We start from the raw sequence: 227,960 nt of genomic DNA on the forward strand, positions 1-227,960 counted from the left end.
GCTGCACGAGTTCCCACTCGGCATCGGACAGTTCATGGCGGCGTATCACCACCCCATGATCCACAACCCAAGATCACTTTGACGACAGGGCCTAGGCGCCCCTGGGCGCGAAGAACTGCGGGTGTGTCTTCGCACGTCGAGACAGGTTCGGTTCCCAGTGGTGTCGGCAGATCCGGGCACTCTCCCCACGAAAGACGGTTCGGCACGCCCGCCCGCAACGCCCCGCGCACCGCAACGCGCACCCCAGGCCGACACCCGCCCCACCGCACTCACGGCCACCGACATTCAGACCCACTACACACTTCGCCTGCTCCTCGCGCTGCACCTGCCCGAGACCGAACTCGTCTACGACATCGACGACGCCACCGGCACCACGAGCATCCAACTCCAGCGCGGCGACGGCGCATGGGCCCGCGTCCCCTTCAGCACTGACCAAAGCGTCACCTACGGCGGCGACGCCGACCTGTGGGCACCCGCGGCCTTGTTCGCTCGGGTGCGGGGGTTTCAGCCCGTCCGGCGATTGAGGACAAGCGCGCAGCGCGACAGATTCAGCCCGTCCGGCGTTTGAGGACGAGGCGCGGAGCGCCGATTTAGGGGGTGCGCCCCGCAGGGCGTCGCGCGGGGGTGCGCCGGGCCAGGAGCAGGGTCGCCAGGGCGACCACAGTCACCGCCACCAGGTGTTCGCGGCCCGCCAGGTTCGGCTTGAGGAAGGAGCCGACGACCGTCGGTACGACCATGGCCAGGCACAGGACCGGCGCCCGCAGCCGCACCGCGAGGTAGGTGAACAGGCCCACGACCGCCGCGGAGGCCCCCGTGTCGACGGCGCTCGCGTACGAGGCGGGCACCCCCGCCCAGTGGCCGGGGCCGATCGCCACCATCACCCGCGCGGCGAGCGTGCCCGCGAGGGTGGCGCCGTACGCGACGAGGAGGGTCCGCCGCCACCCGATCAGGAGCTGCGCGAGGCCGAAGGCCAGCACGAGGCGGGGGACGCCGCCCCACGGCGGCTGCTCCCGGGTCGGGATGAACACCGAGAGCGGGGTGCGCAGCAGCGACTGCCACAGCGGCTGGTCGGCGCGGACCTCGCCGAGGAAGCGCACGACCGCGTCGCTCGCGGGGATCTGCTCCAGGCCGTGCAGCACCAGCATCGCGGCGGTGCCGGAAAGGGCGAGGAAGACGCCCCCCGCGCCCCGGGCCCGCAGCTCGCGCCAGGCGGCGACGGGCACGCGCCGCCACTCCCCGCGCAGCGCGCCCCGGACCCGGGCCAGCGGGCGTCTTCGCCCGGGGTCGTGCTCATCGGCTCGCCGCGGCATCGGCCGTCCGTCCTCTTCCCACCGCGTCGCGCCGCCGGCACTTCGCACCACTAGTGACTGTATGTACTGTCCTGTGGCCAAGGCTAACGGGCGCGGGCGCGGAGGGCCCGGGGGATCAGACCGGGCCCCCGGGGATCAGACCGTGCTCAGCGCCACCGTGGGGGAGAGCCGGGCGGCGCGCGCCGCCGGGTAGAGACCGGCGAGGACGCCGACCACGAGCGTCGCGGCGATGCCGCCCGCGAGCGCCCACGGCGGCACGACCGGCGTCCACCCCTGGGCGCGCGCGAAGCCGTACGTGGCGAGGGCGCCGAGAACCGCGCCCGCGACGCCGCCGAGCGCGGAGAGCAGCAGCGACTCGGTGAGGAACTGCGCCCGGATCGCGCCCCGGGTGGCGCCGATGGCGCGGCGAAGGCCGATCTCCTGGCGGCGCTCAAGGACCGAGATCACCATGGTGTTGGCGACGCCGACGCCGCCGACGAGCAGCGCCACCGCGCCGAGCCCCAGCATCAGGGCGGTGAGCCCCTCGTCGGTCGCGGCCTTCGCGGCGAGCGCGTCGGACGGGCGCGAGACCCGCACCGTGCCCTCGTTGCCCGGGTTCACGGCCCGCGCGAGCACCGCGCGCACGTCCGCCACCGCCGCGTCCCTGGACCGCTCGAAGACGGTCGTGGGGCGGCCGTCGAAGCCGAAGTACCGCTCGGCGGCCGGGAACCCGACCAGGGCGACCCGGTCCAGGGTCGGCACCAGCTCCACCGGCGCGAGGATGCCGACGACCACGACGTACCGGTCCCCCATCATGATCTTCTCGCCGGGCGCGGTGACCCCGAGCCGCGCCGCCGCCACCCGCCCGAGCACCGTCACCGGCAGCCGCTCGCGCGCCCGGTCAAGCCACACCCCCCGCTCCACCCGGGTGCCGAGCGTGGCCAGCAGGTCGGTCCGCGCCGCCTGCGCGGTCACGCCGGGGGCGCGCTCCTCGGGGACGGCGGCACTGCGCCGCACGCGCGCGTCGACGTCGCCCGTGGCCGTGGCGCCGAGGACCGGGCCCACGCGCTCCACCATCGCGACGGCGTTCTCCGGCAGCGGCACCCGGTTCCGGTCCGCGTCCTCGCCCGCCTCCGCGGTCAGCAGGTTCGTGCCGAGCCGGTCCAGGCGCTGCATCAGGTCGGCGCGGCTGGACGTGGACAGGCCGACGACGGCCACCATCGTGGCGATGCCGATCGCGATGCCGAGCGAGGACAGGACGACGCGGGCCCGCCGGGCGCGCAGGCCGACGGCGCCCACGCGCAGGACGTCCGCCGGGGAAAGCCGCGCGGGCCGCAGCCGCCGGGCGCTCACGCCGTACCCCCAGGGCGCCCGCCGGTGTCGGCGATGATCCGTCCGTCGCGGAAGCGGACGCGGCGCGGCAGCGCGGCGGCGATGTCGTGGTCGTGGGTGATGACGCAGACGGTCGTGCCGGACGCGTTGAGCTCCCGGAGGAGGTTCATCACGACTTCGCCGGACGCGGAGTCCAGGGCGCCGGTCGGCTCGTCGGCGAGCAGCAGCGAGGGCGCGCCGACGACGGCGCGGGCGAGGGCGACGCGCTGCTTCTCGCCGCCGGACAGCTCGCCGGGCCGGTGGTCGAGCCGGTGCCCGAGCCCCACCCGCTCCAGGGCCGCGCGGGCGGCCTCGCGGCGCCGCCGGGCGGGGACGCCCGCGTACAGCAGCCCGTCGGCGACGTTGTCGACGGCGCCGCGCCCCGCGGCGAGGTGGAAGTGCTGGAACACGAACCCGATGTGCCGGGCCCTGAGCGCGGCGACCCGCGCGTCGGACAGCGCCCCGACGTCGTGCCCCGCCACCCGCACGGTGCCCGCGCTGGGCCGGTCCAGGGTGCCGATGAGGTGCAGGGCGGTGGACTTCCCCGAGCCCGAGGGCCCCACGATCGCGAGCAGTTCCCCGGCGCGCACGGTGAGGTCGACGTCCCGCAGGGCGGTGACGCCGCCGGGGTAGCTCTTGCCCACCCCGCGCAGCTCGACGACGGCGGCCGCGGCTGTGGCTGTGGTGCTGGTCGGCTCGGTCACTGGGCCGCCACCCCCACCCGCTGGCCCGCGCGCAGCCCCGCCCCGCTGACCTCGATGTTCCCGTCGGCGGTCAGGCCGGTCTCGACGCGCACCAGGCGGGTGCGTCCGCCCTCCACCAGCTGCAGCCCGTATCCGCCGCGCTCGCCGCGCAGCGCGACGACCGCCTCGACGGGCACCGCGAGGACGCCCCGGCGGCGCTCGCTGACGAAGGTCACGCTGGCCGTCGCCCGCGCCGCCTTCCCCGACAGCGCGGACGCGCCGCCCCGCAGTGCGATCTCCACGGTGATGCCGTCACCCCCGGAGGCGGCACCTTCGCCGTCTGACTCCGGCCGTACCGTCCCCGTCACCCGCCCCCGCACCTTCTTCCCGTCGCCGAGCGTCACCTCGACCCGGGTGCCCGTCGCCGCCAGCGGGCCGTCCCGCTGGTCCAGGTCGGCGCGCACCACCGGCTGGGGCGACGCGGCGGTGAGGACCACGGTGTCGGGTCCTACCTGGTCGGCGAGGGCGGCGTCGGCCGCGGTCACCTTGACGGGGCCGCGCTGGAACACGACGTGCCCCTTGCCGACGCGGCCCGTCGGCGTCCGGTTGAGGGACTTCTGCCAGCGCTTGACGGCCGCTGCGGTCGCGGCGTCGTACCGCACGTCCACGTAGAGCCCGGCACCGAACCCCAAGGCCTGGAGCGAGCGTTCTAGTTGGAGCACGTCGGTACCCCGGTCGCCGACGCGCATCTCGCGGAACATCGGCACCGGCCCGTAGAGCAGCGTCACGGGCTTGTCGTCCAGCTCGTACAGCGCCTGCCCCTGCCGGACCGTCGCGCCCTCGCGGGCGGCGACGGTGACCGTGCCCTCGACGGCCGCCTTCACGGACCTGCGCCCGGCGAAGTCCACCGTCCCGTCGGTGGTCTTGCTGCGCACCAGGTCGGTGCGGACGATCTCGGCGGTCGCGGGCGGAGCCGCCCCCTCGTCCCTGGCCCCGGACCGCTCGCCGCCGCCGAACGCGAGGGTGCCCGCGCCCACGGCCCCGGCGGCGGCCACCGCCGCGGCCACCGCCCATCCCGTACGACGCCTCACTGCATGCCGTCCAGGCCGTCCAGGAGCTTGTCCGCGCAGGCGTCCCGGGCGCCGCGGTAGGCGGGGGACTCGGGGTCGTACTTCGGGCTCACGGGGTTCGGGTCGCCGCCGGGCTGCACATTGCCGTCGGACAGGGTCGGGTTGCGGAACTCGGACAGGCCGTTGTCGCGCATGCACTTGGCGTGCGCGAGCATCGACTCGTAGTCCTTCTGCACGTCCCGCTTGGGCGCCTTGTTCATCGCGGCCTCCATCTCGGGGAAGCACACGCCGTCCTTGCCGCCCTTGTACTTGAACCCGGTGTCGCCGGGCTCCTTCACCTTCTCGATCTCGCTCTGGTCCAGGTGGCCGCTGAGCTTGGGATCGGGGAAGTCCTTGAGCCCGGCCTTGGTGCGCATGCAGCGCACGTACTCCATCTGCGCGTCGTAGAAGGCGCTCTTGCCGCTCTTGTCGCCCCCTCCCTCTTTCTCTTCCTTCTTCTTCTCCGTGCCCGCGTCCTTCTCCCCGGGCACGGAGGCGACCTGCTCGTCCTCGCCCCCGCCGTCGTCGCCCGAGCCGCAGCCGACGGCCAGGGCGAGCAGGGGCGCGGCGACGAGCGCGGTGAGGCGGAGGCGGGCGGCGGCGGGAGTCAGCGATGCGATGCTCATGCGGCTCACCGTCGGGCGGCCGCGTGATGGTCAGTCCATGGCCACATGATGAGCGCGTAACAATCGCGGCCAGGACCCCACCAAACCCCTCTGACCAGCCCGTACGGCGCGATCCCTGGCACATAATCGAGCGCATGCCGCATGTGCTCCTCATTGAGGACGACGCCTCCGTGCGCGACGGGATGGAGCTGGTGCTGCGCCGTCACGGCTACGAGGTGTCCGTCGCCGGAACCGGCGAGAGCGCCCTCGCCCTGCTCGACGCCCCCGAGGGCCAGGCCGTCGAGCTCGCCGTGCTCGACCTGATGCTGCCGGGCCTCGACGGCTTCGAGGTGTGCCGCCGCATCCGCGCCCGCGCCGCCCACTCCACCCTGCCCGTCATCATGCTGACCGCGCGCGGCGACGACCAGGACGTCGTCACCGGGCTTGAGGCGGGCGCCGACGACTACGTGGTCAAACCCGTCACCGCCCCCGTCCTGGAGGCCCGCATCCGCGCCGCCCTGCGCCGGGCGACCCCCGTGGCGGCCCGCGACAGCCACGCGGGCCTCGACATCGACCGCGCGGGCCTGACCGTCACCAAGAACGGCACCCCCGTCGCCCTGCCGCCCACCGAACTCCGCCTGCTCCTGGAGCTGTCCGCGTCCCCCGGCCAGGTCTTCAGCCGCGAACAGCTCCTGCGCACGGTCTGGGACCACGACTTCCTGGGCGACTCCCGCATCGTGGACGCGGCCGTAGGAAGACTCCGAGCGAAGATCGAGGACGTGGCGTCCCGCCCGCGCTACATCCAGACGGTCCGGGGCTTCGGCTACAGATTCGGCCCGCTGTGATGCGGAGGCGCGGTGATTCAGCCCGTCCGGCGTTTGAGGACGAGGCGCGAAGCGCCAATGCGGTTAAGCGGGGGGACGGGGGCGGCAGCCCCCGGTTCGGGAAGGGGCGGGCCTGGGGCGCCCCGCGAGGCCTGCGCACCCGCCTGATCACCACCTTCGCCCTGGTCGCCCTCACCGCCACAGCCACAGCCACCGCCCTCGCCTACCGCGAAGCCCGCACGGCAGTGCTGACCCGCACCCAGGAAGCCGTCCAGCAGGACCTCCGCACCCGCCTGGACACCCTCGCCCCCGACTTCGACGTCCCGCCCGACCAGCGCGGCCTGTCCGCGTTCGCGGGCTCGGTGTCCAAGGGCCTGACCGGGGCGCCCCTGGTGGTGGTCCGGTACGAGAAGCTGGTGGCGGCCTCCGAAGGGCCGCCCGACGACCCCCGGATCACCCGCGAGCTGCGCGTCGCCGTCGGCGCCTCCGGCCGCATGCGCCTCCAGCGGGTCACCCACGACGGCGACCCGTACCTGGTCGTGGGCACGCCCGTCACGTACGAGGGCGGGCGCGCGTCCCGCCTTGAGGTGTTCACCGTCACCTCGCTGCGGGCCGAACAGCGCGACACCGAGGCCCTGTTGACGTCCGTACGGGACGGCCTGCTGCCCGTGCTCGTCCTGACCGCGCTGCTCGCGCTCCTCGCGGCCCGCACGGTCCTTCGCCCGGTGCGCGACCTCGGCCGCGCCACCCGCCGCCTCGCCGATGGCGACCTCACGACCCGCGTCGAACCCCGGGGCCGCGACGAACTCGCCGACCTGGCCAGGGACTTCAACACCACCGCCGACGCACTCCAAGAGACGGTGGCCGAGCTGCGCGGCCAGGAGGAGAAGGCGCGCCGCTTCGTCGCCGACGTGTCGCACGAGCTGCGCACCCCGCTCGCGGCGATGACGATGGTGGCGACCGTCCTGGACGAGGACGCCGACCGTTTTCCGCCCGACGCCGCCCGCGCGGCCCGCACCGTCAGCGCCGAGACGGCCCGCCTGACCCGCCTGGTCGACGACCTGATGGAGATGTCCCGCTTCGACGCGGGCGTCGCCCGGCTGCACCTGACCGAGGCCGACCTCGCCGCCACCGTCCGCTCCAGCCTCGACCTGCGCGGCCTGACCGACCGCGTCGAGCTGCGGCTGCCCGCCGCCGCCCCCGCCCTCATCGACGTGCGCCGCGTCGACGTGATCGTCGCCAACCTCGTCGGCAACGCGCTGCGCCACGGCGCCCCGCCCGTGACCGTGACCCTCACCACCGCAAGCGGCGTCGCCGAGCTCACCGTCGCCGACCGGGGCCCCGGCCTGCCGCCGGACGCCCTGACCCGTGTCTTCGACCGCTTCTACAAGGCCGACGCGGCCCGCGCCCGCTCCGAGGGCAGCGGCCTCGGCACCGCCATCGCCTGGGAGAACGCCCGCCTGCACGGCGGTTCCATCGTGGCCGCGAACCGCCCCGAGGGACCCGGCGCGCACTTCACCCTGCGCCTGCCGCTGCGGACCTCCGCACCCCGCACCCCGGAGGACGACACCCCATGACCCTCGCGCGCCCGCGCGCGGCGGCCCTCGCCCTGGCCGCCGCCTTCGCCCTCACCGGCTGCGGCGTCCGCCCCACGGACGTGATGTCCGGCGGGGACCCGGCGACCGGCCTCACCCGGGGCATGCGCCTGTACTTCGCGCAAGGCGGCGGACTCCAGGGCGTCTCGCGCGCCGACGACGGCAGGATCCGGGTGGTCGAGGCGGCCGTCAAGCTGCTGTCCCAGGGCCCGACCCGCGCCGAGCAGGAGCGGGGCCTGAGCAACCTCGTGGAGCTGAACGCGTACTGGGCGACCGCCAAGGGCACCCGTGTCACCTTCCACTCCCCGGACGCCCCCTTCGACCCCGACACCGACCGCCTCGCCAACGGCCAGCTGGTCTGCACCCTCGCCCGCGCCCAGGCCTTCCTGTCGGCCAAGGACGAGGACCGCCGCATCCGCCCCGACGACGTCCAGGTCACCCTCGTCAACTCCGAGCGCCGCCTCGGCCCGTACCGCTGCTCGCAGTTCCTCAACGGCTGAAGTCCCAGGCTGTCACGTCCTGTTGCGGACGAAGGAGTACATCATGTACTGCTTCAGGCCCTTCGTCTTGGGCTTCGCGAGGAGCTCGGTGCTGAGGAACAGGCGGCCGTTGCGGAAGTGCAGCTCGGCGTCGATGGGGACCATGCCGGCGGGCCGGTCCCGGGAGGTGAGCAGCTTCGTCTCCTTCATCGTCCGGCCGTCGAGGGACACCACCTCCACGCCCCCGAGGTCGCGGTAGGCGAGGACGGCGCCGCCGTCCATGCGGATCGGGAACATCGGCACGCCCTCGCCCGCGTTGCCGCGCGGCCCGGTCATCTTCCCGGTGCCCAGCGCGAAGGCGACGAGGTCGTTCGTCGAGTTGTAGCCCTTGGAGCCGTCGCGGCGCGCGGTCGGCACGTACAGCCGGTCGTTGCCGACGACGATGCCCGCGCAGTCGTTGACCACGGAGGTCTCCCCGCAGTCGTGCATGAACCGGCGCTCGGCCAGCGCGATCCTGGAGCGCAGCTTGCCGCGCCCGTCGAGGGCGAACACGTCGGTCGCGCCGGACGCGCTGATCTCGCCGGAGTCGACGCCGACGACGACCGGGTCGGTGGAGATGACGTTGACGTTGCGGACGCCCTGGGGCAGCTTGTGACTCCAGCGGGGCTTGCCCGAGGCGGGGTCCAGGTCCTGCACGGAGAACCTCTCCGCGCCGATCTCGCCGCAGCCGCGCACCGCGACGAGCCGCTCGCCCCCGGCGTAGCCGACGTCCCTGCACCGCTCGCCCGCCTTGGGCTTCCAGCGCGTCGCGCCGGTGCGCAGGTCGAAGGCGGCGCCGCCGTAGAGCCCGCCGACGCCGACCGTGTTCCCGCTGATGGCGACCTGGTTGAACGCCGTCTTCTGCTTCTGGTAGCCGACGGTGAGGGTCTTCGTCCACAGCTTGTCGCCGGTGGCGACCTTGAACGCGGTGACCTGGGTGCAGGGCGCGCGGTAGCCGTTCTCGTCGTGCGCGGCCCCGGCCGTGAGGACCACGGCGATGCCGCCCGCGCCGACCTCCGGCGAACCCCCGCAGGCCTGGCCCGGCTTGGCCAGGGTCCACAGGACCCGGCCGTTGGCGGCGTCTATCCCGCTGATCTTCTTCACGGACGCCTTCACATAGACGTCGTCCGTGAGCCAGGACCCCTTGACCGGCCAGTACGTCTCCCCCTTGGGGAGCCGCGGCACCGGCGCCGCGCCCTGGAAGGTGGTCTTCGGGTCGCTGGGCACGGTCTCCTGGGGCTTGGCGTACGCGGGCTTGCGCGCGCCGTCCTCGCGCCCGCCGCGTCCGCCGCGCCCGGCGTCGGAGTCGTCGCCGGTGCTCGACGCGTACCAGGCGGCGCCCCCGGCGACGAGGGCCAGGGCGGCGCCGGAGGCGATCACGACGAGGGCGCGGCGGCGCCTCGGCGGGCTCGGCGGCGCGGGCGGCGCCGGTGGGGGTCCGAAGCCGCCCGGCGGCGGGGGCACGGGCGGGCCGAAGCCGGGCGGCGGCACGGCGGGCGGCGGTCCGAAGACGCCGGGCGCCGGGTGCTCGGGCGAGGGCCCGGGCCCGGGCACCGGGGGCGGCTGCGTCATGGCGAATCTCCCTGGTGTGGTGCTGCCTTGAGGTTCCTGCGCGCGCGGCGAACCCACCCGTCCGCGCTGGCCCGCCGGTGGGGCCGTCAGTGCCCGTACGACACGAGCCGCCCCTGCTCCTTCTTGCCGAGGAGGCTCTTGGGGTTGAGGCGGGAGGGCGCCACGAAGAGGCGGCCGCCGCTGTAGAGCGTCTCCCCGGCGAGCATGTCGGCCTCCCACTGCCGCGCGGGCGTCGGATGCCGCAGCAGTGTCCTGGGCGCCCCGCCCGTGGCGGCGAAGCGCACGGTCCGCCCCGGCACGCGGGTGTCGGGGCGCACGTACACGACGACACCCGAGCGCCCGGCTCCCGTCTGCCGCACGGGCCTGAGCTGCCGCCCCTTCACGGAGGCCGACCACGCCCTGCGGCCCGTCGCGAGGTCGAAGGCGACGACGCGGTTGGGGCCGAGGAGTCCGTCGGCGGGCGCGGTGGGGAGGTAGATCCGGTCGTCGCCGACGGCGCCGCCAGGACAGTTCTGCACCCCTTCACCGGAGTCCCCCGCGCCGTCGCACATCTCGAACTCCTCCCGGCCCCGGCCGGGATCGATCCGGGCGCGCTGCCGCCCGGAGCCGTCGACCGACACGAGGGCCCAGTCCTCGTACGTCTTGGTGGCGCGCACGGCGAGCACGAGGGGATCGGCGGAATAGATCTTGTCGACCTTCCAGCCGGTCTCCGTCCGGTACCGCCAGAGCACCTCGCCGGTGTCCGGGTCGATCCGCTTGACCTGGCCGTGCGCCCGGGGCGCGCCCGGGGCGCAGGTGTCGACGAGCAGCAGCCGCTCGCCCCCGGCGACGTCCTGGAGCGAACAGGGCCCGGACGGCTTCGGCTTGACGGTGAAGAGGCGCTTGCCGTCGCGCACGCGGTACCCGTGCGCGACGTCGCCCTGCCCGACGGCGAGGGTGGAGCCGCTGATGGCGAGGCGCACGATGCTCGTGGAGTCCTCGAGGCCGTGCGCGGTGAGCGTGCGGCGCCAGCCCAGGCCGCCGGTGCGCAGGTCGAGCTGCTGGAGCCGGTCGCACGCGCGGCCCTGGGTCTTGTTGCCGTTGGTGAGGGCGAGGACGACCTTGCCGCCCGGAGAGGCGTGCACGGGCGAGTCGCACACCGGCGCGGGAAGCCGCACCGTCCACGCCTTCTCGCCGCCGCGCACGCGGTACGCGGTGACCTGGTCGTACTCGGCCTGCACGACGAGGTCGTCGACCGTCCACAGGTCGTTCAGGAGGGCCCCCTTGCCGGGCAGCCGCACGTCGTTCAGGGCGAGCCAGCCCCTGGCCTCGCCCGGCCTGCGCCCGGCGTTGACGTCGACCCGGCGCACGGGTGCGGCGTCCGGCCCGTCCGCCCGCTCCCCCGAGCCGGACGGACGGGCCGGTTCCCGCGTCTCGCGCGCCGCGGGCTCCCGGAAACCGTCACCACCGCTGTCGTCGTCCCCACGGGTGACGGCGTACAGGCCCCCGCCCGCCCCGGCGAGCACCAGCACGGCCGCCGTGACCCACACCGCGACGGCGGACCGCCGCCGTCGGGGAGCGGGCTCCGGCTGGGCGTACGGATTGCCCGGTACGGGCTCATGTCGCCGCTGGGGCGGGGGACTCGCCATGCGAAGAGTGTGGACCAGAGGAGCCCGGAGATGGAGATAGTTTCTAGAAAATCCCTCTAGATTCTGGCCATGTTCCGGGCCGTTCGCGGAGGTTCGCGAGGGCGGAATCTGCTCTACGCTTGACGCCATGGCGGCGGAGAAGGTCACACGGCGGGCGGGCACCCGCGCCGATGCCCCGAGCGGGCCGGGGCGGCCGCGTGTCCCCTAAGCAGCAGCGCGGCGAGGCCACCGTGGACCTGCTCCTGGACACGGCCCTGCGGGTGTACGCGGACGCGGGCCAGCAGGGCTTCACGGTGAACGCGGTCACGGCGGCGAGCGGCGTCAGCTTCGGCAGCCTCTACCACCACTTCGGCAGCTTCGACGGCCTGGCGGCCGCGCTCTATCTGCGCTGCGTCGACCAGCTCTGCGACCCGGTGGTCGCCGCCGTCACCCGCTGCCGCACGGCGCGCACGGGGGTGCGGGCCTTCGTGCACGCGTATCTGGACTTCACCCGCGCCCACCGCGACGTGGCCCTGTTCCTGCACGGCTCGGCCTACTCCGGCTATCTGACGGCCCACGCCACGGAGGTGATGGCCGCCAAGGACGCCAAGTTCGCGCCCATCGGCGACTGGCTGCGGCCCCGGGTGAGCGCCGGTGAAGTGGCCCCGCTGCCCGCCCACTTGATCGAGATCCTGGTCCTCGGCCCGGTCGCGGAGACGGCCCACCGCTGGCTGTCGTCGACGTACGCGGTGGACCTGGACGAGGCGGCGCGCGTCCTGCCCGACCGGATCTGGCGGTCCCTGCGGGCGGACTGAAAGGGGGCCGGGGCCTTCGGGCCGAGCCGGTCAGCGGTGCTCGGGGGTGCCGCTCGCCGCGGGCTGCGGCCGGCGGCGCGGCGGCGGGCACGAGGCCGCGCCCGTCCGCGCGGTGCGCGACACCGACAGGACGAGGTCCCGCAGCCGCTCCACGTACAGCCCCATGTTCTTGTGCGCGGCCCCCGTGTCGGGCAGGCGGCAGGCGAACTGGAGGCCCTCGTGGAGCCGGGTGACCCAGGCGCACACCTGGTCGCCGTACGAGACCCGGACCAGGCCGTACGCCTTCTGTTCCCGCCACCGCTCCGAGCCCGGGAGGGAGCGGGCGTCGACGAACGAGACGATCGAGTACAGGTCCGGGGACGTGGGCCGGAAGTCGGAGCCGAGCAGCCCAAGCACCCGGGAGAGGGGCATCCGCGACAGCGGCCGCCCCTCCCGCAGCGCGGCCCTGACCAGCGTCAGGGCCGCGTCGAAGTCCGCCGCCCCGGCCACCGGCACCTCGATGGGCGCGCCGCCCACGTACCAGCCCACCGACTCCGTCCACCGCGAGGTGACCCGCGTGTGGAACGGCACGACGGTGCGGTAGACCTCCAGGCCGCTGAGGTCGCGGACGATGAGGGCGGTGGCGGCGAGCAGCCCGACGAGGCTGCCGCCGTAGGGCCTGCAGTACGTCTCGAACCCGGCCGCGTCCTCCGCGCCGACCAGCGTCTCGCACAGCAACTTCTGCGTGGGCAGCGGTCCTTGGGGGTCGAGCCCGAGGTCCACGGGGAAGTTCGGCAGCTTCCCGTCGCACCGCCCGATGAACTCCCGCCACCGGGCGACGATCGCGTGGTCCTCGTCGATCCGGTCGGCGTCGTCGCGCTCGCTCGCGCAGAAGTCGACGTAACTGGCGACGGGCGGCGCCGCCACGGCCTTCCCCTGGCGCCGGGCCGCGTACAGCGCGTGGATCTCGTCGGGAATCCGCTGGATCGAGTACGAGTCGACGTTGCTGTGGTCGAACGCCATGTAGACGCTGGTCGATTCGGGCCTGACGACGGCGGCGAAGATGAAGTTGGGCCAGGACAACGCGTCCGCGGCGACGTCGAACCGGTCCTGGAGGTAGCGCGTGAGCGCGTCCGCGTCCCCGAACGCGCCCCTGTCCTCGCGGCGCAGGGCGACGGCGTCCGCGGCCAGCGTGAACCGCCGCATGTCGTCGCCGACCCAGCGGAAGCCGCTGCGCAGCGTCTCGTGCCGCAGCGTCCAGTCCCGCAGCGCGCCCTCCAGGGCGTCGAGGTCGACCGTCCCGGGGACGTCGAAGGCCGTCCCGAGCCAGGTCGGCACGTAGAGCCCGCCCTGCCGCACGGTCCGCGCGGTGCGCACGTGCGACTCCTGTACGTACGCGGGGGGCCGCGCGTCCTCGGGCAGTCCCGCCGCGGCGGCCACCGTCTCGGGGTGCACGGTCCACTCCACCAGCCGCCCGGGCCGGATCTCGCACCGCTGGATGTCGGTCACTCGCACGGGAATCTCCGATCGCGTGTCCGGGGGAGGGCACCACCGGTCGCCAGTGTGTCGCTTCACGCCCCGCGCCTCCAGGGCCCCACCCACCGCCCTCCGGGATCAACGTGGGGACCAACGACCGGAAACCGACGGAGCAACGCGGCGCCCCTCCTGGCCCGGCACCTGGCCCCACGGCCCTGAGCTGGCCCGGCACGCCTCCGGGCGGCGGCGCCGGGGGGCGCGCGGGGGAGCGGAGGGCGGCCTTCAGCCAAAACGATGTCGTTGCCGCGGCCGCGGGACGGGCCCTGGCGAGCACAGCCGCGAGTATCACCCCCTTGATAGGTGACGGGAGACCGTGGGACAGTCAGATATCGCACAGGCCGGTCACACGTGCACACACGGGGAGATGGTCATGATCGACAGGCGCACGCCCACCCAGGACACCCCTTCCACTCCTACGCCGGAGAACGCCGCCGTGGTGCGGCGGGCGCGGTTCGGGGAACTCCCCGGGCGCATCCGTCCCGAGGACATGGTCCAGGAGGAGCCCGCCACCCCGGACGACCCGGCGCGGCGCAACTACAACCCCGAGGGCTCGTGGCGGTTCTACTCCTGCCTGGCCGCCGACCTGGGCCTGTGACCGGCGGGTGGGGCCGGCGGGCGGCGATTCTTGCCGCGTTCTCCGGTCACCTGCCAAACTGGTGACGTGAACCTCGGCAACCCCGGCAACCCCGACCACGTCTTCGTCTGCGGCAACCCGGCGCTCGACTTCGCGGCCACGCTCCGAGCGCGCCGTACGGCGCGCTTCGAGATGTTCACGACACCGGACCGCCTGAACGCCTGGTACGTGGAGTCGGGCCTGGTCGACGCGGTCTCCCCCGGCCAGGACGCCGACGTGGAGCGGGCGAAGTCCGTCCGGGAGGCCGTCTACCGGCTCCTCACCGCCCGGCGCCTCGGCGAGGAGTACGACGGCACGGCGCTGACCGTGCTGAACAACGCGGCCCGCACGCCCCCCGCGGTCCCCCAGCTCACCCCCGCGGGCCGCTGGACCCAGGCGACACCGGACGAAGCCCTCTCCCTGGTGGCGCGCCACGCGGTGGAACTCCTCAGCGGCCCGGACGTGCCCCTGCTCAAGGAGTGCGGCAACCCGGAGTGCACCCGCACCTACATCGACCGCTCACGGGGCGCGCGCCGCCAGTGGTGCGGCATGGAGTCCTGCGGCAACAAGATCAAGGCAGCGGCGTACCGGGCCCGCAGGAAGACCGCCCCCGCGACGTCCCCCTGAGGACGACGGCCGCGCGGGCGCCGCGATCACCGCCAGCGGCGCCGGTGTCTGATCTTCAGGCGGCCGTAGTTCATCGATCCCGAGATCCGGATGTGGGGGCCGCCCGGGGTGTCGGACCGGGCGGGTTTGTAGACCGGCTGCTTCCATCCCGCGCTGAGTTCCTCGTACTCGACCGTCGCGTTGCGCGGCAGGATGATGTGGGCCCAGCCGTGCCGCAGCTGCAACTCGATGTCGATGACCGGGTAGTCGATGATCGCCTCGGACAAGTCGAGTTCGACCTTGGCGAATTCGGAGTCGACGGTGAAGAAGCGGGGCACCCGCCAGCTGGCTTTGCGCTTGACCCGCCCGCCCATGGCCTTGACGGCGACGGTCGTCCCGGTGTCCTCTTCTTCCTTCTTCTCCGGCAATGAGGCGGTGACCGGCACCAAGTCGCCCTGCGTCTCGGCGGTGAGCGCGAGTTGGAGGCGCTCGTCCATTTCCGCCCGGGTGACGATTCCCTCGGCGAATGCCTCCTGAAGACGCTCGATTGCTGTGTCGCGATCTTTGTCGGAAATCCGTGACGACATGTCTTGGGTCATGGAGACGTCATCCCACTCTCATCGCAGTGACAGCAGCAGTACGGCACTGACCTGTGACGATAGTCGTACGTCGCTGCCGGTGTCTGCCGCCGCCCACAGCTGCGCTGGCCAGAGCGCGTGGCGGCGACACCGACTCGACGGGAGCGCCAACTGACCCTGGTGGCATGGGCCGGAGTCCTCTCAAACGTCTCTATCGTCTCGATCGTCTCTATCGTCCGGGCGTCGAGGGCACGGCGGCGCCACCGTCAGCGCCTCCGCCCCCCATCACCTTCAACGCTTTCGTCGCCGTACAGTTCCCCGCGCCGGGCGGCGAACCGCGTCACGCCACGGCGGTGCCCTCCAGCTCGACCATCAGGCCGGGGAGCGCGAGGCGGGTCACGCCGAGCATCGTGGTGGGCGGTGCCACCCCGGCGGCGCCGAGGCGGGCCGCGAGGACGCCGTAGTGCTCGAAGAGCCGGTCGACGTCGGTGGTGTAGACGGTGAGCCGGACGAGGTGCGCCAAGGACATGTCGGCCTCGGCGAGCACGGCCTGCAGGTTGTCGAGGCTGAGCGCCAACTGCGCCGCCATGTCACCGGCGTGCCGGGGCTCGCCGTCGCCGCTCATCGCGGTCTGCCCGGCGCAGTACAGGGTCCGGGTCTGGCCGGAGACGAGCTCCCCCTGGTGATAGCCCATCGGCACCGACCACGCCCACGGATTGACGGCCGTTCGCTGCGCTGCCACATCAGTTCCCTTCGTTGGCTGGAGATGGTGTACGGGGGCGTGGCGCACGCAGGGCCACCGGCTCGGTGACCAACGCCCTTTCCCCTGCTGAGCAGCCTCGCAGCGCATACACGACACCCTGTGTCACGTATTTCCGTAGACCCCGCTTCCGTGGACCCCGCTTCCGTAGACTCCGCGGATGCGCGCCGACCGGTTGGTTTCGCTGGTGTTGCTGCTGCGGCGGCACGGTCGGCTTTCGGCGACCGCGCTGGCCCGCGAGCTAGAGGTGTCCACCCGGACCGTGCTGCGCGACGTCGAGGCGCTGTCCGCGGCCGGCGTCCCGGTCTACGCCGAGCGCGGGCGCAACGGCGGCTTCGCGCTGCTGCCCGGCTTCCGCACCGAGCTCACCGGCCTGAGCCACGACGAGGCCCTCGCCCTGCTGGTCGCCGGAGTGCGGCGCGGCGCCCAGGCGTTCGGCCTCGGCTCCGCGCTCGCCTCGGCAATGCTCAAGGTGGTGGACGCGCTGCCCGAGAGCTACCGGGACACCGCGGCTGGCGCGGCCCAGCGGCTGCTCGTCGACCCGGAGACCGACCTCCTGTCGCGCCGCCTCACCGAGGAGGAGACCCCCGACGCCATCGCGGCCGAGGTGCTGCGCGCGGTGTTCACCGGGCACAGGCTGCGCCTCCACTACGCGGCCGCCGACCAGGCCCCGAAGTGGCGCACGGTGGACCCCATCGGCCTGGTCACCGTGCGGGACCGGAGCTACCTGCTGCCCACCAGGTCCGGCGCGGACCGCACGTACCGCATGTCCCGCATCGTGGCCGCCGAGGAACTCCCCGAACCCGCACAGCGGCCCGACCGGGTCGATCTGGACCGGGCCTGGCAGGAGCGCGGCACGCGGTTCCGGACCGGCGGCGGCGACCAGGTCACCGTCCAGGTGAGCGTGGACCCGGCGCGCAGGGAGGAACTGGTGGGCACCGCCCTGGCCGTCCGCGCCGAAGAGCCCGGACCGGACGGCTGGCTGCGCCTTGAGGTGACCTTCCAGGACCGCAGGCACGCCGAGTGGGCGCTGTGGCAGCTCGCCACGGGCGCGGAGGCGCTGTCCCCGCCGTGGCTGCGCGACGCCCTGCACGCGCGCGCCACCGCGCTCGCCGACCGCTACGGGCCGCCGCCGCGCGAGGGCGGGCCTCAGCGCACCGGGTAACCGAAGGCGTAGCCCTGCTCCTTGAGCCAGGGCAGGATCCGGCGGAGGGCCTCGACGGTCTGGGTGCGGTCGCCGCCCGCGTCGTGGAAGAGGAGCGTCGGCCCGTTGGCGAGCTCCCGCTGGACGGTCCTGACGACGGCGTCCGTGCCCGGCCGCTCAAAGTCCTTGGTGTCCACGTTCCAGCCGAGGGGGCGCATGCCCCGGGAGGCGGCGAGCTTGCGGCTGTACGGGGTGAAGGCGCCGCCGGGCGCGCGGTAGTACATCGGCCGCACGCCCCCCGATGCCTTGGTGATCATGCGTTCGGCGTCGAGTATCTGCCGCGACTGGTAGGCCTGGGAGTCCTTGTCCATGGCGGTGTTGTGCGACACGGAGTGGTCGCACAGCCGGTGCCCGGCCGCGACGACCTTCTTCACCAGGTCCGGGTGCGCCCGCGCCTGCGTCCCCACCATGCAGAACGTGGCCTTCACCTCGTACTCCCGCAGCAGGTCGAGGACTTGAGGCGTCCACTTGGGGTCGGGGCCGTCGTCGATGGTGATGTTGACGCCGCGCTCGCCCGCGTCCGAGGCGTGCGCGATGGCCGCCGAGACCGGCTTGACGGCGCCGCCGGGACCGGTGGGCGCGGTCGCCTTCGGTGGCGCGTCGTCCACGTCACCGGCCTGCGCGGTCCACACCGAGGCACCGGTGGCGAGCAGCATCACCCCGAGTGCCGCCCCCACGACCTTGCCGTACCAGCCACGCCCGCCGCCGTGCCGCGCCATGTCCACCCCTCTCACGCCGTCCCCACCGATGCCGGTCGCTCCCCGACCACACGGCAGGACGAGAGACGGTGGACAAGGGCTGCCTCTGTTACCGATCACGGACAATTCCGGGTGCGTACGCGGACAACGCGGGGCGGACGGAGCGCGGATCGCCTCCCGCCGGGCCCTCGGCGGGCCACGCGCGGCGGGCAGAATTCGGAATGTATTCCTCCGGTCCTTCGGCGGACATCGCGTGGCAGACGGAAACCGGAGTAAGGAACTCCGGTGCCTGACTGGTCATCACGCGGCGAATTGAATGCGGAATTACTCCCTCCATCGTCTCCGTCATTCAGCCCCTCAGATTCCTTTACCCCCCTCGGATCCCTCAGATCCCAAGGCGCAAAGGCCAATTGACCTAAGACCAGCAGGTCCCGAGCCCCTCTCGCCTCTCAGACCCCTTGTGGCTCGAAGAACACATATGGCAGGATCCAATCCAAGATCGACGGCTTTCGCCGCTCTGCGCCGAATAACACAACTCATCGGCGAATAGCGGGGCTTGAGTTCCGTCGATCCCACCCCACTGCCCATCGCAAGGAATTACCTGTGCACATATCAGCGCGCCGCTCCGTCCGTACGTCGGCGATCTCGACCATCGCCGCCCTCACCGCCAGCGCGATCTTCGCGACCATGGCGCCCGCCCACGCCGCGGGCGGCTCCGCCAAGGACGCCGCCGAGAAGGCCATGGAGGCCGCCGCCCGTGCGCAGGCCGCCGCGCGCACGGCCTCGGCCGTCCACAAGGCCATGGACGCGGCGAAGGCCGCGCGGCTCGCGGCTCCCCGGGCCGGCGCCAACGGAGGCCTGACGGCGGAGGCGGCGGGCACCCGCGTGGAGCTGCCCGCCACCAGCGCCGGGAAGATGACGGTCACGGACCCCACCGGCGCGCGGATCAAGATCGGCCTGCCCGGCTCGGACACCGCGAAGGCGCACGCGTCCTCCGAAGGCACCGTGGTCTACCCGCAGCTCAAGGGCGGGGCCGCGGACGTCGCCGCGCAGGTCACCACGGACGGCAGCGCGAGCGCCCTGATCACGCTGCGGAACGCGTCCGCCCCCACCGAGTACCGCTTCCCGCTCGAGCTGCCCAAGGACTCCGTCCCCGTCATCAACGAGGACGGCAGCCTGGTCATCATCGACGGCACGACCGAGGCCAACGCCGAGGGCGAGGGCGACATCATCGGGGCCTTCGAGGCGCCCTGGGCCAAGGACGCCAACGGCAAGGCGATCCCCACGACGTACGAGGTCGACGGCACCGAACTCGTCCAGAAGATCCAGACCGACGCGTCCACCGCCTACCCGGTCGTGGCCGACCCCAAGTGGTGGGACAAGACCAAGAGCTGGGCCAAGAAGGCCGGTAAGACGGCCTGGAAGTACGGCAAGAAGTACGGCGTCCGGTGCGCCAAGGGTGCCTGGCACGGCGCCAAGAACCCGGGCGCGATGACGCCGCAGCAGAAGGCCGCGTTCGCCGCCCTGGGCTGCGCCTTCTTCGCCATCAAGAAGTAGCGTCCGATCGGGGGGCCGCTCACGTCAAAGGCCAGCTGACCGTCAAGGGCCAGCTGACCGTCAAGCGTCGGCTCCCGGTCAAGGAGCGGCTCCCGACCAGGGAGCCGCTCCCGCTCGTTCCCTCCCTCACCCCCCACAGCACGCGGGAACACGCGTTGCGAGAAAGGCAGGCAGGCTGACATGACTAGCAGCCTTGAAGAGGCCGAGGCCACTCTGCTCAGCGACCGGAAGACAGAGTTCGCCGGCGCGCTCCTGGACCTCCACAGGGTCGGCGGCCCCCGGGCGGACGCCGCCGTCATGGGCTTCGTCACGCGCCTGTCCGCGCTCGACCACCTGGACGACCTGTACGAGCCCGACCTGCACGGACTCGCGATCCGGGTCGCCGCGGAACTCGACCCGGACCGGGACGTGGAGCCCTTCCGCGACCTGCTCGAACCCCGCCCCCCGAAGAACCGCCTGGTCCGGAAGGTGATGAGCTGGGGCGCCCTGGCGTACCCCGACACCTTCCCGCGGTCGGCGTGGGGCTACACCCGGCTCAGGCGCCTCAGCCCGCCGCCCGTCGAGCGGTACACCCAGCGCCTCGCGGCGGACAGCGCCACCGTCCGCGTCTCCGCGGCCATGGCCCTGGGCGACACGGCCGACCCGGCCGCCCTCGCCCCCCTGGCCGAGATTCTGGACGACCCGTCGACCGACGTACGCCTCCACGCGATCCAGTCGGTACGGAGGCTGCACCACGCCGCGCCGCCCTCGGCCCTTGACGGCCACCCCGCCGAGACCGGCCTGGTCATGGCGCTGGGCGACCAGCGCCCCCAGATCCGGGACGCGGCCGTGCGGGCCCTGGCGCTGTGGCAGCGCGAGGAGTTGGTGCGCCAGACGGCCGCCACCGCCGCCCCCGCCCACGCCGAAGCCCTGCGCCAGGCGCTGACCGCACCGGCCGAACCCCTCCCGCAGACCTGGCCGGGGGACACCACGACCCTCTGATCCGGGCCGCCCACGGCGGTTCAGCGACAGCGGTCCCAGCCCTGGCACGCGGGTGCCGGGGCTGGGACGGCCGTGTCCGGATCACCTCTGCCGCTCCCGCGCATATGCGCCTACTGTTCGTGACCATGGGAAAAGCGGTGCGTCTGTACTGGGGATACCTAGCGGTCGCGGGTCTCATCGTCGCGTGGAGCCAGCAGTGGTCGCTGCCGACCGTCGTCGCGCTCTCGGTCGCGGTCACGGCCTACGCCTCCTTCCAAGTGCCGGTCTGGTGCGGGGCGGTCAACCGGGACGGGAAGACCTACTGCCGCAACAACGCCTACGGCGTCCTGATGGGGTGCCGGAACCGCCAGCACCGCTGGCAGAAGCTGAAGCTGATCGTCCTGCGCAGCAAGGCCGGGGACTTCGGCCGGGCCGTCTTCCCCACGGCGAAGGAGAAGTTCAACGCCGCCCTCGCGGTGGGCGGCCTGCTCTCCGCGATCGCGGCAGTGATCGTTCCGGCCGTGACGGGAGGGTGACACTCCAGCCCCACCGTCACACCGAGTCCGCCCCGGCCTTCCTCACATGCAGCACATGGCCGTCCAGGGGCAGCGGCGTCAGGTCCACCAGAGCGAGGCCGACGTCGGCGAACAGCCTGCCGTAGTGGTCGGCGCGCCGTTCGCGCCCACCAACATTGCACATCATGTGGACATCCCAGGCGGATGCCAGCGACACCGAGCCGTCGCTGGGCAGTACGCGCTCGATGACGAGCAGATCGGCGTGCTCGGGCATCGCGCGGGCGCAGTGGCGCAGGATCTCGCGGCAGCGCTCGTCGTCCCAGTCGTGCAGGACCCGGGAAAGGACGTACACGTCACCGCCCGCGGGTACGTCCGCGAAGTCCCCGGCCACGAAGGAGCAGCGCGCGCCATGACCCGCTTCGCCGAGTCGGCGGCGGGCGGAGTCGACGGCGTGCGGCCGCTCCAGAAGCACCCCCCGCACGCGGGGGTGCGCGTCGAGGACGCGGCCGAGCAGTTCCCCGTTGCCACCGGCGACATCCACCACCGTGGCCCCGCCGGGCGCCTCGGCCGCGGCGGTGAGCGCCGGATGCGCGGGCACCGGGTCGAACATGGCGGACCCGGCGGCCATGGACTGGTCGAAGAGCTCCGCGAGGTGCGGGTCGCGGGCGAAGTGGTCGAAGTGGTTCTCGCCGAAGAGGTGCTCGAAGGCGACCTGCCCCGTGCGCACGGTGTGCCCGAGCCCGGCGAAGGACTGGTAGAACGGGCCGCCGTACATCAGCGCGAGGGCCCGCATCGACCCCGGGGCGCCCGCGCGGAGCAGCGCGCCGAGCTCGGTGAGCCGGAAGCCGTCGCGGCCCTCCGCCACCGCGCCCAGCGTCGCCAGATAGCGCAGCAGCGTCGCCAGCTGCCGCGGCCGCGCGCCGACGTCCCGCGCGAGGACCTCGACGTCGGCCTCGCGCTCGCCGTCCATGGCGTCGGGCACCCCCAGCTGAGCGAACGCGGCGAGGGCCTGGGTCATCCACGCTCCGGTCAGCAGCCGCAGGAGCGTTTCGGCGGGCTGCCGGGCGCGGTACGCGTGGAGGTGGTCGGCGAGGACGTCACGGTGGTCGCCGGGCACGTACAGCTCCACGCGCCGGTACCCGGCCTTCGCCCCTTCGGCCGCCCCGAAGTAGAAGACCGTGCCGTTCTCGTGCGGGTTGTAGCCGCCGCCGTCCGGGGTGGCCCCGTAGCGCGCGAAGGTCGCGCACAGGCCGCGCAGCACCAGCGGCGTCGGCGCGGGGACGTCGAACGCGACGTGCGTCTCGTGCTGCCGCTCCCGCTCGCTGGCGGCGATCGCGTCCAGGCCCGACCCCGGCGGCACGGTCAGCGCGAACACCTCGACCGCGCGGCCCGCGCCGTCCGCGCCGACCACCGCCGGGCGCAGGATGCCGACGTCCAGCTCGGCCGCCCGGCGCCGATGCCGTACGGCCAGTCGCTCCCGTACGACGACACTCGGCCGCGGCGGCGCGACCGCGGCGAGCCCGCAGTCGCTGAGCAAGGCGCGCAACTGCGCCTCGTCGGCGGGGAAGACGAGCAGCGCGGCATGGGAGAAGCGGCAGTGCTCCACGAGAGTCCCCAGCTCAGGACCGTCGAGCCCGGGGAAGAGAAGCGGAAGCAGGGTGGCGGTGTCCTGCTCCTTGACGAAGTCGACCGTCGCGAGCAGGCGCGACGTGTCGCCCGACAACGTCGTGATCATTGCGGGAGTCCTCATTCGTTCTGGGATGACGCGGAACGGGGGAACGGCGGAACGGCGGAACGGCGAGACGCTCAGCCGGAGGGCCAGCGGGGAACGGGCCGCCTCACACACCCACGTAGTGCTCGGCGAACCAGTCCTGATGGCTACGGGACGTACGCAGCGACGAGAGGCGGGAGCGCCGCAGGGAGTTGTGGAACGAGGACGGCCCATCCGCCCCGGACGGCCCATCCGCCCCGGACGGGCCGTGCAGCAGCCGGATCATCCAGTGCGAGAACTCCTGCGCGCGCCAGATGTACGCGAGACAGCGCGCGGAGTAACTGTCGAGCCCCGCACTGTCTCCCTCCACGAGGTCATCGACCAGCGCGGCGGCGAGGATCTCCGCCTCCAGTACGGCGAGGTTGGCGCCCTTCGCCGCGGACGGGCTGAGGAGGCTGGCGGCGTCGCCCACGAGGAACAGCGAACCGTGCCGCAGCGGTTCGATGACGTCGGACTCCAGGTCGATGAGGGCGCGCTGGACGACGGGGCCGCGGCGCAGCGGCCCGTACTCCGTCGCCCGCATCCGCAGATCCAGTTCGTCCCAGATGCGGTCCTCGGACCAGGCGTCGGCCCGGGTGCCGGGCTCGCACTGCACGTAGTACCGGGTGACGTCGCTGGTACGCGCCATGTGCCCCGCGAAGCCCCGCTCGTGCACCGCGTACCCGACGGCGTCCAGGCTGGGCGGCGCCTCGGCGAGCAGGCCGAGCCAGGTGATGCCGTGGTCGCAGTGGTGGCGCCGCACCGAGCCGGGCGGCAGCGACCGCCGTGCCGCCCCGTGCCGCCCGTCACACCCGGCCACGTACCGCGCCCGCCACCGGCCGGGCCGCCCGTCCGCGTCGCGCACGGTCACCGAGGGCCGACCGGTGTCGACATCGACCACGGCCAGGGCCTCGACACCGAACTCAACCCGCCCACCCCTACCCAAAAACTGCGCCAACAGATCAGCGACCAACTCCTGCTGCGGATAGACGGTATGGCTCTCCCCGTCCCCCAACCCGCTGTAGTCCAGCCGGAACCTGCCGTCCTCCGTGCGGAACTCACACGTGCTGTGCACGCGCCCCCGCAGCCGCAGTCCTTCGTCAAGCCCGTGCCGCTCCAGGATCCGCACGGTGTGGGCCGCGAGGAACCCGGCGCGCGCCCGAGCCTGAACATGAGCCCGCTCGGCCCGCTCCAAGACGACACAGTCGACCCCGCTGCCCTGGAGGAGATTCCCGAGCACGAGCCCGGCGGGCCCGGCACCGAGGATGACCACGTCGGCGGCGTTCTGATTCTTCCCATCCATCACGAGACGGGATATTAGGTCCCGTGAATTCGCCCCCTGTCCGGAGATCACCTGAACGAGAGGAGCCGTAGCAGCGAGCCGGGGCGTGAGCCCCGAGAAGCGCGCTGACCCGCAGAAACGCACGCGGCCACCGAACGACTACCGAGAAGCCGCCCCGCGTCAGCCAGTGGCGGGGGCGGCCAGCGCCGGATCCTGCCCGGAGCGGCGCAGCGCCTCGCCGACGAACCCGGAAGCCAGCAGCTCGCCCACGAGCCCACTCAGAAACCGCACGGCCTCCGGAGACCGCTCCTTCGGAACCCCCATGGCCTGCCTGATGGTCATGAACGCGGGCTCCAGCAACCGCAGTTCGTCCCGCTGCGCGACGTGCGAGCTCATCGGCTGCCGAATACCGGCCGCCACCTCCAGCCCCTCGGCGTGAAACACATCGACCCCCTCGTCACCGCGCACCACGGTGGCGTGCCGCAAGCTCCGACTCAGATGCAGGTCATACGCGGACCCCTTCTTGACCCCAACACGCACCCCGACCCGATCCACGTCATCGGCGGACCCGAACGCCGCCCCCACGGGCACCGCATACACCCCCTCGATATGCACATACGGCCGACTAAAGGCAACCTCTTCCTCCCGATCCGGATCCACAGCCAGGAAACACAGATCGGCGCGCCCCTCGACCATCGCGCCATACGACTTGCGGGCCGCATCAAAACAAACGAACCGCACCGGCACCCCCAACCGCGCACCCACCTCCCGGGCCAGCGCGACGGCAACTCCCCCCGGCTCACCCGGACTCCCCTGCGCCAGCACGGGATTCCCAAGATTAATGGAGGCCCGCAACACCCCACCGGGAGCCAACTCACGCACGACCTCTACACCCTCTATATCCACCATGCCCCGACCCTAGGCGCCCCCTCGGTCGGCCGCGCGGCCAGGCGCGCTCCCATGGCCGACTGGCCCCACCTGTCTCTCTCGCCTGGAACGAACGTTCTATTTATTGTCGCACCCGCACTCCGTATGCCTCCGGGCTGCCGCGCACCCCGACCACCGACCCGGAGCGCCCGAGCAACAAAGAACCCCCGGGCCTACGACCTGGGGGTTTCACATAGAGCGGGTGACGAGAACCGAACTCGCGCTCTCAGCTTGGGCAGCTCGGGTGCTCTAGAGGGAAGCGGGCGGCTGACCTGGGCGGGAGTGGCCTGATGGCCCTCAACAGGGAAGAAGCGCAGAGGGGTGGGGCACGGTTACCGGTTGAGTCCCGAGCTGGCTGCCGGGGACCCTAATTCCCATGAAGCCGGTTGCTGGGTTTAGGTGCGGAGATGCATACGTAGGAGCTTCCGCTCACTAGCATTACCCGCGTGGGCCACGAAGCAAGTGACATGAAGGCAGGGCTGTCGGCCGAGGCTGGCGTAAAGGCGACAACTGGTGTGATCGTGGCGACAGTCGGGGTGTTCAACCCAGTAGGTGGTATAGCACTGGGGGCCCTGAAAGAGTACGTCGATACCCCCATCCTGCAACTCATCGAGAGGGAGCGCGCTCGTCGCGAAGAGCGAGCGGAACGATCCCTCCAAGCAGGCTCCGAGGAGGCCCAGCGGTCTCTAGACCGCCTTGTTCAGACAATCGAGACTAGCCCAGATCTCCTGGCCTTGATGTCGGAGACCGTCCAGGCCGCCATGGATACCCCCCTTGCAGAGAAGGTCGTTGCGCTCGGCAGGTGTCTAGGCCGAGGAGTGCGTGACGAGGCTTCAGTCGACGCGGAGCGCCTCCGAGTGCGTGGTCTCGCAGGAATTGAGGCACCCGAGGTCAAGCTTCTCGAAGTACTTACCAAGGAGACGCATCCGACCCCAGAAGGCTGGTACCAAGAGCGTTTTCCTGGGTGGAGGCGGCCGGAGCTTCTCGCTGAACTTCCCGGGTTCGCCCAGGTGCTGGACGCCTCGATCGCTCGTCTCGCCGGGGAGGGAATCATCAAAGATGACGGCATAGTCAGAGTCGCCTTCAGCGATGACGATCCAACCGAAATGTGGATCCTTACGGACTTCGGAAGAGATTGCCTTTCCCTGCTCCGAGCGGTTTCCCCGGGAGAGTAGTGCGTCGGAGCGGAGCGAGCCGCCTTGAAGTTGTGTACACCCGCTGGGAGTTCAAGGACCTTGTGGCTGTCTGCGAGTGGGAGGAAGAGCATCGGGTGCACCGTCCGCGTGATGCGTGTGCTGGAGTAGGTCACCGACACCGTACAGGGCTCCGAGTTCCGTACCACCACCCGGTGAGCCAGGGCGCTGACCACGCCCAGGTGGAAGCTGCCCGCGGGCCGGCCGGGGCCGTGTGCGGGATCGCGTTCGCGCTCAGCTCGCTCGTGGCCGACTGATCCCACATGTTCCTCTCGGCTGGAACGAACGTTCTATTCATTGCCGAGTCTGTACTTCCTCATGCCTCCGGAATCCAGAAGGGGAAGCTGTATGCGCGCCCAACTGGCCCGTGTGGACGCGGTCCCGGCCTTCCCGCACAAGGAGGTGAAGCGGCACCTCGCCTGGTGTGCGGCGGAGGAGAAGAAGTGGCCTGGCGGGCTGGTCTGCGTGAGGGAGGAGGGGGCGCCGTTCCGGTGGACCTGCTTCGGTTGGGAGTGGTGTCGGGGCCCGCGCTCTACGACCTCCGGCGTGCCGGGCACGCCCTGTCGGCCTGCTCGGGCGCCAACCGCCAGGACGCGATGATCCGGGCGGGCCGGTCCTCGGAGTAGGTCGCGCTCGTGTGCCAGGCGCGACGTGGCCGCTGGGCGCCTTTGTGGTGCGCGTCTCGCCCGCTGGTCCAGATAGCAAAGAACCCCCGGGCTCGCGGCCTGGGGGTTTTGTGTGGAGCGGGTGACGAGAATCGAACTCGCGCTCTCAGCTTGGGAAGCCAAGGGCATCTGAGGCTTTCCTCAGGGCTGACCTGCATCGGAGGGGCGTTGGCGCCCGAAAAGTGATCGAGTGGATCTCCGTTGTTCCCCGTGGTTCCCCGCAGGATCTGGCACGCGTCTGGCACGTCCACGTCGGTGGTCATGGCCGGGACGTCGCTCTCAAGAGCATCCAGGAGGCGTGGCCAGGACTACGATCTCGCTGCTCCGGGAGCCGATCCTGTCGTTTCGGACACACAAGGCACACACCTGCCCTAACTTGGACACATGGACAGGGTAACCGTAGAGACGCATCAGGTAATCGTCTTGGCTGACGGCGAAACGCAAGCGGCCGTGAGCAACAAGAAGGGGCACCTGTTCGAGGTGTTCATTGTAAAACTGTTGCATCAATATGGTTACGCCGAACCAGAACAGGCCAAGCGGAATGTCACGGCCGATGGCATTGAATTGGACATTGTCACTCGTAGCAAATTGACGAACGATCCGGTCATCGTTGAGTGCAAGGCCTACACGTCGAACGTAAAAGCTCAGGCATGCACATCATTCCTGGGCAAGCTGCAACTCGCCAAGTACGATGATCCCAAGACTAAGGGGTACCTATTCGTTCTTCCTCGCCTAGTCGCGGAAGGGGAGGAGGTGGCCAAGAAGGCAACCGAGAATGACTCCAATTTTCACTACCTCAGCACAATGAACATCGTGGAGCTACTTCGGGAGAGGAAGATCATTAGGGAAGTCCCGGGTGAAATAAATGCACAACTCCTCAGCGACCCTGCCGTGCTCGTTTCAGAGTATGGAGTATTCTCTTGCATTAAGTCGCTAGACGCGCAGACACACCGCTCCGAGAAAGTGTACGTCTGGGGTAAGGACGTCAACCATGAGATCCCGAATCCACTACTAGAGCAACTGTCGGCCGATTCCTATGCAGCCGGGCTGCCCGTTGCGATTGCCGGCAAAGCCCCCTCGATCACCCCTTCCCCGAAAGAAGCGGAAGACACTAGCCCCCCAGTTATTGTGTCAGTTCGAGGGAGTTCGTCAGACTTCGAGTATCAATTCCCCGCTTCGCCGAAATTCTTCGTTGGAAGAAAGGAAGTCCTCGCTGAGCTTGGTGACCTACTCAACACGCAAAAGGGTGCGATTGTCCTCAACGCACAGTCAGGCTGGGGGAAAAGCTCACTTGCTTTGCAGACCAAGCAAATGGTTGAATCATCAGGCGGATATTCGATTGTAGTAGACAGCCGAACCGCTTCCAATCCACGATTCGTATCTGAAGTGCTGCGTGAAGCCGGGGTGCAAGCGGCGGCCGCTACATTGATCGACCTTCCTGGGGACAGCTCTTGGGCTAGCCTCGGCAGTGCAATTGCAACCTTTGAGCGCTCCAAGTGGAACAAAGACGCCCCTATCCTAATCTTCTTCGATCAATTTGAGAACGTTTTTCAGGATGAGTCAACGACGCGAGAATTTAGAAATCTTGCGCTTAGGGTAGGCGACACTACCGCCCGCATTGTCGTAGGCTTCGCTTGGAAAACTGACCTGGTCGGTTGGACCGAATCTCATCCCTATCGGCTGCGTGATGAAATTCGCGCATCAAGTAGGTGTGTAAATGTCGGCCCCATGGGGGCCCGTGAAATCGAGACCCTGTTGCGACGGCTGGAAAAACGGATTGGCGACAAACTTGCAGCGGACCTCAGGCAACGACTGAGGGAGTACTCGCAGGGTCTTCCGTGGCTCTTTAAGAAGCTTGCAGGCCACGTGATCAAGGAGTTGGAACAGCACGGAAAGAGTCAGGAGGTGTTGGTAAGCGAAGGTTTGAATGTGCAGAGTCTTTTCGCCTCCGACCTTTCAGGTCTTTCACCTCTGGAAAATGAAGCGGTTCGACATGTTGCGCGTTTCGCCCCAGTCACCGCTACCGAGGTAACTGAGAAATATGATGGTGCAGTAGTTCAGTCACTTCTCGACTCGCGACTAGTTGTCGCGGTGGGAGACAAGCTCGACACGTATTGGGATATCTTTCGGGATTATCTGAATACAGGACGGGTTCCGATTGAAGATTCCTACACGGTGCGCCAGAACCCTGGTGCAGTTGCTCGCCTTCTCGTGGCTGTTATTAACGCGGGCGGAGATATCAGTGTCTCCGACCTGTGCACTAGGCTGAATGCCAGTGCTGGAATTGTGTACAACCTGTCGCGCGAACTTCGACTCTTTGGGCTGACTGCCTACGAACCTAACCGAGTGCGGCTTCTCGACGATGTGATGGCGGCCGGGGATCGAGAGCAGGAAATTAGGCGACGAGTTGGTCAGGCACTTCGCCGGCATCGCGCATACTCTCTATTCACAAAGTTGGCGGAGCGATATGGTGACCGTGTCGCCATTCCCGTTTACGCCCGAGAGCTCCCGGAGGCCTTCCCTGCGGTAGAGGCTCAGCCCAATACTTGGAATGTGTACGCACGCGCTTTCTCGCTATGGTTTGAATACGCCGGGCTCTCCCTCATGGATGGTAACTACATGTGTGTGCCTCAAGAGGATTATCCCGGTAAAGGTAGCCTGCTTGATCAGGGGAATAAATATAAAAGCCGGTCAGGGTTTTCGCTTCATTGCACTCCGGGCCCCTGCCTGTCGCTCCTTAAGTCCCTCTTCGTTAACCCGAGATCTATGGCGGATATGAGTAAGGGTGATAAGCGTTTCGCTGTAGCTCTGATGTTCTTGGGGCTTATCCAGAAGGGGGATGATGGTGTCCTCACATGTTCTGAGGGTGCCCTCTCGGGCGGGGAGCCTTCACAAGAATTCCTCCTACAGAGACTGCGTACTGTGCCCGGGGCGGACGAAGCGCTCGCCAAAATTGCAAATGATCCGCGCATCGAAAATATTCACATTGGTGAGGCCATACGCTCTAAGGTCGGTGCCAGCTGGGAGGAGTCGACAACTGACAGTGTCGGTGGCGACTTCAGAAGCTGGGCGAAAGCTGCTGGCGTGGAAGTCATGACTGCGCGTCGCAGGAGGCGTCGGAGTCCGATTGAGCCGGAAGGTAGCAATCCAGAGCGAAACACCGATGGGCAATTGGAGATTGTGGTTTCGGGCGAAGACTAGATCCAGACGTTGAGTGACAGAGAATCAGGTCGGTGGAGCGGCTTTGGGCTGGAGTTGCTTTGGCGCGAGTGATCATGGCCCCGTAAGCTTCCGGCGCGTCGGGCAGTCTGTTGACCTGCCCGGTAAAGCACGACGTTGGGGCCATGATCTTCGAGGCTCGCGCCAAAGTGGCTGCCTAAAGCCGTGGAGCCGACCGCCCCAGCCACGACGTACCCCTTCTCGAACCCCAAGCGGCTGATCGCCTAGCGCGCGGCACGGGCGCCGGCCGGGCTGGAGCGGGGCGGAGACAGGAGCGCAGGCCCGGCCGGGGGCCGTGCCGCGCGCGGGGAGCGGAGCGAGCCGCCTTGAACCAGTAGAGAAAGTTGTAACTCAGTCGGGTGCGCGGGGCTTCGCGTCTGGGTTGAAGTCGTTTGTGTGCGGCCGGATTTCAGGTGCCTCGTGGTCGTCCGCGAGTGGCAGGAAGAGCACCGGGTGCACCGTCCACGTGATGCGTGTGCTGGCGTAGGTGACCGACACCGTGCAGGGTTCCGAGCGCAGGAGGGCACGGCGGGTGTCGATGCGGCTCTCGTAGAGCCAGTCCCAAGTCTCCTTGGGCGCTGCGGGGTTCAGCTCCGCTGTGATGGCTCGTAGGGCTGTGGGGAGCCAGCCGTCTGCCTGGGTCGCGGAGTACGCGCCGAAGGATGTCGTCACCGTCGGTCGGCCCGACCCCGCGAGGTCTTCCGCCCAGCACTCGCACCAGAACCCGCGGGTTAGGCCGTCGTCGCTCAACATGGATGCTCACCCAGCCCCGGCCCCGGCCCCGGCCGCGGTGAGGTGAACAGCTCCGCCGTCACCGTGTGCGCGCCGTCGCTGTTGAGCACCACCACCCGGTGGGCCAGCGCGCTGACCATCCCCAGGCCTCTACCGTGCACCGCCTTTTCGTCGGGGTGCTCGACCTTCGGTGCGGTCCCGCCCGCGGCCCCGCCATCCGTGACTGACAAGGCGATGACCTGGGACGACACCGCCAGAGCCAGGTGAAAGCTGCCCGTGGGCCGGCCGCTGGCCGTGTGCAGGATCGCGTTCGCGCTCAGCTCGCTGGCGATCAGTTCGGCGTCCTCCGCGAGGGGTGAGGAGCCCAGGATGTCGCGGGTCCAGCGGCGGGCTCGGCTGACCTCTTCCGGCAGACCTGGGCAAGTGAGTCCCCAGACCCGGGCGGTGCTCGTATACTCGTGCATACAAGTTCCTTTGTGCTGCTAGGCCGCCATGTGCAGCGGGTTCGGCTAGACGAGTTTCACGCCGTCGTGGGCGCGGATGGCCGGTGGGGTCGTCGCGTCGAGCGCGTCCAGGACGCGGATCGCGTAGGCCTCGTCGGCGAGTTGGGTGACCTCTTCGCGGGTGGCCCAGCGCAGGGCGCGGGTCTCCTCGCCGGTGGTGGGCGTGCCGTCGGCGGCCTCGCAACGGAAGACCAGGGAGACGATCAGGCCCGTCATGTTCTTGTAGACGCCGGTCAAGGTCGCGGGAAGCGCGATCTTTACGCCGGTCTCTTCGAGAACCTCGCGCTGGAGGGCCTCGGGGATGGTTTCCTCACGTTCGAGGACACCGCCCGGTGGCTCCCACTGGCCGTTGTCGCGGCGCTGGATCAGCAGGGCCCGCCCCTGGTCGTCGACTATGACTCCGGCGACGCTCACGGAATGGGGGCGGTCAGTGCTCACGTTCCTCGGCCCTCTCGGCTGGCTAGGCTCTCCACCGTAGCAACAGCACTCGCCCACTCGTCTAGATATCTAAAGGAGTACACACGTGACCTCACTCCCTACCGGCTTGCTCGGCGAGGTCGACCCCACGAGCGATCGTGCGGTCTTCCGGCAGATCGCCGATCAGCTGCGCGAGGCCATCGACCGTGGGCGGTTCCGGGAGGGCGAGAAGCTGCCCTCCGAAGCTGAGCTTGTCGACCACTACGGGGTGTCCCGGATGACGGTCCGCAACTCCTTCTCCATCCTCCAGGGGGAGGGACTCGTACACGCCGAGCACGGCAAGGGTGTCTTCGTCCGCCCGCGGCCTCCGGTGCGGCGTCTCGCCTCGGACAGGTTCGCCCGTCGCCACCGCGATCAGGGGAAGTCCGCGTTCATCGTCGAGGCCGACGCGGCCGGTAGCCACCCCCAGGTGGACAGCCTGGAGGTGAAGGAGGAGAAGGCCACGCAGGACATCTCCACCCGGCTCGGCTCGGCCCGCAAGGTGCTCGCCCGCAGGCGCCGCTACCTCCTCGACGGCCGCCCCGTCGAGTTCGCGACCTCCTACCTCCCGCTCGACATCGCCCGCGGTACGCAGATCGCCGAACCCAACCCCGGCCCCGGCGGCATCTACGCCCGCCTCGAAGAACTCGGCCACCGCCTCGACCACTTCGAGGAGGACATCCGCGCCCGCATGCCCTCGCCCACCGAGGTCAAGACGCTGCGGCTCGCGTCCGGCGTGCCCGTGATCCATCTGATCCGGACCGCGTACGACACGGAGGGGCGAGCCGTGGAGGTCTGCGACACCGTGATGGCCGCGGACGCGTACGTCCTGTCCTACCAACTGCCCGCCACCTGACGGGTGATGGGGCGCGAGGCCATCTTCCGGACTCGTACATCCCGACAGGCGTACTCGTATAGACGAGTGGGCGAGGTGTGTGCCAAGGTGGGTCGCGTTCCCGAGGGGTCGGGTTTGTCCTACGGCTTGGCCTTGGATCCGGTGCCCCCTCGCCGGTGGCTCATACGTCCCACGACGATCGACCTCCGGTCGTCCCCGGCCAGGAACCTGCCGATGCCGCCGTCTCTGCCGAACGGCCGCGTCACGCCTGGGGAGTTCACGCCGTGCCCGCCGCGTGTGCCATCGCGCCCGAGCTGCTTGGCCTGGGCGTCGCCGTTGGCCCGTTCGGAGGTTGGTCCCGCGTTCGTGCGCCGTACTCGTCCCTTGGTGAGGCTGTCGAGGTCTGTCGGGAGTCGGCGCGGCTGGTGCCTGGTCTGCCCATGCTCAAGCCGTTCCGGTCCGTGGCGGCCGTGCGGTCTGTTGAGTCATTGGCGTCAGCAGTTGTCCGGCCGTGTCCCGGGGGCGGCTGGTCCCATCTACTCCTCCCGGCTAGGACGAACGTTCTATTCATCGCCGCATCTGCACTCCCCCCTCAGGCCTCCGGAATCCGGAATGAGTCACCGCGTGCGTGCCAACCGGCCCGTGTGGAGGGGGTGCTCGTGCAAGCGGTCATCGCCATCGCGCTGGCTGGGCTGCGCCGCCGGGGGTGGGCCTCGGGAGAGACGAGGAGCCCGCCGGGAGCTAGCCGGACCCTTGCGGCGCGGTAGTGGTGCGCGGCCCGCCCGCTGGCCCGGAGTGTGCGGGCAACAAAGAACCCCCGGGTCCGCGACCTGGGGGTTTCATATGGAGCGGGTGACGAGAATCGAACTCGCGCTCTCAGCTTGGGAAGCTGATGTTCTACCATTAAACTACACCCGCGTAGAGCACCGGTTGAACCGGTTTCTCATGCTCGCACACTCTACCTCATGCCGGGCCCCGGACATCGTCGCCCCGGGGCCCGGCTGCGTTGTGTGGGGTGGACGTGACTGCGGGCGAGGGGAGTTGAGGCGTACCGTGGGGGGCTTCGCGGGGAGGTGCCTGGGGTTCGGGGAGGGTGCCCGGAGGTCCGGAGTGCCGCCTGGAGTGGCGTCCCTTTCATCCCGTAATGTGGCTTTCGTCGTCCGCCAGTTACGGTTTTGGGGAAGGGACTCAAGGATTTGATGGAGCGCACCGTCGTCCGCTGTGCCGAGGGGCACGTGTTCAGCACCGCTTCGTTCCCGATGCAGCAGGCCGACCGGCTCGGGCCGGGACGCCTCCTCCGTTGTCCCCGGTGCGCGCGGCTTCGCCACGCGGTGCCGGTGGCGCTCGAGAAGCGATAGCGGAGCACAGAGGCGCGCGGGGCGTCGCATTGCGCGAATTGCGGCGTTCCCGCGCGCTCTGCGTATCCTCGGTGCGTGCTTCTCTCTGACAAGGACATCCGGGCCGAGATCGACGCCGGACGGGTGCGGATCGATCCGTACGACGAATCAATGGTGCAGCCGTCGAGCATCGACGTGCGCCTCGACCGCTATTTCCGGGTGTTCGAGAATCACCGGTACCCGCACATCGACCCGTCCGTCGAGCAGGCGGATCTGACCAGGCTCGTCGAGCCCGAGGGCGACGAGCCGTTCATCCTCCACCCGGGGGAGTTCGTGCTCGCCTCGACGTACGAGGTCATCACGCTGCCCGACGACCTCGCCAGCAGGCTCGAGGGGAAGTCCAGCCTGGGGCGGCTCGGGCTCGTGACGCACTCCACCGCCGGGTTCATCGACCCCGGTTTCTCCGGGCACGTGACGCTGGAGCTGTCGAACCTCGCCACGCTGCCGATCAAGCTCTGGCCGGGCATGAAGATCGGCCAGCTGTGCATGTTCCGGCTGACCTCGCCCTCCGAGTCCCCGTACGGGTCCGAGCGCTACGGGTCGCGCTACCAGGGACAGCGCGGTCCCACGGCCTCCCGTTCCTTCCTCAACTTCCATCGGACCCAGGTGTGACATCCCCCATGAGCGACGTGCGCGAAAACCTGACCTACGAGAAGTTCGGCGCTGCGGTACGCGAGCTCGCGCAGACCATCGCCGACGATGGGTACGAACCTGACGTCATCCTCAGCATCGCCCGCGGCGGGGTGTTCGTCGCTGGAGGTCTGGCATATGCGCTGGACTGCAAGAACATTCACCTTGTGAACGTCGAGTTTTACACCGGCGTGGGTGAGACTCTCGAAATGCCTGTGATGTTGGCACCTGTCCCGAATGCGATCGACTTCTCGAACAAGAAGGTGCTCATCGCGGACGACGTCGCCGACACCGGCAAGACGCTGAAGCTCGTGCACGACTTCTGCCTCGACCACGTCGCCGAGGTGCGCTCCGCCGTCATCTATGAGAAGTCCCACTCGCTCGTGAAGTGCGAGTACGTGTGGAAGCGCACCGACGAGTGGATCAACTTCCCGTGGAGCGTCGAGCCGCCCGTCGTGAAGCGGCACGGGCAGGTGCTCGACGCCTGACGGGCGGCCGGGTTGAACGGTGCAGTGATCGGGGCGCGGTGGCCCCGCCCGAGCGGGCGGGGCCACCGCGTCTTCGTCATGCGTGGGCCGGGGCGGGGACGGTGTGGCGGCGGGTGCGCCACAGGAGGCGGGCGCCGAGGCCGGGCAGGAGCACGTTCAGGAGCAGGAGAAGGAGCAGTTCCGTCGGGCCGATGCGGTCCGCGCCCGCGACGGTGCCGAGGAGGAGCAGGGCCGGGAGCGACAGCGTCAGCGCGCCGCCTGTGAGCTTCTGCCGTGCGGTCCACCGGGTGGAGGTGGCGAGGAGATAAGCGCCCGCCATGGCGGCGAGCACCATCGCCAGCGGGCCGGCCAAGAGCATCAGCGGGCCGGAGGCCGCCAGGACGAGGATCGTGAGACGGGTGCGGAGACGGTCCGGCTCGGGGGAAGGGGAGGAGGGCGCGGCCGGTGCCGGCGCCTCCGCCAGGGCCGATGCCGCTATCGCCGTCGGGTCGCCCAGCTGGCGCAGGACCTCGCGGACCGTCGCCTCGTCCCGCGTGCCCGCCTCGGCGAGGCTGACCTCGATGTGCTCGCGCAGGTCGGCGAGGAGTTCCGCGCGGCGGGCCGGTTCCAGGGCGGCGCTCGCCCGCTCCACGTCGGCCAGATAGGCGAGGGCGAGGGCGTGCTCAGGTGCTTTCATGCGGGGTCTCCGTGTCGTGCGGTGTGCCGGGCGCGGTCAGGAAGTGGTCGACCGCGTCCCGGAAGAGGGGCCAGCTCGCGGTGAAGTCGGCGAGCGCGGTGTGGCCCTCGGGGGTGAGCGTGTAGTAGCGGCGGGGCGGGCCGCTGGGGGATTCGCGCAGTTCGGTGTCTACGAGGCGGTCGCGGCGCAGCCGGGACAGGAGCGGGTAGATGGTGCCCTGGCTCGTCGTCATCACCGCCACGGCCGACAGCTCCTCGACCAGCTCCACGCCGTAGCGCGGGCCTTCGCGCATCAGGGCCAGTACGCAGTACTCCAGTACGCCCTTGCGGAGCTGGCTCGCGGCCTTCGTCAGCGGGTCCGCCATTCCCTCCGCCCCCCTCCGTTCCTCTTCAGTTCCTCTTCAGTTCCTTGCTTTGCCTGGAACATTGCATTGCAAGGTACGTGACGGGGGCGCGCATGGGCAAGGGCATGGGCAAGGGCATGGGCAAGGGCATGGGCAAGAGCAAGGGCCCCGGCGGTCGTCCCGCCGGGGCCCTGCTGTCGTGCCGTGCGCGGCCGCGTCAGAACGTACCGAGCTTGATGATCGAGAGGATCGCGAGCAGCTGGATGGCGCTGGCGCCGAGGGCCCGCGGCCAGGGCAGGTCGTGCGACTTGCTCACCATCAGCGTGAGCAGCGCGCCCGCCGCGAGCCAGGTGGCCCAGCCGAGCAGCTGGACGAAGCTGTTGCCGCCGCCGAGGAACAGGGCGACGATGACGCGCGGCGCGTCCGTGATCGCCATGACCAGCATGGACAGGCCGACCGTGGGCTGCCAAGCGCCGTCGCCGCCGAACTGGCGGGCCAGGCTGTGCGTGACGACGCCGAGGATGAGCGCGCTGATGGAGATCGCGACGCCGGTCGTCAGGACGTACGGGACCGCCGTGGACAGCGTCGCGTTGAGGACGTCCTCGCGGGCCTCGTCGAAGCCGAAGACGGCGAGCAGGCCGTAGAGGAACGTGACGATGACGGCCGGGGCCCACATCGCGTAGTCGCGCATCTGCAGGAAGGTCGGCACGGGGCGCAGCACGATGCCGCGCAGCAGGTCCTTCCAGGGCAGCTTGGGGCCGATCGGGCCCGCCGGGGCCTGGCCCGCGCGGTAGGTGTCGCCGTCGTTGTACGGGTCCTCGCCCAGGGAGAAGGCCTGGGTGTGCCCGGGGTTGTTGGCGGCGTACGGGTCGGGGGCGGCGGGACCACCGTGGCCCCCGTGCCCGCCCTGGCCGCCGAAGTACTCGGGCTCGCCGTGGCCGCCGGGCGGCTGGGGCCACTGCTGCGGGCCGCCCTGGTGACCGCCGTGGTGGGGGCCTTGGGGGCCGCCCTGGTGGGGGCCGCCGTACTGCCCGGGGCCGGGGCCCGGGCCCGGGCCGTGGCCGCCGCCGTAGGGCGGCTGGCCGCCGTACTGGGGGGCCGAGGGCGCGGGCGGGTAGCCGTACGGCGCCTGGCCGCCGCCTTGGTGCGGGGGCCGCTGTCCGTACGGAGCCTGCCCGGGGGCCTGTCCCGGGGTCTGCCCGGGGCCCTGTCGGCGTCCCGATTGCTGTGCGCGGTTGTCCCGGCCGCCGCGTCCGATCCTGAATCCAGCCACGGAATCGAACGTACCTGGTCCGGAGGCGAGGGCGCGTCCCTCCTGTGGAGGAGGGCCCGTTTGCGGCTGACCTGTAACAACCCTTAGGGGGACCCTGAGGGGTTGTCCTCAGGGCCCCCGTGGCGCCAGTGACCCGCTGTGGTTCCCGGGGCTACGGGGGACCAGCAAGGCGCTGGCGGGGAGCAGCGGGCGCCGGCGGCCGGGCCTAGCGGCCGAGGACCGCGCCGTACGTCAGCGCGCTCGAAGACGCGGGCAGCTTCAGCGACTTGGGGGAGAGGGCGGTGGTGCCCGCCGGGAGGGCGCCGGGCACGTTCCAGACGCCGCCGGACGACGCGTTCTCGCCGGGCGCGGAGACCGCCAGGTCGGGCGTGCCGTCCTTGTCGTAGTCGCCGGTGGCGAGGGCCGCGCCGAAGCGGTCGCCGGTCTCGGCGGCGCCGGGGAAGTGGTTGGTGTCCTGCTGGAAGGCGTAGCCGCTGGCCTTGCCGTCGCCGAGCACGTCGTCGGCGTCGAGGATGCCCTTCCGGGAGCCGAACAGGACGGTGGCGCTGCCCGCGTTCTTCTTGGCCCCGATGGCCTCGCCGGGGGCGCCGATGACCAGGTCGGCGTAGCCGTCGCCGTTGACGTCGCGGGCGGTCACGGACTCGCCGAAGCCATCGCCCTTCTCGGCGACGCCGGGGACGCCCGGGGTGTCCTGGTTGAGGGTCTGGGTGCGGTAGCCGAGGCTGCCGTTGACGTTGCCGTACTTGATGTGGACGCCGCCGCCCTTGGTGAGCTCCTCGGGGCCGCACGGGTCGTCGATGTTCTCGTCGGCGATCTCGCGGCAGTTGCCGAGCGCGAGGTCGTCGAGGCCGTCGCCGTTGAAGTCGCCGGTGGCGAAGGCGGAGGTGGCGCCGTTGCTGCCGGACCACATGAGCAGGAGGCGGCGCTCCTGCTTGTCGTAGCGGTAGATCATGACGTGGGACTGGGTGTACGGCTGCTGCTTGGTGTAGTACGCCACGGCCAGGTCGGTGAGGCCGTCGTCGTCGAAGTCGCCGGTGGACAGGACGGGGGCGCGGCCGCCCATGCGGTCGCCCATGCCCGGGACGGTCGTCGCGGTGCGCGGGTCGTAGTTCATGACGACCTTGTCGGCGCCGCCGATGGCCAGGTCGGCCTGCCGGTCGCCGTTGAAGTCGGCGGCGGCCAGGGCGTTGCCGTAGCTGTCCTTGGCCTTCGCGCCGCGGCCCGCGCTGTTGGACGTGCCGAAGCCGTCCTTCGCGCCGTACACGACGGTGACGTTGCCCACGTCGGCCTTGCCGTCGAAGTCCTCGCCGGGGGCGCCGACCGCGAGGTCCGCGAGCCCGTCGCCGTTGACGTCCGCCACGGTGACGGCGGCGCCGAAGCGGTCACCGGCCTCCGGAGTGCCGAGGACGTTCGCCGTGGCCTGGCTGATCCGTACGTTGTCCTCGGCCCGCAGCCCCTTGGGCCCGCCCCAGACCACGCTCACGTACCCGGCCTTGGCCTTTCCGCCGACGCTCGCGGACGGGACGCCGACGGCGAGGTCCTCGTAGCCGTCGCCGTTGAAGTCGGCCTTGGTGGGCGGGGTGGAGGCGGACGCCGTCATGGCGAGCGGCAGGGTGAGGCCGGTCGCCGCGAGTGCCGTGGCGGCGGCCAGGGCGAGGGTGCGTGTGCGCACGGGTGCTCCAACTCTTCGGGTGAGGCTTGGTCTTCACCTGTGGGACATGCGGGATTGGGTAAAGGTTGTGGTGACGGGGGGTGGGGGTGGGGGCGGGGTGGGTCCTGCCGGGAGCTCCCCCACCCCGCCCCTTCCCGAAACCAGGGGCTCTGCCCCTGGACCCCCCATCGCCGCTTCGCGGTTCGTCCTCAAACGCCGGACGGGCTGAGTCCTACTGGAGGAAGCCTTCGACGATCCCGTACGGCACGTGGGACACCCCGCTGTTCTTGATCCCGGAGGCGGAGCCGGGCAGGCGGACCGGGCCGGACGTGCCGTCCACGTACAGGTCCGCGTGGCCGTCGCGGTCGGTGTCCCGCAGGCGTACGGTGCTGCCGAAGGAGTCGTCCATGGCGAGCTCGCCCGGAACGCCGGGGGTGTTGCGGGCGAACCACTGCGAGCGGGTGCCCTTCAGACCGCCCCGGCCGCCGCGCACGACGTGGACGCCGCCCGCGTACCCCGTGCCGTTGATGGTCTCTCCGTAGGCGCCGATCGCCAGGTCCTGGTAGCCGTCGCCGTCGGTGTCGCCCGCCGAGACGGAGTAGCCGAACGCGTCCTCCGCCTCCGGCGTCCCGGCGATTCCCGCACTGGCCTGGGTGAGGCGGACGGAGGTGCCGGGGCCGGTGGGGCCGCCGCGCCAGACGGTCACGGCGCCCTTGCGGCGCGAATCCTCGGAGTTCCCGATGGCGATGTCGCCGTAGCCGTCCCTGTCGAAGTCGGCGATCACGCCGTCCCCGCCTTCGGTGGCGGACTTGTTGACGCGCAGCGTCCTGCCGGGCTTGAGGGTCTTGCCACCCTTGAGGAACCAAGCGTCGGCGACCTGCTTCCCCGGCCGGACGACCGAGCCGATGACGACGAGGTCGGTCGCCCTGTCCTTGGTGACCTTGCCCGCGATCAGCGACGCGGCGTCGAATCCGGCGCCGTCCCGGTCGAAGCGCTTGACCGGGCCGCGTGCCCCGGACGGGGAGAGCGGGCCGAAGTAGAGGTAGGTGTCGCCGCTGTTCACTGCGGCGAGGTCCGGCTTGCCGTCGCCGTTGAAGTCGCCGGTGGCGAGGTCACTGCCGAAGCCGCCGAAGGAACCGGGCTCCTTGTTGGGGATCGCCGTACCGCCGGACAGGCCCTTCTTCGAGCCCCAGAGGATCGTCACCGAGCCCTGCCGCTCGTTCCGGCCGACCTTCTCGTTCACGGCGGCCACCGCGAGGTCCCCGTATCCGTCCCGGTTGAAGTCCGCCGCGACCCTGGTGCCTTCGCCCCACATGTCGTCGGTCTCGTCCGCGCCCGGCACGCCCTGGCTCTTCTGCGTGATGACCTGGGTCCTGGTGCCGGGTCCGGACGGCGTGCCGAAGGTGACGCGGACGGCGCCGCCCTTGGTGCCCAGGGTCCACGTGTCGGCGGCGTAGTCCCGGTACCCGTCCCCATCGAAGTCATCGGCGTACTTCGCCGGGGCCGTCGCGGCCGACGCGGGCAGGGCGGCGGGGAGCAGCGCGGCGGCGGTCAGGGTGGTGGTGAGCAGGGCGGTGGTGCGGAGGCGCAAGGGGAGATCCTGAGGTCGGGGCCGGGCCCGTGCGGGGCCCGGCCATGAGGACATAGAGGTATCAGTCGGCGAAGTTCGCGCCGAGGCGGGGTATGCCCGTGCCGGGGACGCCCGCCGTGCCGGGGTAGATGCCCGCGCCGCCCTTGAGGGAGCCGTCGGCGCCGGAGAGCAGGGGGTAGACGGCGCCGTTGCCGCCGTTCTCGCCGTGGGAGCCGATGACGACGTCCGCGCGGCCGTCGCCGTTCAGGTCGTCGGCGTGCACGTCCGTGCCGAGGAAGTCGCGCTTCTCGTTGGTGTTCGGCACGCCGGGCGTGTTCTGGGTGAGGAGCCGCGCGCCGCGCCCGCTGATGCCGGAGCCGTTCGCGCGGCCGTACAGGACGGTCACCGCGCCCGCGTCCTTGACGCCGTCGACGGTCTCGCCGGGGGCGCCGACGACCAGGTCCAGGTTGCCGTCGCCGTTGACGTCGCCGAGGTCCAGCTCGTTGCCGAACGCGTCGCCCTTCTCGCTGCTGCCGGGGACGCCGGAGGTGTTCTGCGTGAACTTGTCGCGGTCGCCGTGCGCCGGGCCCCGCTTCCCGCCGTGCACGACGTGCACCGCGCCGCCCTTGGCCGCGCCCGGGATGCCGCTGTCCCACTCGGTGCCGACGACGACGTCGTCGTAGCCGTCCTTGTCGGTGTCGCCCAGGTCCGTGATGATCCCGGCGGGCAGCTTCTGCGCGGAGGAGACCTTCAGGCCCGAACGGGAGCCCGGCAGCCACCAGTTGGCGTTGAGGCCGCGCTGGTTTCTCTCGTAGCCGTTGACGATCAGGTCGTCCTTGCCGTCGCCGTTGGCGTCCCCGGAGTGCAGGTTCTTCACGCCGACCTCGCCGTTGCCCTGGATGCGGGGGGTCACGGTGTAGTGCCCGCCGGTCCTGCCGCTCCGCGTGAAGCCGCCGCGGTAGACGTCGACGACCGCCGTCGTCACCGTGCCCATGGCGATGTCGTCCTTGCCGTCGCCGTTGAAGTCCCCGGCCTGGAGGATGCTGCCGAAGTAGTCGTGCTTGGCGGGGCGCGGGTCCTTCAGGGTCGTGCCGTCCCTGAGGCCGATCGCCGAACCCCACAGGATCTGGAGGCTGCCGCCGTCCTTGTCGCGGCCGACGTCCTCGCCCGCGACGCTCGCGAGCAGGTCGTCGTAGCCGTCGTCGTCGAAGTCCCCGTACGCCAGCTCGTTGCCGAACAGATCCCGCTTCTCGGCGGCCCCGGGGACGCCCGGGCTGTTCTGCGTGTACTTCACGGAGCGGCCGACGCCGCTCGCCTTCCCGTACGTGACGACGACGGCGCCCGCCGCCTCCTTGCCGTTCACATGGGCGAAGGGGGCGGAGGCGGCGACGTCCGCGTAGCCATCGCCGTCGAAGTCGGCGTCGCTGGCGGGGAGTGCGGCGCGGGGGGCCGCCGTCGCCGTCGGCACGGCGCTCACGAGGAGCCCGCCGGTGAGCGCCACGGCCGTGGTGGCGGCGGCCAGGCGGAGACGGCGGCCGGGTCTGTGGGAGCGGGTGTCGCGGGAGGCGGTGCGCTTGCGCTGGGCCATGCGGTGATCTCTCCTGCGGGTCGGTTGAGGTGTTTGCCAGGGATTGGCCGCATGTTTGCGTATGCGTTGGCCTGGACCTTGGCCTAGGAGAGACCGCTGACGGGGTGTGAGGGTTGTGTGCGGCTGGGGTGAAGTTACCTTGTCGTGATGGGGAGTTGGCGCCGCCGCCGCCAGTACGCGTACGTCAGCGCGAGGACCATCGGACCCCACAGCACGAACAGGCCGCTGACGACCGACGCGAGCAGCTGCCAGCCCGCGTGCGTGTACGCGACGTCCGAGAAGCCCCCGACGCGGAACGCGCAGAGCACCCACTGCACCAGGAGCGCCGTGAACAGCAGGCCGCTCAGCGCCGCGGGCACGATCACCAGCAGGAGCGGTATCCGCCGCCCGCCGAGCCTCGGCACCCAGGCGGGCACGGTCTCGCCCCACGGCCGCACCAGACCCCGGCACAGCAAGGCGAACGCCTCGGACAGCAGGCTGAGCGACGCGACGTAGGCCACCATCTGCCAGCGCGGCCAGGTCTCGGGCGCCACGTCCATCCCCATCTGGTGGCCGAAGCCGATGGGCAGCCGCCACAGGCACACGGGCAGGGCCACGAGGGGGAGCAGCCGGGCAACACGCTCCGCCCAGGGAGGAACGGGCCGCGCGGTCGTCCTGACACCGTGGGCCGCGCCCACCGCGTTCGCCGAGCTGTCCACCGGATTCGCTTCGCTGATCGCCATGGACACCACTGTTGTTGACCACCGGCGCCCCGGAATCGGGCTGCCGCGCGATGTCCGCCTCCCCCGCGCGGCGGAGCCGCCGACACAGGTGTCCGCCTCAGGGCGCCGAGTTGGACCTCGGCCCGGGAAGCTGTGTATGATCAAGGCACAACTTCGGCGCACAACACCGGAGTCGCGCGTCTGTGGTCCAAGGAAAGACGCCCATCATCCGATGGGAAATGTAGGTGCAAGGCCTGCCGGGCGCTCCACGAAGCCGATGGCCCCTCGCTGAGCAAGTGAGGGGCCATCGGCCTTTTCGCATGCGTGCGCATGCGTGCGTATGCGTTCGCATGTATTCGCCTGGATGTATTCGCCTGTACGTATTCGCATGTATGGGTCGCGGTACGTCCGCCGCCGGGGCCGCGCGGTGAACGCGCGGCCCCGGCCGTCTGAGCGTGGGACCTACCGGCCCAGGACCGCGCCGTACTTCTGCGCTCCCGCGAGGCCGAGCTTGCCCGGAGTGAGCGAGACCAGGGGCGGGTTGGGGCCGTCCTTCGGGGTCCGGGCGTACCAGACGCCGCCCTTCGAGGCGTCCTCGCCGGGCGCGCCGACCGCCGTGTCGGGGTAGCCGTCGCCGTTGAAGTCACCGGTGGCGACGGCCGCGCCGAAGCGGTCGCCCGCCTCGGCCGTGCCGGGGACGCCCGCCGAGTTCTGGCTGAGGGAGGGGCCCGCGAAGGGCTTGCCCGTGCCCGTGGAGGCCAGCGACCAGTAGCTGCCCGCCTTCTTCGCGGTGCCCACCGTCTCCGTACCGGCGCCCGCGATCAGCTCGTCGATGCCGTCCCGGTCGAGGTTGGCGACGGCCAGGCGCGAGCCGAAGTCGTCCTCGATCTCCGCGGTGCCGCCGACCTCCGGGGAGTCCTGCGTGGTGCAGGAGACCGGGCCGCCGAGCGTGGCGTCCTTCTTGCCGTACACCGTGGCGATCGCGCCGCCCAGGTAGTCCTGGCACAGCTTGTCGCCCGGCTCCTCCGCCTCTGGGTTGGGCCGCGCCTCGCCGAGGGCCAGGTCCGTCGTGCCGTCGCCGTCGAAGTCGCCAGCGGCCAGGGCGCTGGCCCCTTCGCCGGTGTGCCACTGGGTCTTCCACCCGGCGGCGGAGTGGCTGAGCACCTTGGTGCCCAGGATCTCCATGCCGCCGTACGCGACCGCCAGGTCGTCGCGGCCGTCGTTGTCGAAGTCGCCGGTGGTGACCACGCGCGGGCCGCCGAAGTGCCAGCTGTCGACGTGCGACAGCTTCGCCGGGGAACCCGCCTTGAACGGGCCGGGGCGCAGCATCAGCGCGGTGCTTTCGTCGGAGTGGTCGCTCAGGACGATGTCCTGGCGGCCGTCGCCGTCGAAGTCGCCGGTGGTGAGGACGGCGCCCACGTTGTTGTCGGAGTACGTGCCGCTGACGGCCGTGAAGCCGCCCTTGATGCCGGACTTCGAGCCCCACAGGACGGTGACGGTACCCGCGCTGAGCCGCGTGCCGTTGTCCTCGTCGGGGGTGCCGACGACGATGTCCGTGATGCCGTCGCCGTTCATGTCGGCGGGCGCCACCGCGTAGCCGAAGCCGTCGCCCTTCTCGGAGTTGCCGGGGACCCCGGCCGTGTTCTGGCTGACGGTCGACGAACCGTGCTTGCCGAGGCCGTTCTTGCCGCCCCAGACCACGTTCACGTAACCCGCCTTGGCCTTGCCGCCGACGGTCGCGGCGGGCACGCCGACCGCGAGGTCAGCGAAGCCGTCGCCGTTGAAGTCGGCCTTCGGCCGGGGCGCGGAACCGGCCGCCGCGGCGGACGTGACGGACAGGCCGGAGAGGCCGATCACGGTCGCGGCGCACAGCACCGCCGCCGAGAGAGTCTTCCTGCGCAAGGTGTCTCCAACTGAGCTGAGAGAGGTGAGGAGGTGAGGGAGGTGAGGTGGGGGTCAGCGGAGCGTTTCGCCGAAGGCCTGGCCGGGGCCGCCCGCGCCCAAGGGCAGGCGTACGCCGAAGTCGGAGCCGTTGAACGACGTCACGCGCGGAATCGTGACGCCCGCCGACGAGCCGCGCAGGACCCACACGGCGCCCGCGTCCCGCCGCGCGCCCTGGCCCGCGCCGATGTCCTCGCCGCCCGCGCCGATGGCCAGTTCCGCCTTGCCGTCCTTGGTGACGTCCTTCAGGCGGACGCTGGAGCCGAACGCGTCGCCGTCCTCGCCGACGCCCGGCACCTTGGGCGTGTCCTGGTGGAAGCCGCGGCCGTTGCCGAGTCCGCTCGCACCGCCCTTGAGCACGACGACGCTGCCCGCGCCGCGCACGGCCGGAGCGCCGACCGTCTCGCCGGGGGCGCCGACGGCGACGTCCGCGCGGCCGTCGCCGGTCACGTCGCCGGCGGCCACCGAGGCGCCGAACCGGTCGCCGTCCTCGTCGTTCCCGGGCACGCCCGCGCTGTCCTGGGTGTACGTCACGGGCGCGCCCAGCTTGGCGTCGGCGCCGTAGCGGACGCTGACCGCGCCGCCCTTGCCCGCGCGCGGGTTGCCGGTGACCAGGTCGTCGTAGCCGTCGCCGTTGACGTCGCCCACGGCGAGCGGGTCGCGCGAGGCGCTCGGGTCCTCGCCCTCGGCGAGGACGCCGGACCAGTAGCCGTAGTCGCCCGCGCCGCCCTTCATGTACGCGGTGTAGGCACCGCCGTCGGCGCGCTCGCCGGTGAAGACGTACGTGTACCCGCCCTGGGACGTGAAGTGGCCCGCGGTCATGTTGTCCAGGCGGACGCCCTTGGGCAGGAAGTCGGTCTCCAGGCCGATCGCACGGCCGTCCTCCGGCACGCCGTCGGGGTAGAACCACCAGTGGTTGCCGCTGATCACGGCGAGGTTCGCGGCCTCGTCGCCGTCGATGTCGACGAAGACGGCGGCCTCGCCGAAGCGGCGCTCGCTGGTGGCGGGCGCGGTGAGCGTCTTGCCGCCCTTCTTGAAGCCGTTCTCGCCGCCCCAGACGATCGTGACCGTGCCGTCGGGCTTGTTCGGCGTCTTCTCGCCGGGGGCGCCGATGACCAGGTCCGCGTAGCCGTCGCTGTTCACGTCCCCGCTGGTGACGCTCTCCCCGAACTCGTCGCCCTGCTCGGTGACTCCGGGCACCCCGGCCGTGCTCTGCGTGACGGTCGTGGCCCGGGACGTGCCGACGCCCGCAGCCGAACCAAACGTGACCGTCACGGCGTTGGCCCCCGGCGTGCCGATCGCCAGGTCGCGGTAGCCGTCGCCGTTGAAGTCGTCCTTGAGGGCGGCGGGGGCGGCGGCGGCCGTGCCCGCGAGCGGGACGATGGCGCCGGTCGCGGCGAGGGCGGCCAGGGTCGCCGTGAGGGCCAGGGTTCTTACGCGCACGGAGGCTCTCCGAGGGGTGGGTGGGTGTTCTGGGGTGTTCGGCGGGTGTGACTGCTGGGGTGTACGAAAGGTTGTGCGAGGTTGGCCGGGGGGTGAAGGGGGGGGTGTGTGTCCTCGCGGTGCGCCCCAGGCCCGCCCCTTCCCGAAACCGGGGGCTGCCGCCCCCGTCCCCCCGCCCCACTGCGTTGGCGCTTCGCGCCTCGTCCTCAAACGCCGGACGGGCTCAAGCCGTGAACATGGCAGTGGAGAAGGTCAGGGTTGGCCTTCGGGTGATCAACTCGCCGTTTCGTAGGCCCCGGTAGATCTCTACTCGGTCTGTGCCCCGGCCCGTTGTCGTGCGGACGGCTATGTCCGCTCGGTGGTCGCCGTCGAAGTCGGCGACCTTCAGGAGCTGGGGGGTGCCCTGCGTGGCGGGGGTCAGGGTGGCCGTGGGGTTCGCGGGCAGGCCCGGGGTGCGGCCGCGGTAGAGCCGGACCTCGCCGGGGCCGCCGCCGGTGGTGACGAGGTCGCTCAGGCCGTCGCCGTCGACGTCGCCCGCCGCCACGGCCGCGCCGCGCGGCTCCAGCGTCGCGCGGGCGGTGCCCGGCACGTCGTAGCGCAGGGCGATCCCGCGCGGCCCCGGCAGCGCCGCGTCCACGCCCCGGCCCCTGCCGAACGCGCCGAAGGCCACGCCCGTGCTGACCGGGAAGCGGGCGCCGGTGCGGGTGGGGCCCTCGGGGCCGCCGAGGACCAGGCCGCCGGGGGACGCGCCGCCCTCCTCGCGGACCACCAGGTCGTCGTAGCCGTCCCGGTTCACGTCCCGCGCGGGGGCGCCGGTGACAAGCTCGTTGCCCGGGGCGGGGAGGGGGGCGCCCGCGGCGCGGGGCGCGCCCGCGCGGGTGAAGGGGCCGCGCAGGAAGGTCAGATGGGCGCCGCTCGCGTGCAGGGCGAGGTCCAGGGCGCCGTCCCCGTCGAAGTCGCCGCACACCGGCTGGTCCGGCCAGTCGTTGCCGAGCCGCGCCCGCGCGGGCACCCGCAGCGCGACGGCCTTGCCGGTCAGGCCCTTCGGGGAGCCGAAGAGGAGTTGCAGCGGCACCGGCGGGCGGCCCTGTCCGTCGTAGGGCGGGTCCGTGGACACCAGCAGGTCCGTGAAGCCGTCGCCGTCGAGGTCGCAGGCCGCCTCCGACTCGAAGGCGGCGGGCAGCTCCCCCTTCGTACGGGCGCCGTTGGCGTGCGCGCTCAGGAGCTGCCGGGCGCCCGGCACGAGGCCGCGCCCGCCGCCGTAGACGACGCCGATGCCGGGGTCGTCGCCGTGGCCCCGGTGCGCCAGGTCGTCCAGGACGAGGTCACGGGCGCCGTCGCCGTTGAAGTCGTCGGGCACCTCGCTGCCCTTGCCGAGCGGGACCGGCCGCTGCGGGGCGCTCTTGGCCGCGAGGCCGCCGGGCTTGGGGCGCGCGGGGGACTCGTCCCCGCCGCCGCAGCCCGCGAGGACCAGGGCGCCGCCGACGGCGGCGGCCAGCAGCCGCACACCGGATCTCCTCAAGCCACCCACCGCTAGCCACCCACCCCTGAAGCCGACACAGTCGTCATGAGCACCACAGGTTTACACGAGGGTTCACGAACGGCGAAGGGCCGGTCCCGCCCACTGGCGGAACCGGCCCGAAACACCCGTCTCGTACGGCTTACTTCACCGGCTCGGGCTCCGGCTCGTCCGCGGGCTCGGCCTCGCCCGCCGGGTCGACCGGCGTCTTCACGGAGTCGAGCAGCAACTGGGCGACGTCGACGACCTGGAGGCTCTCCTTCGCCTGCCCGTCGTTCTTCTTGCCGTTGACCGAGTCGGTCAGCATGACGAGGCAGAACGGGCAGGCGGTGGAGACGATGTCCGGGTTGAGGCTGAGGGCCTCGTCCACGCGCTCGGTGTTGATGCGCTTGCCGATGCGCTCTTCCATCCACATCCGCGCGCCGCCCGCGCCGCAGCAGAAGCCGCGCTCCTTGTGGCGGTGCATCTCCTGCTGGCGCAGGCCCGGGACCTTGTCCATGATCTCGCGCGGGGGCGTGTAGATCTTGTTGTGACGGCCCAGGTAGCACGGGTCGTGGTAGGTGATCAGGCCCTCGACCGGGGTCACCGGGACCAGCTTGCCCTCGTCGATGAGGTGCTGGAGCAGCTGGGTGTGGTGGATGACCTCGTAGTCGCCGCCGAGCTGCGGGTACTCGTTGCCGAGGGTGTTGAGGCAGTGCGGGCAGGTGGCGACGATCTTCTTCGCGGACTGCGGCTTCTTCGTCGACTCGTCCTCGTCATCCTCGCCGAACGCCATGTTCAGTGAGGCGACGTTCTCGGCTCCCAGCTGCTGGAACAGCGGCTCGTTGCCGAGGCGGCGGGCGGAGTCACCGGTGCACTTCTCGTCGCCGCCCATGATCGCGAACTTGACGCCCGCCATGTGCAGCAGCTCGGCGAAGGCCTTCGTGGTCTTCTTGGCCCGGTCCTCCAGGGCACCGGCGCAGCCGACCCAGTACAGGTACTCGACCTCGGTCAGGTCCTCGATGTCCTTGCCGACGACCGGGACCTCGAAGTCGACTTCCTTGGTCCACTCGAGCCGCTGCTTCTTGGCGAGGCCCCACGGGTTGCCCTTCTTCTCCAGGTTCTTGAGCATCGTGCCCGCCTCGGACGGGAACGCGGACTCGATCATCACCTGGTAGCGGCGCATGTCGACGATGTGGTCGATGTGCTCGATGTCGACCGGGCACTGCTCGACGCAGGCGCCGCAGGTGGTGCAGGACCACAGGACGTCGGGGTCGATGACCCCGTTCTCCTCCAGGGTGCCGATGAGCGGGCGCTCGGCCTCCGCGAGGGCGGCGGCGGGCACGTCCTTCAGCTGCTCCTCCGTCGCCTTCTCCTCGCCCTCCATGGACTTGCCGCCACCGGCGAGCAGGTACGGGGCCTTGGCGTGCGCGTGGTCGCGCAGCGACATGATCAGGAGCTTCGGGGACAGCGGCTTGCCGGTGTTCCAGGCGGGGCACTGCGACTGGCAGCGGCCGCACTCGGTGCAGGTGGAGAAGTCGAGGATGCCCTTCCAGGAGAACTGCTCGACCTGGCTGACGCCGAAGACGGTGTCCTCGTCCGGGTCCTCCCAGTCGATCTCCTTGCCGCCGGAGGTCATGGGCAGGAGCGCGCCGAGCGCGGTGCCGCCGTCGGCGTTCCGCTTGAACCAGATGTTCGGGAAGGCCAGGAAGCGGTGCCAGGCGACGCCCATGTCGGTCTTGAGGGCGACCGTGATCATCCAGATGAACGACGTCGCGATCTTCAGCCCCGCGAAGAAGTACGTGAGGTTCTGGAGCGTGGAGACGTCCAGGTCCCGCAGCGCCGACACCAGCGGGTACGAGAGGAAGAACGCGGCCTCGTAGCCGTCGACGTGGTGCTGGGCGCCCTCCAGGGCGTGCAGCGTGAAGATGCAGACGCCGACGATCAGGATGACGGCCTCGACGAAGTACGCCTGACCGGTGTTGGACCCGGCGAAGCGTGACTTGCGGCCCGGCCGGTCGGGACGGCTGAGCTGCCGTACGACGATCAGCGTCAGGATGCCCAGCACGGTCATCGTGCCGAGGAACTCGACGAAGACGTTGTACGGCGCCCAGTCGCCGATGACCGGCAGCATCCAGTCGGCCTTGAACAGCTGGCCGATGGCGTTCACGATCGTCAGGAGCAGCGAGAAGAAGCCCACCGCGACGAACCAGTGGGCGACGCCGACGACGCCCCAGCGGTTCATCCGCGTGTGGCCGAGGAACTCCCGGGCCACCGTGAGGGTGCGCAGCACGGGGTCATTGGTCCTGGCGCCGGCCGGTACCGGCTGGCCGAGCATCATGAAGCGGAAGATCTGCAGGATGGCACGGCCGAACAGGGCGACGCCGACTGCGATGAGGACCAGCGACACGATGATCGCGGCGAGTTGCATTTCGGGGCTCCTCAGGCCTGCGGGTGGGCAATCCGGCTATTACTAGGCGGTAACTTATGCGGTCCGTCTGAGGCTACCCACATAGTCCTCGGCAGCGTAGCCAGCCAGGCGGTGATCTGCGTCGCTCAGGCTCCCCTTGCCGGACCCCTGATGTCGCCGGTTCCAGCCCGTCCGGCGTTTGAGGACGAGGCGCGGAGCGCCGTTGGCTTTGAGCGGGGGAACGGGGGCGGCAGCACCCGGAGCGGGGAGGGGTGGGCCTGGGGCGTGCCGCGAGGCCCCCGGCGGGTTGCGCGTAAGGGCGGGATAAGAGTTGAGCGGAGTCGGCTCAAGTCTGTTGACTCGGGGGAACCCGTGAGGCATCCTTGAGCCAGTTCCACTCAAGAATGTATCTGGAGGCATTGAAATGGCACGTGCGGTCGGCATCGACCTGGGCACGACTAACTCCGTCGTCAGCGTTCTGGAGGGCGGCGAGCCCACCGTCATCACCAACGCCGAAGGCGCCAGGACCACGCCGTCCGTCGTCGCCTTCGCCAAGAACGGCGAGGTGCTGGTCGGCGAGGTGGCCAAGCGCCAGGCCGTGACCAACGTCGACAGGACCATCCGCTCCGTGAAGCGCCACATGGGCACGGGCTGGAAGGTCGACATCGACGACAAGAACTTCAACCCCCAGCAGATCAGCGCCTTCATCCTGCAGAAGCTGAAGCGCGACGCTGAGTCGTACCTGGGCGAGAAGGTCACGGACGCGGTCATCACCGTCCCGGCGTACTTCAACGACTCCGAGCGCCAGGCCACCAAGGAGGCCGGCGAGATCGCGGGCCTGAACGTCCTGCGCATCGTCAACGAGCCGACCGCCGCCGCCCTGGCCTACGGCCTGGACAAGGACGACCAGACGATCCTCGTCTTCGACCTCGGTGGCGGCACCTTCGACGTGTCCCTCCTGGAGATCGGCGACGGCGTCGTCGAGGTGAAGGCCACCAACGGCGACAACCACCTCGGTGGCGACGACTGGGACCAGCGCGTCGTCGACTACCTGGTGAAGCAGTTCGCCAACGGCCACGGCGTGGACCTGTCCAAGGACAAGATGGCGCTCCAGCGCCTGCGCGAGGCAGCCGAGAAGGCGAAGATCGAGCTGTCGTCCTCCACCGAGACGACGATCAACCTGCCGTACATCACGGCGTCCGCCGAGGGCCCGCTGCACCTGGACGAGAAGCTCACCCGCGCCCAGTTCCAGCAGCTCACGTCCGACCTGCTGGAGCGCTGCAAGACGCCGTTCCACAACGTCATCAAGGACGCGGGCATCGCCCTGTCCGAGATCGACCACGTCGTCCTCGTCGGCGGCTCCACCCGCATGCCCGCCGTCGCCGAGCTCGTCAAGGAGCTCACCGGCGGCAACGAGGCCAACAAGGGCGTGAACCCGGACGAGGTCGTCGCCATCGGCGCCGCCCTGCAGGCCGGTGTCCTCAAGGGTGAGGTCAAGGACGTCCTGCTCCTCGACGTGACCCCGCTGTCGCTTGGCATCGAGACCAAGGGCGGCATCATGACGAAGCTCATCGAGCGGAACACGACGATCCCGACGAAGCGTTCGGAGATCTTCACCACCGCCGAGGACAACCAGCCCTCCGTGCAGATCCAGGTCTACCAGGGCGAGCGCGAGATCGCGGCGTACAACAAGAAGCTCGGCATGTTCGAGCTGACCGGTCTGCCCCCGGCGCCCCGCGGCGTCCCGCAGATCGAGGTGTCCTTCGACATCGACGCCAACGGCATCATGCACGTGACCGCGAAGGACCTCGGCACGGGCAAGGAGCAGAAGATGACCGTCACCGGTGGCTCCTCGCTGCCGAAGGACGAGGTCAACCGGATGCGCGAAGAGGCCGAGAAGTACGCGGACGAGGACCACGCCCGCCGCGAGGCCGCCGAGACCCGCAACCAGGGCGAGCAGCTCGTCTACCAGACGGAGAAGTTCCTCAAGGACAACGAGGACAAGGTCCCGGGCGAGGTCAAGACCGAGGTCGAGACCGCCGTCGCCGAGCTGAAGGAGAAGCTCAAGGGCGAGGACTCCGCCGAGATCCGCACCGCCACGGAGAAGGTCGCGGCCGTCTCCCAGAAGCTGGGCCAGGCCATGTACGCCGACGCCCAGGCGGCGCAGGGCGCGGCCGGTGCCGAGGGTGCCGCTCCGGGCGCCGAGGCCCCGAACATGTCCAAGGAAGACGACGTCGTGGACGCCGAGATCGTCGACGACGAGAAGCCCGGTGACGCGAAGGGCGGCGCTGTCTGATGACGGAGGAGACCCCGGGTTTCGGCGACGGCGCCGAGCAGCCCGACGTCCCCTCCGGCGCCACCCCTGACGAAGCGGCGCCGCAGGCCGCCGAGTCCTCCGCTCAGGAGGGCACGGCGGCCCCGGCCGGGGACGCAATGCGAGAAGCGGGCCTGACGGCCCAGCTGGACCAGGCCCAGAAGGCGCTCAGCGAGCGCACGGCGGACCTCCAGCGCCTGCAGGCCGAGTACCAGAACTACCGCCGCCGGGTGGAGCGGGACAAGGTGACGGTGAAGGAGATCGCCTCGGCGAACCTCCTCTCCGAGCTGCTCCCGACGCTCGACGACGTCGGCCGCGCGCGGGAGCACGGCGAGCTGGTCGGCGGCTTCAAGTCGGTGGCCGAGTCGCTGGAGACCGTCGTCGCCAAGATGGGCCTCCAGCAGTTCGGCAAGGAGGGCGAGCCCTTCGACCCGACGATCCACGAGGCCCTGATGCACAGCTACGCACCGGACGTCACGGAGACGACGTGCGTCGCGATTCTCCAGCCGGGGTATCGCATCGGCGAGCGCGTCATCCGACCCGCGCGCGTGGCGGTGGCCGAGCCGCAGCCCGGCGCGCAGACGGTGAAGTCCGAGACGGACGGGGACGAGGGCGAGGAGCCCACGGCCCCGGAGGCCACGGACGAGGCCAAGGGCAAGGACAAGGAGAACGGTGGCCCGGACGAGGGCTGACGTTGACACGGACGGCGGCGTCGACTTCGACCGGGACCGTGGAATCCGCCAGGATTCCCCGGTCGGCGTCGGGGTCGGCGTCGGCGTCGACCTGACGACGAGGAAGGAGGGACGTCGGGGATGAGCACCAAGGACTTCATCGAGAAGGACTACTACAAGGTCCTCGGCGTCCCCAAGGACGCCACCGAAGCCGAGATCAAGAAGGCGTACCGGAAGCTCGCCCGCGAGAACCACCCGGACGCCAACAAGGGCAACGCGAAGGCCGAGGAGCGCTTCAAGGAGATCTCCGAGGCGAACGACGTCCTCGGCGACCCGAAGAAGCGCAAGGAGTACGACGAGGCTCGCGCGCTCTTCGGCAACGGCGGATTCCGGTCGGGCCCCGGAGCGGGCGGCGGCACGTTCAACTTCGACCTGGGCGACCTCTTCGGAGGCGGCGCCCAGGGCGGCGGGGGAGCGGGCGCCGGCGGCTTCGGGGGCGGCCTCGGTGACGTCTTCGGGGGCCTGTTCAACCGCGGCGGCCCGGGCCCTGGCCCGCGCACCCAGCCGCGCCGGGGCCAGGACATCGAGTCCGAGGTCACGCTGAGCTTCACGGAGGCGGTGGAGGGCGCGACGGTTCCGCTGCGCATGTCCTCCCAGGCCCCCTGCAAGGCGTGCTCGGGCACCGGCGACAAGAACGGCACGCCACGGGTCTGCCCCACCTGCGTGGGCACCGGCCAGGTCTCCCGGGGCGGCGGTGGCGGGTTCTCCCTCACCGACCCCTGCGTGGACTGCAAGGGCCGCGGCCTGATCGCCGAAACGCCCTGCGAGGTGTGTCACGGCAGCGGCCGCGCGAAGTCGTCGCGGACGATGCAGGTGCGCATCCCCGCGGGCGTCAGCGACGGCCAGCGGATCCGGCTGCGCGGCAAGGGCGGGCCCGGCGAACGCGGCGGCCCGGCGGGCGATCTGTATGTGGTGGTGCATGTGGACACGCATCCGGTCTTCGGCCGCAAGGGCGACAACCTGACGGTGACGGTCCCGGTGACCCTCGCCGAGGCCGCCCTCGGCGGTGAGGTGCGGGTGCCCACGCTCGGCGGCACCCCCGTCACCCTCAAGCTGCCGCCCGGCACGCCGAACGGCCGCACCATGCGGGTCCGCGGCAAGGGCCCGGCCCGCAAGGACGGCACCCCCGCGGACCTGCTCGTCACGGTGGAGGTGTCCGTTCCGGCGACACTGTCCCCCGCGGCGCAGGAGGCCCTGGAGGCGTACCGGAAGGCGACTGCGGATCTCGATCCGCGGGCAGAACTGTTCAAGGCCGCGAAGGGAGCGTGACCTCATGGAGCGGGACGGCCGCCGACGCAACCCGTATCAACTGACGGACGAGACCCCGGTGTACGTCATCTCGGTGGCGGCCCAGCTCTCCGGTCTCCACCCGCAGACGCTGCGGCAGTACGACCGCCTCGGCCTGGTCTCCCCGGACCGCACCGCGGGCCGGGGCCGCCGGTATTCGGCCCGGGACATCGAACTGCTGCGCACGGTCCAGCAGCTCTCCCAGGAGGAGGGCATCAACCTCGCGGGCATCAAGCGCATCATCGAGCTGGAGAACCAGGTCGCCGCGCTGCAGTCCCGGGTCGCCGAGCTGTCGTCGGCGGTCGAGGGCGCCGCGGCCGCGATGCGCCAGCGCGAGGCCCAGGTGCACGCCTCCTACCGCCGCGACCTGGTGCCGTACCAGGACGTGCAGCAGGCGAGCGCGCTCGTGGTGTGGCGGCCCAAGAGGTCGCCGGAGCAGTAACGCGCCGAGGCCCTCACCAGCCTCACCAGTCTCATGGGCCGGTCTGGCGCGCACGAACTCGTGCGCGCCGGGCCGGCCTTCGGCGTGTCCGGGCCGCCGTGCGCCGGGCGCGTGCGCGGCGGCGGCGACGCGGCCTTCCGGCACGGGAGACGGAGCCTTCCGGGACGGGAACGGGAGGCGGCGCGGCGCGCTCCTATAGTTGGCAGGCTGGCGTGTCGTCTTCACGGGAAAGCTGGATTCTCCAATGGCCATGGTGGGGTTGTTCTGGATCGCCGAGGGCGACGTCTACGTGGGCTCGAAGCCGTCCGGCCTCGCCCCCGGTGTGCGCCTGACGCCCGAGGGCGTCGTCGGTCTCGGGCACCAGCAGACGGGCCTGTGGCCGTGGGACGACGTGCGGGCGCTCACCGTCGAGGACGTCCCCGTGAAGTCCCTGCGGCGCCAGGTCGGCATGGTCGTGGACATGGCCCTCACGGTGGGTCTCGGCGGCGGCGACGAGGCCCCCTCGATGACGGTGTGTGTGGAGACGCCCGCCGACGAGGTCGAGCTGACGGCGTACGTCTCGGCGGCGTCCGGCTACTCGCAGCGGGAGTACGACCTGTCGCGCGCGCTGCTCGCCCGCCTCACCGAGGGCGCCGCCACGCTGCTGACCACGCTGTCGGCGATGGCCGCCTGGGGCCGCGCGCACGAGGGCGGGACGCCCCGGCGCGAGGAGCGCGAGCGGCTGCTGCGGGAGTGGACCGGGGACGCCGCCGCGGACGTCTGACCGCGCGCGCCTGAACGCCCCGGCCCGGCCACGGGGAGCGACCAGACCAGGGCGACCTAGGGAAGCGCGACCCTGCGGGGGGAGACCACGACAGAGCCACGGGCGCCGCTGGCAGCGGGTCCGGTTCCAGTGCCCGAACGGGACTGGCCCCCTCCCTGCGACGGTCACCACGATGCAGTGCCCCGCCCGCCCGCCGCTACCGTCATCTTGTTGCGGTGCAACGGGCGGAGGCGGGGGCAAGTGGGCCCAATTCCGGACTTTCGTGAATCAGTTGGGTCCGTGGGGGCCGAGGATGCGTGACTGCCCGATGAGGTAGCCGAGCTGGGTGCGGCTGGTGCTGCCGAGGAGCCTGGACAGCTTGGCGATGTGGACGCGTACGGTACGGACGTTCATGCCGAGGCGCTCGGCGACCTCGGCGTCGGTGAGGCCCTCGGTGAGGAGTTCGGCGATGGCGCGCTGGCGGGTGGTGAGGCCGCCGCGCGCGGGCTGCGGCGCCGGGTGCGGGAACATCGGCGTGGCCAGCCGCCACAGCTGGTCGAACAGGGCGGCCAGATAGTCGACGACGGCGGGCGCCCGGACCTCCAGGGCCCGGGTGAAGTCCCGGTCGGCGGGCAGGAAGGCGACCGTCCGGTCGAAGACGACCAGCTGCTCGGGGACCTCGCTCAGCGTGCGCACCTCGACGTCCCCGTCCAGCTGCTCGAAGTGGGCGATCACGGGCGGGGCGTGCCGGGTCGTGTGCTGGTACAGGGTGCGGGTGCGGCAGCCACGGGAGAGCAGGGCCTGTTCGCGCGGCGGCGCGAAGCCCAGGTCCGCGATGGTGCGGAAGCCGCCGGGCTGGACGGTCAGGACCTCGTCGGCGCAGTCGCCCACGGCCCGGTCGATGGCCTCCGCGATCCGCGGCAGGCCCCTGAGCACGGTGATCGCGGCCGACGGCGGCGCCCCGCCGGGCGCCAGGACGTACGAGGGGCCGCGCGCGGCCTCGCGGGCCAGGGCGATGAGCGGCGCGAAGTCCGCGCTCAGGCCGGCCTCGCGGCGGCGCTCGTGGGCCACGTCCTCCTCGATGCCGCGCAGCAGCCGAAGGAGCGCGCCGGAGGGGGAGCTCGGCCGGAGCCAGCGCATGTCGTCGATGTCCGGGTGCAGCAGGCCGAAGTCGACCAGGCAGGGCGCCCGTTCGGCGTCCTCGGCCCGGAGGCGGCCCTCGCGCAGGGCGCGGGCGTAGAGCGCGGGACCGGCGGCACAGGGGTCGTCGGCCCGGTGGGGGCGGTGCGGTTCCGGGGGCGTCTCGGGTTTCCGGGGTCTCTCGGGTCTCTTGCGGTGCGGTCCGCGTCCTTGGGCCATGCTGGTGCTGCCTCCCCGCTGACACCGCCCGGGATTTCCGGTTCAGGAATGGCGTTCGAGTATTCCGGACTGACTGATGAGAAAGCCGAGTTGGGTCCGGCTCGCGCTGCCGAGAACGGCGGCCACCCTGGCGATGTGGACCCGTACGGTACGGACGTTGAGATCGAGGCGGCCCGCGATTTCCATGTCGGTGAGGCCTTCGGTGAGAAGGCGGGCTATCTCCAGCTGTACGGGTGAGATCGCCTTGTCCGGCGGTCGTGGGGCGGCCGCGCGGCGCAGTGGCGTGGCGAGCCGCCAGAGAATGTCGAAGGCCGTGGCGACGTAGGAGATCAGCGCGGGCGAGCGCACTTCGAAAGCGATCTCGACGTTTTCGAAGGACGGAATGAAGGCCACGTTCCTGTCGAACACCAGCAGGCACGAAGGAAGTTCGTCCAGGACGCGCACCTCGCCCTCGGCGGCGGGCCCGGCGTGGCGCGCGGGCGGTGGCGGCGCGGGGGCGTCGCCCGGCGGCCTGGCGAGCGTGCGCAGCTGACCGCCGCGCGCGGCGAACTCCGCCATGAGCCAGGGCTCGTCGTGCGGAAGCAGCCGGGGGCGGGCGCCGCTCGGCCGGATCGTGAGGATCTCCCGGCAGGCGTCGGCGGTGGCCTGGCGCACCGCCCTCCTGATCCTGGGGGTGCCCTGGAGCACCGTCACCTGGGCCGCCGCCGTCTCGAGGGCCCGCGCGGGGCCCTCGCGGATGAACGGCTCGAAGGCGGCGGCGAGTCGGGCCGCCCGGTCGCGGTGCAGGGCGACGCGGCGTTCGATGCCGTCGAGCATCCGGGGCAGGGCCACGACCGGGGCGGTGGGGAGCAGCCAGGCGCCGTCCGCCGCGTCGGGGTAAAGGAGCCCGGTGGCGAGCGCGCAGGCGGCGTCGGCGGCCTCGGCGGCGGGGACGCGGCCCGCGTGGAGGGCGCGGGCGTACAGGGCGCGGCCCGCTTCGCAGAGCTCCTCGCGCGGGTGGGGGTGCGGCTGCCGTGCGCGCGGCTCGTGGGGCTCGTGGGGCTCGTGCGGGGGGCGCCCGCCCGCCGCGTCCGGGTCTTCGCCCCGGGGGCCCGGCTCCCGCGTCGCTCCGTCCGGCACGGCGCTCCCTCTGCTCCTCCCGCCCGGTGCGTGGTGTGCCTGCGCATGACGGTGCTGCACCTGAGCTTCCATTGTTGTCAACGCGTCATCTGGCTTCAATGGCAGGGCTATTCCTAGCAATCGGGGACCAATTATTCAGCGTTCAACGTACGTGTCCCGGGTACGGCCGCCCGCGGTCCCCCCGCCCCCGCCGTGGTCCCGGAGGCGGGACGCATGTCGTACATGGATGCCATGACCAGCTACTGCTCCTTTGTCGGGAAGCCGAGCCGCCGGGCCGGGGTCCGGCGGCCGCCGCCGGGAATCCGGTGCCGGGCCCGCCCGACGCGCGGGCGGGTCCATTGGTCGGCGTCGCCCTTGGCCTTATGGTGCAGACAACGCGCTCGCGGAACCGCGGTCCCGGGGGCGCGCCGAAGGGGGGCAGGGGTGGACGAGAGCGGACTGCGGGGAATACTGCGAAGGCTGCGCGCCCGCATCAGGCCCGAGGAAGTCGGGTTGAATCCCAAACCAACCCGGCGGCCAGGCCCGCGCGTTACCGGGCTCTCGCAGCCCGATATGGACATTCTCACCAACAGGGCCGTGGGCACCTACCACCGATTCGAGAGCGGCCGGATTTCACCGCGCGACGACTATCTGCGCGACGTCGGCCGCATTCTCCGCATGACCGAGGACGAGTTCACCCAGGTCTACCTGCTCGCGCTCGGCCAGTGCCCGCCGCGCTCGCTGTCGCCCGACGACGGCATCGCCGAGGCGTCCGTCGCCGCCTGGCAGCGGGCCGTCGCCGGGCAGCGCGAGATGGCGTACGTCCTGAACTCCCAGTGGGACCTCGTCGCGTACAACGAGCGGTTCGCGGAGCTGTTCGCGGACGGGGCGGTGCCCGCGAACGCCCTGCGCTGGATCGCGCTGGCCCCCGAGGCCAGGGAGAGCGTCCTCATGGAGTGGGGGACGCGGTGGGCGCCGTCCGTGCTGAACCAGCTGCGGCTCGCCCGGATCAAGGACCCGGGCAACGCCGCGCTCACCCAGCTGCACCACGACGTGCTCGGGGACGGGGCCGCCGGGCCCATCTACCGGCGCAGCACCGAGCTCTCCGTACGGTCGAGGGACGAGGTGCTGCCGCTGCGGCACCCCAGACGGGGCCCGGGGACGGTGACGGTGCTGATGTCGGAGCCCGCCTGTGCGCGGGGGGCGCGCCATGTGGTCCTGCTCTTCGACCCCGAACGTCCGGGGGCGCCCCTGACCGGCCCCGACCGGCCGTGACGGCGCGGGCGGTGAGCGAGGTGAGCGCGATGGAGGCAGCCGGGGTGCGCGATGCCCCCGGGCCCGGCGGGGACGCGGCGGCGCCGCCCGGCAAGGTCCGCACGCCCGGCCGCCACGCGGCCGCCGTGCGGGTGATCGCCGACGACCTCAACGGCCGCGGCTACCCCGTGACCTGGGTCGTCGACCGCCCTCTCGTCTCCGGCGGCTTCCCGTTGCAGGTGGTGGCGAAGGTCTCCGTGGTGCGGGTCCTGAACATCTCCCTCGACCCCGGGGACGACGAGGGCACGGACGCGTCGCTGGTGTGGCGGGTGACCATGGGGCGTCCTTCGTCGGTGCGCTGGGAGCAGTCGGCGGCCCTGCGCCTGGGCGCGGACAGCCTCGACGGGGAGCACGTGGTCCGCGAGGCCCTGCGGGCCCTGGGGCTGCCGCTGCAGCGGGTGTACCACTACTAGGGGGCACTTCTGGGGGCACTACGGGGGGCGGGCGGCTGCGGCCGGGGTCACCGGCGGTGGTCCAGGATGCCCGACTGGCCGATGAGATAGCCGAGTTGGGCCCGGCTGGTGCTGCCGAGGACGGTGGCGAGCCGCGCGATGTGCTCGCGCGTGGTGCGGACGTTCATGCCGAGGCGCTCGGCGATCCCGGCGTCGGTGAGGCCCTCGGTGAGGAGGGCGGCGATCGCCTGCTGGCGGGGGGTGACGCCGTGGTGGGACGCCAGCTCGGCGGCGCGCGGATACATCGGCGTCGCGAACCGCCACAGCAGCTCGAACAGCGCCGCGAGATAGCTGACCACCGGGGCGCGGCGCAGCTCCAGGGCCGCGGCCGGACTGCGGGACACATGCAGGAACGCCACGGTCCGGTCGAAGACGATGAGCCGCTCGGGCAGTTCGTCCATGCTGCGGACCTCCACGTCCCCGTCCAGCTGCTCGTAGTGGGCGAGGGCGGGCATGGAGTGGCGGGTGGTGTGCTGGTAGAGCGTGCGGATGCGGCCGCCCAGGTCGAGGATGCCCTGCTCGAAGGGGAGGGCGTCCGGAAGCCGCGCGGGCGGGCGCTGGCCGCCGGGCTGGATGGTGAGGATCTCGTTCCTGGCGTCGCCCGCCGCCCGGAACACGGCCTCCTGGATCGCCGGCAGGCCCTCCCGGACGGTGACGCCGCTGCCGGGCCGCGCCTGGGGGCCGCGCGGCAGCTCCAGGAGGGACTCGAAGGAGGCGGCGAGCCGCACCTGGCGCCCGCGCTGCTCGGCGACGGCGTCCCCCGCGTCCTGGAGCAGCCGGGCCAGGGCCGTGGCCGGGGCGGCGGGGCGCAGCCACCCGTCGTCGTGCGGGCCGGGCCGCAGCAGCCCGAGCCCGATGGCGCAGGGCGCCGCGAGCTCGGCCTCGTCGCGCCGGACGCGGCCCTCGTCAAGGGCGCGCACGTACCACGCGTGCCCCGCCTCGCACAGCTCCTGGTCGCTGTGCGCGTCATGCTCCCCAACCACGCCCTCACGCCTCCCCGCGTCGCCCGGAGCGTGGCCCTGGGCGGTCGTGCCCTAACGATTCTGGTCGAGGATGCCTGACTGTCCAATCAGATATCCGAGCTGCGCCCGGCTGCTGCTGCCGAGGATCGCGGAGAGCTTGGCGATGTGGACGCGCGCGGTGCGGACGTTCATGCCGAGGCGGGCGGCGATCTCGGTGTCGGTGAGGCCTTCGACGAGGAGGTCGGCGATGGCGTGCTGGCGGGGGGTGATGCCGTGCCGGGAGGGCCGCGGTGCGGTTTCGGGCCACATCGGCGTCGCCAGCTGCCACAGGAGGCTGAAGGTGGCGGCCAGGTGGGAGATGACGGCGGGGCTGCGGAGCTCCAGCTGCGCGTCGGGGCGGCCCGGGCCCGCGGGGATGAAGGCGACGCTGCGGTCGAACACCAGGAGCCGCTTGGGCAGTTCGTCCAGGGTGCGGACCTCGACGTCGCCGTCCAGGCGCGCGTAGTCGGCGAGGGCGGGCGCGCGGTGGCGGGCCGTGTCCTGGTGGAGGGTGCGCATGCGGCCGCCCCGGTCGAGGATCCGCTGGGCCTGGCGCAGCGCGCGCGGAGGCGGCGGCGAGGTGGGCCTGCCGCCGCCCGGCTGGATGACGAGGAGTTCCTTGGAGGTCTCCGCCACGGCGCGGTCGAGGGCCTCGTCGACGCGTGCGGCGCCCTCTAAGAGGACGCCCCAGCAGGTCTCTTCGTGGGGCCGCCAGACGTGCGGCGCGGTGAGCCGCTCGAGCGCGGTGCTCAGCCGGGCCGCGCGGGCCCGCTGCTGGGAGATGCCGGACTCGACGGTGTGCAGCAGCCGCGGCAGGGCGGCGGCGGGGGCGACGGGGCGCACCCAGATCGCGTCCGGTGTGTCTGATGCGTCGGGCGCGTCGGGGGCGTCACGGGCGCCAGCGGGGTCAGGGACATCGGGCGCGTCGGGGGCCACCAGGCCAAGGTCCAGGAGGCAGGGCGTTCGCCGGGCCTCCGCCACGGGCAGGCGCCCCTCTTCGAGAGCGCGGACGTAGGCGTCCTGACCCGCCTCGCACAGCTCGCCCGCCCCGTGCGGTATGTGCTCGTGCTCCGTCGTCATGCTGCTGCCCCTCCCGCCCTCACTTGAGGGCACGGCTCACGCCCGGCAGCTAGTGATTCTGGTTCAGCAGCCCCGACTGGCCAATGAGGAAGCCGAGTTGGGCCCGGCTGTTGCTGCCGAGGATCGCGGCGAGTTTGGCGATGTGCTCGCGTGCGGTGCGGACGTTCATGCCGAGCCGCGTTGCGATCTCGGTGTCGGTCAGGCCCTCGATGAGGAGTTCCGCTATGGCCCGCTGGCGAGTGGTGACGCCGTTCTCGGCGGGCAGCTGTGCCGCGTGGGGGTACATCGGTGTGGCGAGCCGCCACAGGCGTTCGAAGGTGGTGATGAGGTAGTCGACGATCGCGGGCTGGCGTATCTCCAGGGCTACGGTGCGGTCCTTGCTCGCGGGGATGAAGGCCACCGCGTGGTCCATGACGACCATGCGTTCGGTTACTTCGTTGAGCGTGCGGACCTCTACGTCCCCGTCCAGTTGCTCGTAGTGGGCGAGGGCGGGCAGGGAGTGCCGTGTCGTGTGCTGGTACAGGGTGCGCATGCGGCAGCCGCGGGACAGGAACTCCTGCTCGCGCGGCAGCGCGTCGGCCAGGATCTCCGGGGAGCGGGCGCCGCCGGGCTGCACGGTGCGCAGCTCCTCGCGGGCGTCGGCCGTGGCCCTGGTGATGGCGGCGTTGATCCGCTCGAAGCCCTCCAGGACGGTGATGTCGGGGTTCTCGGTGCCCGTGGTGTGGTGCGCGTCCAGGGCCAGGAGCGGCTCGAACATCGCCGTCAGGCGCTCCTCGCGGCGGCGCTGCTGGGCGATGCGGTCCTCGATGCCGCGAAGCAGCTGCGGCAGGGCGACGGCCGGCGATGTGGGGCGCAGCCAGCGCATGTCCTCGATGTCCGGGTGCAGCAGGCCGAAGTCGATGAGGCAGGGCGTCGCGTCGGCGTCCTGGTGCGGTACGCGGCCCTCGCGCAGGGCCCGGGCGTAGAGGGCCGAGCCCGCCTCGCACAGCTCGTCGGGTCCGTGGGTGTGCGGGTGGCGCCGGGGCTCGGTGGTCATTTCGGCTTGTCCTGCTCGAGCAGGCCGGACTGGGCGATGAGGTAGCCGAGCTGGGCGCGGCTCCCGCTGCCGAGGGCGGCCGCGATCTTGGCTATGTGGGCGCGGCAGGTGCGTACGTTCATGCCGAGGCGGCGGGCGATCGCCTCGTCGACGTGGCCCTCGATGAGCAGCCGGGCGATGGAGCGCTGGACGCCCGTGATGCCGTTGGTGGACGGCGGGTAGGGCACCTCGTCGTGCAGCGGGGTGGCCTGCTGCCACTGCTGCTCGAAGACCTTGGCGAGGTACTCGATCAGCGCGGGCTGCCGGACCTCCAGGGCGTCCTGGCGGTCGGCGCGCGCGGGCAGGATGGCGACGGTACGGTCGAAGATCATGAGTCGGTCGATCAGCTCTTCCAGCGTCCGTATCCTCACGTTGCCCTTGGACATGGCCGCGGCGTAGGCGAGTGTCCCCTGGCTGTGCCTGACGGTGTGTTGGTAGAGGGTGCGCATGGTGATACCGCGATCGAGGATCGTCTGTCCACGCTTCAGGGCGTCATTCAGGACGTGTTCGCTGCGCCCGCCGCCGGGCTGCACGGTGAGGACCTCGTAGCGGCACTCCTCGGTGGCGCGCTCGATGGCCTCGTTGATGCGCACTTCGCCCTCGAGCACGGTGATGGCGTTCGTCGCCGGTTCGACGCGTGTGGTCAGGGCCATGAATGGCTCGAAGACGTCGGTCAGCTCGACCGCCATCCGGCGCCGCTCCTGGATTTCACGCTCCAGGGGGTGGAGGCGCTGTGCCAGTGCCGTGGTCGGCGGCACCGGCAGGAGCCAGTCCGGGTCGTCGGGGTCCGGGTGCAGAAGTGCGGACTCCAGAAGGCAAGGTGCCTTCTCGGCCTCCGCCCGCGCGAGCCGCCCATGGCTCAACGCGTGGGCGTACAACCTCGCACCCTCACCGCAAAGTGGGGTTGTGGGGTGAGGATGTGTCGGTTTCGCATCTGTTGTGAGCAATTCTCCACCCCCCAGGGTCCTGAACGTGCAGGAACATGATGCATCCACCCTGTGGCTTTGACGTGCTCGATTGAGACATCGTCTTGTTGTGCCGGGGGAGAGGAACCTATCAAGTGAGGACGAAGCCGACCATGTATAAGCGCATGCTTCGCTCGGTGCTTGTCACCACCCTCTCGGCAGGGCTGGTCCTGGGGGCGGTGGGCACTCTCGACCTCGGCTGGCACCAGCCGAAGGTCCAGGACTCCGCGGAATCCGCGGCCGCCGAGCCGCCGGACCTCGGCTGGATCGTGGCGCCGAAGGGTGGCGAGGCATGACCACGCCGCCCGATGACCGCACCTTCCGCCGGGAAATGGCCACGGCCTACCGATCCGGCTGGCACTTCATCGACCTCGTCACCGCGATCCCCCACGCCGGTGACTCGCTGATGGTGACCCTGGTCGGAGAGCCCGTCATCATCGTCCGCGACGACGACGAGGACATCCGCGCCTACCGCTGCCTGCGCCGCCCCCGCGGCGCGCCCCAGCCCGTGCGGTGCGCCGTGCGCTACGGCATGGTCTTCGTCAACCTCGACCAGCGTGACCACCAGCTGATCGGCAAGCGCAAGCAGCAGGACGCCCTCGAGCGCGCCACTGCCCACGACCCCCTCACAGCCACCCCCCGCAGCGCCTGACGCGATTCCCCCGTCGTTGTAAATCGCGCAGGTGCTTCCCCCAGCAGCGGCGCCACCGTGGACCTGAACACGGTGGCGCCGCTGTGGTGTGCGCGGGTGCGGCCAAGGAGCGCGCCGGGAGGCCGGTGCGCTCAGGCCGCCGGAGGCGCCTTCACGTTGCCGAGCGCGCGGTCCACCGCGATCTCGATCACCACCCGCTCGGGGTTCACCCGCGGCGGGTGCCCGTAGCGCTCCGCGTAGCGCCGCTCGCCCTCGGCCACCCGCTCCGGCTCCCTGGTGGCCGTCGCCCAGCCCTCCAGGGTCGCCCAGCGCCGTCCGTCGACCTGGCAGACCGCGACCCGCGCGCCGGGCCCGCCCGCCGCCGCCGCGCGCAGGACGTTGACCGCCTTGCGGCTCGTCCCGCTGGCGAGCACGCGGGCCACCCGCGTCTCGGGGTCGTAGGTCACGCCGACCGGGACCACGTGCGGGGTGCCGTCGGGGCGCAGCGTCGTCAGGGTGCAGAGATGGCGTTCCCGCCAGAAGCTGAGGTAGGGCGCGGGCGGGGCGCCGAGGTCGATGGCCATGAGCGGGAAGGTAGCCGGTCGGGCTTCCGGCCCTCGCCTTGAGTGGAATAGACTCAACTTTATGTACGTTGGCTGAGTCAGTATGAGGGAGTCCCCGGAGGGCACCCGCACAGCACCCGTACGCACGAGTACGTCGAGCGCCAAGCCGCAAGGAGGAGACGCCCCAAGTGGACGCCGAGCTGACGAACAGGAGCCGGGACGCGATCAACGCGGCGACGAGCCGGGCCGTGTCCGCAGGCCATCCGGACCTGACCCCCGCGCATCTGCTCCTGGCGCTCCTGGAGGGCCAGGACAACGAGAACATCACCGACCTGCTGGCCGCCGTCGGGGCCGACCAGGCGGCGGTGCGCGCGGGCGCCGAGCGCGTGCTCGCCGCGCAGCCCAGCGTCACCGGGTCGACGGTCGCGCCGCCCCAGCCCAACCGCGAGCTGCTCGCGGTGATCGCCGACGCCGCCCGGCACGCGAAGGACCTGGGCGACGACTATCTGTCCACCGAGCACCTGCTGATCGGGCTCGCCGCCAAGGGCGGCGCCGCCGGTGAGGTGCTCGCCGCGAGCGGCGCCACCGAGAAGAAGCTGCTCAGCGCGTTCCAGCAGAGCCGTGGAGGCCGCCGCGTGACCACCGCCGACCCCGAGGGTCAGTACAAGGCCCTGGAGAAGTTCGGCACCGACTTCACCGCCGCCGCCCGCGAGGGCAAGCTCGACCCGGTGATCGGCCGCGACCAGGAGATCCGGCGGGTCGTGCAGGTGCTCAGCCGCCGTACGAAGAACAACCCGGTGCTCATCGGCGAGCCCGGCGTCGGCAAGACCGCCGTCGTCGAGGGCCTCGCCCAGCGCATCGTCAAGGGCGACGTGCCGGAGTCCCTGAAGGACAAGCGGCTCGTCTCGCTCGACCTCGGCGCCATGGTCGCCGGGGCCAAGTACCGGGGCGAGTTCGAGGAGCGCCTCAAGACCGTCCTCTCCGAGATCAAGGAGAGCGACGGGCAGATCATCACGTTCATCGACGAGCTGCACACCGTGGTCGGCGCCGGGGCCGGGGGCGACTCCGCGATGGACGCCGGGAACATGCTCAAGCCCATGCTCGCCCGCGGCGAGCTGCGCATGGTCGGCGCGACGACCCTGGACGAGTACCGCGAGCGGATCGAGAAGGACCCGGCCCTGGAGCGCCGCTTCCAGCAGGTCCTGGTCGCCGAGCCGTCCGTCGAGGACTCCATCGCCATCCTGCGCGGGCTCAAGGGGCGCTACGAGGCCCACCACAAGGTGCAGATCGCGGACAGCGCCCTGGTCGCGGCCGCGACCCTCTCCGACCGGTACATCACGTCCCGCTTCCTGCCGGACAAGGCCATCGACCTCGTCGACGAGGCGGCCTCGCGCCTGCGCATGGAGATCGACTCGTCGCCGGTGGAGATCGACGAGCTCCAGCGGGCCGTCGACCGCCTGCGCATGGAGGAGCTCGCCCTCAGCAAGGAGACCGACCCGGCATCGCGGCAGCGCCTGGAGAAGCTGCGCCGCGACCTCGCCGACAAGGAGGAGGAGCTGCGCGGGCTCACCGCCCGCTGGGAGAAGGAGAAGCAGTCCCTCAACCGCGTCGGCGAGCTCAAGGAGAAGCTCGACGAACTGCGCGGCCAGGCCGAGCGCGCCCAGCGCGACGGCGACTTCGACACCGCGAGCAAGCTCCTGTACGGGGAGATCCCGGACCTGGAGCGGGACCTGGAGGCCGCCTCCGAGGCCGAGGAGGAGGCCGCCAAGGCGGGCACGAAGGCCGACACCATGGTCAAGGAGGAGGTCGGGCCCGACGACATCGCGGACGTGGTGGCCGCCTGGACCGGCATCCCCGCCGGGCGCCTCCTGGAGGGCGAGACGCAGAAATTGCTGCGCATGGAGGACGAGCTGGGCAGGCGCCTCATCGGCCAGGGCGAGGCGGTGCGGGCGGTCTCCGACGCCGTGCGGCGCACCCGCGCCGGGATCGCCGACCCGGACCGGCCCACCGGCTCCTTCCTCTTCCTCGGCCCCACCGGCGTCGGCAAGACCGAGCTGGCCAAGGCCCTCGCCGACTTCCTCTTCGACGACGAGCGGGCCATGGTCCGCATCGACATGAGCGAGTACGGCGAGAAGCACAGCGTGGCGCGGCTCGTCGGCGCCCCGCCCGGCTACGTCGGGTACGAGGAGGGCGGCCAGCTCACCGAGGCGGTGCGGCGGCGCCCGTACTCCGTCGTCCTGCTCGACGAGGTCGAGAAGGCGCACCCGGAGGTCTTCGACGTCCTGCTCCAGGTGCTCGACGACGGGCGGCTCACCGACGGCCAGGGCCGGACCGTGGACTTCCGCAACACCATCCTCATCCTGACGTCGAACCTGGGGAGCCAGTTCCTGGTCGAGCCCCTGACCAGCGAACACGAGAAGAAGGAGCAGGTTCTGGAGGTCGTGCGGGCCTCGTTCAAGCCGGAGTTCCTGAACCGGCTCGACGACCTGGTGGTGTTCTCCGCCCTGGACAAGGACGAGCTGGCGCGGATCGCGCGGCTCCAGATCGACCGGCTCGCCAGGCGCCTCGCCGACCGGCGGCTCGCGCTCGACGTCACGCCCGAGGCGCTCGCCTGGCTCGCGGACAAGGGCAACGACCCGGCGTACGGCGCCCGGCCGCTGCGCCGTCTGATCCAGACCTCGATCGGCGACCGGCTCGCCAAGGAGATCCTCGCGGGCGAGGTCAAGGACGGGGACACGGTGCGCGTGGACGTCTTCGGGGACGACCTCATCGTGGGGCCCGCCGCGGCCGAGGCGTCCGGAAAGTCCCTGTAGCGAGCGCGGGCGGGGCGTTGTAACCGGTCACATCCGGGGGCGGGGGTTGCGAGCCCCCGCCCCGGATGGGAGAGGATGGCTCAATCCGTACGAAGGGAAATACACGGTGAGCATCGACCCGTCCTCGATTCCGAATTTCGGGGGCCAGCCTGAGCCCGGGCCCAGTGAAGGACCGGCGGGCCCCGTCATCCCTGACCAGGACCTCGTCAAGCAGCTCCTGGAACAGATGGAGCTCAAGTACGTCGTCGACGACGAGGGTGACCTCGCGGCGCCGTGGGAGGAGTTCCGCACCTACTTCATGTTCCGCGGCGAGGACGACCAGCAGGTCTTCTCGGTGCGGACGTTCTACGACCGGCCGCACGGCATCGAGGACAAGCCGCAGATCCTGGAGTCGATCGACGACTGGAACCGCCGCACCCTCTGGCCGAAGGTCTACACGCACACCCACGACGACGGCGCCGTCCGCCTCATCGGCGAGGCGCAGATGCTGATCGGCACGGGTGTCTCCCTGGAGCACTTCGTGTCGTCGACGGTCAGCTGGGTGCGCGCCGCGATCGAGTTCGACCGCTGGCTCGTGGAGCAGCTGGGCCTGGAGAAGGACGTCGACGCGGCGTCCGACGACGAGCCCGGCGACGAGCAGGCCTGACGCCTGTCGCACCGCGCGCGTCTCTAGCGTCACAAGGGCATACGGGCGGTCGTCACCAGATACGTCCCGTACGCCAGCGAGAGCCCGGCCAGGGCGCCGATCACCACGACGGCGTGCCTCGGCCGGGCTCTCGCCGTTCTGACCAGGGCACACGCCAGCGGAAGCAGCAGCGGGAACGCGGGCAGCAGGAAGCGCGGCTTCGACTCGAAGAAGCCGGAGCCGCCGACCGTGATCAGCAGCAGGCCGCCGGTGTAGACGAGCAGCGGCAGCGGGGCCCGGTCGCAGATCAGCAGCGCGTACAGCAGGAGCGCCGCGGCGACGATCACCAGGGTCATGGTGAACACCAGCTTGTCGCCGTCGAGCAGCAGATGCCGGGTGAAGGCGAGCGAGCCCCGGCCGAAGTCGAAGCGGGAGCCCCAGCCGCGCTGCACCGCGAAGTAGCCGCCGAGCGGATCGCCCCTGCGGGCGCCGACCCACAGCACGTACGCGCCCCAGCCGACGGGGGCGAGCAGCGCGCCCGTCCACAGCCTGTGGGTGACGCGGCCGCGCCGCCGCACGATCTCGCACCCGGCCGTGACGGCGACGGCGGCCGCGACCGCGAAGCCGTTCGGGCGGGCCAGGCCCGCGAGGGCCGCGAGCGTGCCCGCCCAGATCCAGCGGCCGGTGAGCAGCGCGTACAGGGAGCCCGCGGCGAGCGCCGTCAGGACCGGCTCGGTGTACGCCATCGTCAGGATCACGGAGTGGGGCATGAGGCCCCAGAGCAGCACGAGCAGCAGGGCCGTGCGGTGGTCGTGCAGACGGGCGGCGATCTTGTAGATGCCGACCGCGGCGGCGGCCGCGCCGAGCCACGACACGAGCAGGCCCGCGGCGCCGTAGCTGAGCGGCGTGACGGTCTCGGCCGCGCGGATCAGGCCCGGGTACAGCGGGAAGAACGCCAGGTCGCTCTGGACCACGCCCGGTTCGAAGTACAGGGTGCGGCCGTAGCCGTGGGCGGCGATGCCGGTGTACCAGCGGGAGTCCCAGGAGCGGCCCAGGAGGCGGAAGGTGTCCTGGTGGCTGGTGTGGGCCGCGACCGCGAGGGCGAGCAGGCCGGTCAGGCGGGCGGCGGCGAACGCGGCCAGGGCCTGGGCGGCGTTCGCCGCCGTGCGGCTGCTCGGCCGCGGCTGCTCGTACCCCCTGCGGGGGGCGCGTGTGACGGGGGCCGGGACGGTGGGGCTGGGGTGGGTCACACCCGGAACCTTGCGGGCCCTTGGGGGCGGGCGCGAGTTAGGCGGGGCCGTGTGGGTGGGGGTTTTACATCGGGTGCCGCGCCGTCGTGGGCTGTGCCCGCCCGTTCCGCCCTCTGGGCGGACCAGCCGCCCACAGCGGGGGAGCCCCAGGGAACTACAAGGACTTCAGGCGGCTGACCGCCTCCTCCAACACCGGGGTCTGCTTGCAGAAGGCGAAGCGGACGAAGGGGGCGCCCGCGTCGCGGTGGTCGTAGAAGACCGCGTTCGGGATGGCGACGACGCCCGCGCGCTCCGGCAGGGCGCGGCAGAAGGCGAAGCCGTCGCTCTCGCCGAGGGGCCGGATGTCGGTGGTGATGAAGTAGGTGCCCGCCGGGCGGTAGACGTCGAAGCCCGCCGCGGTGAGGCCGGAGGCCAGCAGGTCGCGCTTGGCGCGCATGTCGTTGAGGAACGAGGTGAAGTACGTGTCGGGCAGCGCCAGGGCCTCCGCGACCGCGTACTGGAACGGGCCCGAGGCCACGTACGTGAGGAACTGCTTCGCCGAGCGCACCGCCGTGACCAGCTCCGGCGCGGCCGTGACCCAGCCGACCTTCCAGCCCGTGAACGAGAACGTCTTGCCCGCGGAGCCGATGGTCACCGTGCGCTCGCGCATGCCGGGGAAGGAGACGAGGGGGGTGTGGCCGCCCTCGTCGAAGACCAGGTGCTCGTACACCTCGTCCGTGACGACGAGCAGATCGCGCTCCACGGCGAGCTTCGCGATCTCGGCCAGCTCCTCGCGGGTGAGGACGGTGCCGGTCGGGTTGTGCGGGGTGTTGAGGAGGAGCAGGCGGGTGCGCGGCGTGATGGCCGCGCGCAGCTCGTCCAGGTCGAGGACGAAGCGCCGCTCGGCGCCCTCGCCGCTCGGACGCAGCGTCACCGGGACGCGGGTGCCGCCCGCGAGGGCGATCGAGGCGGCGTACGAGTCGTAGTACGGCTCCAGGGCGATGACCTCGTCGCCCGGCTCGACCAGGGCGAGCAGGGACGCGGCGATGGCCTCGGTGGCGCCCGCGGTGACCAGGACCTCGCGGTCGGGGTCGAAGGCGAGGCCGTAGCGGCGCTCCTGGTGGGCGGCGATCGCGGCGCGCAGCTCGGGGACGCCGGGGCCCGGCGGGTACTGGTTGCCACGCCCGTCGCGCAGGGCCCGCACCGCCGCCTCCCGCACCTGTTCCGGGCCGTCCGTGTCCGGGAAGCCCTGGCCGAGGTTGATCGCGCCGGTCCGCACGGCGAGCGCGGACATCTCGGCGAAGATCGTCGTGCCGAACTCGGCCAGACGGCGGTTGAGGAGCGGGCGGCCGTGGCGGGTGGACCCCGAGGAAGTGCTCATGGCCGCCATCCTGCGCCGAACCTCTGGACTTCCTCAACTCTGCTTTGGCCGCGGTTGGCTGGGGGCATGCCCTTGTCACGCAACGACTGTCACGCGACGACGCGGACGGCATCCATACGGCGGCGACCGGTTCGGGGGAACGTCCGGGAGCCGTCAGGGAGTCTCACCGAGGCTCACGGGGGAAAGAAAGGAAGGTGGGGAGGATGGTCCTGATCTTCTTCTTCATCGGTCTGCTGGTGTTCATGGTGGTACTGGGTTCGGTCCTCGCCAAGCGCACCCGGCACGGCGCCCACCGGGGCGCCCGGTCCGGCGGCGCCAGCTGGTGGGCGGGGTCGACCAGCCACAGCTCGTCGAGCAGCAGCGCGGCGTCGTGTGGTTCCGGGTCGTCGTGCGGCGGCGGATCGTCGTGCGGCTCAGGGTCGTCCTCCTGTGGTGGCGGGGGCGGCGGGGGAGGTTGCGGCGGCGGAGGCAGCTGACACGGGGCAGCTGGTCCACTGGGCCAAGCGTCCGGCGGGAGGCAACTCCCGCCGGGCGCTTCGTCGTTGACGGACCGATCGGCGCCCATAGGATGCCATTTCCGGACCGGCTGCTTTCCGTGAAACGTGAACAGATGAACTGTTCGGCCCTCTAGGGGATGGAAACCCTACGAACTTGGGTAAAAGCGCTGTGGCAGTGTCGCAGTTCATGATTCCCTCTTAACCGTCACTACCGCCCTCGGACGTTTCCAGCCCGGCAGGCACCGGGACGTCTCCGTGGGCACGCGCCGGCAGTGCGAACGCCTGGTGTCCGACCGGGCGCGCCGGCCCCACCTCCATTGCGTGTTTAGCGGAGCCGACCCATGCTCACGACCCTGAAGACTGTCTACACCGACACGCGCGCCGGGGACCTGGCCTGGGCCCTCGGCCGCGAGCCACTGCCCGCGCTCGCCATCCTCGACCTCGAACTATCGGGCGCGGCCGTGCAGTTGAGACTTCTCGGGGCCTCCCATCAAGTCCTCCTCGAAGAGGAGGACCGCAGCTGCTCCGAGACGGTCGCCTGCATCCAGGGCAGCAGCACCCCGCTGCCGCTCGGCGTCTCCAAGCGTCTCGGCGAGTGGGAGTACGAGTTCGCGGCCCGCGTGGAGACCCTGTCGCGGGGTCAGTTCACCGGCCGCGCCCAGGAGTTGCTCGCCCTCGTCGCCGAGCATCCGCACGGACTCGCCGGGGTCTTCCCGGGTGTGCCGCACGCGTTCACCGCGATGCTCGCGCAGCGCCACGAGGGCTCGGTGATGTGGCGCACCTGGCACGCGTATCCGCAGGACGGACAGCTGGTGGCGACGCGCACGCGGGTCGGCGTGCGGATGCCCGCGGCGCTCTGAGGGCGCCGGTGCCGCGGGCGGGCGGACCGGCCGCGCCCGCGGCGGACGGTTCGGCCACGGCGCACCCGCCTCACGACGATTCACACATCATCGCCGTCACCTCCACTCTTGTGGGGGACTTGGTGTGAGGGTGCGGTGACGTAGCGTTCCCAGCGTGATCGAGCCGCCCGAGCGTCTGCCCGTCACGCCCCGCACAGGCCGGTTCCTCGTCCTGGCCGGCGTGTTCATCTGCGCGGCGTGCGGCCTGGTGTACGAACTCGAACTCGTCGCCCTCGCCTCGTACTTGATCGGGGACTCCGTCACCCAGGCGTCCGTCGTCCTGTCCGTCATGGTCTTCGCCATGGGCATCGGCTCGCTGCTCGCCAAGCGCCTGCGCTGCCGGGCCGCCGCCGGGTTCGGGCTCGTCGAGGCGGCGCTCGCCCTCGTCGGCGGGTGCAGCGCCATGGTCCTGTACGCGGCGTTCGCCTGGACCGGCGACCAGGGCGAGGTGTGGGCGGGCGGATCGCGCTATCTGTTCGTGGCGTTCTCGCTGGCCATCGGCGTGCTCATCGGCGCCGAAGTGCCGCTGCTCATGGTGCTGATCCAGCGCGTGCGCCGCCAGGACGCGGGCGGCGCCGTCGCCGACCTGTTCGCCGCCGACTACGTGGGCGCCCTCGTCGGCGGCCTCGCCTTCCCCTTCCTGCTTCTTCCCTGGTTCGGGCAGCTCACCGGGGCGCTGCTCACCGGCGCGGTCAACGTCCTCGCGGGCGGGGCGCTCGTCCTCGGCCTGTTCGGGCGGGACCTCAGCCCGCGCGGACGCTGGCTGCTGCTCGTCGCCAACGCCGTCGTCCTCGCCGTCCTCGCCTCCGCCGCCGTGCTCGTCGACGACTTCGAGCGGGCCGCACGGCGCGCCGTGTACGGCTCCGAGATCCGCGTCGCCGTCAAGACCGGCGTCCAGGAAGTCGTCCTCACCGGCGGCGACCGCGAGTCGCTCCAGCTGTTCCTCGACGGCCGCCTGCGCGTCAGCGGCCGCGACGAGCGGCGCTACCACCAGGGGCTCGTCCAGCCCGCCCTGCGCGGCGGCCGCCACGAGCGGGTCCTGGTCCTCGGCGGCGGCGACGGGCTCGCCGCCGCGGAGGTCCTGCGCCACTCGGGGGTGCGGCGCGTCGACGTCGTCGAGCTCGACGGGGCCGTCGTCGACCTCGCCCGCGACGACCCCGCGCTCAGCGAACTCAACGGCCAGGCGTTCCGCGATCCGCGCGTGCGCGTCATCCAGGCCGACGCCTTCCGCTGGCTGCGCGGCCGCACCGGAGCGGCGTACGACGTCGTCCTCGCTGACCTGCCCGACCCCGGCATCACCGCGAGCACCAAGATGTACTCACAGGAGTTCTACGGCCTCGTCGGCCGCGTCCTCACCCCCGGCGGGCGCATCGCCGTGCACGCCGGGCCCGCCGCGACCCGGCCCGAAACCTACTGGACCGTCGACGCCACGCTGCGCGCCGCCGGGTACGCGACCGCGCCCTACCGCCTCACCGGCCGCCACGGCCTGCGCGCCGCCGGGCCCGACCGCAGCTCCGCCCCCGGCGAGGCCCCCCGCGACTGGGGCTTCGTCCTCGCGTCGCGCGCCCCCGACGCGCTCGGGGCGGCCCGCGGGTCCGCCGTCCTGCGGGCCGGGACCCGGTCCGCCGAGCGGGTCCGGCCCGCCGGCTGGCGGGCCATCTCGCCGTCCACGCTGGTGCACCCGCGCTACGCCCGCTGACGGGCCGGGGGCCCGACGTGCGGGCCGAAGTGGCGTACATCACGGCGTGGGCGTCGGTACGCTCAACTGTCATGGAGCATGAGGTGTTCGTACCGGTTCCGGAAGAGCCGCTCCGCGAGGCACTGGCCGACCCCGAGCGGGTCGGCCGTGCGGTGCCCGGGCTGCAGCCCGAAGCCGAGCCCGATCCCGGACCCGGGGCGCCGCCCGTCGCCGGGCGGCTCAAGGTGCGTGTCGGCGGGCACACGATCACCTACCGCGGCGGGCTGCGGGTCGCCGCGCGCGGCGACGGGGCGTACGCGGTCACGGGGGACGCGGCGGAGGTGCGCGGCAGTGGCGCCGTAACGTTCTCCCTCGTCCTGCGCCTGGCCGCCGCCGAGGGCGGTACGACGGTCTCCTTCAGCGGGACCGGGACCGCGGACGGGCGCATCGCCGAGGCCGTGGAAAGTTCTCCACAGGCTGTGGAGGGGGCGCTGCGGAGGCTGCTCGGGCGGTTCGCGGAGCGGCTCGCCGAGCCCGCGCCGGACGCGCCGAGCGCGCCGGACGCCGCGGAGAGCCGGGTCTTCCAGGCGGAGGTGCCGCCGCCGGGGCTCGATCCCGAAGGGTTCCGGGAGGAAGGCGTGCCCGCGGAGGCCGCGCACGCGCGGCGGACGATGATCGGGCGCAGCGCGGAGGAGGTCGACCACGCGCCGCCGCGGGGGCGGTACGCGCCCGTGCCCGCGCCGGAGGCGCTCGCCAGTGGGGCCACCCTTCGGTGGGCCGCGCCGGCCGCGGCGCTCGCGGTGGCTTCGGTGATCGTGGTGGGGCGGGCGCTCCGCCGCCGCCGCTAGCCCTGGCGGGCGGCGGACCAGGCTGCCGGGCGCGCCTTTTCCCCCACCCACCCGCCCTTCATCGCGCTTGCGCGCTCGTCCTCAAACGCCGGACGGGCTGGATCTTCGCGCTCCGCGCTCGTCCTCAAACGCCGGACGGGCTTGAACTGTCCCACCCAGCCGCGAGCCGCTAGGTCGGGGGGTGCGGTTGCAGCCGCAGGTGTAAGGGCGGGCGGGTGGGAGATGAAGCCCGTCCGGCGCTTGAGGACACGGGGGGTTTTAGGGTCGGGGGGTGACTAGTGACGAGATCTTGTTGGCCGCGGGGTCCGCGGAGCTGACGGTGGCGCCGGGCAACGGCGGGCGCCTGACCAGCCTCAAGGCGCACGGCATGGAGCTGCTGCGGCAGGGGGAGCGGTACGGCTGCTTCCCGATGGTGCCGTGGTGCGGCCGGGTCAGGGACGGCCGCTTCCGCAGCGGCGGCACCCCGCGGCAGCTGCCGCTGAACTCCCCGCCGCACGCCATCCACGGCACCGGCCGCGACGTCGCCTGGAAGACGGCCAGGGTGAGCGCCACGGAGGCCGTGCTCACGTACGACCTGACGGACCCGTGGCCCTACCCCGGCCGCGTCACGCAGGTGGTGGAGCTGTCGGACGACGCGCTGACGCTGCGGATGTCCGTGGAGACGTACGACGACTCCTTCCCGGCGCAGGCGGGCTGGCACCCCTGGTTCAACCGGCGTCTCACCACCGGGGGCGAGGGCGAGGGCGAAGGCGTTCGCATCGCCTTCGACGCCGCCTGGCAGGAGCTGCGGGGCGAGGACCACCTGCCCACCGGCGAGCGCGTCGCGCCCGCCCCGGGCCCCTGGGACGACTGCTTCGGGATGCCCGGCGGCGTCGACGTCACCCTCACCTGGCCGGGGCGGCTGGAGCTGACGGTGGCGAGCCGCGAGGAGTGGGTCGTCGTCTACGACGAGCAGGAGGCCGCCGTGTGCGTGGAGCCGCAGAGCGGGCCGCCCAACGGTCTGAACACCCTGCCGCGCCTGGTCACACCGCTTGAGCCGCTGGAGACGTCGACCACCTGGACCTGGCGGCGGCCGTAGGACTCCCCGGTGCTCCGGCGCCCTTAAGCTCGTAGCCATGACGAACGACGTACGCGGCGACCTGCTGCGGCAGATCAAGGACAAGGCCGTCGTGCACGGCAAGGTGACCCTCTCCTCGGGCCTGGAGGCCGACTACTACGTCGACCTGCGCCGCATCACCCTGGACGGGGAGGCCGCCCCGCTCGTCGGGCAGGTGCTTCTCGACCTCACGAGCGAGCTGGAGTTCGACGCCGTGGGCGGCCTGACGATGGGGGCCGACCCGGTCGCCGGGGCGATGCTGCACGCGGCCGCCGCGCGCGGCCGCCGCCTGGACGCCTTCGTGGTGCGCAAGGCCGCCAAGGCGCACGGCCTGCAGCGCCGGGTCGAGGGCCCCGACATCAAGGGCCGCCGGGTCCTCGTCGTCGAGGACACCTCCACCACCGGCGGCTCTCCGCTGACCGCCGTGGAGGCCGTCCGCGAGGCCGGCGCCGAGGTCGTGGCCGTCGCCACGATCGTGGACCGGGCCACCGGCGCGGGCGACAAGATCACCGAAGGCGCGGGGGTGCCGTACCTGTACGCGTACACGAAGGACGAACTGGGACTCGACTGAGGTAACCCGGCGAGTCTGGAAAGATGGGGGCGACGACGGCGTCGCCCCCAGGCCCCCTGGACACCTCTCCGGGGTCCCCTGGACATCTCTCAGGTCAGGGCCAAGCAGCACAGCAGCACTCACCCCGCGGATCACAAGGAGCGGACACATGCCCATCGCAACCCCCGACGTCTACAACGAGATGCTCGACCGGGCGAAGGCAGGCAAGTTCGCCTACCCGGCCATCAACGTGACCTCGTCGCAGACCCTGCACGCCGCCCTGCGTGGCTTCGCGGAGGCGGAGAGCGACGGCATCATCCAGATCTCCACCGGTGGCGCGGAGTTCCTGGGCGGGCAGTACAGCAAGGACATGGTCACCGGCGCCGTCGCCCTGGCGGAGTTCGCGCACATCGTCGCCGCGAAGTACGACATCACCGTCGCGCTGCACACCGACCACTGCCCCAAGGACAAGCTGGACGGGTACGTGCGCCCGCTGCTCGACGTCTCCGCCGCGCGCGTCGCCAAGGGCCAGGACCCGCTGTTCCAGTCCCACATGTGGGACGGCTCCGCCGAGACCCTCGCGGACAACCTGGCCATCGGCCAGGAGCTGCTTGAGAAGGCCCGCGCCGCCAAGATCATCCTCGAGGTCGAGATCACCCCGACCGGCGGCGAGGAGGACGGCGTCACCCACGAGATCAACGACGAGCTGTACACCACCGTCGACGACGCGCTGCGCACCGCCGAGGCCCTCGGCCTGGGCGAGAAGGGCCGCTACCTGCTCGCCGCCTCCTTCGGCAACGTCCACGGCGTCTACAAGCCGGGCAACGTCGTGCTCCGCCCCGAGCTGCTCAAGGACCTCCAGGAGGGCGTCGGCTCGAAGTACGGCAAGCAGTCGCCGTTCGACTTCGTGTTCCACGGCGGCTCCGGCTCCACCGCCGAGGAGATCGCCACCGCCCTGGAGAACGGCGTCGTGAAGATGAACCTCGACACCGACACCCAGTACGCCTTCACGCGTCCCGTCGCGGACCACATGTTCAAGAACTACGACGGCGTCCTGAAGGTCGACGGCGAGGTCGGCAACAAGAAGACCTACGACCCGCGCACCTGGGGCAAGCTCGCCGAGGCCTCCATGGCCCAGCGCGTGACCGAGGCGTGTGCCGCGCTGCGCTCCACCGGCACGAAGCTGAAGTAGGCGACGTTCGCTTGTCCGACGGGCCCGGCACTCCGCGTGAGTGCCGGGCCCGTCGGCGTTCCCGGAGGGATCCGCAGTGAGCCATGACGCAGTGAGCTATGACGCGGTGCGCTACGACTTCGATACGCCCGTTGACCGGTACGGCACCTGGTGCGTCCAGTGGGACGGCGTCGCCGACCGGTTTCCCGTCCCCGACCTCCTGCCCTTCACCATCTCCGACATGGACTTCCGCAGCGCGCCCGAGATACTCGACGCGCTGCGCCAGCGCGTCGAGCACGGCGTGTTCGGCTACACGGACTGGCGCAACGACGACTTCCGGGGCGCGATACGGGACTGGTTCAAGCACCGCCACGACACGGACGTCGACACCGACCGGCTCGTGTACGCCCCGTCCGTCCTCAACCAGATCTCCCAGCTGCTGCGGATGTGGACCGGGCCCGGGGACGGGGTCGTCGTCCACACCCCGACGTACGACGGCTTCCGCAAGGCCGTGACCGGGCTCGGCCGCGAGCTGCGGGGCGTGCCGCTGGACGACCCCGGATTCGCCCTCCTGGGCGCCGCGTTGGCGCGCCCCGACAGCCGGGTGCTGCTGCTCTGCTCCCCGCACAACCCCACCGGGCGGGTGTGGACCGACGCCGAGCTCGACGCGGTGGCCGGGCTGTGCGAGCGCCACGGGGTCGCTGTCATCAGCGACGAGATCCACGCCGACCTCACCCACGACGGGTTCGTCCACCGGCCCTGGACGCGGTACGGGCGGGGGCGGTGGGCCCTGGTCACCTCCGCCACGAAGGCCTTCAACTTCCCTTCTCTGAGCGGGAGTTACGGATTCATCGGTGATGCTGACGATCATGCGGAGTTCGTGCGGCGGATGGACACCGGGGAGGGCCTCGCCTCGCCCGCCGTCCTGTCGCTGACCGCGCACGTGGCCGCGTACCGGGAGGGGCGGGCGTGGCTCGACGCCGTGCGGGCGTACGCGTACGGGAACCTCCGCCTGGTCGCCGACGCGCTGGAGTCGGCGTTCCCCGGCCTGGTCTTGCGGCCTCCCCAGGCGGGGTACCTGGCGTGGATCGATCTGCGGCCGCTGCTGGGGGAAGGGCGGGACGAGGTGCTGCAGCGGGTGCTCGTGGAGGGGGAGCGGGTGGCTGTGATGCCCGGGGCCGTGTACGGGGCGCCGGGGTTCGTGCGGATGAACGTGGGGTGCCCTCGGGGGAAGGTGGAGCGGGGGGTGGGGGCGTTGGTGCGGGCTGTGCGTGTCGCTGGGGGGTAGCCCTCGGGGCCCGCTCGAAGCCAACGGCGCGGGGTAGCCCCCGGGGCCCGCACGCAGGCATCGGCGCTTGCGCGCCTCGTCCTCAAGCGCCGGACAGGCTTTTTTCCCCACCCACCCGCCCTTCCTCGCGCTTGCGCGCTCGTCCTCAAACGCCGGACAGGCTCAATCAATCGGCGCTCCGCGCCTCGTCCTCAAGCGCCGGACGGGCTGGATCGTCGCCTGCTCGGGCTGTTTTCCCACCCACCCAGCCGCGAGCCGCTAGGTCGGGGGGTGCGGTTGCAGCCGCAGGTGTAAGGGTGGGCGGGTGGGGGATAGCCCGTCCGGCGATTGAGGACACGGGGCGGAGCGCCGGGGGGTCAGAAGGCCAGCTGGGCGATCTCCTCGGCGGCTACCGCGCACGCGTCCGCCGCCGGGTCGATCAGGGGAAAGTGACCGACGCCCTCCAGCAGGGTGAGGCCCACGACCTCGCCCGCCTTGGCCGCCGCGTCGGCGTACGCCTCGGCCACCGGCTGGGGGACGACGATGTCGGTGCGCCCCTGGACGATGGTGGTGGCGATGCCGGTGGGCAGGAGCGCGGCCGGGTCGGCATGGGCGAGGCGCTCCTCGAAGCGGGCCCGCAGCTGAGGCGTCCCCGTCTCCTCGGCGTCCAGGAGCTGGCGTACCGCCCCGGAGCACACCCCGAGCTCGGCGGCGACCCGCAGGTCCGCGATCGGGGCGAGCGCGACGACGCCCCGCAGCGGCGCGGGCCCCCGCCTGCGCCACGGGGAGCCCTCCGGCAGGACGTGCCGGGCGGCCGCCCACAGCGCGAGGTGGCCGCCCGCCGAGTGCCCCGTCACCACGGTGCGGCGCGGGTCGGCCGACGGCAGGAACCGGCGGACGAGGCCGGGCAGCGCGTCCAGGGCGGCGGCCACGTCGGCGAAGGTCTCCGGCCAGCGCCCGGCCACGGGCCCGGCGGCTGCGCCCTGCGCGGGGATCGGCCCCGACGGCGAACGCCCCCTGCGGTACTCGACGTTGGCCACGGCGAAGCCGCGCCGGGCCAGGAAGTCCGCGAACGGCGTGATGTGCGCCCGGTCGTAGGGGGCCCGCCAGGCCCCGCCGTGCAACACGACGACCAGCGGCGCCGGTCCCTCGGTGCCGCGCGGCGCGTAGAAGTCCACGACCTGGTCGGCGCCCGCGCCGTACGCGGCGGTGGCGTCCGGCTCCACCGGCGGGTGCGCGAAGGCGGACCGCGCCTCGGCGGCGTCACGGGCCACGGCGGCCTCGTCCGGCATGCGGCAACCTCCAAGCTCTGCGGAGTGCGGGCCCGCCGGTCACCGGCGCAACTGTCCGGCGACCGGCGGGCGTTCGTACCCGTGTCCGGACCACGAGGTCATGATCCAGATTCGGCGGACGCTATCAGGTATCCCGGCAGGACCCGCGCTCCGCGTCCCCGGAACCCGCGACGGTCCTGGCGAGGACCCGGGCCGCGCGCTCCGCGTCCGCGAACGACACGTACAGCGGGGTAAAACCGAAGCGCAGCACGTCCGGCTCCCGGAAGTCGCCGACCACGCCCTGTTCGACCAGGCGCGGCATCACGTGCCGGGCGTCCGCGCAGCGCAGCGCGATCTGGCTGCCGCGCTCGGCGTGCGCGGCCGGGGTGAGGGACTCGACGCGGCCCGCGGGCACGTACGCCTCGACGCACTCCAGGAAGAAGTCCGTCAGGGCGAGCGACTTGGCGCGCACGTCGTCGAGGCGGACGCCGTCCCAGACGTCGAGCGCCGTCTCCAGGGCGAGCAGCGACAGGATGTCCGGGGTGCCGACGCGGCCGCGCACCGCGCCGGGCGCGGGCTCGTACGCGCTCCGCATCCCGAAGGGGTCCGCGTGCCCGTTCCAGCCCGGCAGCGGCGAGTCGAAGCGGGCCTGGAGGTCCTGGCGCACGTAGAGGTACGCGGGCGAGCCGGGCCCGCCGTTCAGGTACTTGTACGTACAGCCCACCGCCAGGTCCACGCCGTGCTCGTCGACGCCGACCGGCAGCGCGCCCGCCGTGTGGCACAGGTCCCACACCACGAGCGCGCCCGCCGCGTGCACCGCCGCCGTCAGGGCGGGCAGGTCGTGCAGGCGGCCCGTCTGGTAGTCGGCGTGGTTGAGCAGTACGGCCGCCGTGCGGGGGCCGAGCAGTCCGGGCACCTCGGCCGGGGCGGCCGGGAGCAGCCGGCAGCGGGTGAGGCGGGCCGCGGACGCGGCGATGTACCCGTCGGTGGGGAACGTCGTGGCGTCCACGACGATCTCGTCGCGCTCCGCCCCGCTCTCCTGGGCGATGCGCACCGCCGCCACCAGCGCCTTGAAGACGTTCACGCTGGTGGAGTCGGAGACGACGACCTGTCCGGGGGCCGCGCCGATGAGCGGGGCGACGCGCTCGCCGACCCGCTCGGGCGCCGTCCACCAGCCGCTCTCCTCCCAGGAGCGGATGCGCAGCTGCCCCCACTCGCGCCGGACCACGTCGGTCAGGCGTGCCTCGACGTTCGCGGGCAGGGCGCCAAGGGAGTTCCCGTCCAGGTAGACGGTGTCATCGAGGGTGAACTCCGCGCGCTTGGCGGCGAGCCGGTCGGCGGCGTCCAGGGCCGAGGCCCGGTCCCGCAGGGTGGCTTCCGTGGTCTTGGAGATGGCTGCGGTCTCAGACATGGCTGCGCGCCGTCCACAGTTCGGGGAACACGTTCTTCGCGGCGCGTTTCTCCAGCCAGGCCACCCCGGCGGAGCCGCCGGTGCCGGTCTTGGAGCCCATCGCGCGGCGCGTGGCCACCAGGTGGTCGTTGCGCCAGCGCCACACCAGCTCGGCGACGTCGGTCAACGCCTCGCCCAGGCGGGCGAGTTCGTCGTCCTCGGCGCCGGAGTAGAGCGCGGTCCAGGCGGCCTCGACGCGCGGCGACGGCTCGTACCTGGCGGCCGTGTCCCGCTCCAGGACCTCGGCCGGGATGTCGTGCCCGCGCCGCGCGAGCAGGCCGAGCACCTCGTCGTACAGGCTCGGCTCCTGCAGCGCCTTCTCCAGCTCCGCGTGGACGCGCGGGGCGCCCCGGTGCGGGACCAGCATGGACGCGGACTTCTCGCCGAGCAGGAACTCCATGCGCCGGTACATCGCCGACTGGAAGCCGGAGCCCTCGCCGAGCGCCCCCCGGTAGGAGTTGAACTGCGCGGGGGTGAGCTGGCCGAGCGGCTTCCACGAGTGGTTCAGCGCCTCCAGCTCCCGCACGGACCGCTTCAGGGCGGCCACCGCGGTGGGCACGTCGTCCTCGCGGAGCGCGCGCGACGCGGTCTCCCACTCGTGGACGATGACGGTGAACCACAGCTCCATGACCTGGGTCGTCACCAGGAAGACCATCTCGCCCGGGTCGTCCGAGCGCAGGTGCTGCAGGTGGGTGAGGACGTCCGCCTGGACGTAGTCCTCGTACGGGGTGGTGCCCGCGAAGTCGAGGTTCGGGCTGTCAGGACTCTCGTCGAGCGTCTCGAGCGTCTCGTGCGTCTTGACCGTCTCGTGAGTCGATTGCGCCGCGTGCGCCTCGTGGGACATCGCTGTCTCCTTGAGCGTACTCCGGGTAGCGGTCCGCCCCTGCCGGTACCGGCACGGGGGCCCCGGTCCCCACCCGCATCCTCCGTAACATCCCCGGAAACGGCAAGACCTGCCAGGTCACAGCGGGTGGCCTGGCAGGTCGTGGGGTGCGTTATCCGAGGGTGTCCGCCGCCGTCGCCGAGGAGTCCCGCAGGAACGTCGCGCAGCGCTCGTACTCCTCCTGCTCGCCGATCGCCTGCGCGGCCCGGGCGAGGGCGTGCAGGGCCCGCAGGAAGCCGCGGTTCGGCTCGTGCTCCCACGGCACCGGGCCGTGGCCCTTCCAGCCGGAGCGGCGCAGGGCGTCCAGGCCGCGGTGGTAGCCGGTGCGGGCGTAGGCGTACGACTCGACGACGCGGCCCGCCTCGAAGGCCTCGTCGGCGAGGCGGGCCCAGGCGAGGGAGGACTTCGGGTACTTGGCGGCGACGTCGGCGGCCGGGGTGCCGCCCGCGAGGAGTTCGCGGGGTTCCGGGTCGTCGGGGAGGTGGGTCGGGGGCGGTCCCCCGAGGAGGTTCTCGTGAATGGCCATGGGTGCCAGTCTGCTCCATCCCCGCCCTCGCGGTGCGCCCCAGGCCCGCCCCTCCCCGCTCCGGGTGCTGCCGCCCCCGTCCCCCCGCTCAAAGCCAACGGCGCTCCGCGCCTCGTCCTCAAACGCCGGACGGGCTGAAACACCGCGCTTGCGCGGGTTGTTTTCCCACCCACCCACCCAGCCGCGAGCCGCTAGGTCGGGGGGTGCGGGGGCAGCAGGGGCTGTAAGGGCGGGTGGGTGGGAGAACAGCCCGTCCGGCGTGTGAGGACGAGGCGCGAAGCGCCGATGCGTTGACCGGAGCCGCGTAGTACCTGGGATGGACGCCGGGGGACCCGTCTCCGTGGGGACGCCCCGCGGCTCAAGCCCCCGTACCGTCGTAGCCGTGACAGACAAGACCCGCAGTCCCGAGTTCCACCTGGCGCAGAACGCCCTGCACGGCCTGCGTGCGGACCTGTTCGAGAACGTCTTCGTGTACCGGCCGCTGCCCCCGCTGCGCCGCGAGGGCCGGTACGCGGTCTGGGCGCCCCACGCCGTCGTCGTGTGCCTGGCGCTGCTCGCCCTGTTCGTCGCGTACGCGGGCGGCTTCGGCGGCTGGGACGCGAGCGGCGAGTTCGCCTGGGCCCTGACCGGGTTCCTGCCCGCGGGCGCGGTGCTCCTGACGCTGGTGCGCCCGGTGCTTGCCTGGTGGTGCTCGCTGGGGATGACCCCGGTGATGCTGGTCCTGAGCGGCGGGGGCTGGGCCCCGTGGCCGCCCGGGTCGCTGGTGGGGCACACGGCGGTGATGGCGGTGGTCGCGGCGCGCACCCGGCCGCGCACGGCGGCCTGGATGTGGGCGCTCACGGCGCTGTACTCGCTGTTCGCCGAGGCGAGCGTCGGCTGGGAGTCGAACACGGTGGAGATGCTGACGTTCAGCGGCGTCGTGCTGGCCCTGGTGGCCCTCGCGACGGCGAACCGGGACGCCCGCCGCGAGGTCGTCGCCGAGCGCACCGTGACCGCCGTGGAGCGGGACAAGCGCACGCTCCTGGAGGAGCGCACCACCATCGCCCGCGAGCTGCACGACGTCGTGGCCCACCACATGTCGGTCGTCGCCATCCAGGCGGAGGCGGCGCCGTACCGGGTGCAGGACCCGCCGCCGGAGCTGACGCAGGCCTTCGCGACGATCCGTGAGAACGCGGTGATCGCGCTGACCGAGCTGCGCCGCGTCCTCGGCGTCGTACGGGCGGAGGACTACGAGGCGCCGGACGCCCCGCAGCCCGTACTCGCCGACCTGGACCGCCTCCTCGACAACGTGCGGGACACGGGCCTCGACGTGGAGAAGGTCGTCACGGGCGGGGTGCGCGAGCTGCCGCAGGGCGTGGAGCTGTCGGCGTACCGGATCGTGCAGGAGGCCCTCAGCAACAGCCTGCGGCACGCGCCGGGGGCGGCGGCCCGGGTGGAGATCGGGTACGTCCTCGGCGGGCTCGGCCTGCGCGTCGTGAACGGGCCCGCGACGGGCCTGGTGAAGCCCTCGCCGGGCGCCGGGCACGGCATCACGGGGATGCGCGAGCGCGTCGGCATGCTGGACGGCGAGATGACGGCCGAGCCGACCGCCGACGGCGGGTACGAGGTGACGGTGTTCCTGCCGGTCCAGGCGGGCGCCCCGGCCGCGGAGACCGCCACGGGCACGGAGGGCGCGGCGTGAGCGAGACCATCCGCGTCCTGATCGCCGACGACCAGATGATGGTCCGCGAGGGCTTCTCCGTGCTGCTCAACGCGATGCCCGACATCGAGGTCGTCGGCGAGGCGGTGAACGGCCGCGAGGCCGTGGAGCGGGTGCGCGCGCTCGCCCCGGACATCGTCCTCATGGACATCCGCATGCCGGAGCTGAACGGCATCGAGGCCACCCGGGAGATCGTCGCCGCCGACGGCGCCACCACCAAGGTGCTCGTCCTGACCACCTTCGACCTCGACGAATACGTCTACCAGGCGCTGCGCGCGGGCGCGTCCGGCTTTCTGCTCAAGGACGCCTCCGCGCGCCAGCTCGCGGACGGCGTACGGGTCGTCGCCGCCGGTGAGGCGCTGCTGGCGCCGAGCGTCACGCGCCGTCTGATCACCGAGTTCTCGAAGCTGTCGGACCGGCCCGGGCTCGCCGGGACCGCGCGGGCGCAGGCCCAGTACGGGGAGCTGACCGAGCGCGAGACGGAGGTGCTCGTGCTGATCGCGCAGGGCCTGTCCAACGCGGAGATCGCCGCGCGCCTCGTCGTCGCCGAGTCCACCATCAAGACGCACGTCAGCCGCATCCTGGTGAAGCTCGGGCTGCGCGACCGGACCCAGGCCGCCGTGTTCGCGTACGAGGCGAGGCTGGTCACGCCCGGGTGAGCGGGGCTAGCGTCCCCGCATGGCCGAACCAGCTCACACAGACGGTGACTTCGGGGGCTTCGCGCCCTCCTCGGAGGCCTTCGTCGCGGACCCCTACCCCGCGTACGCCCGGCTGCGCGCCCGGGGGCGGGTGCACTACTACGGGCCGAGCGACCAGTATCTGATCCCGCGCCACGCGGACGTCTCCGCGCTCCTGCGCGACCGGCGGCTCGGCCGCACCTATCTGCACCGCTACACCCACGAGGAGTTCGGGCGCCAGGCGCCGCCGCCCGCGCACGAGCCGTTCCACGTCCTCAACGACCACGGCATGCTCGACCTGGAGGCGCCCGCCCACACCCGCGTCCGCCGCCTGGTCGCCAAGGCGTTCACGCCGAGGACCGTGGAGCGCCTTCGCCCGTACGTGGCGGGGCTCGCCGACGAACTGGTGCGCGGGCTCGTCGCGGACGGGGGCGGCGACCTCCTCGCCCAGGTCGCGGAGCCGCTGCCCGTCGCCGTGATCGCCGAGCTGCTCGGCATCCCCGAGGGCGACCGCGCGCCCCTGCGGCCGTGGTCGGCGGACATCTGCGGGATGTACGAGCTGAACCCGCCCGAGGCCGTCGCCGCCCGTGCCGTGCGTGCGTCCCTTGAGTTCTCCGCGTATCTGCGCGAGCTGATCGCGCGGCGCCGGGAGCGGCCCGGCGACGACCTGCTCACGGACCTCATCGCGGCCCACGAGGAGGACGACCGGCTGAGCGAGCAGGAGCTCGTCTCGACCTGCGTGCTGCTTCTGAACGCCGGGCACGAGGCGACCGTCAACGCCACCGTCAACGGCTGGTACGCCCTGTTCCGCCACCCCGGGCAGCTGGCCGCCCTGCGCGCCGGGCCCGAGCGGCTGCTGCCGACGGCCGTGCCGGAACTGCTGCGCTACGACACCCCGTTGCAGCTCTTCGAGCGGTGGGTGCTCGACGACATCGAGGTCGGCGGGACCGTCATCCCCCGGGGCAGCGAGGTGGCGCTGCTCTTCGGCTCGGCCAACCGCGACGGGGCCGCGTTCGCCGACCCCGACGCGCTCGACCTGGCGCGCGCCGACAACCCGCACCTCTCCTTCGGCGCGGGCGTCCACTACTGCGTCGGGGCGGCCCTTGCGCGGATCGAACTCGAAGCGTCCCTGCGGGCGTTGCTGCGCCACGCCCCGGGCCTGCGGCTCGCCGCCGAACCCCTGCGGAAGCCGGGCTTCGTGATCCGGGGGCTTGAGGGGCTGCTGGTGGAGGTCTGAGGGGGCGCTCACGGGCCCCAGTGGTCGGTCAGCCGGGGGTGAGGTCCCGGCGGCGCAGGCCCGCGAGGCCCGCCGCCGTCAGGGCCGCCGCGAGGCCCGTGAGCAGCAGCACCGGCGTCCAGGTCAGCTCGCCGCCGGGCAGCTTCGGCAGGTGCGAGAACGGGGAGAGGTTCATGACCGCCCGCGGTACGTCGAGGGCGGGGCCGATCCAGCCGATGACGAGGGCCGCGCCCGCCGCGCCCCAGGAGGCCGGGGCCAGGCGCGGCGAGACGCCCTGGAGCAGCACGGCGACCGCGCCGAGCAGCCAGATCGCGGGCAGCTGCGCCAGGCAGGCGCCGAGGATCGGCCCGGCGTCCTGGCCGTAGCCGAGCGCGAGGCCGCAGGCGGCGAGCAGCATGAGCAGGGCGGCGCCGCCGAACGCGACGACCAGGTGCCCGGCCGCCCACCGCAGCCTGCCGACGGCGTGGGCGAGGACGGGATCGGCGCGGCCCGAGGTCTCCTCGCCGTGCAGCCGCAGGACGGAGGCGACGGCGTAGAGCGCGCCGACCATCGCGATGACGCCGACCATCGCGGACAGGAAGGCGTCGGTGAGCCCGGCGTGGCCGCCCATGCGCTGGAAGATCTCGCGGGTGCTCTCGTTGTCGCCGACCAGGTCGGCGGCGCCGTCCGTCAGGCCGCCGAAGACCACGCCCGCGGCGAGGAAGCCGAGGCTCCAGCCGAGCACCGCGCCGCGCTGCAGCCGCCAGGCGAGCGCGCCCGCCGTGCCGAGGCGCCCGCGCGCGGGCCCCGGCCGCGACGGCAGGAAGCTCATGCCGACGTCGCGGCGCCCGGCCAGCTCGTACGCGGCGGCGCCCGCCACGGCGATGGCGCCCGCGAAGAGCAGGAACACCCACCAGCGTTCGGCGCCGAAGGCGCGGGTGTGCTCCAGCCAGCCCACCGGCGAGCACCAGGTGAGCGGCGATGAGCCGTCCGCCGTGGCCGAGTCGCCCGCCGCGCGCAGCGCGAACGCCGCGCCGAGCAGCGCCGCCGTGAGGCCCTTGGCGAGCCGGGCGCTCTCCGTGAGCTGCGCGAGCACCGCGGCGACGGCGGCGAACACCATGCCGACGCAGCCGGTGCCGAGGCCGAGCGCGAGGGCACCGGCGCCGCCCTCGCCCGCGAGGCCGACGGTGAGCAGCAGTGCGAGGAGGGCGTTGGCGAGGAGCGCCGCGAGCAGCGCGGAGGTCAGCGGCGCCCGGCGGCCGACCACGGCCGACGAGAGCATCTCCTGGCGTCCGGTCTCCTCTTCCTCGCGGGTGTGCCGGACGACGATGACTAGGCTCATCACGGCGGCGAGCACCCCGGCGAAGGTGCCGGCGCGCCAGGCGGTGAGGCCGCCCAGGGACTGGTCGAACACCGGGCCGTAGACGGCGCGCAGGGAGGCGTTCGTGGTGAGCGACGCGACCAGGTCGGCGCGCTCGGCCGGGGTGCCGTACACCTCCTTGAGGGCCCTCGGCATGCTCGTGACCATCAGCGTGATGACCGCGAGCCACACCGGGACGACGACGCGGTCGCGCCGCAGGGCGAGGCGGAGCAGGGGGCGGGTGCCCGCGAGCTGCCGGTGCCCGCCGGTCATCGCGGCACCGCCTCAGGGTTGCGGTCGGCCCTGTCGTCCCGGTCATCGGCCCGGTCGTTCTGGTAGTGCCGCAGGAACAGCTCCTCCAGGGTGGGCGGCGTGCTCGTCAGGGAGCGCACGCCCGACGCGGTGAAGGAGCGCAGGACGGCGTCAAGGCGGTCGGTGTCGACCTGGAGCCGGACGTGGTGGCCGTCGACTTCGAGGTCGTGGACGCCGGGAAGCCGGTCCAGGCCGCTCGGCGGCCCGGCGAGTTCGGCGTGCACGCTGGTGCGGGTGAGGTGGCGCAGCTCGGCCAGCGAACCGGTCTCCACGGTGCGGCCCTTGCGGATGATGGAGACCCGGTCGCAGAGGCTCTCCACCTCGCTGAGGAGGTGCGAGGACAGCAGGACGGTCCGCCCGCGCCGCCGGGCCTCGGTGACGCACTCCTGGAAGACCTCCTCCATCAGCGGGTCGAGCCCGGACGTCGGCTCGTCCAGGACAAGCAGCTCCGCGTCGGAGGCGAAGGCGGCGACGAGCGCGACCTTCTGGCGGTTGCCCTTGGAGTACGCGCGCCCCTTCTTGGTGGGGTCGAGCTCGAACCGCTCCACGAGCTCGGCCCGCCGCGCCGCGTCGAGCCCGCCCCGCAGCCCGCCGTACAGGTCGATGACCTCGCCCCCGGACAGGTTCCGCCACAGGGTGACGTCGCCGGGCACGTACGCGAGGTGCCGGTGCAGCTCCACGGCGTCGTGCCACGGGTGGCGGCCGAGCACCCGCGCCTCTCCCGCGTCGGCCCGCAGCAGGCCGAGCAGCACGCGGATGGTGGTCGACTTGCCCGATCCGTTCGGCCCGAGGAAGCCGTGGACCTCGCCGGGCTCCACGACGAGGTCGAGGCCGTCGAGCGCGTGCGTCGTACCGAAGGACTTGTGCAGTCCGGACACCTCTAGGGCGGGGCGTTCCGCTGGGGCGGGGCGTTCCTTCGTCATGTTTTTGAACGTACGCTGATTTCACAAATTTGTGAAGTTAAGGAACTGCATAAACTCAGGGGTGGCGGGGGTGGGCCGGGAGCAGGGCGCGGGGGATGATCGGCAGATGACCAGGCATGAGGAGACGGGCCCGGACGCGGCGTCGGGGGCGGGGCCGGGCGCGGGGCGCGCCGAGGGTGCTGCGGGCGTTGAGGGCGCTGCGGGCGTTGAGGGTGGCGAGGGCGGCGAGGACCTCGCCGCCGCGTCGCGGTTCACCGAGCAGTTCGCCGCGCAGCTGGTGTGGGCGGGGATGCCGCGCATGCCCGCCCGGGTGTTCGCGGCGCTGCTCGCTTCCGAGTCCGGGACGCTCACCGCGGCGGAGCTCGGCGAGCGGCTGCACGTGAGCCCGGCGGCGGTGTCCGGGGCGGTGCGCTATCTGACGCAGCAGTTCATGGTCTCGCGCGAGCGCGTGCCCGGGTCGCGGCGCGATGTCTTCAGGGTGCACAGCGACCAGTGGTACGAGGCGCTGACGAACCGGGACGCCGTCCTGCGGCGCTGGGAGGGCGCGCTGCGGGACGGGATCGCGAACCTCGGCGCCCAGTCGCCCGCGGGGCTTCGCCTGGCGGAGACGCTGGCGTTCTTCGAGTTCGTCCAGGTGGAGCTGACCGGCATGATGGCCCGCTGGCGAACCCACCGGGAAGAGCTCTTCGGCCCGCCGAGGTGACCCGCCCGCCCGCACCGGTCAGCTCGTCCGCACCGGTCGGCCCGGTCAGCCCGGTCAGCGCGGCAGGGTGAGGACCCAGGCCTTGGGGTGGGCCGTCCAGGTGCGGGTGCGGACGGGACCCGCCGTGTCCCCGTCCGCCCCGTAGCGGAAGTCGGGGCCCGACACCGTCACCGAGCGGGCCCGTGCCCGCAGGGCCGCGCCCTCGCCCCCGGCGGCGCACGTGCGCACCTCCACCCGGGCGAGCCCGCCGCCCCCGGGCGCCACGGACACCCGCTCGACGGGCTGGTCCAGGTCGACCAGCGTCACCCCGTCGGCCTCGACGCGCAGCCGTGCGGGCCCCGCGGCCGCGCGGGCCGCGGGGCGCGTCCCCAGCGTCCGTACCAGCGACTGGCAGGTCCGCAGCCAGGTGTGCCGCTCCCCGGCCGCGCCCTCGCCCGCCTTGGCCCCGGCCTTGGCCGTCGCGCTCCCGGAGGGGATGCGCACATCGCCGAGCACCACCTCGTCCCGGTCGTCGACGAGCAGGTCGAGCCGCCGGGGCACCCCGTCGAGGACGGCCCGCGCCGCCGCGACCGCCCCCGCGGGCACCCCGAGGGCCCGCGCGAGCCGCATCCCGGCGGCGCCACCGGCGACGGGCACGACCGCGAGGTCCGTCGCCTCCAGGGCCCGCTCCCGGTGCAGGACCCCGACGGCCCGCCGCAGGGCCGCGTCGTCGCCGACCACCACGGGCCGCCGCGCACCCCGTCTGACCAGGGCACGGGCGAATTCCTCCGGCCCTTCGGGCAGGCAGAGCTTGAGCGCCGCGCCCGCGCCGAGCACGTCCTTGGCGATGCGCACGGACTCTCCGTCCGCGCTCCGGGCGACCGAGTCGATGATCACGATGAGGTCATCGCGCTGGTCGTGAACCGACACGTGCGCCCTTTCTTTAGTCCTCGGGTAGCATCTTTGTGCAAGAGCCCCTTGCGCTATTGCGCCAGGGGCTTCGTCTATTCCGGGGCGACCAAGGCACACCCACACCGGCGGCGACGGCATCTGGCCGTGGCCCCTGACCTTGGACATGCCCCGCCCGGAAGGGGTGTACGCCTGTGCCCGCACTCGTGCTGCTCGGTGCTCAGTGGGGTGACGAAGGCAAGGGAAAGGCCACCGACCTGCTCGGTGGATCCGTGGACTATGTAGTGCGCTACCAGGGCGGCAACAACGCCGGCCACACGGTCGTCGTAGGCGACCAGAAGTACGCGCTGCACCTCCTCCCTTCCGGGATCCTCTCGCCGGACTGCGTACCGGTCATCGGTAACGGCGTCGTCGTCGACCCGTCGGTCCTGCTCTCCGAGCTGAGCGGTCTGAACGAGCGCGGCGTCGACACGTCGAAGCTGCTGATCAGCGGCAACGCGCACATCATCACGCCGTACAACGTGACGGTGGACAAGGTCGGCGAGCGCTTCCTCGGCAAGCGGAAGATCGGCACGACCGGGCGCGGCATCGGCCCGACGTACGCCGACAAGATCAACCGCACCGGCATCCGCGTCCAGGACCTCTACGACGAGTCGATCCTGAAGCAGAAGGTCGAAGCGGCCCTGGAGCAGAAGAACCAGCTGCTCACCAAGGTGTTCAACCGCCGCGCCATCGAGGCCGAGCAGATCGTCGAGCAGCTCCTGGAGCACGGCGAGAACATCAAGCAGTACGTCGCCGACACCACGCTGATCCTCAACAACGCCCTCGACGACGACAAGGTCGTCCTGTTCGAGGGCGGCCAGGGCACGCTCCTGGACGTGGACCACGGCACGTACCCGTTCGTCACCTCGTCCAACCCGACGGCGGGCGGCGCCTGCACCGGCACCGGTGTCGGCCCGACGAAGATCAGCCGCGTCATCGGCATCCTGAAGGCGTACACCACGCGCGTCGGCGCGGGCCCGTTCCCGACGGAGCTGTTCGACAAGGACGGCGAGGCGCTGCGCACCATCGGCGGCGAGCGCGGTGTGACCACCGGGCGCGACCGCCGCTGCGGCTGGTTCGACGCCCCGATCGCCCGCTACGCGACCCGCGTGAACGGCCTGACGGACTTCTTCCTCACCAAGCTCGACGTGCTCACGGGCTGGGAGGAGATCCCGGTCTGCGTCGCGTACGAGATCGACGGCAAGCGCGTCGAGGAGCTCCCGTACAACCAGACGGACTTCCACCACGCGAAGCCCATCTACGAGACGCTGCCCGGCTGGTCCGAGGACATCACCAAGGCCAAGACCTTCGCCGACCTGCCGAAGAACGCGCAGGGTTACGTGAAGGCCCTGGAGGAGATGTCCGGCGCCCCGATCTCCGCGATCGGCGTGGGCCCGGGCCGCGACGAGACGATCGAGATCAACTCGTTCATCTAGTCGAGGTCGAGCTCTCTAGTCGAGCTCGGCTGATCGGTCCCGTCGGGCACCCGGTGCCTGTCCCGGCCGGTCCCGCCCCGCGCACAGCGGGCGGCGGGGCCGGTCCGGCAGGTACTCCGCGTGCTCACGGCGGGTCAGCTCGCGCCCCACGGCGGCGCAGACCGCTCGGGCGGCCCGCGCCGCCGTGGGCAGGGCGAGCTTCCACAGCAGCGTCTTGCCGTCGCCGCCGGTGGCCAGGGTCCGTCCGTCGGGCGCGAAGGCCAGCGCCCGCACGGGTGTGGCGTGTCCGCCGATGCTGGTGCGGGGACGCCCGGTGGCCGTGTCCCACAGCCGCGCCGCCCGGTCGGCGCCGCTGCCGCTGGCCAGGGTCCGCCCGTCCGGGCTGAACGCGAGCGCGGTGATCGCGCCGGTGTGGCTGGTGAGGGTGGTACGCGTGCGCCCCGTGGCGGTGTGCCACAGCCGCACCGCCTCGTTCTCGTCGCCGCTGGCCAGGGTGCGCCCGTCCGGCGCGAAGGCCACGGCGGTGACTCCGCCGGTGTGGCCGCCGAGCGTGGCCGTGCGCCGCCCGGTGGCCGTGTCCCACAGCCGCACCGTCCGGTCCCCGCTGCCGCTGGCGAGGGTGCGCCCGTCGGGGCTGAACGCGAGCGCGGTGATCTCCCCGGTGTGGCCGCTCAGGGTGGCCCGGGTGGCGCCGGTCGCCGCGTCCAGGAGCCGTACCTTCTCCATCGCGTGGTCGACGGCCAGCGTCCGTCCTTCGGGGCTGAGGGCCACCACGGTGACCACGCCGCCGGGGCCGCTGAGCGTGGCGCGCCGTCTGCCGGTGGCCGCGTCCCACACCCGTACCGTCCGGATGTCGTCGACGGTGGTCAGCGTCCGGCCACTGGGCGCGAAGGCCGCCGCGAGGACCGGGTCCGCGAGCGTGGCCCGCTTCCTGCCCCCGGCGACGTCCCACAGGCGCGCCGCCCCGTCGTCGCCGACGGTGACCAGGGCGCTCCCGTCGGGGCTGAACGCGAGCGCGGAGACCGGGCCCGTGCGGTCGGTGAGCGTGGTGCTCGTGCGGGGGCCCGTGGTGCTCCACAGCCGCGCCGTCCGGTCGTAGCCCCCGGAGGCGAGGGCGCGCCCGCCGGGCGCGAAGGCCACGGCGGAGACGGGCGCGGTGTGGCCGGTGAGGGTGGTGCGCGTGCGCCCGGTGGCGGGGTTCCACAGGCGTACGGTCTTGTCGGCGCCGCCGGTGGCCAGGGTCCGCCCGTCGGGGCCGTAGGCCACCGAGGTGATCTCGCCGGTGTGCCCGGTGAGCGTGCGGTACGGGCGGCGCGCGCCGACGTGCCACAGGCGCACGGTCCTGTCGTAGCCGCCGCTGGCGAGGGTGCGGCCATCGGGGCTGAACGCCACCTGCGAGACCTCGGCGGTGTGCCCGGTGAGCGTGGCCTTCCGGCGGCCCGTCGCGGGGTTCCACAGGCGTACGGCCCTGTCGGCGCCGCCGGTCGCGAGGGTGCGCCCGTCGGGGCTGAACGCCAGGCCCGACACCTCGGCGGTGTGGCCGCCGACGACGGCGCGGGTGCGTCCTGTGGCCACCCGGGACAGGCGCACGCCGCCGTCGGCGCCGCCGCTGGCCAGCGTGCGCCCGTCGGGGCTGAACGCCATCGAGAAGACCGCGTCCCCGCGGCGGTCCAGGGTGGTGCGGGTCTCGCCGGTCGCGGGGTCCCACAGCCGTACGGTGCCGTCGGCGCCGCCCGTGGCCAGGGTGCGTCCGTCGGGGCTGAACGCCACCGTGTAGACGTCCCCGGTGTGGCCGCTGAGGGTGCGCTTCAGCGCCCCGGTAGCCGCGTTCCACAGCCGGACCGCCCCGTCCCCGCCGCCGGTGGCCACGGTCCGCCCGCCGGGCCCGAACGCCACCGTGAGAACCGGCCCCCTGTGGCCCGTGAGCCGGTGGCGGAGCGGGAGTTCGGCCGCCGCGTACAGGCTGCTCGCGGCCTCCGGCGTGGCGGCCGTGCGGTGGGCGCCGACCGCGAGCAGCGCCGCCAGGTCCGGGTCCGTGCCGAGCAGCGTCGCGGACTGCGCGGCCAGCTGCCGGGACTGGGCCACGCGCTGGGCGGCGCGGGCCCGGTCGCGCTCGCGGTCGCTGTCGCGGCTCTGCTGCCAGGCGATCAGGCTCGCGGTCAGGACGAGGACGAGCAGCGCGGAAAGCGCCGCCGTGAACCGCCGCAGACGGCGCGTCACCCGGGCCGCCGCGCGCCGCTCCTGGTCGCGGGCGGTGGTGCTCGCGGTCAGGAAGTCCCGCTCCAGGGCGGTCAGTTCGGGGTGCGCGCGGGCCTCGGGGAAGTGCTCGTCGGCGGTGGCGAGACGGGTGCCCCGGTACAGCGCGCCGCCGTCCCCGCCGAGCTCCCGCCAGGCCTCGGCGGCCTCGGTGAGCCGCCGGTGGCAGCGCAGGCGCTCGCGGTCCTCCTCGATCCACGCGCGCAGCCGGGGCCAGCCCGCGATGACGGCCTCGTGGGCCAGGTCGACGGTGTCGTGGTCGAGGGTGATGAGGCGGGCCCGGGCGAGCCGGTCGAGCACCTGCGCGGTGACACCGCCGTCGTCGGCACCGGCGTTTCCGGCCTCCTCTGCCTCCCCGGTTTCGAACTCCGCGCGCGGTACCGGGCGGCGGGTGTCGGGCGTGCCGTCGCCCGGTGTGATCAGGCGCAGCAGGACGCGGCGGGCCACGCTCCGCTGGTGCGGAGGGAGCTCCGCGCACAGGTCCTCGGCGGTGCGGGCGAGCGCCCCCGCGACCTCGCCGCAGGCCTCGTACGCGGCCATCGTCAGGGTGCGGCCCTGGCGGCGGCGCCAGGTCTCCAGGAGCGCGTGCGAGGTCAGCGGGAGACCGCCGGGCTGGTCCAGGGTCTCCTCGATCAGCCGGGCGGTCAGGGCGCGTTCGACGATCAGGCCGCGCGCGGCGGCGGGGCGCACGATCGCCGCGCGCAGCTCGTCGGGGCCCATCGGCGCCACCGGCAGGCTCGCGTCGCGCACCGCGCGGGCCAGCTCGCGGTGCTGGAGGCAGTGGCCGTAGAAATCCGCCCGTACGCCGAGGACCACGCGCAGGCGGTGGCGCGGATCGCGGGCGGAAAGCAGCAGGGCGAGGAACCGCTCGCGCTCGCCCGGGTCGCGGCACAGCGTGAAGGCCTCCTCGAACTGGTCGACCACCAGCCAGGTGTCGCCCTCGCCCGCCGCCGCGTCGAAGAGGCGGCCGTGGGTGCGGGCGGGCCTCGGTCCCGGGGTGAGCACGCGGATCGCGGCGGGCCCGCGCCCGCCGGGGTCCGGCTCCTGGAGGCGGGGGATGAGCCCGGCGCGCAGGAGCGAGGACTTGCCGCTGCCGGAGGGGCCGAACACGGCGACGACGCGGTGGGCGCGGGTCAGGCCTTCGAGTTCGGCGGTGAGCCGCTCGCGGCCGAAGAACAGCTCCCGGTCCCCGGGCTCGAAGCGGGCGAGGCCCTGGTAGGGCGGCGGTCCCTCGTCGTCAGCGGGGAGCGCGGCCTGCGCGCGCCGCGCCGCCCGCCAGCGCCGCTCCCAGTCGCCCGGGTCGCCCCCGCAGGCCTCCACATAGGCGAGGGCGACCGCGAGGGACGGCAGCTTCTCGCCCGCGACGGCGTAGGCGAGCGCGGTGACGGAGTACTCCGAACGCGCGGCCATCGCCCGGTAGGTGGGCGCGCCCGCCGCGCGGCGCAGCTCCCGCAGCTCGTGCGCGAACCGCTCCACAGGACCGGCCGCCGGGTCGACCGGCTTCTCACGACGCCCCACCACGCCCCCCTGTCGCCCCCGTAGGCATGCGGAACGGCACCAGGCCTACCGGGTGCGGCGGCGGTACGGAAGCCGCCCGCGCGCCAATTCCCGTGCCTGCCCGCGCCGTTCTCCCGTGCTCCGGCTTTTGTCCCGAGGTGCGTACGGGGCTGCGGGACAACGCCGGGACGGCTGACATCGCTGGTGTACGCCCCGGCCGCCACCGGCGACGAGGGCGTGCGCCACCGATGTCCACCGCGTCACCCGACGCCACGTACGTCAGATGACGCCACGTACAAGGAGATTGACCATGCGCATGAGCACCCGGATCGTTCCGTTCGCGATGACCACCGCGCTGCTCGCGGGAGGTACGGCCGCGCTTGCCACCGGCGCGAGCGCCGCCGAGCCGACGGCGGACGCGGCCGTGTCCTGCTACGGCAGCGCCCGCAACTACACCGGCACGCCGGGCGGCCCCGGCCGCAACGCGCACTGGCCCGCCACCGGCACGTACGCGTACGCCACCCGCAACTGCGCCGACATCAACCTGAAGGTCAACTACACCCGGCAGGTGCGGATCTGCTTCAAGAACACCGGCCAGTGCAACGCCTGGAAGACCGCCCGCAAGGGCGTGTGGAAGGTGGCGGCCTCCAACGTGCGGGACGGCGCGGGCTTCTACGTCCAGTTCAAGGGCGCGAACCGGAGCACCGGCAAGATCGCCTACTGAGCCGCGCGCCGCACGTGTCAGCCGCCCTTGGTGTACGTCAGGGACTTGCCGTCGTCGCTGTTCGTGCGGCGCAGCTCACCGCTGGGCAGGATCGTGATGACGCTGGGGGCGCCGGGCTCGCAGGTGGTGCCCGGGCCGACGGTGACCTGGGTGGCGCCGATGCGCAGCTGCCCGTCGGAGGCGGCGGTCAGGGTCCCCTGGAACACGCAGCGGTAGGTGCCGCCGCCCGCCAGCGGGCCCTCGGCGGTCATCGACAGGACGGTGTCGCCGACCTCGCCCTGCTGGAGGGTCAGGCGCCGGGTGCTCACCCCGGCGTCGCCGGTGACGGTGCCGTTCCAGGTGCCGAGGAACTTGTCCGGCACGGTGCCCTCGTCCTCGTCGTCGGACGGCTCGGGCGAGCCGGACGGCGTCGGCGAGGCGGGGCCCGAGGAGTCGGAGGGGGTGCCGGGCGTCTTCGGGCCGCCGCTGCTCCGGTTCTTGTCGTCGCCGCGCGCCTGCGGGTCCCCGTCGCCCTTCATCGCCGCGTACACGGCACCGCCCGCGCCAAGCGCCACGACGATCGCGACGGCCACGAGCAGCGCGGTGGAGCGGGCGCTGCGGCGCGGCGGGTCGAGCGGCGGCGGACCGTAGGGGGGCGTGCTTCCGTAGGGCTGCTGGGGGTGCGGGTAGCCGTAGGCGGGGGCGGGGGCGGCGTGCTGCGGATAGCCGTACGCGGGCCCGTGGCCGGGCGGGGGAGTCGGGGTCGGCGTGGGGGTGGGCATGGGCGCCGGGGGCATACCGCTGACCATGGTCGGCAGGCGGTCGAGGGGGGCCTGGCCCGGGGTGCCGGGCGGCGGCGGGGTGTCCGGGGGGCCGGTGGGCGGGGCCGGGGGTGCGGCGGGCAGGGCCGGGAGCCGCGCGCCTTCCGGGGCCTTCGGCGCTTCCGGGGCCTCCGGGGCTTCCGGGGCCTCCGGAGTGTCGGCCTCGGCGGTCGTCGTGCCCTCGGGGTCCTCGGCGTCCAGCAACCGCACCGCGTGGCGGCCGAGTTGCGCCACGAGCGCGGCGGGCAGCCACGGCTCGCGGGACTTGCCCTCGAAGACGGTGTCCTCGGCGCCGGTGCGGGCCAGGATGTCGTCCAGCGAGGGCCGCTCGCCGGGCTCCTTGGCCAGGCAGTCCCCGATGAGGTCGCGCAGCGACTCCGGGACCGGCTCCAGGTCGGGGTCCTCCTGCGCGATGCGGAACATCAGGGCGTGCACCCCGCTGTTGGCGGTGCCGAAGGGCAGCGCGCCGGTCGCCGCGTAGGCGAGCACGGACCCCAGGCAAAAGACGTCGCACGCCTCGGTGACGCGGTCGCCCCGCACCTGCTCGGGCGCCATGAACCCGGGAGACCCGACGAGCGCCCCGGTCCGGGTGAGGCCCCCGTCGGTGACGGTCTCCAGGGCCCTGGCTATCCCGAAGTCGATGACGCGCGGCCCGTCGATGGTGACCAGGACGTTGGACGGCTTGAGGTCGCGGTGGATGAGCCCGGCGGCGTGGATGTCCTTCAGGGCGCCCGCGAGTCCGGCGGCGAGGATCTTCACCGAGCGCTCGGGCAGCGGCCCGTGCTCGTGCGAGACGACGGCCTGGAGCGAGGGCCCGGCGACGTATCCGGTGGCGAGCCAGGGGATCGCGGCCTCGGTGTCCGCGTCGAGCACGGGCGCCGTCCAGGCCCCGCCGACGCGCCGGGCGGCGCCCACCTCCTGCCGGAAGCGGCCGCGGAACTCGTCCTGCGCGGCCAGTTCCTCGCGCACCAGCTTCACGGCGACGGTGCGCCCCCGGTCGGAGCGCGCCAGATACACCTGCCCCATGCCGCCCGCGCCGAGCCGCGCGAGCAGGCGGTAGGCGCCTATCCGCTGCGGATCCCCCGGGCCCAGTTTCTCCATGGCCATCGCGGCGCCGTCCTCCCCCAGTTCCAGCCACTTCCCCGGCGGCCACCGCGCGTGACCCACCGTGCAACAGACCGAGGAGTCTACGGACCGTCCACACGGCCCCCCGGCACCCCCGGCCCGTATAAGCCCACATCATGGGCGCGCCATCCGCAGCTGTCGACGCATTCTGTGACACATCCGTGAGACATCCACGGCCCGTACGACGGTGACGGCGCGGGTTCGGCCGAAATGTTCGAGTCAGCGGGCGCCCTCGCGCCCAGCACGGCCGCGCCCTGTCGCGTCTGGGGTCAGCCCAGGGCTTCGATCGCCCGCACGATCAGGGCGCGCGCTTCGGCTCCGTACACGGCCATGCCGCCCAGGCTCTCGAACGTCTTCGAGTAGAGAGCGATCTCCGACGGCTGCGTGACGTTCACCGCGGCGGACACCAGCTCCACGGACGCCAGGCCGTCGTCGTAGATGTGGAAGGTCTCCTCCGGCCACTGCGTGCGCTCGGCCGCCGCCATGGGGATGATGCCGAGCGACACGCTCGGCAGCGCGCCCACGGTCAGGAGGTGGCCGAGTTGGGCCGCCATCGCGTCCGCGTCCCCGATCCGGAAGCGCAGGACGGGCTCCTCGAGGAGGAACGCGAAGCGGTGCCCTGGTTCGTGGAGGACGCGGGAGCGGTCCATGCGGGCGCGTGCGGCCTCGGCGATGTCGTCGCCCGGGCGGTCGTGGAAGCGCGCCGCGATGGTGAGGACTCCGGCCGCGTAGCCCTCGGTCTGCAGCAGTCCGGGGACCACGGTGGAGGAGTACACGCGAAACCGCTCGGTCTCCTGGTAGAACCGCACCAGCCTGTCCTGGAGGTGCTTGAGCCCGCCGCGGACCTGGCGACGCCATTGCTTGTACATCGACTCGGCGTTGAGGGACTGGGCGATGAGGTCGCGCGCCTGGTCCTGGGCGCGGGTGGCCGCGCACCACTTCCTGATGTCGGTCGCGGTGGGCCCGGTGACGGCGTTCTCGATGCGGGAGGTCTTCGAGTAGTGCCAGCCGCACCGGCCTGCCAGCGCGACGACCGTCAGGCCCGCCTCCTTGCGCAGGTCACGCAGCCGTCCGGCGACGGTCTCGCGCGCGGCCTGGGCGGACGAGGAGGGGGAGACGGACATCGACTGGCCTACCGGTGCTCGCTGATCAGTGGAGTTCGTACTGGTCGTGGGGAACGGCGCGCGCCCACACGGCGTCGAAGGCCGCCGCGCACAGCTCGACCGCTGACGCGTCGTCGCAGAAGGACTGCCCCGCCCAGGCGCCGTCGCCGGTGAAGTGGTTCCAGCGGATCAGGCGGTCGTCGAACAGCCAGAAGTCGTTGCCGGGCAGGGCGATGTCCGAGGCGCGGCGGCGAGGCAGCCAGCGCACCCGCTCACCCGCGTGGATGTTGACGACAGTGCCGGCGTGCTCCCAGCGGATGTAGGGGGTGACCGGCTCGGACACGATGCGGGCGCGGCGCACGACCACGCCGCGGGCGACCGCGCCGGACATCAGGTCGACCCAGGGCGCCCAGTTCTCCGACGCCGGGTCGGTGTCGCGTCGGCCGGTGCGCCGCCAGGTGGCGAAGGCGTCGTCCTCTTCGCTGATGCCGTACTGGTCGCGCATCTCGAGGTGGACGGCCGAGCGCGTGCAGCCCTCGATGAGTTCAGCGAACGTCGGCTCGTTCGACGGCATCGCACGCCTCCCTGATCAGGGCTCTTGTCCTTCTCGGTGGCCGGGTCGATTCCGATGAACAGCAGCGGCACGGCAGCCTCCCTCCACGGGCTTTGTCACGCTTGGGGGCGCCCTCGTCGCGCGGCGACCGCGCCGGTGTAGGTCTCCCGGGTGAGGTCGTCGTCGGCGATGCCGAGTTCGGCGAGTACCGCTCGGATGTCCGTCAGGGCGGCGGTCACCTCGGTCTCGTCGACCAGCGTCTCCACTTCCAGGAACACTCCGTTGAGCTCGGGGACGCGCACGAGCGTCGCCAGCATCCGTCGGCCCCTGGCCTCGAACTCGTAGTTGCGGCACCGCTTCTCGAACGCGATGACCGCCACGTGGCCGAGGCCGCGCAGGAGCGCGTGTGTGGCTTCCGCGTCCTCGACGGTGGTCTCGTGCTCGGGCTTGGAGCCGGATTCCTCGTCGACCGCCGCGCCCTTGAACGTCAGTACCGTGCGGGTGTCGTCCGGGCCGTGCACGGTGCGTACCCGCAGTTCCTGGCCCGCTTTCTCCAGCGAACCGTCGGGGCGGTCGTAGTACGTGTCCTGGTACACGTCGATGCGGGCGGGTGCCCGCCGGTCCAGATCACCCATGACGGTGTCCGGCGCGCGTACCCGTGCCTTCAACTCGGCCTCGATCACTGGCCCTCCTTCACTCAGACGGTGCGCCGCGCGCTGTCGATGACCGCCTCGAACATCCTGTTGAACCCCCGGAAGAGCGGACCGTGCGGCGTCGCCGTCACCTTGTACGTCGCGGATTCGTGTCCTTCCCAGCCGCGGTCGAACGCCCCCACGAACATGAGGTTGTCGGCTCGGATGAGGCGCCAGGTCGGCAGCGTGCTGTACCGCCAGACACTGATGTCGCAGGTGTCCGCCAGCTCCCGCAGCCGCGCCTCGGTGAGCCGGACCCCGGATGCGAGTGACTCGGCGGACTCGCCGATCTCGGCCGCCCGCCGCGCCAGAGAGGCGCTGTCGGGATCGAGCAGCGCTACGCGCAGTCGCAGCCCTTCGCCGTCCTGATCACGCGGCAGGCAGGCCCGCAGGAGGCTGTCGTTCAGCCCGATCAGGCCGAGGCCGCGCACGGCCAGGACGTCCAGTTCCGCAGCCTGGCGGGCCTGCTGCCTGATCTCTTCAGCCGCTGAGTTCTGCGCCGCGTAGACGCGCACGACTTCCGGGAACGCGGCCAGGTCGAAGGCGGCGCCCCCGCGATACGCGCTTGGCTGGCGCCCGCGTACCGCTGCACGCAACGGAACACGGCGCCCATGTCACGCGCCCTGAGGGCCTCCCGTACCTCCGCACGCTCCCATGCCCAGTCCGGTAACCCGACAGGCCCCAACGCAGTCGGCATGGCACTCCTCGTCACTCACAACGAGATGGAAAGTCATCCCACGGTGAGATTACCGGCAGGGGATCGAGACACCACTCTGCGTCACAAGATCCTGGTCCGACCATCAAGGCCCCGGGGCGGCCCTCCGACCCGCCCCGGGGTGTGGCCGACCGGCAAGGAGTCGACATGGCCGAGAGCACGACCACCCCCGCAGCCGTCGCCTGGCTCGTGGCGGCGGAGGCCGACGTGCGCGGGGCGCTCGCCGCGTGGGACCGCGGCGACCTCGCGCCGGTGCCCGTCGGGGCCGCCTGGGACGTGGTGCGGCTGTCGCGCCGCGCGGGCTGGCGGGCCGTCCGCCGCCTCCGCGCCGAGGGCTCCCGCCTCGGGCCCGTGCTGCACACCGCGACACACCTCGAGGTCCTCGTCCCCCGCGGGGCCGCGAGGTGCTGGCACGCGCCCCTGACCACCACGCTCAGCCGCGGCGACGTCATCGCCGCCCCGGACCCCGGCGTCGTCGCCCCGCTCACCGTGCGCACCCGCTCCTGGATCGTCGCCCCCACCGCCCCGCCCACCCTCACCGACCCGGCCGCGCTGCTGGCGGCGTACTCCACCGCGCGGGAGGGCGTGACCCCGTGACCGGCCCCGAGCGCGATGACCGCCGGTGGGCGGAACCGTACGCGGCCTACCGGCACCACCTCGCCACCTGCCCCCACAGGCACTTCGGCATCCTGGCCGACTGCCCAGAAGGGGCCCGCCTGCGCCGCGCGGGGGCCGGTGGACCGGGGGACTACGAACCCGCCCGGCTCCACGTGAGGGGGCGCGCCCGTGGGTGAAGTGACGCCGTTGGCCCTGCTGTTCGCCGTGCCGGAGGCAAGCACCCTGGCTCCGCCGCAGCGAGCGGGCGGCGCGTGCGTCTGGTGTGCGGGCGAGCTGAGGCCCGGTGCAGGGATCGACCTCGGCGGTAGCGGCGGCTGGCGGCCGCACGGCTGCGTGTCGTGCTGCGAGAGCCAGAACCGGGCCCTGGCGACGTACCTCGACTGGTACGACCACGGCATCGGATGCGAGCGCTGCCCGCTCGGCCCGTGCGCGCGGGCCCGTGACCTGCGGCAGGAGCACCTCGCGGCGCGGCGGACGGCGCGGTGGCGGCCGTTGCGGTGCGGGAGCTGCCGGTCCGCGATCGCGCCCGGCGCGGCGGTGCGCCCGCACCTGTGGCGGGGGATGAGCGGGCCCGTCCTCGACTACCTGCACGCGCGCTCATGCCCCGCCGACGGCGAGTCCTAGCCTTCGCCCCCAGCCTCCAACTGCGCCAGCACCTCCGAAAGCCGCTCCAGCGCCGCCGCCGTGCGGGCGAACTCCTCCTCGCCCAGGGCGGCTTGGAGGCGGGCGGCGAGGGCCGCGTGGCCGGGGTCGATGCGGGTGACGGCGGCGCGGCCCGCGTCCGTGGGGCGCAGGAGCTTGGCGCGGCGATGGGCCGGGTTCGGGGCGTACGCGGCGAGCCCGTCGCGCACCAGCAGGTCGGCCACGCGCTGCACGCTCTGCCGGGTGATGCCCATGGCGCGGGCGATCTGGGCCACGGACAGCGGCTCGCGCAGGACCGCGCCGAGCACCTGCCACCACGCCGCGGTGAGCCCGGCGGGCCGGGCCAGCTCCTCGGAGACCGCGAGGAACTGGCCGTTGAGCCGGAAGACACCGAGCGCGGTACGGCTGAGCAGGTCCTGGGCGGCGCGGTCGCCGGGCGTCGGCGTCGGCGCGCTCACGCGTTCAGCGTCTCGTACGCGGCCGGGTCCGAGTCGTGGAAGAGCCGGTACCAGGCGTCGAGCTTCTCGCCCTCGAACGCGCCCATGCGCTTGAGGACTTCGCGGGCGAACGCGACGGGCTCGGTGGGCCCGGCCGTGATCAGGTCGCCGTCGGTGACGGCGTCGGTCTCCACGTACCGGTCCGCGCCCTGGTAGCCGGTCGCCGCCAAGTAGAAGGAGACGGCGCTGGTGTGGGCGCGGTCGTCGAGCAGGCCCTCGCGGGCGAGGCCCGCCGTGGCGCCGCAGATCGCGGCGACGGGCACGCCCGCGTCGAGGAAGGACCGGGCGGCGCGGGCGAACGGTGCGAGGGTGTCGCCGGTGTCCCAGAGGTCGGCGCCGGGCAGGATCAGCAGCTCGCTGTCCTCGGGCCGCAGCGCGTCGAGCGTCAGGTCGGGCTGGACGCGCACGCCGCCGACGGTGGTGACCGGCTCCGCGGTCACGGCGACGGTGCGGACGGTGTGACCGGTGCGGGCGAGGAACGCGGTGGCGTACCCGGTCTCCCAGTCGGCGAGCGTGTCGTAGACGGCGAGGTGAACGGCCTTGCTCGGGACGGCCTTGTTCGGGACGGTCTCGCTCGGGACGGCCTTGCTCATGGTGACCTCCAGTGCCGGACTCCCGTGCCCGGGCCCGCGCCCGAGTGGGTATGTAAGTATGCTGTCATTATGACAGAGTGCTGTCAATGGGAGGCCTCTTCTCGGCCACACTGGAAGTTCGCTTCCGGTAGCCGGAACCTTCCGGGTCACGCCGCGAGTTCGTACGGAGGAGCCGTGAGATCCCGGAAGAACAGCGTGAGCACAACAACCCGACGCGCACGTCGCCACCGGTCGCACACCCCCGGTAAGGAGCCTGTGTGAACCCCTCCGTACGCGCCCTCAGCCGCGCCGCGCTCGCCGCGCACCCGCTGTCGCTCGACGAGCTCAACTCCCGCGCGGAGCTGCTCGCCCGGTACGACCACAGCTATCTGGTCCCCGTCGAGATCTTCGAGGACTTCGCGGCGCTGCTCACCGACCCGCGCCGGCGCGCGGGCCCGTTCCGCGCCCTGAGCATCGGCGGCCGCCGCAGCTTCGGCTACCGCTCGACGTACTACGACACCCCGGGCCTGCGCACCTTCCACGACCACCGCCAGGGCCGCGGGCCGCGCTACCGCATCCGCGAGCGGCTCTACCAGGACAGCGGGGAGCGGCAGTTCGAGATCAAGCTGAAGACCGGGCGCGGCGAGACCGTCAAGCACCGCCAGCGCCTGGACGGCGAGGCGCACCCCCTCGACGACGCCCGGCGCGGCTTCCTCGCCGGGGTGCTGCGCGGCTCGTACGGCGTCGAGGCGCCCGAGGCGCTGCGGCCCTCGCTGGTCACCGACTACCGCCGGGCCACGTTCGTGGCGGACGGCCAGCGGGTCACGTGCGACGCCGCGCTCGTGGTGCGGGACCTGGAGACGGGCCGCACGGCCGCCGCCGACAGCGGACTCGTCCTCGTCGAGACGAAGACGCGCGGCAGGCTCACGGAGGCGGACCGCGTGCTGCGCCGGTACGGACTGCGGGCGGCGGAGTTCACCAAGTACTGCGGCGGATTCGCCGCCGTGCGCCCGGAGCTGGGCGCCAACCGGTGGGCGGGGGCGGTACGGGTGGCGTTCCCGCGCGCGGGAAGCCGAGCGTGACCCGGCAGCCCGCCCCGACACACTGTCGCGTAAACCGCCGCGCGCCAGACACCCCGCCCATGTCAGGCCCACATTCCGGACACCTACCCTCACCCCCATGAGCCCCAAGACCCCGCAGACCCCGCAGACCCCGCAGACCCCCCAGGCCAACCCCCAGCTCGGCGCGGCGGTCGCCGCCGCGGACCGCGCGCACGTCTTCCACTCCTGGTCCGCCCAGGAGCTGATCACGCCCCTCGCGGTGGCCGGCGCCGACGGCTCGTACTTCTGGGACTACGAGGGCAACCGCTACCTCGACTTCACCAGCGGCCTCGTCTTCACGAACATCGGCTACCAGCACCCCAAGGTCGTCGCCGCGATCCAGGAGCAGGCCGCGACCCTGGCCACGTTCGCCCCGGCGTTCGCGGTGGAGGCCCGCTCGGAGGCGGCGCGCCTGATCGCCGAGCGCACCCCCGGCGACCTCGACAAGATCTTCTTCACCAACGGCGGCGCCGAGGCCGTGGAGAACGCCACCCGCATGGCCCGGCTGCACACGGGCCGCCCCAAGGTGCTCTCCGCGTACCGCTCGTACCACGGGGCCACCGCCGCGGCGATCAACCTGACTGGCGACCCGCGCCGCTGGCCGTCCGACACCGCGTCGGCGGGCGTCGTGCACTTCTGGGCGCCGTTCCTCTACCGCTCCCCGTTCTACTCCGAGAACGAGACGCAGGAGTGCGAGCGCGCCCTGACGCACCTGGAGGACACCATCGCCTTCGAGGGGCCCGGCACCATCGCCGCGGTCATCCTGGAGACGGTCCCGGGCACGGCCGGGATCATGCCGCCGCCGCCCGGCTACCTCGCGGGCGTCCGCGAGCTGTGCGACCGGCACGGCATCGTGCTCATCCTCGACGAGGTCATGGCGGGCTTCGGCCGCACCGGCAAGTGGTTCGCGGTGGACCACCACGAGGGCGTCGTACCGGACCTGCTGACCTTCGCCAAGGGCGTGAACTCCGGATACGTGCCGCTCGGCGGCGTCGCCATCTCCGGCGCCATCGCCGAGACCTTCGCCCGCAGGCCCTACCCGGGCGGGCTCACCTACTCCGGGCACCCGCTGGCCTGCGCCGCCGCCGTCGCGACGATCAACGTCATGGAGGACGAGGGCGTCGTGGAGAACGCGGCCCGCGTCGGCGAGGACGTCATCGGACCCGGCCTGCGCGCGCTCGCCGAGCGCCACCCGAGCGTGGGCGAGGTGCGCGGCCTCGGCATGTTCTGGGCCCTCGAGCTCGTACGGGACCGGGAGACCCGGGAGCCGCTGGTGCCCTACAACGCGTCGGGGGAGGCGAACGCGCCCATGGCCGCCTTCGCCGCGGCCGCCAAGGCGGGCGGCCTGTGGCCGTTCGTGAACATGAACCGCACCCACGTCGTGCCGCCGTGCACGATCACGGAGGCCGAGGCCAAGGCGGGCCTCGCGGCCCTGGACCACGCCCTGGACGCCGCCGACGCGCACACCGTGTAGGGGGCCGGACGCGGAGCGCCCTTCCCGCTGTGGAGGGCTGTGCCCACCGAAGCCGCCGGGCAACCGGCCCCGCGGGCCCGCAACCCCGACCGCGTAGTCTGACGTGCTCATAAGCGACAGCGAACCGAGCGCGACCACGCAGGGGGACCGACCATGCCCGGAGCCGACGGCCCCGCCGTCATCCGCAGCACCCTGCGGCAGCAGATCGCCGACGCGCTGCGCGACGAGATCCTCGCGGGCCGTCTCGTGCCGGGCCAGGAGTTCACGGTCAAGGAGATCGCCGACCAGTACGGCGTCTCCGCGACCCCCGTCCGCGAGGCCCTGGTGAACCTGTCCGCCCAGGGCCTCCTGGACTCCGTGCAGCACCGCGGCTACCGCGTGCACGAGCACTCGCTGGCCGACTACCGGGGCATGGTCCGGGCCCGCGGCCTGATAGCGGACGGCATCTTCCGCGAGCTGGCCCTGACGGCGGACCGCCACCCCGCGCCGCCGAAGGGCTTCGGCGCGGTGCGCCGCCGCGGCGAGGAGGCGGCGCGCGCGGCCACCGCGGGCGACCTCACCGTCCTCATCGGCTACGACCTGCGCTTCTGGCGCGAGCTGAGCGCCCTGTTCGGCAACCCCTACCTCGCGGACTTCCTGCACCGCCTGCGCGTGCAGTCCTGGGTGTGCGCGGTCCCGCACCTGCGCCGCGAGGCGGAGGGCGGCGGCGCACTGCGGGGGCTGCTGTGGTCGCGGCACACCGACCTCGTGGACGCGCTCGCGCGCCGCGACGCGATCGGCGCGCACGCCATCGTCGCCGAGTACAACGCGCACTCCCTTGAGCTGATCGAGTCCCTCGCGGCCAAGGGCGCGGCGGCCGGAAGCGGCCGGGTGCCCGAGTGACCGCCGTCGACCTCAGCGTCGTCGTCCCCGCCTTCAACGAGGAGGGCCGCCTCGGCCCCACCCTGGAGGCGGTCCGCGCCTACCTCGACGCGGCCCCCGAGCCCGCGTCCTGGGAGCTGATCGTCGTCGACGACGGGTCCACGGACCGCACGGCCGAGATCGCCGCCGAGGCCGCGGCGGCCGACCCCCGCATCCAGCTCGTCCGCTGCGGCAGCAACCAAGGCAAGGGCCACGCCCTGCGCCAGGGCGTCCTCGCCTCGTACGGCCGCCGCGTCCTGGTGACGGACGCCGACCTGGCCGCTCCCATCGAGGAGCTGGAGGTCCTGGAGAAGGCGCTCGCCGAAGGGAACGCGGCGGCGGTCGGCTCCCGGGCGCGGCCCGGCGCCACCATCGACGTGCACCAGCACCGGCTGCGCGAACTGCTCGGCCGGGGCGGGAACTTCCTGATACGCGCGGTCGCCGTCCCCGGGATCCGCGACACGCAGTGCGGGTTCAAGCTGTTCGACGGCGACCGGGCCCGCGCCGCCTTCGCCGCCTCCCGCCTGCGCGGCTGGGGCATCGACGTGGAGATCCTGCACCACTTCAAGGCCCAGGGCTGGCCGGTCGCCGAGGTGCCGGTGAAGTGGTCGCACCAGGAGGGCTCGAAGGTGCGGCCCACGGACTACGCCCGTGTCCTCGCCGAGCTGACGGCCCTCAAGGCCCGCGCGGTGCACCGCGCGGACGTCCTCGTCGCGCTGCTCTTCCTGGTCTGCTCCGTCGCCCTGTACGCGCGCCGCTGGATCGCCCCGGACGACCGCTATCTGCCGGACGCCCTCCAGGACCAGAACCAGTGGGAGTGGTTCTTCCAGGTCACCGCCCACAACGTCAGACACCTCGACAACCCGCTGTTCACCACCTTCCAGAACGCCCCGGACGGCGTGAACCTCATGGCCAACACGGTCATGCTCGGCCTCTCCGTCCCGCTCGCGCCCGTGACCTGGGTGTTCGGCCCCGCCGTCAGCCTGAACGTGGCGATGACACTGGGGCTCACCGCGACGGCGACCGCCTGGTACTGGCTGCTGCGCCGGCGTCTCGTACGCCACCGGGGCGCCGCCGCGCTCGGCGCGGCCCTCGCCACCTTCGCGCCCCCGATGATCAGCCACGCGCACGCGCACCCGAACTTCATCGTCCTGTTCATGATCCCGCTGATCGTGGACCGGGCGCTGCGCCTGTGCGAGGGCCGTCATGTCGTACGGGACGGGGTGGTCCTCGGCCTGTTCGCCACGTACCAGATCTTCCTCGGCGAGGAGCCCTTGCTGCTCGCGGCGATGGGGATGCTGCTGTTCACGGTCGCGTACGCGCTGGTGCGCCGGGACGTGGCGCGGGCCGCCTGGCGGCCGCTGGCCCGTGGCATCGGCGTCGGGCTCGCCGTCTGTCTGCCCCTGGTCGCCTTCCCCCTGTGGTGGCAGTTCTTCGGGCCGCAGAGCTACAAGAGCGTCCTGCACGGCGACAACGCGGGCAACAGCCCGCTCGCCCTCCTGTCGTTCGCCGAGCGCTCCCTCGCGGGCGACGCGGAGCGGGCCGCGTCCCTGTCGATGAACCCCACCGAGCAGAACGCGTTCTACGGCTGGCCGCTCGCCGTCCTCGCCCTGGTGATCGTGGTGTGGCTGTGGCGGCGGCCGGTGGTGAAGGCCCTCGCGTTCACGGCCCTCGCGGCGGCGCTGCTCTCCCTGGGGCCGAAGGTCCGGATTCCGCTGACGGACGTCGTCCTGCCGGGGCCGTGGCGGCTCCTCGCGAAGCGGCCGCTGTTCGAGTCGGTCATCGAGGGCCGCGTCGCCATGGTCTGCGCGCCGGTGCTCGGCATGCTCCTCGCCCTCGCCGTCGACCGGCTCCTGTCCGAGGCGCCGCCGCGCCGCGCTCCCGGTTGGGCGACGCGCGGCCGCGCGCCGCTCGCCGTGCGGTACGGGGGCCTCGCGGCCGTCGCGCTCGCCGTGCTGCCGATCGTGCCGCTGCCCCTGAAGGCCGTGGACCGCATCGAGGTCCCCGCGTTCATCGCCGACGGGACCTGGCGGGGTTACGTCGACACCGCCGCCGGGGAGACCCTCGTGCCGGTGCCGCTGCCCGACCCGGGCTACGCGGAGGCGCTGCACTGGCAGACCGTCGCGGGTCTCGGCTTCCGGCTTCCCGGCGGGTACTTCAACGGGCCCTGGGGCCCCGACCGCGTCGGCATCTACGGCGCCCCGCCCCGCAACACCACCAACCTGCTGCGGGACATCCGCGGCACCGGCCGCGCGGTCAGCGCCACCGACGACTGGCGGCGGGCCGTCCGCGAGGACCTGCGGTACTGGAACGCGGGCGTCCTCGTCCTCGCCCCGCAGCCCGCCGCCGACGCGCTGCGCTCCACGCTCGACGATCTTCTTGGACAGCGTGGAAAGTGGGTAGACGGGGTGTGGATCTGGGATGTGCAAGGGGGATCCTGACCGGCCCGGGTGCCACTACGCTGCCGGAACAACACGCACGGTAGCGGCGTCCGCGCCGCTCGTCCGACGTCCTACGTCCTGACCCGAGGAGCCCTTCTTGGCCTGCGACTTGTGGCTCGTCCCGCTCGTCGACGTGCTGTGCCACAGCCCCGACAACCCGTTCGCGGAGGAACTCGCCGCCTACGACAAGGCGCTGACGGAGGCGGGCCTGCCGACCGTGCCCGTCTACGCGTACATGCCGGGCCTGTCCGGCGACGTGGCACCGGTCGCGGGCTTCGACTACGACGCGCTGCATTTCCTGCGGCGGGCCTATCTGCTGCGCGTCTGCGGCCTCGAGGTCACGCCCGTCGACGAGCTCGGCGGGGACTACGAGCAGCTCCTGGAGATGTTCGACGCGACGGCCCAGCGGTCGCACCTGGTGTGGCACTACGACCACGCGGGGGCTTACGTGCCCGTGGACTTCCCGGCGCCGCTCGCCAACGACGAGCTGCTCGCCGGGGGCGGGCCGCTCGGCTCCTCCCAGGCCCTGCTGCGGGAGCTGGAGTTCGTGGCGCCGTCCATCGGGATAGACCCCGCGAACCCGCCCCTCGCGCCGGCCGCGCCCCAGGCCCCGACGGCCCTGGAGGAACCGGCCCCGCCGGCACCCCACGACCCGAGCCCGTTCGCCCGCGAGCGCCATGTCTGGCTGGGCCTCCACGCGGCCACGACCCGCAGCCTCGCCCAAGGCTCAATGATCATCTACAGCTGAGTCCGTGCCCGCCGCTACCGCGGCGGGATGCTTCCCACCCACCCACCCGTTCACCCCCAGGCGTCGAAACGACGCCCTCGACGCGCAGCGCTGCGGGCGCGTCGTCAGCCGCCCTCCCGCTGCGGGCAGCGGGCCCGCCCAGGGCCGGGGGGCGCTGTCACCTGCCGCCCCCCCCGCTGTGGGCAGCTGGTCCGCCCAGAGGGCGGAACGGGTGGGCACAGCGCCGAAGCCGCCGGGTGACAGGCGAAGCAGAGGGCTGGCAAGGGCCGCCGGGACACCGGCAGCGCGCGGCCGCCGGGACACCGGCAGCGCGCGGCCGCCGGGACACCGGCAGCGCGCGGCCGCCGGGGCACACCGGCAACGCCAAGCCAGGCGCAGCCTCAGCGCGGCTCCGGTGGCCGCTGCCGGGGCATGTTGGGGCGCGCCCCAGGGGGAAGCGGAAGCCGCCCGGGGGCGCCGCCGGGCTCGCGGGGGCCGGGGGTGCCCCCGGCCCCGCCGCCCACCTGCATGGCCAGCGGCGCGGACCCGGCGCGGAACTCCACCATCCAGTCCACGGTCTCCGCCCGCACCAGCTCCGTCACGTCCTCGCAGAACCTCCGCAGCACCCCAAGACACCGCTCCGTCGCCTCACTGGCCGTCCCCTCCGCGGGCCCGAGCACCTCCCGCACGCTCTCCGACGCCCAGTCGAACTGCAGCACCTGCAACCGCCGCTGCACGGCCTGCGCGGTGGCCACGTCCCGCATCCACCCGGACGTGAACCCGAAGTACCGGTCGCACCCCACGCACGCGACCCCGGCGAGCAGCGAAACGAATCCCCACGTGGACACGCCGCCCAGGGTCCCCGCCAGGTCGAGCAGCGGCAGCGCCGCCGCCCCCACGGCCCCGGCCACCGCGCCGCCGCGAAGGAGCCGGGCCCCGAGCCGCTTGCGGACGCGGTCGCGCAGGTACCACGCGACGGTCTCCAGGGCGCCCCGCTCGACCCACTGGTACAGCTCGTCGAGGCGCGCGGCGGGCTCCCCCCAGTCGCCCATGGGGAACACCCGCCCGCCGAGGTCACCCCCCAGGCGGCCACCCGCGTCACCCGGCGCACCCGGCGCCCCCGCCCCTTGCCCCTCGTGGGGCACGCCCTCAGGCTGCATCTCCGGCTGGTGGTGGCTCACCCGGCACTCCTCGGCTTCTCCGCATAAGTGACGCGACGTAATGGACGGTGCCTCTGCGCGAGGACCAGTCCTACCGCCCAATGGGTGGCCATGCCGCCGTTTTCGCGGCTTTTCCGCCCGGAAGGGTCGCTTGATCAGGTATAGGAAAGCGGCACATCTCACCCGAAAGAGTGCAGCCGGGAGTGCCGGAGCGCGTGCACCCCCGACCACGTAGGCTCGTGCACACAGACGAAACCGACCCCTATACCGACACCAGGAGCTGATCGTGATCCCCGGTGGTGGACAGCCCAACATGCAGCAGCTGCTCCAGCAGGCCCAGAAGATGCAGCAGGACCTCGCGAAGGCACAGGAGGAGCTGGCGCGCACCGAGGTCGACGGACAGGCGGGCGGCGGTCTCGTCAAGGCGACGGTCACCGGCTCCGGCGAGCTGCGCGCCCTCGTGATCGACCCGAAGGCGGTCGACCCGGAGGACACCGAGACGCTCGCGGACCTGGTCGTGGCGGCCGTGCACGCGGCGAACGAGAACGCCCAGGCGCTCCAGCAGCAGAAGCTCGGCCCGCTCGCGCAGGGTCTGGGCGGCGGCGGCATCCCCGGTCTTCCGTTCTAGCCGGTCGTTACCTTCTAAGTCGGCCGACGGCCAACTACGGTACGCATCAAAGCCCCCTGAACCCCGAAGACTGAAGATCCGGCTGGAAAGGCAATCCGTTGTACGAAGGCGTGGTCCAGGACCTCATCGACGAGCTGGGCAGGCTGCCCGGCGTCGGTCCCAAGAGCGCGCAGCGGATCGCCTTCCACATCCTCCAGACGGAGCCCACGGACGTGCGGCGGCTCGCGCACGCGCTCCTGGAGGTGAAGGACAAGGTCCGCTTCTGCGCGACGTGCGGGAACGTGGCGCAGGAGGAGCTCTGCAACATCTGCCGCGACGCCCGCCGCGACCCCTCGGTCATCTGCGTGGTCGAGGAGCCGAAGGACGTCGTGGCGATCGAGCGGACCCGAGAGTTCCGGGGCCGTTACCACGTGCTCGGCGGCGCGATCAGCCCCATCGAGGGCGTCGGCCCCGACGACCTGCGGATACGGGAACTCCTCGCGCGCCTGGCCGATGGCACGGTCACCGAGCTGATCCTGGCCACGGACCCGAACCTGGAGGGCGAGGCCACGGCGACGTACCTCGCGCGCATGATCAAGCCGATGGGCCTGAAGGTCACCCGCCTGGCCAGCGGACTCCCTGTCGGGGGAGATCTGGAATACGCGGACGAGGTCACCCTGGGCCGCGCTTTCGAGGGGAGACGACTCCTAGATGTCTAAGTCACCTGAGGCACCCAACCCCAAGCTGCTGCACGCCGTGACGCAGGACCCGGACGACTTCGCGGTCCAGATCTCCGACCAGATCGAGAGCTTCATCGTCGCGGTCACGGAGGTCGCCCGGGGCACCGAGCCGGACTCGGCGGTGCCCTTCCTCCTCCTCGAGGTCTCCCAGCTGCTCCTCGCGGGCGGCCGCCTCGGCGCGCACGAGGACATCGTCCCCGACGAGCGCTACGAGCCGGACCTCGGCCCGGAGGGCGACGTGGACGAGCTCCGCGAGCGCCTGGCCGCCCTCCTGGACCCGATCGACGTCTACTCCGAGGTCTTCGACCCCTACGAGCCGCGCAAGGCCCCGGTCGCCTGCCGGATCTCCGACGACCTGGCCGACGTCGTCACCGACCTCCGCCACGGCCTGGCCCACTACCGCGAGGGCCGCACCACCGAAGCCCTGTGGTGGTGGCAGTTCTCGTACTTCTCCAACTGGGGCGCCACGGCGTCGGCGTCCCTGCGCGCCCTGCAGTCCCTGGTCGCCCACGTCCGGCTGAACCAGCCCCTGGAGGACCTCGACGGCCTGGACACCGACGAGGACCTCACGGACGACACCCTGGAAGAGGTCGCGGGCAAGGTCATGGCCGAGGAGATCGCGGGCCCGCTGGGCCTGCGCCCGGTGCAGTAGCCCGCGCCCCCGCCCGCCCGTACGCGCCCGGCCTTCGCCCCTGACCGTGTGACCCACCCCACTTTCCGGAGTGTCCCGCTCCTCAGCGGGCAGAGGAGCCCCGGAGCGGCCGAAGGCCAGGGTGCCGCGCGGTGATCACTTCGTGAGCGGGACATCTCATGATGCGATACACCCGGGGCGAAATTCGGCCGCTCGTTAGACTGAGCCGACCGCCGGAGTGCGGGAAGAAACTTCACTGAGCGAGGAGCGCACGTGGGCCTTGTCGTGCAGAAGTACGGAGGCTCCTCCGTAGCCGATGCCGAGGGCATCAAGCGGGTCGCCAAGCGCATCGTCGACGCCAAGAAGAACGGCCACCAGGTGGTCGTCGTGGTGTCGGCGATGGGGGACACGACGGATGAGTTGATCGATCTTGCCGGGCAGGTGTCGCCGATCCCCGCCGGGCGGGAATTCGACATGCTGCTGACCGCCGGAGAGCGGATCTCCATGGCCCTGCTGGCCATGGCGATCAAAAACCTGGGCCACGAGGCCCAGTCGTTCACCGGCAGCCAGGCCGGTGTCATCACCGACTCGGTCCACAACAAGGCCCGGATCATCGACGTCACGCCGGGGCGGATCAGGACCGCGCTCGACGAGGGCAACATCGCCATCGTCGCCGGTTTCCAGGGTGTGAGCCAGGACAAGAAGGACATCACGACCCTGGGTCGTGGCGGCTCCGACACCACCGCCGTCGCCCTCGCCGCCGCGCTCGACGCGGAGGTCTGCGAGATCTACACGGACGTGGACGGCGTCTTCACCGCCGACCCGCGCGTCGTGAAGAAGGCCCGGAAGATCGACTGGATCAGCTTCGGCGACATGCTGGAGCTGGCCAGCTCCGGGTCCAAGGTGCTGCTCCACCGCTGTGTGGAGTACGCGCGCCGCTACAACATCCCGATCCACGTGCGGTCCTCCTTCAGCGGACTGCAGGGCACGTGGGTCAGCAACGAACCGCAAGGGGACCGCAAGGTGGAGCAGGCGATCATCTCTGGTGTCGCGCACGACACGTCCGAGGCCAAGATCACGGTCGTGGGCGTGCCGGACAAGCCGGGCGAGGCCGCCGCGATCTTCCGCGCCGTCGCCGACGCCGAGATCAACCTCGACATGATCGTCCAGAACGTGTCGGCCGCCGCCACGGGCCTGACCGACATCTCCTTCACGCTGCCCAAGGCCGAGGGCCGCAAGGCCATCGACGCCCTGGAGAAGACGAAGGCGACCGTCGGCTTCGACTCCCTGCGCTACGACGACCAGATCGCGAAGATCTCCCTGGTCGGCGCGGGCATGAAGACCAACCCCGGCGTCACCGCCACGTTCTTCGAGGCGCTGACGGACGCGGGCGTGAACATCGAGCTGATCTCGACGTCCGAGATCCGCATCTCGGTGGTCACCCGCTCCGAGGACGTCAACGAGGCCGTGCGCGCCGTGCACACCGCCTTCGGCCTCGACTCCGACACCGACGAGGCCGTGGTCTATGGAGGCACCGGGCGATGAGCCGCAAGCCGACGCTCGCGGTCGTCGGGGCGACCGGGGCCGTCGGCTCGGTGATGCTCCAGATCCTGTCGCAGCACGCCGACATCTGGGGCGAGATCAGGCTCGTCGCCTCCCCGCGCTCGGCCGGCCGCAAGCTGGCCGTGCGCGGGGAGCAGACCGAGGTCCTCGCGCTGAGCGAGGACGTCTTCGACGGCGTCGACGTCGCCATGTTCGACGTGCCGGACGAGGTGGCGGCCCAGTGGGCGCCCATCGCCGCCTCGCGGGGCGTCGTCGTGGTCGACAACTCTGCCGCCTTCCGGATGGACCCGGACGTCCCGCTCGTCGTCCCCGAGGTCAATCCGCACGCCGCGCGCGTCCGTCCGCGCGGCATCGTCGCCAACCCGAACTGCACCACCCTCTCGATGATCGTGGCCATCGGCGCGCTGCACGCCGAGTTCGGCCTGCGCGAGCTGGTCGTCTCCTCGTACCAGGCCGTGAGCGGGGCCGGGCGCGACGGCGTGGACACGCTGCGGCGCCAGACCCGCCTCGTCGCGGGCACGGAGCTCGGCACGACACCGGGCGACCTGCGGCGGGCCGTCGGCGACGACACCGGGCCCTTCCCGGAGCCCGTCGCCCTGAACGTGGTGCCGTGGGTGGGGTCCGTACGGGACGACGGCTACTCCTCGGAGGAGATGAAGATCCGGGACGAGTCCCGGAAGATCCTCGACCTGCCGGGCCTGAAGGTCGCGGTCACCTGTGTGCGGGTCCCCGTCGTCACGACGCACTCGCTGACCGTCCACGCCCGCTTCGAGGACGAGGTGACCGTCGCCCGCGCCCGCGAGATCCTCGCCACCGCGCCCGGCGTCGTCCTCTTCGACGACCCGGCCGCCGGGGAGTTCCCCACGCCCGCCGACGCGGTGGGCACCGACCCGACCTGGGTCGGGCGGCTGCGCCGTGCCCTCGACGACCCGGCCGCGCTCGAACTCTTCGTCTGTGGCGACAACTTGCGCAAGGGCGCGGCACTGAACACCACGCAGATCGCGGAGTTGGTCGCGGGGGAGTTCCCGGGCGCCTGAGCGGAGGGCCTTGGCGGGGGCCTGGAGAGATGCCTGAGCGGGGTCTGGGCGGGTGCCGGTAGTGGCTCCCGAAGCGGAGTGCGCTGTAGGAACTGTGTAAATTCGGTGTCCTGTCCGCTGGTCCAGACCGCTTGAACTGGGGCGACCATACGTTCGAAGATTCAGCGTCCGTCCGCTGCAACCGCGACGGGTGCGTGCGCGTCTTCGCCGTCGCCCTCCAGTGGGTGGCCTGAAGTGCTGCGAAAACAAATGGGGCATAGGGGAAGAGCTGGTACGCATGGGGGCTTTTGATGCATCGTCGGGAGTGGGGCCCGTGAGGCGCGCCGCGCACGCGATGCCGAACGCGTACAACCCTGATGGGGGGACACGTGTCCAACAGGCGTGGCAGAGGTACTCGAATTCACCGCGAGCGGCGCGGCGGCACTGCGACCGTCCCGTCGTCCTCGCGTGCCCGGCGGCATGCCGGTGATCGCCCCCATGCCCGCGACGCGGCCCGCCCGCATTCCGACGCAGCGCGAGGGCGATGAGTTGGCCGCCACCGCCGCGGGCACCACCGTCGACCACCTCACCGAGACCTACCGCGCCCACTACCGGTCGCTCCTCGGTCTCGCGGCCCTGCTCCTGGACGACACCGCCTCCTGCGAGGACGTCGTGCAGGAGGCGTTCATACGGGTCCACTCCGCGCGCAAGCGCGTGCGCGACCCCGAGAAGACGCTCGCGTATCTGCGCCAGACCGTCGTGAACCTCTCCCGGTCCGCCCTGCGCCGGCGCATCCTCGGTCTGAAGCTCCTGACCAAGCCGATGCCCGACATGGCGAGCGCCGAGGAGGGCGCGTACGACCAGCTGGAGCGCGACGAGCTGATCAAGGCCATGCGCGGCCTCCAGCGCCGCCAGCGCGAGGTCCTCGTCCTGCGCTACTTCGCCGACATGACCGAGGCCCAGGTCGCCGAGACGCTCGGCATATCCCTCGGCTCGGTCAAGGCCTACGGCTCGCGCGGCATCGCCGCCCTGCGGGTCGCCATGGAGGCCCCGGCATGAGCGGCACGGACGACAGGGGCCACGAGCGCGCAGAGCACGAAGAGCGCGCAGAGCACAACGGGCACAACGAGCACGACGAGCACGACGAGCACGACGAGCACGACGCTGGGAACGACACGGTGAAGCACGGGCCGGACGGAGCCGACCGCGACGACCGCGACGGCCGAGACGATCGCGACCGCCACGACGACCGGGTCCCGGTGAACGGGCTGAGCGGGGTGCCCGCGCCGGGCCGTTCGCGCGGGCTCGGACTCCTCTCCGCCGTCGGGGACGCGCCGTCGGGCGAGCCGGGCGGTGACGGGCCCGGGGGCCTCGCCGACGACGAGCTGGCGCTGCGGCGGCTGCTGCGGCAGGCCGTCGAGGAGATCGAACCGGGCGACGCCGCCCTGGAGAAGCTGCGGCACGCCGTGCCCGCGCGCCGGGCCCGCAAGCGCCAGGCCCTCGTCGGCGCCGCCGCTGTCGTCCTCTTCGCGGCCACGGCCGTCCCCGCGCTCGTGCACGTCACGCGCTCCTCCGGCGACTCGGACGCGCGCCCCTCCATCGTCGGCGCGGGCAGCAACCAGCAGAGCCAGGGCGGCTCCACCGAGGGCAAGGGCGAGAGCAAGCCCCACAAGGGCGGCAAGGACGAGAAGGACAAGAAGAGCGACAAGAAGGACAAGGGCAAGAAGGACGAGAAGGACAAGGGCGGCAAGGGCAAGGACAAGAGGGGCGAGAGCGGCGCCACCGGCGGCGCCGAGCCCGGCTCCGAGGACACCGACGCGGCCAGCTCGCCCGCCTGCGACGCCTCCCAGCTCGACGCCGCGGGCTCCGTCGGGCCCAACGAGGCCGGGGGCAGGGTCTACGGCACCTTCCGCGTCTCCAACGTCTCCGGCAGCAGCTGCACCGTGGACAGCGCGGGCGCCGTCGCCGCCACCGCCCAGGGCGCGGCCAGCCCCTCGGAGGTCAACGTCGTCGACCACACCGCGGGCGACGGCTCGGGGCTGCCCGACCCGGCCCTGGAGACCAGCTCGCTCGTCCTGCAGCCCGGCGCCGCCTACGAGGTGCGCTTCGCCTGGGTGCCCTCCGCGGAGTGTCCCGCCGACGGCGGCGAGCCCACGCCGAACCCGTCCCCGTCCGAAGGCGGCGGCGGCGCGGGCGGCACTGGATCGGAGGGCGCCACCGGCGAGACGGGCGGCGTGACCACCCAGCTGCTCCAGGAGGACGGCACCCAGGACGGCAGCGTCGCGGTGTCCCTCACGCCCGAGCCCGGCGCCCCGTCGGCGGGCGCGACGGTCTCCAACGCGTGCTCGGGGACGGTGTACCGGACCGGGGTGCTCCCGGCGCAGTAGGAGCGGCCCCCGCCGGGGCGGGAGCGCTCAGGCGGCGGGCAGCGTCGGCGTCGGCTCGTCGTCCGGGACCAGGCCGAGCTCCGTGTCGCGGGCGGCCTCCCGCTCGCGCCGGAACAGCCGGAACCACATGAACACCACGAACCCGGCGAACACGAACCACTCGCCGGTGTACCCCAGGTTCTGGAACGCCTTCAGGTCCAGGCCCGAGTTCTCCGGCGCGGTCGCCGGAACCGGCTTCAGGCCGTCGGTGCCCCGCTCCAGCGTGATCCACGCGTCGTACACGTCGTCCGGTACGAGGTTCACCAGGGACGCCGCGCTGATCATGCCGACCTGCCCGGTGGGAAGGCCGCCCGTGGCCGTCACGCCGTCCGAACTGGGGCTCTCCGAGGACTGGAGCGCCCCGACCACCGTGACCTCGCCCTTCGGCGGGGCGGGCGCCCGCTTCGCGTCGGCCTTGCCCGGCAGCCAGCCGCGTACGACCGGCAGCGACCTGCCGCCCTCGACGTCCAGCATCGTCAGGACGTAGTACCCGCGCTTGTCGTTCAGCTCCCGGTCGGGGACCAGGAGCTGCTTGCCGTAGCGCCCGGTCACCGAGGTCCGCTCGCCCGAGGTGTCCCGGTCGACGGGCAGCAGCGAGGCCAGCGGCCGCGCCTTGCCCTCGGTGCTCACCGTCTGCTGCTTCTTGGCGTCCTCGTGGTCCTGTACGCGGTCCTCGAAGCGGCTGAGCTGCCAGGAGCCCATGAAGAGGCACACGGGGACGGCGAGCGCGACGAAGACGTTGATCCCCCACCAGCGGGGGGTGAGGAGGAACCGGTACACGCCCTCCACCGTACGGTGCGCCTCCGGCGGCCCTTCCCCCACCCCGCCCCTTCCCGAAACCGGGGCTCCGCCCCGGACCCCGTATCGGCCTTCGGCCTCGTCCTCAAACGCCGGACGGGCTAGAACTTGCCAGTTTCAGCCCGTCCGGCGTTTGAGGACGAGGCGCGAAGCGCCAATGCAGTTGGGCGGGGGAACGGGGGCAGCCGCACCCGGAGCGGGAAGGGGCGGGCCTGGGGCGCCCCGCGAGGGTCAGGCGAGGTGGCGCCGCGCGAAGTCCAGTTCCAGGGACACCTGCTTGATCCGCTCGTCCACGACGAGCGACCCGTGCCCGGCGTCGTACCGATACACCTCGTGCACCGCCCCCCGCGCCGCGAGCCGGTCCACGTAGTTCTCCACCTGCCGAATGGGGCAGCGGGGGTCGTTGACCCCGGCGGAGACGTACACCGGCGCCTTCACCGCGTCCACGTACGTCAGCGGCGACGAGGCCGCGAAGCGCTCGGGCACCTCCTCGGGCGTGCCCCCGAAGAGCGTGCGGTCCATCGCCTTCAGGGCCTCCATCTCGTCGTGGTACGCCGTCACGTAGTCCGCGACGGGCACCGCGGCGAGGCCGAGCGCCCAGGCGTCGGGCTGGGTGCCGAGGCCGAGCAGGGTGAGATAGCCGCCCCAGGAGCCGCCGGAGAGGATCAGGCGGTCGGGGTCGGCGAGACCGGAGGAGACGGCCCACTCGCGCACCGCCGCGATGTCCTCGAGCTCGATGAGGCCGACGCGGTGCTTGAGGGCGTCGGTCCACTCGCGGCCGTACCCCGTGGAGCCGCGGTAGTTGACCCGCACCACCGCGTACCCGTGGTCGACCCAGGCGGCGGGGCCCGCGGCGAAGGCGTCGCTGTCGTGCCAGGTGGGGCCGCCGTGGACCTCGAAGATCGTGGGGAGCGGGCCGGTGGCCCCCGCGGGCTTCTGCACCAGGGCGTGGATGCGGCCGCCCGGACCCTCGACCCAGGCGTCCGTCACGGGCACCGAGCGGGGCGCCTTCATGCCGGGCGGGTCCAGGACGACGGCGCCGGAGGTGGAGCGCAGGACGGGCGGCTCGGCGGCCGACGACCACATGTACTCCACGGTGCCGTCCGGGCGGGCGGTGGCGCCCGAGACGGAGCCCTTGGGGGTCTCGACGCGGGTCAGCTCGCGCGTCGCGAGGTCGTACCGCCACAGGTCGCCGCGGGCCTCGAAGCCGTGCGCGACGAGCAGGGCCGAGCCGTCGGGATACCACTCCGCCGACACGTCGCCCGGCAGGTCGAGGGCCAGGTCCGTCTCCTCGCCCGTGGCCACGTCCCACACCATCGGCTCCCAGCGGCCGCGGCGCTGGTGGCCCACGAGCAGCCGGGTGTCCCCGTCGACCGGGGCGAAGCCGAGGACCTCCAGGCCCAGGTCGACCTCGCCGCCCTTGGTGTCGTCCAGATCGGCGACCACCGAGCCATCCAGGCGCAGGACGCGCAGCGCGGAGTGCATCGCGTCGCCGTGCTCCGTGTGCTCGATGGCGATCAGGGTGGCGTCGTGCGAGAGGTCGCCGACGCCCGCGGACTCGCGGTGGCGGTAGATCTCGACGGGCTCGGCTCCGGCGCGGGCCACGTGGACCGTCGATCCTTCCTCGTCGGTGGAGCGGCCGACCACGACCGTGCGGCCGTCCCTGCCGAGGGCGAGGCCCGCCGGATAGGAGGGGGCGAGGCCGGGCACGGCGGGCTCGTCCGCGCCGCCGGTGAAGGGCTGGCGCAGCCACACGCCGAACTCGTCCCCGTCCTTGTCGTTGAACCACCAGATCCACTGGCCGTCCGGGGAGACCGTGCCGTCCGTCGTGCCGTTCGCCCGGTCGGTGACCTGGCGCTGGTCACCGGTGGTGCGGTCCCAGGCGTACAGCTCGTACGTCCCCGTCGCGTTCGACACGAAGAGGGAGCGGTCCGGGGCGTCCTCGGCCCAGTCCGGCAGGGAGACGCGCGGCGCGCGGAAGCGCTTCTCCCAGTCGGGCAGGGCCGCGGCGCCTCCCGCGTCGCTTCCGTTGCCTGCGTTCTCCTGCGTACCCGTCTCACTCATGACCCCATAGTGCCGAACGACACCGGTTCCGCGCTGCCGAGGGTCCCCAGCCTGTGGATAACTCTCCGGCCGGACGGGCTCTAGGCCCCGCCGGGGTGCAGCCACGCCTCCCGCGGCGGCGTCGCGAACTCGCCGAGCTTCGTGCACGACCAGGCCCGCAGCACCTCGTGCGCGGACCCGTCGCCGGGCTCCGCGAGCGTGCTGAGGACGACGTCCGTCCGGTGCCGGGACAGCAGCAGCTCCCGCATGCGCGTGGCCGTGCCCCGGCGCCGCCGCTCCGGAAGCACCATGAGTTCCACGAGCAGGAACAGGCGCCCGGAGGCCGCGGGCCCCGCCGCCGCGGGCGGCAGGACGTCCCGCAGCGCCGCGAAGTGCGGGGTGTCCGGCGCGGCGCGGTACCCGTACAGACAGCCGACGAGCCCGGTGGCCGACGCGGCGGCCACCATGTCGAAGTCCCGCTCCTGTACGTGCCGTTCGAAGCGCTCCAGGAAGCCCTGGCGATCCTGGTCGTGGCAGGCCGCGTACACCGTCGCCACGTCCTCGCGCTGCTGTTCCGCCTGCCACCGCGTCAGCCGCCGCAAGAACACCTCAGCCATGCACGCCTCCCGCCCCCGTACGCCCGAGGTGAGCATGGTGACACCCCAGGGCCGCGGCACGGAACACGCTGTCGCGCAGCACCCCCGATATCGCCGCTCCGCGGGCTCTTTCCCCCACCCACCCGCCCCTCCATCGCGCTTGCGCGCTCGTCCTCAAACGCCGGACGGGCTAAAACTCTCGCCGCAAGCGGCAGGTTTCAGCCCGTCCGGCGTTTGAGGACGAGGCGCGGAGCGCCGATTGGCTTTGAGCGGGGGAACGGGGGCAGCAGCACCCGGTTCGGGAAGGGGCGGGTCTGGGGCGCTCCGCGTGAAGGACCTCCACGCACCGCCATGAACCGGCTACGGTGAGCGTCGGTACGCGGGGCGGAGACGTGCACGTCTGCTCGGGTGGAGGAGCCGATGGGCCAGCAAAGCGCGGACGGCGGGCAGTTGCCGCGCCTCCGCCTCGACGACCTGCTCGAAGAGCTCGCGGCACGCATCGGCACGGTCCGCGGCACCCGCGACCGGCTGCACAGCCTCCTGGAGGCCGTCCTGTCGGTCGGCAGGGAGCTGGACCTCGCCCAGGTCCTGAGACGCATCGTCGAGACGGCCGTGGCCCTGGTGGACGCCGAGTACGGCGCGCTCGGGGTGATCGGCGAGGGCCGCATGCTGGACGAGTTCCTGCCGGTGGGCATGAGCGACGAGCTGCGCGCCGAGATCGGCGACCTGCCCTCGGGGCACGGGCTGCTCGGCGAACTGATCCGCAACCCCCAGCCGCTGCGCCTCGGCGACCTCTCCGAGCACCCGGCGTCCTCGGGCTTCCCCTCGCACCACCCGCCGATGCGGACCTTCCTCGGGGTGCCGATCCGCGTACGCGACAAGGTCTTCGGGAACATCTACCTGACGGAGAAGCACGGCGGCGCCGAGTTCGACGCCGAGGACGAGTCGGTCCTGTCCACGCTCGCCGTCGCCGCGGGCGTGGCCGTGGAGAACGCCCGCCTGTACGAGGAGGCGCGGCTGCGCGAGCGCTGGCTCCAGGCGAGCGCGGAGGTCACCAGCGCGCTGCTGTCCGGCACGTCCCAGGCCCGGGTCCTGGAGCTGATGGCGGAGCGGGCCAGGGAGTTGACGTCGGCGGAGCTCGGCATGATCGAACTGGTGCAGGGCGACGGCGAGTTGCGCGTGGACATCGCCATCGGCGAGCGCGCGGGCGCCCACCAGGGGGCGACCCTGCCGCGCCAGGGCACCCTCGCGGGCGCCGCCCTGGACGCGCAGAAGCTGGTGGTGGCCACCGATGTGCGCAAGGACCCGCGCGTGACGTACAAGGTGGACCGGTGGGAGGGCCTCGGCGCGGCCGTCGCCGTCCCGATGAGCACCCGTGACGGCGTGCGCGGCGTCCTGCTGCTCGCCCGCAGCGCGGGCCGCCCCGGCTTCTCGGAGACGGAGACCACCCCGCTGACGGGCTTCGCCGGGCAGGCCGCGCTGGCCCTCGAACTCGCCGACCGGCGGCGCGACGCCGAGCAGATGAGCCTCCTGGAGGACCGCGACCGCATCGCCCGCGACCTGCACGACCTGGCGATCCAGCGCCTGTTCGCGACCGGCATGACGCTGCAGAGCGTGCAGCGCTTCGTCGAGCACCCCGGCGCCGCCGAGCGGCTGCACCGCGCGGTCGACGACCTGGACGCCACCATCAAGATCATCCGCTCGACCATCTTCGGCCTGCGCGACCACGAGGCGCCGGGCGGCGCGGCGGGCCTTCGCGTGCGCGTGGTGCGGGCGGTGGAGGACGCCGCGGGGGCGCTCGGCTTCACGCCCGCCCTGCGCATGGAGGGCCTCGTCGACACGGACGTGCCGCGCGCGGTCGCCGACGACGTGATCGCCGTCCTGAACGAGGGCCTGGCCAACGTCGCCCGGCACGCACGGGCGCACCGCGCGGAGGCCGCCCTGATCGTCCGCGACGGCGTCCTGGAACTCGCGGTCGTCGACGACGGCGTGGGCATCGCCCGCCCCGGCGAGCCGCTCCCCGCCCCTCTGGACGGCGGCCACGGCGCGGGCCTGCGCAACCTCGCCGAACGGGCCGCCCGCCTCGGCGGCGAGCTGACGGTACGGGCCGGGGACCGGGCGGGCACCCGCCTGGAGTGGCGGGTTCCCCTTCCGGGCACGCCGGGGTAGCCAGCGCGCGGGGCGCACCCCGCCGGGAAGGCCGAGCGCCCCGACCGGTCAGGCGCGCCGAAGCGCCATGGCGCCGCCGCGAACTGCCACATGCTCCCGCAAGCCCCATGCGCCCTCGGCGGTGCCGCGCCCGAAGGACGGATGGCTGCCGCCCGGAGGGGTACGGCGAACGGCGGGCCCCCGGCCTGCCAGGCACCTCCGAGCACCGCTTAGCCGCCCGCCGCCGCAGGCCCCGAGCGCCTCCGAAGGCCCCCCGCCCCCGCATCCCCACCCCTGGACCGCCCCCCGGCGCCCCCACCCCTAGAGCGCCCCCGGCCGCGCCCCCTCGTCCGTCCCCGGGCGCTTGACCTGGGCCGCGAGCACCGCGGCCTGGACGCGGCGTTCCACGCCCAGTTTGGCCAGCATGCGGGAGATGTGGTTCTTGACGGTCTTCTCGGAGAGGTAGAGCTTCCGGCCGATCTGGCGGTTCGTCAGGCCCTCGCCGATGAGGGCGAGGATGGCCTGCTCCCGGTCGTTGAGCACGGCGAGCCGCGCGTCCCCGGGCGGCGGCTCCTCCTCCGCGCCCCGCAGCGTCCGCATCAGGCGCGCGGTCGTGGCCGGGTCGAGCAGCGACTGCCCCAAGGCCACGGTCCGTACCGCCGTCACCAGGTCCGAGCCCTTGATCTGCTTCAGGACGTAGCCGGACGCCCCCGCCATGATCGCGTCGAGGAGCGCGTCCTCGTCGTCGAACGACGTGAGCATCAGGCACGCGAGCTCGGGCATCAGCGAGCGCAGCTCCCGGCACACCGAGATGCCGTCGCCGTCCGGCAGGCGCACGTCGAGCACCGCCACGTCCGGGCGCAGCGCGGGCCCGCGCACCAGCGCCTGCGCGCCGGTCCCGGCGTCGCCGACCACCTCGATGTCGGGCTCGCTGTCCAGGAGGTCGCGCAGGCCCCTGCGGACGACCTCGTGGTCGTCCAGGAGGAAGACCCGGATGGAGGCCTTCCGGTCCGCCGGTGGACGCGCCGCCGCGGCAGGTGTGTTCATCGCTGCCCCCTCAATTCGCCGGTGGGCCCCAGGGGCCGCGGCGCCGCCGCCCGGCCGGGCGCGCCGGTCCGGCGCTCCGTTCCCCTCGGCCCTTACGAGGGTGACGGTAAGGGCTTGCACCTGCCAGGGGCCAAACGGCCCGCCCGGGTCCCCGGCCGGGGTCCAAGTGGTCCAAGAGCAGGGCCACTTGGCCCTCGCGGTACCCCTCCCCCGCAGGGCACCCTAAGTGTTGAGCAGCTCCTGACAACGGGTCCCGGTGCCGAGACGACGAGGCGGCACCGGAACCGTCCTGGTGCGGCGAGGCTGAGGACATGTCCAGCAAGCTCCGCACCCCGCCTGCGCGGCCGCAGGGGAGCGGCCGCGCAGGCGCAGACGTGCGCCCGGCGGCTGTGCGGCCGCGTGGGCGGCGCCCCATGGGGGCGCCTTGGGCCCCCGGTGTCCCGGTGCCCCCGATGCCCCCGGTGCCCATCGATCGTCGGAGAAGCCTCTGATACTTTCCCGTGACGGCAAAGTGAGGCAAACCAAATGACTTCGGACTTCTCCGGCGAACACAGCGTCATCTCCCTGATGGGCATCGTCCTGATCGCCGTGATCGCGGTCGTGTCCTTGGTGGCGTACGCCTGGGGGACCGTGCGCGGGCGCGGGCTCACCCCGAGGAGCGCGTTGCGCGGCGCCGCGGCGCTTTCGGCGGCGGGCGCGGTCGGCCTCTACGGCAAGGCGGCCACGCACCTCTTCGGCCTCGATGTGACGACGCGCGACCAGTTGTGCCGGGACGCGGTGGGCGCCGCCCGTGCGGCGCGCGTCGACGCGTACGAGCCCACGTACTTCCCGTTGCGCTTCGGGTGCCATGTCGCTGGTGACGGCACCTATACCGCGGGCGTTCCCGGCTATCTCAACCCGGTGGCGTTCTGGCTCGCCGTCGTCTCGGTGGTGCTGGCGGCTGGGGCCGGGCTTGCGTCGCCGGGCTTTCGGCGGGCGTGTGGGCGGTGGTTGGGTGCGCGTGACCGTACCTCCGCGTGAGGCGGGGGCGCCGGTGTCAACTGGGCGTGATCTGCGTCACGTTGGCTTGCTTTCTGGTGTCCAGTAAGGGCTTTCCGGGTGCGGCTGTCCCCGTTCCCCCGCTCACAGCCCGTCGGCGCTTGCGCGCCTCGTCCTCAAACGCCGGACGGGCTGAATACACGCGGCCGTGGCTGCGACAGTTTCAGCCCGTCCGGCGTTTGAGGACGAGCGCGCAGCGCGATCAACGGGCGGGCGGGTGGGGTGAATCTCGTGCTCGCGGGCTCGTCCTTACGCGCCGGAGGCGGCCGGTGCCGCTGCGGTCCACCCCGCTCGCCTCGCCGCCACACCCGCCTCCCTCTCCGCCGCGTCGGCCCGTGTCGTCAGGGTTTCGTCGCGGCCCGCGTCGTGTCCGCCCGCGGCCTCGGCGGAGGTCTGGGAGGCCCGGACGGCGGCCCGGAGGGCGGCGTCCGCGAGCGCGCCGCCGTCGTCGGCGCCGTGGGCCGCCTGGGCCGCGACGGCGGCGGCAGCGGCGGCGTTCCTCGCGCAGCGGGCGGCCGCGGCGGGGTCGGGCGCGCGGGCCTCGGCCTCGGCGATCGACCGCGCCGACAGGCGGACCGCGTTCGCGGCGCGCGCCGCGGGGCCGCTCGGTACGGCTTCCGCCTGGTCCGGCTCGATGCCCGCGCGCCGGCACGCGCCGACGGCACGCCCGTAGGCGCTCCTGGCGCGCGCGAGGTGCCGGTCCTGAAGCGCCTGTTCCGCGCCGGACCCCACCGCGTCCCGCGCGCGCGATGCCTCCGGCCGGCCACTCCTGCTGGACGCGCCCATGGCCACCTCCTTCGAGTGCCCGGCAGGGTGCCATGCCGAAGGCCAACTAGCCAGACCGAGCGGCCAGACCGGGCGGCCTTGCAGGAACCAGACCGGGCGGCCTTGCAGGAACCAGACCGGGCGGCCTTACAGGAACCAGACCGAGCGGCTTTAAAGGAAGAGGCCCCACGTCTCGTCCAGGGACCACGTCTGCCAGCTCATGCCGAACAGGGCCACGGCCGAGATCAGGGCCATCATGAGGTTCTGCCCCTGCTCGGCCCAGTCGTGGATCATGAGGACGAGGTAGATCAGGTTGAGGACGAGGCCGCAGGCCAGCGCGACCGGGGTGAGGAAGCCCCCGACCAGGCCGAGGCCGAGCGCCAGCTCCGCGTGCGCGACGACGTGGGCCATCAGCCGCGGCCGCGGCCTGACCAGCGTGTCGAAGCCCTGGCGCACGACGGGCCAGCGGTGCTTCTCGGCGACGCCCGCGGCCCATCCGATGCCGCCGCCGGAGAACCAGCTCTTCTTGTCCTTGTGCCGCCAGCTCTCCAGCCACCACAGGCCGAGGCCGATCCTCAGCACCGCGAACCACTCGGCGCCGCCGAGCCAGAGCGTCTGCATGGTGGAGCCCCTTCCGTAGGTGGAGCGAACCAAAGGACCTGACATATCTGACGGAGCGTCAGTTCAGCGGATGGGTGCGCGTCCCGCAAGGGGCACGGCTTCGCCGACCCCGCTTGCCGTCGCCGGAGCGCCCCCCTACTCTCGATCTGATGGATCGTCAGATTCGAGGCGCCCGTACCAGCGGGCGGCGGGCAGGGGGCTGCGGCCATGAGCGGCAATGAGTCCGGTACCAGCGACATTCCCAGGGTCATCAGCGTGGACGACCACGTGATCGAGCCCGCGCACCTCTTCGCCACCTGGCTCCCCGGCAAGTACCGCGACAAGGGCCCCCAGCCCTTCACCGCCGGGATCGGAGAGCTGGAGTACGTCGGCGGGAAGTACCGCTTCACCACCGACCCGGGCGGCCAGATCACGGACTGGTGGCGGTACGAGGGCGAGGTCTTCCCGTACAAGCGGATCATCGCCGCCGTCGGCTTCTCGCGGGACGAGATGACGCTGGACGGGATCACGCGCGAGCAGATGCGGCGCGGCTGCTGGGACCCGAAGGCGCGGCTCGCGGACATGGACCTCAACCACGTCGAGGCGTCGCTGTGCTTCCCGACGTTCCCGAGGTTCTGCGGGCAGACGTTCGCCGAGGCGCGGGACAAGGAGGTCGCCCTGGCCTGCGTCCGCGCGTACAACGACTGGATGGTGGAGGAGTGGTGCGGGGACAGCGGCGGGCGCCTCATCCCGCTGTGCCTGATCCCGCTGTGGGACGTGGAGCTCGCCGTCGCGGAGATCCGGCGCAACGCCGCGCGCGGGGTGCGGGCGGTGACGTTCTCCGAGATCCCGACCCATCTGGGGTTGCCGTCGATCCACTGCGGGTACTGGGACCCGTTCTTCGCCGCCTGCGAGGAGACGGGCACGGTGGTGAACATGCACATCGGGAGCAGCTCCCAGATGCCCGCCGCCTCGCCGGACGCGCCGCCCGCCGTGCAGGCCGCGCTGTCCTTCAACAACGCGATGGCCTCCATGATGGACTTCCTGTTCTCGGGAGTCCTGGTGCGGTTCCCGAGGCTGAAACTCGCCTACAGCGAGGGGCAGATGGGCTGGATTCCGTACGCCCTGGAGCGGGCGGACGACGTGTGGGAGGAGCACCGCGCGTGGGGCGGGGTGCGCGATCTGATCCCCGAGCCCCCGTCGACGTACTACTACCGGCAGATCTTCTGCTGCTTCTTCCGCGACCGGCACGGCATCGAGGCCATCGAGACCGTCGGCGTCGACAACGCCACCTTCGAGACCGACTACCCGCACGTCGACTCGACCTGGCCGCACACCAAGCGGGTCGCCGCCGAGCACGTCGGCGGGCTCCCCGATGACGTGGCGTACAAGCTCCTTCGCGGCAACGCGATTCGTATGCTGGACCTGCCGTTCGATCGGGATCGGACGGCCGCGGCCACCGCCTGAGCGGTGCGCGCCCTGCCCGGCGCCGAGGTTCGCGCGGTCCCGTGGGAGAGGCGAGAGCGATGAGTGGCGGCGGCGCGGTGTCGGAGGTCCTGGCGACGCTCGGCAGGCGGTACGTGCGGGACGCCCCCGGGACCTTCGGCAAGGCCGCGCTCGCCGCGCGCTGTCTGAACCCGTGGCTGCGCGAGCACCCGCGGCGGCGGGTGACCGAGGCCCGGTTCGGGGCCAGGTTCGCCGTCGACACCCAGGACTTGATCCAGCGGTACGTGTATCTGTACGGGGCCTGGGAGCCGCATCTGATGGCGTGGCTGGCCAGCCGCCTGCGGCCCGGGGACGTCCTGGTCGACGTGGGCGCGAACGTCGGGTTCCTGAGCGTCTACGGCTCCCGTCTCGTCGGGGCGGCGGGCCGGGTGGTGGCGGTCGAGGCGTCCCCCGTGTTCCACCGGCGGGTGCTCCAGCACGCCGAGCTCAACGGGTGCGCCAACATCCGCGCGGTCAACGCCGCGGTCTCCGACCGCTCCAGGACGCTCACCTTCGTCCTCGCGAGCTCGCGGAACATGGGCGCGAACAGCGTCGTGCCGTGGGACGGGCCCGCGGAGTCCACCTTCGAGGCCGAGGCGCGCCCGCTGCCCGAGCTCCTGGAGCCGGACGAGATCGCACGGGCCCGGGTGATCAAGATCGATGTGGAGGGCGCGGAGGGCGGGGTCGTGCGCGGGCTCGCCCCGATGCTCGGCGAGCTCCGCCCCGACGCGGAGATCGCGGTGGAGGTGACTCCGGACCGCATGGCGCAACTGGGCGACTCCGTCGAGGAGTTGCTGGAGACGATGCGCGCGCACGGCTTCCACACCTACCGCCTGGCCAACGACTACGCCCCGGAGAGCTACCCGGGCGCCCTGCGCCGTCCCCGGCCTCCGGTGCGCTGGCGCGGCCCGGTCACGGCCGAGAGCGACCTGATCTTCTCGCGGGTGGACGCCGAGACGCTGGTGTGACGCCGCCCCCGCCGATGGCGCCGGATCAGGGTTGACCCTGCCCCTGCGTCAGGGTTGGAGCCTGGCCGCATGACGAACGACAGCACATCCCCGGCCAGGCCCGCGCCGCCGGTCGGAGGGTTCCAGGAGATCGAAGGACGCCGCCTGTTCGTGCGGCGCGCGGGCGGCGGCGGCCCCGCCGTGGTGTTCCTGCCGGGCGCCAGCGCGGTCGGCCTCGACTACTACGGCGTCCAGGAGGAGGTCGCGCGGTTCACCACCGCCGTCGTGTACGACCGCGGCGGCACCACGCGGCGGAGCCGCACATGTGCACAGCCCCGCGCCCCTTCGGAGCGCCGCCGAACCGCAACGGACTTCACCAGGTCTGCTGAGACTCGACTCGACGCGACGACGACGAACGCGGTACGGCCGTCGTACGACGAGCGGAGGAGGACGGTGCTCACGATCGGGCAGCTCGCGGCGACCGCCGTGGTGACCGTGCGCACCGTACGCCACTACCACCACGTGGGCCTGCTGCCCGAGCCCGAGCGCGACGCCTCCGGCTACCGTCGCTACAGCGCGCAGGCGGCGGTGGACCTCATCCGCATCCGGACCCTCGCCGCGTCGTCGAGGCGCTCGCCCACCGCGCGGAGCGGTGCCGCGCCGGTCAGCAGGAGCGGTCCGGGTAGCGCCACTGGACGTGCGCGAGCGCCCGGGCCCGCGACTCCACGACCGCCATGCGCGCCGCGCGCTCCACGGCGTCGGTGTGCGGGGCCTGGCCCGTGGCCTGGCCCTCCCACTTGCGGTAGAGCAGCCCGACCTCGGCCGAGAACCAGCCCCGGGCCACGGAGCTGAGGGCGAGCAGCAGCCCGGTGTCCTCCGAGGCGGGCAGCGCCATCCAGCCCCCCAGGGCGAGCAGCAGGTCACGGCGTACGAACAGCGTCGCGGGGTGGACGGGGGGCCGGAAGCCGTCCGCCTTCCAGCGGTCAAGGACCGTCCCGCGCTCGATCGGCCCGTGCTCGGGGTCGCCGGGGAACGCGGCCGTGGAGCCGTCAGGAAGGAGGTCAAGGACGCGTGACGTGGCCCAGGCGAGGGTGCCGTCGGCTTCGAGGGCGGCCAAGTCGCGGGCGAGCGCGCCCGGCGGGAGCTGGTCGTCGGCGTCCAGGACCTTCGCGTAGTCGCCGTCGACGCGGGCGAGCGCCATCGTGCGGGCCACGCCGGGGCCCCCGGCCCTGCCCTGCGCGAAGGTCACCCGGTCGTCGTCCGGCACGAAGCGGGCGACCTCGTCGCCGCGCCCGTCCTCCTGGATGAGCCAGTGCCACTCCCAGCCCTCGGGGAGCTCCTGCGCGCGGATCGAGTCGTACGCGTCCGGTAAGAAGCGGGCCGACGGCGCGTGCACGGCGGTGACGATGATGATGCGCCGGTTCACGGGCACACACCACCTTTCAGACGGGGGTGGGAACGCGTCGAATCCACGATGCAGAAGTGCCGGAGAAGAAGCGAGGCAAGGACCGCGGAAGCGCCGGGCATAGGGGTTACCAGGGGTTCCCCAGGGGTTCCGCGAGGGGTCCATGCAGGCTGAATCGATCCATTGCCTTCATTCGGCCCTCCGGTCGTACGCATCGGAATGCGCGTTGCGGAGAATGCAATCACGGGGGCTGCCGAGCGGTGGGATCGCGGCGGGATCATGGAAGGGCCCGATCGCTGGCGACGGGGGATGCACCAGCGATCGGGCTACGCCTCACCGTACCAAGCCCGCGTGGGCGGCGGGAGTGAACCGCCCGTCCGGGATGGTGAGTTGTGATCGGGATCACGCGCGGTGATCCGTAAGTGCCGCGAGAACTAGCGAGAACTAGCGGGAACTAGCAAGAACGGCTACGCGTCGCACGGCGGCGCGTAGGAGAGCCGGGGCAGATATTCGTGCCATTTCTCTTCGGTCAGGACGCCCCGCGTTGTCGAGCAAATACGGCGAATCGCCTCGCCGGTGTCCAGGTTCCACAGCCGGACGGTATCGGTGCCGCTGGAAACCCCGAGCATGTGGCTTTGTGGACTGAACGACAAAAAGTCGCCCGTCTTGGCGTTGGGGCTCAGGGATTGCCCGATGGGCGCGGCTTCGGCGGGGCGGGCGACGGCCCAGAGGCGGACCGTGTTGTCGTGGCTGCCGCTCGCCAGGGTGCGCCCGTCCTCGCTGAACGTCAGCTCCCTGACGGCGTCGGTGTGCCCGGTCAGAGAGGCGTCGAGACGCGGCGTTTCGAGGGGGTCGGAGACGTTCCACAGGCGGATCGTGCCGTCGTCGCTGCCGCTGGCCAGGGTGTTGCCGTCCGGGCTGTACGCGAGCATGTTGACGGGCCCCAGGTGCCCCTGGAGGGGCTTGCCGCGGCGGGTGGTGTGCCGCGGCTCGGTCACGTTCCACAGCCGGACCGTGCCGTCCGCGCTGGCGCTGGCCAGGGAGAGGCCGTCCGTGCTGAAGGCGAGGGCGTTGACGTAGCCCTTGTGGCCGGTGAGGGGAGCGCCGAGCGGACGTACGCGCGCGGGGTCCCGTACGTCCCACAGCTGAATAGAACGATCGTTATAGGGAGTTGCCAGGGTGTGCCCGTCCGCGGTGAAGGCCAGGGACGCCGCGAACCGCGTCCGCAGCGCGACGGGCGGCCCGTGGGGGACGGGGCGGGACGGGTCGGAGACGTCCCACAGCCGCATCGAGCGGGTTCCCGTGATGACCGCGAGCGTGCGGCCGTCGGGGGAGAACACCATCGCGCGTACGTCTCCCTCGCCGGGCCGGAACGGTTCGCCGAGGGAGACGGGCTGGTGGGGCCGCTCCACGTCCCACAGCCGGATCCGCTCGTCGCGCGCGGCCGTGGCCAGCACCTTCCCGTCCGGGCGGAAGGCTCCGGTACGGCCGATCATGTCCGCCGTCGGTATCGACCACAGGCGGACCTTGTAGTCGCCGCTCCCGGTGGCGAGGGTGTGGCCGTCGGGGCTGAAGCCGAGGGCGTACATCTCCCCGCGCCCGCCCGCGAGCTCCACGCCGACCTGGGATGGGTGCGCGGGGTCGCTGACGTTCCACAGGCTCGCCGTGGTGTCCGCGCTGCCCGCCGCCAGCATCGTGCCCGCGGGGTTGAAGGCCACCGACCACACGGGGCCGGTGTGGCCGGTCAGCGGGGTGCCGAGGGCCCGCGCGCGGCGCGGGTCTGAGACCTGCCACAGCCGGATGGTGTTGTCGACGCCGCCGCTGGCGAGCGTCCGGCCGTCGGGGCTGAAGGCCACCGAGTGCACCGTGCCCTTGTGGCCGGTCAGCACCTTGCCGACCGGTTCCGGGTGGCGCGGCCGCGCCGTGTTCCACAGCCGGACCGTGCCGTCGTCGCCCCCGGCCGCCAGGGTGCGTCCGTCGGTGCCGAACGCCACCGAGCGCACGGCGGCTGTGTGGCCGGGCAGGGCGCCGATCGCCCGCGGCCCACCACGCCCGGTCACGCTCCACAGCCGGACGCGGTGGTCGTCGTGGGCGGAGGCAAGGGTGCGCCCGTCCGGGCTGAAGGCCAGCAGGTAGATGGTGCCGCCGCGGCCGGGCACCGGTGCGCCGAGCGGGCGTGGACGGCGGGGGTCCCGCACGTCCCAGAACCGGATCGTGCCGTCGTCCGAAGCGCTGGCGAGGGTACGGCCGTCGGGGCTGAAGACCGCGGTGCTCACCCAGCTCGTATGGCCGGTGAGGGGGGAGCCGAGGCGCCGGGGGCGGGTGCGGTCCGACACGTCCCACAGCCGCACGGTCCGGTCGTAGCTGGCGGTGGCCAGGAGCTTTCCGTCCGGGCTGAAGGAGGTGAGGTAGACGGCGCCGGTGTGGCCGAGGAGCGGGGTGGCGAGGGGCGCGTTCGCGATGGAGACCAGCCGGTTCCGCGTGCCCTGGTCGGCAGGGCGCAGCCGGTGGGCCGCCAGGGCGAGTTGGGCGGACAGGGAGGGGTCGGTGTCCCGCGTGCGGTCGGCTTCGGCGGTCACCTGGGCGAACACCGCGTCGTTCCGCTCGGACACCGCGTCGTTGCGCTGCTCCCACGCGGCCACCGCCGAGACGACGGCCACCATGGCCAGGGCGACGAGCGCGGCCACCGCGGCCCGGCTGAGCCAGAGCAGGCGCCTGCGCAACCCGGCCGACGCGGCGAGGAATTCGGCCGCGCCCCGGGTCAGGAAGGTGTCCCCGGCGGACTGTGCCCAGGTGCGCGCCTGCTCCAGACGGGAGCCCCGGTAGAGCAGCGCCGTGTCGCGGCCGCACTCCTCCCAGGTGCGGCTGTCCTCCTCCAGGCGCTGGCGCAGCAGATTGTCGTTGCGGTCCTCGTCGATCCAGTCCCGCAGCCGCGGCCAGGCGTGCAGCAGCGCCTCATGGGTGATCTCCACGGTGTCCGCGTCGAGCGTCACGAGGCGGGCGCGGACCAGCGCTTCGAGCGACTCCTCCGTCTTGCCGGGGTCGGCCGACTCCTCGGCCAGCTGGCGCCGCGCGCCCCGCCGCCGGGTGGCCTGGGTGTCCTCGCCGAGCCGCACCAGGCGAAGCAGCAGCACGCGCGCGGCGGTGCGCGCCGCCGGGTCGAGCCCGGACCAGGCGCGCTCGGCGGTCGCCGCCACCGCCCCCTGGATGCCGCCCGCCGCGCGGTAGCCCGCCAGCGTCAGGCGGCCCGCCTTGCGCCGCTGCCAGGTGGCGAGCAGGGCGTGGGAGAGCAGCGGCAGCACGCCCGCGTCGTGCGTTCCGCGGGTCCCGTCCGTGCTCACCTCGCGGACGATCAGCTCCGCGAGCCCCGGTTCGAGTTCGAGGCCCACGGCCTTGGCCGGTCCCGTCACCGCGTTGCGCAGCTCCGCGGTGGTCAGCGGTCCGAGCACCATGTGCCGGTGCTGCAGCGCGTCGGCCAGCTCGGGGTGTCCGAGGCACTCCTCGTAGAAGTCGGCGCGGACGCCGAGCACGACGAGCGCGGGAGCGGGGTCACCGGAGCCAGGCGGCGCGCACGCGGCGTGCAGGACCTGGATGAACGTACGCCGGGCCGCGTCGTCGGCGCAGAGGGTGAACGTCTCCTCGAACTGGTCCACGATGACGACGGGGCGGTCGCCGCCAGCGGCCTCGCGCCCCGCCCACGCCGCGACGGCTTCGCGCACCGCGCCCGCGAACCCGGGGGCACCGGGCCCCTCCGTGCCGGAGACGACGTGCGCGAGCTCGGATATCCGGCCGGTCAGCTCCGCGAGGGGATCGCCGCCCGGCACGATCTTGAGCACGGGCCCGGCCTCGCCGTCCGCGCCGCTCAGCGCGCCGTCCCGCAGGGCGGGCACCAGACCGGCGTCGAGGAGCGAGGACTTCCCCGCCCCCGAGGCGCCCACGAGCATGACGAGGCCGCCCGTCGCCGCCGCCGCGCGCAACTGTGCGACCAGGGCCCGCGTGCTGCGCTCCCGGCCGAAGAACCACTGGGCGTCCTGCTGCCGGTACGAGGCAAGCCCCCGATAGGGGCAGACACCGGCGACGGCCGGAGCTTCGCCCGGGCGCGGCTCCTCTTCGGCCGTGGCCCCGTCGCCCACCGCGCGCTCCCACAGCCGCTGCCACTGCGCGAGGTCGTACAGGCCGGGGGACACGGGCGTGGGCCGCTCGCGCCGCGCCTCGGGGATCAGGACGTGCAGGACGGCGGTGAGGGCGGTGAACTGGGCGGGCACGTTCCGGGCCCGCCGCCAGTCGCTGATCCGCTGCGCGGACACCCGTACGGGCCGCCCGCGTTCGTCGACGCGATGCAGCCGGGCGACCGATTCGGCCACGCGCTTGAGTGGCGGGTTTCCGGCCTCCTGGTACAGCAGCGCGAGGCGCTCCGCGAAGGCTGTGCGTGCCCCTGAGTCGGAACTCAAGGCCTCCACCCCTTACTTCCGCCGCGCCTGAACATCCGGACCGGAAAACTCACTCTATACGTCTGACCTGCGATTAAGTGGTCCGGAGACGTCCGGACCCTCCTCTCGGGAAGCCGAAACTGGCAGGATCGCGGCGCAGTGGCGAACCCACGCGCGGCGTCCGGGCAGGCCATCAGCTCGGCGCCCTGAGCGGCGACCGACGGCACCGCGTGCACCTGGCTGGTTTTCGCCTGAGCCGCGCAGCACGGGCAAGGGGGCCCGTAGCACCGACGCACCACGCGCACACCGCCGGCCGACCGGCCCGCTCCTGCACCGCCCACCGCGGAGCCACACGCTCCCCACCCGCGCCGACCCGGCCCGGGGTGACTCCGCTCGCGTCGATTGGTACCGGTCCCCACGAGGGGAGGGACCGGTACCGATACGACGCCTCCACCCGCCCCCCCACGGGGCCGGGGCCCCACCCTCCATCACCACACGGGCTGGGGCCCCCACTCGCGAAACCAGAAAGACCCGGCCTCCTGAAAAGGAGACCGGGTCTTTCTGGTTACTGCACTGTCGGGGTGGCGGGATTTGAACCCACGACCTCTTCGTCCCGAACGAAGCGCGCTGCCAAGCTGCGCCACACCCCGATGTCGATGGTCCGCTCCCCGTCAGCTTTGCTGCGCAGGTCGCGGCGACATCGATTACTTTAGCGGACCGGTGGCCGGAGACGAAATCCGGTTTTCCGCGGGGTGCCGGTCAGGTCCAGGAGGTGCGCTCCGTGAGGGTCAGGAGGGTCGCTTCCGGGGGGCAGGCGAAGCGGAACGGGGTGTAGCGGTTGGCGCCGCAGCCCGCGGAGACGTGGAGGTAGGAGGTGTGGCCCCCGGCCTCGTGCGTGGAGAGGCCCTTCACGCGGTCCGTGTCCAGGTCGCAGTTGGTGACGAGGGCGCCGTAGAAGGGGACGCAGACCTGGCCGCCGTGGGTGTGGCCGGCCAGGACCAGGGGGTAGCCGTCCGCGGTGAAGGCGTCCAGGGAGCGTAGGTAGGGGGCGTGCACGACGCCCATGGAGAAGTCGGCGGCCTGGTCCGGGCCGCCCGCCACGTGCTCGTAGCGGTCCCGCTTGATGTGCGGGTCGTCCAGGCCCGTGAGCGCGATCTCATAGCCGTCGATCTTGAGGCTGCCCCGGGTGTTCGTGAGGTTCACCCAGCCCGCCGCGTCGAAGCCGTCGCGCAGGTCCTCCCACTGGATGTGGATGACGCCCACCGCGGGCGCGTTGCCGTTCAGGCCGTGGCGGCCCTGCACCTTCTCGAGCAAGTAGCGGGCGGGGTTGCGGGGTTTGGGCCCGTAGTAGTCGTTGGAGCCGAAGACGTACGCCCCGGGGAAGTCCATCAGCGGGCCGAGCGCGTCCAGGACCTCGGGGATGCCCTCGGGGTCCGACAGGTTGTCGCCCGTGTTGATGACGAAGTCGGGGCGCAGGCCCGCGAGCGAGCGCAGCCAGCGCTGCTTCTTGCGCTGGCCGGACACCATGTGGATGTCGGAGACCTGGAGCACGCGCAGCGGGCGCATCCCTGGGGGCAGGACGGGGACCGTCACCCGTCGGAGCCGGAAGAGGCGGGCCTCGATGCCCACCGAGTAGGCGATACCGGCCGCGGCCGTCGCCGTGATTCCCAGAGGTACTGCGTATCGCGCGCGCATGCCTCCATCGTGTCAGACCCCGTACTCCCCGATGACGTCCCGTCGCCCCCAGGCGGCCGCCCCGGAAATGAAGGGGCCACGGACCCGGTGCACCTGCCACAATTGCCCCATGACCACGCTCAAGTCGAAGCTTCAGGACGACCTCAACGCCGCGATCAAGGGGCGTGACGAGCTGCGCTCCTCGACGCTCCGGATGACCCTCGCCGCCGTGACCACGGAAGAGGTCGCGGGCAAGGAGAAGCGCGTGCTCTCCGACGACGAGGTGCAGAAGGTGATCACCCGCGAGGCGAAGAAGCGCCGCGAGGCCGCCGAGGCCTTCGAGAAGGGCGACCGCCCCGCGCAGGCCGAGCGCGAGAAGGCGGAGGGCGAGGTCCTCGCCGAGTATCTGCCTCAGCAGCTCTCGGACGAGGAGCTGGAGCGGATCGTCGCCGAGGCCGTCGCGGAGGCGAAGGCCGCGGGCGCGGAGGGGCCCCGGGCCATGGGCCAGGTCATGAAGATCGTGAACCCGAAGGTGGCCGGTCAGGCCGAGGGCGGCCGGGTCGCCGCCGCGGTGAAGCGGCTGCTCGCGGGCGGCTGACAGCGGTGCGCGTGTGACGCACGCGTGTGAAGGGGGTGCCCCCCGAGGCCGGTGAGTCCGGCTCGGGGGACACCCCCTTCTCGTACGTTCAGGAGTGACGTACGGCGATGGACGCCGTACGGCAATGACTGAGAGCCCTGGCCGGGCCCTGGGCCCCGGGCCCTCAGTCCCGCCCGCCGCCGCCCCAGCCGCCGCTCAGCAGGCCGCCGTCATCGCCGCCGTCGTCATCGTCATCGTCGTTCCCGCCGTTGCCGTTGCCGCCATGGGCATTCCCGCCGTTGCCGTTGCCGCCGAGCACGCCGCTGCCCCCGTTGCCACGGCCGTCGCCCGGCTTCCCGTCATCCCCGTCGCCACCACCGTCTCCGTCTCCGTCACCATCTCCATCACCGTCACGATCCCGGTCGCGGTCCCGGTCGCCGGGGACGTGGACCGTGTCGAAGCGGGGGTCGGGCTTGCCCGAGAGGGCTCCGCTCATCGCGTCGCGCCAGATCGGTCCTGGGACCTCGCCGCCGAAGACCTTGCCGTAGCCGCGGCCGCCGATGGAGATGTCGATCATCTTGCGCTCGTGGGCCGGGTCGCCGACCCAGACCGCGCCCGACATGTTCGGGGTGTAGCCCGCGAACCAGGCCGCGTACCGGTAGTCGGTCGTACCCGTCTTGCCCGCGCTGTCGCGGGAGCCGAGGCCCGCCTGCTTGCCGGTGCCGTCCTCGACGACGCCCTTCAGGAGGGTGTTGATCGTGTCGGCGGTCCGCTCCGACATCGCGCGCGAGCACTTCGACTTCGGCACCGGCAGGGACTTCCCGCCGATGGTGCGGATGGATTCGATGGCGATCGGCGTGCAGTACTCGCCGCGCGCGGCGAACGTCGCGTACGCGCTCGCCATCGTCAGCGGCGACACCTCCTGGGTGCCGAGCGCGATCGACGGCGCCTGGTCCATCGGCTTGCCGTTGGCCCGCTCGATGCCCATCTTGTCGGCCATCTCCGTGACCGGGCAGATGCCGAGGTCACCGATCATCTGCACGAAGTACGTGTTGACGGACTTCGCGGTGGCCTCGCGCAGGCGGTAGGGGCCGACCTCGGACTCGTTCTCGTTGGTGAGCTTCGCGGGCCGCCTCGGGTCGTTCCGCCACGTCTTGCCGTCACAGGCGGAGACGGACGACGGGTACGGCATCTCGTACGGCGCCGAGTAGCGCTTGCCCGGCGACATGCCGCGCTCCAGGGCGGCCGCGGCCACGATCGGCTTGAACGTCGAACCGGGCTGGTAGCCCGCGCCGCCGCCCATGCCGCCGTCCACGGACAGATTGATCTCGGTCTCGTTCTTGCCGTAGCCGAAGGGCCGGGACTGGCCCATGCCGAGGATCTTGCCGGTGCCCGGCTCGACGATGGTCGCGGCGGTCGCCACCTCGTCGGTCTGGTAGACGTGATCCTTGATCGAGGCCTGCACGGAGCGCTGCGTCTGCGGGTCCAGGGTGGTCCTGATCCGCAGGCCGCCGCGGTTCCACAGCTTGGCGCGGGCCTCCTTGGTCTTGCCGAAGGCCGGGTCGTTCTTGAACACCTTCTCGACGTATTTGCAGAAGAACCCGGCGCCCTTCACGGCGGTGATGCAGCCGTTCTTGGGGCGGCTCACGTCCAGGCCGAGCTCCGTCTTCTTGGCGCGGTCGGCCTCGGCCTGCGAGACGTTGTGGGTGTCGGCCATGCGCTGGAGGACGACGTTGCGGCGCTGCTTGGCCTCCGTCGCGTCGTTCACCGGGTCATAGCGGCTCGGGGACTGCACGATGCCCGCGAGCAGCGCCGCCTCCTGCAGCTTCAGGTCCTTGGCGCGCTTGGAGAAGTACCGCTGGGAGGCCGCCTCGACGCCGTACGCCGCCTGACCGAAGTACGTGATGTTCAGGTAGTTCTTGAGGATGCGCTTCTTGCCGAGCTCCTCCTCGACCTGAATCGCGTACTTCAGCTCGCGGATCTTGCGGCCGATGGTCTGCTGCGTGGCCTCGGCGACCTTCGCGGGGTCGTCGCCCGCCTCCTCCACGAAGACGTTCTTCACGTACTGCTGCGTGAGCGTCGACGCGCCCTGCGCGACGCCGCCGCTCTGTGCGTTCTGGTTCAGCGCGCGCAGGATGCCCTTGAGGTCGACCGCGCCGTGCTCGTAGAAGCGCGCGTCCTCGATGGCGACGATCGCCTTCTGCATGTACGGGGAGATGCGGTTCAGCGGGACCACGGTGCGGTCGCGCGAGTAGACGGTGGCGATGGCGCCGCCCGCCGAGTCCAGGATGGTGGTGCGCTGGCTCAGCGGCGGCTGCTTCAGGTTCGCCGGGATCTCGTCGAAGCCCTCGACGGAACCCTTGGCCGCGAGCCCGATCACGCCCGCCGCGGGCAGCGCGATCCCGGCGAGCACCGCGCCCGCGAGCACGCTGACGCCCAGGAACTTGGCGGCCTGCTGCACAGGGGAGAGCCCGCCACCCGATCGCTTGTTTGCCATGGGGGCAGCCTACGTTCTGATTCGCCGGACAGGCGTATATGCCTTGGCCTAAGCTGCTCTCAACTGTCACAGCAGTGTGGTCGCGCAACAAGCCCTACATCGCTCTTTTGCCGTTTACGCATTCAGGTAAGGAATCCGGCGCGTTCGCGGTGGACTCTGTCCGAATCCGCCTCATGCGTCGCCTCGCGCCCGCCGTGACCCAACTGAACTGCCCGCGTTTGCCGGGTTGGTGACGTATGTCGCCAGCTCACTCCGTCGGGTGATCTGCCGCTTACGCATAGTCCGTTCGGGCCATTCAAGATTGGGCCCGAAGGGGGTGTTGCGCTGTGCCCACCTTCCGTAACGTCCTCAACTGGCGGCGGTGAATATGCCGCTGCCGCCGTGGGGGAGCCTCGATTCGGGAGAGGACGGCGCCGGTATGGGCTGGGTAACCGACTGGAGTGCGCAGGCCGCCTGCCGCACTACCGATCCGGATGAACTGTTCGTGCAAGGAGCAGCGCAGAACCGGGCCAAGGCGGTGTGCACCGGCTGCCCGGTGCGGACCGAGTGCCTGGCCGACGCGCTGGACAATCGCGTCGAGTTCGGCGTGTGGGGCGGTATGACGGAGCGGGAGCGGCGTGCGCTGCTGCGCCGGCGCCCCACGGTCACCTCGTGGCGCAGGCTCCTTGAGACCGCGCGCTCGGAGTACGAGCGCGGCGCGGGCCTGCTGCCCGTGGACCTGGACGACGAGGAGACGTACGAGAGCTACGCGGCCGTGGGCTGACCCCACGGCCGCGCACCACCGACATCACCCGCCGGCTCCCAGGGGTGCGGCCACGCTCGGGCCGCCCCGGAGCCGCGTCGGGTGGAGGCGAGCAGGTTCGGGTGGATGTGGATGGGGTGGGCCGTGGCAGGCCCGCCGGTGCGTCCGTGAGCCATGCCCGGTAGGGCCCCTGCGAGACCATGCCCGGTAGGGCCCCCGCGAGACCCAGGACCCCGCGAGCTCACGCCGGACCGTCGCCCGTACCCACCGCCGCCGCGAGCCGGTCGCCGATGGCGCGCAGGCCCGCGAGGTCATGGACATCGCCCGGCAGCGCGGCCACCTCGGCCACCGCCACCTCCGGGTGCCGCGCGGTGAAGCGGTCACGCGTGTGCCGCTCACGGGCGATCAGGCGCATCCGCTCCGCGTGCAGCCGCAGCAGCCCCGCGGTCAGCCGCTCGACGGACGCCTCGGAGACAGCTCCCTCGGATCCCTCGGAACCCTCGGGCGCATCGCTAGACGCACCGCTGGGGCCACCGCTTTCGGGCGGGACGGTGCCCAGGGAGCCTTCGGACGGGCGGGTGGACGGGGAACTGCCGGGAGCCTCAGGAGAGTTGGGGGCCTCTGAGGAGCTCAATGAGCTACGCCCTCCAACCTTCCCGTCCTCCTGATCCACAATGCGGCGGTCCTCAAGATTTTCCGCCGCCGCGAGCGCCCGCTCGGCCGACAGGTCGCCCGCGCCGCTGCCGTGCACCCGGTTCAGGACGAGACCGGCGAACGGCATGTCGTCCGCCGCGAGCCGCTCCACGAAGTACGCCGCCTCCCGCAGCGCGTCCCGCTCCGGCGACGCCACCACAAGGAACGCCGTCCCCGGCGCCTGCAAAAGGCGGTACGTCGCGTCCGCGCGCTTGCGGAAGCCCCCGAACATCGTGTCCATCGCCGCCACGAACGTCTGCACGTCCCGCAGCAGCTGGCCCCCGAGCAGCTTGCCCAGGGCCCCCGTCATCATCGACATGCCGACGTTCAGGAACTTCATCCCGGCCCGGCCGCCCACCTTCGCCGGGGCCATCAGGAGCCGGATCAGCTTGCCGTCCAGGAAAGAGCCGAGCCGTTTCGGGGCGTCCAGGAAGTCCAGGGCCGAGCGCGAGGGCGGTGTGTCCACGATGATGAGGTCCCACTCGTCCCGGGCCCGCAGCTGGCCCAGCTTCTCCATCGCCATGTACTCCTGCGTGCCCGCGAAGCCCGCGGAGAGCGACTGGTAGAAGGGGTTGGACAGGATCGCCTGAGCGCGCTCCCGGTCCGCGTGCGCCTCGACGATCTCGTCGAAGGTGCGCTTCATGTCGAGCATCATGGCGTACAGCTCGCCCTCGCCCTTGATGTCCTCCACCCGCCGCGGCACGTTGTCCAGCGAGTCGATGCCCATGGACTGGGCGAGCCTGCGCGCCGGGTCGATCGTCAACACGACGACCGAGCGGCCCCGTTCGGCGGCGCGCAGACCGAGCGCGGCCGCCGTCGTGGTCTTTCCGACGCCCCCCGAGCCGCAGCACACCACGATGCGCGTCTTGCGGTCGTCGAGCAGGGCGTCGACGTCGAGCGGATCACGTGCCGGATCGAGGCGCATGGGCTTCCTGGCTTCCTGGCTTCCGGGTGTCGGTGGCTGCCGCGGTCACGAGACCCCCTGGTCCCGCAGCCCGGCCGCGAGCTCGTACAGGCCCGCGAGGTCCACGCCGTCGGACAGCAGCGGCAGTTCGTGCAGGGGCAGGCCGAGGCCGCCGAGTACGGCCCGCTGGGCGCCCTCGAGGGCGTGCCGTTCGGCGTACTCCGCGGCCTGGTCGAGCAGCGGCTCGACGAGCCGCGCGGCCCCCCGGGACCCGCCGAGGCCCGCGGCCGCCAGGGCCGCGGCGATGTCCTCGTGGGGCGGGCGCCGCAGGCCCAGGTCGAGGGCCGCCTCGTCGAACGGGGCCGGGCGCGCCATGTTCACCACGATCCGCCCCACGGGCAGTCCCGCCGCCCGCAGCTCGGCGATCCCGTCGGCCGTCTCCTGGACGGGCATCTCCTCCAGGAGCGTCACCAAGTGCACCGCCGTCTCAGGTGACTTGAGGACGCGCATGACGGCCTGCGCCTGGTTGTGTATCGGGCCGATCTTCGCGAGCCCCGCCACCTCGTCGTTCACGTTGAGGAAGCGGGTGATGCGGCCGGTCGGCGGGGCGTCCATGATCACGCAGTCGTACGCGTACCGCCCGCTCTTGTCCTTGCGGCGCACCGCCTCGCAGGCCTTGCCGGTCAGCAGGACGTCCCGCAGGCCGGGCGCGATCGTGGTCGCGAAGTCCACCGCGCCGAGCTTCTTCAGGGCGCGGCCCGCGCCGCCCAGCTTGTAGAACATCTGGAGGTAGTCGAGGAGGGCCAGTTCGGCGTCGATCGCGAGGGCGTACACCTCCCCGCCCCCGGGGGCGACGGCGATCTTCCGTTCCTCGTACGGAAGCGCCTCCGTCTCGAAGAGCTGCGCGATGCCCTGTCTGCCCTCGACCTCCACGATGAGGGTGCGTTTGCCCTCCGTCGCGAGGGCGAGCGCGAGGGCCGCGGCGACCGTGGTCTTGCCGGTACCGCCCTTGCCGCTGACGACCTGGAGCCTGCTCACGCCTTCGAGCCTAACCAGTCCCCTCGCGGGCTACGCACGAGGTCGCCTGTGCCAGGCATTACAGTCGCCGTATGACCAAGTGGGAATACGCAACGGTGCCGCTGCTCGTCCATGCCACGAAGCAGATCCTGGACACCTGGGGAGAGGACGGCTGGGAGCTCGTCCAGGTCGTCCCGGGGCCGAACCCGGAGCAGCTGGTGGCCTACCTGAAGCGCGAGAAGCAGGCATGAGCGCCGTAGAGGCGAAGCTCGCGGAGCTCGGGCACACGCTGCCCGAGGTCGTTCCGCCGCTCGCTGCCTACCAGCCGGCCGTCCAGTCCGGGGTGTACGTGTACACGGCGGGCCAGCTGCCCATGGTGGACGGCAAGCTGCCCGTCACCGGCAAGGTCGGCGCGGAGGTCACGGCCGAGGAGGCCAAGGACCTGGCCCGGCTTTGCGCGCTCAACGCCCTCGCGGCCGTGAAGTCCGTCGCGGGTGACCTGGACCGGATCGCCCGGGTCGTGAAGGTCACCGGCTTCGTCGCCTCCGCCCCCGACTTCACCGGCCAGCCCGGCGTGCTCAACGGCGCCAGCGAGCTGCTCGGTGCCGCGCTCGGCGACGCGGGCGTGCACGCCCGCAGCGCGGTGGGCGTGGCGGTGCTGCCGCTGGACGCGCCCGTGGAGGTCGAGGTCCAGGTCGAGCTCAAGGCCTAGGAGCTAGCCCCCGTCGCATCGATCGCCGCCCTGGCCGGGCCGAGCCCACGGCCGGGGCGGCGTTCGCGTCCCCGGGGCCCGTCCCGCGCGGCGGGCGCCCGCGGAAAAGGTGACCCTCGAACATCCGCTCCACCTCGGATAGCCTCCGCCCATGGCAAATGGGCAGTGGTATCCCCCGGAGTGGCCCGACCGCATCCGCGCCCTCGCGAGCGGCGAGCTGACCCCGGCACCCCCGCGCCCGGCCGCGACGGTCATGCTCCTGCGGGACACCCCGGAAGGGCCGGAGGTGCACATGCTCCGGCGCCGCACCTCGATGCCGTTCGCGGCGGGCGCCTACGCCTACCCCGGCGGCGGCGTCGACCCGCGCGACGACGAGCGGCACATCCGCTGGGCGGGCCCGCCCCGGGCCTTCTGGGCGGCCCGCCTCGGCGTCGACGAGTCCGCCGCGCAGGCCACGGTGTGCGCCGCGGTCCGCGAGACGTACGAGGAGGCGGGCGTGCTGCTCGCGGGCCCGACCCCGGACACCGTCGTCGGCGACACCACGGGCGACGACTGGGAGGCGGACCGCGAGGCCCTGGTGGCCCGCGACCTGTCCTTCGCCGAGTTCCTCGACCGGCGCGGCCTGGTGCTGCGCAGCGACCTCCTGGGCGCGTGGGCCCGCTGGATCACCCCCGAGTTCGAGCCCCGGCGCTACGACACGTTCTTCTTCGTGGCCGCGCTCCCCGAGGGCCAGCGCACCCGCAACGCCTCCACGGAGGCCGACCGCACGGTCTGGATCGGCCCCGCCGCGGCCGCCGCCCGCTACGACCGCGGCGAACTCGTGATGATGCCGCCCACCATCGCGACCCTGCGCCAGCTCGCCGCCCACCCGAGCGCCGTCGGCGCCGTGGCCGCGGCCGCCGAGCGCGACCTCACCCCCATCCTGGCCCAAGCGCGCCTTGAGGACGGCGAGTTGGTGCTCTCCTGGCCGGGGCACGAGGAGTTCACCAAGCACATCCCCTCCGGCGGCGCGGCATGACCCGGCCGCAGGCACCGACCACCCCGAACGCGACGGGAGCCCTCCCCGCATGACCGAAGCAGCGGCCCTGCCGGGCCAGCCCCGTGGCGGGGTGCTCAGCGGCCCCGCCACCGACCGCGCCGTCAACGTCCTCGCCCCGAACCCCTCCGCGATGACGCTCGACGGCACCAACACCTGGATCGTCGCCGAACCGGACTCCGACCTGGCCGTCGTCATCGACCCGGGGCCCCTGCACGAGGCGCACCTCGCTGAGGTGATCGCGACCGCCGAGCGCGCCGGGAAGCGCGTCGCGCTCACCCTGCTCACGCACGGCCACCCCGACCACTCCGAGGGCGCCGCCCGCTTCGCCGAGCTGACCGGCAGCAAGGTCCGCGCCCTCGACCCGGCGCTGCGCCTGGGCGACGAGGGCCTCGCCGCCGGTGATGTGATCACGACCGGCGGCCTGGAGCTGCGGGTCGTGCCGACCCCCGGCCACACCGCCGACTCGCTCTGCTTCCACCTGCCCGCCGACCGGGCGGTCCTGACGGGCGACACGATCCTCGGCCGCGGCACCACGGTCGTCGCGCACCCCGACGGCCGCCTCGGCGACTACCTGGACTCGCTGCGCCGCCTGCGCTCGCTGACCGTCGACGACGGCGTCCACACGGTCCTGCCCGGCCACGGGCCGGTCCTGGAGGACGCCCAGGGGGCCGTCGAGTTCTACCTGGCCCACCGCGCCAACCGGCTCGCCCAGGTGGAGACGGCCGTGGAGAACGGCCACGCGACGGCGTCCGACGTCGTGGCGCACGTGTACGCGGACGTGGACCGCTCCCTGTGGCCCGCGGCGGAGCTGTCGGTGCGGGCGCAGCTGGAGTACCTCAAGGAGCACGGGCTGATCTAGCGCCTCGGGCCCGTTGGACGGGGCGGCTTGGTGCCGTGCGTGGCGGTGTACTCCCGCTCCAGCCACGGCCCCAGGTCGTCCGTGAGCGCGCGCAGCGTCCCGGGGTCGGCCACGGGCTCGTACGCCACGTCGGCGGCCGCCCGCATGGCATCGGCGCGCTCCGGGTGGTACCGGCCGAAGACCTCCGTCATCGCGCGCAGCTCGCTCGTCCAGCCGCCCCAGCGGGGCATGACGAGGGTGAAGCCGGTCCGTACGAGGTGCCGGGAGATCCGCCGGCACAGGGCCCGCAGCGCGGCGTCGTCGGCCGCGGCGGCGATGCCCTCGCGCCAGCGCGGCAGGCGCGCGGCGAGATCGCCGTTGGTCTCGCGGGCGAGGCGCCCTTCGGGCCGGTAGCGGGGCAGGAACTCGGCCAGGTCCTCGCCGAGCAGGGGCGTGCACAGACAGGCGACGAACCAGCCGAGGTCGTACGTCTCCGGCTCGCTGAGGGTCCGCTCCCTGCTCTCCAGGAGAATGCCGACCCCGTCCACCACGGGGAACTCCTGGTCGACGGCGGCCCTGACGCAGTCCGCTTCCGCGCGGTCCGCCGCCGTCGGCTCCTCGCGCAGGACCAGGAGCAGGTCGAGGTCGGAGCGCCCGCGCCGGGCCGTGCCGCGCGGCACGGAACCGTACAGGTACGCGCTGTCGAGCCGTTTGCCGAAGACGTCCGCCACCTGGTCGCGCGCGGCGGCGACCACGGGCAGGAAGGCGTCCTGGATCCGGCCGAGCGAGCCTTCGCGCTCGATGTACCCCTGGGGGTCGAGTCCGCGGCTGAGGGTGGTCATGGGGCCACTGTGCAGCGGGGAACGGCACGGGGCACGCCATGACGACGGGAAGTCGTCTTGTGGCGTGCCCCGGATGTCGTACGGAGATGTCGTACGCGGGTGTCGTACCCCGGTGCCGTACCTCGGTGTCGTACCTCGGTTTCGTACGAGGACCGCGCGGGCGCTGGCTGGAAGGGTCAGCGGGAGCGCTTGGCGAGCCGCTCCACGTCCAGGAGGATCACCGCGCGGGCCTCCAGGCGCAGCCAGCCGCGGCCCGCGAAGTCCGCGAGGGCCTTGTTGACCGTCTCGCGGGAGGCGCCGACCAGCTGGGCGAGCTCTTCCTGCGTGAGGTCGTGCACCACGTGGATGCCTTCCTCGGACTGCACGCCGAAGCGGCGGGACAGGTCGAGCAGGGCGCGGGCCACACGGCCGGGGACGTCCGAGAAGACCAGGTCGGACATCTGGTCGTTGGTCTTGCGCAGGCGCCGGGCGACGGCGCGCAGCAGGGCGGCGGCCACCTCCGGGCGGGCGTTCAGCCAGGGCTGGAGGTCGCCGTGGCCGAGGCCGAGCAGCTTGACCTCGGTGAGGGCGGTGGCGGTGGCGGTGCGGGGGCCCGGGTCGAAGAGCGACAGCTCGCCGATGAGCTCGCCGGGGCCGAGGACCGCGAGCATGTTCTCGCGCCCGTCGGGGGAGGTGCGGTGGAGCTTCACCTTGCCTTCGGTGACCACGTACAGGCGGTCTCCGGGGTCGCCCTCATGGAAAAGCGCGTCCCCGCGCGCGAGCGTCACCTCACTCATGGAGGCGCGGAGCTCCGCGGCCTGCTCGTCATCGAGCGCCGCGAAGAGCGGGGCGCGCCGCAGAACGTCGTCCACGAGTTCTCTCCTTGTCGACCTGCATCAGGGGGCGGTTCCCCCAGTTTGCCGGACGGTTCAAACAGTGTGATCAGTCACTCAAGTCTGCCGCACTTGTGACGGAGGCAATGCGGAAGGGGGCCAATTGGGGGCTGATCCGGGGGTTCGGCGCCGACCGCGGCCACGCGGCCGCGGTCCGGACAGCCGCCGCCGGGCCCGTGAGAACACAGGCCACGGCCGAGTCGGTCGGGGTCGTCCGGAGCAATTCTGCTGTGGGCGAACACGTTTCCGCCACCCCTGGGAAACGGACAAAACGGTCGCAATTCGGGGCGTGAGGGGCGTGGGGTGAGGGGCGTGCGGGGTGTGTAACGGGGGGTAAGCCCCGGCGCGCGCCCTGCTGCGATGCCTGTCGCGGGTCCGTCGCGGTGACCGTCGCGGGTCCGCCGTGCGGCCGCCGCGGGCCCGCCGCGGTGACCGTCGTGCGACCGCTGTGTGTCCGTCGCGGTGACAAGTGCGTATCTCCGCCGTCCGTGTCAGTGGGGGCCCGTACGCTGGCCACATGGCGAATCAAGGCGCTTCACGGGCCGCTCGGCCCACCTCGGAGCCGGCTGCCGCCGGGGAGGCCCCGCCGAAGGGGACCGCGAAACGGACGGCGAAACGGACGGCGGCCAAGGCGGCCGGGACGGCCAAGGCGGCCCCGGCGGCGAAGTCGGCCAAGGGGGTGGCGGCGAGGGCTGCCAAGCCCCCCGCGGCCAAGGCCCCCGCCCACAAGAAGGCCGCGGCCCCCAAGTCCCACACCGCCCTGGTCCGCCAGGCCCGCCGGATCAACCGCGAGCTCGCGGACGTGTATCCGTACGCGCACCCGGAGCTCGACTTCGAGAACCCCTTCCAGCTCCTCGTCGCCACCGTCCTGTCGGCGCAGACGACGGACCTGCGGGTCAACCAGACGACCCCCGCCCTCTTCGCCCGGTATCCGACGCCGGAGGACCTCGCGGCGGCCAACCCGGAGGAGATCGAGGAGCTGATCCGGCCGACCGGGTTCTTCCGCGCCAAGACGCGGTCGATCATGGGACTCTCCGCCGCCCTGCGGGACGACTTCGGCGGGGAGGTCCCCGGCCGCCTGGAGGACCTGGTGAAGCTGCCCGGCGTGGGCCGCAAGACGGCCTTCGTCGTCCTGGGCAACGCCTTCGGCCTGCCCGGGATCACCGTCGACACCCACTTCGGCCGCCTCGTGCGCCGCTGGAAGTGGACGGAGGAGACGGACCCGGACAAGGTCGAGGCCGTCGTCGGCGCGCTCTTCCCGAAGAGCGACTGGACGATGCTCTCGCACCGCGTGATCTTCCACGGCCGCCGCATCTGCCACGCCCGCAAGCCCGCCTGCGGCGCCTGCCCGATCGCCCCCCTGTGCCCCGCGTACGGAGAGGGCGAGACGGACCCGGAGAAGGCGAAGAAGCTCCTGAAGTACGAGAAGGGCGGCCTGCCGGGCCAGCGCCTCAAGCCCCCGCCGGACTACCCGGGCAGGCCCGCGCCGCCGCTGGGCGCCGCCGGGTGACCGAGGGCCCGCCGCGGTGGAACCATCCGCGGGGGCGAGGGCGTTGTGCAGAGACGGACAGGGGCCGGGGGCCGATGACGCACGCGAGTGACACGCACACAGGCGACAGGGACATGAGCGACGACGGCGAGACGCACAAGGCGCACGAGGCGGGCACACCCGAAGCGGCGAGGGCCCGCGCGCACGGCGTCGTCGTGAACGGCAGCGGGGCGGGCGCCCCCGCGGCGAGCGGCAGCGTGCCGAGCGCCCCTGCGGCGGGCGACCCCGTGGCGAACGGCCCCGTGCCGAGCGGCCCCGTGGCCAACGGCAGCGTGCCGAATGACTCCGTGGCGAGCGACCCGGTGGCGAGCGACCTGGTGGCGTGCGACCGCGTGGTGAATGACTCCGTGCCGAGCGGCCGCGTGGCGAGCGGCCGCGCGACGAACGGCAGCGCGCCGAGCGACCCGGTGGCGTGCGCCCGCGCTGCGAATGACCCCGTGGCGAATGGCAGCGCGCCGGGCGGCCCCGCACCGAGCGATCCGGTGGCGAGCGGCCCCGCGCCGAGCAACCCCGCGCCGAGCACCCCCGCGGCCAACGGCCCCGCACCGAGCAACCCCGCGTCCAACGGCCCCGTGCCCAACGGCCCCGCCCCCGTCCCCGTAACCGCCGACGGCCTGCCCCCCTGGCTCGCGCCCGTCGCCCGTGCCGCCGCCACCGTGCGGCCCGATCAGCTCAGCCGCTTCCTGCCGCCGAAGGACGGGGCGGGGCGGCAGTCCGCCGTGCTCGTCCTGTTCGGTGAGGGCGAGCGCGGGCCCGAGCTGCTGCTCATGGAGCGCGCCAGCTCCCTGCGCTCGCACGCGGGCCAGCCGTCGTTCCCCGGCGGCGCCCTCGACCCGGAGGACGGGGATCCGGCCGAAGAGGGACCGCTGCGGGCCGCGCTCAGGGAGGCCGAGGAGGAGACCGGCCTCGACCCCGACGGCGTACAGCTCTTCGGCGTGCTGCCCAGCCTGTTCATCCCGGTGAGCGATTTCGTCGTGACGCCGGTGCTCGGCTGGTGGCGGGCGCCGAGCCCGGTCGGCGTCGTGGACCCGGCCGAGACCGCCCGCGTCTTCACGGTCCCCGTGGCCGACCTCACGGACCCGGCGAACCGCGCGATGGCGGTGCACCCGCGCGGCCACCAGGGCCCCGCGTTCCTCGTGGAGTCCGCCCTGGTCTGGGGCTTCACCGCCGGCCTCATCGACAGGATCCTGCACTTCGCCGGGTGGGAGCGCCCCTGGGACCGCGACCGCCGCGTCCCGCTCGACTGGGGCTCATGACAAGGTTGCGGGAGCCAGGGCCACCGGGGCCGGGGACGGCGCGGGCCGCGCGCCACGCGCCGCGCGGCGGCGACCGCGACGCGAGGCGGGGAACCATGCGAGGCGAGGACTGAATCGGTGAACGTGCTGGACATCCTGCTGCTGCTCGCCGCGGTGTGGTTCGCGATCGTCGGGTATCGCCAGGGCTTCGTGGTCGGCATCCTCTCGGTGATCGGGTTCCTCGGCGGCGGCCTCGTCGCGGTGTATCTGCTGCCGGTCGTCTGGGACGCCATGACCGACGAGCGCGCGAAGGTCACCACGACCGCGGCCGTCATCGCCGTCGTCGTCGTGATCGTCTGCGCCTCCGTGGGGCAGGCCTTCACCACGCACCTGGGCAACAAGCTCCGCCGGTACATCACCTGGCAGCCCGCCAGGGCCCTGGACGCCACCGGCGGCGCGCTCGTCAACGTGGTCGCCATGCTCCTCGTCGCCTGGCTGATCGGCTCCCTCCTCGCGGGCACCACGCTGCCCACGCTCGGCAAGGAGGTCCGCAACTCCAAGGTGCTCCTCGGCGTCGACCGCGCCCTGCCGGGGCAGGCCGACACCTGGTTCACGGACTTCTCCTCGGTCCTCGCGCGCAACGGCTTCCCGCAGGTCTTCAGCCCGTACTCGAACGAGCCGATCAAGGAGGTCCCGCCCCCGGACCCCAAGCTCGCCCGCAGCCAGGTCGCCGTCACCGCCAAGCGCTCTATCGTGAAGGTCAGCGGCGACGCGCACAGCTGCGGCAAGGCCCTCGAAGGCACCGGCTTCGTCTTCGCCCCGCGCCGGGTCATGACGAACGCGCACGTGGTCGGCGGCGTCGACGAGCCCAGGGTGCAGATAGGCGGCGAGGCCGAGAAGTACGACGCCAAGGTCGTGCTCTACGACTGGGAGCGCGACATCGCCGTGCTCGACGTGCCGGGCCTGCCCGCGCCCGCCCTGAAGTTCGCCTCCTCGGACGCGGTCAGCGGCAACAGCGCCATCGTCGCGGGCTTCCCCGAGGACGGCCCCTACGACGTGCGCGCCGCGCGCGTGCGCGGCCGCATCACGGCCAAGGGCCCGGACATCTACCACCGGGGCACCGTCCGCCGCGATGTGTACTCGCTGTACGCGACCGTCCGCCAGGGCAACTCCGGCGGCCCGCTGCTCACCCCGGACGGCAAGGTCTACGGCGTGGTGTTCGCCAAGTCCCTCGACGACCCGGACACGGGCTACGCCCTGACGGTGGACGAGGTCCGCGAGGACATCGAGCGCGGCCGCACCGCCAACCAGGAGGTCGACAGCCAGGGGTGCGCGCTCTAGCCGCGGGAACCGCGACTGGCGGTTCTGAAGGGCCCTTCCGCCCTAGTCGCGGGTATGCCTCAGGCGCGCCGAGACCCAGCGGGCCCTGCGGCGCAGGATGCGCGGAATGCCGATGGCTTGAGGGGGCCCCGCGGGTCCCGACTCGCGCGGGCCGCCCCTCTCGTGGCCGTTCACCACGGGCGCCCGGCGCTTGCGTGCTACGTCACTGTAGTCGTGCGTCCAGCCCATACCCGGACGTGTGCCCGTGCCTCAAGGTCGGTAACCGCGCCCAAGGGCCCCAATTGGCCTATGCGTCGGGCAATTGGCGTTCGTAGGACAGGCGTTCCCTCGTCTGGGTGACGGGGGCGCGGCGCGGGCCGGGTCCTGGGCCCGTCAGCGGTCCGGCTCGGGGTCCTTCAGCCAGCCCACCAGCTCGTTGGAGAACGCCACCGGGTCCTCCTCGTGGGGGAAGTGCCCGAGGCCGTCGAACAGGCGCCAGCGGTACGGCGCTTCGACGTACTCCCCGGACCCGGCCGCGCTGCGGGTGCGCATCACTGGGTCGAGGGACCCGTGTACGTGCAGTGTCGGCACCCGCACCGGCCGCTTCATGCGGCGGTTGAACTGGATGCCGTCGGGGCGGGCCAGGGACCGCACCATCCAGCGGTACGGCTCGATCGAGCAGTGCGCCGTGGACGGGATGCACATCGCGCGGCGGTACGTCTCCACCGCCGCGTCGTCCGGCAGGCGCGGCCCCGACCAGTCCCGGATCAGACGCCCCACCAGGGCCCCGTCGTCGGCGACCAGCTGACGCTCCGGCAGCCACGGCCGCTGGAAGCCCCACACGTACGAGCCCGCCGCGGTCTGCCTGCGGTCCCGCAGCATCGCCGACCGCCAGCGCCGCGGGTGCGGCATCGAGGAGACGGCGAGGCGGCGCACCAGCTTGGGCCGCATCACGGCGGCCGTCCAGGCCAGATAGCCGCCCAGGTCGTGCCCGACGAGCGCGGCGTCCGGCTCGCCGAGGGAGCGGACGACGCCGGTGATGTCGAGGGCCAGGTTGGCCGGGTCGTAGCCGCGCGGGGTGCGGTCGCTGCCGCCGACCCCCCGCAGGTCCATCGCCACCGCGCGGAAGCCCGCGTCGGCGAGCGCGACCAGCTGGTGCCGCCACGTCCACCAGAACTGCGGGAAGCCGTGCAGGAGCAGCACCAGCGGCCCGTCGCCGAGCTCCGCGATGTGGAAGCGGGCGCCGTTGGCGGCGACGTCCCGGTGCGTCCAGGGTCCTTCGATCCGGACGGCGGAGGGGGTGGCCAAGGAGTGCTGCGGGGTACTGGCGGGGTCCGTCATGAAGTCGAGCGTGCCACAGCCTTGGCTCGTTCACCCGGCTCGAGCTCAAGGGCACCCGTGGGGCTCACGGCCCGGGGACGCGGCTTGACGTTCGACAGGACGGCGGCGGTCTCCTTGGCCGCCGCGGCCGCCTTCTGCGGGCCCTTGCCCTTCGCGGCCTTCTTCGCGAAGATCACGCCGATCCAGGCGAGCACGGCGGCCACCAGGACGTTGGCGGCGAACGAAAGCACGAAGCAGATGGCCAGGTTCCAGCCGCTCCAGGTGCGGATGCCGTAGGCGAGGGCGAAGCTGAGCATCGGCAGCGAGAAGATGAGAACGGCGATGGCCGCGATGAACGCGGCGCTGCCGATCGCACCGCGCTTGACGTCCTGCGTCAGCTGCGCCTTGACCAGCGCGATCTCGTCGTGCACCAGCTCCGACATCTCTTTGCTCGCCGCGGAGACGAGCTGGCCGAGGCTGCGTTCGGTGCCGACGGGACCGTCGGGTGCGCTCATCGCGTACTCCTCATTTCTGTGTCTGCCGGTCCGCGTGCGCCCGGGGCGCGGCTCGACGAGTGCGGCTCGGCGAGACGCGTACCCGGCGCGGCGCGGAAGGTTCTGGTCAGATCATGCCGGACCAAGGTCCCGATCGCCCGACCCGGCCGACATGTGTGCACGCCTGCGGTGCTCTGCGGCCTTCTTCTCGTAGATCGCCGCCATCCGCAAGTGATAGTCCGGATTGTCCTGTTCGTAGATGTCCGGGATGCCGTCGAGGTCCTCGTCGCGCTCCTCGTCGTCGCACATCGCGCGGTACTTGGCGTTCCGTATCTTCAGCAGGATCCCGGCGAACACGGCCGCCGTCAGGGAGCCGACGAGCACGGCGGCCTTGATCTCGTCCGCCAGCGCCGGGTTCTCGCTGAAGGCGAGTTCGCCGATGAGCAGGGATACGGTGAAGCCGATTCCGGCGAGCGAGGCGACCGCGAAGACATCGGGCCAGGCCAGGTCGTCGTTGAGTTCGGCCTTGGTGAAGCGCGCGGCGAGCCAGGTGCCGCCGAAGATGCCGAGTGCCTTGCCGAGCACGAGCCCGAGCACCACGCCGAGGGTCTCGGGCTGGGTGAAGACATCGCCGAGCGCGCCGCCGGAGACCGCCACACCGGCGCTGAACAGCGCGAACAGCGGCACCGCGAGGCCCGCGGAGAGGGGCCGCACCAGGTGCTCGATGTGCTCGCCGGGGGAGTGGCGCTCGCCCTCCACCTTGTGGCAGCGCAGCATCAGGCCCATGGCGACACCGGCGATGGTGGCGTGCACGCCGCTGTTGTACATCAGGCCCCAGATGACGAGGGCCAGCGGGACGTAGACGTACCAGCCCCGTACGCCCTTGCGCAGCAGCAGCCAGAAGACGGCGAGGCCGATCGCGGCGCCGCCGAGCGCGGCGAAGTTCAGGTCGTTGGTGAAGAAGATCGCGATGATCATGATCGCGAAGAGGTCGTCGACGACGGCGAGCGTCAGCAGGAAGGCGCGCAGCGCCGAGGGCAGCGAGGTGCCGATGACCGCGAGGACCGCGAGCGCGAAGGCGATGTCGGTGGCGGTGGGGACGGCCCAGCCGTCCGTGGAGCCGCCGCCGACGGTGTTGACCAGCGTGTAGACGAGCGCCGGTACGGCCATGCCGCAGATCGCGGCGATGACGGGAAGGGCGGCGGCCTTGGGGTCCCGCAGATCGCCCGCGACCAGCTCGCGCTTGAGCTCGATGCCGGCGACGAAGAAGAAGACGGCGAGCAGTCCGTCGCCGGCCCAGTGCTGGAGGGACAGGTCGAGGCCGAGCGAGCCGGGGCCCAGATGGAAGTCCCTGACGCTCTCGTAGCTCTCTTTGAGCGGGGTGTTCGCCCAGATCAGGGCGGTGATGGCGGCGATGAGCAGCAGGACGCCGCCGACGGTCTCGGTGCGCAGGGCATCGGCCACGAAGGTGCGCTCGGGCAGGGAGAGGCGTCCGAGAATCTTGCGCTTGCTGCTGGTGGGCGCGGCCACAGGGGTCGACCTCCGTCGGGTAGGCAGGGCTGAGCTCATGCCGACCAGACTTCCCGGCGCACCTAGGGTGTTTTTCTTATCGCTTTGTTGACGTTGATCTTTAGCTTACCTAATCGCCTGGACGGGGGGCAGGTGGGGTGCGGCGGATGCGTCCGGTGAATGTCACTTTAAGGACAAAAGGGCACATCGGCAGGCGCAAAAAGGCCCCCGGCGCGAGGAGCGCCGGGGGCCTTGAGCTGCCGCTGTGCGGGTCAGTCCTCGCTGGGCGCGGCCGGGAGCTTCGACTGGATGAGGTCCATCACGGAGGAATCCGTGAGCGTCGTGACGTCGCCGAGCTGGCGGTTCTCCGCCACGTCACGCAGCAGCCGCCGCATGATCTTCCCCGAGCGGGTCTTCGGTAGCTCCGCCACCGGCAGGATCCGCTTCGGCTTGGCGATCGGGCCGAGCGTCGCGCCCACGTGGTTGCGCAGCTCGCCGACGAGGTCGGCGGACTCCGACGCCGAGCCCCGCAGGATCACGAAGGCGACGATCGCCTGACCGGTGGTCTCGTCGGCCGCGCCGACCACGGCCGCCTCGGCCACGGACGGGTGCGAGACGAGCGCCGACTCCACCTCGGTGGTGGAGATGTTGTGCCCGGACACGAGCATCACGTCGTCGACCCGGCCGAGCAGCCAGATGTCGCCGTCGTCGTCCTTCTTGGCGCCGTCGCCCGCGAAGTACTTGCCCTCGAAGCGCGACCAGTAGGTGTCGATGAACCGCTGGTCGTCACCCCAGATGGTGCGCAGCATCGACGGCCACGGCTCGGTGAGGACCAGATAGCCACCGCCGCCGTTCGGCACCTCGTTGGCCTCGTCGTCCACCACGGTCGCCGCGATCCCGGGCAGGGCCCGCTGCGCGGAGCCCGGCTTGGTCTCGGTCACGCCGGGCAGCGGCGAGATCATCATGCCGCCGGTCTCGGTCTGCCACCAGGTGTCCACGATCGGGCACTTGTCGGCACCGATGTGCTTGCGGTACCAGACCCACGCCTCGGGGTTGATCGGCTCGCCGACCGAACCGAGCACCCGCAGGCTGCTCAGGTCGAACTTGGCGGGGATGTCGTCGCCCCACTTCATGAACGTACGGATCGCCGTGGGCGCCGTGTACAGGATCGTCACCCCGTACTTCTGCACGATCTCCCAGAAGCGGCCCTGGTGCGGGGTGTCCGGCGTGCCCTCGTAGATCACCTGGGTCGCGCCGTTCGACAGCGGCCCGTACGTGATGTACGAGTGGCCGGTCACCCAGCCGATGTCGGCCGTGCACCAGTAGACGTCGGTCTCCGGCTTGAGGTCGAAGACCGCGTGGTGGGTGTACGACACCTGCGTCAGATAGCCGCCGGAGGTGTGCAGGATGCCCTTCGGCTTCCCCGTGGTGCCCGAGGTGTAGAGGATGAACAGCGGCTGCTCGGCCTCGAACGCCTCCGGCGTGTGCTCGGCGGACTGGCGGCCGACCACGTCGTGCCACCACAGGTCGCGGCCCTCGGTCCAGGCCACGTCCTGCTCGGTGCGCCGCACGACCAGGACCTTCTCGACGCCCTGGACGTCCTCGCGGGTGAGCGCGTCGTCCACGGCGGGCTTCAGCGCGGAGGGCTTGCCCCTGCGGTAGCCGCCGTCGGCGGTGATGACGAGCTTGGCGTCGGCGTCCTTGATGCGCGCGGCGATGGCGTCGGCGGAGAAGCCGCCGAAGACCACCGAGTGGGCGGCGCCGATGCGGGCGCACGCCAGCATCGCCACGACCGCCTCCGGGATCATCGGCAGATACACGGCGACCCGGTCGCCCTTGCCGATGCCCAGTTCGGTCAGGGCGTTGGCCGCGCGGCTCACCTCGTCCTTGAGCTCGGCGTAGGTGATGGCCCTGCTGTCGCCCGGCTCGCCCTCGAAGTGGATGGCCACGCGGTCGCCGAGGCCCGCCTCGACATGGCGGTCGACGCAGTTGTACGCGACGTTGAGGGTGCCGTCCTTGAACCACTTCGCGAACGGCGGGTTCGACCAGTCGAGCGTCTCGGTCGGTTCGGTGGCCCAGCTCAGCCGGCGGGCCTGCTCGGCCCAGAAGCCGAGCCGATCAGCCTTGGCCTGCTCGTACGCCTCCGCGCTGACGTTGGCCCGCGCGGCCAGATCGGCCGGCGGCGCGAAGCGACGCTCCTCCTTCAGAAGGTTGGCCAGGCTTTCGTTGCTCACGACATCTCCCTTTCCCAGGGTGTCCGTTGTGTCCCAGGCCACAGCTCATCAGACACTCGGCCCTGGTGACAAGGGCTGACCGGAAATTGGTTTAGACCTTTAGTGGGGTGTAGGGGTTCGCCGAGGGTCTGGAGCGGGCCGGGGCGCCTCCCAGTCAGAGGATGGCACGGAGCTGCGCCGCAGGTCCGGGGTGGTCTTCGGGAGTTGGTGGGGGCTCCGGGCGCCGGTGCGGGCCGGGGCGGCCGTGGGGCCTGGGGAGCCCCTGACGGGCCGTCGTCTCAGCCGGTCGGGGTGGCCTCCGCGTGGGGTGCGGGCCGCACTTGGCTGAACACCTCGTCGAGCACGGGCGGCTCCTCGGGCGCACCGGAGGGGGCCGTCGCCGTGCCGTCCGGGACACGTACGTTTTCAGCCAGGAGATAGGCCTGTGCCTCGCCCACGTGGAAGTACATCCCGTGCAGTTCCAGGGAGCCTTCGGCGAGCCGCCGGGTCACCGCCTCGTGGGCTCGCAGGTGCTCCAGCTGCTGCACCACGTTCGTCAGGCACAGTTGCTCCACCGCGTCCGCGGGGGCCCGCCCGGCAAGGCGCGGCGCCAGCCTGCCGGGGGCCTCGGCCGCGCTGGAGGCGGCCATCCGCTCCAGGCTCGGCAGCCCGTGCCGGAGCCAGCGCTTGAGCGGAGTCTGCGCCCCGGACGGCGGCGAGGCGAGCAGCGCCTGCATCGCGCCGCACCCCGAATGCCCGCACACGGTGATGGACTTGACCTTCAGCACGTCCACCGCGTACTCGATCGCCGCCGCCACCGAGTCGTCGCCGCTCTCGGATCCGGGCAGCGGGACCAGATTGCCCACGTTCCGTACGACGAAGAGGTCACCCGGGCCGCTTGAGGTGATCATCGAGGTGACCACGCGGGAGTCGGCGCACGTCAGGAACAGCTGCGCGGGCCGCTGCCCCTCACGGGCGAGCCGGGCCAGCTCCCCGCGCACCCGGGGCGCCGTGTGCTGCTGGAAGGCGCTGATGCCCTTGGCCAGTTGGTGCTGGTGGGCGGGCTCGGGGCGGTCGCTCGGCGGGGTCCGCGAGGGCTCCTCGCAGTGGTGGTTGCGCCAGGGCGTCCAGGGGCGGCAGCTGCAGTGGGACACGCTCGTGGGGTACGCGATGCGGTGGCCGCCGCGGCCGGTGATCTCGGCGGTGCCTCCGTGCGCGGCGTGCGCGTCCTGCCAGCTCTGCAGCGTCTCGTACGCCGCGTGGTCCATGAAGGAGCCGTCCAGCTCCACGACGGCGTGGGCCTGGTGGGGGATGTGGTGCAGACAGCGGCTGAGCCGGGGCACGGCGAGGAACGTCAACTGGCCCCGGACGTGGACATGGTGGACACCGTCCGCGTCCTCCTCGCAGGTGATCCGGGTGCGGGCGAGGCGGTGCAGGGCGACCGCCACGGCGACGGCGACGCCGAGCACGACCCCTTCGAGGACACCGAGCAGGACGACGCCGGCGGTGGTGACGGCGTAGACGAGGATCTCGCGGTGGCGGGTGACCGTACGGATGTGGTTCAGGCTGACCATCTGGATGCCGATGGCCATGACGAGGGCGGCGAGGGCGGCGAGCGGGATCAACTCCAGGAGGGGCACGACCAGGAGTGCGGCCGCTACTACCCAAACGCCGTGCAGCATCGTGGAGTTCCGGCTGACGGCGCCCGCGCGGACATTGGCGACGCTGCGCACGGCGACTCCGGCGACCGGGAGCCCGCCGAGGGCGCCGGAGACGATGTTCGCCACGCCTTGGCCGCGCAGCTCGCGGTCCAGGTCGGAGCGGCCGACGCCGGTGCCCGAGGGGGCCCGTGCGGCCGTGAGCTTGTCCACCGCGACGGCGCCGAGCAGCGACTGGACGCTGCACACCAGCGTCACGGTGAGGACGGCCGCGACGAGCCCGAGCGCGGGCCCTTCGGGCAGCCCCGCGAGGGCGTGGCTGCGCCAGGACGGCAGCTCGACCTTGTCCAGGCGCAGATGGGCGGAGCCCGCCAGGCAGGTGGCCGCGGTGACCGCCACCAGCGGGGCCGGGATGACGCGGGCGGCGCGCCCCGCCCGTCCGGGGATGCGGGGCCAGACGAGCAGGACCACGAGGGTCAGGGCGCTGATCGACAGGGCGGCCAGGTGCGCGTCCGCCAACTGGGCGGGCAGCGCGGCGAGGTTGTCCGGCACGGAGCTCTGGGGGGTGCCGCCGAGGACGATGTGCAGCTGGGCGACGGCGATGGTGACGCCGATCCCGGCGAGCATGCCGTGCACGACGGCCGGGCTGACGGCGAGGGCCGTGCGCGCCACGCGCAGACAGCCGAGGCCGACCTGGGTGATTCCGGCGAGGACGGTGAGGGCGCAGGTGGTCCGCCAGCCATAGCGCTGGATGAGGTCGGCGGTGATGACCGTGAGCCCGGCGGCGGGGCCGCTGACCTGGAGGGGGGAGCCGCCGAGGCGTCCGGCGACGAGGCCGCCGACGGCGGCGGCGACGAGGCCCGCCTGGAGCGGGGCGCCGGTGGCGAGGGCGATGCCGAGGGACAGCGGCAGAGCGATCAGGAAGACGGCGATGGACGCCGAGAGGTCGGCGCCGGCGATGCGGAAGCGGCGCTGCCGCGGCGGGCCGTGCGGTTGCTGGCGGTGGGGGGAGTGGGCCGAGTCGGTGGCGCGTGTGGGGATGCGTGCGGGCATGTTTCCCGTCTCCTCCGGGGCGGCGCGGTCGCGGATCGTGGGGTCCTCCGACGGGATGCCGGAGGGCGGGTCGCGGCCGTGGGTCACGGCGTTGCAGCGGCGGGATGACTCAACTCTCGGTAAACGAATCGTAATGCAGAGTAAAGGTCACGGCAGGATTTTCGGTGCATATGGGGTAAGTGACCACTCCAACGAGTGAATAAATCAGGTCGTCGGCTTGTCGGAACGTAGGGCCCATCACTCCGTGCGAAGTTTCTGGGGTTCTGTCCCTGTATGCATGGAAGTAGGTGGGCGGAGATGGCCGCCAAGCAGAGGACGGCCGCCGCGCGCGGGGTGGCCGTCACGTCCCGGCGGGCCACTGCCGGACTCGCCGCTCTCGTGGTGTGCGTCGCGGCCCTGGCCGGGTGCGGCGACGGCGGGTCCGAGCCGAGGAAGGGCGCGCCCGGGGCGAAGAAGCCGGTCGGCGCCCAGGCGCCCAAGTCACCGGTCCGCCTCATCGGCGACGGCTCCACCGCCTTCACCGGGAAACAGCCGCTGCTGCCCCGGCCCGAGCGGCTGAGACCGGGCCAGCGGCCGCCGCAGTTCGTGGTCTTCTCCTGGGACGGCGCGGGCGAGGACGGCCAGAAGCTGTTCTCCCACTTCCGCGAGGTGGCCAAGCGGAACAACGCCACGATGACGTACTTCCTCAGCGGCGTGTACATGCTCCCCGAGGAGAAGCGCAGGCTCTACAAGCCGCCCCAGCACCTGCCCGGCAGCTCGGACATCGGCTTCAACGACCGCGAGGGAATCAAGGACACCGTGGACCAGCTCCGCGGCGCCTGGCTCGAGGGCAATGAGATCGGCACGCACTTCAACGGGCACTTCTGCGGCGCGGGCCGCGGCGTCGGCGAGTGGTCCGTCGCCGACTGGAAGAGCGAGATCCAGCAGGCCAAGTCCTTCGTGAAGGCCTGGCGGACGAACACGGGCACGAAGGGCGGTCAGCCGCTGCCCTTCGACTACGACAAGGAACTCATCGGCGCCCGCACACCCTGCCTGGAAGGGCGCGCGAACTTCATGCGGGCGGCGCGCGAACTCGGCTTCCGCTATGACACCAGCGGTGTGAACAACCAGCTGTGGCCGAAGAAGAAGGAGGGGCTGTGGGACCTGTCGATGCAGCTCGTCCCCGTCCCCGGCCGTGGCTTCGAGACGCTCACCATGGACTACAACTTCATGGTGAACCAGTCGGGTTCGACCTCGCAGGGCGACCCGTCCCGGCATGAGTACTGGGGCGACCAGATGCGCGACGGCCTGCTGAAGGGCTTCGACCGCGCCTATTACGGCAATCGCGCGCCGCTGATCATCGGCAACCACTTCGAGTCCTGGAACGGCGGCACGTACATGCGCGCCATCGAGGAGACCATCGAGCGGGTCTGCACCAAGCGGGACGTGCGGTGCGTGTCCTTCCGGCAGCTCGTCGACTGGCTGGACGCCCAGGATCCGGGGACCCTCGCCAGGCTGACCAAGCTCGGCGTGGGCAAGGCCCCGAAGGAGGGCTGGCCCGCCTTCCTGGCGGCCCGCCCGGCCCCGGCGCCCAAGGGAGTGCCGGGCGCGGAACCGGCCAAGCCGCAGGCGGGACCGGCCAAGCCGTAGCCCTGGCGGCAGCCGGGGTGGGAGACGCGGGCCGGGCGGACCGGCGCGCGCCGCGCCTCCCGCGTCTCCCGGGTGTTCAGGCAGTGGCGACCGTCTGCTCGCGCAGCACGAAGTCGGGGTCGACCTGGGACGCCAGGTCGGCTCCGGTCCGGGCGTTGCCCCAGCTCTGTGCGTTCTTCAGGTGGAAGTGCACCATCTGGCGTGTGTACCGCTCCCAGTCGCGGTGTTCGTACGTGGCGTCGGCGGCGTCCTGAAGTGTCTGCAGGGCGCGGCGGTTGGTGTCCTCCAGGAGTCCGAACCGGGGCGGGCGGCCCTTCTCCATGGAGCGCACCCAGTCTGAGTGCCCCACGGTCACCAGGAGGTCGTCGCCGACCTGCTCGCGCAGGAAGTCGATGTCGTCCTGGCCCTGCACCTTGTTGCCCACGACCTTCAGGGTGACGCCGAAGTCGCGTGCGTAGTCCCTGTACTGGCGATAGACGGAGACCCCCTTCCGGGTCGGCTCGGCGACGAGGAACGTCACGTCGAAGCGGGTGAACATGCCGGAGGCGAAGGAGTCCGAGCCGGCGGTCATGTCGACGACGGCGTACTCGTCGCGGCCGTCGACGAGGTGGTTCAGGCACATCTCCACCGCTCCGGTCTTGGAGTGGTAGCAGGCGACACCGAGGTCGGCTTCGGTGAACGGCCCGGTGACCATCAAACGCACGGCGCCGCCGTCGAGTTCCACGGACCGGGCACACGCCTCGTACACGGGGTTGTGCTCGCGCACCCGCAGCAGCCGGGAGCCCTCTCCGGGCGGTGTCGTCTTGATCATCGTCTCGGCGGAGGGGATGCGCGGGTTGGCGCCGCGCAGATAGTCCTTGATCAGCGGCAGCCGCGCGCCCATGGCGGGCAGCTCGGCGGCCTGCTCGTCGTCGAGGCCGAGCGCGGCGCCCAGGTGCTGGTTGATGTCGGCGTCCACGGCGATGACGGGCGCGCCGGTGGCGGCGAGGTGTCGGATGAAGAGCGAGGACAGCGTGGTCTTGCCGCTGCCGCCCTTCCCCACGAAAGCGATTTTCATGGTCGGTTAGCGTAGTGGTGGCCCTTGCGGCGGCGCGGGGCTTGAGTGAAGAAGACCACTCCTTCGTGGGGCCGCGGCCTTCAGTGCGTAGGGTCGTACTCATGAGTACGACACCCGATCCGCTGGCCCCGCTGGGTGCGCTGCCCGGCGTCCCCGAAGCCGTGGAGTCCGTGCGCAAGGCCGTGGACCGTGTCTATGGGCACCGGATCATGCGCCGCCGCGGCAACGAGATCACTTCGGAGGCGGCACTGCGCGGAGCCCGTGGCTCCGCGGTCCTTTCCGGGGCCGAGTGGGCCCTCGAAGAGGTGCGCAGGCGCAGCGACTTCAGCGGTGACGGCGAGGCCCGCGTCGTGGGCGCCGCGCTGCGCCTTACGGCCGAGGCGGGGCAGCTCCTGTCCGTGTGGCGGCAGTCGCCGCAGCGGGTCCTGGCGCGGCTGCACCTGCTGGCCGCGGCGGACTCCGAGGGGGCGGCGGGTCGGCCCCGGCTCGCGGGCGAGCCCGTGGACGAGCCGCTGGCCGATCTGGAGCCGCTGGCGGGTCTGCCGCTGCCGGGCGCCGATGAGGTGGCGGGGCGCCTGGAGGGGCTCGCGCGGTTGATCGTCGACGGCGGTTCGGCGCCCGCCCTGGTGACGGCGGCCGTCGTGCACGGGGAGCTCGCGGTCCTCAGGCCCTTCGGCTCGCACAACGGGCTGGTCGCGCGGGCTGCCGCGCGCGTCGTCCTGGTGGGCAGCGGCCTCGACCCGAAGTCCATCTGCCCGGCTGAGGCGGGCCACGCCGAGCTGGGGCGCGCGGCCTACGCGGCGGCGCTCGTGGACTACGCGTCCGGCACTCCGGAGGGCGTGGCGTCCTGGATCGCCCACTGCGGCAGGGCGGTTGAGCTCGGCGCCAGGGAGTCGACGGCGGTGTGCGAGGCGTTGCAGCGGGGCGCGGCGTAGGGCCGGGGGCGGCCTTTAGGGCGGAGTCGTGTGCCTTCGGGGCGGCTCGCTGGGCGGGGCCGTGTGCCTTCGAGGCGAGTCGCAGGGCCGGGCCGTGTGCCTTCGGGGCGTCCCGGTGGTGTGAAAGGCCCTGAACAGGGTTGCGGCGGTACGAGTGTTCGTACCGCCGCTGGCATGTTCACCGGGTTACCAAGCGTCCTCGATATGTTGCCCATCAGGTCGGGAACCTTGCCCGTCACCTGGTGCGGCTGGCCCGTAATCGACGGGTCGACGTCGCGTGGGTGCTCGATGGCCATGCTTCGGTCCGTGGGGCCAACTCGTGCGGTTAAAGGTAATCCTCTCGGATGTCCTTGGTCTCGCGGGCCGTTGACTCCTTTGTACTCCTGTCCTGGGGCGAGCGGAAGCCCTGGCCGCACTTCTTTACTTTTAGGTTCAAACAAGGATGAATCGGGCGTACGTTTCCGGTCGCCCCTTGGGGCACGTCGGAACCGTCCGCGCGGGGTGCGATCGCACCGTCCGCGCGGAGTGTGCTCACCCCGTCTGTGCGGGGCCCGGTCACGCGTCACGCGCGCGTGCCTGTCGCGCCTCTTCTGGGGGCGGGTATCAGGCCCCTCCGGCGCCGGTCAGCCCGCGGCTGCGGCGCGGCGGCGGCTGGCGAACCAGACCAGGCCCGCGGTGGCGGCCGCGGCGCCCACGGCGGCAGCGGCGACGAGCGCGGGGCGCGGCGGCGCGGGCAGCCGCTGCTTGAGCCGCACGGGCCGGTGGAAGTCCAGGATCGGCCACTCGCGCGCGAGGGCCTCGCGGCGCAGGGCCCGGTCCGGGTTGACCGCGTGGGGGTGCCCGACGGACTCGAGCATCGGCACGTCGGTGGCCGAGTCGCTGTAGGCGTAGCAGCGCTCCAGGTCGTAGCCCTCCGACTCGGCCAGCTCCTTGATCGCCTCCGCTTTGGTCGGGCCGTACGCGTAGTACTCCACCTCGCCGGTGAAGCAGCCGTCCTCGCCGACGACCATCCGCGTGGCCACCACCCGGTCCGCGCCGAGCAGTTCGCCGATCGGCTCGACGACCTCGGCGCCCGAGGTGGAGACGATCACGACGTCCCGGCCCGCCGTGTGGTGCTCCTCGATGAGGGAGGCCGCCTCGTCGTAGATGATCGGGTCGATCAGGTCGTGCAGGGTCTCGGCGACGATCTCCTTGACCTGCTGCACGTTCCACCCCCGGCACAGCGCGGACAGGTACTCGCGCATGCGCTCCATCTGGTCGTGGTCGGCGCCGCCGGCGAGGAACACGAACTGGGCATATGCGGTACGCAGTACCGCTCTGCGGTTGATCAGACCGCCTTGGTAGAACGACTTGCTGAAGGTGAGGGTGCTCGACTTCGCAATGACCGTCTTGTCCAGGTCAAAGAAGGCGGCTGTGCGAGGCAAGGAGTGGTTTTCCACGAGCCCGAGCATAGGCGCCCACCATTCGGCGTAAGCTGAGGCGCGTGGGTTTGCCTGAGAAGGCTCTCGGGTACACCATGGAAGTCACGGATCGTTCGCGACCGTGCTAACCCGGTCTGGCTCCTCCCCCCCCGAGTCGGACCGAGGGGACGACCCCCGCTCTCCCCCCCGGCGGGGGTCGTCGCATGTCCGGGTGGGTTTTCATTCCGCTTCTCCGCGCTCGCGCGATCGTCGGACCGCCTCGACGGCCGATGAGGCGCCGCTGAGCCTTGCCCAAGATTCATCACTGTGCGTAGTCATGGGGCTGCGCTGTGGAAGTCGTTCGGGTCGTCACCGGTATGGGTGACGGAGATATTCACAGCCCCCGTCTTCTCCACAGTTATTGACCAAGATCCACACGATTTCCGGGATCGCAGCACGCTGATTCCGCTCGTGAAGTTCATGGCCGGATTGCACTGGCGGGCCTTCGCGAGCGCGGATCGGGATGCGCACACGTGCGCATTCGAGGACTTGCAGCGAGAGGGGGCTGGAGATCGTGGCCGGAGTCATTACGGGCGATGTGTCGCCGCCGTCCGAGGGGCGGCCCGCCGCACCACTGATCGTCACCGAGGACGCGGACCTGCTGGATGACCTGCTGCGGCTGTGCGCCGCGGCGGGCGCGCGGCCCGAGGTGCACCACGGGGTGCCCGAGCGCGGGGGCGGCTGGGAGTCGGCCCCGCTGGTCCTGGTCGGGGACGACGCGGTGACACGGGTGCGCGGGGCCGAGCGGCGGCGAGGGGTCGTTCTGGTTGGGCGGGATCAGGACGACTCGGACGTGTGGCGGCGGGCGGTGGAGATCGGCGCCGAGCAGGTCCTCGTCCTGCCGGACGGCGAGCAGTGGCTGGTGGACCGCATCGCGGACGTCGCCGAGGGCGTGGGGCGGCCCGCGCTCACCGTCGGAGTCATCGGCGGCCGCGGCGGCGCGGGGGCGTCCACGCTGGCGTGCGCGCTGGCCGTCACCTCCGCGCGCCAGCGGCGCACGATGCTCATCGACGCGGACCCACTGGGCGGCGGGCTCGACGTCCTGCTCGGCGGCGAGGCGGCGGAAGGGCTCCGCTGGCCCGCCTTCGCCCAGTCGCGCGGCCGGGTCGGCGGCGGCGCCCTGGAGGAGTCCCTGCCCGAGCTGCACGACCTGCGGGTCCTGAGCTGGGACCGGGGCGACACGGTGGCCGTCGCCCCAGGTGCCATGCGGGCCGTCCTGGCCGCCGCCCGCAGGCGCGGCGGCGTGGTCGTCGTGGACCTGCCGCGCCGTGTGGACGAGACGGTGGGGGAAGCGCTGGCCCAGCTGGACGTCGGTCTGCTGGTGGTGCCCCGTGAGCTGCGCGCCGTGGCCGGGGCGCGCCGGGTGGCCTCGGCCGCGGGCATGGTGCTCAGGGATCTGCGGGTCGTGGCCGCCGCCGGGCGGTCGGGCCCTGGAGTGCTCGAGGGCGGCGATGGCCTCGACGCGGACGAGATCGCGCGGCTGCTAGGTCTGCCGCTCGTCGGCGAGCTGCCCTGGGAGCACGGCCTCACGGCGGCCCAGGACGGCGGGCGGCCGCCCGGCGGCCTCGCGCGCGGGCCGCTCTCCCGGTTCTGCGCGGCCTTCTGGCAGCGACTTCCGGTCGATGCCAGCGGAGGGCGCGTATGAACGCGGTCGTGGGCGCGCGGATGCTGGACGGCGTGCGGCAGTGGCTCGCCGCGAACGGCACGGAGCCGACCCCGGCCCGCGTCGCCGAAGCACTGCGGGCGCAGGCAGGCGTCCTGGGGGACGCTGAAGTCCTCGGTGCCGCAGAGCAGTTGCGCTCCGAGCTCGTGGGCGCGGGCCCGCTGGAGCCGCTCCTGGCGGACCCGTCGGTGACGGACGTGCTGGTGTCCGCGCCGGACCGGGTGTGGCGGGACCGCGGCGGCGGCCTGGAGCTGACGGACGTGACGTTCGCGGACGCGACGGCCGTGCGGCGGCTCGCCCAGCGTCTCGCGGCCGTCGCGGGACGGCGCCTGGATGACGCGCGGCCCTGGGTGGACGCCCGCCTTCCGGACGGCACCCGCTTGCATGCGGTCCTCCCGCCGGTCGCCGTGGGCTCGGCATGTCTGTCGCTGCGGGTCGTGCGGCCCCGGGCCTTCACCCTCGCGGAGCTGACCGCGGCGGGCACGGTGCCGCCCGGTGGTGAGTCCGTCCTGCGAGCCCTCCTGGAGGCCCGCCTGTCGTATGTGATCAGCGGCGGCACGGGCAGCGGCAAGACGACGCTCCTGAGCACCCTGTTGGGCCTGGTCGGCCCGGGGGAGCGGATCGTCCTGGCCGAGGACTCCGCGGAGCTGCGCCCCGAGCATCCGCACGTGGTGCGCCTGGAGTCCCGGCCCGCGAACCAGGAGGGCGCGGGCGCCGTCGGCCTCGACGATCTCGTGCGCCAGGCCCTGCGGATGCGGCCGGACCGCCTCGTCGTGGGAGAGGTGCGGGGCGCGGAGGTGGTGCACCTGCTGGCCGCGCTGAACACGGGCCACGAGGGCGGCTGCGGCACGGTGCACGCGAACGCCGCGGCGGACGTCCCCGCCCGCCTGGAGGCCCTGGGCACGGCCGCCGGGCTCGACCGGGCGGCGCTGCACAGCCAGCTGGCGGCGGCGCTGTCGGTGGTGATCCACCTCGTGCGGGACCGGGGCGGCCGGCGCCGCATCGCAGAGGTGCACGTCCTTGAGCGGGAGGCCTCTGGGTTGGTGGCGACGGTGCCCGCGCTGCGGTGGGGCGAGCGCGGCTTCGTCCACGAGCGCGGTTGGCGGCGGCTGAGCGCGCTGCTCGGAAGCCGGGACGACCGGGGGGAGGAGACATGAGCGCGGTGGCGGCGTGCGGTGCGGCGCTGTGCGCGGGCGGCTCGGTGTGGCTTCTCGGCGGGCGGACGCGGGGCCGGGTGCGCAAACGGGCGAGGTCGGTGTGCGCGGCGGGCGATCCACGGGCCAGGGGGCGCCGGTGGCGGCGGGCGGCCGCCCGGGCGCGGACTCGGGTGGGCCGTGAAGTGTGGCTCCCTGTCGCCGGGTTGGCCGTCGCGTTTGTTGGGGAATCGGTGGCGCCGCTCTTGGCGGGTGCGGTCGGCATGCCACTGGCGCGGCGGGTGCGCGCGGCCAGGGCCGCCCGCCGGGCCCGGGTGCTGCGGGCGGACGCGGTGATCGCTCTGTGCGGGGCGCTCGCGGGCGAGGTGCGTGCGGGGCGGCAGCCGGGGGAGGCACTGCGGACGGCCACGGAGGGCCTGGACGCTCCAGCCGATCCCGGGGCAGCCGGTGGAGCCCCTGAAGAGCGGCTCGGCGGGGCGTGGCCGGGGGTGCTCGCGGCGGCGCGGTTCGGCGGGGACGTCCCCGGGGCGCTGCGCGACGCGGCGCGGGAGCCGGGCGCCGAAGGGCTGTTGGGGCTCGCGGCCTGCTGGCGGGTCGCCGTCGACCGGGGAGCCGGGCTCGCGGCGGGCCTCGAGCGCCTGGAGGGCGCCCTGAGGGCGGAGCGCGACCAGCGGTCGGACCTGCGCGCCCAATTGGCGGGCGCCCGCTCCACGGCGGTCCTGCTCGCCGGACTGCCCGCCCTCGGCCTGCTGATGGGCGCCGCGCTCGGTGCCGCACCGCTGCGGGTGCTGCTGCACACCGGGCCGGGATGGGGCTGCCTGCTGGTGGGCGGGCTCCTCGAAGGAGCGGGCGCCTGGTGGGCGCTGCGGATCGTGCGAAGGGCGGAGGGGTGATGACTGAAGCCGAGGTTATCCACAGGCTGGGGGTGACGGTGTGGGTAGCGGCGGCCGCGCTGTGGCTGATGCTCACGGTGATCGTGTCACGGCGTGAACGAGCGGTGGGACGCCGGGCTTTGGCGCTGCTGAGCGCGGACGGTCGGCCAGGGCGGTGGTGGTGCAGGAACCTCGCATGGCGCTCCCGTTGGAGTGGCCCGGCGCCTGGACGGCGGACAGCGGTGAGCCGTGGCCTGGCCGTGGCCGGAGCGGTGGCGGCCGGGTGGGTGCTGGTGGGCGGGGTGACGGGGCTCGTGGTCGGCGCGGGCCTTGGGTGGGCCGTGGCGCGGATACGCCGGAACGACGGACGGGCGGAGGAGTTCGACGCGGCGGAGGCCGCCCGTCAACTCCCGCTGGCGGCGGACCTCGTGGCGGCGTGTGTGGCGGCGGGCGCCGGACCGGTCGCGGCGGCGCAGGCGGTCGGGGAGTCCTTGCGGGGCCCGGTCGGCGACCGCCTCGCATGGGGCGCGGCCCAGGTGCGGCTCGGTGGTGAACCGGCGGACGCCTGGCGGCAGCTGGGTGGCATAGCGGGTGCGGGGGCGCTGGCCCGCCTCCTGGAGCGGGCCGGTGAGTCAGGGGCACCGGCGGCAGGACCGGTAGCGCGCCTCGCGGCGGACTGCCGGGCCGAGCGTGGCCGCGAGGCGACAGCCCGGGCCCGCAGGGCGGCGGTGGCGATGACGGCGCCGGTGGGGCTGTGCTTCCTGCCCGCGTTCCTCGTCATCGGAGTGCTGCCAGTGGTCATGGGCCTCGCGGGCGGACTGCTGGCTAGCCGCTGAGGGCGGCGCCTTGGGGCGAGGGGCTCCACGCAAGGGCCCTGCACGGGGGCTCTGCACAGGGGCTCGGAGGGGCGAAATGTCGTACGGCCGCCGGGACAGGGCGGCCATGGGGCGAGAGAAGGCGGCCGCAGGTAGGGAGGCAGCGGCCGCAGCCAACGACGGACATAGGTAACGAACGGACATCTCATGGGGGTTGTCATGCGAGGACGAGGACACGGTCTAGGGCGAGGGCAGGCCCAAGGCCAGAGCCAGAGCCAAGGCCAGGAGTGGATGAGGGGGTGGTCGGCGCGGCGGATGTGCCGACTGCGCGAGGGTGCCAATGACGTAGGCATGGCGACCTCCGAATACGCGATGGGGCTCATCGCAGCGGTGGGTTTCGCAGGTCTGCTCTACAAAGTGGTGACGAGCGGGCCGGTCCGCGCGGAGCTGCAGGCGCTGGTGGAGAGGGCGCTCCATGTGCCGTTCTGACGGGAGCGCTGCCCGGGTAAGGGGCGGTACTGCTGGCGCGGGCCGCGCGAAGGGGTGCGGCCCGCCCCGGGACGCCGGGTTCGTCACGGCGGAGGCGGCCGTCGTGCTGCCGACCCTGGTGCTGTTCACCATGGCGCTCGTGTGGGCCCTGCTGGCCGCGTCCGCGCAGATCCAGTGCGTGGACGCGGCCCGGGCCGGGGCCCGGGCGATGGCTCGCCAGGACCCGACGGGCACGGCGGTGGCGGCGGCCCGGCAGGCGGCACCGAAGGGCGCGCGCGTGGTGGTGCGCCGGGACGGGGATCTGGTGCGGGTCGAGGTGGCAGCCCCGGCACCGGGACCAAGAGCGCTGGGGCTCGGCGTGCGGCTGCGCGCGGAGGCCGTGGCGCTGGCCGAGGACACGGTGGGGGCGGGCCGGTGAGGCGGGCCTGGGGGCCAGTGAGACGGGGCGGCGGGCCGGGCGCGGACCGGGGTGCCGCCACGGTGTGGGCCGCCGTCGTCATGGCCGTGCTGTGCGCGATCACCGGCGCCGTCCTGGCGGTGGGGCAGGTGGTGGTGGCCCGGCACAAGGCGGGCGGCGCGGCTGACCTGGCGGCGCTCGCGGCGGCGGACCACTGGACGGACGGAGCGCGGCAGGCGTGCGCGGACGCCCGGCGGGTGGCCCTCGCACAGGGCACGCGCGTCGTGCGGTGTGCGCTGCGGGGCGAGGTGTCGGATGTCACGGCGACGGCGGAGTTCGGGCCGTTCGCGGTGGAGGTCAGGGCACGGGCGGGGCCTGCGGGTCCTGCGGGGTCTGTGGGTTCTACAGGGTCTGTGGGTCCTGCGGGGTCTGAGGGGTTTGAGGGGTCTGCAACACCCAGGGGGTCCATGGGACCTACGGGGCCTGCGGCGCAGGTGTGGCCGTCGGTTCCGGCGGTGCCTTCCGAACCGATGGGATCCACGCCCTCAGACTTCGCGGGCGACGGCGACGGCGACGGTGACGGTGACGGTGACGGTGATGGTGATGGTGACGGTGACGGCGATCGCGTCAGCCAGGGCGGGGCGCTGAATCCGGCGAAGCCAGCGTCGGTCAGCGCCCCCGCCGCCTCGGGGTCAGCCCGTGGGGGCGTCCTTGAGGAGCGTGGTGAGCAGGCGCACCGCACCGCGCTTGTGCAGGGGCTCGTTGCCGTTGCCGCACTTGGGGGACTGGATGCAGGAGGGGCACCCGGCCTCGCACTCGCAGGAGGCGATGGCCTCACGGGTGGCGGTGAGCCAGTCACGGGCGGTGTGGAAGGCGCGCTCGGCGAACCCGGCGCCGCCGGGGTGACCGTCGTACACGAAGACCGTAGGCAGCAGCGTGTCCGGATGCAGCGGCACGGAGACACCGCCGATGTCCCAGCGGTCGCACGTGGCGAACAGCGGCAGCATGCCGATGGAGGCGTGTTCGGCGGCGTGCAGGGCGCCGCCGAGTATCTCCGGGTTGATCCGGGCGGCGTCGAGCTGGTCCTCGGTGACCGTCCACCACACCGCGCGCGTGCGCAGGGTGCGCGGCGGCAGGTCCAGCTTGGTCTCGCCGAGGACCTCGCCCGTGATGAGCTTGCGGCGCAGGAAGGAGACGACCTGGTTGGTGACCTCGACGGAGCCGTAGCAGAGACGGCCGGGACCCCAGGGAATCTCGGTGTCCGTCTCCAGGACGGAGATGGCGGTGGTGTCGCGGGCGGTCGTCGAGTACGGCGGGACGGCCTCCTCGACGAGCGCGACGGAGTCCTCGAGGTCAAGGCGCCGGACGAGATACGTGCGGCCCTGGTGGAGGTGGACGGCGCCTTCGTGCACGGTCGTGTGCGCGGCGGAGGCGTCGACGGTGCCGAGCAGCCGCCCGGTGCCCTCCTCGACGACCTGCACGGGACGGCCGCCCTCGCCGCGGATGTCCGTGAGGTCGGCGGCGCGCTCGCGGCGGGTCCAGTGCCAGGCCGTCGTGCGGCGGCGCAGCAGCTTCGCGGCCTCCAGCTGCGGCAGCAGCTCCTCGGCGGCCGGGCCGAACAGCGGCAAGTCGTCCTCGGTGAGCGGGAGCTCCGCGGCGGCCGCGCACAGATGGGGCGCGAGGACGTACGGGTTGTCGGGGTCGAGGACGGTCGACTCGACGGGCTGCTGGAACAACGCGTCGGGGTGGTGGACGAGATACGTGTCCAGCGGGTCGTCGCGGGCCACAAGGACCGCCAGGGCGCCCTGGGCGGAGCGCCCGGCGCGGCCCGCCTGCTGCCACAGCGAGGCGCGGGTCCCCGGATAGCCCGCGATGAGGACGGCGTCCAGACCGGACACGTCCACGCCGAGTTCGAGCGCGGTGGTGGCGGCGAGGCCGAGGAGTTCCCCGGAGTGCAGGGCCTGCTCCAGGGCGCGGCGCTCCTCGGGGAGATAGCCGCCGCGGTAGGCGGCGACGCGGCGGGCCAGGGAGCGGTCGACCTCGCTGAGGCGTTCCTGGGCGATCACGGAGATCAGCTCGGCGCCGCGCCGGGAGCGTACGAAGGCGACGGAGCGGACGCCCTGGATGGTCAGGTCGGTGAGCAGGTCGGCCGTCTCTGCGGTGGCGGTGCGGCGGACCGGGGCGCCCTTCTCGCCGTGGAGTTCGGTGAGCGGCGGCTCCCAGAGGGCGAAGACGACCTCGCCCCGGGGCGAGGCGTCGTCCGACACCTCGGTGACGGGCAGCCCGGTGAGGCGCCGCGCGGCGACCGAGGGGTCGGCGGCCGTCGCGGAGGCGAGGAGGAAGACGGGGTCGGAGCCGTAGCGGGCGCACAAGCGCCGCAGACGGCGGAGGACTTGGGCGACGTGCGAGCCGAAGACGCCGCGGTAGGTGTGGCACTCGTCGATGACGACGTAGCGCAGCGCGCGCAGGAAGGAGGACCAGCGGGGGTGGGAGGGAAGGATTCCGCGGTGCAGCATGTCGGGGTTGGTCAGCACGTAGTTGGCGTACTGGCGCACCCACTCGCGCTCCTCGACGGGGGTGTCGCCGTCGTACACGGCGGGCCGGACGGCGTTGCCGAGGGGCTCGGCCAGGGCGCGCACGGCGCGGCGCTGGTCGGCGGCGAGGGCCTTGGTGGGGGCCAGGTACAAGGCGGTGGTGCCGCGGCCGTTGGGGGCTTCGGCGCCGTCCAGGAGGGTGGAGAGCACCGGTGTGAGATATGCCAAGGACTTGCCGGACGCGGTGCCGGTGGCGACGACGACGGACTCGCCGTCCAGCGCGTGTTCGGCGGCGCGTGCCTGGTGGGCCCAGGGGTGATCGATTCCGGCCTTCTGGACGACGGCGATGACCTCGGAGCGGATGCGATCGGGCCAGACGGCATAGCGGGCCGCCCTGGGGGGCAGGTGCTCCGTATGAGTGACGCGCGCAGCTCGGCTCGGCCCCGTGGTCAGCCGGTCAAGGACCGTCCGCGGGGAGACGCGGGCCGGGGTGTCCGCCGAGGGTCCTCCGGAAGGGGAAAAGTTGGCCATCGGCATCGAGTGTGTCACTGCGGGGATGGACAATGGTCCTAAGGCGTCGTGCACGCCTGCCCGTAAGTGATTGAATGCCATCGCGGCTGGCGATCCGTCCCGGGGGCGTGGGCCGAGGTGTCCCGAGGGGCGACCGCTCGATAGCAAGGTGCTGGAGGATCCGTGGACCTGTCTCTGTCGACCCGTACCGTCGGCGATCGTACGGTCGTCGAGGTCGGTGGCGAAATCGATGTTTATACCGCGCCCAAGCTGCGCGAGCAGTTGGTCGAGTTGGTGAACGACGGCAGCTTCCATCTCGTCGTCGACATGGAGCGCGTGGACTTCCTCGACTCCACCGGACTCGGCGTGCTGGTCGGTGGCTTGAAGCGCGTGCGGGCCCATGAGGGCTCGCTGCGCCTGGTGTGCAACCAGGAGCGCATTCTCAAGATCTTCCGCATCACCGGCCTGACCAAGGTGTTCCCGATCCACACCTCGGTCGAGGAAGCGGTCGCGGCCACCGACTGAGCCGGATGTCCCGGGCCTCGCCCGGGGCTCCGGGCGAGGCCCGGAGTGGCAGTACGGCGGAGGGCCGGGCCGTCGGCCCGGCCCTCCGACAGCACGCGTGTATGTCCGAGGGGGACGCATGGCCACCGTTGAACTCCGCTTCAGCGCGCTGCCCGAGCACGTCAGGACCGCCCGACTGGTGGCGGCCGCGGTGGCGCGACGGGCAGGGGTGGACGAGGCCGTCCTCGACGAGGTCAGGCTCGCGGTCGGCGAGGCCTGCACCCGGGCTGTGGGTCTGCATCAGGCCGCCGGCATCACACAGCCCGTGCGGGTGGCGCTGGTCGAAGAGGAGAAGCAGTTCTCCATCGAGGTCGGCGACGAGGCGCCGCGGGTCGTGCCCGCGGACGCGTCCGGCGGGCGTCCCGGCGCGGGCGAGGACCCGGAGGCCGAGGGCGAGGACGAGATGGGCCTCGCGGTCATCAGCGGCCTCGTGGACGACGTGGAGGTCACCGCGAACGAGAGCGGGGGCCTGATCCGGATGAGCTGGCCGACGACCCCCTAACGGCTTCTGGCGGGGGCGCCCTCAGCAGGCCCCTTGTGTGGCCCCCGGTGTCTCAGCCGGGCCCGTGGCCACCGCGCCGCCCCCGTTTCGCGCTGCGCGCTCGTCCTCAAGCGCCGGACGGGCTTGTTCTGACCGCCGTCGCAACGCCGGACGAGCTTGATCTGCCTGCCGTCGCAACGCCGGACAGGCTTGATCCGTCCGCCGTCGCGGGGCTTGCTCGTCGCTGGACGCCGGGGCTTTCCTGACCGTCGCCATATTCATTGCATATATCTGCCACACATATCTGTTCGCCGTATGCGTGAGCAGATTTTTTGTTTGTGTGACTGGTGGGGCGATGGATGACGGTGATCGTCGATCAAGTCAGCGGGCGGCGTCAATGCTTTTGGGGCATTACCGCTTTCGGGGTCAATCATCTCGCGCGATCTTTTGTGTACCCGCACCTGTGCGCCAATTCCGTTGACGGCGCTCTGTTTTGATCAGGTCCGGCTCCCTACAATCCGTCCACATCTTGAGCTCAGCCCAAGCGTCAAGGAGGACGAATGGCGGGGCTTTCTACCCCTCATCAGTTTGACCACCCCTCAATCCTCGCGGGTCCGGTACTGACCGACGACAACCGGCTCATCGTGATGGTCATCGCGGCCGTCGCGATCGCGGCGCTGGCGGTCGCCTGGGTGCTCGTGCGCCAGGTGCTCGCGGCCGGCGAGGGCACCGACAGCATGAAGAAGATCGCGGCAGCGGTACAGGAAGGCGCGAATGCCTATCTGTGGCGGCAGTTGCGGACCCTCGGCGTTTTCGCCGTCGTGGTGTTCTTCCTGCTCATGCTGCTCCCCGCGGACGACTGGAATCAGCGCATCGGCCGGTCGGTGTTCTTCCTGATCGGCGCGGCGTTCTCGGCCACCACCGGCTATATCGGTATGTGGCTCGCCGTGCGCAGCAATGTCCGCGTGGCCGCCGCGGCCAGGGAAGCGACACCGGCGGAAGGCGAACCGGAAAAGGATCTCACCGCCGTATCGCACAAAGCCATGAAGATCGCTTTCCGTACGGGCGGCGTCGTCGGCATGTTCACGGTGGGGCTCGGTCTGCTCGGCGCCTCCTGTGTGGTGCTCGTGTACGCGGCCGACGCGCCGAAGGTCCTGGAGGGCTTCGGCCTCGGGGCCGCGCTGATCGCGATGTTCATGCGTGTCGGAGGCGGCATCTTCACCAAGGCCGCCGACGTCGGCGCCGACCTGGTCGGCAAGGTCGAACAGGGCATTCCGGAGGACGATCCGCGCAATGCCGCGACCATCGCCGACAACGTGGGCGACAACGTCGGCGACTGCGCGGGGATGGCCGCGGACCTCTTCGAGTCGTACGCCGTCACGCTCGTCGCCGCGCTGATCCTCGGCAAGGCCGCGTTCGGAGACTCCGGCCTCGCCTTCCCGCTGATCGTCCCGGCGATCGGTGTGGTCACCGCGATGATCGGCATCTTCGCCGTGGCGCCCCGGCGCTCCGACCGCAGCGGCATGACCGCCATCAACCGCGGCTTCTTCATCTCGGCGTTCATCTCGCTCGCGCTCGTCGCGGTGGCGGTCTTCGTGTACCTGCCGTCGTCGTACGCCGACTTGAAGGGCGTCGAGGACGCGGCGATCCTGGCGAAGGACGGCGACCCGCGGATCCTCGCGGTGGTGGCCGTGGCCATCGGCATCGTCCTGGCCGCCCTGATCCAGCAGCTCACCGGCTACTTCACCGAGACCAACCGGCGCCCGGTCAAGGACATCGGCAAGACCTCGCTCACGGGGCCGGCCACCGTCATCCTCGCCGGCATCTCCATCGGGCTCGAATCGGCCGTCTACACCGCGCTGTTGATCGGGCTCGGCGTGTACGGGGCGTTCCTGCTCGGCGGCGCCTCGATCATGCTCGCCCTGTTCGCGGTGGCGCTCGCCGGTACCGGCCTGCTCACCACCGTCGGCGTCATCGTCGCCATGGACACCTTCGGTCCGGTCTCCGACAACGCGCAGGGCATCGCCGAGATGTCCGGCGATGTCCAGGGCGCGGGCGCGCAGGTGCTCACCGACCTGGACGCCGTCGGCAACACCACCAAGGCCATCACCAAGGGCATCGCCATCGCCACGGCCGTCCTCGCGGCCTCGGCGCTGTTCGGCTCGTACCGCGACGCGATCGCCGAGGCCGCCGACGACGTCGGCCAGAAACTCGGTGACGGCGCGCCGATGAACCTGGTGATGGACATCTCACAGCCGAACAACCTGGTGGGCCTGATCCTCGGCGCCGCGGTCGTCTTCCTCTTCTCGGGGCTCGCGATCAACGCGGTGTCGCGGTCGGCGGGGGCCGTGGTCTACGAGGTGCGGCGGCAGTTCCGCGAGCGTCCCGGGATCATGGACTACACCGAGCAGCCGGAGTACGGGCGCGTCGTCGACATCTGCACCAAGGACGCGCTGCGCGAGCTGGCCACGCCCGGACTGATCGCCGTGCTCACGCCGATCGCGGTCGGGTTCACGTTCGGCGTCGGCGCGCTCGGCGCGTTCCTCGCTGGCGCGATCGGCACAGGCACGCTGATGGCGGTGTTCCTCGCCAACTCCGGTGGCGCGTGGGACAACGCGAAGAAGCTCGTCGAGGACGGTCACCACGGCGGCAAGGGCAGCGAGGCCCACTCCGCGACGGTGATCGGCGACACGGTCGGCGACCCGTTCAAGGACACCGCGGGCCCGGCGATCAACCCGCTCCTGAAGGTGATGAACCTGGTGGCGCTGCTCATCGCGCCCGCGGTCGTCAAGTTCAGCTACGGGGAGGACAAGAGCGTCGCGATGCGCGTGCTGATCGCGGCCCTTTCCATCGCGGTCATCGTCGGCGCGGTGTACGTCTCCAAGCGGCGCGGGATCGCCGTCGGGGACGAGGGCAACGCGGGCCAGGTGGCGAAGTCGGTGGACCCGGCGATCGTCTCGTAGCCCGGTCCTTACCGTCTTGGTCCGTTCCAACACGCGGGCGGGCGGCGCCTTTTGAGGCGCCGTCCGCCCGTGGCGCGTCCGCGGGCCGCCGCGGGCCGCGTGAGCCTTCTCTCGGCCCGCTCGCCTTGGTGCAAATGGCTGCAATAGGGGGGTAACGGGCCCCTGGCATGCGGTCGCCGCCCGGGTGGCGTGTAAGTTCCGGGGCCGAGAGCCATGGAAGGGACCAATCCGGTGAACAAGAAGCTCGCGGCCGCGCTGTCCGGCGGTGCGGTACTGGTACTGGCGCTGTCGGGATGCAGCAGTGACGACGGCAACAAGAAGCTGGACGACTGGGCCGAGAAGGTCTGTGACACGGCGGTCCAGCCGCAGTCCAAGAAGATCGCCGACGCCAATGCCGCGATCAAGAAGCAGACCGCGGACAACAGCTCGCCGGAAGAGGTCAAGAAGACCGACTCGCAGGCGTTCCAGGACATCTCCGACGCCTACAAGGAGCGCAGCGCCGCCCTGAAGAAGGCGGGCGCCCCGCCGGTCGACGACGGTGAGAAGAAGCTGACCGACGCCACCAAGGAGCTGGACGGCCTCGCCAAGTCGTACGCGGACCTGAAGGCGCGGACCGACAAGCTCAACACCAAGGACCAGTCGGCCTTCGCGGACGACCTCGCGAAGGTCGCCGAGGAGCTGGGCAAGCTCAGCAAGAGCGAGAACACCGCGCAGAAGCGGCTGGAGTCCGGTGAGGTCGGCAAGGCGATGCGGAAGCAGGACGGCTGCAAGGCCGGAAGCTCACCGTCGGCGTCCTGACGTACCGTCTCCGACGGTCGGCTGACGTACGTCCGCCAAAGGCGTCCTGACGGTACGTCCGCCGACGCTCGGCCCTAGGGGTGCCCCTCCGACGCGGGGCGCCCCTTCCGCGTGTGCCGGGCCTTCGCTACGCCCCGATCCGCACCGCGCCGACCGCCACCGTCGTGTAGCGCATCGTGAAGCCGCCTCCCGCCGCGTCCACGGCGGCCCCGACCTCCCTGAGGACCGCCGCAAGGCGGTCGGGCGGGAGCTGGGTGTGGCCGCCGGTCGTGGGCAGCTGATCCAGCCACTCGTCGCGCGTGTAGGGGCGTTCCCAGTCGAACCGCCACTCTTCGGGGGCGCCGAACAGGTCCGTGCGCCGCATGCCGTCGGCCGCCTTGGCGCCGAGGTCCGCGTACGGGTCCGTGGGGGACGCCGTCCACTGGCGGGCGGCCAGGGAGCCGGGCAGCAGCCGGTGGTAGATCGCGGCGAAGGCCCCGGCCAGCTCGCCCGGAGGGCTCCCCGCGTTCCAGAACGCCGTGAGGCGGCCGCCCGGCCGCAGCGCCCGCGCGGCCCTGGCCGCGCCCGCGACCGGGTCCACCCAGTGCCAGGTCTGCCCGGAGACGACCGCGTCGAAGGCCCGGCCCGCCGGGTCCCAGGCCTCGAACGCCGCCACCTCGACGCGCAGGCCGCGCTGTCGCGCCCAGGCGGCCATCCGCGCGTCGACCTCCACGCCGAGCACCTCGCACCCGGCCGCCTGGAACTGACGGGCGGCGATGCCGGTACCCGTACCGACATCCAGGAACGAAGGGCCGGGGCTCGCGGCGACGATCCGGTCCACCAAGGCCTGCGGATAGCGGGGCCGGGCGCGGTCGTAGCGCTCGGCGTCCGCGCCGAACGACGTGGCCAGCGCGTGGTGTTGATGTGGTTCGCGTTCAGGGGAAGAGGGCTGCCACGACGGTATAGTGGGCATGTGCCCACTATGGGTGGGCACATGCCCACTCGTCAATCGTCGCGCCGGTCGTGAGTCCGCCGGTCGTGAGTCCGCCCATCGTGAATTCGCTCGTCGTGAGTCCGCCCGGCGTGCGGAGAGGAGCCGTGCTGTGCCGACAGGAGTAGCCATCCGCGACGTGCGCGAGCAACTCTTCGATGCCGCCGAGCGGGTCCTGCTGCGGGCCGGGCCGAGCGCGCTGACCAGCAGGGCGGTCACCACGGAGGCGGACTGCGCGAAGGGCGTCCTGCACCGGCACTTCGCCGACTTCGACGCCTTCCTCGCCGAGCTCGTCCTCGACCGCGTCGCCCGGATCGACCGTCAGGCCGCCGTCCTGCGCGAGGCCGCAGGGAGCGGCACCGTGGCCGGCAACCTCAGCGGCGCCCTCACGGAGCTTTTCGGGTCGGTCGCCGTGGCCATCGTCGGCCTCGTCACCTCCCGGGACGAGCTCAGGGCCCGGCTGCGCGCGGCCCGGCCGACCGGGGTGCCGGTGCTCGCGGAGGCCACCGCGATGATCGCCGCGTATCTCACCGCCGAGCGGGACCTCGGCCGCGTCGCGCCCGGCGCCGACGTCGAGACGCTCGCCCCCACGCTGATCGGCGCCGGACACCTGCTGTTCGCCGACCGCAAGGGCACCCCGCCGGAGGCCGGAGCAGTGGAGAAGGTCGTGGCGACGGTCATCGGGGGCGTGGCGTAAGGACCGTTGTCCAGGAGCATGGGGCTTACCTGTGCCTGTTGTCTGTGCCTGTTGCCTGTACCTGCCGTCTGCGCCTGTTGTCTGCGCCTGTTGTCCGTGCCCGTTGTCCGTGCCCGTTGTCCGAGTCTGCTTGTCCGTGTCTGTGCGCGGCGCTCTCCGGCCGCGCTCTCTGATCCGGCCAACGGCTCCGCCCCCCCGCCAATGGCTCCGTCCCCCCGGCCGACAGCGGAGCCCGCCGCCACGGGTCACAATGTGGGCGTGAGTGATGGCCTGCCTTTGTCCGACCGTTCCGGCGCTTTCGACGCCTCCGGTGCCTTTGATGTCCCAGCGGTCTCCGCGGTTTCCGCCCGGTTGAGGGAGGCCCTCCTGGGGGCCGACTTCACCGCGGACGGGCTGCTCGAACTCCTGGGGGCGTCCGCGTACGCCGCCCTCGCGCGCAGCGAGACCGTGCCCGCGCTGCGGGCCACACGGGGCGATGGCGCCCTGGAGACACTCGTACGGCTCTTCCTGCTCCAGCGTTCCGTGCCGCACGCGCGCGTGGAGGGCGTTCTGCCGGTCGGTCTTCTCCTGGAGAGCGGTTGGCTCGTGGAGGACAAGGACGCGGACGGGGCGGGCGGACTGCGGGCGACCGTCGACGTACGGCCGTACGGAGGGCCCGACGGCGAGGACTGGTTCATCGTCTCCGACCTCGGGTGCGCGGTCGGCGGGGCCGGTGGCATCGGCAGCCGCGACGAAGGCGTGGTGCTCGGCGTCGGCGGTGCCTCCACGACGCTCGCCGGGATCACCGTGCGCACGCCGGTGGCCAGCGCCCTGGACGTGGGCACCGGCTCCGGCATCCAGGCCCTGCACGCCGCCCAGCACGCGACCCGGGTCACCGGGACCGACCTGAACCCGCGCGCCCTGCACTTCGCGCGGCTCACGCTCGCGCTCTCCGGGGCGCCGGAGGTGGACCTGCGCGAGGGCTCGCTGTACGAGCCGGTGGACGGCGAGACGTACGACCTGATCGTGTCGAACCCGCCGTTCGTGATCTCCCCGGGCGCCCGGCTCACGTATCGGGACGGCGGCATGGGCGGGGACGATCTGTGCCGCTCGATCGTTCAGCAGGCGGGGGCCAGGCTGAATGAAGGGGGGTACGCGCAGTTTCTCGCCAACTGGCAGCACGTGGACGGCGAGGAGTGGACGGATCGGGTCCGCTCCTGGGTGCCGCGAGGCTGTGACGCGTGGATCGTGCAGCGCGAGGTGCAGGACATCACGCAGTACGCGGAGCTGTGGCTGCGCGACGCCGGGGACCACCGCATGGACCCGGCCGAGTACGCGGCGCGCTACGACGCGTGGCTCGACGAGTTCGAGGCCCGCGGGACCAAGGGCGTCGGCTTCGGCTGGATCACCCTGCGCAAGTCCGGGGCCGCCGAGCCGTCCGTGACGATCGAGGAGTGGCCGCACCCCGTCGAACAGCCGCTCGGCGAGACGGTCCGGTCTCACTTCGCCCGCCAGGACTACCTGCGGACGCGCGACGACGCGGCGCTGCTCGCCGACCACTTCAGGCTCGCCGGTGAGGTCGTACAGGAGCAGGTCGGCCTGCCGGGCGCCGAGGACCCCGAGCACGTGGTGCTGCGCCAGAACCGGGGCATGCGCCGGGCGACCCGCGTGGACACGGTGGGCGCGGGCTTCGCGGGCGTGTGCGACGGCTCGCTCAGCGCCGGGCGCATCCTCGACGCCATCGCCCAGCTCATGGGCGAGGACCCGGTGGGTCTTCGCGACCGCACCCCGGCCCAGATCCGGCTCCTGGTGGAGCAGGGGTTCCTGGAGCCGGTGGTCGAGTAGGGCCGGGGTACGCCGCGAGGGCGCCATGGCGCCCGGGACGCGTACGGCTGGTGAGCGGTCTTTCTACGTAACGTGACGACCGGCCATCGCTGCCCGTGACCCATGGCCCCACCCACCCGGAGTCAGCCCTTCCGCGTTGGGAACCGGCCATTGTCCGCCCCGCCTCGCCGCCCGCCGTTCACCCGGACTTCGCGGTTCCGCCGCCTGGGCGTGCCAGCGTCCGCAACCGGGGCACCCAAGAGGGGGCCGTGGACCGGGACGGCACGGGAGGCCAGGCCATGGAGAGCGGACCAGCGATCTTCGCCGGGACGGTGTTCGCGCTGTTCGGGGCCGCACTGCTGCTGTGGACCGGGGCCCGGGTCGCCCACCGGGCGCCCGTGGCCCACGGCGTGCACCAGACCGCGGCCGCCACGCTGACCTCCTTGGCCGGCTTCGCCGCCCTGGCCCTGGCGGTGTGGTCCTTCACGCGCGCATGAGCCCGGTGTGGTCCTTCACGCGCGCGTGAACCCGGCCGACGCGCGCGTGAGCCCGACCGCGGAGCCCGTAAGACCGGCCGCCGAGCCCGTCGCGGGGCGTCCAGGCCCCGCCCCTTCCCCCACCAGGGACCCCGCCCCTCGCACCCCGTGAATCGGCCATCGGCCGCGTCCTCGAACGCCGGACGGGCTTGAATCGCGGCCGGTCAGGGCCCAGTGGCCAGCCCAGGCGGCAGGAATGGCGGTAGTCGGGTTACCGTTCGAGTGGCCGTTGCGGGCTTTTCCCGTTTGACACGGGGGCGGGATGTACCGTCACACTCCGCAGCGACAGCGCAACCGCAAGCGCCGTCACGGCGACCCCCCGGGGCGCCGTCCCCGCACTGCCTACCGAGCGTCGACCGGAGAGAAGAGCGAAGTTGTCCCCGACCAGCGAGACCGCACAGGGCGGCCGCCGACTCGTCATCGTCGAGTCCCCTGCCAAGGCGAAGACGATCAAGGGCTACCTCGGCCCCGGATACGTAGTCGAGGCGAGCGTCGGGCACATCCGTGACCTTCCCAACGGCGCCGCGGAGGTCCCCGAGAAGTACACGGGCGAGGTGCGCCGCCTCGGCGTGGACGTCGAGCATGACTTCCAGCCCATCTACGTCGTCAACGCCGACAAGAAGGCGCAGGTCAAGAAGCTCAAGGATCTCCTCAAGGAGTCCGACGAACTCTTCCTCGCCACCGATGAGGACCGCGAGGGCGAAGCCATCGCGTGGCACCTCCTCGAGGTCCTGAAGCCCAAGGTCCCCGTCAAGCGCATGGTGTTCCACGAGATCACCAAGGACGCGATCCAGGGTGCCGTCGCCAACCCGCGCGAGCTCAACAAGCGCATGGTCGACGCCCAGGAGACCCGCCGCATCCTCGACCGCCTGTACGGCTACGAGGTCTCGCCGGTGCTGTGGAAGAAGGTCATGCCGCGGCTCTCGGCGGGCCGCGTGCAGTCCGTCGCCACCCGGCTCGTCGTCGAGCGCGAGCGCGAGCGCATCGCCTTCCGCTCCGCCGAGTACTGGGACCTGACCGGAACCTTCGGCACCGGTCGCGCCGGTGATCTGAGCGACCCCTCGCAGCTGGTGGCCCGCCTCACCACGGTCGACGGCAAGCGCGTCGCCCAGGGCCGCGACTTCGACTCCGTCGGGCAGCTGAAGAGCCAGAACACGCTGCACCTGGACGAGGCGAACGCCCGCGCGCTCGCCGCCGCCCTGGAGAACACGGACTTCTCGGTCCGCTCCGTCGAGTCCAAGCCGTACCGCCGCTCTCCGTACGCGCCGTTCCGTACGACGACGATGCAGCAGGAGGCCTCGCGCAAGCTCGGCTTCGGCGCGAAGGCCACCATGCAGGTGGCCCAGAAGCTGTACGAGAACGGCTTCATCACCTATATGCGTACGGACTCCACGACGCTGTCCGACACCGCGGTCACGGCGGCGCGCACGCAGGTCACGCAGCTGTACGGCAGCGACTACCTGCCGGACAAGCCGCGCACGTACGCCGGGAAGGTCAAGAACGCGCAGGAGGCGCACGAGGCGATCCGCCCCTCGGGTGATCGTTTCCGCACGCCCGCCGAGACCGGTCTGACCGGCGACCAGTTCCGGCTCTACGAGCTGATCTGGAAGCGGACCGTCGCCTCCCAGATGAAGGACGCCACGGGCAACTCGGTCACCGTGAAGATCGGCGGCCGCACCGCCGACGGCCGGGACGCCGAGTTCAGCGCGTCCGGCAAGACCATCACCTTCCACGGCTTCCTCAAGGCCTACGTAGAGGGCGCCGACGACCCGAACGCCGAGCTGGACGACCGCGAGCGCCGTCTGCCGCAGGTCTCCGAGGGCGACGCGCTGTCCGCCGACGACATGTCCGTCGACGGCCACGCCACCAAGCCCCCGGCCCGCTACACCGAGGCCTCCCTGGTCAAGGAGCTCGAAGAGCGCGAGATCGGCCGCCCGTCGACGTACGCGTCGATCATCGGCACCATCCTGGACCGCGGCTACGTCTTCAAGAAGGGCACGGCCCTGGTGCCGTCCTTCCTCTCCTTCGCCGTGGTCAACCTCCTGGAGAAGCACTTCGGGCGGCTCGTCGACTACGACTTCACCGCCCGCATGGAGGACGACCTCGACCGCATCGCGCGCGGCGAGGCCCAGGCCGTGCCGTGGCTGCGGCGGTTCTACTTCGGCGAGGGCGACGGCACCGGGACGACCGGTGGCGCGGCGGACGCCGGGAACGGCGACGGCGACCACCTCGGCGGCCTCAAGGAGCTCGTCACCGACCTGGGCGCGATCGACGCCCGCGAGGTGTCGTCCTTCCCCGTAGGCGACGACATCGTGCTGCGCGTCGGCCGGTACGGCCCCTACGTAGAGCGCGGTGAGAAGGACTCCGAGAACCACCAGCGCGCGGACGTCCCGGACGACCTGGCTCCGGACGAGCTGACGGTCGCGTACGCGGAGGAGCTGCTCGCCAAGCCGAGCGGCGACTTCCAGCTCGGCACGGACCCCGAGACGGGCCGCGAGATCGTCGCCAAGGACGGCCGCTACGGCCCGTACGTCACCGAGGTGCTCCCCGAGGGCACCCCGAAGACCGGCAAGAACGCGGTCAAGCCGCGCACGGCCTCGCTCTTCAAGGCGATGTCCCTGGACACGGTGACCCTGGCGGACGCGCTCAAGCTGATGTCGCTGCCGCGCGTCGTCGGCACGGACGCCGAGGGCGTGGAGATCACCGCGCAGAACGGGCGCTACGGCCCGTACCTGAAGAAGGGCACGGACTCGCGCTCCCTGGAGACCGAGGACCAGCTCTTCACGATCACCCTCGACGAGGCCCTGGAGATCTACTCCAAGCCGAAGCAGCGCGGCCGCGCCGCCGCGAAGCCGCCGCTCAAGGAGCTCGGCGAGGACCCGGTCAGCGGCAAGCCCGTCGTCGTCAAGGACGGCCGCTTCGGCGCGTACGTGACGGACGGCGAGACCAACGCGACGCTGCGGGCGGCCGACTCCGTGGAGGACATCACCCCGGAGCGCGGCTACGAGCTCCTCGCGGAGAAGCGGGCCAAGGGCCCCGCGAAGAAGACCGCCAAGAAGGCGGTGAAGAAGGCTCCCGCGAAGAAGACGGCAGCCAAGAAGACCGCCGCCAAGAAAACGACGGCTAAGAAGACGGCCGCCAAGAAGACGACCACTACGAAGAAGGCCGTCGCCAAGAAGACGGCGACCGCCGAGGCCGCCGACTGACGTCGGAGCGGCCGGGCCCAGAGGGCCGGGCCCTGGACCGTCGGGTCCGAGTGTGACGTTTCGCGGTCCGGCACGTCAGGCTTCTGTGGACGGCGCCCGTATGTTCGGGCGTCGTCCCCGGGGACGACGGGCCTCCAGATAGGCTGGACGGATGACGCGTGCCGAGCAGCCACCCGCCACGTCCACGGCGCCCGACGACTCCCTGGTCGCGGATTCCCGCGAGCGTGCGGTGCGGGCCCTGCTGCGCGCACCGCAGCTGAAGCGGCTGTGGAGCGCGCACCTCGTCGGGAGCGTCGGTGACGCCCTGGCGCTGCTCGTGCTCGTCGTCCTCGGCCTGCAGGCGGCCATCGCGGACGGCTCGTTCGGCGGCGGCTACCGAGGCGTCGCGATCGCCGTCACCGCCGTCTTCGGGGCGCGCATCCTGGCGACGCTGCTCTTCGGAGCGGTGCTGCTCGGCCCCCTCACGTCCCTGACCTCGCCCGACGGGCCCCTGGACCGCCGCTGGACCATGGTCGGCGCCGACGGCGTGCGGGCCGCGCTGCTGATCTGCGCGCCCCTGTGGATCGACTGGACGCCGGACAGCGCGCTCGCCGTGCTCCTCGTCACCTCCTTCGTCGTCGGCGTCAGCGAGCGCTTCTGGACGGTCGCCCGCGAGAGCGCCGCGCCCGCGCTGCTGCCCATGCCGCCTCCGGAAGGCGCCGCCGTGCGCCCGCTGCCGGACCACATGGACGCCCTGCGGCGCCTTTCGCTGCGTACGGGATTCATCGCGCTGCCGCTGGCCGCGTTCGCGCTCGTCGCGGTCACGCTCGTCAGCAACCTGCTCGGCTCCGGAGTCGACTGGTTCGACCTGCACCAGGCGGGGCTCGCCGCGTTCTTCGCGGCCGGACTGTTCGCGGCGTCCGCGACGATCGTCTACGCCCTGCGCCTGCCCGGCACCCAGACCCCCCGCGCGCGAAGCCCCCTGGAGGGCCTGCGCAGGCCCCGTACGGGAAGCGGCGCCGACAAGGGCCGTACGGGCACCATCCCGCTGCTCGTCGCCGCCTGCGCCGCCGTCGCCGGAGCCGTCGCCTCGGCCGTCGCGGTCGCCGTGCTGCACGCCAAGGACCTGCAGGGCGGGCCCGTCACCTACGGCCTGTTCGTCTGCGCCCTGACCGGCGGCACCGTCGTCGGCATCCGGCTCGCCCCCGCGCTGCTGCCGTCCCTGTCGCGCCGCCGCCTGCTCGCCCTCGCGATCGCCCTGACCGGCGTCGCGCTGCTCGTGGCCGGGCTCGTGCCGGACCTGACGACCGTGCTCCTCATCCTGCTGCTCGCGGGCGTCGCGGCGGGCGTCGCCGCCAACACCGGGCACGCGCTGCTCGACCAGGAGGTCGAGGACTACCGCAGGGCGCGCACCACCGAGCACCTCCAGGCGGCCGTACGGCTCACCGTGGCGCTCGCCGCGCTCGTGGCACCGCTGCTCGCCGCCGTCATCGGGCCGCACCGCATGGCCAACGGCAAGTTCGTCTTCGACCACGGGGGCGCCTCCTTCACGCTGATGCTGGTCGGCGCGCTGCTGCTGCCCGTGGCCGCGCTCGTCCTCGCCAAGGCCGACGACCGGCAGGGCGTGCCGCTGCGCCACGACCTGCGGGACGCGCTGCGCGGCGGCGACGACCCGGTGCAGACGCCCGCCGACTCCGGCTTCTTCATCGCCCTGGAGGGCGGCGACGGAGCGGGCAAGTCCACACAGGCCGAGGCGCTCGCCGACTGGATCCGCGGCAAGGGCCACGAGGTCGTCGTCACGCGCGAGCCGGGCGCCACGCCGGTCGGCAAGCGGCTGCGGTCGATCCTCCTGGACGTGTCGTCGGCCGGTCTCTCGCACCGCGCGGAGGCACTGCTGTACGCGGCCGACCGCGCGGAGCACGTCGACACCGTCGTGCGGCCCGCCCTCGCGCGCGGGGCCGTGGTGATCTCCGACCGGTACATCGACTCGTCCGTGGCCTACCAGGGCGCGGGCCGCGACCTGTCGCCCACCGAGGTGGCCCGCATCAACCGCTGGGCGACCGGCGGCCTCGTACCGCATCTGACCGTCCTGCTCGACGTGGCGCCCGAGGCGGCCCGCGAGCGCTTCACCGAGGCGCCCGACCGCCTGGAGTCCGAGCCCGCCGAGTTCCACGCGCGCGTGCGCTCCGGTTTCCTCACGCTGGCCGCCGCCGACCCCGGGCGGTACCTGGTCGTCGACGCCGCCCAGGAGCCGGAGGCGGTCACCACCGTCATCCGGCACCGCCTCGACGTCGTCCTGCCGCTCTCCGAAGCCGAGGTCAAGGCCCAGGAAGAGGCCCGCCGCAAGGCCGAGGAGGAGGCGCGGCGCCGCGCCGAGGAGGAAGCGGCCCGCAAGGCCGAGGAGGAGCGCAAGGAGCGCGAACGCCAGGAGCAGCTCGCCAAGCTGCGCGCCGAGGAGGAAGAGCGCAAGCGGCGCGAGCTGGAGGAGGCCCAGCGTCGCGAGGCCGAGCGCCAGGCCGAGGAGGCCCGGCAGCGCGCCGAGGAGGCCCGCCGGAAGGCCGAGGAGGAGCGCGCCCGGCGCCTCGCCGAGGAACAGGCGCGGGCCGCCGAGGAGGAGCGTCGCCGCCGCGAGGCCGAGGAGGAGGCGCGGCTGCGCGCCGAGGCGGAGGAGCGGCGCCTGGAGAAGCAGCGCAAGGCGGAGGAGGCGCTGCGTCGGGCGGAGGAGGCGCGACGCCTCGCGGAGGCGGCCGAGGCCGCGACGGCGATGCGGACGCCCCCGCCGCCGCCTCCGGTCAAGGCACCGGCCCCGGCGGCACCGCCCGCCCCGCCGGAGTCGCCGAAGCCGCCGCGGTTGTCGAAGTCGCCGGACGCGCCCGCCGCCTCCACCGCGCCCACGACACCCGCCATGCCCGACAACGAGACCACCGTCCTGACGCCGGTCGTGGACCCGAACGCGGCGCGCCCGGCCGACGAGACGGCGAAGCTGCCCCGGGTCACCGAGGGCGGAGCCGCTGGTGCCGCCGGTTCCTCTGGTTCCGGTGCCGCCGATGAGACCGCTGTGCTTCCGCAGGTGCGTGTGCTTGGTGCGGCGGACGAGACGGCGGTGCTTCCGCAGGTACGGGAGGACGGCGGCGGCGCGGCGCGTGCTGACGTGTCGGACAAGGTGCCGCCCGGCTACTTCCGCGACGAGCGTCCGGCGCGGGGCGGCGACGTCGGTCCGAACGAGCGTACGCGCGAGCTTCCCCAGGTCGACGAGCACGGCGTCCCGCGCCGCGCCCGCTCCGACTGGGCGGAGGAGACGCCGCTGGACGACCTGCCGTCGCTCGCGGACGAACTGCTCGGCGGGGCGCGCGAGGACGAGCCGGAGGACGGCGGCGGGCGGCAGCGCTGACACCTGGCTCGGGTGGCGGGCGGCAGCGCTGACACCCGGGCTCGGGCGGCGCGCTGTTGACCGTACGACGGCGTGAAAGCCCAGGTCACCACGGTCGCGGGCGGCGTTGTCAGTGCCGTGCCCCACAATGATTTCCGACAGCGCGGCACGTGACGCGGCAGCAAGGCGAAGGCGGTGACCCATGCCGGTATGGGACGACCTGGTGGGCCAGGAGAAGGTGAGCGAGCAGCTCGCGGCCGCCGCGCGGGACGCCGACACCCTGGTCACCGCCGTCGGCACGGACGCGCCGCCGCCCGAGTCGTCGAAGATGACGCACGCCTGGCTGTTCACCGGCCCGCCCGGCTCCGGCCGTGCCGACGCCGCCCGTGCCTTCGCCGCCGCCCTGCAGTGCGTGAGCCCGGACCGCGCGCTCGGCGGCGAACCCGGCTGCGGCTTCTGCGACGGCTGCCACACGAGTCTGATCGGTACGCACGCGGACGTGGAGGTCATCCGCACCGACCTGCTGTCGATCGGCGTCAAGGAGACCCGTGAGCTGGTCCGCCGCGCCCAGCTCTCGCCCGCCGGGGGCCGCTGGCAGGTCATCGTCATGGAGGACGCCGACCGCCTCACCGAAGGCGCGGGGAACGTCCTCCTGAAGGCCGTCGAGGAGCCCGCCCCCCGCACGGTGTGGCTGCTCTGCGCGCCCTCCCTGGAGGACGTGCTGCCCACGATCCGCTCCCGCTGCCGCCACCTGACGCTGCGCACCCCGTCGGTGGCCGCCGTCGCCGACATGCTGGTGCGGCGCGACGGCATCGAGCCGGAGGCCGCCGCGGCCGCCGCCCGCGCCACCCAGGGCCACATCGCGCGCGCCCGCAGCCTCGCGACCGACGAGCGCGCGCGCCAGCGCCGGGCCGCCGTCCTCAAGCTGCCGCTGCGCGTCGAGGAGATCGGCGGCTGCCTGAAGGCCGCCCAGGAGCTGATCGACACGGCCGCCGATGAGGCCAAGCAGGTCGCCGAGGACGTGGACGCCAAGGAGACCGAGGACCTGAAGACGGCGCTCGGCGCGGCCCAGGGCGGCCGGATGCCGCGCGGCACGGCGGGCGTGATGAAGGAGCTAGAGGACAAGCAGAAGCGCCGCAGGACCCGCACCCAGCGCGACAGCCTCGACCTGGCGCTCATCGACCTGACCGGGGTCTACCGGGACGTGCTGGCCCTCCAGTTGGGCTCCCGGGTGCCCCTCGCCAACACGGAGGTGCAGGACATGGTGGAGCGGATAGCGCGCGGTACGACGCCGGAGTCGACGCTGCGCCGCATCGAGGCCATCGGCGCGTGCCGCACGGCGCTGGACCGCAACGTGGCGCCGCTGCTTGCGGTGGAGGCGATGACGGTGGCACTGCGGGCGGGGTGAGCGGGGCGCTTGCGTTGGCGGGGTTGGGGGTCGGGCTGGGCTGGGGGTCGGGCTGGGCTTGGCGGGGTTGGGCGTTGGGCTTGGTTGGGCTGGGCGTCGGTCTTGCTCCGGCTGGGCTGGGCGTTGCGCTGGGCTTGGCGGGGTTGGGCGTTGGGCTGGGCTTGGTTGGGTTGGGCGTCGGGCTGGCCTTGGCTGGGTTGGGCGTTGCGCTGGGCTCGGCTGGGCTGGGCGTCGGACTTGCTCCGGCTGGGCTGGGCGTCGGGCTGGCCTTGGCTGGGCTGGGCCCCGCACTCGCTCCGGCTGGGCTGAGCCCCAGGCTCGCCTTGGCCGGGCTGGGCCCCCGCACTCGCTCCGGCCGAGCTGGGCCCGTACTTGCCTTGGCCGGGCCGGGCCCCGCACTCGCCCTGGCCGGGCCGAGCCCCGCTCCGCCCCTGCCGGGCTGAGAGGCCCGCAGCCACCCCCCCCGCCCCCCGGTCCCTCCGACGCCCCCAGCCCCTGTCGCTGCCCGCCAGCTCCTCCCCTCGCCCCTCGCCCCTCGCCAGGCCGAATCACCCATACGGGCACGCATGGTGATCGTTCCAACGCCGAGCGTTACGCTCGCGTGATGGAGACCACCCGTCACGCCGGAGCCCCCCGCCCCGTGGGCCGCCTCCGGCGCTCCCGCCTCCGCCGGGGCGGCCTCGCGCTGCTCGCCGCCGGACTGCTCATCTCCGGCTGCTCGTCGGGCGGTTCGGCGGCGGACGTCGCCATGGCCGCGCAGCCCCGGGCCACGCCGAAGGAGCTGGCGTCGTACTACGCGCAGAAGCCGCGCTGGCGCGCGTGCGGGGTGCCGGACTTCGAGTGCGCGACGCTGCGGGCGCCCCGGGACTACGCCGAGCCCGGCGCGGGCGACCTGCGCCTCGCGGTGTCCCGCAAGCAGGCCACCGGCAAGCGGGCCGACCGCCTCGGCTCGCTCCTGGTCAACCCGGGCGGACCCGGGGGCTCCGCGATCGGCTACCTCCAGTCGTACGCGGCGCTCGGCTACCCCGAGAAGATCCGCGCCCGGTACGACATGGTGGCGGTGGACCCGCGCGGCGTCGCCCGCAGCGAGCCCGTTACCTGCCTCGACGACCGTCAGATGGACGCGTACACGCAGACGGACGTGACCCCTGACGACAAGGCGGAGACCGCCCAACTGACCGCTTCGTACAAGAAGTTCACGGAGGGCTGTGCGAAGCGCGCGGGCGACCTCCTGCCGCACGTGTCCACGGCGGAGGCGGCCCGCGACATGGACATCGTGCGGGCCGCCCTGGGTGACGCGAAGCTGACGTACGTGGGGGCGTCGTACGGCACGTTCCTCGGCGCGACGTACGCCGGGCTCTTCCCCGACCGCGTGGGCCGCCTGGTCCTGGACGGCGCGATGGACCCCTCCCTGACGGCCCGGCGCATGACCCGCGACCAGACGGAGGGCTTCGAGACGGCGTTCCAGTCCTTCGCGAAGGACTGCGTACGGCAGTCCGACTGCCCCCTGGGCCGCAAGGACCCCGCGGACGCGGGCAAGCGCCTGAAGGCCTTCTTCACCAGCCTCGACCGCGACCCGATCGCCGCGGGCGACCCGGGCCCCTCCGGCGGCCGCGAGCTGGGCGAGGCGCTCGCGACGACGGGTGTGATCGCCGCGATGTACGACGAGTCGGCCTGGCCCCAGCTGCGCGACGCCCTCACCGCGGCCCTGCGCAACCGCGACGGCTCCGCCCTCCTCTCGCTCTCCGACAGCTACTACGAGCGCGACGGCGACGGCGCCTACTCGAACCTGATGTACGCCAACGCCGCCGTGAACTGCCTCGACCTGCCCCCGGCCTTCACCTCTCCCCAGGACGTCCAGGACGCCCTGCCCGAGTTCCGGAAGATCTCCCCGGTCTTCGGCGAGGGCCTGGCCTGGTCGGCCCTGAACTGCGCGTACTGGCCCACCAAGGCCACCGGTGAGCCCCGCCGCATCGAGGCCAAGGGTGCCGCCCCGATCCTCGTGACCGGCACCACCCGCGACCCCGCCACCCCCTACCGCTGGGCCGAGGCCCTCGCCTCCCAGCTCTCCTCGGCCCGCCTCCTCACCTACGAGGGCGACGGCCACACGGCGTACGGACGGGGCAGCCGCTGCGTCGACGACACGATCAACACGTACCTCCTGGAGGGCCGCACCCCCCAGCACGCCAAGCGCTGCACGTAACCCCAGCTCACACCCCTCCGCGCCCCCGCGCGGAGGGGTGTACGGAGCACCCCCGGAAACTGTGTAGACTTGCTGACGTTGCTGATCGCACCATAGGTGCGGGACGCGCGCCGCCTTAGCTCAGATGGCCAGAGCAACGCACTCGTAATGCGTAGGTCTCGGGTTCGAATCCCGAAGGCGGCTCATCTGGAACCCCAGGTCAGAACGATTCTGACCTGGGGTTTTCTCGTTCCATGGACGCATCTGCGGCGCCGGCGTGAGGCCGTCGTCCTCGGCGGCGTCGCCGAAGACGTCGGCCTCTGTCGGCGCCCACCCATCCGCTCGAACACGTCGCTCCTTGCCCGCCTGCCCGGGGGATGCTTCGCGGCCTGGGCTCAGGGACCCGGTGGGGAGTCGTGCAACCAGGTCGCGATGTCCCTCAGTTCATCGCGGTACAGGCGTTCCGGGGTCGTGGTCTGGGGGTGGAGGAGGCCGTCGATTTCCAGGGTGACCAGGCCGTGCATGCGGCCCCAGAGGCGGAGGGAGCGCGCCAGGGTTTCGGGGGTGAGGGTGGGGAAGGCGGCGCGGGCGACCTTGGTGAAGGCGGGGGCGAAGTCGGTCCAGGTGTATGGGGGGTTGGTGGGGGTGGAGGGGGTGGGAGGGGCCGTGGTGGCGATTTCTACTATGCCTAGGCATAGGTCGTATTCCGCCTCTGTGGTGTCGGCGGTGTCGGCGTGCGGGCTGCGGCCGCTGAACAGGAGGCGGAACTCCTGCGGGTGTGCGAGCGCCCACTCCCGGTACGCGAGCCCGTGCGCCACGGCGCGGCCCGCCGGGTCCGGGGCGCTGTCGCGGGCCTCGCGCAGCCGCGCGGCGAGCGCGCGGTAGGCGTCGGCGGCGAGCGCCGCGAGCAGGGCCTCGCGGGTGTCGAAGTAGCTGTAGAAGGTGCCGGGCGCCATGCCCATGTCCCGCGCGATGCCGCGCAGCGCGACGGCGTCGGCGCCGCCCTCCGTCAGGTGCCGCAGGGCGGTCGCCTTGATCTCGGCCGTGGTCTGGGCGCGGTGGCGCGCGCGTCTGCTCGCGGGGGCGCCATCCGTGGGAGGTGTCATACGGACATGGTACGGCGGGTAAAGATTGAACAGTGTTTGGAGATTGGTCGGTGTTCGGATTATGGTTCTGGTGTGCGGCGCCGCCGGGCGCCGACTGCTGAGTGCCGACTGTTGAGTGCTGAGTACTGAGTGCGGACCGGGGGCCTATCTGGTGCTTTCTGGCGCCGTGCCGTGCCGTGCTGTGCTGTGCCGTCGTCTTTGGCAGAAGTAGAAGAAGAGTCGTTGGAGGCTTGTTGTGGCTGCGTACGCGTATGGGGCAGGGCCCATCAAGGGGTACGGCGTCGGGCCGGTTCCCATGGAGGCTGCGTTCACGTCCGACTTTCCGCTCGCGGACGGCGTCGGTGTGCAGGAGATCGTCGACAAGCAGGAGGTGGAGCGGCGCGTCATGGACGCCCGTCCGGGGATGTACGCGAAGTACATGCCGAGCCGGTTCGAGCCGTTCGGCGGGACGCACTTCACCGGTGGGCGGTACCTCTTCGAGACGTGGCGGGACGTCCTCGACTACGAGCGGTTCACCAGTGAGGAGCTGGAGTTCGAGCCGGGCGTGAAGTTCTGGAGCCGACCGTTCTTCCTGAACGTGGAGCGGTACGTGTGGCGGGTCGTCGGCGCGCACAACTTCACGCCGCTCGATGACCACCACGTCAGCCGGTTCGAGCGGTTCCGGTACGAGGGGGACGCCGAGGGCGCGCTCGACGGGGTCTGGGCGTCCGTGCGGGACGAGGCCGAGGCGCGCGGGCTCGGCGGTGTCTGGCTGCTGCACCAGCCCGAGCACCGGCTCATCGGACTGCACACCATCGCGTCGCGCAACGATGACCTGGAGCGCGGCGAATCCCTGGGCGCGCTGCTGCCCGCACCGCTGCGGGCCGAGCCCGTCTTCGACCGGGTCAGCGCGATCCTCTCGCTGTGGCTGCCGAAGTCGCGCGAGGCGGGCGGGGCGCCCTCGGCGTACCCGATGTCGGCGCCCCTTCCGCTGCCGACGGTGGCTCCGCAGGAGGTGTAGCCGCGCTGTCAGTGGCGCCCACTACGGTCCTTGCCCGTGACCGAAGAGAGCTATCTGACCAAGACCCGCGCCTCCTACGACGCCCTCGCGCCCACCGTCCACGAGCGGTGGCGCGCGGAGGTGGACGCCTGTCCGCTGACCCGCGCCACGCTCGGCGCCTACGCCGAGCTGGTGCGGGACGCGGGCGCCGGGGAGGTCGTCGACATCGGCTGCGGCACCGGGCACGTCACCGCGCACCTGGCCTCGCTCGGCCTGCGGATACGGGGCGTCGACCTGTCGCCCGGCATGCTCGCCCAGGCCCGCGCCGCCTATCCCCGGCTGCGGTTCGACGAGGGCTCGATGACCGGGCTCGACGTCCCGGACGGCTCCCTCGGCGGCCTGGTCGCCTGGTACTCGACGATCCACGTCCCGGCGGCCGACCTGCCGAAGGTCTTCGCCGGGTTCCATAGCGCGCTCGTTCCCGGCGCCCCGCTCCTGCTCGGCTTCCAGGCCGGGGACGGGCTTCGCCACTTCGACGAGGCCTTCGGCCACGACGTCGACCTCGACTTCCACCGCCGGCGGCCGGACTGGATCGCGGACCAGCTGCGCGAGGCGGGGTTCGCCCTGACCGCGCAGCTGGTCCGCGAGCCGTACGAGGGGGAGCTCACTCAGCACGCGCACGTGCTCGCGGCGCGGCCTGTCGAGAGAGTTGCTGAGGGAGCCGCCGGGGGAGTCGTCGAGGGAGCTACAGCCACACCCCGGTGAGGAAGGGGTAGGCGTCGCCCAGCCTGGCCGGGCCGTGCACGAGCTTGCCCTCGGTGACGACCGCGAACTCCTCGCCCTTGACGAGGAGGAAGTGCATCTCGTCGTCCACGGCGTACGAGGTCGCGGTGTCCAGCTCCCGCTGGAACGCGGCCGGGGCGTGCGGCAGCCGGACCTCCGTGGCCGGGGGCGCGAACGTCGCGTCGACGCGCACCACGGTGGTGTCCGTGAACAGGGCCACCGTGGTGCCCTGGGCGTCGGCGATGGTGGCCGCGCGGACCCGGGCGTCCGGCGGAAGGAGCTCCGCCAGGCCCACCGGCGTGGTGCTCGCCGAGCGCTCCGAGAACTCCCAGGCGCGTTCCTGGACGATGCCCACATGGGAGTGGCCGCTGTGCTTGCGGGCGGTCAGGACGTCCTCGTAGCCGCCGAGGAAGCCCTCGGGCAGGCGCGGGAACTGCTCGCTGATCTTCTTGGGGCCGGCCTCGATGCCGTGCCGCTGCGAGAAGCGGATGAACTCGTCGCCGCGGAAGCCGTCGAACCGCAGGTAGGGCGCCTTCGGGTCCGGCACGACCTTCGCCATCGTCTCGAAGACGCCGCCGCCCGCGTCCAGGACGCCCTTCGTCAGGCCGGTGAGACCCGTGAGCGCGGCGCCGATCGCGCCGCCGCGGCCCGATACGACGCTCGCCGTCAGCGCGTCGAAGCCCTTGGCCGCGCCGAGCGCGGGGGCGCGCTCCAGGCGCCACAGCTGGGTGCCGCGGTCCTGCTCGCCGAGGGGGTTCGCCTGCTCCAGGTGCGCGCCCGTCTGGTGGCCTTCGCCGCGCACCGCCAGGTTCTTGCCGCTGTTGACGTTCCGCCACACATAGACGTCGTCGGCCGTGGGCTCCGGGCGCCACAGCTGGGACACCAGCAGGTCGTCGCGGGACTCCGCGGGGCACTGCTGCACGGCTGCGCCCGCGCGGTCGCGGCCCGCCATGATGTCGATCCGCAGCGTGCTCCGTACGTTCTGGATGGTCCAGGCGCCCTCGCGGGCCGCGTTCGGGCGGATGTGCCACAGCTGGGCGTGGCGGGCCTGGCCGTCTTCGGCTCGGCGCTCCTCCAGTACGACCTTCGCGCCCTGCTTCTCGCCCGCGCCCGGTCGTACGGTGGCGTAGGTGCCGGTTGCCTCGTTCCTGATGAAGTAGACGCCCTCGGACAGTGCCGTTGTGTCTGTCATGTCTGCCTCCCGGAAGTGGGGGAGTCAGCCTAGGAGGGGGGCGGGGGGTTCCGATACGGGACGGTTTCGGACGTTATTCACCTCTCAACCAGGGGGGTGGTTCCGCGTGGGCCCTCGCGGGGCGCCCCAGGCCCGCCCCTTCCCGAACCGGGGGCTGCCGCCCCCGGGCCCCCGGCTCAACCGCATTGGCGCTTCGCGCCTCGTCCTCAAACGCCGGACGGGCTGGATCTCCGCGCTTGCGCGCTTGTCCTCAAACGCCGGACGGGCTGGAACCTCGCGCCTCGTCCTCTAGCGCCGGACGGGCTGGGACTTCGTGCCTGGCCCTCGCTACCACTCATTGTTGTAGCGCTCCGACTTTCGGCGGAGCCACGCGGCTAGTTCCTTGCGTTCCTTGGAGTTGGCGGGGCGTAGGTCCACCGCTCGTACCGTTCCTATGAAGTGGATGAAACGGACCCGGCGGTGTTCGCCGTCGACGCCGAGGACCTTTCCGGGGCCGTAGACGTCGATGGTGGAGTGGGCGACGAACGCGTCGCGGCCGTGGGCGGGGCGTGCTGTTGCCATGAGAAGGCCTTTCGCTCGGTGTGGCTTTCCGGCCACACACTGCGCAGGTCGTGGTTAGGCTCGCCAGAGGTCGCGGGGTGACAACTGCTGTGACACGGGGGGTAGTTGAGCATGGCAATTGTGGACAATCCGGAATCACGTCTCCGATACGGTGAGGAGCTGCGGGCGCGTCGCGAAGCCGCCGGGCTCACTCAGGAAGAGCTGAGCGTCCGGGCGATCATGTCGCGTACGCACATCGCGCACATCGAGGCGGGCCGCCGTCGTCCCAATGTGGATGACGCCCGTCGATTGGACGTGGCGCTGGAGGCGGGTGGGGTCTTCGTACGGTTCCTGCCCGCGTCCGCCGGGCGCAAGGTGGCCGAACACTTTGAGGATGCAAAGGAGTTTGAGCAGCAGGCGACGGTGATTCGCGAGTACGCGTCGGAATCCGTTCCCGGGATTCTGCAGACGGCCGGATACGCGAGGGCGCTGTTCCGGATGGGCTTTCCGCCGATGTCGCCGGAGGAGTGTGACAGGGCCGTCGACACACGCCTCGCGCGGGCGCGCATTCTTGACGACATCAAGACGCCGGTGGTGTGGGCCCTGTTGAACGAGGCGGTGCTGCGGCGTCCCGTTGGTGGCGCCGCCGTGATGGCGGAGCAGCTGCGGCATATCGTGGAGTTGGGGGAGCGCCGCCGAGTGCTGCCGTATGTCCTTCCGTTCGGAGCGGGCGCGCACGCGCTGATGGAAGGCATGGTCTCGCTGATGTGGTTCGAGGACCTGCCTCCGGTCGTCTACGTGGAAGGGTGGCGGACGGGGAAGGTCTGGGACTCCCCGTCAGTAGTGCAGCAGTGTTTGGCCGCTTACGATCTCGCCCTGGGCGATGCACTGCCGTGGCGCGAGTCGCTCGCCGTCATGAGGTCCGTCGCGGAGGAATACGAGCATGAGCCCCAGTGAACACGTTCTCCCGGACTCCTCGGTCCTGCGGGCCTGGCGCAGGTCCACCCACAGCGGGCCCAACGAGGGAAGCTGCCTGGAGGTCAGCGACGCCTGCCCGCGGGCGCGCGGCGCCCGCCCTCCGGCCCCCGTCCCCGTCCGCGACAGCAAGGACCCCCGCGGCCCGGCCCTCGTCTTCGCCGCCCCCGCGTGGGCGGCCTTCGTCGGCGCGGTCCGCGGTGGCTGTCTTTGATCCAAGGGGCCTCGGGGAGTGGGTGAGGGGTGCTAGCGGTCCAGGTACGCGAGTACCGCCAGCACCCGGCGGTTGTCCGTCTCCGACTGCGGCAGGGCCAGCTTCGTGAAGATGTTGCCCACGTGCTTGGCGACCGCCTTCTCCGTCACGAACAGGGCTTCCGCGATGCCCGCGTTGGAGCGGCCCTGCGCCAGGCACTCCAGGACCTCGCGCTCGCGCGGGGTCAGCGTGCCCAGGGGCTCGTCGCGGGCGCGGCCCCCGAGCAGCTTGGAGACGACCTCGGGGTCCATGGCGGTGCCGCCGCCCGCGACGCGCTCGATGGTGGCGATGAACTCGGCGCCGTTCGACACGCGTTCCTTCAGGACGTAGCCGACGCCCTCCGTGCCCGTCGCCAGCAACTCGTGCGCGTACAAGGGCTCCACGTACTGGGACAGGAGCAGGACCGGCAGGCCGGGGACCTCGGTGCGGGCGGCGACCGCCGCGCGCAGGCCCTCGTCGGAGAACGCGGGCGGCAGCCGGACGTCGACCACGGCGACGTCGGGACGGTGGCCGATGAGCGCGGGGAGCAGGTCCGGGCCGTTGTCGACGGCGGCGACGACCTCGTGGCCGAAGGCCCGCAGGAGCCGGGTGACGCCGTCCCTCAGCAGGAAGTGGTCTTCGGCGAGGACAACGCGCACGGCACCTCCATGGTCACCAGGGTCGGCCCGCCGACGGGGCTGTTCACGGCGAGGACGCCGTCGAAGTGCGCGAGGCGGCGCTCCACGCCCCGCAGCCCGGTGCCCGTGGCGACATCGGCGCCGCCCTGGCCGTCGTCGGTGACCGTGACGCGCAGGGCGCCGCCCTCGTGCCGCAGGTCGAGCCAGCAGCGCTCGCCGCCGGAGTGCTTGGCGGCGTTGGTGAGCAGCTCGGAGACCGCGAAGTAGACGGCGGACTCGACCGGGGGCTCGGGGCGGGCGGGCAGGTCGATCTCGACCTCGGTGCGCAGCGGGCAGATCATCGCGAGGGAGCGTACGGCATCGCCGAGTCCGCGGTCGGCCAGGATCGGCGGATGGATGCCCTTGACCAGGTCCCGCAGCTCCTTGAGGGCGGCGGTGGAGGACTCGCGGACCTCCGCGAGCAGGTCGCGCGCGGCCTCCGGATTGGTCACCAGGAGGTGCTCGGCGGCGTCGAGGGTCATGCCCATCGCGACCAGACGGGCCTGCGCGCCGTCGTGCAAGTCCCGCTCGATGCGCTGGATTTCGGCCATTTGCGTGTCGACGGCGTCGGACCGGCTCGACTTCAGGTGCTCGACGCGCGCCGCGAGCAGCTCCGCCTCGCTCGGCGCGAGCATGACGCGCAGATAGCGGGCGTGCCGGGTGAGCAGGCGCGGCCCCGACCAGAGGGCGAGCGGGAACGCGGCGAGGGCGAGCACGCCCGCGAGGACCGCCGTCACCTCGTCGTAGACGGGGATGAACAGGTACCACAGGCTGCCCCAGTCCTCCGCCGCGCTCGGTCCGTACAGCGCGGTCAGCGCGCCCCACACGCCGCTGAGCAGCAGCAGGAGCGGTACGACGGTGAGCGCGCCGCCGAGGTAGGGGTCGAGGGTGGTCCAGCGCCAGTCGCGGTGGACCTGGTTGCCCTTGTCGAGCAGCTGCGCCCGCAGCGCCTCGGCCCCGCCGGTCGCGGGGAGTTCGGCGTACGGGGCCGGGATGTCGACGCCGGACCAGCGGGCCGCGAGCGCGCGCTGGCGGTCGGCGAGGTCGCGCGTCGCCCGGACCGCCCCGGGCAGCAGCCGCAGGCCCACGGGGTTGCGGAGTTCGGCGTACACGACCCCGAGCCACAGCGAGAGCCACAGCGCGCGCCAGGAGAGGAGCCACAGCGTCACGCAGCGGCGGAAGCCGGTCAGGCCCGAGGCGGTCGGGCCCGAGGCGGTCGGGCCTGAAGCGGTCGGTGCCGGTGCGGCCGGGGAGTCTTTGCCGTGGGGCGCCGCGGGCTGCTGCCGTAGGGGGTTCATGGATTCATTATTGGAGCGGCGGTGGCCCGAAGTCGGTGGTAAAAACTCCCCTCTTCGCCCGCGGGCCGCCGCGGGCATTATCGGAGCAGGAGCTTCCGGATCGCGTCCGTGACCCGCTCCGGTGCCTCCTCCGCCATGAAGTGGCCGCACGGCACCGTCTCGTGGGCGAGGTCAGGGGCCCAGCGGCGCCACAGGCCCGCCGCGTCGAAGCCGAGGGCCGCGCCCCAGTCCTGCTGGAGGACCGTCACCGGCATCCGCAGGCCCCGCCCGGCCAGGCGGTCCGCCGTGTCGTGCTCGACGTCCGCGGCCGCCGACGCGCGGAAGTCGGCCACGATGGACGGCACGGCCTCGCGGCAGGCCGCCAGGTACGCGGCCCGTACGTGGTCGGGGATCGCCGTCGCGTCCTTGGCCCACGCGTCGAGGAAGTGGCCGAAGAACGCGTCCGGGTCGGCGGCGATCATCCGCTCGGGGAGGCCGGGCGGCTGCGCCATCAGGTACAGGTGGAAGCCGACGGCCCCCGTCGTGCCGCGCATCACGTCCCACATGTCGAGCGTCGGCAGCACGTCGAGGGACAGCAGGTGCGTGACCGCTTCCGGGTGGTCAAGGCCCGCGCGGATCGCCACGAGGGCGCCCCGGTCGTGCCCGGCGAGCGCGAACCGCTCGTGCCCGAGCGCGCGGGCCAGGGCCACCACGTCCGCCGCCATGGTGCGTTTGGCGTACGTCTGCCCGTCCGCGGCCTCGGCCGGTTTGTCGCTGGCGCCGTAGCCGCGCAGGTCGGGGCAGATGACGGTGTGGTCGGCCGCGAGGTCCCGCGCCACGTGGCGCCACATGAGGCGGGTCTGCGGGAAGCCGTGGAGCAGGACGACCGGGCTGCCGGACGGATTGCCGCCGACGACGGCCGCGAGGTGGACGCCCGCGGCGCCCTCGTCGGTGACGGGGACGCGGTGACGGGAGAAGCCCTCGAAGCTTTCGATGCCCTCGATGCCGTCAAAGCCTTCGACGCCTTCGACGCCTTCGATGCCTTCGATGCCTTCGGCGTGGGGTTCGGTGGGGGTGCTGTGTGTCATGCCCTCAGCCTGCGGGGCGCGGATCAGCGCTGGATCAGCACGCGCTGAGCGGTGTCCGCCGAGCGGGTACGTTGAGGGGGTGCCGGAGCGGGACGACGAGGAGAACGCGACGTCAGGGGCCGTGTCAGGGGCCGTGCCGGAGGCGGTGACCCTGGACGTGCTCGGGCCGCTGCGCGCCCGCGACGCGCGGGGGCGCGAGCTCGGCCTCAAGGGCCCCCGGCACCGCGCCGTCCTCGCCCGGCTCCTCATCGCCCGCCGCCGTACGGTGCCCGTGGCCCGGCTCGTCGACGACCTGTGGGACGAGCCGCCGCCGACCGCCGTCGGCACCGTCCGCACCTTCGTGGGCGCGCTCCGCAAAGCCCTCGAACCCGGCAGGGAGCGGCGCGCGCCCGCCCGGCTCCTGGTGACGTCCGGGCCCGGGTACGCGCTGCTCGCCGCGCCGGACGCCGTGGACGCGTGGCGGTTCGAGACGGCCGTACGGGACGCGGGGCGGCTCCTGGACCCCGGGTCCCCGGAGCCCGAGGCCGCGCTCACCGCCCTGGACGAGGCGCTCGCCCTGTGGCGCGGGCCCGCTTACGTCGAGTGGGCCGACACCGACTGGGCCCGCGCGGAGGTCGCCCGCCTGGACGGGCTCCGCCTGCTCGCCGTGGAGCGCCGGGCCCGCGCGGCGCTGTCCCTGGGGCGCGCCGCGGAGGTAGCCCTCGACTTGGAGCCCCACGTCGAGGCCCACCCCTGGCGCGAGGAGGCGTGGCAGCTCCTGGCCCTGTCCCTGTACCGCGCGGGCCGCCAGGGCGACGCCCTCGCGACCCTGCGCAGGGCACGGGAGACCCTGGCGGGAGAGCTGGGCCTTGACCCGGGGGACGGCATCCGGCGCCTGGAAGGGGAGATCCTGGCGCAGCGGGTGCCGGGGGCGCCGGAGGTGCGGGCGGGCGGGGTTTCCCGGGCGGCGGCGGAGCCGGTCGGTCCGGACGCGCCCGGCGGTGCCGCACTGATCGGGCGCGACGCTGAGCTCGCCGCGCTCGAAGCCGCCGCGCACGCGGCCACCCGTACCGGACGGCTCACCCTCGCCCTGCTCTCCGGCGACGCGGGCGCGGGCAAGACCGCCCTCGCCCGTGAGCTGACCGGACGCCTCGGCGCGGCGCGCTGGACGACGGCCTGGGGGCGCGTACCGGAGGGCGGCGGCGCCCCGGCGGCGTGGGCCTGGACGGAGCTGCTCGGTGAACTCGGGCTCCCGGCCCGGGACGCGGAGGCGCTCGGGGCTGGGGCGGACCCCGCCGGGGCGGGGCTGCGGCGGTCGCGGTGGGTGGCCGGGCAGCTCGTCGGGCTCGCCCCGCGCGAGCGGCCGCTGCTGCTGGTCCTCGACGATCTGCACGGGGCCGACGAGGAGACCCTCGACCTCCTCGCCGCCCTGACGGCGGCCCCGCCCGCGCGGCCCGTGCTCGCCGTCGGCACCTACCGTGACACCGAAGTGCCGCCCGCGCTCGGCGCGTTCCTGGGGCGCGTCGCGCGGGCGGAGCCGGTGCGGGTGCGGGCGGGCGGGCTCACCGAGCGGGCGGTCGGCGATCTTCTCGCGGCCGTCTCCGGGCGGCCCGTCGACGCCGCGACCGCCTGCGCCGTGCGCCGCCGCAGCGGCGGCAACCCCTTCTTCGTACGGGAACTGGCCCGTCTGTACGCGGCTGACGGCGCCGCCGCGCTGTCGCAAGTCCCCGTGGGCGTACGGGATCTCGTGCGGGCGCGTCTGGCCGCGCTCGCGCCGCCGACGCGCGCCGTGCTGCGGCAGGCGGCCGTGGTCGGGGCGGAGGCCGACCTGGACGTCCTTGCCGCCCTCGCGGCGGACGAGGGCGGCGCGGACGCCGTCCTGGACGCCGTGGAGGCCGCGACCGGGGCCGGATTCCTCGCGGAGCCCGAGGCGGGCCGACTGGCCGCCGAGCGCGTCCGGTTCGCGCACGCGCTGGTCCACGAGACGGTGTACGGCGACCTGTCGCGGCCGCGCCGGGCCCGGCTGCACACGGCGGTCGCCGAGGCCCTGGAGGCCCTGCGCCCCGACGCCGTGGAGGCGATCGCGCACCACTACACCACCGCCGCGACCCGCGCGACGTCCGCCCGCGCCACCGCCGCGGCCTCCCAGGCGGCCCGCCGCGCCGAGGCGGCGGGGGCGCCGTACCGGGCGGGCCGGTGGTGGGGCGCCGCGCTGGAGGCGTACGACAGGGCGGCGGGGGCGGCGGGTTCCGCGCCCGGGCGGCTCGTTCCGCTGATGGGCCTGGTCCGGAACCTCGCCGTCACCGGTGGGCTCGCCGAGGCGCGGCGGCACCGGGCCGACGCGCTCGCCGTCGTCGAGGCGAGCGGGGACGCGGAGACGGCCGCCCACGTCGTCGGGGCCTTCGACGTGCCCGGGATCTGGGCCCGCAACGACGACGAGGACCTGTCCCTGCGCGTCGTGGCCGCCGCCACGAAGGCCCTCGCGGCGCTCCCCGACGACGGCACCCGGGACCGGCGCGTCACCCGTTGCCGCGCGCTGACCGCCCTCGCCATGGAAACCCGGGGCGACACCGGCACCGCGGGCGCCGAGGCGGCCCGGGAGGCGGAGGCCCTGGCGCGGGCGCTGTATGGGGGTGGTGGAGGCGAGGGGGAGGTCTTGGGTGCCGCCCCGGCGGGCGGTGACGAGGCGGCCGGGCTGCTCGCGTTCGCCCTCAACGGGCGGTTCCTGCACACCTTCCACCGCCCCGGGCTCGCCCCGGAGCGTGCCCGCGTCGGCGTGGAGCTCGTCGAGCTCGCCGCCCGCCACGGGCTCCCCACCTTCGAGGTCCTCGGCCACCTCATGCTGCTCCAGGCCCACAGCGCCCTCGCCGACTTCGACCGCGCCGACCACAACGCCGCCGCCGCCGACCGCCTCGCCGAGCGGTACGGGCTGCCGCTGGTGGCTGTGTTCACGGGCTGGTACGGGGCGCTGCGCACTGCCGTCGCCGGGCGGGCCGAGGAGGCGGCGGCCGCGTACCGCGACGCTGCCGGGCGGCTGCGCGGCAGCGGGATGAGCGGCATGGAGGAGGAAGAGCCGCTGCGGCTCGCCCTGGTGTGCCTGGGTGTTCCCGAGGACGCGGGGGAGGAGCCGGTCGACGAGGAGCCGGTCGACGAGGAGCCCGTCCCCGGTCAGCTGCTCGAACTCCAGTGGTGCCTGCGCGCCCGCGCGGCCGCCCGCCGGGGCGACACCGCGCTCATGGAGGCCGCGTACCAGTGCCTCCTGCCCGCCCGCGCGGAGCTGGCGGGCGGGGGCAGCGGCCTGTTCGCGCTCGGTCCCGTGGCCCGCGAACTCGGCGACCTCGCCGTCGCCTTGGGGCGGCCCGACGCCGCCGCCTCCCACTACCGGCAGGCCCTCGCCGTCGCCGAACGCGCCGGGGCCCCGCACTGGGCGGCCGCCGCGCGAGCCGCGCTCACGGCGGTGCGAGGGGGCGGCGACGGCCGCTGAGGTGACGGTGACCGCCGAGACGGCCGCTGGGGAGACGGCGGCCGCCACCCCTCCGGCATCTGCGGCGGTCCGGCCCGCGCCCCGGGGTTATGAGGATCCTGTTAGGGCGCGGGCGCGCGGACCGGAGGCGGAGCACCGCCGCTTATGCTCGGGCGCATGTGCGCATTTGTCCTGGTGGCGGAGGACGACGAGAAGCAGGCCGACCTCATCCGCCGCTATCTGGAACGTGAGGGCCACACCGTCGGGGTCGCCCACGACGGGCGCACCGCCCTGGAGCAGGTCCGGCGGCACGACCCCGACCTGCTGATCCTCGACGTGATGATGCCGGAGATCGACGGGCTCGGGGTGACCCGCGTGCTGCGGTCGGCCCCGCAGCCCGGCCCCGCCGACGGCCAGCGCGGCACCGGCACGCTGCCCATCCTCATGCTCACCGCCCGCTCCACTGAGGACGACCTGCTGCTCGGCCTCGACCTGGGTGCGGATGACTACCTCACCAAGCCGTACAGCCCCCGTGAGCTGATGGCCCGCGTGCGCACCCTGCTGCGCCGCGCCAGCGGAGCCGCGCACCGGCCGCCGCCCGAGGCGGAGACCCAGGTGCTTCGCGCGGGCGGGCTCGTCGTGGACACGCTGCGGCACGAGGTGACCGTGGACGGGTGTCCGGTGGAGTGCACGCCGGGCGAGTTCGAACTCCTCTCGGCGATGGCGGCGGAACCGGAGCGGGTGTTCACGCGCCCCCAGCTCCTGGACCGCATCCACGGGTCATCGGGGTACATATCCGCCCGTACCGTCGATGTGCACGTCCTCAACCTGCGCAAGAAGATCGAGGACGACCCGCGCCGCCCGCGCCGCCTCGTCACCGTCTTCGGGGTCGGCTACAAGCTCGCCGCGCACCAGGGCGCGGCGGACCCGGCGGGGCGTCGTGGGGCGTGAGGCCAGGACCGAGGGCGGCGCGAAGACGCCCACCGGGCGCGGCGGGCGCGGCGGCCGTGGCGGTGACGGCGGAGTGGTCCGCACCCGTGTCCCCGTCCGCAAGAGCCTGCTGACCCGGCTGCTCGCCGTCTCCGCGCTGGTGTCCGTCCTGTCGATCGCCGCCACCGCCTGGCTCGCCGCCCAGACCACGTCCGGGGCGATCCGCCAGGAACAGGGGCAGGTGCTCGCCGACGACGCCCGCATCTACGACCGTCTCCTCGGGCTCGCCGCGACCACGCCCAACTGGCGCGACGCCGACCGGACCGTACGGGACCTCTCCGTCGAGACGGGCCGCCGCATCGCCCTCACCACCCAGGACCGCAAGGTCATCGCCGACTCGGCCAGCCGCGACCCGCACCACGAAGGACGGCTGCCCGCCCGCGCGTCCGCCGTCGTCGACCCGCTCGCCGTGGACTCCGCGCTGGCCACGGGGCGCGGCGACGACACCGCGGAGGCCCTCGGCATCGGCGCGGGCCCCGACTCCGGCGAGGGCCTCGGCACCGGCACCGGCGCCGTGGACCGCATCGACCCGCGCGCCGTGGGGCCGTTCCGGCTGCCCGCCGACGAGCGGCGGGACCTGCGGTCGGTGACGGAGAAGTACCTCGGCTGCCTGCGGGGCGTCGGGGTCGCGGCGAAGACCGTGGAGAGCCCGAGCGGACGCCCGTACGTCCAGGTGCAGGACGAGGGCGTCCGGCAGCTCGCGGACTACCGCTGCGGCGGCGACTACCTCACCGCGCCGACGAAGACCGAGCGCAAGGCCCTCGAAAAGATCAACAAGCTCGCCGAGGCGTGCATGCGCCGCAAGGGCCACGACCCGCTGAAGCTGGGCCTGACCGTGGCGCGCGACGGCGCGCCGCGCCTGTTCGCGAACGGTGCCGTGGTCGTGGGGCCGCCGTCCGAGGAGTCCCCGGCGCCCTCGGCCCCTTCGAAGCCCGGGGACGCCGGGGACCCGGGGGGCACCGAGGGCGTCAAGCAGCCCCCGACGCCGTCGCCCGCGCCGCCCGGCGAGGCCGTCGATCCCGCCGAGGCGCTCGCCGCCACCTGCGTGGACAGCGCCCGCCGCGAGCAGCTCGCCCCCTACGTCTCCTCACCCGCCCTGCTCTTCATCACCAGCCAGGACGGGAGTCGCCCCTCCGCGAGCGGCTTCCGGCTCTCCGCCGCCAACGTCACGCGCATCACCGGGCTCGCCGCGGCGGTCCTCGCGGTGACCGTGGCCGTCACGGCGTTCGCCGCGACCCGGCTCACGCGGCCGCTGCGCGCCCTCACCACGGCCACGCAGCGCATGAAGTCCGGCGAGGTCACCGAGCCGGTGCCGGCCCGCTCGGCGGGGGAGATCAGCCAGCTCGCCGCCGCGTTCAACGACATGGCCGAGCACCGCAGGGCCTTGGAGGAGCAGCGCAAGGCCATGGTCAGCGACGTCGCGCACGAGTTGCGTACGCCGCTGTCGAACATCCGGGGGTGGCTCGAGGCCGCCGAGGACGGGGTCGTCGCGACCGACCCCGAGCTCGTCACCTCGCTCCTGGAGGAGGCGCTGCTCCTGCAGCACATCGTCAACGACCTCCAGGACCTCGCCGCCGCCGACGCGGGCACGCTGCGGCTGCACCGGGAGCCCGCGTGCGCCGCCGACCTCGCCGAGCAGGTCGTCGCCGCGCACCAGGCGCGGGCGGACGCGGCGGGCGTGCGGATCGGGGCGCGCGCCGAGGGGGAGCCGTGGCTGACCGCCGATCCGCTGCGGCTGCGGCAGGCCGTCGGCAACCTCGTCTCCAACGCGATCCGGCACACGCCCCGGGGCGGGGAGGTCACCGTGACCTGCCGGGCCTCGGGCGGCCGCGTGGTCATCGCCGTCGCCGATACGGGGACCGGGATCGCCGCGGCGGATCTTCCTCATGTGTTCGACCGGTTCTGGCGCGCCGACAAGTCGCGGACGCGGGCCACGGGGGGCAGTGGGCTTGGGCTTGCCATCGTGCGGAACCTTGTGCAGGCGCATGGGGGGACGGTGGAGGTGGAGAGTGAGGTGGGGCGCGGGACGGTCTTCACGCTGCTGCTCCCGGTGACGTGACCCTCGCGGTGCGCCCCAGGCCCGCCCCTTCCCGCTCCGGGTGCGGCTGCCCCCGTTCCCCCGCTCACAGACATTGGCGCTCCGCGCCTCGTCCTCAAACGCCGGACGGGCTGAAATACCTGCCGTAACCGGCACCATCAAGCCCGTCCGGCGATTGAGGACAAGCGCGGAGCGCGGGGATTCAGCCCGTCCGGTGTTTGAGGACAAGCGCGAAGCGCGGCAATCAAGCCCGTCCGGCGTTTGAGGACGAGCGCGGAGCGCGATGGAGGGGCGGGTGGGTGGGGGAAAAAGGAGCACCCCGGCCTGCGTGAGGCCGCCCAGGGGGCGTTGGGCGGACCCGGCCGCGCCGGTGACACTCCCCCGAGCCACGCGCCGAAGCGCACGCACCGGCGGGGCCAGGTCCGATGAGGTGATCACATCAGCCGCCGCCAACAGATCGCTAACATGGCCCCAACGGCCCCCAACTTGGCGTGGCCGCGACAGCCCATGGGGGCGTCGGGCACCGGGGGAGCGGAACGCGCATGGCAGGCGAGCTGCGGTTCGGGCTCCTCGGCGTGCCCGCCGTGTACGACGCCGACGGCGTCCCCCACCCCGTACGCAGCCCCAAGGCCCGCGCCCTGCTCACCGCGCTGCTCCTCGCACCGGACCGGGTGGTCTCCGCGGACGCGCTCAAGGAGGCGCTGTGGGCCGCGGAGCCGCCGGCCTCCGCGCGGGCCTCCCTCCAGAACCACGTCACCCGCCTGCGCCGCCTCCTGGACGACCCGGCGCGGCTGAGCGCCGTACCGCCGGGCTACCGGCTCCGCGTCGCCGACGGCGAACTCGACGTCCGCGTCTTCGAGCAGTGGGCGGCGCGCGCCCGCGTCGCCCACGCCGCCCGCGACTGGCCCGCCGCCGAACGCGCCGCGCTCGCCGCCCTCGCGCTGTGGCGCGGCACCCCGCTCTCCGGCCTGCCCGCGGCGGGCGCGGGCGAGGCCCTCGTCCAGCGCCTCGAGGAGTCACGGCTGCTGGTCCTGGAGTGGCGCTACGACGCCGCCCTGGAGCACGCGGCGACCGCGCCCGGATCCACCGCCTCCGGATCCGCCGCCGAACTGGCCTCGCTCATCCCCGAGGTGACCTCGCTCGTCACCGAACACCCCCTGCGGGAGGCCTTCCACCGCCAGCTGATGCTCCTGCTGCACCGCACGGGACGCCAGGCGGAGGCCCTGGCCGTGCACCGCGCGCTGCGCCGCAGGCTGGTGGAGGAGCTGGGCGTGGAGCCGGGCGACGCGGTGCGCGACGCGCACGCCGAGGTCCTGCGGGGCCGCGACGGCGCCAGGCCGACACCCGCCGCGCCCGGAGGCGACGGCGCCGCCACGGCCAGGGCGCGCCGCTCCGTGCTCGCGGGCGGGCGGCCCACCGCGGCGTCCCCGAGCCGCGCGCCCCGGCCCGCGCAACTGCCGCCCGCGCCCGTGCACTTCACCGGCCGCACGGACGCGGTCGCCAGGCTGCGGGAGCTGCTCGGTACCGCGGCGGCGCCGGTGGCGGTCCTTTCCGGCATGGCGGGCGTCGGCAAGAGCGCGCTCGCGCTGCACGTGGCGCACGGGCTGCGGGAGCGGTTCCCCGACGGGCAGCTGTATCTGAACCTGCACGGGGCGACCCCCGGCGTCGCCCCCCTCACCCCCGGCCAGGCCCTGGCCGCGCTGCTGCGGGACCTCGGCGCCGAGGCGCGGCACGCCCCCGATGACCCGGACGCGGCGGCCGCGCTGCTGCGCTCGCTGCTCGCGCCCACCCGCACGCTCCTCGTCCTGGACGGCGCCGCGAGCGCCGCGCAGGTGCGCCCGCTGCTGCCCGGAGGCCCCGGCTGCGCCACCCTCGTGACCAGCCGCTCCCCGCTCACCGCGCTCGACGGCGCCGTCCGCGTCCCGCTGGCGCCGCTGTCGGCCGACGACAGCGCGGCGCTGCTTCGCGCCGCCTCCGGGCGCGAGGGGCTCGGCCCGGAGCACCCCCTGGTGCGGCTCGCGGGGCGGCTGCCGCTCGCGCTGCGCGTCGTCGCGGCCCGCCTCGCCGCCCGCGGCGCGCTCACCCCCGACGCCCTCGCAGGCCTGCTCACCGACTGCGGGGGCCCGCTACGGCACCTGGAGTACGACGACTTGAGCGTGCGGCGCTCCCTCGACGTCGCCCTGGACGCGCTGCGCACCTCCGACCGGGACGCCGACCGCGACGCCGCCCGCGCCCTCGCCACCATCGGCGGGCTCGACCTGCCCGCGTACGGCGCCCCGCTGCTCGCCCGGCTCCTCGCCGTCCCGCGCTGGCGCGCGCAGGCGGCCCTGGACCGCCTCGTCGACGTGGCCCTCCTGGAGGAGACGGCACTCGGCCGCTACGCCCCGCACGATCTCGTACGGGACTTCGCACGCGAGACCCACGAGACCGGGCGGGCCCCCGAGGCGCGCTGCCGGCCCGCCGACGCCGCCCTGCGCTGGTATGCGGACACCGCCCGCGCGGCGCTGCTCGCGATCGCGCCACCGGGGCAGGACCGGGTGGACCGCCTCGCGGAGTACGTGCCCGCCGAGGGCGACACGCCCGGTTTTGCCACCGTCGACGCGGCGTTCGCCTGGGCCGACGAGGAGCTCGCCAACATCGTCGCCCTCGCCGGGCGCCACGCCGACGACGCCTCCGGCCTGGTGCCCGCCCTGGTCCGGCACCTCTTCCCGTATCTGCAACGGCGGGGCCGTCTGACCGAGTTGGGCGTGCTCGCCGCCGTCGCCGTCGAGGCCGCGCGCCGCCACGGCGACCCGGCCGCCACCGCCCAGGCGCTCACCGACCTGGCGGGCCACCGCTTCCTGACGGGCCGCGCCGGGGATGCCCTGGCCCTGAACGACGAGGCGCTCGCGCTGTGGCGCCGCCTGGACCGCGTCTCCTGCGTGCGCCGCGGCCTCAACCACCGGGGCCTGCTCCTCGACGGCCTGGGCCGCCGCTCCGAGGCCGCGGGCGCCCTCCACCAGGCCCTCGGCCTGGCCCGCGCCCTGGACGACCCGCTCAGCGAGGCCATCACGTTCAGCCACCTCGGGAACCTGTACGAGCACGCCGACCCGCGCGTGGCCATCACCCACCACGAGCGCAGCCTCGCCATCGGCGAACGCGTCGGCCACGCCGTCGTGCGCCAGTCCGCGCACTGCAACATCGGCTACGCCCACCTCGCCCTCGGCGAACCGGCCGCCGCCCTCGGCCACTTCGAGGTCAGCCTGCGCGTCCACGGCGAGTACGAGGACTGGCACGGCGAGTCCCACACCCGCCTCGGCCTCGTCCGCTCCCTGCGCGCCCTCGGCCGCACCGCCGACGCGTCCCGCGAGTGCGCCCTGCTCCTGGAGCGCGCGGGCCACCGGGGCGACACCCACATGACCGCCCTGACCCGCCACCAGCTCGGCCTCCTCCTCCACACCCAGGGCCACACCGAAGAGGCCCACGCCCATTGGCGCTCATCCCTGGCAGCCCTGGAGACCTTGGACGGCGTGAGCGAGAGAGTGGTGAACGAACTGAGACAACTCACCACTTCAAGCCGCGAAGCGCCGACAGCCCAAGCCCGCCCGGCGCTTGAGGACAAGCGCGCAGCGCGGAAATTCAGCCCGCCCGGCGTTTGAGGGCGAGGCGCGAAGCGCCGACAGATGAAGCCCGTCCGGCGCTTGAGGACAAGCGCGCAGCGCGGAAATTCAGCCCGTCCGGCGCTTGAGGACGAGCCGCGAAGCGGCAACGGTTCAAGCCCGCCCGGCGTTTGAGGGCGAGCGCGCAGCGCGATCACCGGCGGGCACCGAAGCCCCCGGGCACCGGAGTCACTTGGCATCCCCATAGCACCGTACAACCGCCGTGGTGAACGGAAACCGCACCGGCGTCTCCCCGAACGCGATCCGCCCCGCCAGCGCCCCCGCGTCCCGCACCGCCGCCACGACCGCCTCCGCCTCCTCGGCCGGGCAGTGCACGATCACCTCGTCGTGCTGGAAGAAGACCAGCTCGGCCCGGAGGTGCGCGGTGGCCTTGCGCAGCGCGGCCAGCATCAGCAGGGCCCAGTCGGCGGCGCTGCCCTGCACCACGAAGTTGCGGGTGAAGCGGCCGCGGGCGCGGGCGTTGGTGGAGGCGTAGCCAGGGGTGAACTCGCCGTCGCGGCCGCCGCTTTCGGGGTCGGCGGCGGCCTCCTGCGGAATCCCGGCCTCGCCGAGGGCGTCCTCGTCGTCCGCCCCGCCGGACCCCGCGGCGGGCGGGCTGGTCCGCCCCAGCCACGTCCGCACCAGGCGGCCCTCCTCGCCCGCGCGCGCCGCCTCGTCCACGTACGCGACGGCGGCGGGGAAGCGGCGGCGCAGCGCGGCCAGGTTCTTCAGGCCGTCGCCGGAGGTCTGGCCGTAGACCGCGCCGAGGACCGCCAGTTTGGCGTGCTCGCGGTCGCCGGAGAAGGCGCGGTCCGACAGGCGTGTGTACAGGTCGTCCGCGCTGCCCGCGACGTCCATGAGGCCGCGGTCGCGGGAGACGGCGGCAAGGACGCGCGGCTCCAGCTGGTCGGCGTCGGCGACGACGAGCCGCCAGCCCGGGTCGGCGACCACCGCGCGCCGGATGACCTTCGGGATCTGCAGGGCGCCGCCCCCGTTGGTGGTCCAGCGGCCGGAGACGGAGCCGCCCGGGGTGTACTCCGGCCGGAAGCGGCCGTCGCGCACCCAGTCCTGGAGCCAGGACCAGCCGTGGGCGGTCCAGACCCGGTACAGCGTCTTGTACTCCAGGAGGGGCCGCACCGCGGGGTGGTCGATCTCCTCCAGCTCCCACTTCCGCGTCGAGCGCAGCTTGACGCCCGCCCGCGCGAACGCCTTCACCACGTCCGCGGGCAGGTCGGGGCGCACCCGGTGCCCGAAGGCGGCGGAGACCTCGTCGGCGAGCTCGGCCAGGCGGCGCGGCTCGCCGCTGCCGCCGTACCGCTCGCCGAGCAGCTCGGTCAGGACCTCGCGGTGGACGTCGGCGCGCCAGGGCAGCCCCGCCGCGTTCATCTCGGCGGCGATCAGCGCCCCCGCCGACTCGGCGGCCGTGAGCAGCCGCATCCGCCCCGGGTCCGCGGTCTCGCCGTGCCGTTCGACCTGCGCGGCGTACACCTCGAGCAGTGCCTCGAACGGCAGGGGAGAGGCCGGGGCCGGGTCGAACAACGAGTCCTGCGCGCCGGGCACGGCGGCCCGGGGCGGTGGGTCCGGCGGCACGGGTCTTCGCTTGAGCCTGGCCCAGGCGGCCGCCGCCGAGCGGGGCTCGCCGTGGCGCCCCTCGTGCGCGAGGAGCAGGCCTTCGGCGGCCTCGATGTCGTACGCCCGCTCGACCCGTACGCCCGCCGCGAGCAGCCGTGGATACAGCTCGGCGGTGGCGCGCCACACCCACCGCCCGACGTGGGGCCGCCGCCGCACGGCCTCCGCGAGCGCGGCCTCCCGCACGACGGGCCCCACGGCCCTCCCGTCGTCCCCCAGCGGCACGACGAGCACCCCCGGCCCGTCCTCCGCGATCGCCCACCGCTCTGCTTCCACACTCCGACGATCGCACCCACCACTGACAACGGGCCCCTGGCCGCTCTCCCGCGCGTCCCGCGACCCGGCCCCCGGGAGCCGACCCCCGGCGCAGCCCGGCGGGAACCCCACATGGCCCCGCCCCGCATGCCGCCCCCACCGGCCCCTGCCACGCTCGGTCCATGCGAGTCGCCCTGGCCCAGACAGACTGTGTGCTCGGTGAGGTGGACGAGAACCTGGAGGCCGCCCGCGAGTATCTGACCCAGGCCCGTGACCAGGCCGCCGACCTCGTGGTCTTCCCGGAGCTGAGCCTGCACGGCTACCACCTGGGCGCGCTGCGCCGTGACACGTCGATCGCCGCCGACGACCCCCGTCTGCTCGGCCTGTCCCTGCTCGGCCCCGACGTCCTCATCGGCCTGCACGAGCACACCAGCCTGCGCGCCTACAACACGTCGGCGTACTACGCGGGAGGCGGCCTCGTGCACGCGCACCGCAAGCTCTACCTGCCGAACTACCTGGCCTGGGAGGAGCGCAAGCACGTCAGTCCGGGGCAGCACCTGCGCGCGTACGACCTGCCCGGCGGGCACGGCAGGGCGGCCACGCTGGTCTGCAACGACGCCTGGCAGCCGGTCCTTCCGTGGCTCGCGGTGCAGGACGGCGCGGAGGTCATCATCGTGCCCACGAACAGCGCGGCGAGCCTCGACCCGGAGGCCATGGACACGGTCCTGTACTGGGACACGCTCCTTTCGTACACGGCCCGCATGCTCCAGTGCTGGGTGGTGTTCGTGAACCGGGTCGGGAACGAGAACGGGGCGTCGTTCTGGGGCGGTTCGCGGGTGGTGGACCCGCGCGGCACGGTGGTCGCGCAGGCCCCGAAGTGGGAGCCGGGCCTGGTGACGGTCGACATCGACACCCACGAGGCCCGCCGCCAGCGCCGCGCGGTGCCGCTCGTGGCGGAGGCCCGGCTCGGCCTCATCGACCGGGAGGTCCGCCGCCTGATCGACGAGGGCGGCGACTCCTGACACGCCCCGCGCGCCCCTTCCTCAAGCCACCCCTTGAACCACCCCTCAAGTCACCGACGTCCCTCTCATCACTCTCATCGCCGCCGCCACCGAAGCCCCCACCGCCACCACCGCACACACGCCCACGCACACCCCCATCACGTCCCACGGCACCACGAGCACCCCCGCGCCCACCGGCACCGAAAGCCTGAGCAGGGCCGCGGCCAGGCCGCCGAGGCCGACCGCGGTCACCGCGAGGCCGAGGAGCGCGCCCACCGCCACCGCGAGGGCCGCCTCACCGGCGGCGACGATCCTGACCTGGGCGGGGGTGGCGCCCGCGAGGCGCAGGGAGCGCAGTTCGGGGGCCCGTACCGGCGCGGTCATCAGGAGCGTGGTGGCCAGCGAGATCGCCGTGTACGTGAGGCAGAGCGCGAGCAGCATCAGCAGGCCGAGGCGGGTCTGCCGCTTCACTCCGGGGTACTCGGCCGCGAGCCAGTCGCCGACCGGCCGCACCTCGCCGCCGCTGGCGCGCAGCGCGGCCGTCACCGCGGCGCGGTCGGCGCCGGGCGCGAGGCGGACGTCGAGCCGGTCGGCGGGGGCCGCCGCGTTCCGCGCGGTGACGTACGCGCCGTTGTCGCCGGTGCCGCGGGCGAGGACGGCGGCGATCCGCAGGCGGGCCCGGCGGCCGTCGCCGAGCCACACCGTCACGTGCGCGCCGACGCGGCGCTGCCGCCACTCCTCGTTGACGACGATGGAGCGGTCGTCGAGGTCGGTCACGTCGCCCGCGACCACCGGCAGCCGGGTCACCGCCGCGAACGCCGCCGGGTCGGCGACGGCCCGCGCCTGGGAGCGCACGAGGGCGCTGCCGCCGTCCTCGCGGACGAAGACGGCGGTGGCCGCGGAGGCCGCGACGGTCGCGCCCGCCACCCCGGCCACCGGTTTCAGGGCGCGCCCGGTGACGACCAGGTCGGCGGCGGTCCGCTGGCGCGCCTCGGCCGCCTTGGCGTGGCCGACCGTCGCCGCCGAGCCGAACAGGCAGCCCGCGAGCGCGACGGTGACCAGGACGGGCGCGGCGACGGCGGCGGTGCGGCGCACTCCGGCGCCGCTGTTGGCGCGGACGATCCGGGCGAGCGCGAGGGCCGGGCGACTCCGGCCCCGGCGCAGCGCGGCGGGGCGGCGGAAGAGGGCCACCACCCGCCGGACGAGGAGCGGGGCGAGCGCCGCGACGGCCGTCGCGAGGATCATCGGCTGGGTCGTGTACGTCTTGCGTTTGAGCAGGTCGGACGGGTCGCGCCAGAGCGTCCAGACGAGCAGCCCGAGCGCCCCGGCGAGCAGCGCCGCGCCCGCGATACGGCGGCCGAACGGCATCACGCCGGTGTCAAGCGAGGCCTCGCGCAGCGCCTCCACCGGGCTGACCCGGCCGGCCCGCCGCGCCGCGCTCCAGGCCCCGGCGAGGGCGACGAGCAGGCCGCTCCAGAAGGCGAGTTGGTACGGCCACCAGGTCCACCGGAGCCCCTCGGCGACCGTGAACCACGGCGGCGCGACCTCCGCGTCCACCAGCGCGGCGGCCAGGCGCGGGGCGCCCCACGAGCCGAGCGCGCACCCGGCGGCCGCCGCGAGCGCCCCGACCGCGAGGGCCTCCCCGAGCAGCAGCCGCCGCACCTGCCCCCGGCTCGCCCCGGCCGCGCGGAGCAGCCCGAACTCGCGGCGGCGCAGCGCCACCACGAGCGCGAAGGTGGACGCGGTCACGAACGCCGCCACGAACGCGGCGACGCCGCCCGCCGTGCCGAGGAAGGCGTTCACGGAGACCAGGGCCCGCTCGTCGCGCTCGGCTCCGGGGTCGGCGCGGCGGCGTTCGGCGCCGGTGAGCACCCGCGCGCCGGTGCCGGACGCGGCGACGGCGGCGCGCACGTCGGCGGCGGGCGCGCTGACGCCGACGGCGTTAGGGGAGCCGTCGGCGCGCACCGGGCCGAGCCGCCGCAGCGCCCGCAGCAGAGCGTTGTCCACAGGGTGTGGATGAGCGAGCCGCTCGGTCGCGGTGCCGATGTCGGGCCCGCGCCGCACCGGGACGCTCAGCGTGTCCCGTCCCAGGACGACGACCGGGGCGTCCGCGAACCGCTCGGGCCCGCGCGGCGGCCCGGCCGCGCTCGCGGCGAGCCCCACCCCCATCGCGGCGGTCAGGGCCACCCCGAGGGCGACGGCGACGAAGGCCCCGAGGAACCCGGTCCACCGGGAACGGAGCGAGGAGAGGATCATGCCTCAAGCCAACCGCCGGGCGCCGTCGCGCTCACGCCCACTGCCGGGCGGATCGAAGGTAGGGCCAGACCTACCCTTAGGGGTATGGACTCGGTGATCGACGAAGCGTTCGCGACGGCGCTGTACGGAGCCGCGGCGCACGTCGGGAGCGCCGGTGACGCGAGGGCTCCGAAGGGCGGCGGCCGGGGCCGCGCCGGACGCGCGAGCCGCCTGGCCGACCCCGACCCCGACACCGCCCTGGACACCGCCGCCTCCCTCCTCGCCGCCGCACCCGGCGCCGACGCCGAAGTCCTGCGCCGCGGCGAGGGGTTCGTCCGTCGCGCCTGGGAGCGGGGCTGGCAGCCCGCCGACGTGCTGCGGCTCGCCCGCCGCGACCTCGACGAGCCCAAGGTCCGCCTGGCCGCGGACCTGATCCGCGCCGAGTCCCGCCGCTACGCCCCCGAGGAGCTGCCCGCGCGCTGGCCCGCGCAGCTCGCCGCGCTCGACGCGCACGCCCCCTGGCGCGCCCCGGACCGCTTCACGCACGCCACCGCCGTCCTCACCCTGTACCGGTTCCTGCTGCGGCTGCCCGCGATCGAGCCGGTCGGGCCGCCGCCGGGCACCCCGCGCACCCTGCGCGACGTGGCCCCCGCGCCCGGCGAGCCGCGCACCCTCACCCGCATCCGCGCGCTCCTCGCCAAGGCCGAGGCGACCGGATTCCCCGAGGAGGCCGAGGCGCTGACCGCCAAGGCGCAGGAGCTGATGGCCCGCTACAGCGTCGACGAGGCCCTGCTGGCCGCGCGCACCCACGCCCCGGACGCCCCCGGCGCCTGCCGCGTCGGCGTCGATGCCCCGTACGAGACGGCGAAGGCGATCCTCCTGGACGCCGTCGCCACCGCGAACCGCTGCCGCGCCGTGTGGAACGAGCCCTTCGCGTTCTCCACGGTCGTCGGCTACGCCCCCGACCTGGAGGTGGTCGAGCTGCTGCACACCTCCCTGCTCGTCCAGGGCGCGCACGCGATGACGAAGGCGGAGGCCGGTCAGCGGGCGGGCGGCCGCAAACGTACGAAGACGTTCCGGCAGGCGTTCTGGATGGCGTACGCCCAACGCGTAGGCGCCCGCCTGGAGGCCGCGGCCGCGCCCGTCACGCACGAGGGGGCCGCCGCTGGCGGGGCGCTGCTCCCGGTGCTCGCCGCGCGGGACGTCGCGGTCACCGACCGTACGGAGCGGATGTTCCCGGAGACGACCACGACCCGCGTGCGGGGCGTGGTCGACGGCGCGGGCTGGGCCGAGGGCGCGGCGGCGGCGTCGAGCGCTAATCTTCACGCCCGTGTGAGGCTTCCGGGCGAGGGCGCGGACACGAACACCAGGGGGTGACCATGCGCATCGGGGAACTGTCGGAACGCACCGGCACGGCACGCCGACTGCTGCGCTACTACGAGGAACAGGGCCTGATCGTCGCCGACAGGACCCCGAACGGCTACCGCGACTACGACGAGTTCTACGTCGACCGCGTCCTGCAGATCCGCGGCCTCCTTGACGCCGGGCTCCCCACGCGCCTCATCAAGCAGATCCTGCCCTGCCTGAACAAGCCGCGCGTCATCCACTTCCCGGACGCGACCCCCGAGATGCTCGCCACCCTGGAACTGGAACGCGACCGCATGACCGAGCGCGTGGAGTGCCTGACCCGCAACCGGGACGCGATCGCCGAGTACCTGGACGCGGTCCGCGCCACCCGGGCGAAACCCGCCAAGCAACCGGCATAGCCAGCGGACATCAAGGGCTAAACACCCCCAAACCTCCGTACGATCGCTCCGTGACCTGGTGGCGAGCACTGCGGCAGACGACGCGTTCGGGGCTCGCCGTGGAGCGCCGCCGCCTGGAGCCCCTTGTCGCGCTGCGCGGGGCCGCGGGGCTCGCCCTCGTGATCGGCGCGAGCCTCGCGCTGTTCGGCCCCGCGGTGGCCGCGAGCTCCGCGTTCGGCGCCTACCAGGCGGCCATCGCCACGTTCCAGCGCAGCTGGCGCCCGCGCCCCGAACTCGCCGTCGCCTCCGGCACGAGCCTCGCCGTATCCACCTTCCTCGGCTACGCGACGGGCACTCACCAGCTCCTCTTCCTGGCGCTCCTCGCCCTGTGGACCTTCCTCGCGGGCCTGAGCTGGGCCGCGGGCCCGACCATCGGCCTGATCGCCACCTCCAATGTCGCGATCATGCTGGTGACGGTCACGCTCCCCACCTCGCTCGCCGCGGCCGCGGGCCACGCGGCGATGATGGTCGTGGGCGGCCTGGTCCAGGCGGCCCTGGTGGTCCTGTTCCCGGTGCGCCGCTGGGGCGCCCACCGCGACGCCCTCGCCGACGCGCTGGCCGCCGAGGCCGACTACGCCCGCCGCCTGCGCCACGACCCGGTGGCCCCCTTCGACCCCGCCCCGCTGATGGCGGCCCGCGACGCCGCCACGATCACCCCGCGCCAGGCCCGCACCCGCCCCGCCGAACTCCACGGCGCCCGCGGCCTCGCCGAACGCATCCGCCCGGTCCTCGCCTCCCTGGCCGACCCCGCCGTCGGCGTCCCCGACGAGGGCCCCGAACGCGCCCGCGTCCGCGAACTCCTGGCCGCGGCGGCCGACATCCTCGACGCCGCCGCCCGAGCCATTCGCCACGGCGCCCCCGTGAACCTGCCGCCCCCGGCGGTGGCGGCCTTCCGCACCCCCGACACCGGAGCCATCCTCAACGGCCCACCCCACCGGGCGGCGACCCGCCTGGGAGCCCTGCTGCGGGACGTGGTGGAGGTGGCGGGCGGCGCGGAGACTCAGCCCGTCCGGCGTTTGAGGACGAGGCGCGAAGCGCCAATTGCTGTGAGCGGGGGAACGGGGGCAGCCGCACCCGGATCGGGAAGGGGCGGGCCTGGGGCGCCCCGCGAGGCAAGCGCACCCGCAGCGCCCCGCACCCTCCGCCGCCCCACCCTCACCGCCCTGGCCCCCGCCGCCGCCAAGGCGATGCGCGCGGAACTGACCAGACGCACCTCCCCGGTGACCCGCCACGCCACCCGCGTCACCACGGTCGCCGTCACGAGCTACGCCCTCGGCACGCACCTACCCCTGGGCCACGCCTACTGGGCCCCCATGGCCTCCGTGATGGTGATGCGCCCGGACTTCTCCCAGACGTACTCCCGCGCCGTGGCCCGCTTCGCGGGCACCCTCGTCGGCGTCGCCCTCGCCACCGGCCTGGTCCAGCTCACCCACCCGGGCACCCACCTCTCGGCCGCCCTCGCCGTCGCCTCCGCGGGCCTGATGTACCTCCTGATGCGCACGGGCCAGTTCGCCGCCCAGGCCTGCGTGGCGGCGTACGTCGTGTTCCTGCTCGGCATGGGCGGCGAGGAGTGGACGCAGACGGTTCCCGAGCGCGCCGTCCTGACCCTGCTCGGCGGCCTCCTCGCGATGCTGGCGTACGCCCTCTACCCGGCCTGGGAGACCCCGCGCCTGCGCACCCGCCTCGCCGACTGGCTGGCCGCCGACGGCCGGTACGCCGCCGCGGTCGTCGCCCACTACGCCGAGCCCGCGGGCAAGAGCTGCGGGGACGTCCGCGAGGCGCTGCTCGCCGCCCGCGACGCCCGCGTCGCCTGGCAGGAGGCCGCCGACCGCGCCCGGCACGAGCCGGTGCGCCACCGGGGCCTGTCCCGGGGCGCCGCACAGGACGCCGAGCACGCCCTGGTGCAGATCGGCCGCGTCGCGATGCTCCTGGAGGCGCACCTGCCGGAGCGCGGCACGCCCCCGGTCCCGGCCGCCGCCCGCTTCGCCGACGCCCTGCGCACCGCCACCGACCAGGGCGCCAAGGCCGTGCGCGAACGCCGCGTCCCGGCCTGGGGCCCGGTCCGCGAGGCCCTGGACACCTGGGACGGCGAGGGCGTGCCGGACCGGGTCGTGCGCCGGGGCGCGAGCCTGCTCCTGGCCGCCCTCGACGAGCTCTCCGACGCCCTGGACACCACACCCCCGCCGATGCTGGTCGACGGCACGGACACCGACGTACGAGCGACGGCCCCCGAAGAACCCACCACCCCCGAAGAACCCACCACCTCCGAAGAGCCCCCGTCCCCCGACAACCCCCCAAACCCCAACGAGCCGCAGAACCCCAACGAGCCGCGGAACCCAGAAGGTCCCACGGCCCGTTGAAGCCCGCCCCGCCCCGGCCCGGGACAGCGCGCCTCTAGCTACCAAGAGGACTTGCGCACCCCCGGAAGGAACCCGGCGTGCGCCTGCTGCCGCAGCCGCACCCTGGAGAGGCCGAACGTCCCCACATAGCCGCGCGGCCGCCCGTCCACGGCATCGCGGTTGCGCACCCGCGTGGCGCTCGCGTCCCGCGGCTGGCGCGTCAGCTCCCGCCGCGCGGCCAGGCGGTCGGCCTCCGGCGTGGACGGGCGGCGGATGAGTTCCTTCAGCTCGGCCCGCCGCTCGGCGTACCGCGCGACGACCGCGCGCCGCCGCTCGTTCCTGGCGATCTTGCTCTTCTTGGCCATCAGACCTTCACCCCCCGCGCGCGGACCCTGGCCACGGCGGCCTCGACGCCGATCACGTCGACGGTCTTGATCCCCTTGGCGCTCAGCCGCAGGCGCACGTACCGGCCCTCGCTCGGCAGCCAGTACCGCTTGCTCTGGACGTTGGGGTCGAAGCGGCGCGACGAGCGCCGGTGGGAGTGGGAGACGGTCTTGCCGAAGCCCGGCTTCGCGCCGGTGAGCTGGCAGTGGGCGGACAAGGTGACGCACCTCTCGGTCGGTCGCGGTCCCATCCATTTGGAAATGGGATTCATTTTCATATACTAGCCCGCATGGCTCGCAACGACATCCGCCCGGTCATCAAGCTCCGGTCCACCGCCGGAACCGGATACACCTACGTGACCCGCAAGAACCGCCGCAACGACCCCGACCGCCTGACCCTGCGCAAGTACGACCCGGTGGCCGGCCGGCACGTCGACTTCCGAGAGGAGCGCTGATCTTGATGCGACCCGACATCCACCCGCCGTACGGCCCCGTCGTCTTCCGCGACAAGGCCGCGGGCTTCGCCTTCCTCACCCGCTCGACGGCGACCAGCGACAAGACGATCGACTGGGAGGACGGCCGCACCTACCCCGTCATCGACGTCGAGGTGTCCTCCGCGAGCCACCCCTTCTACACGGGCCAGCAGCGCGTCCTCGACACCGCAGGGCGCGTGGAACGCTTCGAGCGCCGCTACGGCGCCCGCGCGGCGCACGCCCCCGACGGCGAGGCCCGCTGATGGGCGCCCCCATGGACGTCGCCGTCGTCGCGGGCCTGCACGCCGAGGCCAGGGCGGCGGCCGTGGCGCGGCTCCTCGCCACCGTCCCGGACAGCGTCGCCCTGCACCACGACCTCTCCGCGGCCCCGCGCGGCAGCGTCACCCGCACCGTGCGCGACGCGACCGGCGTGCTCTCCACCGGCGAGGCGCCGCTGGTCAACGACTGCGCCTGCTGCGCGCTGCGCGAGGACCTCGTGCCCGAGCTCGAGCGGCTCGCCGCGGCCGGTCTGACCCGGCTCGCGGTCGTCGAGCTGTGGGACTCCGTCGAGCCCAAGGCGATGGCCGAGGTCATCGCGGGGCACGGCTCGCGGGCGCTGCGCCTGAGCGGCGTGCTCACGGCCGTCGACCCGAGCCTGCTCCTCGCCTGCCTCGGCAACGGCGACGACCTGGCGGAGGCGGGGCTCGCCGCGGCCGCCACCGACCAGCGCACCGTCGCCGACACCTGGGCCCGCCAGCTGGAGTACCCGCCGGTGCTCGCCGTCCTCGACACCGACGCCGCCGACGCCGAGGACCGCGCGCTCCTCGCCCAGCTCCACCCGACGGCCCGCCAGGTCCCGATCGGCCACGGTGACCTGGCGGGCGCCATGCTCGCGGGCTTCGACGTGGAGGCGGCCGCCGCCGCGCAGCACCCGGCGTGCGCGCTGCTTCCCGCCGAGGCCGACGACAGCGGCGTCACCACGTTCGTCTGGCACCGCGAGCGCCCCTTCCACCCCGAGCGGCTCTACTCCGCCCTGGAGGACCTGACCTGCGCGGCCGCCCGCAGCCGGGGCCGCTTCTGGCTCGCCGACCGGCCGGACACGCTGCTGGCCTGGGACGCGGCGGGCGGCGCGCTGTGCGTGGAGAACGCCGGGCCCTGGCTCGCTTCGCTGCCGGACGCCGCCTGGGACCTGGTCCCGCCCGTGCGGCGCGCGGCCGCCGCGCTCGACTGGCACCCCGAGCACGGCGACTGCTGCCAGCACCTCGTGTTCACCTCGCCAGGACTGGACCGCGACGCCCTCGAACAGGTCCTGGAGTCCTGCCTCCTGACGGACGAGGAGTACGCCGCCGGGCGCGCCTCCTGGAAGAACCTGCCCCCCGCCTTCGACACCCTCCTGGAGGTCTGACCCATGCCCCCGCGCCGCGCCGACCGCAAACCCCCCAAGTCCCGCCCCAATCCCCTGGAGCAGGCGGGCAGCACGTACGACGGCTACGTCGACTACAAGGACACCCAGCTGCTGCGGAAGTTCCTCTCGGACCGCGGCAAGATCCGCTCGCGCCGGATCACCCATGTGACGGCCCAGCAGCAGCGGCAGCTGGCCAGGGCGGTCAAGAACGCCCGCGAGATGGCGCTCTTGCCGTACGCGTCACGCTGAGGCCCTAGCCTGTCGACGGGGCGCGCCCCGGCTCTCGGTGGGCGAAGGGGGCGCGTGGCCGCTCCCGTGCAACGACTCGGGCATGATCGGGGCGCTGGCGGGAACCCCGTACGGGATCATGATCGTCACCACCGACGGCCCCCCGCCATCAGACGGGACAGCCGGGCCGTGAGCGGAAAGGCGGCGCCCAGCATGGTCACCACCGGTGAGCCCCAGGACCGGCTCTTCGCCGCGCTCGCCAACGGCACCCGGCGCGAAGTCCTGCGCCTGCTGCGGGACGGCGGACCGCAGCCCGTCAAGGCCCTCGCCGACCACTTCGACATGCGCAGGCCGAGCCTCTCGGAGCATCTGAAGGTGCTCCGGGACGCCGGTCTCGTCTCCCAGCGGCGCCTCGGGCGCCAGCGCATCTACCGGCTTGAAGCGGTTCCGCTCACCGGGGTGCGCGACTGGCTGACTCCGTACGAGCGGTTCTGGCCGGAATGTGGGCAAGGGCCCCGCTGAGCGTCACCTCGACGCGCCTGAGCGTCACTTCGGCGCGAGGCTGCCACCAGATGGGCCCGGAGCGCGTCTGTTCCTAGAGCACGAGGGTTTCGATCCGGACAACCAGGCACGACGGGTTGTCCGGAAGATCATGGGCGGGGCCTCGCGTTCTCATGCCGCGGGGGGTGCCGCGCGGGCGCCGAAGGGACTGTAACCAGCTCACCACGGCGCGTGCACGTGCATCTGCCCATGCATCGGCACATGAACACAGCTATGATCCGGGACAGTTGACGGTTACAACAACGGCCACGGCACCACCGGGGAGCGACCTGTGCACGACGTGTTCAACGGCATGGCGGCCACGGATCTTCACGGGGTGGTCTGGCAGAAGAGCAGGCACAGCAACTCGCAGGGTTCCTGCGTGGAGTTCGCGAAGCTGCCGGGCGGCGATGTGGCCGTCCGCAACTCGCGCTTTCCCGACGGGCCCGCGCTCGTCTACACGCGCGCCGAGATAGAGGCCATGCTGCTCGGCATGAAGGACGGCGAGTTCGACCACCTGCTCGGCGCCTGACCGCTCGATCCAGTCCGATCCAGTCAGATCCAGCGCACGCCGAAGCCGCCGCGGGCGGCGGCGAAAGCAGCAGAAACGATCATTCGCGGGGGCACCGCGGAACGAGGATCGTTCACGGGGACGCGGGGGCGCACACCACCCGCGGGAAACGGGGGCAGGGCTGTTCCGGCCGGCCGCAGGGCCGCGGGCCGCCCGAGGGGGTCCGCGTCAGGCCAGTTGGAACAGCGCCCACACCACTTTGCCGCTCAGCGCCCCGGCCAGCGGGTGCCAGCCCCAGCCGTCGCTGAACGAGTCCACCAGGAACAGGCCGCGGCCCGACTCCGCCGCGAAGTCGTCGAGCGCGTCACCGGCCTCGCGCGCCACCGGGCTCTCGTCGCTGGGGTCCCGCACCGCGCACACCAGACGTGACGTCCAGCGCATCATGTGCAGCCGCACCGGCGCGTCCTCGCCCACCACGCAGGTCATCTCGGCGTGCGCCCGGTCGGCGGGAAGCGCGTGCCGCAGGGCGTTGGTGACGAGCTCGGAGACCACGAGCGCGATGTCGTCGAACCGGTCGTCGAGCTCCCAGGACGTGAGTGTCCTGCGGGTGAACTGCCGTGCGCTGCCGACCGCTTCATAGCGGGAGGGGAGGGCGCAGGAGGCCGCGCTGGAGACCGCGGAGGGGTCGAGCGGAGGAAGGCCCTGCCTTAATGGCTCGAGCATGGTTGATCCATTCGTCCCCATGCGAGGCACTCCCCGGTTTTCGCGGTTCGCGGTACGAAGCGATCGAACGGTGGCGCGGTCAGTACGGCCGGTCGGTAGAGCGTCGGTTGAGCGTCTATAGAGCATCGGTAGAGCGAAGGCGGAGCAGTGGCGCGCGGACCATGGTTCCGAATGCGTACAGCAGATGCAAGGGCAGATGCACGTGCACGCGCCGGACTTGACCGCTCCTAGGGCGCTTCTTGCCCATTTCTTCCTACGGTTTCTTGCGGAGACCTGCCTTACGCTTTCCCTTTCCGTAACCGAACGAGTACCGCCCGAAGCGTTTAATGGCACACTGCGAGTCTCACACCTTGGGGAGGACTGAGCGAAGTGACCGCTGGGGAGTCGAGCGGCTCGGTGGTACGGCGCATCCTGCTGGGTTCGCAACTGAGGCGCCTGAGGGAGGCGCGCGGCATCACCCGTGAGGCGGCCGGTTACTCGATCCGCGCGTCCGAATCGAAGATCAGCCGCATGGAGTTGGGCAGGGTGAGCTTCAAGTCGAGGGACGTGGAAGACCTCCTCACGCTCTACGGCGTCACGGAGGAGGCGGAGCGGGCCGCGCTTCTCTCGCTCGCCAAGGAGGCCAACCTGACGGGCTGGTGGCACAGTTACTCCGACGTACTGCCCGGTTGGTTCCAGACATATATCGGTCTGGAGGGCGCGGCGTCGCTCATCCGGGTCTACGAAGTCCAGTTCATCAACGGCCTGTTGCAGACCGAGGCGTACGCCCACGCCGTCGTCGAGCGCGGCATGAAGGCCGCCGCGGGCAAGCTCGCAGGCCCGGGCCGGGCGATCCGGAGCGGCAAGATCAACCAGGTCGACGTCGACCGCCGGGTCGCCCTGCGCCTGGAGCGCCAGAAGCTGCTCGTGTCCGAGAGCGCGCCCCAGTTCCAGTGCGTGCTCGACGAGGCGGCCCTGCGGCGGCCGTACGGCGACCGCGAGGTGATGCGCGGGCAGATCCAGCACCTGATCGACATCTCCGAGCGGCCGAACGTGACGCTGCAGGTCATGCCCTTCACCTTCGGCGGGCACGCGGGCGAGAGCGGCGCCTTCACGATGCTGAGCTTCCCGGAGTCGGATCTGTCGGACGTCGTCTATCTCGAACAGCTCACCGGCGCCCTGTATCTGGACAAGCGGGAGGAAGTCGCCCAGTACGAGCGGGCGATGGCCGAGCTCCAGGAGGACTGTCCTGATCCGGCCGACAGCAGAGACCTTCTCCGTGGTCTACTCCAACTGACCTGAATCGTCAGTAGTATGACGAGAATTCAGATGTCTGCTCTCGTGCGGCAAGGGGTCTCGTCTCATGTCCTTCTTCACCGATCTGGCTCACCAGTACATCGACGGTGAGTGGAAGGCCGGCTCCGGTTCCTGGGACATCATCGACTTCAATCCGTACGACGGGGAGAAGCTGGCGTCCATCACGGTCGCCACGGCCGACGAGATCGACCAGGCCTACCGCGCGGCGCAGCGCGCGCAGGAGGCCTGGGGCGCGACCAACCCGTACACACGCCGTGCCGTGTTCGAGAAGGCCCTGCGCATCGTCGAGGAGCGCGAGGGTGAGATCACCGAGGCGATCGTCGCCGAGCTCGGCGGCACCCTCGTCAAGGCGGGCTTCGAGCTGCACCTGGCCAAGGAGTTCCTGCGCGAGGCGATACACCTCGCCCTCG

Annotated in this window: 196 protein-coding genes, 3 tRNA genes and 2 pseudogenes (1 of these 201 running past the window's edge); 110 read left to right on the plus strand and 91 right to left on the minus strand. The window is 72.8% G+C overall.

Annotated features, from left to right (window positions below; translation table 11 throughout):
• Positions 1 to 160: 160 nt before the first annotated feature.
• Positions 161 to 568: a hypothetical protein gene (locus AC07A4_RS31245; RefSeq protein ID WP_478605065.1), complete on the plus strand. Its 408-nt coding sequence runs from the start codon at positions 161 to 163 to the stop codon at positions 566 to 568.
• A 22-nt stretch (positions 569 to 590) separates the two neighbouring features.
• On the opposite strand, the gene AC07A4_RS31250 is transcribed toward AC07A4_RS31245, so the two are convergent.
• From AC07A4_RS31250 to AC07A4_RS31270, 5 genes are all read right to left on the minus strand, one after another.
• Positions 591 to 1,310, minus strand: a complete 720-nt coding sequence (locus AC07A4_RS31250; RefSeq protein WP_478605066.1) for a hypothetical protein — start codon at positions 1,308 to 1,310, stop codon at positions 591 to 593.
• Positions 1,311 to 1,445: 135 nt separating this feature from the next.
• Entirely contained in the window at positions 1,446 to 2,642 is a 1,197-nt protein-coding gene (locus AC07A4_RS31255; protein ID WP_478605068.1) for an ABC transporter permease, read from the minus strand.
• A complete protein-coding gene (locus tag AC07A4_RS31260) occupies positions 2,639 to 3,364 on the minus strand; it encodes an ABC transporter ATP-binding protein (RefSeq protein WP_478605071.1) in 726 nt (241 codons plus the stop codon). The genes AC07A4_RS31255 and AC07A4_RS31260 overlap by 4 nt, the downstream gene beginning before the upstream one ends.
• Entirely contained in the window at positions 3,361 to 4,410 is a 1,050-nt protein-coding gene (locus tag AC07A4_RS31265; RefSeq protein WP_478605074.1) for a peptidoglycan-binding protein, read from the minus strand. Before AC07A4_RS31265 ends, AC07A4_RS31260 begins: the two co-directional genes overlap by 4 nt.
• A 20-nt stretch (positions 4,411 to 4,430) precedes the next feature.
• Positions 4,431 to 5,078, minus strand: a complete 648-nt coding sequence (locus tag AC07A4_RS31270) for a hypothetical protein (protein WP_478605077.1) — start codon at positions 5,076 to 5,078, stop codon at positions 4,431 to 4,433.
• Between the two features lie 134 nt (positions 5,079 to 5,212).
• Between AC07A4_RS31270 and AC07A4_RS31275 the strand changes: the two genes are divergently transcribed.
• Genes AC07A4_RS31275 through AC07A4_RS31285 form a run of 3 tightly spaced genes read left to right on the plus strand, consistent with a single transcriptional unit; the run spans position 5,213 to position 7,976 of the window.
• Complete coding sequence (locus tag AC07A4_RS31275) at positions 5,213 to 5,902, plus strand: response regulator transcription factor (RefSeq protein ID WP_478605079.1); 690 nt, start codon at positions 5,213 to 5,215, stop codon at positions 5,900 to 5,902.
• Positions 5,902 to 7,458 (plus strand): ATP-binding protein, encoded by a 1,557-nt coding sequence (locus AC07A4_RS31280; protein WP_478605081.1) that lies wholly within the window; start codon positions 5,902 to 5,904, stop codon positions 7,456 to 7,458. Before AC07A4_RS31275 ends, AC07A4_RS31280 begins: the two co-directional genes overlap by 1 nt.
• Positions 7,455 to 7,976: a GerMN domain-containing protein gene (locus AC07A4_RS31285; protein ID WP_478605084.1), complete on the plus strand. Its 522-nt coding sequence runs from the start codon at positions 7,455 to 7,457 to the stop codon at positions 7,974 to 7,976. The genes AC07A4_RS31280 and AC07A4_RS31285 overlap by 4 nt, the downstream gene beginning before the upstream one ends.
• Positions 7,977 to 7,988: 12 nt before the next feature.
• Here the strand turns inward: AC07A4_RS31285 and AC07A4_RS31290 are convergent, their stop codons facing one another.
• Positions 7,989 to 9,566, minus strand: a complete 1,578-nt coding sequence (locus AC07A4_RS31290) for an outer membrane protein assembly factor BamB family protein (protein WP_478605086.1) — start codon at positions 9,564 to 9,566, stop codon at positions 7,989 to 7,991.
• 86 nt (positions 9,567 to 9,652) lie between these two features.
• Positions 9,653 to 11,194: an outer membrane protein assembly factor BamB family protein gene (locus AC07A4_RS31295; protein WP_478605088.1), complete on the minus strand. Its 1,542-nt coding sequence runs from the start codon at positions 11,192 to 11,194 to the stop codon at positions 9,653 to 9,655.
• Positions 11,195 to 11,391: 197 nt separating this feature from the next.
• Between AC07A4_RS31295 and AC07A4_RS31300 the strand changes: the two genes are divergently transcribed.
• Positions 11,392 to 11,988 (plus strand): TetR/AcrR family transcriptional regulator, encoded by a 597-nt coding sequence (locus tag AC07A4_RS31300; RefSeq protein WP_478605090.1) that lies wholly within the window; start codon positions 11,392 to 11,394, stop codon positions 11,986 to 11,988.
• Between the two features lie 30 nt (positions 11,989 to 12,018).
• Here AC07A4_RS31300 and AC07A4_RS31305 read toward each other — a convergent pair whose 3' ends face one another.
• Positions 12,019 to 13,482, minus strand: a complete 1,464-nt coding sequence (locus AC07A4_RS31305) for a condensation domain-containing protein (protein ID WP_478605092.1) — start codon at positions 13,480 to 13,482, stop codon at positions 12,019 to 12,021.
• 391 nt (positions 13,483 to 13,873) lie between these two features.
• Between AC07A4_RS31305 and AC07A4_RS31310 the strand changes: the two genes are divergently transcribed.
• Entirely contained in the window at positions 13,874 to 14,098 is a 225-nt protein-coding gene (locus AC07A4_RS31310; protein WP_478605095.1) for a hypothetical protein, read from the plus strand.
• Between the two features lie 66 nt (positions 14,099 to 14,164).
• Positions 14,165 to 14,743, plus strand: a complete 579-nt coding sequence (locus AC07A4_RS31315; RefSeq protein ID WP_478605098.1) for a CGNR zinc finger domain-containing protein — start codon at positions 14,165 to 14,167, stop codon at positions 14,741 to 14,743.
• A gap of 26 nt (positions 14,744 to 14,769) precedes the next feature.
• Here the strand turns inward: AC07A4_RS31315 and AC07A4_RS31320 are convergent, their stop codons facing one another.
• The gene (locus tag AC07A4_RS31320; RefSeq protein WP_478605100.1) at positions 14,770 to 15,321 is read right to left on the minus strand and encodes a DUF1707 SHOCT-like domain-containing protein; all 552 of its coding nucleotides are present in this window, start codon (positions 15,319 to 15,321) and stop codon (positions 14,770 to 14,772) included.
• Positions 15,322 to 15,640: 319 nt separating this feature from the next.
• Positions 15,641 to 15,994, minus strand: coding sequence for a RidA family protein (locus tag AC07A4_RS31325; RefSeq protein ID WP_478605678.1), 354 nt, complete (start codon positions 15,992 to 15,994; stop codon positions 15,641 to 15,643).
• A 226-nt stretch (positions 15,995 to 16,220) separates the two neighbouring features.
• Here AC07A4_RS31325 and AC07A4_RS31330 point away from each other — a divergent pair, with 226 nt between their 5' ends.
• On the plus strand, positions 16,221 to 17,225 hold the full coding sequence (locus AC07A4_RS31330) for a helix-turn-helix transcriptional regulator (protein WP_478605102.1): 1,005 nt from the start codon (positions 16,221 to 16,223) through the stop codon (positions 17,223 to 17,225).
• Here the strand turns inward: AC07A4_RS31330 and AC07A4_RS31335 are convergent.
• Positions 17,210 to 17,983 carry a polysaccharide deacetylase family protein gene (locus AC07A4_RS31335; protein ID WP_478605104.1) on the minus strand — a complete coding sequence of 258 codons (774 nt, stop codon included), beginning with the start codon at positions 17,981 to 17,983 and terminating at the stop codon, positions 17,210 to 17,212. The two genes, AC07A4_RS31330 and AC07A4_RS31335, sit on opposite strands and share 16 nt — an antisense overlap.
• A gap of 582 nt (positions 17,984 to 18,565) precedes the next feature.
• Between AC07A4_RS31335 and AC07A4_RS31340 the strand changes: the two genes are divergently transcribed.
• From AC07A4_RS31340 to AC07A4_RS31350, 3 genes are all read left to right on the plus strand, one after another.
• Positions 18,566 to 19,519 (plus strand): hypothetical protein, encoded by a 954-nt coding sequence (locus AC07A4_RS31340; RefSeq protein WP_478605107.1) that lies wholly within the window; start codon positions 18,566 to 18,568, stop codon positions 19,517 to 19,519.
• Positions 19,520 to 19,699: 180 nt separating this feature from the next.
• A complete protein-coding gene (locus tag AC07A4_RS31345; RefSeq protein ID WP_478605110.1) occupies positions 19,700 to 20,500 on the plus strand; it encodes a HEAT repeat domain-containing protein in 801 nt (266 codons plus the stop codon).
• A gap of 125 nt (positions 20,501 to 20,625) precedes the next feature.
• Positions 20,626 to 21,015, plus strand: coding sequence for a hypothetical protein (locus AC07A4_RS31350; protein ID WP_478605113.1), 390 nt, complete (start codon positions 20,626 to 20,628; stop codon positions 21,013 to 21,015).
• A 16-nt stretch (positions 21,016 to 21,031) separates the two neighbouring features.
• Here AC07A4_RS31350 and AC07A4_RS31355 read toward each other — a convergent pair whose 3' ends face one another.
• The 3 genes from AC07A4_RS31355 to AC07A4_RS31365 all read right to left on the minus strand — a co-directional run bounded on the left by AC07A4_RS31355 (position 21,032) and on the right by AC07A4_RS31365 (position 24,935).
• Entirely contained in the window at positions 21,032 to 22,729 is a 1,698-nt protein-coding gene (locus AC07A4_RS31355; protein ID WP_478605115.1) for a methyltransferase, read from the minus strand.
• A 103-nt stretch (positions 22,730 to 22,832) separates the two neighbouring features.
• Positions 22,833 to 24,047 carry a 4-hydroxybenzoate 3-monooxygenase gene (locus AC07A4_RS31360; protein ID WP_478605116.1) on the minus strand — a complete coding sequence of 405 codons (1,215 nt, stop codon included), beginning with the start codon at positions 24,045 to 24,047 and terminating at the stop codon, positions 22,833 to 22,835.
• 159 nt (positions 24,048 to 24,206) lie between these two features.
• Positions 24,207 to 24,935 (minus strand): transporter substrate-binding domain-containing protein, encoded by a 729-nt coding sequence (locus tag AC07A4_RS31365; RefSeq protein ID WP_478605119.1) that lies wholly within the window; start codon positions 24,933 to 24,935, stop codon positions 24,207 to 24,209.
• Positions 24,936 to 25,399: 464 nt separating this feature from the next.
• On the opposite strand from AC07A4_RS31365, the gene AC07A4_RS31370 reads away from it, so the two are divergent.
• From AC07A4_RS31370 to AC07A4_RS31380, 3 genes are all read left to right on the plus strand, one after another.
• Positions 25,400 to 26,128, plus strand: coding sequence for a hypothetical protein (locus tag AC07A4_RS31370; RefSeq protein ID WP_478605121.1), 729 nt, complete (start codon positions 25,400 to 25,402; stop codon positions 26,126 to 26,128).
• A gap of 509 nt (positions 26,129 to 26,637) precedes the next feature.
• Positions 26,638 to 26,772 (plus strand): hypothetical protein, encoded by a 135-nt coding sequence (locus AC07A4_RS31375; protein ID WP_478605122.1) that lies wholly within the window; start codon positions 26,638 to 26,640, stop codon positions 26,770 to 26,772.
• Between the two features lie 423 nt (positions 26,773 to 27,195).
• Positions 27,196 to 30,012 carry an nSTAND1 domain-containing NTPase gene (locus AC07A4_RS31380; RefSeq protein ID WP_478605125.1) on the plus strand — a complete coding sequence of 939 codons (2,817 nt, stop codon included), beginning with the start codon at positions 27,196 to 27,198 and terminating at the stop codon, positions 30,010 to 30,012.
• A 369-nt stretch (positions 30,013 to 30,381) separates the two neighbouring features.
• Here AC07A4_RS31380 and AC07A4_RS31385 read toward each other — a convergent pair whose 3' ends face one another.
• Genes AC07A4_RS31385 through AC07A4_RS31395 form a run of 3 tightly spaced genes read right to left on the minus strand, consistent with a single transcriptional unit; the run spans position 30,382 to position 31,679 of the window.
• A complete protein-coding gene (locus tag AC07A4_RS31385) occupies positions 30,382 to 30,783 on the minus strand; it encodes a hypothetical protein (protein ID WP_478605127.1) in 402 nt (133 codons plus the stop codon).
• The gene (locus AC07A4_RS31390) at positions 30,777 to 31,226 is read right to left on the minus strand and encodes an ATP-binding protein (RefSeq protein ID WP_478605129.1); all 450 of its coding nucleotides are present in this window, start codon (positions 31,224 to 31,226) and stop codon (positions 30,777 to 30,779) included. Before AC07A4_RS31390 ends, AC07A4_RS31385 begins: the two co-directional genes overlap by 7 nt.
• A gap of 45 nt (positions 31,227 to 31,271) precedes the next feature.
• Complete coding sequence (locus AC07A4_RS31395) at positions 31,272 to 31,679, minus strand: NUDIX hydrolase (RefSeq protein WP_361838587.1); 408 nt, start codon at positions 31,677 to 31,679, stop codon at positions 31,272 to 31,274.
• Positions 31,680 to 31,788: 109 nt separating this feature from the next.
• Between AC07A4_RS31395 and AC07A4_RS31400 the strand changes: the two genes are divergently transcribed.
• Positions 31,789 to 32,577, plus strand: coding sequence for a GntR family transcriptional regulator (locus tag AC07A4_RS31400; protein ID WP_478605131.1), 789 nt, complete (start codon positions 31,789 to 31,791; stop codon positions 32,575 to 32,577).
• A gap of 823 nt (positions 32,578 to 33,400) precedes the next feature.
• Here the strand turns inward: AC07A4_RS31400 and AC07A4_RS31405 are convergent.
• Positions 33,401 to 33,474: transfer RNA gene (locus AC07A4_RS31405), tRNA-Gly, on the minus strand.
• 515 nt (positions 33,475 to 33,989) lie between these two features.
• Between AC07A4_RS31405 and dcd the strand changes: the two genes are divergently transcribed.
• Both dcd and AC07A4_RS31415 read left to right on the plus strand, forming a co-directional pair.
• A complete protein-coding gene (dcd, locus tag AC07A4_RS31410) occupies positions 33,990 to 34,565 on the plus strand; it encodes a dCTP deaminase (protein WP_478605133.1) in 576 nt (191 codons plus the stop codon).
• Positions 34,566 to 34,573: 8 nt separating this feature from the next.
• Complete coding sequence (locus tag AC07A4_RS31415; RefSeq protein ID WP_030682617.1) at positions 34,574 to 35,071, plus strand: phosphoribosyltransferase; 498 nt, start codon at positions 34,574 to 34,576, stop codon at positions 35,069 to 35,071.
• A 76-nt stretch (positions 35,072 to 35,147) separates the two neighbouring features.
• Here AC07A4_RS31415 and AC07A4_RS31420 read toward each other — a convergent pair whose 3' ends face one another.
• The 11 genes from AC07A4_RS31420 to AC07A4_RS31470 all read right to left on the minus strand — a co-directional run bounded on the left by AC07A4_RS31420 (position 35,148) and on the right by AC07A4_RS31470 (position 50,186).
• On the minus strand, positions 35,148 to 35,747 hold the full coding sequence (locus tag AC07A4_RS31420; RefSeq protein WP_478605136.1) for an HAAS signaling domain-containing protein: 600 nt from the start codon (positions 35,745 to 35,747) through the stop codon (positions 35,148 to 35,150).
• On the minus strand, positions 35,734 to 36,111 hold the full coding sequence (locus tag AC07A4_RS31425) for a PadR family transcriptional regulator (protein ID WP_478605138.1): 378 nt from the start codon (positions 36,109 to 36,111) through the stop codon (positions 35,734 to 35,736). Before AC07A4_RS31425 ends, AC07A4_RS31420 begins: the two co-directional genes overlap by 14 nt.
• 196 nt (positions 36,112 to 36,307) lie before the next feature.
• The gene (locus tag AC07A4_RS31430) at positions 36,308 to 37,363 is read right to left on the minus strand and encodes a Yip1 family protein (protein WP_478605140.1); all 1,056 of its coding nucleotides are present in this window, start codon (positions 37,361 to 37,363) and stop codon (positions 36,308 to 36,310) included.
• Positions 37,364 to 37,568: 205 nt separating this feature from the next.
• Positions 37,569 to 39,035 (minus strand): FG-GAP-like repeat-containing protein, encoded by a 1,467-nt coding sequence (locus AC07A4_RS31435; protein WP_478605143.1) that lies wholly within the window; start codon positions 39,033 to 39,035, stop codon positions 37,569 to 37,571.
• Between the two features lie 211 nt (positions 39,036 to 39,246).
• Positions 39,247 to 40,605, minus strand: a complete 1,359-nt coding sequence (locus tag AC07A4_RS31440; RefSeq protein WP_478605145.1) for an FG-GAP and VCBS repeat-containing protein — start codon at positions 40,603 to 40,605, stop codon at positions 39,247 to 39,249.
• Between the two features lie 61 nt (positions 40,606 to 40,666).
• Complete coding sequence (locus tag AC07A4_RS31445; protein WP_478605148.1) at positions 40,667 to 42,172, minus strand: VCBS repeat-containing protein; 1,506 nt, start codon at positions 42,170 to 42,172, stop codon at positions 40,667 to 40,669.
• Between the two features lie 134 nt (positions 42,173 to 42,306).
• Entirely contained in the window at positions 42,307 to 42,894 is a 588-nt protein-coding gene (locus tag AC07A4_RS31450) for a hypothetical protein (protein WP_478605149.1), read from the minus strand.
• Positions 42,895 to 43,335: 441 nt separating this feature from the next.
• Positions 43,336 to 44,775 carry an FG-GAP and VCBS repeat-containing protein gene (locus tag AC07A4_RS31455; protein WP_478605152.1) on the minus strand — a complete coding sequence of 480 codons (1,440 nt, stop codon included), beginning with the start codon at positions 44,773 to 44,775 and terminating at the stop codon, positions 43,336 to 43,338.
• Between the two features lie 54 nt (positions 44,776 to 44,829).
• Entirely contained in the window at positions 44,830 to 46,257 is a 1,428-nt protein-coding gene (locus AC07A4_RS31460; protein WP_478605154.1) for an FG-GAP and VCBS repeat-containing protein, read from the minus strand.
• Positions 46,258 to 46,480: 223 nt separating this feature from the next.
• Complete coding sequence (locus tag AC07A4_RS31465) at positions 46,481 to 47,764, minus strand: FG-GAP repeat domain-containing protein (protein WP_478605157.1); 1,284 nt, start codon at positions 47,762 to 47,764, stop codon at positions 46,481 to 46,483.
• 154 nt (positions 47,765 to 47,918) lie between these two features.
• The gene (locus AC07A4_RS31470; RefSeq protein WP_478605160.1) at positions 47,919 to 50,186 is read right to left on the minus strand and encodes a (Fe-S)-binding protein; all 2,268 of its coding nucleotides are present in this window, start codon (positions 50,184 to 50,186) and stop codon (positions 47,919 to 47,921) included.
• A gap of 403 nt (positions 50,187 to 50,589) precedes the next feature.
• Between AC07A4_RS31470 and dnaK the strand changes: the two genes are divergently transcribed.
• From dnaK to AC07A4_RS31495, 5 genes are all read left to right on the plus strand, one after another.
• Positions 50,590 to 52,461, plus strand: coding sequence for a molecular chaperone DnaK (dnaK, locus tag AC07A4_RS31475; protein ID WP_478605162.1), 1,872 nt, complete (start codon positions 50,590 to 50,592; stop codon positions 52,459 to 52,461).
• Positions 52,461 to 53,171 carry a nucleotide exchange factor GrpE gene (gene grpE / locus AC07A4_RS31480; protein WP_478605164.1) on the plus strand — a complete coding sequence of 237 codons (711 nt, stop codon included), beginning with the start codon at positions 52,461 to 52,463 and terminating at the stop codon, positions 53,169 to 53,171. The genes dnaK and grpE overlap by 1 nt, the downstream gene beginning before the upstream one ends.
• Before the next feature lie 120 nt (positions 53,172 to 53,291).
• Positions 53,292 to 54,479, plus strand: a complete 1,188-nt coding sequence (gene dnaJ, locus AC07A4_RS31485) for a molecular chaperone DnaJ (RefSeq protein ID WP_478605167.1) — start codon at positions 53,292 to 53,294, stop codon at positions 54,477 to 54,479.
• Positions 54,480 to 54,483: 4 nt separating this feature from the next.
• Positions 54,484 to 54,939, plus strand: a complete 456-nt coding sequence (locus tag AC07A4_RS31490) for a heat shock protein transcriptional repressor HspR (RefSeq protein WP_478605170.1) — start codon at positions 54,484 to 54,486, stop codon at positions 54,937 to 54,939.
• Positions 54,940 to 55,189: 250 nt separating this feature from the next.
• The gene (locus tag AC07A4_RS31495) at positions 55,190 to 55,702 is read left to right on the plus strand and encodes a hypothetical protein (protein ID WP_478605172.1); all 513 of its coding nucleotides are present in this window, start codon (positions 55,190 to 55,192) and stop codon (positions 55,700 to 55,702) included.
• Between the two features lie 267 nt (positions 55,703 to 55,969).
• On the opposite strand, the gene AC07A4_RS31500 is transcribed toward AC07A4_RS31495, so the two are convergent.
• Both AC07A4_RS31500 and AC07A4_RS31505 read right to left on the minus strand, forming a co-directional pair.
• Positions 55,970 to 57,040, minus strand: a complete 1,071-nt coding sequence (locus AC07A4_RS31500) for a helix-turn-helix transcriptional regulator (RefSeq protein ID WP_478605175.1) — start codon at positions 57,038 to 57,040, stop codon at positions 55,970 to 55,972.
• A gap of 42 nt (positions 57,041 to 57,082) precedes the next feature.
• Complete coding sequence (locus AC07A4_RS31505; RefSeq protein ID WP_478605178.1) at positions 57,083 to 58,159, minus strand: helix-turn-helix transcriptional regulator; 1,077 nt, start codon at positions 58,157 to 58,159, stop codon at positions 57,083 to 57,085.
• Between the two features lie 552 nt (positions 58,160 to 58,711).
• On the opposite strand from AC07A4_RS31505, the gene AC07A4_RS31510 reads away from it, so the two are divergent.
• Positions 58,712 to 59,413: an MmyB family transcriptional regulator gene (locus tag AC07A4_RS31510; protein WP_478605180.1), complete on the plus strand. Its 702-nt coding sequence runs from the start codon at positions 58,712 to 58,714 to the stop codon at positions 59,411 to 59,413.
• A gap of 29 nt (positions 59,414 to 59,442) precedes the next feature.
• Complete coding sequence (locus tag AC07A4_RS31515; protein WP_478605182.1) at positions 59,443 to 59,865, plus strand: hypothetical protein; 423 nt, start codon at positions 59,443 to 59,445, stop codon at positions 59,863 to 59,865.
• A 47-nt stretch (positions 59,866 to 59,912) separates the two neighbouring features.
• On the opposite strand, the gene AC07A4_RS31520 is transcribed toward AC07A4_RS31515, so the two are convergent.
• From AC07A4_RS31520 to AC07A4_RS31535, 4 genes are read right to left on the minus strand one after another with little or no spacing between them, the layout of a single operon-like run.
• Positions 59,913 to 60,887 (minus strand): helix-turn-helix transcriptional regulator, encoded by a 975-nt coding sequence (locus tag AC07A4_RS31520; protein ID WP_478605185.1) that lies wholly within the window; start codon positions 60,885 to 60,887, stop codon positions 59,913 to 59,915.
• 51 nt (positions 60,888 to 60,938) lie between these two features.
• Complete coding sequence (locus AC07A4_RS31525) at positions 60,939 to 61,985, minus strand: helix-turn-helix transcriptional regulator (protein ID WP_478605188.1); 1,047 nt, start codon at positions 61,983 to 61,985, stop codon at positions 60,939 to 60,941.
• 49 nt (positions 61,986 to 62,034) lie between these two features.
• On the minus strand, positions 62,035 to 63,021 hold the full coding sequence (locus AC07A4_RS31530; protein WP_478605191.1) for a helix-turn-helix transcriptional regulator: 987 nt from the start codon (positions 63,019 to 63,021) through the stop codon (positions 62,035 to 62,037).
• The gene (locus AC07A4_RS31535; protein ID WP_478605193.1) at positions 63,018 to 64,007 is read right to left on the minus strand and encodes a helix-turn-helix transcriptional regulator; all 990 of its coding nucleotides are present in this window, start codon (positions 64,005 to 64,007) and stop codon (positions 63,018 to 63,020) included. The genes AC07A4_RS31530 and AC07A4_RS31535 overlap by 4 nt, the downstream gene beginning before the upstream one ends.
• Positions 64,008 to 64,162: 155 nt before the next feature.
• Between AC07A4_RS31535 and AC07A4_RS31540 the strand changes: the two genes are divergently transcribed.
• Both AC07A4_RS31540 and AC07A4_RS31545 read left to right on the plus strand, forming a co-directional pair.
• Entirely contained in the window at positions 64,163 to 64,321 is a 159-nt protein-coding gene (locus AC07A4_RS31540; RefSeq protein ID WP_478605196.1) for a hypothetical protein, read from the plus strand.
• Positions 64,318 to 64,677: a hypothetical protein gene (locus AC07A4_RS31545; RefSeq protein WP_478605198.1), complete on the plus strand. Its 360-nt coding sequence runs from the start codon at positions 64,318 to 64,320 to the stop codon at positions 64,675 to 64,677. Before AC07A4_RS31540 ends, AC07A4_RS31545 begins: the two co-directional genes overlap by 4 nt.
• Before the next feature lie 131 nt (positions 64,678 to 64,808).
• Here the strand turns inward: AC07A4_RS31545 and AC07A4_RS31550 are convergent, their stop codons facing one another.
• Positions 64,809 to 65,240: a TIGR03618 family F420-dependent PPOX class oxidoreductase gene (locus AC07A4_RS31550; protein WP_478605201.1), complete on the minus strand. Its 432-nt coding sequence runs from the start codon at positions 65,238 to 65,240 to the stop codon at positions 64,809 to 64,811.
• A gap of 167 nt (positions 65,241 to 65,407) precedes the next feature.
• Between AC07A4_RS31550 and clpB the strand changes: the two genes are divergently transcribed.
• Positions 65,408 to 68,032 carry an ATP-dependent chaperone ClpB gene (clpB, locus tag AC07A4_RS31555; RefSeq protein WP_478605203.1) on the plus strand — a complete coding sequence of 875 codons (2,625 nt, stop codon included), beginning with the start codon at positions 65,408 to 65,410 and terminating at the stop codon, positions 68,030 to 68,032.
• A gap of 106 nt (positions 68,033 to 68,138) precedes the next feature.
• Positions 68,139 to 68,678: a type III secretion system chaperone family protein gene (locus AC07A4_RS31560; protein WP_478605205.1), complete on the plus strand. Its 540-nt coding sequence runs from the start codon at positions 68,139 to 68,141 to the stop codon at positions 68,676 to 68,678.
• Between the two features lie 29 nt (positions 68,679 to 68,707).
• Here AC07A4_RS31560 and AC07A4_RS31565 read toward each other — a convergent pair whose 3' ends face one another.
• Positions 68,708 to 69,907: a hypothetical protein gene (locus tag AC07A4_RS31565; protein ID WP_478605207.1), complete on the minus strand. Its 1,200-nt coding sequence runs from the start codon at positions 69,905 to 69,907 to the stop codon at positions 68,708 to 68,710.
• 154 nt (positions 69,908 to 70,061) lie between these two features.
• The gene (locus AC07A4_RS31570) at positions 70,062 to 71,276 is read right to left on the minus strand and encodes a pyridoxal phosphate-dependent aminotransferase (RefSeq protein ID WP_478605210.1); all 1,215 of its coding nucleotides are present in this window, start codon (positions 71,274 to 71,276) and stop codon (positions 70,062 to 70,064) included.
• Positions 71,277 to 72,105: 829 nt separating this feature from the next.
• Between AC07A4_RS31570 and AC07A4_RS31575 the strand changes: the two genes are divergently transcribed.
• From AC07A4_RS31575 to AC07A4_RS31605, 7 genes are all read left to right on the plus strand, one after another.
• Positions 72,106 to 72,624 carry a DUF2617 family protein gene (locus tag AC07A4_RS31575; RefSeq protein ID WP_478605213.1) on the plus strand — a complete coding sequence of 173 codons (519 nt, stop codon included), beginning with the start codon at positions 72,106 to 72,108 and terminating at the stop codon, positions 72,622 to 72,624.
• Positions 72,625 to 72,778: 154 nt separating this feature from the next.
• The gene (locus AC07A4_RS31580) at positions 72,779 to 74,362 is read left to right on the plus strand and encodes a polyamine aminopropyltransferase (protein ID WP_478605216.1); all 1,584 of its coding nucleotides are present in this window, start codon (positions 72,779 to 72,781) and stop codon (positions 74,360 to 74,362) included.
• Positions 74,363 to 74,433: 71 nt separating this feature from the next.
• On the plus strand, positions 74,434 to 75,189 hold the full coding sequence (locus AC07A4_RS31585) for an SRPBCC family protein (protein ID WP_478605218.1): 756 nt from the start codon (positions 74,434 to 74,436) through the stop codon (positions 75,187 to 75,189).
• Positions 75,190 to 75,460: 271 nt separating this feature from the next.
• Positions 75,461 to 76,267: an aldose epimerase family protein gene (locus AC07A4_RS31590; RefSeq protein ID WP_478605220.1), complete on the plus strand. Its 807-nt coding sequence runs from the start codon at positions 75,461 to 75,463 to the stop codon at positions 76,265 to 76,267.
• A 37-nt stretch (positions 76,268 to 76,304) separates the two neighbouring features.
• The gene (gene pyrE / locus AC07A4_RS31595; protein ID WP_478605221.1) at positions 76,305 to 76,856 is read left to right on the plus strand and encodes an orotate phosphoribosyltransferase; all 552 of its coding nucleotides are present in this window, start codon (positions 76,305 to 76,307) and stop codon (positions 76,854 to 76,856) included.
• 148 nt (positions 76,857 to 77,004) lie between these two features.
• On the plus strand, positions 77,005 to 78,027 hold the full coding sequence (gene fbaA, locus AC07A4_RS31600) for a class II fructose-bisphosphate aldolase (protein WP_478605224.1): 1,023 nt from the start codon (positions 77,005 to 77,007) through the stop codon (positions 78,025 to 78,027).
• 106 nt (positions 78,028 to 78,133) lie between these two features.
• Positions 78,134 to 79,294 (plus strand): MalY/PatB family protein, encoded by a 1,161-nt coding sequence (locus tag AC07A4_RS31605; RefSeq protein ID WP_478605682.1) that lies wholly within the window; start codon positions 78,134 to 78,136, stop codon positions 79,292 to 79,294.
• A gap of 356 nt (positions 79,295 to 79,650) precedes the next feature.
• On the opposite strand, the gene AC07A4_RS31610 is transcribed toward AC07A4_RS31605, so the two are convergent.
• The 4 genes from AC07A4_RS31610 to AC07A4_RS31625 form a co-directional block, all read right to left on the minus strand.
• On the minus strand, positions 79,651 to 80,565 hold the full coding sequence (locus tag AC07A4_RS31610) for an alpha/beta hydrolase (RefSeq protein ID WP_478605226.1): 915 nt from the start codon (positions 80,563 to 80,565) through the stop codon (positions 79,651 to 79,653).
• Between the two features lie 124 nt (positions 80,566 to 80,689).
• Positions 80,690 to 81,955: a kynureninase gene (gene kynU / locus AC07A4_RS31615; protein WP_478605228.1), complete on the minus strand. Its 1,266-nt coding sequence runs from the start codon at positions 81,953 to 81,955 to the stop codon at positions 80,690 to 80,692.
• On the minus strand, positions 81,948 to 82,838 hold the full coding sequence (locus tag AC07A4_RS31620; protein ID WP_478605231.1) for a tryptophan 2,3-dioxygenase family protein: 891 nt from the start codon (positions 82,836 to 82,838) through the stop codon (positions 81,948 to 81,950). Before AC07A4_RS31620 ends, kynU begins: the two co-directional genes overlap by 8 nt.
• A 151-nt stretch (positions 82,839 to 82,989) precedes the next feature.
• Complete coding sequence (locus AC07A4_RS31625) at positions 82,990 to 83,403, minus strand: DUF3151 domain-containing protein (protein WP_478605233.1); 414 nt, start codon at positions 83,401 to 83,403, stop codon at positions 82,990 to 82,992.
• 382 nt (positions 83,404 to 83,785) lie between these two features.
• Here AC07A4_RS31625 and AC07A4_RS31630 point away from each other — a divergent pair, with 382 nt between their 5' ends.
• From AC07A4_RS31630 to AC07A4_RS31640, 3 genes are read left to right on the plus strand one after another with little or no spacing between them, the layout of a single operon-like run.
• Positions 83,786 to 85,084 carry a sensor histidine kinase gene (locus AC07A4_RS31630; RefSeq protein WP_478605235.1) on the plus strand — a complete coding sequence of 433 codons (1,299 nt, stop codon included), beginning with the start codon at positions 83,786 to 83,788 and terminating at the stop codon, positions 85,082 to 85,084.
• Positions 85,081 to 85,761: a response regulator gene (locus tag AC07A4_RS31635; protein ID WP_478605238.1), complete on the plus strand. Its 681-nt coding sequence runs from the start codon at positions 85,081 to 85,083 to the stop codon at positions 85,759 to 85,761. Before AC07A4_RS31630 ends, AC07A4_RS31635 begins: the two co-directional genes overlap by 4 nt.
• Before the next feature lie 19 nt (positions 85,762 to 85,780).
• Positions 85,781 to 87,016, plus strand: coding sequence for a cytochrome P450 (locus AC07A4_RS31640; RefSeq protein WP_478605240.1), 1,236 nt, complete (start codon positions 85,781 to 85,783; stop codon positions 87,014 to 87,016).
• Positions 87,017 to 87,044: 28 nt separating this feature from the next.
• Here the strand turns inward: AC07A4_RS31640 and AC07A4_RS31645 are convergent, their stop codons facing one another.
• Both AC07A4_RS31645 and AC07A4_RS31650 read right to left on the minus strand, forming a co-directional pair.
• Positions 87,045 to 88,628, minus strand: a complete 1,584-nt coding sequence (locus tag AC07A4_RS31645; RefSeq protein WP_478605243.1) for an ABC transporter permease — start codon at positions 88,626 to 88,628, stop codon at positions 87,045 to 87,047.
• Entirely contained in the window at positions 88,625 to 89,590 is a 966-nt protein-coding gene (locus tag AC07A4_RS31650) for an ABC transporter ATP-binding protein (protein ID WP_478605245.1), read from the minus strand. The genes AC07A4_RS31645 and AC07A4_RS31650 overlap by 4 nt, the downstream gene beginning before the upstream one ends.
• Positions 89,591 to 89,696: 106 nt before the next feature.
• On the opposite strand from AC07A4_RS31650, the gene AC07A4_RS31655 reads away from it, so the two are divergent.
• Positions 89,697 to 90,293, plus strand: a complete 597-nt coding sequence (locus AC07A4_RS31655) for a GbsR/MarR family transcriptional regulator (protein WP_478605248.1) — start codon at positions 89,697 to 89,699, stop codon at positions 90,291 to 90,293.
• Between the two features lie 54 nt (positions 90,294 to 90,347).
• On the opposite strand, the gene AC07A4_RS31660 is transcribed toward AC07A4_RS31655, so the two are convergent.
• Positions 90,348 to 91,202, minus strand: a complete 855-nt coding sequence (locus tag AC07A4_RS31660; protein WP_478605251.1) for a diacylglycerol kinase — start codon at positions 91,200 to 91,202, stop codon at positions 90,348 to 90,350.
• Positions 91,203 to 91,375: 173 nt separating this feature from the next.
• Here AC07A4_RS31660 and AC07A4_RS31665 point away from each other — a divergent pair, with 173 nt between their 5' ends.
• A complete protein-coding gene (locus AC07A4_RS31665) occupies positions 91,376 to 92,659 on the plus strand; it encodes an adenylosuccinate synthase (protein WP_478605253.1) in 1,284 nt (427 codons plus the stop codon).
• A gap of 15 nt (positions 92,660 to 92,674) precedes the next feature.
• Here the strand turns inward: AC07A4_RS31665 and AC07A4_RS31670 are convergent, their stop codons facing one another.
• A complete protein-coding gene (locus AC07A4_RS31670) occupies positions 92,675 to 96,433 on the minus strand; it encodes an nSTAND1 domain-containing NTPase (protein ID WP_478605256.1) in 3,759 nt (1,252 codons plus the stop codon).
• Between the two features lie 289 nt (positions 96,434 to 96,722).
• On the opposite strand from AC07A4_RS31670, the gene AC07A4_RS31675 reads away from it, so the two are divergent.
• Entirely contained in the window at positions 96,723 to 97,136 is a 414-nt protein-coding gene (locus AC07A4_RS31675; protein WP_478605259.1) for a hypothetical protein, read from the plus strand.
• A gap of 17 nt (positions 97,137 to 97,153) precedes the next feature.
• Here the strand turns inward: AC07A4_RS31675 and AC07A4_RS31680 are convergent, their stop codons facing one another.
• The 5 genes from AC07A4_RS31680 to AC07A4_RS31700 form a co-directional block, all read right to left on the minus strand.
• Entirely contained in the window at positions 97,154 to 99,037 is a 1,884-nt protein-coding gene (locus AC07A4_RS31680; RefSeq protein WP_478605684.1) for a serine/threonine-protein kinase, read from the minus strand.
• A 293-nt stretch (positions 99,038 to 99,330) separates the two neighbouring features.
• Entirely contained in the window at positions 99,331 to 100,185 is an 855-nt protein-coding gene (locus AC07A4_RS31685) for a helix-turn-helix domain-containing protein (RefSeq protein WP_478605262.1), read from the minus strand.
• Positions 100,186 to 100,210: 25 nt separating this feature from the next.
• Positions 100,211 to 100,738, minus strand: coding sequence for a DUF6879 family protein (locus tag AC07A4_RS31690; RefSeq protein ID WP_478605265.1), 528 nt, complete (start codon positions 100,736 to 100,738; stop codon positions 100,211 to 100,213).
• Positions 100,739 to 100,833: 95 nt separating this feature from the next.
• The gene (gene cyaB / locus AC07A4_RS31695) at positions 100,834 to 101,400 is read right to left on the minus strand and encodes a class IV adenylate cyclase (protein WP_478605267.1); all 567 of its coding nucleotides are present in this window, start codon (positions 101,398 to 101,400) and stop codon (positions 100,834 to 100,836) included.
• 14 nt (positions 101,401 to 101,414) lie between these two features.
• Positions 101,415 to 102,005 (minus strand): hypothetical protein, encoded by a 591-nt coding sequence (locus tag AC07A4_RS31700; RefSeq protein WP_478605270.1) that lies wholly within the window; start codon positions 102,003 to 102,005, stop codon positions 101,415 to 101,417.
• A 266-nt stretch (positions 102,006 to 102,271) separates the two neighbouring features.
• Here AC07A4_RS31700 and AC07A4_RS31705 point away from each other — a divergent pair, with 266 nt between their 5' ends.
• Together AC07A4_RS31705 and AC07A4_RS31710 are read left to right on the plus strand one after the other, a co-directional pair.
• Positions 102,272 to 102,721, plus strand: a complete 450-nt coding sequence (locus AC07A4_RS31705; RefSeq protein WP_478605272.1) for a hypothetical protein — start codon at positions 102,272 to 102,274, stop codon at positions 102,719 to 102,721.
• Between the two features lie 189 nt (positions 102,722 to 102,910).
• The gene (locus AC07A4_RS31710; RefSeq protein ID WP_478605275.1) at positions 102,911 to 103,366 is read left to right on the plus strand and encodes a hypothetical protein; all 456 of its coding nucleotides are present in this window, start codon (positions 102,911 to 102,913) and stop codon (positions 103,364 to 103,366) included.
• On the opposite strand, the gene AC07A4_RS31715 is transcribed toward AC07A4_RS31710, so the two are convergent.
• Positions 103,363 to 103,842: a MarR family winged helix-turn-helix transcriptional regulator gene (locus AC07A4_RS31715; RefSeq protein ID WP_478605278.1), complete on the minus strand. Its 480-nt coding sequence runs from the start codon at positions 103,840 to 103,842 to the stop codon at positions 103,363 to 103,365. The two genes, AC07A4_RS31710 and AC07A4_RS31715, sit on opposite strands and share 4 nt — an antisense overlap.
• Positions 103,839 to 104,474, minus strand: a complete 636-nt coding sequence (locus tag AC07A4_RS31720) for a DJ-1/PfpI family protein (protein ID WP_478605281.1) — start codon at positions 104,472 to 104,474, stop codon at positions 103,839 to 103,841. Before AC07A4_RS31720 ends, AC07A4_RS31715 begins: the two co-directional genes overlap by 4 nt.
• Positions 104,475 to 104,731: 257 nt before the next feature.
• Here AC07A4_RS31720 and AC07A4_RS31725 point away from each other — a divergent pair, with 257 nt between their 5' ends.
• From AC07A4_RS31725 to AC07A4_RS31745, 5 genes are all read left to right on the plus strand, one after another.
• A complete protein-coding gene (locus AC07A4_RS31725) occupies positions 104,732 to 105,535 on the plus strand; it encodes a polyphosphate polymerase domain-containing protein (protein ID WP_478605283.1) in 804 nt (267 codons plus the stop codon).
• A 97-nt stretch (positions 105,536 to 105,632) separates the two neighbouring features.
• Positions 105,633 to 107,027 (plus strand): aminotransferase class III-fold pyridoxal phosphate-dependent enzyme, encoded by a 1,395-nt coding sequence (locus AC07A4_RS31730; protein ID WP_478605287.1) that lies wholly within the window; start codon positions 105,633 to 105,635, stop codon positions 107,025 to 107,027.
• Between the two features lie 153 nt (positions 107,028 to 107,180).
• Positions 107,181 to 107,909, plus strand: coding sequence for a GntR family transcriptional regulator (locus AC07A4_RS31735; protein WP_478605289.1), 729 nt, complete (start codon positions 107,181 to 107,183; stop codon positions 107,907 to 107,909).
• A complete protein-coding gene (locus AC07A4_RS31740) occupies positions 107,906 to 110,368 on the plus strand; it encodes a dolichyl-phosphate beta-glucosyltransferase (RefSeq protein WP_478605292.1) in 2,463 nt (820 codons plus the stop codon). The genes AC07A4_RS31735 and AC07A4_RS31740 overlap by 4 nt, the downstream gene beginning before the upstream one ends.
• Before the next feature lie 97 nt (positions 110,369 to 110,465).
• Positions 110,466 to 111,116, plus strand: a complete 651-nt coding sequence (locus tag AC07A4_RS31745; RefSeq protein WP_478605295.1) for a hypothetical protein — start codon at positions 110,466 to 110,468, stop codon at positions 111,114 to 111,116.
• 380 nt (positions 111,117 to 111,496) lie between these two features.
• On the opposite strand, the gene AC07A4_RS31750 is transcribed toward AC07A4_RS31745, so the two are convergent.
• The gene (locus AC07A4_RS31750) at positions 111,497 to 112,255 is read right to left on the minus strand and encodes an SLATT domain-containing protein (RefSeq protein ID WP_478605687.1); all 759 of its coding nucleotides are present in this window, start codon (positions 112,253 to 112,255) and stop codon (positions 111,497 to 111,499) included.
• Positions 112,256 to 112,541: 286 nt separating this feature from the next.
• Between AC07A4_RS31750 and AC07A4_RS31755 the strand changes: the two genes are divergently transcribed.
• The 7 genes from AC07A4_RS31755 to AC07A4_RS31785 all read left to right on the plus strand — a co-directional run bounded on the left by AC07A4_RS31755 (position 112,542) and on the right by AC07A4_RS31785 (position 119,199).
• Positions 112,542 to 112,883, plus strand: coding sequence for a YbaB/EbfC family nucleoid-associated protein (locus tag AC07A4_RS31755; protein WP_190137920.1), 342 nt, complete (start codon positions 112,542 to 112,544; stop codon positions 112,881 to 112,883).
• A gap of 98 nt (positions 112,884 to 112,981) precedes the next feature.
• On the plus strand, positions 112,982 to 113,581 hold the full coding sequence (gene recR / locus AC07A4_RS31760; RefSeq protein ID WP_478605298.1) for a recombination mediator RecR: 600 nt from the start codon (positions 112,982 to 112,984) through the stop codon (positions 113,579 to 113,581).
• Entirely contained in the window at positions 113,574 to 114,254 is a 681-nt protein-coding gene (locus AC07A4_RS31765; protein ID WP_478605300.1) for a DUF5063 domain-containing protein, read from the plus strand. Before recR ends, AC07A4_RS31765 begins: the two co-directional genes overlap by 8 nt.
• Positions 114,255 to 114,506: 252 nt before the next feature.
• On the plus strand, positions 114,507 to 115,778 hold the full coding sequence (locus AC07A4_RS31770) for an aspartate kinase (RefSeq protein WP_478605302.1): 1,272 nt from the start codon (positions 114,507 to 114,509) through the stop codon (positions 115,776 to 115,778).
• Positions 115,775 to 116,833 (plus strand): aspartate-semialdehyde dehydrogenase, encoded by a 1,059-nt coding sequence (locus tag AC07A4_RS31775; RefSeq protein WP_478605305.1) that lies wholly within the window; start codon positions 115,775 to 115,777, stop codon positions 116,831 to 116,833. Before AC07A4_RS31770 ends, AC07A4_RS31775 begins: the two co-directional genes overlap by 4 nt.
• A gap of 381 nt (positions 116,834 to 117,214) precedes the next feature.
• A complete protein-coding gene (locus AC07A4_RS31780; RefSeq protein WP_478605307.1) occupies positions 117,215 to 117,871 on the plus strand; it encodes a SigE family RNA polymerase sigma factor in 657 nt (218 codons plus the stop codon).
• Positions 117,868 to 119,199 (plus strand): hypothetical protein, encoded by a 1,332-nt coding sequence (locus AC07A4_RS31785; RefSeq protein ID WP_478605310.1) that lies wholly within the window; start codon positions 117,868 to 117,870, stop codon positions 119,197 to 119,199. The genes AC07A4_RS31780 and AC07A4_RS31785 overlap by 4 nt, the downstream gene beginning before the upstream one ends.
• Positions 119,200 to 119,226: 27 nt before the next feature.
• Here AC07A4_RS31785 and AC07A4_RS31790 read toward each other — a convergent pair whose 3' ends face one another.
• The 3 genes from AC07A4_RS31790 to AC07A4_RS31800 all read right to left on the minus strand — a co-directional run bounded on the left by AC07A4_RS31790 (position 119,227) and on the right by AC07A4_RS31800 (position 122,696).
• Positions 119,227 to 120,018: an SURF1 family protein gene (locus AC07A4_RS31790; protein ID WP_478605314.1), complete on the minus strand. Its 792-nt coding sequence runs from the start codon at positions 120,016 to 120,018 to the stop codon at positions 119,227 to 119,229.
• A 249-nt stretch (positions 120,019 to 120,267) separates the two neighbouring features.
• The gene (locus tag AC07A4_RS31795) at positions 120,268 to 122,100 is read right to left on the minus strand and encodes a S9 family peptidase (protein ID WP_478605317.1); all 1,833 of its coding nucleotides are present in this window, start codon (positions 122,098 to 122,100) and stop codon (positions 120,268 to 120,270) included.
• An 80-nt stretch (positions 122,101 to 122,180) separates the two neighbouring features.
• Complete coding sequence (locus tag AC07A4_RS31800) at positions 122,181 to 122,696, minus strand: hypothetical protein (protein ID WP_478605320.1); 516 nt, start codon at positions 122,694 to 122,696, stop codon at positions 122,181 to 122,183.
• 399 nt (positions 122,697 to 123,095) lie between these two features.
• Here AC07A4_RS31800 and AC07A4_RS31805 point away from each other — a divergent pair, with 399 nt between their 5' ends.
• Positions 123,096 to 124,844 (plus strand): sensor histidine kinase, encoded by a 1,749-nt coding sequence (locus AC07A4_RS31805; RefSeq protein ID WP_478605323.1) that lies wholly within the window; start codon positions 123,096 to 123,098, stop codon positions 124,842 to 124,844.
• Positions 124,845 to 125,144: 300 nt separating this feature from the next.
• Here AC07A4_RS31805 and AC07A4_RS31810 read toward each other — a convergent pair whose 3' ends face one another.
• Positions 125,145 to 125,870: a response regulator gene (locus tag AC07A4_RS31810; RefSeq protein WP_478605326.1), complete on the minus strand. Its 726-nt coding sequence runs from the start codon at positions 125,868 to 125,870 to the stop codon at positions 125,145 to 125,147.
• A 525-nt stretch (positions 125,871 to 126,395) separates the two neighbouring features.
• Between AC07A4_RS31810 and AC07A4_RS31815 the strand changes: the two genes are divergently transcribed.
• Positions 126,396 to 126,890, plus strand: a complete 495-nt coding sequence (locus AC07A4_RS31815; protein WP_478605329.1) for a hypothetical protein — start codon at positions 126,396 to 126,398, stop codon at positions 126,888 to 126,890.
• A gap of 267 nt (positions 126,891 to 127,157) precedes the next feature.
• On the opposite strand, the gene AC07A4_RS31820 is transcribed toward AC07A4_RS31815, so the two are convergent.
• Both AC07A4_RS31820 and AC07A4_RS31825 read right to left on the minus strand, forming a co-directional pair.
• Positions 127,158 to 127,694: a hypothetical protein gene (locus AC07A4_RS31820; protein WP_478605331.1), complete on the minus strand. Its 537-nt coding sequence runs from the start codon at positions 127,692 to 127,694 to the stop codon at positions 127,158 to 127,160.
• Between the two features lie 150 nt (positions 127,695 to 127,844).
• Positions 127,845 to 128,294: a DoxX family protein gene (locus AC07A4_RS31825; protein WP_478605334.1), complete on the minus strand. Its 450-nt coding sequence runs from the start codon at positions 128,292 to 128,294 to the stop codon at positions 127,845 to 127,847.
• A 207-nt stretch (positions 128,295 to 128,501) separates the two neighbouring features.
• Between AC07A4_RS31825 and AC07A4_RS31830 the strand changes: the two genes are divergently transcribed.
• From AC07A4_RS31830 to AC07A4_RS31840, 3 genes and pseudogenes are all read left to right on the plus strand, one after another.
• Positions 128,502 to 129,740 carry an amidohydrolase family protein gene (locus AC07A4_RS31830; RefSeq protein ID WP_478605336.1) on the plus strand — a complete coding sequence of 413 codons (1,239 nt, stop codon included), beginning with the start codon at positions 128,502 to 128,504 and terminating at the stop codon, positions 129,738 to 129,740.
• Positions 129,741 to 129,799: 59 nt separating this feature from the next.
• On the plus strand, positions 129,800 to 130,726 hold the full coding sequence (locus AC07A4_RS31835; RefSeq protein ID WP_478605339.1) for an FkbM family methyltransferase: 927 nt from the start codon (positions 129,800 to 129,802) through the stop codon (positions 130,724 to 130,726).
• A gap of 432 nt (positions 130,727 to 131,158) precedes the next feature.
• A pseudogene (locus tag AC07A4_RS31840) lies at positions 131,159 to 131,323 on the plus strand (MerR family transcriptional regulator); the annotation flags it as partial.
• Between the two features lie 46 nt (positions 131,324 to 131,369).
• Here AC07A4_RS31840 and AC07A4_RS31845 read toward each other — a convergent pair.
• The 4 genes from AC07A4_RS31845 to AC07A4_RS31860 form a co-directional block, all read right to left on the minus strand.
• Positions 131,370 to 132,131: a glycosyltransferase family 2 protein gene (locus tag AC07A4_RS31845; protein WP_478605342.1), complete on the minus strand. Its 762-nt coding sequence runs from the start codon at positions 132,129 to 132,131 to the stop codon at positions 131,370 to 131,372.
• A gap of 446 nt (positions 132,132 to 132,577) precedes the next feature.
• The gene (locus AC07A4_RS31850) at positions 132,578 to 136,570 is read right to left on the minus strand and encodes an nSTAND1 domain-containing NTPase (RefSeq protein WP_478605345.1); all 3,993 of its coding nucleotides are present in this window, start codon (positions 136,568 to 136,570) and stop codon (positions 132,578 to 132,580) included.
• A 546-nt stretch (positions 136,571 to 137,116) separates the two neighbouring features.
• Positions 137,117 to 137,190, minus strand: a tRNA-Pro gene (locus AC07A4_RS31855).
• A gap of 109 nt (positions 137,191 to 137,299) precedes the next feature.
• The gene (locus AC07A4_RS31860; protein WP_478605348.1) at positions 137,300 to 138,235 is read right to left on the minus strand and encodes a metallophosphoesterase; all 936 of its coding nucleotides are present in this window, start codon (positions 138,233 to 138,235) and stop codon (positions 137,300 to 137,302) included.
• A 109-nt stretch (positions 138,236 to 138,344) separates the two neighbouring features.
• On the opposite strand from AC07A4_RS31860, the gene AC07A4_RS31865 reads away from it, so the two are divergent.
• Entirely contained in the window at positions 138,345 to 138,812 is a 468-nt protein-coding gene (locus AC07A4_RS31865; protein WP_478605350.1) for a GatB/YqeY domain-containing protein, read from the plus strand.
• A 163-nt stretch (positions 138,813 to 138,975) separates the two neighbouring features.
• On the opposite strand, the gene AC07A4_RS31870 is transcribed toward AC07A4_RS31865, so the two are convergent.
• Complete coding sequence (locus AC07A4_RS31870; RefSeq protein ID WP_478605353.1) at positions 138,976 to 141,288, minus strand: transglycosylase domain-containing protein; 2,313 nt, start codon at positions 141,286 to 141,288, stop codon at positions 138,976 to 138,978.
• A 418-nt stretch (positions 141,289 to 141,706) separates the two neighbouring features.
• On the opposite strand from AC07A4_RS31870, the gene AC07A4_RS31875 reads away from it, so the two are divergent.
• Positions 141,707 to 142,051, plus strand: a complete 345-nt coding sequence (locus tag AC07A4_RS31875) for a WhiB family transcriptional regulator (RefSeq protein ID WP_171075821.1) — start codon at positions 141,707 to 141,709, stop codon at positions 142,049 to 142,051.
• Between the two features lie 220 nt (positions 142,052 to 142,271).
• On the opposite strand, the gene bagB is transcribed toward AC07A4_RS31875, so the two are convergent.
• On the minus strand, positions 142,272 to 143,648 hold the full coding sequence (gene bagB, locus AC07A4_RS31880; protein WP_478605357.1) for an ATPase BagB: 1,377 nt from the start codon (positions 143,646 to 143,648) through the stop codon (positions 142,272 to 142,274).
• Positions 143,649 to 143,693: 45 nt separating this feature from the next.
• Positions 143,694 to 144,665, minus strand: coding sequence for an ATPase BagA (gene bagA / locus AC07A4_RS31885; RefSeq protein ID WP_478605360.1), 972 nt, complete (start codon positions 144,663 to 144,665; stop codon positions 143,694 to 143,696).
• 71 nt (positions 144,666 to 144,736) lie between these two features.
• Here bagA and AC07A4_RS31890 point away from each other — a divergent pair, with 71 nt between their 5' ends.
• From AC07A4_RS31890 to AC07A4_RS31905, 4 genes are all read left to right on the plus strand, one after another.
• Positions 144,737 to 144,895 carry a Sp36 family protein gene (locus AC07A4_RS31890; RefSeq protein ID WP_009189813.1) on the plus strand — a complete coding sequence of 53 codons (159 nt, stop codon included), beginning with the start codon at positions 144,737 to 144,739 and terminating at the stop codon, positions 144,893 to 144,895.
• Entirely contained in the window at positions 144,892 to 145,356 is a 465-nt protein-coding gene (locus tag AC07A4_RS31895; protein ID WP_478605363.1) for a RidA family protein, read from the plus strand. The genes AC07A4_RS31890 and AC07A4_RS31895 overlap by 4 nt, the downstream gene beginning before the upstream one ends.
• A gap of 151 nt (positions 145,357 to 145,507) precedes the next feature.
• Entirely contained in the window at positions 145,508 to 146,374 is an 867-nt protein-coding gene (locus AC07A4_RS31900; protein WP_478605366.1) for an NUDIX hydrolase, read from the plus strand.
• A 49-nt stretch (positions 146,375 to 146,423) separates the two neighbouring features.
• Positions 146,424 to 147,254: an MBL fold metallo-hydrolase gene (locus tag AC07A4_RS31905; RefSeq protein WP_478605368.1), complete on the plus strand. Its 831-nt coding sequence runs from the start codon at positions 146,424 to 146,426 to the stop codon at positions 147,252 to 147,254.
• Here AC07A4_RS31905 and AC07A4_RS31910 read toward each other — a convergent pair.
• Positions 147,251 to 148,075, minus strand: a complete 825-nt coding sequence (locus AC07A4_RS31910) for a nucleotidyltransferase domain-containing protein (RefSeq protein ID WP_478605369.1) — start codon at positions 148,073 to 148,075, stop codon at positions 147,251 to 147,253. The genes AC07A4_RS31905 and AC07A4_RS31910 overlap by 4 nt on opposite strands.
• Positions 148,076 to 148,251: 176 nt before the next feature.
• A complete protein-coding gene (locus AC07A4_RS31915; RefSeq protein ID WP_006382668.1) occupies positions 148,252 to 148,926 on the minus strand; it encodes a Crp/Fnr family transcriptional regulator in 675 nt (224 codons plus the stop codon).
• A 538-nt stretch (positions 148,927 to 149,464) separates the two neighbouring features.
• Between AC07A4_RS31915 and nth the strand changes: the two genes are divergently transcribed.
• On the plus strand, positions 149,465 to 150,457 hold the full coding sequence (nth, locus tag AC07A4_RS31920; protein ID WP_478605379.1) for an endonuclease III: 993 nt from the start codon (positions 149,465 to 149,467) through the stop codon (positions 150,455 to 150,457).
• Here the strand turns inward: nth and AC07A4_RS31925 are convergent.
• Positions 150,415 to 151,167: a histone H1-like repetitive region-containing protein gene (locus tag AC07A4_RS31925; protein WP_478605689.1), complete on the minus strand. Its 753-nt coding sequence runs from the start codon at positions 151,165 to 151,167 to the stop codon at positions 150,415 to 150,417. The two genes, nth and AC07A4_RS31925, sit on opposite strands and share 43 nt — an antisense overlap.
• Here AC07A4_RS31925 and AC07A4_RS31930 point away from each other — a divergent pair.
• A complete protein-coding gene (locus AC07A4_RS31930) occupies positions 151,069 to 151,752 on the plus strand; it encodes an NUDIX hydrolase (protein ID WP_478605692.1) in 684 nt (227 codons plus the stop codon). The two genes, AC07A4_RS31925 and AC07A4_RS31930, sit on opposite strands and share 99 nt — an antisense overlap.
• Positions 151,753 to 151,869: 117 nt before the next feature.
• The gene (locus AC07A4_RS31935; RefSeq protein WP_478605382.1) at positions 151,870 to 153,072 is read left to right on the plus strand and encodes a MarP family serine protease; all 1,203 of its coding nucleotides are present in this window, start codon (positions 151,870 to 151,872) and stop codon (positions 153,070 to 153,072) included.
• 42 nt (positions 153,073 to 153,114) lie between these two features.
• On the opposite strand, the gene AC07A4_RS31940 is transcribed toward AC07A4_RS31935, so the two are convergent.
• The 6 genes from AC07A4_RS31940 to AC07A4_RS31965 all read right to left on the minus strand — a co-directional run bounded on the left by AC07A4_RS31940 (position 153,115) and on the right by AC07A4_RS31965 (position 161,298).
• Entirely contained in the window at positions 153,115 to 153,300 is a 186-nt protein-coding gene (locus AC07A4_RS31940) for a hypothetical protein (RefSeq protein ID WP_478605385.1), read from the minus strand.
• Between the two features lie 144 nt (positions 153,301 to 153,444).
• Positions 153,445 to 154,392, minus strand: coding sequence for an alpha/beta fold hydrolase (locus AC07A4_RS31945; RefSeq protein WP_478605388.1), 948 nt, complete (start codon positions 154,390 to 154,392; stop codon positions 153,445 to 153,447).
• Positions 154,389 to 154,886: a phage holin family protein gene (locus AC07A4_RS31950; protein ID WP_478605390.1), complete on the minus strand. Its 498-nt coding sequence runs from the start codon at positions 154,884 to 154,886 to the stop codon at positions 154,389 to 154,391. Before AC07A4_RS31950 ends, AC07A4_RS31945 begins: the two co-directional genes overlap by 4 nt.
• 111 nt (positions 154,887 to 154,997) lie before the next feature.
• On the minus strand, positions 154,998 to 156,434 hold the full coding sequence (nhaA, locus tag AC07A4_RS31955) for a Na+/H+ antiporter NhaA (protein WP_478605392.1): 1,437 nt from the start codon (positions 156,432 to 156,434) through the stop codon (positions 154,998 to 155,000).
• Positions 156,435 to 156,646: 212 nt separating this feature from the next.
• Positions 156,647 to 158,650, minus strand: coding sequence for an acetate--CoA ligase (gene acs, locus AC07A4_RS31960; RefSeq protein WP_478605394.1), 2,004 nt, complete (start codon positions 158,648 to 158,650; stop codon positions 156,647 to 156,649).
• Between the two features lie 236 nt (positions 158,651 to 158,886).
• Complete coding sequence (locus AC07A4_RS31965; protein WP_478605396.1) at positions 158,887 to 161,298, minus strand: bifunctional SulP family inorganic anion transporter/carbonic anhydrase; 2,412 nt, start codon at positions 161,296 to 161,298, stop codon at positions 158,887 to 158,889.
• 297 nt (positions 161,299 to 161,595) lie between these two features.
• Between AC07A4_RS31965 and AC07A4_RS31970 the strand changes: the two genes are divergently transcribed.
• Positions 161,596 to 162,927 carry a polysaccharide deacetylase family protein gene (locus tag AC07A4_RS31970; RefSeq protein ID WP_478605398.1) on the plus strand — a complete coding sequence of 444 codons (1,332 nt, stop codon included), beginning with the start codon at positions 161,596 to 161,598 and terminating at the stop codon, positions 162,925 to 162,927.
• Positions 162,928 to 163,003: 76 nt separating this feature from the next.
• Here AC07A4_RS31970 and AC07A4_RS31975 read toward each other — a convergent pair whose 3' ends face one another.
• Positions 163,004 to 163,984, minus strand: a complete 981-nt coding sequence (locus tag AC07A4_RS31975; protein ID WP_478605400.1) for an ATP-binding protein — start codon at positions 163,982 to 163,984, stop codon at positions 163,004 to 163,006.
• Between the two features lie 101 nt (positions 163,985 to 164,085).
• On the opposite strand from AC07A4_RS31975, the gene AC07A4_RS31980 reads away from it, so the two are divergent.
• Entirely contained in the window at positions 164,086 to 164,919 is an 834-nt protein-coding gene (locus AC07A4_RS31980; RefSeq protein ID WP_478605403.1) for a Fic family protein, read from the plus strand.
• Positions 164,920 to 165,542: 623 nt separating this feature from the next.
• On the opposite strand, the gene AC07A4_RS31985 is transcribed toward AC07A4_RS31980, so the two are convergent.
• The gene (locus AC07A4_RS31985) at positions 165,543 to 166,370 is read right to left on the minus strand and encodes an HAD family hydrolase (protein ID WP_478605405.1); all 828 of its coding nucleotides are present in this window, start codon (positions 166,368 to 166,370) and stop codon (positions 165,543 to 165,545) included.
• A 523-nt stretch (positions 166,371 to 166,893) separates the two neighbouring features.
• Here AC07A4_RS31985 and ssd point away from each other — a divergent pair.
• The 7 genes and pseudogenes from ssd to AC07A4_RS32020 form a co-directional block, all read left to right on the plus strand.
• Positions 166,894 to 168,024 (plus strand): septum site-determining protein Ssd, encoded by a 1,131-nt coding sequence (ssd, locus tag AC07A4_RS31990; protein ID WP_478605407.1) that lies wholly within the window; start codon positions 166,894 to 166,896, stop codon positions 168,022 to 168,024.
• A complete protein-coding gene (locus AC07A4_RS31995) occupies positions 168,021 to 169,199 on the plus strand; it encodes a TadA family conjugal transfer-associated ATPase (RefSeq protein WP_478605408.1) in 1,179 nt (392 codons plus the stop codon). The genes ssd and AC07A4_RS31995 overlap by 4 nt, the downstream gene beginning before the upstream one ends.
• Entirely contained in the window at positions 169,196 to 170,089 is an 894-nt protein-coding gene (locus tag AC07A4_RS32000; RefSeq protein WP_478605410.1) for a type II secretion system F family protein, read from the plus strand. Before AC07A4_RS31995 ends, AC07A4_RS32000 begins: the two co-directional genes overlap by 4 nt.
• On the plus strand, positions 170,089 to 170,904 hold the full coding sequence (locus AC07A4_RS32005; protein WP_478605412.1) for a type II secretion system F family protein: 816 nt from the start codon (positions 170,089 to 170,091) through the stop codon (positions 170,902 to 170,904). Before AC07A4_RS32000 ends, AC07A4_RS32005 begins: the two co-directional genes overlap by 1 nt.
• Positions 170,905 to 171,234: 330 nt before the next feature.
• On the plus strand, positions 171,235 to 171,372 hold the full coding sequence (locus AC07A4_RS32010; protein WP_478605414.1) for a DUF4244 domain-containing protein: 138 nt from the start codon (positions 171,235 to 171,237) through the stop codon (positions 171,370 to 171,372).
• A complete protein-coding gene (locus AC07A4_RS32015) occupies positions 171,359 to 171,790 on the plus strand; it encodes a TadE family type IV pilus minor pilin (protein WP_478605417.1) in 432 nt (143 codons plus the stop codon). Before AC07A4_RS32010 ends, AC07A4_RS32015 begins: the two co-directional genes overlap by 14 nt.
• Before the next feature lie 80 nt (positions 171,791 to 171,870).
• Positions 171,871 to 172,086 (plus strand): annotated as a pseudogene (locus AC07A4_RS32020) (Rv3654c family TadE-like protein); the annotation flags it as partial.
• Between the two features lie 375 nt (positions 172,087 to 172,461).
• Here AC07A4_RS32020 and AC07A4_RS32025 read toward each other — a convergent pair.
• Positions 172,462 to 174,915, minus strand: coding sequence for a DEAD/DEAH box helicase (locus tag AC07A4_RS32025; RefSeq protein ID WP_478605419.1), 2,454 nt, complete (start codon positions 174,913 to 174,915; stop codon positions 172,462 to 172,464).
• Positions 174,916 to 174,996: 81 nt separating this feature from the next.
• Between AC07A4_RS32025 and bldG the strand changes: the two genes are divergently transcribed.
• The 4 genes from bldG to AC07A4_RS32045 all read left to right on the plus strand — a co-directional run bounded on the left by bldG (position 174,997) and on the right by AC07A4_RS32045 (position 179,619).
• Positions 174,997 to 175,338: an anti-sigma factor antagonist BldG gene (gene bldG, locus AC07A4_RS32030; RefSeq protein WP_030359667.1), complete on the plus strand. Its 342-nt coding sequence runs from the start codon at positions 174,997 to 174,999 to the stop codon at positions 175,336 to 175,338.
• A 118-nt stretch (positions 175,339 to 175,456) separates the two neighbouring features.
• Entirely contained in the window at positions 175,457 to 175,879 is a 423-nt protein-coding gene (locus AC07A4_RS32035) for an ATP-binding protein (RefSeq protein ID WP_478605421.1), read from the plus strand.
• A 539-nt stretch (positions 175,880 to 176,418) separates the two neighbouring features.
• The gene (locus AC07A4_RS32040) at positions 176,419 to 178,821 is read left to right on the plus strand and encodes a sodium-translocating pyrophosphatase (RefSeq protein WP_478605424.1); all 2,403 of its coding nucleotides are present in this window, start codon (positions 176,419 to 176,421) and stop codon (positions 178,819 to 178,821) included.
• Between the two features lie 213 nt (positions 178,822 to 179,034).
• Entirely contained in the window at positions 179,035 to 179,619 is a 585-nt protein-coding gene (locus AC07A4_RS32045; RefSeq protein ID WP_478605427.1) for a small secreted protein, read from the plus strand.
• Positions 179,620 to 179,746: 127 nt separating this feature from the next.
• Here the strand turns inward: AC07A4_RS32045 and AC07A4_RS32050 are convergent, their stop codons facing one another.
• Positions 179,747 to 180,571, minus strand: a complete 825-nt coding sequence (locus AC07A4_RS32050) for a class I SAM-dependent methyltransferase (RefSeq protein ID WP_478605429.1) — start codon at positions 180,569 to 180,571, stop codon at positions 179,747 to 179,749.
• A 130-nt stretch (positions 180,572 to 180,701) separates the two neighbouring features.
• On the opposite strand from AC07A4_RS32050, the gene AC07A4_RS32055 reads away from it, so the two are divergent.
• The 8 genes from AC07A4_RS32055 to AC07A4_RS32090 all read left to right on the plus strand — a co-directional run bounded on the left by AC07A4_RS32055 (position 180,702) and on the right by AC07A4_RS32090 (position 193,974).
• On the plus strand, positions 180,702 to 181,286 hold the full coding sequence (locus tag AC07A4_RS32055) for a TetR/AcrR family transcriptional regulator (protein WP_478605432.1): 585 nt from the start codon (positions 180,702 to 180,704) through the stop codon (positions 181,284 to 181,286).
• 201 nt (positions 181,287 to 181,487) lie between these two features.
• Positions 181,488 to 183,110 (plus strand): DUF7059 domain-containing protein, encoded by a 1,623-nt coding sequence (locus AC07A4_RS32060; RefSeq protein ID WP_478605435.1) that lies wholly within the window; start codon positions 181,488 to 181,490, stop codon positions 183,108 to 183,110.
• Between the two features lie 278 nt (positions 183,111 to 183,388).
• Positions 183,389 to 183,586, plus strand: a complete 198-nt coding sequence (locus AC07A4_RS32065) for a hypothetical protein (RefSeq protein ID WP_478605437.1) — start codon at positions 183,389 to 183,391, stop codon at positions 183,584 to 183,586.
• Between the two features lie 413 nt (positions 183,587 to 183,999).
• Positions 184,000 to 186,831, plus strand: coding sequence for a type I DNA topoisomerase (gene topA, locus AC07A4_RS32070; protein WP_478605440.1), 2,832 nt, complete (start codon positions 184,000 to 184,002; stop codon positions 186,829 to 186,831).
• Between the two features lie 151 nt (positions 186,832 to 186,982).
• A complete protein-coding gene (tmk, locus tag AC07A4_RS32075; RefSeq protein ID WP_478605442.1) occupies positions 186,983 to 190,201 on the plus strand; it encodes a dTMP kinase in 3,219 nt (1,072 codons plus the stop codon).
• 181 nt (positions 190,202 to 190,382) lie between these two features.
• A complete protein-coding gene (locus AC07A4_RS32080) occupies positions 190,383 to 191,588 on the plus strand; it encodes a DNA polymerase III subunit delta' (RefSeq protein WP_478605444.1) in 1,206 nt (401 codons plus the stop codon).
• A 604-nt stretch (positions 191,589 to 192,192) separates the two neighbouring features.
• Positions 192,193 to 193,791, plus strand: a complete 1,599-nt coding sequence (locus AC07A4_RS32085) for an alpha/beta hydrolase (protein ID WP_478605445.1) — start codon at positions 192,193 to 192,195, stop codon at positions 193,789 to 193,791.
• 109 nt (positions 193,792 to 193,900) lie between these two features.
• A tRNA-Thr gene (locus AC07A4_RS32090) sits at positions 193,901 to 193,974 on the plus strand.
• A 191-nt stretch (positions 193,975 to 194,165) separates the two neighbouring features.
• Here the strand turns inward: AC07A4_RS32090 and AC07A4_RS32095 are convergent.
• Positions 194,166 to 194,876, minus strand: coding sequence for a TetR/AcrR family transcriptional regulator (locus AC07A4_RS32095; protein WP_478605448.1), 711 nt, complete (start codon positions 194,874 to 194,876; stop codon positions 194,166 to 194,168).
• Between the two features lie 295 nt (positions 194,877 to 195,171).
• On the opposite strand from AC07A4_RS32095, the gene AC07A4_RS32100 reads away from it, so the two are divergent.
• Together AC07A4_RS32100 and AC07A4_RS32105 are read left to right on the plus strand one after the other, a co-directional pair.
• Positions 195,172 to 195,876, plus strand: coding sequence for a hypothetical protein (locus AC07A4_RS32100; RefSeq protein ID WP_478605450.1), 705 nt, complete (start codon positions 195,172 to 195,174; stop codon positions 195,874 to 195,876).
• 36 nt (positions 195,877 to 195,912) lie between these two features.
• A complete protein-coding gene (locus AC07A4_RS32105) occupies positions 195,913 to 196,620 on the plus strand; it encodes a class I SAM-dependent DNA methyltransferase (RefSeq protein WP_478605453.1) in 708 nt (235 codons plus the stop codon).
• On the opposite strand, the gene AC07A4_RS32110 is transcribed toward AC07A4_RS32105, so the two are convergent.
• Complete coding sequence (locus AC07A4_RS32110; protein WP_478605456.1) at positions 196,601 to 197,830, minus strand: RICIN domain-containing protein; 1,230 nt, start codon at positions 197,828 to 197,830, stop codon at positions 196,601 to 196,603. The two genes, AC07A4_RS32105 and AC07A4_RS32110, sit on opposite strands and share 20 nt — an antisense overlap.
• A gap of 327 nt (positions 197,831 to 198,157) precedes the next feature.
• A complete protein-coding gene (locus tag AC07A4_RS32115) occupies positions 198,158 to 198,391 on the minus strand; it encodes a hypothetical protein (RefSeq protein WP_478605458.1) in 234 nt (77 codons plus the stop codon).
• Positions 198,392 to 198,502: 111 nt separating this feature from the next.
• On the opposite strand from AC07A4_RS32115, the gene AC07A4_RS32120 reads away from it, so the two are divergent.
• Together AC07A4_RS32120 and AC07A4_RS32125 are read left to right on the plus strand one after the other, a co-directional pair.
• Complete coding sequence (locus tag AC07A4_RS32120; RefSeq protein ID WP_478605460.1) at positions 198,503 to 199,327, plus strand: helix-turn-helix domain-containing protein; 825 nt, start codon at positions 198,503 to 198,505, stop codon at positions 199,325 to 199,327.
• Positions 199,314 to 199,559: a DUF397 domain-containing protein gene (locus AC07A4_RS32125; protein WP_478605463.1), complete on the plus strand. Its 246-nt coding sequence runs from the start codon at positions 199,314 to 199,316 to the stop codon at positions 199,557 to 199,559. The genes AC07A4_RS32120 and AC07A4_RS32125 overlap by 14 nt, the downstream gene beginning before the upstream one ends.
• Before the next feature lie 32 nt (positions 199,560 to 199,591).
• Here the strand turns inward: AC07A4_RS32125 and AC07A4_RS32130 are convergent, their stop codons facing one another.
• The 3 genes from AC07A4_RS32130 to AC07A4_RS32140 all read right to left on the minus strand — a co-directional run bounded on the left by AC07A4_RS32130 (position 199,592) and on the right by AC07A4_RS32140 (position 202,619).
• On the minus strand, positions 199,592 to 200,236 hold the full coding sequence (locus AC07A4_RS32130) for a LuxR C-terminal-related transcriptional regulator (protein ID WP_478605464.1): 645 nt from the start codon (positions 200,234 to 200,236) through the stop codon (positions 199,592 to 199,594).
• On the minus strand, positions 200,200 to 201,552 hold the full coding sequence (locus tag AC07A4_RS32135) for a sensor histidine kinase (protein ID WP_478605467.1): 1,353 nt from the start codon (positions 201,550 to 201,552) through the stop codon (positions 200,200 to 200,202). Before AC07A4_RS32135 ends, AC07A4_RS32130 begins: the two co-directional genes overlap by 37 nt.
• A gap of 77 nt (positions 201,553 to 201,629) precedes the next feature.
• On the minus strand, positions 201,630 to 202,619 hold the full coding sequence (locus AC07A4_RS32140; RefSeq protein WP_478605469.1) for an alpha/beta fold hydrolase: 990 nt from the start codon (positions 202,617 to 202,619) through the stop codon (positions 201,630 to 201,632).
• Between the two features lie 79 nt (positions 202,620 to 202,698).
• On the opposite strand from AC07A4_RS32140, the gene AC07A4_RS32145 reads away from it, so the two are divergent.
• The 4 genes from AC07A4_RS32145 (at position 202,699) to AC07A4_RS32160 (ending at position 212,727) form a co-directional block, all read left to right on the plus strand.
• Positions 202,699 to 206,082 carry a BTAD domain-containing putative transcriptional regulator gene (locus AC07A4_RS32145; RefSeq protein WP_478605471.1) on the plus strand — a complete coding sequence of 1,128 codons (3,384 nt, stop codon included), beginning with the start codon at positions 202,699 to 202,701 and terminating at the stop codon, positions 206,080 to 206,082.
• A 156-nt stretch (positions 206,083 to 206,238) separates the two neighbouring features.
• Positions 206,239 to 207,012: a response regulator transcription factor gene (locus tag AC07A4_RS32150; RefSeq protein ID WP_478605473.1), complete on the plus strand. Its 774-nt coding sequence runs from the start codon at positions 206,239 to 206,241 to the stop codon at positions 207,010 to 207,012.
• Complete coding sequence (locus AC07A4_RS32155) at positions 207,002 to 209,110, plus strand: sensor histidine kinase (protein WP_478605476.1); 2,109 nt, start codon at positions 207,002 to 207,004, stop codon at positions 209,108 to 209,110. The genes AC07A4_RS32150 and AC07A4_RS32155 overlap by 11 nt, the downstream gene beginning before the upstream one ends.
• Positions 209,111 to 209,631: 521 nt before the next feature.
• On the plus strand, positions 209,632 to 212,727 hold the full coding sequence (locus AC07A4_RS32160) for an AfsR/SARP family transcriptional regulator (protein ID WP_478605478.1): 3,096 nt from the start codon (positions 209,632 to 209,634) through the stop codon (positions 212,725 to 212,727).
• Between the two features lie 189 nt (positions 212,728 to 212,916).
• Here AC07A4_RS32160 and AC07A4_RS32165 read toward each other — a convergent pair whose 3' ends face one another.
• Positions 212,917 to 214,632 (minus strand): bifunctional 3'-5' exonuclease/DNA polymerase, encoded by a 1,716-nt coding sequence (locus tag AC07A4_RS32165; protein ID WP_478605480.1) that lies wholly within the window; start codon positions 214,630 to 214,632, stop codon positions 212,917 to 212,919.
• Positions 214,633 to 214,793: 161 nt separating this feature from the next.
• On the opposite strand from AC07A4_RS32165, the gene AC07A4_RS32170 reads away from it, so the two are divergent.
• Complete coding sequence (locus AC07A4_RS32170; protein ID WP_478605483.1) at positions 214,794 to 215,633, plus strand: nitrilase-related carbon-nitrogen hydrolase; 840 nt, start codon at positions 214,794 to 214,796, stop codon at positions 215,631 to 215,633.
• Positions 215,634 to 215,678: 45 nt separating this feature from the next.
• Here the strand turns inward: AC07A4_RS32170 and AC07A4_RS32175 are convergent, their stop codons facing one another.
• Entirely contained in the window at positions 215,679 to 217,868 is a 2,190-nt protein-coding gene (locus tag AC07A4_RS32175; RefSeq protein ID WP_478605485.1) for an FtsX-like permease family protein, read from the minus strand.
• An 84-nt stretch (positions 217,869 to 217,952) separates the two neighbouring features.
• Here AC07A4_RS32175 and AC07A4_RS32180 point away from each other — a divergent pair, with 84 nt between their 5' ends.
• The 3 genes from AC07A4_RS32180 to AC07A4_RS32190 are packed head-to-tail and all read left to right on the plus strand — an operon-like array spanning position 217,953 to position 222,012.
• Positions 217,953 to 219,224 carry a DUF2786 domain-containing protein gene (locus tag AC07A4_RS32180; RefSeq protein ID WP_478605486.1) on the plus strand — a complete coding sequence of 424 codons (1,272 nt, stop codon included), beginning with the start codon at positions 217,953 to 217,955 and terminating at the stop codon, positions 219,222 to 219,224.
• Positions 219,225 to 219,226: 2 nt separating this feature from the next.
• A complete protein-coding gene (locus tag AC07A4_RS32185; protein WP_478605488.1) occupies positions 219,227 to 219,613 on the plus strand; it encodes a MerR family transcriptional regulator in 387 nt (128 codons plus the stop codon).
• A gap of 50 nt (positions 219,614 to 219,663) precedes the next feature.
• A complete protein-coding gene (locus tag AC07A4_RS32190) occupies positions 219,664 to 222,012 on the plus strand; it encodes an FUSC family protein (RefSeq protein ID WP_478605490.1) in 2,349 nt (782 codons plus the stop codon).
• Between the two features lie 38 nt (positions 222,013 to 222,050).
• Here AC07A4_RS32190 and rpsN read toward each other — a convergent pair whose 3' ends face one another.
• The gene (gene rpsN, locus AC07A4_RS32195) at positions 222,051 to 222,356 is read right to left on the minus strand and encodes a 30S ribosomal protein S14 (protein WP_478605493.1); all 306 of its coding nucleotides are present in this window, start codon (positions 222,354 to 222,356) and stop codon (positions 222,051 to 222,053) included.
• Entirely contained in the window at positions 222,356 to 222,592 is a 237-nt protein-coding gene (gene rpmB, locus AC07A4_RS32200) for a 50S ribosomal protein L28 (protein ID WP_478605495.1), read from the minus strand. Before rpmB ends, rpsN begins: the two co-directional genes overlap by 1 nt.
• 72 nt (positions 222,593 to 222,664) lie before the next feature.
• Between rpmB and rpmG the strand changes: the two genes are divergently transcribed.
• From rpmG to AC07A4_RS32230, 6 genes are all read left to right on the plus strand, one after another.
• Positions 222,665 to 222,829 (plus strand): 50S ribosomal protein L33, encoded by a 165-nt coding sequence (gene rpmG, locus AC07A4_RS32205; RefSeq protein WP_005314221.1) that lies wholly within the window; start codon positions 222,665 to 222,667, stop codon positions 222,827 to 222,829.
• A gap of 5 nt (positions 222,830 to 222,834) precedes the next feature.
• Complete coding sequence (locus tag AC07A4_RS32210; protein ID WP_478605499.1) at positions 222,835 to 223,110, plus strand: type B 50S ribosomal protein L31; 276 nt, start codon at positions 222,835 to 222,837, stop codon at positions 223,108 to 223,110.
• The gene (locus AC07A4_RS32215; protein WP_478605501.1) at positions 223,110 to 224,252 is read left to right on the plus strand and encodes a CobW family GTP-binding protein; all 1,143 of its coding nucleotides are present in this window, start codon (positions 223,110 to 223,112) and stop codon (positions 224,250 to 224,252) included. Before AC07A4_RS32210 ends, AC07A4_RS32215 begins: the two co-directional genes overlap by 1 nt.
• A 3-nt stretch (positions 224,253 to 224,255) precedes the next feature.
• Positions 224,256 to 224,501, plus strand: coding sequence for a 30S ribosomal protein S18 (gene rpsR / locus AC07A4_RS32220; RefSeq protein ID WP_478605503.1), 246 nt, complete (start codon positions 224,256 to 224,258; stop codon positions 224,499 to 224,501).
• A gap of 192 nt (positions 224,502 to 224,693) precedes the next feature.
• A complete protein-coding gene (locus AC07A4_RS32225) occupies positions 224,694 to 225,002 on the plus strand; it encodes an ArsR/SmtB family transcription factor (RefSeq protein ID WP_478605695.1) in 309 nt (102 codons plus the stop codon).
• A 331-nt stretch (positions 225,003 to 225,333) separates the two neighbouring features.
• Entirely contained in the window at positions 225,334 to 225,552 is a 219-nt protein-coding gene (locus tag AC07A4_RS32230) for a DUF397 domain-containing protein (protein WP_478605697.1), read from the plus strand.
• Between the two features lie 207 nt (positions 225,553 to 225,759).
• Here AC07A4_RS32230 and AC07A4_RS32235 read toward each other — a convergent pair whose 3' ends face one another.
• Positions 225,760 to 226,275: an ATP-binding protein gene (locus tag AC07A4_RS32235; RefSeq protein WP_478605506.1), complete on the minus strand. Its 516-nt coding sequence runs from the start codon at positions 226,273 to 226,275 to the stop codon at positions 225,760 to 225,762.
• 348 nt (positions 226,276 to 226,623) lie between these two features.
• On the opposite strand from AC07A4_RS32235, the gene AC07A4_RS32240 reads away from it, so the two are divergent.
• Together AC07A4_RS32240 and AC07A4_RS32245 are read left to right on the plus strand one after the other, a co-directional pair.
• Positions 226,624 to 227,535 carry a helix-turn-helix domain-containing protein gene (locus tag AC07A4_RS32240; protein ID WP_478605509.1) on the plus strand — a complete coding sequence of 304 codons (912 nt, stop codon included), beginning with the start codon at positions 226,624 to 226,626 and terminating at the stop codon, positions 227,533 to 227,535.
• 61 nt (positions 227,536 to 227,596) lie between these two features.
• On the plus strand, positions 227,597 to 227,960 hold the start of the coding sequence (locus AC07A4_RS32245) for an aldehyde dehydrogenase family protein (RefSeq protein WP_478605511.1). 1,094 nt of this gene lie beyond the right edge of the window; only the first 364 of its 1,458 coding nucleotides appear in the window; it begins with the start codon at positions 227,597 to 227,599; its stop codon lies off the right edge, out of view.

The organism is Streptomyces sp. NPDC043996 (genome assembly GCF_056435225.1).

Bases quoted from the DNA above. Each gene is read 5' to 3' on its own strand.
- AC07A4_RS31250 (WP_478605066.1), bottom strand. From the start codon at position 1,310: ATGCCGCGGCGAGCCGATGAGCACGACCCCGGGCGAAGACGCCCGCTG.
- AC07A4_RS31270 (WP_478605077.1), bottom strand. From the start codon at position 5,078: ATGAGCATCGCATCGCTGACTCCCGCCGCCGCCCGCCTCCGCCTCACC.
- AC07A4_RS31275 (WP_478605079.1), top strand. From the start codon at position 5,213: ATGCCGCATGTGCTCCTCATTGAGGACGACGCCTCCGTGCGCGACGGG.
- AC07A4_RS31280 (WP_478605081.1), top strand. From the start codon at position 5,902: ATGCGGAGGCGCGGTGATTCAGCCCGTCCGGCGTTTGAGGACGAGGCG.
- AC07A4_RS31285 (WP_478605084.1), top strand. From the start codon at position 7,455: ATGACCCTCGCGCGCCCGCGCGCGGCGGCCCTCGCCCTGGCCGCCGCC.
- AC07A4_RS31290 (WP_478605086.1), bottom strand. From the start codon at position 9,566: ATGACGCAGCCGCCCCCGGTGCCCGGGCCCGGGCCCTCGCCCGAGCAC.
- AC07A4_RS31295 (WP_478605088.1), bottom strand. From the start codon at position 11,194: ATGGCGAGTCCCCCGCCCCAGCGGCGACATGAGCCCGTACCGGGCAAT.
- AC07A4_RS31310 (WP_478605095.1), top strand. From the start codon at position 13,874: ATGATCGACAGGCGCACGCCCACCCAGGACACCCCTTCCACTCCTACG.
- AC07A4_RS31320 (WP_478605100.1), bottom strand. From the start codon at position 15,321: ATGACCCAAGACATGTCGTCACGGATTTCCGACAAAGATCGCGACACA.
- AC07A4_RS31325 (WP_478605678.1), bottom strand. From the start codon at position 15,994: ATGGGCTATCACCAGGGGGAGCTCGTCTCCGGCCAGACCCGGACCCTG.
- AC07A4_RS31330 (WP_478605102.1), top strand. From the start codon at position 16,221: ATGCGCGCCGACCGGTTGGTTTCGCTGGTGTTGCTGCTGCGGCGGCAC.
- AC07A4_RS31335 (WP_478605104.1), bottom strand. From the start codon at position 17,983: ATGGCGCGGCACGGCGGCGGGCGTGGCTGGTACGGCAAGGTCGTGGGG.
- AC07A4_RS31345 (WP_478605110.1), top strand. From the start codon at position 19,700: ATGACTAGCAGCCTTGAAGAGGCCGAGGCCACTCTGCTCAGCGACCGG.
- AC07A4_RS31350 (WP_478605113.1), top strand. From the start codon at position 20,626: ATGGGAAAAGCGGTGCGTCTGTACTGGGGATACCTAGCGGTCGCGGGT.
- AC07A4_RS31355 (WP_478605115.1), bottom strand. From the start codon at position 22,729: ATGATCACGACGTTGTCGGGCGACACGTCGCGCCTGCTCGCGACGGTC.
- AC07A4_RS31360 (WP_478605116.1), bottom strand. From the start codon at position 24,047: ATGGATGGGAAGAATCAGAACGCCGCCGACGTGGTCATCCTCGGTGCC.
- AC07A4_RS31365 (WP_478605119.1), bottom strand. From the start codon at position 24,935: ATGGTGGATATAGAGGGTGTAGAGGTCGTGCGTGAGTTGGCTCCCGGT.
- AC07A4_RS31380 (WP_478605125.1), top strand. From the start codon at position 27,196: ATGGACAGGGTAACCGTAGAGACGCATCAGGTAATCGTCTTGGCTGAC.
- AC07A4_RS31385 (WP_478605127.1), bottom strand. From the start codon at position 30,783: ATGTTGAGCGACGACGGCCTAACCCGCGGGTTCTGGTGCGAGTGCTGG.
- AC07A4_RS31390 (WP_478605129.1), bottom strand. From the start codon at position 31,226: ATGCACGAGTATACGAGCACCGCCCGGGTCTGGGGACTCACTTGCCCA.
- AC07A4_RS31415 (WP_030682617.1), top strand. From the start codon at position 34,574: ATGAGCGACGTGCGCGAAAACCTGACCTACGAGAAGTTCGGCGCTGCG.
- AC07A4_RS31420 (WP_478605136.1), bottom strand. From the start codon at position 35,747: ATGAAAGCACCTGAGCACGCCCTCGCCCTCGCCTATCTGGCCGACGTG.
- AC07A4_RS31425 (WP_478605138.1), bottom strand. From the start codon at position 36,111: ATGGCGGACCCGCTGACGAAGGCCGCGAGCCAGCTCCGCAAGGGCGTA.
- AC07A4_RS31445 (WP_478605148.1), bottom strand. From the start codon at position 42,172: ATGGCCCAGCGCAAGCGCACCGCCTCCCGCGACACCCGCTCCCACAGA.
- AC07A4_RS31450 (WP_478605149.1), bottom strand. From the start codon at position 42,894: ATGGCGATCAGCGAAGCGAATCCGGTGGACAGCTCGGCGAACGCGGTG.
- AC07A4_RS31470 (WP_478605160.1), bottom strand. From the start codon at position 50,186: ATGCAACTCGCCGCGATCATCGTGTCGCTGGTCCTCATCGCAGTCGGC.
- dnaK (WP_478605162.1), top strand. From the start codon at position 50,590: ATGGCACGTGCGGTCGGCATCGACCTGGGCACGACTAACTCCGTCGTC.
- grpE (WP_478605164.1), top strand. From the start codon at position 52,461: ATGACGGAGGAGACCCCGGGTTTCGGCGACGGCGCCGAGCAGCCCGAC.
- dnaJ (WP_478605167.1), top strand. From the start codon at position 53,292: ATGAGCACCAAGGACTTCATCGAGAAGGACTACTACAAGGTCCTCGGC.
- AC07A4_RS31490 (WP_478605170.1), top strand. From the start codon at position 54,484: ATGGAGCGGGACGGCCGCCGACGCAACCCGTATCAACTGACGGACGAG.
- AC07A4_RS31495 (WP_478605172.1), top strand. From the start codon at position 55,190: ATGGTGGGGTTGTTCTGGATCGCCGAGGGCGACGTCTACGTGGGCTCG.
- AC07A4_RS31500 (WP_478605175.1), bottom strand. From the start codon at position 57,040: ATGGCCCAAGGACGCGGACCGCACCGCAAGAGACCCGAGAGACCCCGG.
- AC07A4_RS31510 (WP_478605180.1), top strand. From the start codon at position 58,712: ATGGACATTCTCACCAACAGGGCCGTGGGCACCTACCACCGATTCGAG.
- AC07A4_RS31515 (WP_478605182.1), top strand. From the start codon at position 59,443: ATGGAGGCAGCCGGGGTGCGCGATGCCCCCGGGCCCGGCGGGGACGCG.
- AC07A4_RS31525 (WP_478605188.1), bottom strand. From the start codon at position 61,985: ATGACGACGGAGCACGAGCACATACCGCACGGGGCGGGCGAGCTGTGC.
- AC07A4_RS31530 (WP_478605191.1), bottom strand. From the start codon at position 63,021: ATGACCACCGAGCCCCGGCGCCACCCGCACACCCACGGACCCGACGAG.
- AC07A4_RS31545 (WP_478605198.1), top strand. From the start codon at position 64,318: ATGACCACGCCGCCCGATGACCGCACCTTCCGCCGGGAAATGGCCACG.
- AC07A4_RS31550 (WP_478605201.1), bottom strand. From the start codon at position 65,240: ATGGCCATCGACCTCGGCGCCCCGCCCGCGCCCTACCTCAGCTTCTGG.
- AC07A4_RS31570 (WP_478605210.1), bottom strand. From the start codon at position 71,276: ATGGCGGCCATGAGCACTTCCTCGGGGTCCACCCGCCACGGCCGCCCG.
- AC07A4_RS31575 (WP_478605213.1), top strand. From the start codon at position 72,106: ATGCTCACGACCCTGAAGACTGTCTACACCGACACGCGCGCCGGGGAC.
- AC07A4_RS31585 (WP_478605218.1), top strand. From the start codon at position 74,434: ATGGAGCATGAGGTGTTCGTACCGGTTCCGGAAGAGCCGCTCCGCGAG.
- pyrE (WP_478605221.1), top strand. From the start codon at position 76,305: ATGACGAACGACGTACGCGGCGACCTGCTGCGGCAGATCAAGGACAAG.
- fbaA (WP_478605224.1), top strand. From the start codon at position 77,005: ATGCCCATCGCAACCCCCGACGTCTACAACGAGATGCTCGACCGGGCG.
- AC07A4_RS31610 (WP_478605226.1), bottom strand. From the start codon at position 80,565: ATGCCGGACGAGGCCGCCGTGGCCCGTGACGCCGCCGAGGCGCGGTCC.
- kynU (WP_478605228.1), bottom strand. From the start codon at position 81,955: ATGTCTGAGACCGCAGCCATCTCCAAGACCACGGAAGCCACCCTGCGG.
- AC07A4_RS31620 (WP_478605231.1), bottom strand. From the start codon at position 82,838: ATGTCCCACGAGGCGCACGCGGCGCAATCGACTCACGAGACGGTCAAG.
- AC07A4_RS31625 (WP_478605233.1), bottom strand. From the start codon at position 83,403: ATGGCCATTCACGAGAACCTCCTCGGGGGACCGCCCCCGACCCACCTC.
- AC07A4_RS31640 (WP_478605240.1), top strand. From the start codon at position 85,781: ATGGCCGAACCAGCTCACACAGACGGTGACTTCGGGGGCTTCGCGCCC.
- AC07A4_RS31645 (WP_478605243.1), bottom strand. From the start codon at position 88,628: ATGACCGGCGGGCACCGGCAGCTCGCGGGCACCCGCCCCCTGCTCCGC.
- AC07A4_RS31650 (WP_478605245.1), bottom strand. From the start codon at position 89,590: ATGACGAAGGAACGCCCCGCCCCAGCGGAACGCCCCGCCCTAGAGGTG.
- AC07A4_RS31655 (WP_478605248.1), top strand. From the start codon at position 89,697: ATGACCAGGCATGAGGAGACGGGCCCGGACGCGGCGTCGGGGGCGGGG.
- AC07A4_RS31675 (WP_478605259.1), top strand. From the start codon at position 96,723: ATGCGCATGAGCACCCGGATCGTTCCGTTCGCGATGACCACCGCGCTG.
- AC07A4_RS31680 (WP_478605684.1), bottom strand. From the start codon at position 99,037: ATGGAGAAACTGGGCCCGGGGGATCCGCAGCGGATAGGCGCCTACCGC.
- AC07A4_RS31685 (WP_478605262.1), bottom strand. From the start codon at position 100,185: ATGTCCGTCTCCCCCTCCTCGTCCGCCCAGGCCGCGCGCGAGACCGTC.
- AC07A4_RS31690 (WP_478605265.1), bottom strand. From the start codon at position 100,738: ATGCCGTCGAACGAGCCGACGTTCGCTGAACTCATCGAGGGCTGCACG.
- AC07A4_RS31705 (WP_478605272.1), top strand. From the start codon at position 102,272: ATGGCCGAGAGCACGACCACCCCCGCAGCCGTCGCCTGGCTCGTGGCG.
- AC07A4_RS31720 (WP_478605281.1), bottom strand. From the start codon at position 104,474: ATGAGCAAGGCCGTCCCGAGCGAGACCGTCCCGAACAAGGCCGTCCCG.
- AC07A4_RS31730 (WP_478605287.1), top strand. From the start codon at position 105,633: ATGAGCCCCAAGACCCCGCAGACCCCGCAGACCCCGCAGACCCCCCAG.
- AC07A4_RS31735 (WP_478605289.1), top strand. From the start codon at position 107,181: ATGCCCGGAGCCGACGGCCCCGCCGTCATCCGCAGCACCCTGCGGCAG.
- AC07A4_RS31750 (WP_478605687.1), bottom strand. From the start codon at position 112,255: ATGCAGCCTGAGGGCGTGCCCCACGAGGGGCAAGGGGCGGGGGCGCCG.
- AC07A4_RS31765 (WP_478605300.1), top strand. From the start codon at position 113,574: ATGTCTAAGTCACCTGAGGCACCCAACCCCAAGCTGCTGCACGCCGTG.
- AC07A4_RS31775 (WP_478605305.1), top strand. From the start codon at position 115,775: ATGAGCCGCAAGCCGACGCTCGCGGTCGTCGGGGCGACCGGGGCCGTC.
- AC07A4_RS31785 (WP_478605310.1), top strand. From the start codon at position 117,868: ATGAGCGGCACGGACGACAGGGGCCACGAGCGCGCAGAGCACGAAGAG.
- AC07A4_RS31795 (WP_478605317.1), bottom strand. From the start codon at position 122,100: ATGAGTGAGACGGGTACGCAGGAGAACGCAGGCAACGGAAGCGACGCG.
- AC07A4_RS31800 (WP_478605320.1), bottom strand. From the start codon at position 122,696: ATGGCTGAGGTGTTCTTGCGGCGGCTGACGCGGTGGCAGGCGGAACAG.
- AC07A4_RS31805 (WP_478605323.1), top strand. From the start codon at position 123,096: ATGGGCCAGCAAAGCGCGGACGGCGGGCAGTTGCCGCGCCTCCGCCTC.
- AC07A4_RS31810 (WP_478605326.1), bottom strand. From the start codon at position 125,870: ATGAACACACCTGCCGCGGCGGCGCGTCCACCGGCGGACCGGAAGGCC.
- AC07A4_RS31815 (WP_478605329.1), top strand. From the start codon at position 126,396: ATGACTTCGGACTTCTCCGGCGAACACAGCGTCATCTCCCTGATGGGC.
- AC07A4_RS31820 (WP_478605331.1), bottom strand. From the start codon at position 127,694: ATGGGCGCGTCCAGCAGGAGTGGCCGGCCGGAGGCATCGCGCGCGCGG.
- AC07A4_RS31825 (WP_478605334.1), bottom strand. From the start codon at position 128,294: ATGCAGACGCTCTGGCTCGGCGGCGCCGAGTGGTTCGCGGTGCTGAGG.
- AC07A4_RS31830 (WP_478605336.1), top strand. From the start codon at position 128,502: ATGAGCGGCAATGAGTCCGGTACCAGCGACATTCCCAGGGTCATCAGC.
- AC07A4_RS31835 (WP_478605339.1), top strand. From the start codon at position 129,800: ATGAGTGGCGGCGGCGCGGTGTCGGAGGTCCTGGCGACGCTCGGCAGG.
- AC07A4_RS31860 (WP_478605348.1), bottom strand. From the start codon at position 138,235: ATGCGCGCGCGATACGCAGTACCTCTGGGAATCACGGCGACGGCCGCG.
- AC07A4_RS31865 (WP_478605350.1), top strand. From the start codon at position 138,345: ATGACCACGCTCAAGTCGAAGCTTCAGGACGACCTCAACGCCGCGATC.
- AC07A4_RS31870 (WP_478605353.1), bottom strand. From the start codon at position 141,288: ATGGCAAACAAGCGATCGGGTGGCGGGCTCTCCCCTGTGCAGCAGGCC.
- AC07A4_RS31875 (WP_171075821.1), top strand. From the start codon at position 141,707: ATGGGCTGGGTAACCGACTGGAGTGCGCAGGCCGCCTGCCGCACTACC.
- bagB (WP_478605357.1), bottom strand. From the start codon at position 143,648: ATGCGCCTCGATCCGGCACGTGATCCGCTCGACGTCGACGCCCTGCTC.
- AC07A4_RS31890 (WP_009189813.1), top strand. From the start codon at position 144,737: ATGACCAAGTGGGAATACGCAACGGTGCCGCTGCTCGTCCATGCCACG.
- AC07A4_RS31895 (WP_478605363.1), top strand. From the start codon at position 144,892: ATGAGCGCCGTAGAGGCGAAGCTCGCGGAGCTCGGGCACACGCTGCCC.
- AC07A4_RS31900 (WP_478605366.1), top strand. From the start codon at position 145,508: ATGGCAAATGGGCAGTGGTATCCCCCGGAGTGGCCCGACCGCATCCGC.
- AC07A4_RS31905 (WP_478605368.1), top strand. From the start codon at position 146,424: ATGACCGAAGCAGCGGCCCTGCCGGGCCAGCCCCGTGGCGGGGTGCTC.
- AC07A4_RS31910 (WP_478605369.1), bottom strand. From the start codon at position 148,075: ATGACCACCCTCAGCCGCGGACTCGACCCCCAGGGGTACATCGAGCGC.
- nth (WP_478605379.1), top strand. From the start codon at position 149,465: ATGGCGAATCAAGGCGCTTCACGGGCCGCTCGGCCCACCTCGGAGCCG.
- AC07A4_RS31940 (WP_478605385.1), bottom strand. From the start codon at position 153,300: ATGGGCTGGACGCACGACTACAGTGACGTAGCACGCAAGCGCCGGGCG.
- AC07A4_RS31945 (WP_478605388.1), bottom strand. From the start codon at position 154,392: ATGACGGACCCCGCCAGTACCCCGCAGCACTCCTTGGCCACCCCCTCC.
- AC07A4_RS31950 (WP_478605390.1), bottom strand. From the start codon at position 154,886: ATGAGCGCACCCGACGGTCCCGTCGGCACCGAACGCAGCCTCGGCCAG.
- nhaA (WP_478605392.1), bottom strand. From the start codon at position 156,434: ATGAGCTCAGCCCTGCCTACCCGACGGAGGTCGACCCCTGTGGCCGCG.
- AC07A4_RS31965 (WP_478605396.1), bottom strand. From the start codon at position 161,298: ATGCCCGCACGCATCCCCACACGCGCCACCGACTCGGCCCACTCCCCC.
- AC07A4_RS31970 (WP_478605398.1), top strand. From the start codon at position 161,596: ATGGCCGCCAAGCAGAGGACGGCCGCCGCGCGCGGGGTGGCCGTCACG.
- AC07A4_RS31975 (WP_478605400.1), bottom strand. From the start codon at position 163,984: ATGAAAATCGCTTTCGTGGGGAAGGGCGGCAGCGGCAAGACCACGCTG.
- AC07A4_RS31980 (WP_478605403.1), top strand. From the start codon at position 164,086: ATGAGTACGACACCCGATCCGCTGGCCCCGCTGGGTGCGCTGCCCGGC.
- AC07A4_RS31985 (WP_478605405.1), bottom strand. From the start codon at position 166,370: ATGCTCGGGCTCGTGGAAAACCACTCCTTGCCTCGCACAGCCGCCTTC.
- AC07A4_RS31995 (WP_478605408.1), top strand. From the start codon at position 168,021: ATGAACGCGGTCGTGGGCGCGCGGATGCTGGACGGCGTGCGGCAGTGG.
- AC07A4_RS32000 (WP_478605410.1), top strand. From the start codon at position 169,196: ATGAGCGCGGTGGCGGCGTGCGGTGCGGCGCTGTGCGCGGGCGGCTCG.
- AC07A4_RS32005 (WP_478605412.1), top strand. From the start codon at position 170,089: ATGACTGAAGCCGAGGTTATCCACAGGCTGGGGGTGACGGTGTGGGTA.
- AC07A4_RS32010 (WP_478605414.1), top strand. From the start codon at position 171,235: ATGGCGACCTCCGAATACGCGATGGGGCTCATCGCAGCGGTGGGTTTC.
- AC07A4_RS32015 (WP_478605417.1), top strand. From the start codon at position 171,359: ATGTGCCGTTCTGACGGGAGCGCTGCCCGGGTAAGGGGCGGTACTGCT.
- AC07A4_RS32025 (WP_478605419.1), bottom strand. From the start codon at position 174,915: ATGGCATTCAATCACTTACGGGCAGGCGTGCACGACGCCTTAGGACCA.
- AC07A4_RS32035 (WP_478605421.1), top strand. From the start codon at position 175,457: ATGGCCACCGTTGAACTCCGCTTCAGCGCGCTGCCCGAGCACGTCAGG.
- AC07A4_RS32040 (WP_478605424.1), top strand. From the start codon at position 176,419: ATGGCGGGGCTTTCTACCCCTCATCAGTTTGACCACCCCTCAATCCTC.
- AC07A4_RS32045 (WP_478605427.1), top strand. From the start codon at position 179,035: ATGGAAGGGACCAATCCGGTGAACAAGAAGCTCGCGGCCGCGCTGTCC.
- AC07A4_RS32050 (WP_478605429.1), bottom strand. From the start codon at position 180,571: ATGCCCACTATACCGTCGTGGCAGCCCTCTTCCCCTGAACGCGAACCA.
- AC07A4_RS32060 (WP_478605435.1), top strand. From the start codon at position 181,488: ATGGCTCCGTCCCCCCGGCCGACAGCGGAGCCCGCCGCCACGGGTCAC.
- AC07A4_RS32065 (WP_478605437.1), top strand. From the start codon at position 183,389: ATGGAGAGCGGACCAGCGATCTTCGCCGGGACGGTGTTCGCGCTGTTC.
- tmk (WP_478605442.1), top strand. From the start codon at position 186,983: ATGACGCGTGCCGAGCAGCCACCCGCCACGTCCACGGCGCCCGACGAC.
- AC07A4_RS32080 (WP_478605444.1), top strand. From the start codon at position 190,383: ATGCCGGTATGGGACGACCTGGTGGGCCAGGAGAAGGTGAGCGAGCAG.
- AC07A4_RS32085 (WP_478605445.1), top strand. From the start codon at position 192,193: ATGGAGACCACCCGTCACGCCGGAGCCCCCCGCCCCGTGGGCCGCCTC.
- AC07A4_RS32095 (WP_478605448.1), bottom strand. From the start codon at position 194,876: ATGACACCTCCCACGGATGGCGCCCCCGCGAGCAGACGCGCGCGCCAC.
- AC07A4_RS32100 (WP_478605450.1), top strand. From the start codon at position 195,172: ATGGAGGCTGCGTTCACGTCCGACTTTCCGCTCGCGGACGGCGTCGGT.
- AC07A4_RS32110 (WP_478605456.1), bottom strand. From the start codon at position 197,830: ATGACAGACACAACGGCACTGTCCGAGGGCGTCTACTTCATCAGGAAC.
- AC07A4_RS32115 (WP_478605458.1), bottom strand. From the start codon at position 198,391: ATGGCAACAGCACGCCCCGCCCACGGCCGCGACGCGTTCGTCGCCCAC.
- AC07A4_RS32120 (WP_478605460.1), top strand. From the start codon at position 198,503: ATGGCAATTGTGGACAATCCGGAATCACGTCTCCGATACGGTGAGGAG.
- AC07A4_RS32125 (WP_478605463.1), top strand. From the start codon at position 199,314: ATGAGCCCCAGTGAACACGTTCTCCCGGACTCCTCGGTCCTGCGGGCC.
- AC07A4_RS32135 (WP_478605467.1), bottom strand. From the start codon at position 201,552: ATGAACCCCCTACGGCAGCAGCCCGCGGCGCCCCACGGCAAAGACTCC.
- AC07A4_RS32140 (WP_478605469.1), bottom strand. From the start codon at position 202,619: ATGACACACAGCACCCCCACCGAACCCCACGCCGAAGGCATCGAAGGC.
- AC07A4_RS32150 (WP_478605473.1), top strand. From the start codon at position 206,239: ATGTGCGCATTTGTCCTGGTGGCGGAGGACGACGAGAAGCAGGCCGAC.
- AC07A4_RS32160 (WP_478605478.1), top strand. From the start codon at position 209,632: ATGGCAGGCGAGCTGCGGTTCGGGCTCCTCGGCGTGCCCGCCGTGTAC.
- AC07A4_RS32170 (WP_478605483.1), top strand. From the start codon at position 214,794: ATGCGAGTCGCCCTGGCCCAGACAGACTGTGTGCTCGGTGAGGTGGAC.
- AC07A4_RS32175 (WP_478605485.1), bottom strand. From the start codon at position 217,868: ATGATCCTCTCCTCGCTCCGTTCCCGGTGGACCGGGTTCCTCGGGGCC.
- AC07A4_RS32180 (WP_478605486.1), top strand. From the start codon at position 217,953: ATGGACTCGGTGATCGACGAAGCGTTCGCGACGGCGCTGTACGGAGCC.
- AC07A4_RS32185 (WP_478605488.1), top strand. From the start codon at position 219,227: ATGCGCATCGGGGAACTGTCGGAACGCACCGGCACGGCACGCCGACTG.
- rpsN (WP_478605493.1), bottom strand. From the start codon at position 222,356: ATGGCCAAGAAGAGCAAGATCGCCAGGAACGAGCGGCGGCGCGCGGTC.
- rpmG (WP_005314221.1), top strand. From the start codon at position 222,665: ATGGCTCGCAACGACATCCGCCCGGTCATCAAGCTCCGGTCCACCGCC.
- AC07A4_RS32210 (WP_478605499.1), top strand. From the start codon at position 222,835: ATGCGACCCGACATCCACCCGCCGTACGGCCCCGTCGTCTTCCGCGAC.
- AC07A4_RS32215 (WP_478605501.1), top strand. From the start codon at position 223,110: ATGGGCGCCCCCATGGACGTCGCCGTCGTCGCGGGCCTGCACGCCGAG.
- rpsR (WP_478605503.1), top strand. From the start codon at position 224,256: ATGCCCCCGCGCCGCGCCGACCGCAAACCCCCCAAGTCCCGCCCCAAT.
- AC07A4_RS32225 (WP_478605695.1), top strand. From the start codon at position 224,694: ATGGTCACCACCGGTGAGCCCCAGGACCGGCTCTTCGCCGCGCTCGCC.
- AC07A4_RS32230 (WP_478605697.1), top strand. From the start codon at position 225,334: ATGGCGGCCACGGATCTTCACGGGGTGGTCTGGCAGAAGAGCAGGCAC.
- AC07A4_RS32235 (WP_478605506.1), bottom strand. From the start codon at position 226,275: ATGGGGACGAATGGATCAACCATGCTCGAGCCATTAAGGCAGGGCCTT.